Annotated in this window: 194 protein-coding genes, 1 tRNA gene, 2 pseudogenes and 1 other annotated feature (1 of these 198 cut by a window edge); of the genes and pseudogenes, 181 read left to right on the top strand and 16 right to left on the bottom strand. The window is 40.2% G+C overall.

The window, feature by feature from the left end; translation table 11 throughout:
• The 18 genes from dapA to DXB77_RS08205 all read left to right on the top strand — a co-directional run.
• A protein-coding gene (dapA, locus tag DXB77_RS08290; protein ID WP_021944845.1) for a 4-hydroxy-tetrahydrodipicolinate synthase crosses the window boundary here: on the top strand, positions 1-795 show its 3' portion. It extends 90 nt beyond the left edge of the window; 795 of the gene's 885 nt are visible here — the last part of the coding sequence; the start codon falls outside the window, past its left edge; its stop codon occupies positions 793-795.
• 226 nt (positions 796-1,021) lie between these two features.
• Complete coding sequence (gene dapB / locus DXB77_RS08285; RefSeq protein WP_118615786.1) at positions 1,022-1,777, top strand: 4-hydroxy-tetrahydrodipicolinate reductase; 756 nt, start codon at positions 1,022-1,024, stop codon at positions 1,775-1,777.
• 8 nt (positions 1,778-1,785) lie between these two features.
• Positions 1,786-2,112: a DUF6145 family protein gene (locus tag DXB77_RS08280; RefSeq protein ID WP_008401359.1), complete on the top strand. Its 327-nt coding sequence runs from the start codon at positions 1,786-1,788 to the stop codon at positions 2,110-2,112.
• A 9-nt stretch (positions 2,113-2,121) separates the two neighbouring features.
• Complete coding sequence (locus DXB77_RS08275) at positions 2,122-2,895, top strand: type III pantothenate kinase (protein ID WP_021944847.1); 774 nt, start codon at positions 2,122-2,124, stop codon at positions 2,893-2,895.
• Between the two features lie 8 nt (positions 2,896-2,903).
• On the top strand, positions 2,904-3,857 hold the full coding sequence (gene dusB / locus DXB77_RS08270) for a tRNA dihydrouridine synthase DusB (RefSeq protein ID WP_117808476.1): 954 nt from the start codon (positions 2,904-2,906) through the stop codon (positions 3,855-3,857).
• Between the two features lie 491 nt (positions 3,858-4,348).
• Positions 4,349-5,317 (top strand): 3D domain-containing protein, encoded by a 969-nt coding sequence (locus DXB77_RS08265; protein WP_226801067.1) that lies wholly within the window; start codon positions 4,349-4,351, stop codon positions 5,315-5,317.
• A 579-nt stretch (positions 5,318-5,896) separates the two neighbouring features.
• On the top strand, positions 5,897-11,272 hold the full coding sequence (locus tag DXB77_RS08260) for a glycoside hydrolase family 9 protein (RefSeq protein WP_182439457.1): 5,376 nt from the start codon (positions 5,897-5,899) through the stop codon (positions 11,270-11,272).
• A gap of 234 nt (positions 11,273-11,506) precedes the next feature.
• The gene (gene thrC, locus DXB77_RS08255) at positions 11,507-12,994 is read left to right on the top strand and encodes a threonine synthase (protein ID WP_118615796.1); all 1,488 of its coding nucleotides are present in this window, start codon (positions 11,507-11,509) and stop codon (positions 12,992-12,994) included.
• Positions 12,995-13,377: 383 nt separating this feature from the next.
• Positions 13,378-13,797, top strand: a complete 420-nt coding sequence (gene queD / locus DXB77_RS08250) for a 6-carboxytetrahydropterin synthase QueD (RefSeq protein WP_117808473.1) — start codon at positions 13,378-13,380, stop codon at positions 13,795-13,797.
• Between the two features lie 139 nt (positions 13,798-13,936).
• On the top strand, positions 13,937-14,605 hold the full coding sequence (gene queE, locus DXB77_RS08245; RefSeq protein ID WP_118615798.1) for a putative 7-carboxy-7-deazaguanine synthase QueE: 669 nt from the start codon (positions 13,937-13,939) through the stop codon (positions 14,603-14,605).
• A 78-nt stretch (positions 14,606-14,683) separates the two neighbouring features.
• Complete coding sequence (folE, locus tag DXB77_RS08240) at positions 14,684-15,265, top strand: GTP cyclohydrolase I FolE (RefSeq protein WP_008401371.1); 582 nt, start codon at positions 14,684-14,686, stop codon at positions 15,263-15,265.
• A gap of 13 nt (positions 15,266-15,278) precedes the next feature.
• The gene (gene queC / locus DXB77_RS08235; RefSeq protein ID WP_117808471.1) at positions 15,279-15,959 is read left to right on the top strand and encodes a 7-cyano-7-deazaguanine synthase QueC; all 681 of its coding nucleotides are present in this window, start codon (positions 15,279-15,281) and stop codon (positions 15,957-15,959) included.
• 68 nt (positions 15,960-16,027) lie between these two features.
• Positions 16,028-16,939 (top strand): diacylglycerol kinase family protein, encoded by a 912-nt coding sequence (locus tag DXB77_RS08230; protein WP_117808470.1) that lies wholly within the window; start codon positions 16,028-16,030, stop codon positions 16,937-16,939.
• 34 nt (positions 16,940-16,973) lie between these two features.
• Positions 16,974-18,326, top strand: coding sequence for a phosphoglucosamine mutase (glmM, locus tag DXB77_RS08225; protein WP_117808469.1), 1,353 nt, complete (start codon positions 16,974-16,976; stop codon positions 18,324-18,326).
• Positions 18,327-18,437: 111 nt separating this feature from the next.
• Positions 18,438-19,913, top strand: a complete 1,476-nt coding sequence (gene purF / locus DXB77_RS08220) for an amidophosphoribosyltransferase (protein WP_008401375.1) — start codon at positions 18,438-18,440, stop codon at positions 19,911-19,913.
• A 21-nt stretch (positions 19,914-19,934) separates the two neighbouring features.
• Positions 19,935-21,386 carry an adenylosuccinate lyase gene (gene purB / locus DXB77_RS08215; RefSeq protein ID WP_118615802.1) on the top strand — a complete coding sequence of 484 codons (1,452 nt, stop codon included), beginning with the start codon at positions 19,935-19,937 and terminating at the stop codon, positions 21,384-21,386.
• Between the two features lie 101 nt (positions 21,387-21,487).
• The gene (locus DXB77_RS08210; RefSeq protein WP_118663009.1) at positions 21,488-21,691 is read left to right on the top strand and encodes a hypothetical protein; all 204 of its coding nucleotides are present in this window, start codon (positions 21,488-21,490) and stop codon (positions 21,689-21,691) included.
• Positions 21,666-22,259, top strand: a complete 594-nt coding sequence (locus tag DXB77_RS08205) for an Abi family protein (protein ID WP_118663008.1) — start codon at positions 21,666-21,668, stop codon at positions 22,257-22,259. The genes DXB77_RS08210 and DXB77_RS08205 overlap by 26 nt, the downstream gene beginning before the upstream one ends.
• 156 nt (positions 22,260-22,415) lie before the next feature.
• Here the strand turns inward: DXB77_RS08205 and DXB77_RS08200 are convergent, their stop codons facing one another.
• Positions 22,416-23,294, bottom strand: coding sequence for a LysR family transcriptional regulator (locus DXB77_RS08200; protein ID WP_117823386.1), 879 nt, complete (start codon positions 23,292-23,294; stop codon positions 22,416-22,418).
• A 202-nt stretch (positions 23,295-23,496) separates the two neighbouring features.
• Here DXB77_RS08200 and DXB77_RS08195 point away from each other — a divergent pair, with 202 nt between their 5' ends.
• Positions 23,497-24,780 (top strand): adenylosuccinate synthase, encoded by a 1,284-nt coding sequence (locus DXB77_RS08195; RefSeq protein ID WP_021944858.1) that lies wholly within the window; start codon positions 23,497-23,499, stop codon positions 24,778-24,780.
• Between the two features lie 123 nt (positions 24,781-24,903).
• Here DXB77_RS08195 and DXB77_RS08190 read toward each other — a convergent pair whose 3' ends face one another.
• Complete coding sequence (locus DXB77_RS08190; protein ID WP_117785201.1) at positions 24,904-26,250, bottom strand: MATE family efflux transporter; 1,347 nt, start codon at positions 26,248-26,250, stop codon at positions 24,904-24,906.
• A gap of 442 nt (positions 26,251-26,692) precedes the next feature.
• On the opposite strand from DXB77_RS08190, the gene DXB77_RS08185 reads away from it, so the two are divergent.
• The 76 genes and pseudogenes from DXB77_RS08185 to DXB77_RS07795 all read left to right on the top strand — a co-directional run bounded on the left by DXB77_RS08185 (position 26,693) and on the right by DXB77_RS07795 (position 109,470).
• On the top strand, positions 26,693-27,163 hold the full coding sequence (locus DXB77_RS08185) for a hypothetical protein (protein WP_118663007.1): 471 nt from the start codon (positions 26,693-26,695) through the stop codon (positions 27,161-27,163).
• Positions 27,164-27,166: 3 nt separating this feature from the next.
• Positions 27,167-28,147, top strand: a complete 981-nt coding sequence (locus tag DXB77_RS08180; RefSeq protein ID WP_117808465.1) for a biotin--[acetyl-CoA-carboxylase] ligase — start codon at positions 27,167-27,169, stop codon at positions 28,145-28,147.
• Between the two features lie 112 nt (positions 28,148-28,259).
• Positions 28,260-29,468 carry an NADP-dependent isocitrate dehydrogenase gene (locus DXB77_RS08175; RefSeq protein ID WP_008401383.1) on the top strand — a complete coding sequence of 403 codons (1,209 nt, stop codon included), beginning with the start codon at positions 28,260-28,262 and terminating at the stop codon, positions 29,466-29,468.
• 325 nt (positions 29,469-29,793) lie between these two features.
• Positions 29,794-30,252, top strand: a complete 459-nt coding sequence (locus DXB77_RS08170) for a PBECR4 domain-containing protein (protein WP_182439456.1) — start codon at positions 29,794-29,796, stop codon at positions 30,250-30,252.
• A gap of 305 nt (positions 30,253-30,557) precedes the next feature.
• Positions 30,558-30,845: an Asp-tRNA(Asn)/Glu-tRNA(Gln) amidotransferase subunit GatC gene (gene gatC, locus DXB77_RS08165; protein ID WP_008401384.1), complete on the top strand. Its 288-nt coding sequence runs from the start codon at positions 30,558-30,560 to the stop codon at positions 30,843-30,845.
• A gap of 19 nt (positions 30,846-30,864) precedes the next feature.
• Complete coding sequence (gatA, locus tag DXB77_RS08160; RefSeq protein ID WP_347475251.1) at positions 30,865-32,331, top strand: Asp-tRNA(Asn)/Glu-tRNA(Gln) amidotransferase subunit GatA; 1,467 nt, start codon at positions 30,865-30,867, stop codon at positions 32,329-32,331.
• Between the two features lies 1 nt (position 32,332).
• Positions 32,333-33,766, top strand: a complete 1,434-nt coding sequence (gatB, locus tag DXB77_RS08155) for an Asp-tRNA(Asn)/Glu-tRNA(Gln) amidotransferase subunit GatB (RefSeq protein WP_008401386.1) — start codon at positions 32,333-32,335, stop codon at positions 33,764-33,766.
• 83 nt (positions 33,767-33,849) lie between these two features.
• Positions 33,850-35,310: an exopolysaccharide biosynthesis polyprenyl glycosylphosphotransferase gene (locus DXB77_RS08150; protein ID WP_243013950.1), complete on the top strand. Its 1,461-nt coding sequence runs from the start codon at positions 33,850-33,852 to the stop codon at positions 35,308-35,310.
• Entirely contained in the window at positions 35,311-36,054 is a 744-nt protein-coding gene (locus DXB77_RS08145; protein WP_117823397.1) for a glycosyltransferase family 2 protein, read from the top strand. It begins immediately after the preceding gene.
• 23 nt (positions 36,055-36,077) lie between these two features.
• Positions 36,078-36,269: a hypothetical protein gene (locus tag DXB77_RS08140; protein ID WP_117823399.1), complete on the top strand. Its 192-nt coding sequence runs from the start codon at positions 36,078-36,080 to the stop codon at positions 36,267-36,269.
• A gap of 26 nt (positions 36,270-36,295) precedes the next feature.
• On the top strand, positions 36,296-37,042 hold the full coding sequence (locus DXB77_RS08135) for a glycosyltransferase family 2 protein (protein WP_118663005.1): 747 nt from the start codon (positions 36,296-36,298) through the stop codon (positions 37,040-37,042).
• 21 nt (positions 37,043-37,063) lie between these two features.
• Complete coding sequence (locus tag DXB77_RS08130; RefSeq protein WP_118663004.1) at positions 37,064-38,290, top strand: UDPGP type 1 family protein; 1,227 nt, start codon at positions 37,064-37,066, stop codon at positions 38,288-38,290.
• Between the two features lie 227 nt (positions 38,291-38,517).
• The gene (locus tag DXB77_RS08125) at positions 38,518-39,984 is read left to right on the top strand and encodes a sugar transferase (protein WP_118663003.1); all 1,467 of its coding nucleotides are present in this window, start codon (positions 38,518-38,520) and stop codon (positions 39,982-39,984) included.
• A 103-nt stretch (positions 39,985-40,087) separates the two neighbouring features.
• Entirely contained in the window at positions 40,088-41,236 is a 1,149-nt protein-coding gene (locus DXB77_RS08120; RefSeq protein ID WP_118663002.1) for a glycosyltransferase family 4 protein, read from the top strand.
• A 3-nt stretch (positions 41,237-41,239) separates the two neighbouring features.
• Complete coding sequence (locus DXB77_RS08115; RefSeq protein ID WP_118663001.1) at positions 41,240-42,217, top strand: acyltransferase; 978 nt, start codon at positions 41,240-41,242, stop codon at positions 42,215-42,217.
• Positions 42,218-42,232: 15 nt separating this feature from the next.
• Positions 42,233-43,354, top strand: a pseudogene (locus DXB77_RS13315) (glycosyltransferase); the annotation flags it as partial.
• 123 nt (positions 43,355-43,477) lie between these two features.
• Positions 43,478-44,665 carry a radical SAM protein gene (locus DXB77_RS13310; RefSeq protein WP_243100168.1) on the top strand — a complete coding sequence of 396 codons (1,188 nt, stop codon included), beginning with the start codon at positions 43,478-43,480 and terminating at the stop codon, positions 44,663-44,665.
• Positions 44,634-45,581 carry a glycosyltransferase family 2 protein gene (locus DXB77_RS08105; protein ID WP_243100163.1) on the top strand — a complete coding sequence of 316 codons (948 nt, stop codon included), beginning with the start codon at positions 44,634-44,636 and terminating at the stop codon, positions 45,579-45,581. Before DXB77_RS13310 ends, DXB77_RS08105 begins: the two co-directional genes overlap by 32 nt.
• A gap of 14 nt (positions 45,582-45,595) precedes the next feature.
• On the top strand, positions 45,596-46,192 hold the full coding sequence (locus tag DXB77_RS08100) for an acyltransferase (RefSeq protein ID WP_118662999.1): 597 nt from the start codon (positions 45,596-45,598) through the stop codon (positions 46,190-46,192).
• Positions 46,189-47,160: a DUF6625 family protein gene (locus DXB77_RS08095; RefSeq protein WP_118662998.1), complete on the top strand. Its 972-nt coding sequence runs from the start codon at positions 46,189-46,191 to the stop codon at positions 47,158-47,160. Before DXB77_RS08100 ends, DXB77_RS08095 begins: the two co-directional genes overlap by 4 nt.
• 1 nt (position 47,161) lies before the next feature.
• Entirely contained in the window at positions 47,162-47,647 is a 486-nt protein-coding gene (locus DXB77_RS08090) for a 4Fe-4S dicluster domain-containing protein (RefSeq protein WP_118662997.1), read from the top strand.
• Between the two features lie 9 nt (positions 47,648-47,656).
• Positions 47,657-48,112: a Coenzyme F420 hydrogenase/dehydrogenase, beta subunit C-terminal domain gene (locus tag DXB77_RS08085; RefSeq protein ID WP_118662996.1), complete on the top strand. Its 456-nt coding sequence runs from the start codon at positions 47,657-47,659 to the stop codon at positions 48,110-48,112.
• A 220-nt stretch (positions 48,113-48,332) separates the two neighbouring features.
• Positions 48,333-49,442: a polysaccharide pyruvyl transferase family protein gene (locus DXB77_RS08080; protein ID WP_118662995.1), complete on the top strand. Its 1,110-nt coding sequence runs from the start codon at positions 48,333-48,335 to the stop codon at positions 49,440-49,442.
• 15 nt (positions 49,443-49,457) lie between these two features.
• Entirely contained in the window at positions 49,458-50,606 is a 1,149-nt protein-coding gene (locus DXB77_RS08075) for a hypothetical protein (protein WP_118662994.1), read from the top strand.
• A 39-nt stretch (positions 50,607-50,645) separates the two neighbouring features.
• Positions 50,646-52,094 carry a flippase gene (locus DXB77_RS08070; protein ID WP_182439455.1) on the top strand — a complete coding sequence of 483 codons (1,449 nt, stop codon included), beginning with the start codon at positions 50,646-50,648 and terminating at the stop codon, positions 52,092-52,094.
• 560 nt (positions 52,095-52,654) lie between these two features.
• A complete protein-coding gene (locus DXB77_RS08060) occupies positions 52,655-53,023 on the top strand; it encodes a transposase (protein WP_243100162.1) in 369 nt (122 codons plus the stop codon).
• A complete protein-coding gene (locus DXB77_RS08055; protein ID WP_118662991.1) occupies positions 52,936-53,850 on the top strand; it encodes an IS3 family transposase in 915 nt (304 codons plus the stop codon). The genes DXB77_RS08060 and DXB77_RS08055 overlap by 88 nt, the downstream gene beginning before the upstream one ends.
• A gap of 82 nt (positions 53,851-53,932) precedes the next feature.
• Entirely contained in the window at positions 53,933-54,118 is a 186-nt protein-coding gene (locus DXB77_RS08050) for a hypothetical protein (RefSeq protein ID WP_118662990.1), read from the top strand.
• 53 nt (positions 54,119-54,171) lie between these two features.
• Positions 54,172-54,648 (top strand): VanZ family protein, encoded by a 477-nt coding sequence (locus DXB77_RS08045; RefSeq protein ID WP_182439454.1) that lies wholly within the window; start codon positions 54,172-54,174, stop codon positions 54,646-54,648.
• A gap of 545 nt (positions 54,649-55,193) precedes the next feature.
• Positions 55,194-55,343, top strand: coding sequence for a hypothetical protein (locus tag DXB77_RS13015; protein WP_182439453.1), 150 nt, complete (start codon positions 55,194-55,196; stop codon positions 55,341-55,343).
• A 31-nt stretch (positions 55,344-55,374) separates the two neighbouring features.
• Positions 55,375-56,244 (top strand): DUF5677 domain-containing protein, encoded by an 870-nt coding sequence (locus DXB77_RS08035; protein WP_118662988.1) that lies wholly within the window; start codon positions 55,375-55,377, stop codon positions 56,242-56,244.
• Positions 56,245-56,475: 231 nt separating this feature from the next.
• Complete coding sequence (locus DXB77_RS08030) at positions 56,476-57,243, top strand: hypothetical protein (RefSeq protein WP_147353807.1); 768 nt, start codon at positions 56,476-56,478, stop codon at positions 57,241-57,243.
• A 425-nt stretch (positions 57,244-57,668) separates the two neighbouring features.
• Entirely contained in the window at positions 57,669-57,932 is a 264-nt protein-coding gene (locus DXB77_RS08025; protein ID WP_118662986.1) for a hypothetical protein, read from the top strand.
• Positions 57,933-57,956: 24 nt separating this feature from the next.
• Positions 57,957-58,613 carry a DUF4160 domain-containing protein gene (locus DXB77_RS08020; RefSeq protein ID WP_182439452.1) on the top strand — a complete coding sequence of 219 codons (657 nt, stop codon included), beginning with the start codon at positions 57,957-57,959 and terminating at the stop codon, positions 58,611-58,613.
• A gap of 61 nt (positions 58,614-58,674) precedes the next feature.
• A complete protein-coding gene (locus DXB77_RS08015) occupies positions 58,675-59,556 on the top strand; it encodes a hypothetical protein (protein ID WP_118662984.1) in 882 nt (293 codons plus the stop codon).
• Positions 59,557-59,594: 38 nt separating this feature from the next.
• Positions 59,595-60,557, top strand: a complete 963-nt coding sequence (locus tag DXB77_RS08010; RefSeq protein ID WP_118662983.1) for a bacteriophage abortive infection AbiH family protein — start codon at positions 59,595-59,597, stop codon at positions 60,555-60,557.
• A 226-nt stretch (positions 60,558-60,783) separates the two neighbouring features.
• Positions 60,784-61,326, top strand: a complete 543-nt coding sequence (locus tag DXB77_RS08005; RefSeq protein WP_182439451.1) for a GNAT family N-acetyltransferase — start codon at positions 60,784-60,786, stop codon at positions 61,324-61,326.
• 29 nt (positions 61,327-61,355) lie between these two features.
• Positions 61,356-61,724: a hypothetical protein gene (locus tag DXB77_RS08000; RefSeq protein WP_118662981.1), complete on the top strand. Its 369-nt coding sequence runs from the start codon at positions 61,356-61,358 to the stop codon at positions 61,722-61,724.
• 8 nt (positions 61,725-61,732) lie between these two features.
• Positions 61,733-62,128 (top strand): protein-export chaperone SecB, encoded by a 396-nt coding sequence (locus tag DXB77_RS07995; RefSeq protein WP_118662980.1) that lies wholly within the window; start codon positions 61,733-61,735, stop codon positions 62,126-62,128.
• Positions 62,129-62,349: 221 nt separating this feature from the next.
• Entirely contained in the window at positions 62,350-64,122 is a 1,773-nt protein-coding gene (locus DXB77_RS07990) for a hypothetical protein (protein ID WP_118662979.1), read from the top strand.
• 650 nt (positions 64,123-64,772) lie between these two features.
• Positions 64,773-66,857 (top strand): hypothetical protein, encoded by a 2,085-nt coding sequence (locus DXB77_RS07980; RefSeq protein ID WP_118662977.1) that lies wholly within the window; start codon positions 64,773-64,775, stop codon positions 66,855-66,857.
• 206 nt (positions 66,858-67,063) lie between these two features.
• Positions 67,064-68,461, top strand: coding sequence for an ATP-binding protein (locus DXB77_RS07975; RefSeq protein ID WP_118662976.1), 1,398 nt, complete (start codon positions 67,064-67,066; stop codon positions 68,459-68,461).
• Between the two features lie 566 nt (positions 68,462-69,027).
• Positions 69,028-70,008 carry a dTDP-glucose 4,6-dehydratase gene (gene rfbB, locus DXB77_RS07965; RefSeq protein WP_118662975.1) on the top strand — a complete coding sequence of 327 codons (981 nt, stop codon included), beginning with the start codon at positions 69,028-69,030 and terminating at the stop codon, positions 70,006-70,008.
• A gap of 93 nt (positions 70,009-70,101) precedes the next feature.
• Positions 70,102-72,897: a leucine-rich repeat protein gene (locus DXB77_RS07960; RefSeq protein WP_118662974.1), complete on the top strand. Its 2,796-nt coding sequence runs from the start codon at positions 70,102-70,104 to the stop codon at positions 72,895-72,897.
• A 16-nt stretch (positions 72,898-72,913) separates the two neighbouring features.
• Entirely contained in the window at positions 72,914-74,314 is a 1,401-nt protein-coding gene (locus DXB77_RS07955; protein WP_117823468.1) for an MATE family efflux transporter, read from the top strand.
• A 157-nt stretch (positions 74,315-74,471) separates the two neighbouring features.
• Entirely contained in the window at positions 74,472-75,290 is an 819-nt protein-coding gene (locus DXB77_RS07950; protein ID WP_117823470.1) for a hypothetical protein, read from the top strand.
• 563 nt (positions 75,291-75,853) lie between these two features.
• Entirely contained in the window at positions 75,854-76,291 is a 438-nt protein-coding gene (locus tag DXB77_RS07940; RefSeq protein ID WP_118663058.1) for an Rrf2 family transcriptional regulator, read from the top strand.
• A gap of 14 nt (positions 76,292-76,305) precedes the next feature.
• Positions 76,306-76,494, top strand: a complete 189-nt coding sequence (locus DXB77_RS12945) for a hypothetical protein (RefSeq protein ID WP_147353806.1) — start codon at positions 76,306-76,308, stop codon at positions 76,492-76,494.
• Positions 76,495-76,717: 223 nt separating this feature from the next.
• Positions 76,718-77,731 (top strand): stage III sporulation protein AA, encoded by a 1,014-nt coding sequence (gene spoIIIAA / locus DXB77_RS07935; protein ID WP_117785196.1) that lies wholly within the window; start codon positions 76,718-76,720, stop codon positions 77,729-77,731.
• A gap of 18 nt (positions 77,732-77,749) precedes the next feature.
• Positions 77,750-78,277: a stage III sporulation protein AB gene (locus DXB77_RS07930; protein WP_021944767.1), complete on the top strand. Its 528-nt coding sequence runs from the start codon at positions 77,750-77,752 to the stop codon at positions 78,275-78,277.
• A 15-nt stretch (positions 78,278-78,292) separates the two neighbouring features.
• The gene (spoIIIAC, locus tag DXB77_RS07925; RefSeq protein ID WP_008401466.1) at positions 78,293-78,493 is read left to right on the top strand and encodes a stage III sporulation protein AC; all 201 of its coding nucleotides are present in this window, start codon (positions 78,293-78,295) and stop codon (positions 78,491-78,493) included.
• Positions 78,494-78,505: 12 nt separating this feature from the next.
• Entirely contained in the window at positions 78,506-78,892 is a 387-nt protein-coding gene (locus DXB77_RS07920; protein ID WP_021944766.1) for a SpoIIIAC/SpoIIIAD family protein, read from the top strand.
• Between the two features lie 4 nt (positions 78,893-78,896).
• Positions 78,897-80,042 carry a stage III sporulation protein AE gene (locus DXB77_RS07915; RefSeq protein ID WP_118662973.1) on the top strand — a complete coding sequence of 382 codons (1,146 nt, stop codon included), beginning with the start codon at positions 78,897-78,899 and terminating at the stop codon, positions 80,040-80,042.
• Positions 80,043-80,108: 66 nt separating this feature from the next.
• Positions 80,109-80,594 carry a stage III sporulation protein AF gene (locus DXB77_RS07910; protein WP_173783852.1) on the top strand — a complete coding sequence of 162 codons (486 nt, stop codon included), beginning with the start codon at positions 80,109-80,111 and terminating at the stop codon, positions 80,592-80,594.
• A gap of 45 nt (positions 80,595-80,639) precedes the next feature.
• Positions 80,640-81,293: a hypothetical protein gene (locus tag DXB77_RS07905; protein ID WP_117808434.1), complete on the top strand. Its 654-nt coding sequence runs from the start codon at positions 80,640-80,642 to the stop codon at positions 81,291-81,293.
• A 16-nt stretch (positions 81,294-81,309) separates the two neighbouring features.
• Complete coding sequence (locus DXB77_RS07900; RefSeq protein WP_117808433.1) at positions 81,310-82,047, top strand: SpoIIIAH-like family protein; 738 nt, start codon at positions 81,310-81,312, stop codon at positions 82,045-82,047.
• Between the two features lie 499 nt (positions 82,048-82,546).
• A complete protein-coding gene (locus DXB77_RS07895) occupies positions 82,547-84,604 on the top strand; it encodes an Ig-like domain-containing protein (RefSeq protein WP_118662972.1) in 2,058 nt (685 codons plus the stop codon).
• Positions 84,605-84,650: 46 nt separating this feature from the next.
• Positions 84,651-86,726 (top strand): Ig-like domain-containing protein, encoded by a 2,076-nt coding sequence (locus DXB77_RS07890; RefSeq protein ID WP_118483871.1) that lies wholly within the window; start codon positions 84,651-84,653, stop codon positions 86,724-86,726.
• A gap of 20 nt (positions 86,727-86,746) precedes the next feature.
• Entirely contained in the window at positions 86,747-88,828 is a 2,082-nt protein-coding gene (locus DXB77_RS07885; RefSeq protein ID WP_118662971.1) for an Ig-like domain-containing protein, read from the top strand.
• 58 nt (positions 88,829-88,886) lie between these two features.
• Positions 88,887-90,983 (top strand): Ig-like domain-containing protein, encoded by a 2,097-nt coding sequence (locus tag DXB77_RS07880; RefSeq protein ID WP_118662970.1) that lies wholly within the window; start codon positions 88,887-88,889, stop codon positions 90,981-90,983.
• 107 nt (positions 90,984-91,090) lie between these two features.
• Positions 91,091-93,094 (top strand): Ig-like domain-containing protein, encoded by a 2,004-nt coding sequence (locus DXB77_RS07875; RefSeq protein ID WP_182439450.1) that lies wholly within the window; start codon positions 91,091-91,093, stop codon positions 93,092-93,094.
• Between the two features lie 12 nt (positions 93,095-93,106).
• Positions 93,107-95,158 carry an Ig-like domain-containing protein gene (locus DXB77_RS07870; RefSeq protein ID WP_118662968.1) on the top strand — a complete coding sequence of 684 codons (2,052 nt, stop codon included), beginning with the start codon at positions 93,107-93,109 and terminating at the stop codon, positions 95,156-95,158.
• 639 nt (positions 95,159-95,797) lie between these two features.
• Positions 95,798-96,184 (top strand): Asp23/Gls24 family envelope stress response protein, encoded by a 387-nt coding sequence (locus DXB77_RS07860; RefSeq protein ID WP_008401476.1) that lies wholly within the window; start codon positions 95,798-95,800, stop codon positions 96,182-96,184.
• Between the two features lie 10 nt (positions 96,185-96,194).
• A complete protein-coding gene (gene nusB / locus DXB77_RS07855; protein ID WP_021944759.1) occupies positions 96,195-96,629 on the top strand; it encodes a transcription antitermination factor NusB in 435 nt (144 codons plus the stop codon).
• Positions 96,630-96,637: 8 nt separating this feature from the next.
• Complete coding sequence (gene xseA / locus DXB77_RS07850) at positions 96,638-97,843, top strand: exodeoxyribonuclease VII large subunit (protein ID WP_021944758.1); 1,206 nt, start codon at positions 96,638-96,640, stop codon at positions 97,841-97,843.
• Between the two features lie 2 nt (positions 97,844-97,845).
• Positions 97,846-98,064 (top strand): exodeoxyribonuclease VII small subunit, encoded by a 219-nt coding sequence (gene xseB, locus DXB77_RS07845; RefSeq protein ID WP_117823484.1) that lies wholly within the window; start codon positions 97,846-97,848, stop codon positions 98,062-98,064.
• Positions 98,051-98,935: a polyprenyl synthetase family protein gene (locus DXB77_RS07840; protein WP_242997365.1), complete on the top strand. Its 885-nt coding sequence runs from the start codon at positions 98,051-98,053 to the stop codon at positions 98,933-98,935. Before xseB ends, DXB77_RS07840 begins: the two co-directional genes overlap by 14 nt.
• Before the next feature lie 5 nt (positions 98,936-98,940).
• A complete protein-coding gene (gene dxs / locus DXB77_RS07835) occupies positions 98,941-100,812 on the top strand; it encodes a 1-deoxy-D-xylulose-5-phosphate synthase (RefSeq protein WP_118662967.1) in 1,872 nt (623 codons plus the stop codon).
• A 2-nt stretch (positions 100,813-100,814) separates the two neighbouring features.
• The gene (locus tag DXB77_RS07830; RefSeq protein ID WP_118662966.1) at positions 100,815-101,609 is read left to right on the top strand and encodes a TlyA family RNA methyltransferase; all 795 of its coding nucleotides are present in this window, start codon (positions 100,815-100,817) and stop codon (positions 101,607-101,609) included.
• Between the two features lie 16 nt (positions 101,610-101,625).
• Positions 101,626-102,474 (top strand): NAD(+)/NADH kinase, encoded by an 849-nt coding sequence (locus DXB77_RS07825; RefSeq protein WP_226801086.1) that lies wholly within the window; start codon positions 101,626-101,628, stop codon positions 102,472-102,474.
• Position 102,475: 1 nt separating this feature from the next.
• Positions 102,476-102,919: an arginine repressor gene (argR, locus tag DXB77_RS07820; RefSeq protein WP_021944752.1), complete on the top strand. Its 444-nt coding sequence runs from the start codon at positions 102,476-102,478 to the stop codon at positions 102,917-102,919.
• A gap of 38 nt (positions 102,920-102,957) precedes the next feature.
• The gene (gene recN / locus DXB77_RS07815; RefSeq protein WP_226801087.1) at positions 102,958-104,643 is read left to right on the top strand and encodes a DNA repair protein RecN; all 1,686 of its coding nucleotides are present in this window, start codon (positions 102,958-102,960) and stop codon (positions 104,641-104,643) included.
• A 184-nt stretch (positions 104,644-104,827) separates the two neighbouring features.
• Entirely contained in the window at positions 104,828-105,916 is a 1,089-nt protein-coding gene (locus DXB77_RS07810; protein WP_173783949.1) for a SpoIVB peptidase S55 domain-containing protein, read from the top strand.
• Between the two features lie 105 nt (positions 105,917-106,021).
• On the top strand, positions 106,022-107,398 hold the full coding sequence (locus DXB77_RS07805; RefSeq protein WP_117808421.1) for a sodium-dependent transporter: 1,377 nt from the start codon (positions 106,022-106,024) through the stop codon (positions 107,396-107,398).
• Between the two features lie 283 nt (positions 107,399-107,681).
• On the top strand, positions 107,682-108,131 hold the full coding sequence (locus tag DXB77_RS07800; RefSeq protein ID WP_021944748.1) for a MarR family transcriptional regulator: 450 nt from the start codon (positions 107,682-107,684) through the stop codon (positions 108,129-108,131).
• The gene (locus DXB77_RS07795; protein ID WP_117823494.1) at positions 108,124-109,470 is read left to right on the top strand and encodes an MATE family efflux transporter; all 1,347 of its coding nucleotides are present in this window, start codon (positions 108,124-108,126) and stop codon (positions 109,468-109,470) included. The genes DXB77_RS07800 and DXB77_RS07795 overlap by 8 nt, the downstream gene beginning before the upstream one ends.
• A 26-nt stretch (positions 109,471-109,496) precedes the next feature.
• On the opposite strand, the gene DXB77_RS07790 is transcribed toward DXB77_RS07795, so the two are convergent.
• The 6 genes from DXB77_RS07790 to DXB77_RS07765 form a co-directional block, all read right to left on the bottom strand.
• Positions 109,497-110,840: an MATE family efflux transporter gene (locus tag DXB77_RS07790; RefSeq protein ID WP_118483859.1), complete on the bottom strand. Its 1,344-nt coding sequence runs from the start codon at positions 110,838-110,840 to the stop codon at positions 109,497-109,499.
• Between the two features lie 72 nt (positions 110,841-110,912).
• Positions 110,913-112,010, bottom strand: a complete 1,098-nt coding sequence (locus DXB77_RS07785) for an NTP transferase domain-containing protein (protein WP_243100161.1) — start codon at positions 112,008-112,010, stop codon at positions 110,913-110,915.
• The gene (locus DXB77_RS07780; RefSeq protein WP_008401492.1) at positions 111,943-112,278 is read right to left on the bottom strand and encodes a LysR family transcriptional regulator; all 336 of its coding nucleotides are present in this window, start codon (positions 112,276-112,278) and stop codon (positions 111,943-111,945) included. The genes DXB77_RS07785 and DXB77_RS07780 overlap by 68 nt, the downstream gene beginning before the upstream one ends.
• Positions 112,275-113,072 (bottom strand): ABC transporter ATP-binding protein, encoded by a 798-nt coding sequence (locus DXB77_RS07775; RefSeq protein ID WP_118662962.1) that lies wholly within the window; start codon positions 113,070-113,072, stop codon positions 112,275-112,277. Before DXB77_RS07775 ends, DXB77_RS07780 begins: the two co-directional genes overlap by 4 nt.
• Positions 113,069-114,046 (bottom strand): iron ABC transporter permease, encoded by a 978-nt coding sequence (locus tag DXB77_RS07770; RefSeq protein ID WP_117808491.1) that lies wholly within the window; start codon positions 114,044-114,046, stop codon positions 113,069-113,071. Before DXB77_RS07770 ends, DXB77_RS07775 begins: the two co-directional genes overlap by 4 nt.
• Positions 114,030-115,127 carry an ABC transporter substrate-binding protein gene (locus DXB77_RS07765; protein ID WP_118662961.1) on the bottom strand — a complete coding sequence of 366 codons (1,098 nt, stop codon included), beginning with the start codon at positions 115,125-115,127 and terminating at the stop codon, positions 114,030-114,032. Before DXB77_RS07765 ends, DXB77_RS07770 begins: the two co-directional genes overlap by 17 nt.
• 130 nt (positions 115,128-115,257) lie before the next feature.
• On the opposite strand from DXB77_RS07765, the gene DXB77_RS07760 reads away from it, so the two are divergent.
• The 4 genes from DXB77_RS07760 to DXB77_RS07745 are packed head-to-tail and all read left to right on the top strand — an operon-like array spanning position 115,258 to position 120,229.
• On the top strand, positions 115,258-116,058 hold the full coding sequence (locus DXB77_RS07760) for an FAD binding domain-containing protein (RefSeq protein WP_117808416.1): 801 nt from the start codon (positions 115,258-115,260) through the stop codon (positions 116,056-116,058).
• A complete protein-coding gene (locus DXB77_RS07755; protein WP_117808415.1) occupies positions 116,049-116,534 on the top strand; it encodes a 2Fe-2S iron-sulfur cluster-binding protein in 486 nt (161 codons plus the stop codon). The genes DXB77_RS07760 and DXB77_RS07755 overlap by 10 nt, the downstream gene beginning before the upstream one ends.
• A complete protein-coding gene (locus DXB77_RS07750) occupies positions 116,515-118,815 on the top strand; it encodes a molybdopterin cofactor-binding domain-containing protein (protein WP_118662960.1) in 2,301 nt (766 codons plus the stop codon). The genes DXB77_RS07755 and DXB77_RS07750 overlap by 20 nt, the downstream gene beginning before the upstream one ends.
• A gap of 19 nt (positions 118,816-118,834) precedes the next feature.
• Positions 118,835-120,229: a nucleobase:cation symporter-2 family protein gene (locus DXB77_RS07745; RefSeq protein WP_021944738.1), complete on the top strand. Its 1,395-nt coding sequence runs from the start codon at positions 118,835-118,837 to the stop codon at positions 120,227-120,229.
• A gap of 3 nt (positions 120,230-120,232) precedes the next feature.
• Here DXB77_RS07745 and DXB77_RS07740 read toward each other — a convergent pair whose 3' ends face one another.
• Together DXB77_RS07740 and DXB77_RS07735 are read right to left on the bottom strand one after the other, a co-directional pair.
• Positions 120,233-120,769 carry a hypothetical protein gene (locus DXB77_RS07740; RefSeq protein WP_117823504.1) on the bottom strand — a complete coding sequence of 179 codons (537 nt, stop codon included), beginning with the start codon at positions 120,767-120,769 and terminating at the stop codon, positions 120,233-120,235.
• A gap of 546 nt (positions 120,770-121,315) precedes the next feature.
• Positions 121,316-122,851, bottom strand: coding sequence for a sodium/proline symporter (locus DXB77_RS07735; protein ID WP_117823506.1), 1,536 nt, complete (start codon positions 122,849-122,851; stop codon positions 121,316-121,318).
• A gap of 385 nt (positions 122,852-123,236) precedes the next feature.
• Between DXB77_RS07735 and DXB77_RS07730 the strand changes: the two genes are divergently transcribed.
• From DXB77_RS07730 to DXB77_RS07710, 5 genes are all read left to right on the top strand, one after another.
• The gene (locus DXB77_RS07730; protein WP_118662959.1) at positions 123,237-124,481 is read left to right on the top strand and encodes an ammonium transporter; all 1,245 of its coding nucleotides are present in this window, start codon (positions 123,237-123,239) and stop codon (positions 124,479-124,481) included.
• Between the two features lie 25 nt (positions 124,482-124,506).
• Positions 124,507-124,854, top strand: coding sequence for a P-II family nitrogen regulator (locus tag DXB77_RS07725; RefSeq protein WP_008401503.1), 348 nt, complete (start codon positions 124,507-124,509; stop codon positions 124,852-124,854).
• Positions 124,855-124,977: 123 nt separating this feature from the next.
• Positions 124,978-125,559 (top strand): hypothetical protein, encoded by a 582-nt coding sequence (locus tag DXB77_RS07720; protein WP_118662958.1) that lies wholly within the window; start codon positions 124,978-124,980, stop codon positions 125,557-125,559.
• Between the two features lie 10 nt (positions 125,560-125,569).
• On the top strand, positions 125,570-125,932 hold the full coding sequence (locus DXB77_RS07715) for a hypothetical protein (RefSeq protein ID WP_021944732.1): 363 nt from the start codon (positions 125,570-125,572) through the stop codon (positions 125,930-125,932).
• Positions 125,933-126,211, top strand: coding sequence for a DUF308 domain-containing protein (locus DXB77_RS07710; protein WP_117808408.1), 279 nt, complete (start codon positions 125,933-125,935; stop codon positions 126,209-126,211).
• A 225-nt stretch (positions 126,212-126,436) separates the two neighbouring features.
• On the opposite strand, the gene DXB77_RS07705 is transcribed toward DXB77_RS07710, so the two are convergent.
• A complete protein-coding gene (locus tag DXB77_RS07705; protein ID WP_117823512.1) occupies positions 126,437-126,952 on the bottom strand; it encodes a ubiquinone biosynthesis protein in 516 nt (171 codons plus the stop codon).
• A 117-nt stretch (positions 126,953-127,069) separates the two neighbouring features.
• Here DXB77_RS07705 and DXB77_RS07700 point away from each other — a divergent pair, with 117 nt between their 5' ends.
• The 12 genes from DXB77_RS07700 to DXB77_RS07645 all read left to right on the top strand — a co-directional run bounded on the left by DXB77_RS07700 (position 127,070) and on the right by DXB77_RS07645 (position 138,199).
• Complete coding sequence (locus DXB77_RS07700) at positions 127,070-127,900, top strand: polysaccharide deacetylase family protein (protein WP_021943707.1); 831 nt, start codon at positions 127,070-127,072, stop codon at positions 127,898-127,900.
• A gap of 51 nt (positions 127,901-127,951) precedes the next feature.
• Positions 127,952-129,226 (top strand): Mur ligase family protein, encoded by a 1,275-nt coding sequence (locus DXB77_RS07695; RefSeq protein ID WP_118662957.1) that lies wholly within the window; start codon positions 127,952-127,954, stop codon positions 129,224-129,226.
• A gap of 39 nt (positions 129,227-129,265) precedes the next feature.
• Entirely contained in the window at positions 129,266-129,745 is a 480-nt protein-coding gene (locus tag DXB77_RS07690) for an HD domain-containing protein (protein ID WP_242996135.1), read from the top strand.
• A complete protein-coding gene (gene folP / locus DXB77_RS07685) occupies positions 129,745-130,551 on the top strand; it encodes a dihydropteroate synthase (RefSeq protein WP_118662956.1) in 807 nt (268 codons plus the stop codon). The genes DXB77_RS07690 and folP overlap by 1 nt, the downstream gene beginning before the upstream one ends.
• A 126-nt stretch (positions 130,552-130,677) precedes the next feature.
• A complete protein-coding gene (gene folK, locus DXB77_RS07680) occupies positions 130,678-131,502 on the top strand; it encodes a 2-amino-4-hydroxy-6-hydroxymethyldihydropteridine diphosphokinase (protein ID WP_117823518.1) in 825 nt (274 codons plus the stop codon).
• Between the two features lie 112 nt (positions 131,503-131,614).
• On the top strand, positions 131,615-132,604 hold the full coding sequence (locus DXB77_RS07675) for a prephenate dehydratase (RefSeq protein ID WP_226801090.1): 990 nt from the start codon (positions 131,615-131,617) through the stop codon (positions 132,602-132,604).
• A gap of 32 nt (positions 132,605-132,636) precedes the next feature.
• Positions 132,637-134,172, top strand: a complete 1,536-nt coding sequence (locus DXB77_RS07670) for an HD domain-containing protein (RefSeq protein WP_117823520.1) — start codon at positions 132,637-132,639, stop codon at positions 134,170-134,172.
• Positions 134,173-136,302: an RNA degradosome polyphosphate kinase gene (locus DXB77_RS07665; protein ID WP_118662955.1), complete on the top strand. Its 2,130-nt coding sequence runs from the start codon at positions 134,173-134,175 to the stop codon at positions 136,300-136,302.
• A 103-nt stretch (positions 136,303-136,405) separates the two neighbouring features.
• Positions 136,406-136,535: a sequence feature (ribosomal protein L20 leader region), on the top strand.
• Positions 136,536-136,562: 27 nt separating this feature from the next.
• A complete protein-coding gene (infC, locus tag DXB77_RS07660) occupies positions 136,563-137,057 on the top strand; it encodes a translation initiation factor IF-3 (protein WP_008401517.1) in 495 nt (164 codons plus the stop codon).
• A gap of 37 nt (positions 137,058-137,094) precedes the next feature.
• Complete coding sequence (rpmI, locus tag DXB77_RS07655; RefSeq protein ID WP_008401518.1) at positions 137,095-137,292, top strand: 50S ribosomal protein L35; 198 nt, start codon at positions 137,095-137,097, stop codon at positions 137,290-137,292.
• Between the two features lie 21 nt (positions 137,293-137,313).
• Positions 137,314-137,670: a 50S ribosomal protein L20 gene (rplT, locus tag DXB77_RS07650; RefSeq protein WP_008401519.1), complete on the top strand. Its 357-nt coding sequence runs from the start codon at positions 137,314-137,316 to the stop codon at positions 137,668-137,670.
• Positions 137,671-137,893: 223 nt separating this feature from the next.
• Positions 137,894-138,199, top strand: coding sequence for a hypothetical protein (locus DXB77_RS07645; protein WP_008401521.1), 306 nt, complete (start codon positions 137,894-137,896; stop codon positions 138,197-138,199).
• A 321-nt stretch (positions 138,200-138,520) separates the two neighbouring features.
• On the opposite strand, the gene DXB77_RS07640 is transcribed toward DXB77_RS07645, so the two are convergent.
• A tRNA-Leu gene (locus DXB77_RS07640) sits at positions 138,521-138,604 on the bottom strand.
• A 412-nt stretch (positions 138,605-139,016) separates the two neighbouring features.
• Here DXB77_RS07640 and DXB77_RS07635 point away from each other — a divergent pair.
• From DXB77_RS07635 to tyrS, 11 genes are all read left to right on the top strand, one after another.
• Positions 139,017-140,042 (top strand): biotin/lipoyl-binding protein, encoded by a 1,026-nt coding sequence (locus DXB77_RS07635; RefSeq protein WP_118483847.1) that lies wholly within the window; start codon positions 139,017-139,019, stop codon positions 140,040-140,042.
• Positions 140,039-142,510 (top strand): biotin/lipoyl-binding protein, encoded by a 2,472-nt coding sequence (locus tag DXB77_RS07630; RefSeq protein WP_118662954.1) that lies wholly within the window; start codon positions 140,039-140,041, stop codon positions 142,508-142,510. The genes DXB77_RS07635 and DXB77_RS07630 overlap by 4 nt, the downstream gene beginning before the upstream one ends.
• Before the next feature lie 14 nt (positions 142,511-142,524).
• On the top strand, positions 142,525-145,344 hold the full coding sequence (locus DXB77_RS07625) for an ABC transporter permease (protein WP_118662953.1): 2,820 nt from the start codon (positions 142,525-142,527) through the stop codon (positions 145,342-145,344).
• Positions 145,345-145,347: 3 nt separating this feature from the next.
• Entirely contained in the window at positions 145,348-146,025 is a 678-nt protein-coding gene (locus DXB77_RS07620; protein WP_117785052.1) for an ABC transporter ATP-binding protein, read from the top strand.
• Positions 146,003-147,187: an ABC transporter ATP-binding protein gene (locus DXB77_RS07615; protein WP_347559481.1), complete on the top strand. Its 1,185-nt coding sequence runs from the start codon at positions 146,003-146,005 to the stop codon at positions 147,185-147,187. The genes DXB77_RS07620 and DXB77_RS07615 overlap by 23 nt, the downstream gene beginning before the upstream one ends.
• Before the next feature lie 150 nt (positions 147,188-147,337).
• Positions 147,338-149,005: a DUF6034 family protein gene (locus tag DXB77_RS07610; protein WP_118662952.1), complete on the top strand. Its 1,668-nt coding sequence runs from the start codon at positions 147,338-147,340 to the stop codon at positions 149,003-149,005.
• A gap of 234 nt (positions 149,006-149,239) precedes the next feature.
• Positions 149,240-149,542: a metal-sensing transcriptional repressor gene (locus DXB77_RS07605; protein ID WP_008401532.1), complete on the top strand. Its 303-nt coding sequence runs from the start codon at positions 149,240-149,242 to the stop codon at positions 149,540-149,542.
• A gap of 149 nt (positions 149,543-149,691) precedes the next feature.
• A complete protein-coding gene (locus tag DXB77_RS07600; protein ID WP_182439448.1) occupies positions 149,692-152,316 on the top strand; it encodes a heavy metal translocating P-type ATPase in 2,625 nt (874 codons plus the stop codon).
• Positions 152,317-152,398: 82 nt separating this feature from the next.
• Positions 152,399-153,928, top strand: coding sequence for a cardiolipin synthase (gene cls, locus DXB77_RS07595; RefSeq protein WP_117823532.1), 1,530 nt, complete (start codon positions 152,399-152,401; stop codon positions 153,926-153,928).
• 21 nt (positions 153,929-153,949) lie between these two features.
• Positions 153,950-155,536 carry an O-antigen ligase family protein gene (locus tag DXB77_RS07590; protein WP_118662951.1) on the top strand — a complete coding sequence of 529 codons (1,587 nt, stop codon included), beginning with the start codon at positions 153,950-153,952 and terminating at the stop codon, positions 155,534-155,536.
• Between the two features lie 192 nt (positions 155,537-155,728).
• A complete protein-coding gene (tyrS, locus tag DXB77_RS07585; RefSeq protein ID WP_117808396.1) occupies positions 155,729-156,949 on the top strand; it encodes a tyrosine--tRNA ligase in 1,221 nt (406 codons plus the stop codon).
• Between the two features lie 222 nt (positions 156,950-157,171).
• Here tyrS and DXB77_RS07580 read toward each other — a convergent pair whose 3' ends face one another.
• The gene (locus tag DXB77_RS07580; RefSeq protein WP_117808395.1) at positions 157,172-157,495 is read right to left on the bottom strand and encodes a helix-turn-helix transcriptional regulator; all 324 of its coding nucleotides are present in this window, start codon (positions 157,493-157,495) and stop codon (positions 157,172-157,174) included.
• A gap of 163 nt (positions 157,496-157,658) precedes the next feature.
• Between DXB77_RS07580 and DXB77_RS07575 the strand changes: the two genes are divergently transcribed.
• The 25 genes and pseudogenes from DXB77_RS07575 to DXB77_RS13120 all read left to right on the top strand — a co-directional run bounded on the left by DXB77_RS07575 (position 157,659) and on the right by DXB77_RS13120 (position 179,654).
• On the top strand, positions 157,659-158,339 hold the full coding sequence (locus DXB77_RS07575) for a LytTR family DNA-binding domain-containing protein (RefSeq protein WP_117785045.1): 681 nt from the start codon (positions 157,659-157,661) through the stop codon (positions 158,337-158,339).
• Positions 158,340-158,413: 74 nt separating this feature from the next.
• Entirely contained in the window at positions 158,414-160,627 is a 2,214-nt protein-coding gene (locus DXB77_RS07570; RefSeq protein WP_118662950.1) for a PTS transporter subunit IIABC, read from the top strand.
• 90 nt (positions 160,628-160,717) lie between these two features.
• A complete protein-coding gene (locus DXB77_RS07565) occupies positions 160,718-161,257 on the top strand; it encodes a nicotinamide-nucleotide amidohydrolase family protein (protein ID WP_118662949.1) in 540 nt (179 codons plus the stop codon).
• A 53-nt stretch (positions 161,258-161,310) separates the two neighbouring features.
• Complete coding sequence (locus tag DXB77_RS07560; protein ID WP_147353805.1) at positions 161,311-162,084, top strand: hypothetical protein; 774 nt, start codon at positions 161,311-161,313, stop codon at positions 162,082-162,084.
• Positions 162,085-162,108: 24 nt separating this feature from the next.
• Positions 162,109-163,332, top strand: a complete 1,224-nt coding sequence (locus DXB77_RS07555; protein ID WP_118662947.1) for a YARHG domain-containing protein — start codon at positions 162,109-162,111, stop codon at positions 163,330-163,332.
• Positions 163,333-163,546: 214 nt separating this feature from the next.
• On the top strand, positions 163,547-163,981 hold the full coding sequence (locus DXB77_RS07550) for a hypothetical protein (protein ID WP_147353804.1): 435 nt from the start codon (positions 163,547-163,549) through the stop codon (positions 163,979-163,981).
• 53 nt (positions 163,982-164,034) lie between these two features.
• Positions 164,035-164,223, top strand: a complete 189-nt coding sequence (locus tag DXB77_RS07545) for a hypothetical protein (protein WP_147353803.1) — start codon at positions 164,035-164,037, stop codon at positions 164,221-164,223.
• A 410-nt stretch (positions 164,224-164,633) separates the two neighbouring features.
• Entirely contained in the window at positions 164,634-164,849 is a 216-nt protein-coding gene (yidD, locus tag DXB77_RS07540; RefSeq protein ID WP_243100167.1) for a membrane protein insertion efficiency factor YidD, read from the top strand.
• A 37-nt stretch (positions 164,850-164,886) separates the two neighbouring features.
• Positions 164,887-165,138, top strand: coding sequence for a DUF4177 domain-containing protein (locus tag DXB77_RS07535; protein WP_182439447.1), 252 nt, complete (start codon positions 164,887-164,889; stop codon positions 165,136-165,138).
• A 181-nt stretch (positions 165,139-165,319) separates the two neighbouring features.
• Entirely contained in the window at positions 165,320-166,006 is a 687-nt protein-coding gene (locus tag DXB77_RS07530; protein WP_118662943.1) for a VWA domain-containing protein, read from the top strand.
• 27 nt (positions 166,007-166,033) lie between these two features.
• Positions 166,034-166,711 (top strand): VWA domain-containing protein, encoded by a 678-nt coding sequence (locus tag DXB77_RS07525; RefSeq protein ID WP_182439446.1) that lies wholly within the window; start codon positions 166,034-166,036, stop codon positions 166,709-166,711.
• A 128-nt stretch (positions 166,712-166,839) separates the two neighbouring features.
• Positions 166,840-167,325: a hypothetical protein gene (locus DXB77_RS07520; RefSeq protein WP_207665157.1), complete on the top strand. Its 486-nt coding sequence runs from the start codon at positions 166,840-166,842 to the stop codon at positions 167,323-167,325.
• Between the two features lie 169 nt (positions 167,326-167,494).
• A complete protein-coding gene (locus DXB77_RS07515) occupies positions 167,495-168,379 on the top strand; it encodes a protein phosphatase 2C domain-containing protein (protein WP_118662940.1) in 885 nt (294 codons plus the stop codon).
• Positions 168,363-168,884, top strand: a complete 522-nt coding sequence (locus DXB77_RS07510) for a hypothetical protein (protein WP_118662939.1) — start codon at positions 168,363-168,365, stop codon at positions 168,882-168,884. The genes DXB77_RS07515 and DXB77_RS07510 overlap by 17 nt, the downstream gene beginning before the upstream one ends.
• Before the next feature lie 10 nt (positions 168,885-168,894).
• Positions 168,895-170,541 (top strand): hypothetical protein, encoded by a 1,647-nt coding sequence (locus DXB77_RS07505; RefSeq protein ID WP_118662938.1) that lies wholly within the window; start codon positions 168,895-168,897, stop codon positions 170,539-170,541.
• Positions 170,542-170,553: 12 nt separating this feature from the next.
• Positions 170,554-170,961, top strand: coding sequence for a hypothetical protein (locus tag DXB77_RS07500; protein WP_118662937.1), 408 nt, complete (start codon positions 170,554-170,556; stop codon positions 170,959-170,961).
• Complete coding sequence (locus DXB77_RS07495) at positions 170,954-171,913, top strand: transglutaminase domain-containing protein (RefSeq protein ID WP_118662936.1); 960 nt, start codon at positions 170,954-170,956, stop codon at positions 171,911-171,913. The genes DXB77_RS07500 and DXB77_RS07495 overlap by 8 nt, the downstream gene beginning before the upstream one ends.
• Positions 171,913-172,278, top strand: coding sequence for a hypothetical protein (locus DXB77_RS07490; RefSeq protein WP_118662935.1), 366 nt, complete (start codon positions 171,913-171,915; stop codon positions 172,276-172,278). Before DXB77_RS07495 ends, DXB77_RS07490 begins: the two co-directional genes overlap by 1 nt.
• Positions 172,265-173,575, top strand: a complete 1,311-nt coding sequence (locus DXB77_RS07485; RefSeq protein WP_182439445.1) for a type IV secretion system DNA-binding domain-containing protein — start codon at positions 172,265-172,267, stop codon at positions 173,573-173,575. The genes DXB77_RS07490 and DXB77_RS07485 overlap by 14 nt, the downstream gene beginning before the upstream one ends.
• A 21-nt stretch (positions 173,576-173,596) precedes the next feature.
• The gene (locus tag DXB77_RS07480; RefSeq protein ID WP_118662933.1) at positions 173,597-174,883 is read left to right on the top strand and encodes a hypothetical protein; all 1,287 of its coding nucleotides are present in this window, start codon (positions 173,597-173,599) and stop codon (positions 174,881-174,883) included.
• A gap of 15 nt (positions 174,884-174,898) precedes the next feature.
• Positions 174,899-175,447, top strand: coding sequence for a SecY-interacting protein Syd (locus tag DXB77_RS07475; RefSeq protein WP_118662932.1), 549 nt, complete (start codon positions 174,899-174,901; stop codon positions 175,445-175,447).
• A gap of 6 nt (positions 175,448-175,453) precedes the next feature.
• Complete coding sequence (locus DXB77_RS07470; protein ID WP_118662931.1) at positions 175,454-177,016, top strand: hypothetical protein; 1,563 nt, start codon at positions 175,454-175,456, stop codon at positions 177,014-177,016.
• Between the two features lie 102 nt (positions 177,017-177,118).
• Positions 177,119-178,030, top strand: a pseudogene (locus DXB77_RS07465) (IS256 family transposase); the annotation flags it as partial.
• Positions 178,031-178,322: 292 nt separating this feature from the next.
• Positions 178,323-179,447 carry an IS3 family transposase gene (locus DXB77_RS07460; protein ID WP_207665156.1) on the top strand — a complete coding sequence of 375 codons (1,125 nt, stop codon included), beginning with the start codon at positions 178,323-178,325 and terminating at the stop codon, positions 179,445-179,447.
• Positions 179,448-179,465: 18 nt separating this feature from the next.
• Positions 179,466-179,654, top strand: coding sequence for an IS3 family transposase (locus DXB77_RS13120; protein WP_207665155.1), 189 nt, complete (start codon positions 179,466-179,468; stop codon positions 179,652-179,654).
• Positions 179,655-180,483: 829 nt separating this feature from the next.
• On the opposite strand, the gene DXB77_RS07455 is transcribed toward DXB77_RS13120, so the two are convergent.
• Positions 180,484-182,106 (bottom strand): hypothetical protein, encoded by a 1,623-nt coding sequence (locus DXB77_RS07455; protein ID WP_118662930.1) that lies wholly within the window; start codon positions 182,104-182,106, stop codon positions 180,484-180,486.
• 143 nt (positions 182,107-182,249) lie between these two features.
• On the opposite strand from DXB77_RS07455, the gene DXB77_RS07450 reads away from it, so the two are divergent.
• The 8 genes from DXB77_RS07450 (at position 182,250) to DXB77_RS07415 (ending at position 195,319) form a co-directional block, all read left to right on the top strand.
• Positions 182,250-182,555 carry a hypothetical protein gene (locus DXB77_RS07450; protein WP_147353802.1) on the top strand — a complete coding sequence of 102 codons (306 nt, stop codon included), beginning with the start codon at positions 182,250-182,252 and terminating at the stop codon, positions 182,553-182,555.
• Positions 182,556-182,670: 115 nt separating this feature from the next.
• Entirely contained in the window at positions 182,671-185,733 is a 3,063-nt protein-coding gene (locus DXB77_RS07445) for a S16 family serine protease (RefSeq protein ID WP_118662928.1), read from the top strand.
• Positions 185,730-187,322, top strand: a complete 1,593-nt coding sequence (locus DXB77_RS07440; protein WP_118662927.1) for a hypothetical protein — start codon at positions 185,730-185,732, stop codon at positions 187,320-187,322. Before DXB77_RS07445 ends, DXB77_RS07440 begins: the two co-directional genes overlap by 4 nt.
• 34 nt (positions 187,323-187,356) lie before the next feature.
• Positions 187,357-188,874, top strand: coding sequence for a hypothetical protein (locus tag DXB77_RS07435; protein ID WP_118662926.1), 1,518 nt, complete (start codon positions 187,357-187,359; stop codon positions 188,872-188,874).
• Positions 188,867-190,000, top strand: coding sequence for a hypothetical protein (locus DXB77_RS07430; protein ID WP_118662925.1), 1,134 nt, complete (start codon positions 188,867-188,869; stop codon positions 189,998-190,000). Before DXB77_RS07435 ends, DXB77_RS07430 begins: the two co-directional genes overlap by 8 nt.
• Before the next feature lie 199 nt (positions 190,001-190,199).
• Complete coding sequence (locus tag DXB77_RS07425) at positions 190,200-192,308, top strand: glutamine synthetase III (protein ID WP_117785025.1); 2,109 nt, start codon at positions 190,200-190,202, stop codon at positions 192,306-192,308.
• A gap of 189 nt (positions 192,309-192,497) precedes the next feature.
• On the top strand, positions 192,498-194,468 hold the full coding sequence (locus DXB77_RS07420) for a DNA topoisomerase (protein ID WP_118662924.1): 1,971 nt from the start codon (positions 192,498-192,500) through the stop codon (positions 194,466-194,468).
• Between the two features lie 170 nt (positions 194,469-194,638).
• On the top strand, positions 194,639-195,319 hold the full coding sequence (locus tag DXB77_RS07415) for a UDP-N-acetylglucosamine pyrophosphorylase (RefSeq protein ID WP_118662923.1): 681 nt from the start codon (positions 194,639-194,641) through the stop codon (positions 195,317-195,319).
• 669 nt (positions 195,320-195,988) lie between these two features.
• Here DXB77_RS07415 and DXB77_RS07410 read toward each other — a convergent pair.
• Positions 195,989-196,444 carry a hypothetical protein gene (locus tag DXB77_RS07410; RefSeq protein WP_021944031.1) on the bottom strand — a complete coding sequence of 152 codons (456 nt, stop codon included), beginning with the start codon at positions 196,442-196,444 and terminating at the stop codon, positions 195,989-195,991.
• 164 nt (positions 196,445-196,608) lie between these two features.
• On the opposite strand from DXB77_RS07410, the gene DXB77_RS07405 reads away from it, so the two are divergent.
• The 15 genes from DXB77_RS07405 (at position 196,609) to DXB77_RS07335 (ending at position 220,264) form a co-directional block, all read left to right on the top strand.
• Positions 196,609-200,001, top strand: a complete 3,393-nt coding sequence (locus DXB77_RS07405; protein ID WP_118662922.1) for a PD-(D/E)XK nuclease family protein — start codon at positions 196,609-196,611, stop codon at positions 199,999-200,001.
• Positions 200,002-200,006: 5 nt separating this feature from the next.
• Positions 200,007-203,711 (top strand): helicase-exonuclease AddAB subunit AddA, encoded by a 3,705-nt coding sequence (gene addA / locus DXB77_RS07400; RefSeq protein WP_118662921.1) that lies wholly within the window; start codon positions 200,007-200,009, stop codon positions 203,709-203,711.
• 206 nt (positions 203,712-203,917) lie between these two features.
• The gene (locus DXB77_RS07395) at positions 203,918-204,640 is read left to right on the top strand and encodes an ABC transporter ATP-binding protein (RefSeq protein ID WP_117808372.1); all 723 of its coding nucleotides are present in this window, start codon (positions 203,918-203,920) and stop codon (positions 204,638-204,640) included.
• Between the two features lie 7 nt (positions 204,641-204,647).
• The gene (locus DXB77_RS07390) at positions 204,648-206,312 is read left to right on the top strand and encodes a hypothetical protein (protein ID WP_226801091.1); all 1,665 of its coding nucleotides are present in this window, start codon (positions 204,648-204,650) and stop codon (positions 206,310-206,312) included.
• A gap of 11 nt (positions 206,313-206,323) precedes the next feature.
• Entirely contained in the window at positions 206,324-207,703 is a 1,380-nt protein-coding gene (locus tag DXB77_RS07385) for an aminopeptidase (protein WP_021944036.1), read from the top strand.
• Between the two features lie 7 nt (positions 207,704-207,710).
• Positions 207,711-211,922 (top strand): hybrid sensor histidine kinase/response regulator, encoded by a 4,212-nt coding sequence (locus tag DXB77_RS07380; RefSeq protein ID WP_242996128.1) that lies wholly within the window; start codon positions 207,711-207,713, stop codon positions 211,920-211,922.
• 78 nt (positions 211,923-212,000) lie between these two features.
• Positions 212,001-212,489 (top strand): 5-(carboxyamino)imidazole ribonucleotide mutase, encoded by a 489-nt coding sequence (purE, locus tag DXB77_RS07375; protein ID WP_021944038.1) that lies wholly within the window; start codon positions 212,001-212,003, stop codon positions 212,487-212,489.
• Positions 212,490-212,705: 216 nt separating this feature from the next.
• Complete coding sequence (locus tag DXB77_RS07370) at positions 212,706-213,590, top strand: Rossmann-like and DUF2520 domain-containing protein (RefSeq protein ID WP_118483829.1); 885 nt, start codon at positions 212,706-212,708, stop codon at positions 213,588-213,590.
• 116 nt (positions 213,591-213,706) lie between these two features.
• The gene (panB, locus tag DXB77_RS07365) at positions 213,707-214,534 is read left to right on the top strand and encodes a 3-methyl-2-oxobutanoate hydroxymethyltransferase (RefSeq protein ID WP_021944040.1); all 828 of its coding nucleotides are present in this window, start codon (positions 213,707-213,709) and stop codon (positions 214,532-214,534) included.
• A gap of 66 nt (positions 214,535-214,600) precedes the next feature.
• A complete protein-coding gene (gene panC, locus DXB77_RS07360; protein WP_118662920.1) occupies positions 214,601-215,452 on the top strand; it encodes a pantoate--beta-alanine ligase in 852 nt (283 codons plus the stop codon).
• A 66-nt stretch (positions 215,453-215,518) separates the two neighbouring features.
• Positions 215,519-216,745 carry a bifunctional phosphopantothenoylcysteine decarboxylase/phosphopantothenate--cysteine ligase CoaBC gene (coaBC, locus tag DXB77_RS07355; protein WP_021944041.1) on the top strand — a complete coding sequence of 409 codons (1,227 nt, stop codon included), beginning with the start codon at positions 215,519-215,521 and terminating at the stop codon, positions 216,743-216,745.
• A 20-nt stretch (positions 216,746-216,765) separates the two neighbouring features.
• Positions 216,766-217,242: a VanZ family protein gene (locus tag DXB77_RS07350; RefSeq protein ID WP_242996126.1), complete on the top strand. Its 477-nt coding sequence runs from the start codon at positions 216,766-216,768 to the stop codon at positions 217,240-217,242.
• Entirely contained in the window at positions 217,229-217,540 is a 312-nt protein-coding gene (locus DXB77_RS07345) for a hypothetical protein (protein ID WP_021944043.1), read from the top strand. The genes DXB77_RS07350 and DXB77_RS07345 overlap by 14 nt, the downstream gene beginning before the upstream one ends.
• A gap of 4 nt (positions 217,541-217,544) precedes the next feature.
• Positions 217,545-218,141, top strand: coding sequence for an HD domain-containing protein (locus DXB77_RS07340; RefSeq protein ID WP_021944044.1), 597 nt, complete (start codon positions 217,545-217,547; stop codon positions 218,139-218,141).
• On the top strand, positions 218,138-220,264 hold the full coding sequence (locus DXB77_RS07335) for an aminopeptidase (protein ID WP_118662919.1): 2,127 nt from the start codon (positions 218,138-218,140) through the stop codon (positions 220,262-220,264). The genes DXB77_RS07340 and DXB77_RS07335 overlap by 4 nt, the downstream gene beginning before the upstream one ends.
• A 134-nt stretch (positions 220,265-220,398) precedes the next feature.
• Here DXB77_RS07335 and DXB77_RS07330 read toward each other — a convergent pair whose 3' ends face one another.
• Positions 220,399-222,699, bottom strand: coding sequence for a GGDEF domain-containing protein (locus DXB77_RS07330; RefSeq protein ID WP_117808364.1), 2,301 nt, complete (start codon positions 222,697-222,699; stop codon positions 220,399-220,401).
• Positions 222,700-222,983: 284 nt separating this feature from the next.
• Here DXB77_RS07330 and purM point away from each other — a divergent pair, with 284 nt between their 5' ends.
• From purM to radA, 6 genes are all read left to right on the top strand, one after another.
• A complete protein-coding gene (gene purM, locus DXB77_RS07325) occupies positions 222,984-224,009 on the top strand; it encodes a phosphoribosylformylglycinamidine cyclo-ligase (protein ID WP_021944047.1) in 1,026 nt (341 codons plus the stop codon).
• A complete protein-coding gene (gene purN / locus DXB77_RS07320; protein ID WP_021944048.1) occupies positions 224,003-224,629 on the top strand; it encodes a phosphoribosylglycinamide formyltransferase in 627 nt (208 codons plus the stop codon). Before purM ends, purN begins: the two co-directional genes overlap by 7 nt.
• Positions 224,630-224,643: 14 nt before the next feature.
• A complete protein-coding gene (gene purD, locus DXB77_RS07315; protein ID WP_118662918.1) occupies positions 224,644-225,915 on the top strand; it encodes a phosphoribosylamine--glycine ligase in 1,272 nt (423 codons plus the stop codon).
• Between the two features lie 135 nt (positions 225,916-226,050).
• Positions 226,051-228,504: an ATP-dependent Clp protease ATP-binding subunit gene (locus tag DXB77_RS07310; RefSeq protein ID WP_118662917.1), complete on the top strand. Its 2,454-nt coding sequence runs from the start codon at positions 226,051-226,053 to the stop codon at positions 228,502-228,504.
• Positions 228,505-228,632: 128 nt separating this feature from the next.
• Entirely contained in the window at positions 228,633-229,049 is a 417-nt protein-coding gene (locus tag DXB77_RS07305; protein WP_021944051.1) for a hypothetical protein, read from the top strand.
• Positions 229,050-229,057: 8 nt separating this feature from the next.
• A complete protein-coding gene (radA, locus tag DXB77_RS07300) occupies positions 229,058-230,410 on the top strand; it encodes a DNA repair protein RadA (RefSeq protein ID WP_008403062.1) in 1,353 nt (450 codons plus the stop codon).
• Positions 230,411-230,686 lie beyond the last annotated feature (276 nt).

Here is a 230,686-nt window from a genome sequence, read left to right as displayed (position 1 = left end):
GAATTCCATATTGCAAATGGTACAGATGCCATTATCGTATGTGGAACAACAGGTGAAGCATCTACATTATCACATGAAGAACATCTCGCATGTATAAAGGCATGTGTAGAATATGTAGATCACAGAATCCCTGTTATCGCAGGTGCAGGTTCTAATTGTACAGGAACAGCTATTTACCTTTCTACAGAGGCAGAGAGCTATGGCGTAGATGGATTACTGTTAGTAACACCATATTACAACAAGGCAACCCAGAATGGTCTGATCGCACACTTTACAGCTATTGCGAATTCTGTAAAGATTCCAATTATCTTATACAATGTACCATCCCGTACAGGATGTAACATTCAGCCGGAGACAGCAGTTACACTTGCAAAGACTGTACCAAATATCGTAGGTATCAAGGAAGCGTCCGGTAATATCGCACAGGTAGTTAAGCTTGCAAAACTGGCAGATGGCTGTATCGATATTTATTCCGGTAACGATGATCAGGTAGTACCACTCCTGTCATTAGGTGGAAAGGGTGTTATCTCTGTAACAGCAAATATTGCTCCAAGAGATGTACATGATATGGTTAAGAAATTCATGGACGGCGATGTAAAGGGAAGTCTTGATATCCAGTTAAAGACGATCGATTTGTGTGAGGCATTGTTCTGTGAAGTAAATCCAATTCCTGTTAAGAAAGCAGTTGAGCTTATGGGCTTATGCGGCGGAACAATGAGAATGCCATTAACAGAGATGGAGCCTGCACATGTAGAGAAGTTAAAGGCCGCAATGACAGCGTACGGCTTACTTTAGAATAAAAAGAAAATACAGATGATCCGGTAGAGGATTAGGCTGTATGATATAAACAAAGATGGACAGAAGGGATACAGGAATCTGTCTGTAGTATATAAAATCCCGCAGGTTCTGCGGGATTTTTGTTTAGTTTGCGGGTACTCAGCCAAAGCTCATGTCTGCATGAGAGATTTGGCGGCTGCTACGGCAGAATGAGAAAAACACAGGATAAATGGAGGAAAAGAAAATGGTTCGAATTATAATGCATGGATGTAATGGTAAGATGGGACAGGTGATCACAGGACTTGTAGCGGATGATCCGAATGCACAGATCGTTGCAGGCATTGATATCGCAGATAACAGAGATAACGGATATCCGGTATTTACAGATATTAAAAAGTGTGATGTGGCGGCAGATGTAATCGTTGACTTTGCAGCAGCAGTAGCAGTGGATGCACTTCTTGATTACAGTGTGGAAAAACAGATCCCGGTAGTTCTCTGTACAACCGGTTTAAGTGATGAACAGCTTGCAAAGGTAAAAGAATGCAGTGCGAAGGTTGCAATCTTAAAGTCAGCCAATATGTCACTTGGAATCAACACTTTGATGAAGCTGTTAAAGGATGCCGCAAATGTATTTGCACCGGCAGGCTATGATATCGAGATCATTGAGAAGCATCATAACCAGAAGGTAGATGCACCATCCGGAACAGCGATAGCACTTGCGGATTCTATTAATGAAGCAAGAGGCGGAGAATATGAATATGTCTACGACAGAAGTCAGGTCAGAAAAAAGAGAGATAAGAAAGAGCTTGGTATCTCAGCCGTTCGTGGCGGAACGATTGTTGGAGAACATGAGGTCATCTTTGCGGGAATCGATGAAGTGATCGAGTTCAAGCATACAGCATATTCCAAGTCAGTATTTGCAAAGGGCGCAGTAGAAGCCGCAAAATTCCTGGCAGGAAAACCGGCAGGCATGTATGATATGGCAGATGTGATAGGATAGGAGAAACAATGAAACCAGAAAAGGTTGTATTATGTGCTAGTTCGAAGTACGAACAGAAATTTTATCTGAATGAGGAGTTTAAAGGACTTCCGGAAGAAATAAAAAAAGAATTAAAAATCATGTGTGTATTGTTTACAGAGGATGTAGGTGGTATACTGAGGCTTGAATTTGACCAGGAGGGAAGCCTGAATCTTGTAACAGAAGCATTTGATGAGGATTTGTTATATGATGAGATCGGATGTGAGTTGAAGATCAAGCAGTTACAGAAGGACAAGCAGCAGTTGTTTTCCAGTCTGGAATTGTTTTATAAGGTATTTTATCTGGAAGACTATTAGAGGTGAGAGATGCTATTTGCAATTGATGTAGGAAATACGAATATCACGATGGGATTATTTGACGGAGAAAAGTTAGAGAAGACATTCCGTATGACGACGGGAATATCGAGAACTTCAGATGAGTTTGGTGTATTTTTGGGAGAATTGCTTCGAATGAGAAATCTTCCGTTAGATGTAATTGATGAAGTTATTATTGCATCTGTAGTACCAAATGTGATGCATTCCCTGACAAATGGAATAAGAAAATATTTTAAGTTAGATCCTCTGATCGTGGAGCCTGGGGTAAAAACAGGTATTAATATTACGATTCCAAATCCAAGACAGCTTGGTGCAGACCGTATCGTAGATGCGGTAGCAGCGTACCATATGTATGGCGGACCTGTGCTGGTGATCGATTTTGGAACTGCAACCACATATGATCTGGTAAATGGAGATGGTTCATTTATAGCAGGTGTAACTTCACCGGGTATTCGCCTGGGTGCAAATGCATTATGGAGCGGAACAGCGAAGCTGCCGGAAATTGAGATCAAGGTGCCGGATACGGTACTGTGTAAGGATACGATCTCCAGTATGCAGGCAGGTGTATGTCTTGGCTATATCGGACAGACAGAATACATTGTAAAGCGTATGCGGAAGGAATCCGGCTTTGATAATATGAAGGTTGTTGCGACCGGTGGACTTGGTAAGATGATTTATGAGAATACCGACTGCATCGATACCTATGATCCGGATCTGACACTGTATGGTCTTCGAATTATTATGGATAAACAAAAACAGGCATAGGAGTATTTATGGATTTTACGAATAAACTTGTTTTGGCGCCAATGGCTGGGGTGTGTGACCAGCCATTTCGTTTGTTGGCGAAAGAACAGGGCTGCGATATTTTATATACGGAAATGATTAGTGCAAAGGGACTGTATTATAATAATAAGAATACAGTACCGCTTCTTGCGGTATCGCCGGCAGAGGATCCGATCGGTGTGCAGCTGTTTGGTTCGGATCCGGAGCTGCTTGCAGAGATGGCGAAGAAGATCGAAGACCGTGGATTTGCATTTGTCGATGTGAATATGGGATGTCCGGTTCCAAAGATTGTAAATAACGGCGAGGGATCTGCACTGATGAAGGATCCGTTGCTAATAGGAAAGATCGTGTCGGCAATGACAAAAGCGTGTAAGCTGCCAATCACGATCAAGATCCGCAGCGGCTTTGACAGTGGGCATATTAACGCGCCGGAGATTGCACATATAGCAGAGGAAAGCGGTGCGGCTGCTGTGGCTGTTCATGGCAGGACCAGAGAACAGTATTATCACGGACATGCAGACTGGGGCGTGATCGCAGACGTGAAAGCGGCTGTGAAGATTCCTGTGATCGGGAATGGTGATATTCTGACTCCGGAGGATGTAATTCGGATGAAAGAGCAGACCAACTGTGATGCCTTTATGATCGGAAGAGGTGCGCGTGGCAATCCATGGATCTTCCATGAATTAAAGACATACTTTGAGACAGGAGAGATTCCGGCAAGACCGGATAAGCAGCAGGTGAAGGAGACGATGCTTCGCCATGCCAGACTGATGATTGATTTTAAAGGGGAATTTACAGGAATCCATGAGATGCGGAAGCATGTGGCATGGTATTCGGCAGGTATGTATGATTCTTCCAGACTTCGGAATCTGATCAATCAGGTAGAGAACTATGACGAGATGGTGGAACTGCTTGATGCATGGACAGATGGAATGCTGCTTTAAGTCATGTATGAATCCGCAGGTGTGTCAGACGTTGTTTGGAGTTATAATATAATACGTTTAGATGCAGTTATGATACAGTTTTGAAAATGTTTTAACATAATTAATAAGGATAATAGAAACAAATAGAGATGATTTTGAAATATATGCAGCCGGATGCGTGCGTGATTCAAAATTATTTCTATTTTTTTTAAGAAAAAATGCACTTTTGATGCTAAAATTTAAGAAATTACCTTCGTGGAAGTGTCCAATGTGCTAAGTTGTTGCATAATTGTTAAGATGCTAAAATGTGCAATATACACAATTAATTAATGCACAAATTGGTTATAAATACCACAAAATAATGATGAAAGATTTTGTAGCTACGACATAATTGATAAAAATGGCTGGTTTGCTTGACCTTTTGATTGTCAGGCATTATAATAACAATACAAACAAGAGTTAATCTTTTTGTAACAATTTCGAAACCGAAAAGAAATTAAGGAGAGAATATTATGAAGAAATTTTCAAGCTCCAGCCAGATGTTTTCTGAGAATCTTAAGAAATATCTGAAAAGAGCAGGTATTGCTGTAGTATCCACTTCCCTTGGAGTTGCATCTGTGATCGCATTTGCATCCGATGAATCCAAACTCCATTCCGATGCAAAAATGATAGCTGTATCCCAGCTTGAATCTACAGCAATTGAAGATACTAAGGTTGAATATTCTAAGATTGAATACACAGATTTACAGAAGTCGATCAAGGACGCTGAGTTATCAGCTAAGATTGAGAAGACCGGAAAAGTAACAGAAGCAGTTGCATTGGCAAAGAAAGAAGAAGTACCGACAGAGGATGCCACAATAGCTACAGAAGCAGAGCTTGCTTTTGCTGAGAAGGAAGATACAACAAGTGCAAACCTCGTAGAGGATGTTACAGAAGAGACTGCTGAAGAACCAACAGAGGAAGCATCCTCCGCAGATATCACTGCAGAAGATATTACAACCGAGCTGGTAACAACAGAGGACACAGAAGTAACAACTACAGAAGAGACAGAATTAGCAAAGTCAAACGGTAAGAAATCAAAGAAGAATACAACAGAGGCTACAGATAAGAAGCAGCAGACAGGAATCGAAGCAACAGAAGCTACAGAGGAAGCAACAGCAGGTGCAATTCTTGTAGAAGATGACAGCTACCAGCCAGGAACTTATCTTGGTACATACACAACAACAGCTTATTGTGGATGTTCTCGTTGCTGTGGTAAGTCCGATGGAATTACAGCCAGCGGTACTTATGCAACAGAAGGAAGAACCATTGCAGCACCAAGCAGTTTTGCATTTGGTACAGAGCTTATCATTGATGGGCATACATATGTCGTTGAGGACAGAGGTGGTGCAATTCATGGTAACAGAATTGATATTTTCTTCTCAAGCCATCAGGCAGCTTTAAACTACGGAAGAAGAACTGTTGATGTATATGTTAAATAATTCAGTATAGACAGAGCGGGACAGAACCCAAAAGGTTCTGTCCTTTTTTGCGCAGCGAGTAGACCATGCCCTGCTCACTGTGTGGCAACGATAAAGCCCATGTATGGTAACAGTCTTCTATGATCGGTTATGACTCATTTCGTTTCTATTCGATACACTCATCTATTTGTCAGCAGTCGCCCTAACTCACCCTGCGGGTTCAGACAAGGGCTTGGTGCTGACAGCTAGAGTGTATCTCATTACGAAACTACATGAATGTCATTCCCGATCATAGAAGACTGTTACCATACATGGGCTTTATCTGTTATACATGTTATGCAGAAATTGTGCTTGCACATATTTCTATATGACGGCCAGAATTCATCGCGCAGATAAGTATCCGGACCTTATATTTTGTCCCGTATGTACGAAAATAGAGGGGAATATTTGTGAGATTAGGCAGGCAATTTTCATTGTGGGATCTGGCAGTTATTGGTATAATTAATTTAACTGCGAATTTATAGAAAAAGCTGTTGCAGACAGGTAATGGATGAGTGGGGTATTGCTGGAACGGCTTTTGAGAAAAAGGAAGGAGAAGGTATGAGCAGACAAAGGGACAAATGGGTTACAAGGGTCATAGCATGGATGCTGTCATTTGCAATGGCAGTAAGCCTTGTGGTGATTCCTTCAGACAAGACAGAAGCAGCGGGGGAGACGATTGCGCTGTCTTACAGTACGGATCAGGTGACAGCAAGTGGAAATGTGGATAATCAGGTCAGCCTTGATCTTGGAAATGGCGGATACAGCGATCTGTCGGAGCTTAAGAGTGCGGGGCTTACCAAGCTTCGTGTCAGCTTCGAGGTATCATCAGCCGATGGAACCGGAAATATTGGCGGACAGGCGTTTGTAAATGCGAAAGGAACATGGAAGGGTGAATGGATCAATGTGAATGCAGGCTCCGGCACTCAGACCGTAGAACTGGACTTGACACAGTTCTATAGTAAATCAGGTCAGTTATATAATTTTGGTTTTCAGTTTGAAAATGTAACAAGTATCACATACAAGATCAAAGAAGCGGTTCTGGTAAACTCAGGCAGCAGTTCAGGTGGAGATTCCGGCAGCGGTTCCGATTCTTCTGATTTTGGAACAGAAAGAGAGTATTCATCAGGTGTGACAGCAACCGTGAAGAATCAGGGAACACCAAGCAATGACTGGTCAGGCTTTGAAATGGCGATCAGCAATAATACGGGAGCATCGATCTGTGACTGGATCGTAGTATTACAGGTACCATCCGGTACAGCTTCGGCATTTAAGTGTTGGAATGCAACCTTTGTGGCAGATGGTGATACGATCTATATGTATCCGATGCAGAGTGGGGGAAATGCAGTCCTTGCGGCAGGAACAATGCAGAATGATATACCAGGTGGTGGATTCGCAGCAAAATATGTAGATGCATCCAGTATTCAGGTAAAGGGAGTTTATTATAACAAAGGAACTTCATCTTCTGTAGATTATTCCCAGGGAGATACCAATGATAATACAGGCGGCTCCGGCGGTTCCGGTGGTACCTCATCCGGTGATACCACAACGAATAAAGATCTGGATGTAGAATTCAACTATGCAAAGGCATTGCAGGAAAGTCTGTATTTCTATGACGCAAATATGTGTGGTTATCTGGAAGACACCTGTGCACTTTCCTGGCGTGGAAACTGCCATACCTATGATAAAAATGTAACATATACAAAGAATGGAAAAACCTACAATGTAGATGCTTCCGGTGGTTTCCATGATGCAGGCGATCATGTGAAATTCGGACTTCCACAGGGATATGCAGCATCCATGCTTGGAATGAGCTATTATCAGTTCAAGGATGCATTTGACGAGCTTGGTCAGAAGGAACATCTGAAGAAGATCACGGATTATTTCTGCGATTACTTTAAGCGGTGTACAGTGTATGAGGGAGATCAGGTTATCGCATTCTGCTATCAGGTAGGTGACGGTAATACAGATCATGGTGTATGGACAGCACCGGAGGGACAGACGATCAGTCGTCCGGCATTCTTTGCAGATGCGAGCAATCCGGCTACAGATGAAGTGAGTGTTGTGATCGCAGCGCTGGCATTGAACTATATTAACTTTGGAAATAATGAGGATTTAAAGACAGCAAAGGATCTCTTTACATTTGTAGAGAAAAATAATAAAGCATGTGCAACCGAGGGCGCATCATCATTTTATGCGTCTACGTCATATGGTGATGACTATGCACTTGCAGCAAGTGCGCTTGCTGTTGCTACAGGCAATACCTTTTATAATTCAGTTTATAATACATACAAAGATAATTCCGGGAATGGTGTGAATCAGTACTGGGTGATCGACTGGGCAAATACCGGAGCACTGGCATGTATGCTTCAGAAGGATACTGCAAAGATTGCAAGCATTACAGATGTATGCAAAGGCAAGAGTGCCATCGATGGAGTATTTAACTGTGTTAGTGACTGGGGCTCCTGCAGATACAGTGCAGCTGAGCAGTTTACCGGTCTGGTATATGATAAGCTGACAGGAAAAACAACATATGCAGATTGGGCAACCAGTCAGATGAACTATATGTTAGGAGATAATCCGAATAAACGATGCTATATCGTAGGCTATAATGAGAACTCCAGTAAATATCCGCATCATAGAGCGGCATCCAGATCGACAGATTCGAAGATCATAAATAGTGATCATTATACGCTGCTTGGAGCATTGGTAGGAGGACCTGGTGCAAATGGAACCTATAAAGATGATCAGGGAGATTATTATTGCAATGAAGTAGCACTTGATTATAATGCCGGACTGGTTGGTGCGGCGGCAGGACTTTATCTGGTTCACAAGAATGATAAGACAGTAAAGTTATCTTATGCAAAGAAGAATGCAACGAATTATAGTACAAAGACAGCCTCTGCGGCAGAACTTGCTGCTGTAGGCGTGAAGACTTATTACGGAACAAATTCCGGTGATGATACAGAGGAAGAAGTAAAGGCAACAGAGATCAAGCTGAATCAGGAAACCTGTGCGCTGACAGAAGGGGAAACAGTTACACTTCGAGCAACGGTCATACCAAAGACAGCGGAACAGAAGGTTACCTGGAAGTCTGAGAATGAAAAGATTGCAACGGTTTCGGATGTCGGAAAGGTAACTGCTCTTGCAGCAGGAACAACAACGATTACGGCGGCAACGATGGATGGGACCAAGCTTACGGCAAGCTGCAAGCTTACGGTAAAAGCAGCACCGAAGGCAGTATTTTCAACAGACCAGACTGTACTGACCTGTGCACCGGTTATTTATGGATATGAGACCGGTTCTGCGGCAGAACTGGTATTAGAGAATAAAGGAGATGCAGATGGAACTGCAGCGCTTCAGTTGGAGAAAGGTGCAGGAAGTGCATTTGCGTTATCCGGCGACAGTGAAAGAAAGCTTGCACCGGCAGGAAAAACAACTGTGATCGTATCATTAAAGAATGGTAAGGATGCAGGTACTTACAGTGACAATCTGCTGATAGAGGCAGATAATGGACAGTCCTTTCAGATTCCGGTATCTGCAACGGTTGCGAAATGTCCGGTAACGGGAATTACATTCCCGACAGCAGGAATGATCGTAACCGGTCAGACTCTTTCTGAGTCAGAATTATCCGGTGGAGATGAGACCTATGGAACATTTGCATGGGCAGATGCAGCAGCGAAACCGGAACGAGGAACGTATCAGGGACAGGTGGTATTAACCCTTCGTTCCGATGCAAAGAAGAATTATGCATTTGATCAGATCACAGGGTATGATGCAGCAGCAGGAACGATCACACAGAATGTGACGGTAACAGTCAGCAGAGCAGGACTTCCGGCTATCACATTCCCGGAGGCTTCCGAGCTGGTATATGGACAGAAGCTTTCTGATTCTGCTTTTGCAGGCGGTTCAACCGAGTATGGAACATTTGCATGGAGCACCCCGGATGTAACAATGGGCGAACAGGAAGTAGCAAATGGTATCAATCAGTATGAGGTTGTATTTACATGGAGTGATACAAGCAAAAAACAGTATCAGATCGAGGACTCTGATGAAGATGCCGTTTATAAAAAGATAGTTTCTGTAAAAGTACGAAAGACAGAACAGACAGCAGTTCCGGATACTGTGACACTTCTTGCAAGAACAAAGGATACGATCCGGATCTCCGGTCAGGCGGGTGTCCGGTATTCAGTGGAAGGAACAACGTGGAAGCAGGCAGCTTCCAATGGAGAGACAATTGAATTTGCCGGATTACGAAGCTTTACAAAGTATACAGTTTCAGGCAGCTATGCAGAAACTGCAACTGCATATGCAGGAAAAACAGTGAAATTGCTTACGGTATATACACTTGTTCAGGATCCATATACGATCGATATAGCAAAGATTGCGGACAAAGAATATCAGGATGCATTACGGACAGATGATGGCAGAACAACAGTCAGCTATACGGATCCGGTTCTCACACTTACGGAAGATGGCAGGGACTATGTGATTACAGGAAAGAATAAGGAGCTTGTTATTAAGGCAGATAGAGCAACAAAGATCACATTGAATCAGGCGGAGGTTGGAGCCGTTGCGATCATCGGAAATGCAGATGGTAAGACGGAGATCATAAGAAAAGGAACGGTAACGATCGCAGGTAATGTCGAGACGGATGGCGGACTTGTGATCAGCGAAAATGGATCCCTTACAGTATCCGGTAAGATATCTGCAGCAGGAGATATAACGATCAAAGGCGGAAGGGTATCGGTTGATGGAGGAGTCTTGGCAGGTGGTACAGTTCTGATCCGGGATGCAGAGCTTGCTGCAGGAACAGATGAGACAGGAACGGCGATCAAAGCAGATACTGTACGGATTGAGGATTCCAAGGTAACGGTCGGAGCAGATCAGGTTACAAAGAATCCACCGATCAAATCAGACAATATTATTCTGGTCGGAGACAATACAGTAGCATCCTCTTCAGGTTCAAAGGATATCTTTTCGTCGAAACCAAAGGATGAAAATGGAGATGAGATCCCGGATACGATCCTGATCGAGAAGATCACGTTAAATAAGACCAGCGTGGTATTAAATATTGGTGATACAGAACGGATCGCAGTAGCGGCCGTTATACCGGCAAATGCAACACTGAAGACATTTGACTGGAAAAGCAGCAACGAGAAAGCGGCAAGTGTATCACAGACCGGTGAAGTGAAGGGCGTAAGTGCCGGAACTGCAATTATTACAGTAACAGCAAAGGATGGAAGTGGTGTTACAAGCTCCTGCACCGTTACGGTAAAGAAGAAAGAAACAGTAACACCGACACCAACGCCGAATCCGGAAAAACCGACAACCGAGAAACCAACGATTGAAAAGCCGACGACCGAGGAACCAACAACAGAAGCACCAAAGAAGACGGTCAAACCGGCAAAGGTCAAGATTCAGGCAGCAACCAAAAAGATAGCTCCGGGAAAGAAGCTGACTTTGAAAGCAACCGTTACACCTAAGAAAGCGACAAATAAGAAAGTAAAATGGACGATCCGTAAATCGGATAAGAAATATGCATCTATTAACAGCAAGGGTGTGCTGACAGTGAAGAAAGCTGCTAAGGGAAAGACGATCAAGGTAACAGCAACAGCAGTCGGTAACAGTAAGGTGAAGGCAACCTATACGGTTAAGGTTATGAAAAAGGCAGTTAAGAAGGTTACGATCACATCGAAGAAAAAGGCAGTAAAGAAAGTAACGATCAAGAAGAAACAGTCTATAACCTTAAAAGCAAAGCTGACTCCAACAAAGGGAATCAGTAAAGAAGTGACATGGACCTCCGGTAATCCGAAGGTTGCAAAGGTAACAGCTAAGGGTAAGGTAATCGGAAAGAAGAAGGGAACGGTTAAGATCACAGCAAAAGCAAAAGACGGAAGTGGTAAGAAAGCAACCATTACCATTAAAGTAAAATAATTAATTCCATTTGTAACAGAAGGGAATAGAAAATACAGATGGCGGAAGATCGATCAAATTCTATAAAATATAAAAAACAGATTTGAGAGATACCTCCGCCGTCTTGTGTTTTGAAAATGGGTATGCTATAATGTGGACGCTTGCAGGTCGAATTCAGGATGTCTGGATGAAAGCATCGGAAAAAGAAAGCCTGCATAAATCAAAAGAGTAAATAAAACAGAAGGAGAGTGCCATATGGAATTGATATACAGAAGTACAAGAAATGCAAATGAAACAGCAACCGCATCAGAAGCAATCTTAAAAGGTCTTGCAAATGAAGGAGGATTATTTGTTCCTGACAGTATTCCTGCTCTTGATGTCAGTCTTACAGATCTGGCGCAGATGAACTATCAGCAGGTTGCTTATGAAGTAATGAAGCTGATGTTTACGGATTTTACAGAAGAAGAGTTAAAGCATTGTATCAATTCAGCATATGACAAGAAATTTGATACACCGGAGATCGCACCACTCGTACATAAAGCAGGTGCATATTATCTGGAATTATTCCACGGTTCAACGATTGCATTTAAGGATATGGCATTATCCATTCTTCCTTATCTGCTTACAACATCCGCAAAGAAGAATCATGTAAAGAACGAGATCGTTATTCTGACAGCTACTTCCGGTGATACAGGAAAGGCAGCACTTGCAGGATTTGCAGATGTACCGGGAACAAAGATCATCGTATTCTATCCAAAGCATGGTGTAAGCCCAATCCAGGAGAAGCAGATGGTAACCCAGAAGGGTGAAAACACATTTGTCGTAGGAATTACAGGCAACTTCGATGACGCACAGACAGGTGTTAAGAAGATGTTCTCAGATGAGAAGCTTGCTTCATACATGGACGAGAAAGGATATCAGTTCTCATCCGCCAATTCAATCAATATCGGACGTCTGGTTCCGCAGATGGTTTATTATGTATATGCATATACAAGACTGGTTAAGGACGGTACGATCCAGGCTGGCGACAAGATCAATGTTGTTGTACCAACCGGTAACTTTGGAAATATCCTTGCAGCATATTATGCAAAAGAAATGGGACTTCCGATCGCGAAGTTCGTATGTGCATCAAATGACAATAAGGTATTATATGATTTCTTTACAACAGGTACTTATGACAGAAATCGTGAATTTATCTTAACAACATCACCATCTATGGATATCCTGATCTCAAGCAACTTAGAGAGACTGATCTACAAGATCGCAGGAAATGATGCAGAGAAGAATGCAGCACTGATGAAGCAGTTAAGCACAGAAGGTATATATACGATCACAGATGAGATGAAAGCAAAGCTTGCTGAATTTGCGGGCGGTTATGCAACAGAAGCAGAAACCTCGGCAACGATCAAGAAAGTATATGAGTCGGATTCTTATATCATGGATACACATACAGCAGTAGCAGCAACCGTATATGACAAGTATGTAAAAGAAACAGGAGATAAGACTCCTACGGTTATCGCTTCTACAGCAAGCCCATACAAGTTTACAAGAAGTGTTATGGAATCTATCGATGAAGCTTATGCAGCAAAGAGTGACTTTGAATTAGTCGATGAGCTCTGCAAGTTATCCGGTGTAAAGGTTCCACAGGCAATCGAGGACATCCGTACAGCTCCTGTTCTTCACGACACAGTATGTGACAAAGAAGAAATGGAGAGCGTCGTAAAGAAGTTCTTAAACATCTAAAAACAGATGCCGGTCAGATATGACAGGCAATACAGAAACAGAATAAATGACAGTTCATTAATACCATCCTGTCACTAAACAAAACTAGGAAAAAACGCGCATGAAGGGCATTTTCCTATATGCGCGTTTTTTACATAGGAATGTTATATTGCACAGCTGTCAGTTTGTACGATGTAATCGCCCGACTTGTTTCGTTTCTATTCGGCCTGCACGCCTATTTGTCAGCAGTCGCCCAAACTCACCCATACGGGTTCAAACATGGGCTTGGTGCTGACAGCTAGTGCAGGTCTCATAACGAAACTACACAAATGTCGATGCTTATTACATCGTGCAAGCTGACAACTGTGTAATATAACATTCGAAAATAAAAGAAAGAGGAAGATATGTACAGTTTAAAGACAAATTCAAGTTTTGACAGCGCGCATTTCCTTGCGGGCTATGAGGGTAAATGCAGAAATCTGCACGGACACCGCTGGACGGTTGAAGTTGAAGTCGGCGGCGAGAAGCTGATGCAGGACGGACAGACCAGAGGCATGGTTGTAGATTTTGGAGATCTGAAAAGGGATCTCAGAGAGAAAACAGAAGGGATGGATCATTGCCTGATTATGGAGAAAGGTACATTGAAGGAAAAAACGATGGAAGCACTGGCAGAAGAACAGTTCCGTATCATCGAGCTTCCGATGCGTCCGACAGCAGAGAATCTGGCAAAGTATTTTTATGAATATATGGCAGATAAGGGATATCAGGTGCTTCGTACCACAGTTTATGAGACCCCGACCAATGCAGCGACGTATATGGCATAATAGCAGAAGAAAAACTATATAGCGTAAAATAATATAAGACAAAAAAGACTTAGAATAAATAACAGGCAAGATCAAGGATGTCATAATAGATAAATGACATCGAAGGATATCATATACAAAAAGTAAGAAGGAAATAGAAATGGCAAAATTTAAAGTAGCAGAACGATTTGTCAGCATCAACGGTGAATCCGTAAAAGCCGGAGAACTGGCGGTATTTATTCGTTTTACAGGCTGCAACCTGAATTGCAGTTACTGTGATACCAAATGGGCAAATGAAGCAGATGCCCCATACGAAGAACTGACGGATGCAGAGATCTATGACTATATCAAGCGAACCGGAGTCAGAAACGTGACATTAACCGGTGGAGAACCGTTGATCCAGGAGGATATCGATAAGCTGCTCCTGATGCTGGCGATGGATGAGAAACTTCAGGTAGAAGTAGAGACAAACGGGAGTGTGGATATCGCAGAGTTTAAAGCGTTGACAGACCGGGTAGCATTTACACTTGATTATAAGCTTCCGGGAAGCGGAATGGAAAGCAATATGTGTTTCTCCAATTATAACTATATTGATAAGAAGGATGCGGTAAAGTTCGTATCCGGCTCGATCAAGGATCTGGAAACAGCAAGAGACATTATTCATGAATGGGCATTGGATATCAAATCAAACGTCTATATCAGTCCGGTATACGGCAAGATCAATCCGGAGGATATCGTTGATTTTATGATCGAGAATGAAATGAATGGTGTAAAATTACAGTTACAGCTTCATAAGTATATCTGGGATCCGGAGATGCGTGGAGTGTAAAACGGATGAAACCGCAGATATTGATATTAACATATTATTTGGATAATCGATTAAGAGTAATAAGAGAATGGAGTAGAAATGGCAATTGATAAAGAAGCAATAAAGGAGCATATTCGTGGAATCCTTGTAGCACTTGGTGATGACCCTGACCGGGAAGGCTTAAAAGAGACACCGGACCGTGTTGCGCGAATGTATGAAGAAGTATTTGAGGGAATGAATTATACCAACGATGAGATTGCTGAGATGTTTGGCAAGACATTCAAAGAGGAAGATGCGGCACATACAAGTGATATGGTATTCGTAAAGGATATCGAGGTGTTCAGTTACTGCGAACATCATATGGCACTGATGTATGATATGAAGGTGTCAGTGGCATACATCCCACATGGCAGGGTCTTAGGACTCAGCAAGATCGCACGGATCGCAGACATGGTAGCGAAGCGGTTGCAGCTTCAGGAGCGGATCGGATCCGATATCGCATATGTGGTTGGAAAGGCAGCAGGCTCACCGGATGTAGCCGTATTGATCGAGGCCAATCATAGCTGCATGACAGCAAGGGGCATTAAGAAGCCGGGAACGAAGACCTATACAACGACGTTCCGTGGAGCATTTGAGAATGATGTGAATTTACAGAATAAAGTATTGATGATGAACCGATAGGAGGATATGAAAGATGCAGAATTTGAAGAACAGAGATGAAGCAGTTGTTGTATTCAGTGGTGGACAGGACAGTACGACCTGTCTGTTATGGGCACTTAAGAAGTATAAAAAAGTATACGCAGTATCATTTGACTATGGACAAAAGCATGTAAAAGAATTAGAATGTGCAAAGAAGATTGCTGAAAAATTTGGAGTAGAGCATCATATTCTGGATATGAGTCTGTTGAATCAGCTTGCACCAAATTCATTGACAAGAAGAGAGATGAAGGTAGACGAGAATGCGCCGGAGGTCGGTACACCGAATACATTTGTAGATGGAAGAAACATGGTATTCCTGACATTTGTAGCGATCTACGCAAAACAGAAGGGCGTCAGCGACATCATAACAGGTGTCAGCCAGAGTGATTTCTCCGGCTATCCTGACTGCAGAGATATTTTCATCAAATCATTGAATACAACACTGAATCTTGCGATGGACTATGAATTCGATATTATCACACCATTGATGTGGATCGATAAGATGGAGACATGGAAGCTGGCAGATGAACTCGGCGGACTTGATGTTATCAGAGATATGACACTTACTTGTTATAATGGTATTCCGGGTGAAGGATGCGGTCATTGTCCATCCTGTAAGCTCAGAAAAAAAGGATACGATCTTTACATGGAATATAAAAAGAATCACAATGCATAAAGCATAAGTCAGACGGGAACAGAGCAATCGGATAAATGTGTTCCTGTAAACAGTAATGAGGTATGAATATGAAGAAGATGCTGTTTATTGTAAATCCCAAAGCGGGACGAACAACTTTGAAGAATTGTCTTATAGATGTGATAGATGTCTTTTGCAAGAAAGAATATGAAGTCAGAATTTATCTGACACAGGGAGTCGGCGATGCTGCCCGTGTCGTAAAAGAAGAAGGAGAGAACTACGATGTGATCGTATGTGCCGGAGGTGACGGAACGCTTGGTAATACAGTCACAGGATTTATGGAATGTGGACTGAACCGGCCGCTTGGCTATATCCCATGTGGCTCGACAAATGATTATGCCAGAAGTCTTGAGATCCCGAAAGAAGCAATCGAGGCAGCAGAACAGCTTGTCACTGCCGCACCTTTTTCAGTAGATGTCGGAGAATTGAATAAGAATTATTTTGTCTATGTTGCAGCATTTGGCATATTCTCTGATACATCATATGCAACCCCTCAGAATATGAAGAATATTTTAGGACATGCGGCATATGTATTACAGGGTATGAAGAGTCTTGTAAATGTTCCCACATATAATCTGAAGATAGAATTTAATAACCAGACATATACCGGTGAGTTTATGTTCGGTATGATATCGAATTCAGTATCGGTCGGCGGATATAAAAGTCTGACCAGCCATGGAGTTGAATTCGACGATGGTTTATTTGAAGGAGTCCTGATTCGCAAGATCCAGAATCTTGCAGATCTCCAGAGAATCATCAATTCGCTGCTCCTTGGAAATACGAATGAGACCAATATGGTAGCATTCCGAACCAATCGTGTCGTGATCGAGAGCGAAGAACCGATCGCATGGACACTGGATGGAGAGTATGGCGGGGAGTATACCACATCCGAGATCTCTGTACATCGGAGAGCAGTTTCTCTGCTGGTATCACCGGAAGAAGAAAAAGAAGAAGTTAAGTAGTTCAAACTGAGTTGAAAGAAAGAGGTTTACAGTTATGGGTAAATATTTTGGAACAGATGGATTCAGAGGTGAGGCAAATAAGGATCTTACTGTACAGCACAGCTTCAAGGTCGGACGTTATCTTGGCTATTATTATGGCAAGAAGAATCCGGAAGGCAAGGCAAAGGTGGTTATCGGTAAGGATACCAGACGTTCAAGTTATATGTTTGAATATGCATTAGTTGCGGGCTTAACGGCAAGTGGTGCAGATGTATATCTGATGCATGTAACACCGACGCCAAGTGTTTCTTATATTGTCAGAACGGATGGCTTCGACTGTGGAATCATGATCTCGGCAAGCCACAATCCATACTATGACAATGGTATCAAGATCATCAATGGCATGGGTTACAAATTAGAGGCTGCGGTTGAAGAAGAGATCGAGCGTTATATCGATGGTGAGATTCCGGAGATTCCACTGGCTACAAAAGAAAATATCGGATGCACGATTGATTACTCTATGGGAAGAAACCGTTACATGGGATACCTGATGACGATCCCTACCCGATCCTTTAAGAATATGAGAGTTGGCCTGGACTGTGCAAATGGTGCAGCCTATCAGGTTGCAAAGGCAGTATTTGATGCACTCGGAGCAAAGACCTATGTAATCAATAATGATCCGGACGGAACCAATATCAATACAAATTGTGGATCTACCCATATTGAGGGACTGCAGAAGTTTGTAGTAGAAAAAGGACTGGATGTAGGATTTGCTTATGACGGTGATGCAGATCGTTGTCTGTGTGTTGATGATAAGGGTGAGTTAGTAGACGGAGATAAGATCCTGTATGTCTGCGGACGTTATATGAAGGAACGTGGAGAACTGAATAAGAATACCATCGTAACAACGATCATGTCAAACCTTGGCTTATATAAAGCACTGGATAAGAAGGGAATCTCCTATGATAAGACAGCAGTCGGTGACAAATATGTATTTGAATCCATGATGGAGCATGGATATTCTATCGGCGGCGAACAGTCAGGACATATCATCTTCTCCAAATATGCAACGACCGGAGATGGTGTATTGACGTCTTTGAAGATCATGGAAGTTATTCTGGAACGCAAATGTAAATTATCAGAGTGCTTCAAGAGCCTGACGATCTTCCCGCAGCTTCTGGTAAATGTAAAGGTATCCAGTAAGGATGCGGTTATGAATGATCCGGATGTGCAGGCATTAAATCAGAAGATCGCAGAGGAGCTTGGTTCTGACGGAAGACTTCTTCTTCGCCAGAGCGGAACAGAACCGCTTATTCGTGTTATGGTAGAAGCAGAGAGTGATGAGCTCTGCAACAAATATGTATATCAGATGGTAGATCTGATCAAAGAGAAAGGTTATGCAATATAGAGAAAATGGCTGTTAATTTCCGGAATAATTTTTCACATTCCAACATTGACAGAAAAACAGAAAACGTATAAAGTCTTAGTGTGTTAAAAAATAAAATACGAGAGGCAAAACATGAACGAGAATATAAGATCCCATTATTTTGAGAATGATGACAAGATGCATGAAGAATGTGGTGTTTTCGGAATGTATGATTTTGACAACAATGATGTTGCAACCTCCATTTATTATGGATTGTTTGCATTGCAGCATCGAGGACAGGAGAGCTGTGGTATCGCAGTATCAGACACGGAAGGTCCCAAGGGGAAGGTAAGCTCCATGAAGGGCATGGGTCTGGTAAACGAGGTGTACACACCGGAATCCTTTGAGAAATTAAAAGGAAATATCGGTGTCGGACATGTCAGATATTCAACTGCCGGCGCGAGTACGATAGAAAATGCTCAGCCATTAGTCTTGAACTATGTAAAAGGTACACTTGGTCTTGCACACAACGGTAATCTGATCAATGCGCCGGAGCTTCGTAAGGAACTGGCACTTACAGGTGCGATCTTCCAGACGACGATCGACTCCGAGGTTATTGCTTATCATATCGCAAGAGAACGTGTGAACAGTGCAAGTGCCGAGGAAGCAGTTATGAAAGCACTCAGAAAAGTGAAGGGATCTTATTCACTTGTAGTAATGAGTCCAAGAAAGCTGATCGGAGCCAGAGATCCATTTGGATTCCGCCCGCTCTGTATCGGAAAACGTGATAATGCCTATATTCTTGCATCGGAAAGCTGTGCCCTTGATACGATCGGTGCAGAATTTATCCGTGATGTAGAGCCCGGAGAAGTCGTAACGATCTCACCGGAGTATGGTATTCAGTCCTATAAGGATATGTGTCAGGAGAAGCATGCAAGATGTATCTTTGAATATATCTATTTTGCCCGTCCGGATTCCGTATTTGACGGAATGGGAATCTATGAATCCCGACTGATCGCGGGAAGATGTCTTGCAAAGGACAGTCCGGTAGATGCAGATATGGTTGTAGGTGTTCCGGAATCGGGAAATGCAGCAGCTCAGGGATATTCACTGGAATCCGGCATTCCATACGGAACGGCATTTGTCAAGAATGGCTATGTCGGCAGGACATTCATCAAGCCACAGCAGAGCCAGAGAGAGTCCAGTGTCCGCGTGAAGTTAAATGTATTAAAAGAAGCGGTAAAGGGTAAGCGTATCATTATGATCGATGATTCCATTGTCAGAGGTACAACCTCAGACCGTATCGTAGGAATGCTTCGTGAGGCTGGCGCAAAGGAAGTTCATGTAAGGATCAGTTCGCCTCCGTTCTTATATCCTTGTTATTTTGGAACGGATATCCCGGACAGAGAGCAGTTGATCGCATATAACCGTTCGGTTGATGAGATCTGCAAGATCATCGGCGCCGATTCCCTTGCTTATCTTCGCAAGGAGCGGCTGGTAGAGATCTCCGGTGGAAGACAGTACTGCCACGGCTGCTTTACAGGGGAATATCCGATGGAGCCACCAAAGGAAGATATCCGCGGAGAACATGAGAATTTCAAACGCGGTGAAGATTCAAAAGTAAAATAAAGAAATACAGGAGAGGTAAAAATGAGTACAGACAGATACACAAGCCCATTCTGCGAGAGATATGCAAGTAAAGAAATGCAGTATATTTTCTCTCCGGATAAGAAGTTTAAGACATGGAGAAAATTATGGATCGCCCTTGCAGAAACGGAGTATGAACTCGGCCTTTCTGAAAACGGCAAGCCGGTTATCTCACAGGAGCAGATCAATGAGTTAAAGGCACATGCAGAGGACATCAATTATGATGTAGCAAAAGAGCGTGAGAAGATGGTTCGTCATGATGTTATGAGCCATGTATATGCATACGGCGTTCAGTGCCCAAAGGCTGCCGGCATCATCCATCTGGGAGCAACAAGCTGCTATGTTGGTGATAACACAGATGTTATCGTTATGACAGAGGCTATGAAGCTTGTCAGAAAGAAATTATTAAATGTGATCAACGAACTGTCCAAGTTCGCTATGGAATATAAAGATCTGCCGACACTGGCATTTACCCATTTCCAGCCTGCACAGCCAACAACTGTTGGTAAGCGTGCAACCTTATGGCTTCAGGAACTGATGTTGGATCTGTCTGATCTGGATTACATGATCGGTCAGCAGAAGCTCCTGGGATGTAAGGGAACAACAGGAACACAGGCAAGCTTCTTAGAGCTCTTTAACGGAGATCATGAGAAGGTTCGTCAGATCGATAAGAAGATCGCAGAGAAGATGGGATTTGAAGCATGCTATCCTGTATCAGGACAGACTTATTCCCGTAAGGTAGATTCCAGAGTGTTAAATGTACTTTCCGGTATCGCACAGAGTGCACATAAGTTCTCAAATGATATCCGTTTGTTACAGCACTTAAAAGAGATCGAGGAGCCATTTGAAAAGAACCAGATCGGTTCATCAGCAATGGCATATAAGAGAAATCCGATGAGAAGTGAGAGAATTGCATCTTTATCAAACTACGTTATGGCTGATGCATTAAATCCTGCATTTACAGCAGCAACACAGTGGTTTGAGAGAACACTGGATGATTCCGCAAATAAACGTGTATCTGTTCCGGAAGCATTCCTTGCAATCGACGGTATCTTAGACCTGTATCTGAATGTTGTAGATGGTCTGGTTGTATATGATAAGGTTATCTATCAGAGATTCATGAAGGAGATTCCGTTTATGGCAACTGAGAATATCATGATGGATGCTGTAAAACGTGGCGGCAATCGTCAGGAGCTGCATGAGCTTATCCGTGAATACTCCATGCAGGCAGGCGCAACTGTAAAGAAAGAGGGCAAGGAAAATAACCTTGTTGATCTGATCGCAGCAGATCCTGCATTTGGCATGACCAAGGAAGAGATCGAAGCCATCCTTGAGCCAAAGAACTTTGTCGGACGCGCACCGGAGCAGACCGAAGAATTCATCACAGAGGTTGTAAAGCCGGTACTTGATGCAAATAAAGACATACTTGGCATGACCGCTGAGATTAATGTATAAGAATTAGATTATATAATTGTTGGGACTATTGTTTTTAGAATTATTATTCAAAAGATAATAGTCCCAATATTTATATATGTATAGTAAAAAGAGGTGAATGGATGCCGATTACAAAAGAGTTTAAAACTATAGATGAGCAAATTTCAGGTCTTGTTGATCGAGGATTAAAATTTAAGGATAAAAAGAAAGCAGCGGAGATATTAAAGAGATATAACTATTTTGATGTTGTTAATGGCTTTGAGAGTATTTTATTAAAGAAAAACACGGTAGAAAAAACATATGAAAAATATTTTCTCTACATTTGATTTATTTAGGACGACACAGTTATCACAAAGTGGAAGGGTAAAAAGGAAGTCTTTTATAGATGAGTTAAAAAAAGACAGAGATTATGTATGTCAGTATACAGAGCCGCCGTTTTGGGTTGTTATCAAGGCCTTGCCGTTAGGAAGCTTATATTATACATTTGTATTTTTAGATGATACAGTTAAAACTAAGGTGTTAAGGGATTTTGGTTTTGAATTGTCGGAGGCAGCAGTATTTGAACAGGCATTATTCGTATTGAAAGAGGTAAGAAATCAATGTGCACATTTGGAACTCATAACACGTTTTAGGTTAAAACGGAAAGCAAATTTAAATTATATGAATGATATAACGATTAAAGCATCTTTATCTCATGATAAATTGAATTATTTGGATGTTGTAAAGATATTTGTGCTATTTGGTAATGTAGCGGATATAAAGAAAGTAGTTGCCATGTTTTATATAAAAATGGCAATAAAAGGAAGAAAAAATATTGCAGACAAGGCATTAGCAATGATGGGACGTAAAAAGTTTGACGTATGGATGAAAGTGAGAAAAAATGTTAATAAATAAATTGAAAAATATTGTATTTTTCTTTGATTTAGGTATAATAATAGTACGGTAAAGCTAGTGATTGAAAGCTAGTAGCCATGTATTTGGCGTAAAAGCATCCACATTTATGTGGATGCTTTTATTTTTTGTTTAAAAGAGAAATATATACTAACTTAATTACAGCAATTCCATCAACTTCATAGCGGCGATGCTCATGCCACGTCTGCGGTCGCTGATGATGCACATGTTCCGCTTGGGGATGGGGTTCTTGAAACTTAACCGGAAGATCTCACCACGGTCAATATAGTCACCGGCAAAGTCTGCCACGATCGATCCGATTCCAAGGTTCCTCTTTGCAAACTGTGCGATCATATCACTGGTTGCAAGCTCGAATTCAGGGGTCAGCGTGACACCTTCATGTGCAAGAAACCGGTCAACATAGGCTCTTGTGCTGGTGTCATTTTCCAGACAGATGATCGGAAGCTTTTGCAGATCTTGATAGTCAAGAATTTTTCCTTTCAGATCGTTGAATCTTGGACCGGCTATAAAGATGTCTTCAATCTCCCGCGCGTTTCGAATCTCCATATTCGGATTCTGTGGGAGAGGAGTTGTAACGATACCGAAGTCAATGTTATTTGCAAATAAGTGATCGATCGTACTTGGGGTCGGTGCATTTGTTACATGTACTTTGATGCCGGGATAGAGCTGGTGGAAGCGTTCGAGATGCGGAAGCAGATAGAACTGGAGTGTCATATCACTGGCTCCGATCCGGATCTCGCCGGTTTCCAAGTGCATCAATCGGGCAAGCTGCTGTTCGCCCATGGAGATTGCCTCGTATCCTTCGGCTACATGTTTGTAGAGAAGTTCGCCTGCACCTGTCAGGGATACACCTTTTTTCGTCCGAATAAACAGGTTGATACCGATTGCCTGTTCTAAAGATTTGACTGCCTGACTGACAGCGGGCTGGGATACGCACAGCTCTTTGGCAGCAGCAGAGATGCTTGCTGTCTTTGCCACATAGTAGAAAATTTTATAATATTCATAATTAATATCCATAATCGAAGCTCCTGATCAATCGTTATATTGAAAGTGTAAACCGAACCAATGTATTTGTAAAGAATAAATATAAGTACACCTTATGCTATATATAATTAATATCGATTTTACTTATAATACATACATGCTATAATGTATAAGTAATTGAGTTCAATTTCGGAAGATATTTCCGGGAAAATGCCATGAAAGCGAGGATAAAAATATGGTAAGAGCGGTTGTCGGAGCCAACTGGGGCGACGAAGGAAAAGGTAAAATAACAGATATGCTGGCGGAAACATCTGATATTATTGTCAGATTTCAGGGTGGTGCAAATGCAGGTCACACAATTGTAAATGACTATGGTAAATTTGCATTGCATACACTTCCGTCCGGTTGTTTCTATGATCATACAACAAGTGTTATCGGAAATGGTGTAGCATTAAATATCCCGGTTCTGTTCAAAGAGCTGAACAGCATCGTAGAAAAGGGAGTTCCAATGCCAAAGATCCTGATCTCAGACAGAGCACAGATGGTTATGCCATATCATATTTTGTTTGATGAGTACGAGGAGGAGAGACTGGCCGGTAAGTCATTCGGATCTACAAAGTCAGGTATCGCACCATTCTATTCAGACAAATATGCAAAGATCGGTTTCCAGGTAAGCGAACTGTTTGACACAGAGGAAGAATTGAAGGATAAGATCAGCAGAGTTATCGCATCCAAGAATGTTCTGCTTGAGTATCTGTATAAGAAGCCACTTCTTACAGTAGATGAAGTATATGAAACATTGATGGAGTACAAGGCTATCGTAGAGCCATATGTATGTGATGTATCCGCATATCTCCATGAAGCGATCAAAGCAGGCAAGACAATTCTGTTAGAAGGTCAGCTCGGAACATTAAAGGATCCGGATCATGGTATTTACCCTATGGTTACATCATCATCCACACTGGCTGCTTATGGTGCGATCGGTGCCGGTATTCCTCCATATGAGATCAAGCAGATCGTAACAGTAGTAAAGGCATATTCAAGTGCTGTAGGCGCCGGTGAGTTCGTCAGCGAGATCTTCGGAGATGAAGCAGATGAGTTAAGACGTCGTGGTGGTGATGGCGGTGAGTACGGTGCAACAACCGGACGTCCAAGACGTATGGGTTGGTTCGACTGTGTAGCTTCCAAGTATGGCTGCCGTATGCAGGGAACAACAGATGTAGCATTTACCGTACTTGATGTACTGGGTTATCTGGATGAGATTCCTGTATGTGTCGGATACGATATCGATGGTGAAGTAACAACAGACTTCCCTACAACAGCTAAGTTAAAGAAAGCAAAGCCTGTATATGAGGTTCTGCCAGGATGGAAGACAGATATCCGTGGTATCAAGAACTACGAAGATCTTCCAGAGAACTGCAGAAACTACATTGAGTTCATTGAGAAACATATCGGATATCCGATCACTATGGTTTCAAACGGACCAAAGAGAACCGACATTATCTACAGAAATAAATAATAAATAAAAAGAAAAACCATACCGACAGCATATATATTTGGGTGAATAGGTAAATCACATAAAAAATATATATGCTGCCGGTATGGTTTTTTGATTATATAGAAAAATCTGTATTAGAATATATTATGCAAGGCTCTTTTGACAACGCTTCAGCATCGCCGGGGTCTCCTGACCGAACTTGCGGCGAAGACGTTTTACAACATAGATATAGGCAGGAATCAGGAAGATATCTGCAAATATCCATGCGAGCGGACTGCCGAGTGCTACAAAGACATAACCGAATTTTGGTACCAGGATAAAGCCTGCGATCGTACGGGCAACCATTTCACAGATACCTGCGATAACGGCAAAGGCGGAATAGCCGAGCCCCTGAATCATAAACCGGACGATATTTACAAGGGCAAGCAGGATGTAAGCTCCTGAGTTGCCAAGCAGGAAATAATATACAAGCTTGATGATCTCTGTCTCTTCTGCATCCAGGAAGAGCAGTGCCAGATTCTTGCCGAATAACAGGATAAATACAAATGCAAGAATCGCATAGGCAATACCGAGTTTGATACATGCCTTTAAGCCGGCATCCACACGATCCATTTTCTTAGCACCGACATTTTGTCCACCGTAGGTTGCCATTGTCGATCCCATGGCATCAAACGGACAGCAGAGGAACATGGAAATCTTTGTTCCGGCGGATACGGCAGCAATAACGGATTCACCCATCGAATTAACTGCAGCCTGAAGAATAACACTGCCGATCGCTGTAATCGAGTACTGAAGCCCCATCGGAACACCCATACCGCATAAGGTCAGACAGTGGCGCATACTAAATGCCCAGTCCTGTTTTGTAAAATGAAGATATCCGAGCTTCTTACACATATAGATCAGACAGCCGACACCGGAGATTGCCTGTGCAACAACGGTTGCAACAGCAGCACCGGCGACACCCATCGGACGAACTAACAGGATATCCAGTACGATATTTAACAGGGAGGATGCGATCAGACAGACAACAGGGGTTACACTGTCGCCGAGAGAACGCAGGATACCGGAAACCATATTATAAAGGAAGGTTGCAGGTATTCCCATAAATATAATAAATATGTAGATAAATGCCTGATCCAGGATGCTGTCCGGTGTCTTCATCCAGATCAGAATATTTCTGGTAAGAATTCCGACTGCAACTGTCATAACGGCAGCGAAGAAGATCGAAGCCCAGACACAGTTTGTAATGTACTTCTTCATATTATCAGTGTCCTTTGCTCCAAAGGCCTGAGCAACCGGGATGGCAAAACCATTGCAGATACCGATGCAGAAACCGAGTATCATAAAGTTGATCGATCCGGTTGAGCCGACGGCTGCAAGTGCATCGACACCCAGAAATTTACCAACGATGATTGTATCGACCATGTTATAAAATTGCTGGAATAAAAGCCCAAATAATAATGGCAATCCAAAGTTCAAGATCAGTTTCATAGGATTGCCTTCAGTCAGATCCTTGGAACCGTTAATTTTTTTCAGTAAGTTTTTCAATGATTTTACCTCCTTGTGTTAGTTTAGTCGTTGCGAACAGTTTATTTACGAATCATACTGACATTGCCAACAGGGAACGCTTCCGCTCGTTGAGTCCTGCAGCGGTACTAAGATGCCGCTTATGCGCCATCGAGTACCGGCGGACTCAAATGTCCCTGTATTGGTAAGTCGTATGATTCTATTAAATAAACTGCCCACAACGACTTCCATATTCTAAATGCATACTGGATATTACTTCTTTTTATAAGAAAAATCAATCTGGTAAAAATCATGTTTTTTGTCGGGGGTTTTAGTACAAAATGTCATGTTTACTCTGGCTTGCTTTTTATGACTGTAGAAAATATAATAGAGAACAGAAAATATACAGAAAGAACGAGGAAAACACATGCAGCATACCGTAAAGAAAAACAGAGCAACCAGAATTGCATACCGGATGGTTGGTGTATTTTTTGTTGTTATCGGAGCAGCATTTATCCTGTTGATGATCAAATCCCATGGCAGTACCGGTGGTCGTATTTTTAAGCTGGCATTTGGTCTTGCACTTGGAGTATACGGACTGGTGCTGGTGAAATCATCATTTCGAAAATCGGCATTTGATCTGACCTATCATTTTGAAGACGATGAACTGATCATAGAAAAGGGAAAGAAATCTTATCATACACCATATGAGAAGATTACAAATGTGAATCTGGTCATTCCGGATCCGTATTTGCCATATTACATATTGAAGATCGATATAGGAAAAGAGCAATTCGTACTGCCGTTCAGCGGAAAACGTGATAAGTGCGATGCAATCTATTATCATTTATTAAAGAAGATGGGAATTTATCAGGAAAGTGAGACAGAAAGAAGGTAAATCATGAAAGAAAAAATCCTTGCGTTGCTTCGGACAAGCAGTGATTATATATCCGGTCAGGCGATCTGTGAGAAATTAGGTGTCTCAAGAACCGCTGTCTGGAAAAACATCAATGCCTTAAAGGCAGAAGGCTACATTATAGATGCTGTAAATAATAAAGGCTATCGTCTGGTCGGAGAGCCGGATATCGTTACGAAAGAGAAGATAGAGGCAGCACTCACGACATCGGTGATTGGAAGAGAACTGTATTATTATGATGAGACGGATTCCACAAATATACGGGCAAAGCTTGCAGGAGAGACAGATGGAACACACGGAGCGTTGTTTGTTGCAAACGAACAGAATGCAGGACGAGGAAGAAGAGGAAGGGCATGGAGCACCCCGAAGGGAACCAGCATAGCCATGACATTTCTGCTCCGTCCGGATGTACCGATCGAGAATGTATCCAGACTTACGATCCTGTCGGCACTTGCAACGGCGCGTGCTCTTGCCGATACAGCGGGCTTACAGGCACAGATCAAATGGCCGAATGATGTTGTAGTCGGCGGCAAGAAGATCTGTGGCATTCTTACAGAGATGAGTTCGGAAGGTATGGATATCAAATATGCAGTTGTAGGTATCGGCATCAATGTATCCATGATGGAATTTCCGGAAGAACTGGCAGATAAGGCGACATCGATCAAGCTGGAAAACGGAACCGGCTGTGACAGAAGCAAACTGGTCGCCAGTGTGGCAAATCATTTTGAAGAGCTGTATGACGCATTTGTCAAATGTCAGGATCTTCAGTTTATGCTGGATGAATATAATTCCATCCTTGTGAACAAGGATGAACAGGTCTATGTGATCGAAGGATATAACCGGACAGAATACACAGCCCTTGGACTTGCACCAAATGGAGGACTTCGTGTGAAGGATAAAGATGGACAGGAGTCGATCATTATATCCGGGGAAGTGTCCGTGCGCGGAATTTACGGATATGTGTAAAAAACTTTCAAAAAACTGGAAATAGCAACATTTTTCATGTATAATTCTAGGCGTGTATAAAAACAGATAAGTAATTAGAACTATAATAAAAGAACATGGAGGAACGAGCAAGATGGAAAAAATTCAAATGACTACCCCTTTAGTAGAGATGGATGGAGATGAGATGACCAGGATTCTCTGGAAGATGATCAAGGATGAACTGATCTATCCATTTATCGATCTGAAATCCGAGTATTACGATCTGGGACTTGAATATAGAAATGAGACAAATGATCAGGTAACATTTGATTCCGCATATGCAACACAGAAGTATGGCGTAGCTGTTAAATGTGCAACGATCACACCAAATGCTGCACGTATGACAGAGTATGATCTGAAGGAAATGTGGAAGAGCCCAAATGGAACGATCCGTGCGATCCTCGACGGAACTGTATTCCGTACACCAATTATCGTAAAGGGCATTGAGCCATGTGTAAAGAACTGGAAGGCTCCTATTACAATCGCAAGACATGCATATGGTGATGTATATAAGAACGTAGAGATCAAGGTTCCGGGTGCCGGTAAGGCCGAACTGGTATTTACAGGTGCAGATGGCACAGTGATCAAAGAGACGATCCATGAATTCGACGGTCCGGGTGTGATCCAGGGACAGCACAACATCAACAAATCAATCGAAAGCTTTGCAAGATGCTGCTTCAACTATGCGCTGGATATCAAGCAGACAATCTGGTTTGCAACCAAGGATACAATTTCAAAGAAATACGACCATACATTCAAAGATATCTTCCAGGAGATCTTTGATAAAGAATACAAAGAGAAATTCGATGCAGCAGGTATTGAATATTTCTATACACTGATCGACGATGCTGTAGCAAGAGTAATGAAGTCCGAGGGTGGATTCATCTGGGCATGCAAGAACTACGATGGTGACGTAATGAGTGATATGATCTCATCCGCATTTGGTTCACTGGCCATGATGACATCTGTACTGGTTTCTCCGGATGGAAAGTATGAGTACGAAGCTGCACACGGAACCGTTCAGAGACACTACTACAAGCACTTAAAGGGTGAAGAAACATCCACAAACTCTGTTGCAACAATCTTTGCATGGACAGGTGCACTTAGAAAACGTGGTGAACTGGATGGCATCGACGCTCTGGTTGATTTCGCAAACAAGCTTGAGAAAGCGACGATCGCAACAATCGAATCCGGAAAGATGACAAAGGATCTTGCACTTATCACAACCCTTGAGAATCCAACTGTATTAAACAGCGAGAACTTCATCAAAGCAATCCGTGAGACATTGGAAGGTATGTTATAAAATAACTATAAAAATGTTGTTATTATAATATGATTTGAGTATTATAAATATAAGAATAGAGATATTCTCGATGAAAGAGCATCGTAAAAAGTTGGGCTGCAAATGGAGCAGGGTAAAAAATCCATTTCATTAGATATCTTAATTGATATCGAGCCGTGCAATCAGGATATGGTTGTAGTCCACGTGGGGGACTTAATGATTTCCACGCCGATTTAGATATCTTAACTGGATATCGAGGCTGACAACCAGCATAAAACTCTTTATGAAGAATACAAAGAGGAGTGTGGTTTTCATCACACTCCTCTTTGCATATGATGAGGTGTGAATGGCTACAAAGACAGAAAAGAAAAATAAAATACGACAGGGAATAATAGAATCGGCTGAAATATACAGTAAAATGTTAGCGGGTAAAGTATTTTTATATGTATATGGTGAAGAATATTTTGAGGTATCCTTTCCGGTGGATCATTTTCTTCACTTGACCGGAGTAGAAACAAACTTATCAGCCAGAGAATTTTATAAGAATGCGAAAAGAAGAAAGCTTACCAATAATCAGTTTTATTTTGATGCAAGGCACCCATTTGCTAATGTAAAAAAGAAAATACCGTGTTTAAAGAGATTGCCAGAATTGACAAATGATACGATATGTATTCTTAAAAATCTGAAGACTATTACGATTGTATATAAATTGAGTGTAACAAATCTGGAATTCACATTAGGCTTAATAGAGAGTAAAGATCAACAAGAAAAAAACAAAAAGACTTATTTCTTCCTATGTCATTGAGAGTAGAAGATTCATCAATAGAAAGAAGTAATGGTGGAGACATAGTCGATTTTATATTTGCAAAAGAAGCGTGTATTGATAAATATAATAAAATATTAGTATCAGATAAGAATAAAACTATTCCGGATTGTGTGAAGCATTTAATAAATAGTGAATTATATAACTTGAGATAAATAGAATATAAGACATAAAAAGGAAGGTGGAATGCCTTCCTTTTTATGTAGACTTGCAAACAACGGAGTTATGTGGTACACTCTAACTAATTTTGTGGTACTATAAATAAAACCCAGACAAGGAGACATACCATGGTTATTACAGACGAAACAATCGATTATGTAGGTATTCTGGCGAAGCTTGAACTTTCCGATGAGGAGAAGGAGCAGGCAAAGAAAGATATGTCAGATATGCTTGACTATGTAAGTAAGTTAAACGAACTGGACACTGAGAATGTGGAAGCAATGAGCCATACATTTTCTTATAATAATGTATTCCGTGAAGATGAAGTAACAAATGGCGACGACAGAGAGAATATGCTGTCAAATGCACCGGAGCAGAAAGATGGCTGCTATAAGGTGCCAAGAACATTTGATTAGGAGGTAACGGACATTGGATATGATGAGTATGACAGCAGTAGAGCTTGGAAAGAAGATCAAGGCCGGAGAGATCTCCGTTATGGAAGCAACCAAAGCCTGCATCGAGAATATAAAGACATACGACAAAGAATATAACTGTTTTATCACCGTAGATGAAGAAGGTGCATTCAAACAGGCAGAAGAAATACAGAAGAAGATCGACAGCGGCGAGCTGACAGGCCCGCTGGCAGGTGTGCCGATCGCGATCAAGGATAATATGTGTCAGAACGGTGTACTTACCACCTGCGCATCCAAGATCTTATCAAACTTTGTACCGACCTATACATCAGATGCTGTTGTGAAATTAATGGAAGCAGGAGCCGTGATCGTAGGTAAGACCAATATGGACGAGTTCGCAATGGGAAGTACAACCGAGACTTCTTATTATGGCGAGACAAAGAATCCGTGGGATACAAATAAAGTTCCGGGTGGTTCTTCCGGTGGATCAGCAGCCGCTGTTGCAGCAGAAGAAGTACCGTGTGCACTCGGTTCCGATACCGGTGGATCTATCCGTCAGCCGGCAGCATTCTGTGGTGTAACAGGAATCAAGCCGACATATGGCAGAGTATCTAGATACGGTCTGGTTGCATATGGTTCATCTCTTGACCAGATCGGACCACTTGCAAAGGATGTAACAGACTGCGCAACGATATTAGAGATCATTTCCCGGTATGATAAGAAAGATTCTACATCTGTAGAACGTACCGATAATGATTTTACAAGTGCATTAAAGGACGATGTAAAGGGTATGCGCATCGGACTTCCAAAGGACTACTTCACAGAAGGACTGGATCCGGAGATCAAGGATGCTGTGTACCATGTAGCTGAAGTATTAAAAGAAAAAGGTGCGATCGTGGAAGAATTCGATCTTGGTATGGTAGAATATGCGATTCCTGCATATTATATCATTGCATCTGCAGAGGCAAGTTCGAATCTGGAGCGTTTCGACGGCGTAAAATACGGCTATCGTACAGCAGAGTATACAGACCTTCACAACATGTATAAGAAGACACGTTCCGAAGGCTTCGGCGCAGAAGTAAAGAGACGTATCATGTTAGGTTCCTTTACCTTGTCATCCGGTTACTATGATGCATACTATGTAAAAGCACTTAAGGTAAAAGCCCTGATCAAACAGGCTTATGATAAAGCATTTGCAAAATATGATATCATCCTCGGTCCGGTTGCTCCGACAACGGCACTGACCATGGGTGAGTCCTTATCCGATCCGATCAAGATGTATCTGGGCGATGTATACACCGTTCCGGTCAACCTTGCAGGACTTCCGGGTATTTCCCTTCCATGCGGGTACGACAAAGACGGCATGCCGATCGGTGTCCAGATGGTAGGAGATGCATTTAACGAGAAAGCAATCATTCAGGCGGCATATGCATTTGAGCAGACAAGAGAGTACAAGCAGCCTGCCGCTGTAGCAGAAAGGGGTCTGTAAGATGAGTAAAGTATACGAAACCGTGATCGGTCTGGAGGTTCATGTAGAGCTTGCGACAAAGACGAAGATATTCTGCGGCTGCAGTACCGCATTTGGTGGTGCACCGAATACACATACATGTCCGGTCTGTACCGGTATGCCGGGTTCCCTTCCGGTACTGAATAAAGGGGTAGTAGAAAAAGCAGTTGCTGTCGGTCTTGCAACCAACTGTACGATCACACAGAACTGTAAATTTGACCGTAAGAATTATTTCTATCCGGATAACCCACAGAACTATCAGATCTCTCAGCTGTACTACCCAATCTGCAGAAACGGAAAGGTAGAGATCGAAGTAGAGGGCAAGAAGAAATTCGTAAGGATCCATGAGATCCATATGGAAGAGGATGCAGGTAAACTGGTACATGATCCATATACAGACAGTTCACTGGTCGATTTCAATCGTTCCGGTGTGCCTCTGATCGAGATCGTATCTGAGCCGGATATGCGTTCTGCGGAAGAAGTAATTGCTTATCTTGAGAAATTACGTCTGATCATCCAGTATCTCGGAGCATCAGACTGTAAGTTAAATGAAGGTTCGATGCGTGCCGATGTCAACCTGTCTGTTCGTGAAGTCGGAGCAGAAGAATTCGGAACAAGAACAGAGACAAAGAACCTGAACTCATTCAAGGCTATCGCCCATGCGATCGAGAATGAGAGAGAACGTCAGATCGATCTGATTGAAGCAGGCGAAAAGGTTGTACAGGAGACCAGAAGATGGGATGATACCAAGGAATATTCATATCCGATGCGTTCCAAAGAGGATGCACAGGACTACCGTTATTTCCCTGATCCTGACCTTGTACCGGTACAGATCAGTGACGAGTGGATGGAGGAGATCCGAAGCCGTCAGCCGGAATTCCGGGATGAGAAGAAGATCCGGTATAAAGAAGAGTATGATATCCCAGACTATGATATAGATATCATTACAAATACAAAGAAGATGGCAGACCTTTTCGAGGAGACGATCGCTCTCGGAGCAAATCCGAAGAAGGTATCCAACTGGCTGATGGGAGAGACCATGCGTCTGATGAAAGAACATTCCATCGATGCAGATGAGTTGTCATTCAGTGCAGAGCACCTTGCAAAGCTGATACAGATGGTAGATGCGAAAGCCATCAACAGCAATGTCGCAAAGGAAGTATTTGAGAAGATATTTACAGATGATATTGAACCGGAAAGCTATGTAAAAGAACATGGACTCGCCACCGTAAATGATGAAGGTGCACTCCGCAAGGTCGTAGAAGAAGTTATTGCCAATAATCCAAAAGCAATCGAAGACTTCCGTGGCGGAAAAGAAAAAGCACTTGGCGCATTGGTTGGACAGACCATGAAAGCAATGAAAGGCAAGGCAGATCCGGCATCCGTAAACCAGATGCTCCGTGAACTGTTAAAATAATCGATACCAATAGAAAAAAATGAAGAGAAAGCAGGTGGCATATCCACCTGATGACCACCTCTCATGGTGGGATGGAGATTGATATGGAAGAAACCAGACATGTGAGAAAGAGAGACATTTACAAACGTATTATCACATTTTCGGAAGGCGTGCTTCTGTTAGCTGCGGAAGTACTGCTGTTTGCAAGGATGTGGTATACCGAATATGCAGATAATACTCAGGCTATCCAGATTCCGTTCTGGAACAAAGGTAACTGGGCGGTAATCGGTATGTATGCGATTATCATTTATCTGTTTACGAAGCTGTATGGTGGTTATAAAGTAGGCTTCCTCCGGGTGATGGATGTTCTCTTTTCACAGATATTATCATTGGTCTGTGCAAATATCGTAGGTTATGTCGAGCTGTGTATCATTGCCCGTAATTATCTGCCGGCACTGAACATGATCGAGCTTACATTCTTAGAGATCATAGTTATATTTATATGGGTATTTGTCTGCAGGATGATGTACCGTAAGTTTTATCCTCCAAGACATTTACTGCTTGTCTACGGATATAAGACACCGACCGAATTCATTGATAAGATCAATGCCAGAAAAGACAAATACATCATTGCTGACCGTATTCATGTCAGTGAAGGTGAGAAAGCATTAAAAGAAAAAATCTTACAGTACGATGGTGTTATCCTTTGTGAGACAAAGGCATATATCAGAAACGAATTGGTAAAATACTGCTTCGAGCATTCGATCCGTTCGTATGTGGTACCGAAGTTATCGGATATCATTATCTTAGGAGCAGAACCGATCCATTTGTTTGATACACCGTTATTATTATCCAGAAACCAGGGACTGACAGGAGAAGATATGATCTTCAAGCGTCTGATGGATATCATCGTATCCCTGATCATGATCATTATCTTTTCACCGTTTATGATCCTGATCGCACTTGCGATCAAGCTCTATGACAGAGGCCCTGTATTCTATAAACAGAATCGTCTGACCTTAAATGGCAGGGTATTCAAGATCATGAAATTCAGAAGTATGCGGATGGACTCCGAGGAACATGGCGCACAGCTTGCAAGAAAGCATGATGACAGAATCACACCGGTTGGCCGTGTGATCCGTGCCACACACTTAGACGAGCTGCCACAGCTCTTTAATATCTTAAAGGGCGATATGTCAGTCGTAGGCCCTAGACCGGAGCGCCCGGAGATCGCAGCACAGTATAGGGAGACTTTCCCGGAATTCGACTATCGTCTGAAGATGAAGGCCGGACTTACCGGATATGCACAGGTTTACGGTAAATATAACACCACACCGAGAGATAAGGTGAAACTTGACCTGACATATTATGAGCAGTATTCCTTATGGCTGGATCTGAAGCTGATCCTGCTGACCTTCAAGATCTTATTCCAGAAGGAGAATACGGAAGGAATCGATGCAAATCAGACGACAGCGATCCGCGAAGACAGGACAAAGAAAACAGGCATCAAGCATCCGCATGATGAAGCCGAGGATGCCTTCTATAGTGTAGAGGAAAAGAAATAAATGAAACCAGAAGTATCCGTGATCATTCCGGCATATAATTGCAGCAGAACAATTAAACAGACAATCGATTCCGCACTTTGTCAGGATGTGATATCAGAGATCATCGTGATCAACGACTGTTCGCCGGAGGATCTGACGGAGTGCCTGGCAGAATATAAAAGCAATCCACAGGTTAGACTATATAAGAATGAAACCAATCTTGGCGTAGCAGCAACGAGAAATAAAGGTGTGCAGCTTGCAGAGGGCGAATATGTAGCATTCTTAGATTCCGATGATATCTGGCGGCCGGGAAAGCTCTCAAAGCAGCTTGCTGTTATGAAGAAGACCGGAGTGGTATTATCCTCAACTGCCAGAGAACTGATGGAAGAGGACGGAACCCATACCGGGCGGATCTTGCCGGTACCGGAGAAGATCACTTATAAAGGTATGTTATATGGAAATGTGATCAACTGCTCATCCGTAGTGATGAAGCGGGAGGTGGCAGCAGAGTTCCCGATGGGGGATGATGATGCTCACGAGGATTATATCTGCTGGCTGCAGATCCTTAAGAAATACGGGGAGGCAGCAGGCATCAATGAACCGTTATTGCTTTACCGGATGGTGAAGAACAGTAAATCAGGTTCCAAATTACATTCTGCAAAGATGACGTATCAGGTATACCGGAAGATGGGATTTGGAACAGTGAAGTCACTTGGATATTTTGCAGGATATGCGATACATGGAGTAAAGAAATATTTTCTTTAAATAAAAAGAAACGGAGCAGGGAGATGGCAGAGGAAATCAAGAGAGGTCCGGGAAGACCGACCGATAAACGGAAAGACACAATTCTAAGACTTAGGATCGACACAGATACACATGAACTGCTTTCAAGATATGCAAAGCAGAAGGGCGTATCCATGTCGGAAATCGTCAGAGAGGCAGTCTATGGTATTGTAAAACAGGCGAACATAGAAGAATAAGACTGTCAGACAGGAGAACGTTGACCATGGAAACAAATAAGGAAGGGGATGTGACACTATCTGTCGTCATGCCCGCCTATAATGAAGGAGCACATATAACAGATAATCTGCTTGAAACCAGCAGAGTGCTGTCCGGTTTCGTCAAACGGTATGAGATCATAGCAGTTGACGACGGAAGTGCAGATAACACCGCAGAGTGCATCCGCCGGGCAGAAATGCAGGATACTCATATCAGAGGAATCTCATATCAGCCAAATGGTGGAAAAGGACATGCCATCCGGACAGGGATCGCAGCAGCAGAGGGACGATACATCGCATTTCTGGATTCCGATCTGGAACTGCCACCGATCCTGCTGAAACGATTCTTAAAGGATATGAAGGAGCAGAACGCCGATATCGTGATCGGTTCCAAGCTGCATCCGGAGTCGAAGCTCCATTATCCGATGCTGCGTAAGATTATGAGCTATGGATATTATCTGATGTTAAAGATGATGTTCCATCTGAACACCCACGATACACAGACCGGTATTAAGTTATTCAAAAAAGAAGTGATCAAACCGATCGTAAGCCGGATGCAGGCAGAAGGATATGCATTCGATATCGAGATCCTTGCCATGGCAGCAAAGGATGGCAGAAAGATCTGCGAAGCTCCGATCGAGCTGAACTACAGCCGGGATGACAGCAAGGGTGGAAGAAGGATCGGATTAAAGGATATATTCAAGGTGTTTGGTGAGACGGTTGCGGTGAAGAAGCGAGTTAAAAATTATAGATAGTGTGAAATGAGGGAAAATTATATGACATATGAAAACGCTTTAGAAGTTTTGAAAAAGTACGAGCAGGAGCATGTGCTTGCCTATTATGATGAATTAAACGATGAGGAGAAGCAGAGCCTGCTTTCCCAGATTGAAGAAATCGACTTCTCTATATTTGATGTATTAAAAGAGAAAGAATCAGACGGTAAGGAAGGAATGATCACACCAACAGAGGTTTTGACACTTGACACGATCAAAGACTATGAATTTGCCTATAAGGTGCTTGGTGAAACGGCAATCCAGAAGGGCCAGCTTGCCCTTGTAATGCTTGCCGGAGGGCAGGGAACAAGACTTGGCTATGATGGACCGAAAGGAACCTATAATATAGGTGAGACCAGAGAACTCTATATCTTCGAATGTCAGGTGAAAACGATCCTGACTGTTGTGAAGACACTTGGAAGATGGATCCATCTCTATATCATGACCAGCGATAAGAACTACGATGCAACGACATCTTTCTTTGCAGAACATAAGAACTTTGGATATAAGGAGGAGTATCTGCATTTCTTCAAGCAGGAGTTGGTACCATCCGTTGATTTTAATGGAAAGATATTGATGGAAGCACCATCAAAGATCTGCCTGTCACCAAATGGAAATGGTGGTTGGTTCTCATCCATGAAACGGGCAGGGCTGGTAGAGCAGCTTGATAAAGAAGGTATCCGCTATATCAATGTATTCGCAGTCGATAATGTCTTGCAGAAGATCGCGGATCCGGTATTCCTTGGCTCGATGATGATGGAGGATTATCAGTCGGCGGCAAAAGTCGTAAAGAAAGCAGATCCATATGAACGGGTAGGCGTACTGTGTAAGAAAGACAATAAGCCTTACATAGTAGAATATTATGAATTGTCGGATGAGATGCGGTATGAGAAAACGGTTATGGGCGAGTATGCTTATAATTATGGAGTGATCTTAAATTATATCTTCCCGGTTAATCAGTTAAAACAGCTTTTGAATCAGAAAATGCCGCTTCATACGGCGAAGAAGGTTATTCCATATATGAACGAGAAGAAAGAGCTGGTGAAGCCTTCGGAACCAAACGGCTACAAGTTCGAGACACTGGCACTTGATATGCTGCAGTTTATGAATGACTGCTTACCATTTGAAGTTATCAGAGAGTATGAATTTGCACCGATCAAGAATGCAGAGGGCGTGGATTCACCGGAAACCGCCAGAGAGCTGTTAAAGAAGAATGGATATAAGCTATAGAACTTTGTCAAATACTTTGGAAAAATTGCCTAAAATAACAGTATTATTTTCAGAAATTTCTACATTCAACTTAAGCCTGGAAAATTGACTTTTAATAAGAATTGAATTATAGTTGTTAGTGGTTAAGAAGCGTTAAGGATTTCTAAGCCATTAACAACTATATTTATATAGCTTGACTTGATAAAGATACATGATGAACACATTTATGAGGGAAATGAGGGAATAGAATGTATAGAAAAGAGCCTCAGGGCTGGTTAAAGCATCTTGATTTTACAGTGCTGAATCTGATAGCACTGCATGCATCTTATTGTATGGCGTATTTTATACGGATGGGAACAGAGAATCCGTATCATAGTAAGTTATATCGGACAATAGCCGTACTTCTGACATTATTTCAATTATTAATTACCATAGTATGTCATATATATAAAGGCGTATTGAAACGGGGATATTTCCGTGAAGCTGTTGCGTCTGTGAAGCAGTCTGTACTGGTTGTACTTCTGGCAGTATTCGTTCTGTTCATGATGAAGATGGGCGCAGCCTATTCCAGAAAGGTTATGGCCTTATTTGGCATGATATATCTGGTTATGGGCTATGTGATCACGCTTCTTTGGAAGGAGTATGTACGAAGACATCGTGTGGCGAAAAAGTCTATTGTGATCGTGACAGTCAAAGAATATCTGAATGCGTTACTTGCAGAAATGGATACAGAATACTATAATCTGTATCGGGTTGCAGGTGTTGTATTATTAGATGCAACTGAGGATGAGGCAGAAAACTACAATACAGAATATGCAGATTTGGAGCTTAGTATATATGCATATACAGACGAAGTTCTGGAACAGATCATGCATGGCTGGGTAGATGAGGTCTATGTGAATATACCATTTGAGAAGCATATTCCGGAGAATCTTCTGGGACAGTTTGCAGATATGGGAATCACGGTTCATGTGCGGGTGCGTGTTCCGGCAGAACTTTCCGATTATCAGTATGTATTCGATAAACAGCTTGGTCATCATGTACTGACCGTCAGCACTACATATATAACAACGTATCAGGCATTTGTAAAGAGGGCAATCGATATCCTTGGCGGAATCGTGGGATGTATCTTTACAGGTGTCCTTACGATCATCCTTGCACCATGTATCTATATCGCATCACCGGGACCGATCTTCTTCTCACAGTACCGTATCGGTAAGAATGGTAAGAAGTTCAAGATCTATAAATTCCGAAGTATGTATATGGATGCGGAAGCACGAAAAGCCGAACTGATGGAGCAGAATCAGGTCAAGGATGGTATGATGTTCAAGATGGAATATGATCCGCGAATCATCGGCTGCAAGAAGCTGCCGGATGGTACGATCAAGAAGGGCATCGGAAACCGGATCCGTGACTGGTCACTCGATGAATTCCCGCAGTTCTTCAATGTGTTAAAGGGTGATATGAGTCTGATCGGAACCCGACCGCCAACAGAGGATGAATGGGAGAAATATTCTGCCCATCATAGAGGACGTATGGCAATCAAACCGGGTATTACAGGTCTCTGGCAGGTCAGTGGAAGAAGTAACATCACGGATTTTGATGAGGTTGTAAGATTAGACCGTAAGTATATCGATGAATGGAGCCTTGTAAACGACATCAAGATACTGTTCAAGACAGTGGGTGTTGTGTTGAAGGGTGAAGGGTCGATGTGATATAGATGTGTAGATTGATTTTATAACAAATTAATCTACACATTTTTATAAAAAACAGATGGATATTTGTATAAAATATTTAAGCAACATGAGGAAACTTTCGATGAATAAGAGCAAAAAGATAAATGAATCTTCATTACGAATCGCATTTTTGGGGCATAAAACTATTCCAAGTCGTCAAGGAGGCGTTGAAATTGTTGTAGAAGAATTAGCAACGCGTATGACAGTTATGGGACATACGGTTACGGTGTATAATCGTAATGGGCATCATGTAAGTGGCAAAGAATTTGATGAAAAAAAATTGAAAGAATATAAAGGTATACGAATGAAATATGTGCCAACAATAGATAAAAAAGGCTTGGCTGCGATGAGTGCTTCGTTCTTTGCAGCGGTAGCAGCTGCGTTTGGAAAATATGATGTGGTGCATTTTCATGCAGAAGGACCATGTGCAATGATCTGGTTGCCAAAATTATTTGGAAAGCGTTGTATAGCTACGGTACATGGTTTGGATCATCAGAGAGCTAAATGGGGTAAATTGGCCAGTACATATATTATGCTCGGAGAAAAATGTGCGGTTAAATTTGCTGATGAGATTATTGTTCTAAGTGAAGGGGTTCAGAATTACTTTAGGGAAGTTTATGGACGTGATACAAAGTTTATTCCTAATGGTGTGAATCGGCCAGTTATTAGAAAGACAGAACTTATTGAACAGGAATTTGGATTAAAGAAAGATGATTATATTTTATTTTTAGGACGACTTGTTCCGGAAAAAGGAATTACTTATTTGATTGAAGGATTCAAGAAGGTAAAGACAGATAAGAAGCTGGTTATTGCGGGAGGCAGTTCGGATACCGATGAATTTGCTAATCAGTTAAAAGAAATGGCAAAAGACGATGACAGGATTATTTTTACTGGGTTTGTTCAGGGACAGTTGCTGGATGAGTTATATAGTAATGCTTATATCTACAGCCTTCCAAGCGACTTAGAGGGAATGCCACTTAGTTTGTTGGAAGCTATGAGTTACGGTAATTGTTGTCTAGTATCTGATATAGATGAATGTGCTTCGGTGGTAGAAGATAAGGCGTTAGTATTTAAAAAAAGTGATGTAAATGATTTACAGAACAAGCTTCAGAAAGCCTGCGATGATGAAAAACAGGTACAAAAATATAAAGATGAAGCAGCAGATTATATTTGTCAAAAATATAATTGGGATGATGTTGTGGAGAGTACATTGAAGTTGTACAGGAGATAAAAGATGGAAAAAAAGCATTATGGCACAATTGATGGATTACGAATGATTGCGGCTTTTGGTATCGTAATGATGCATATAAGAGCAAATAATAGTTATGAAATATCTGGTTTTGTATATAACAATATTATTCCATCTTTTACAAACTTTGTATTTTTGTTTATGATAGTGTCTGCATTTGGAATGTGTTGTGGGTATTATCAAAAAGTTTTAAATAATCAAATTTCTTGGTCGGTTTTTTATGGTAAACGGTTTAAAAAGATTCTTCCATTTTTTGGTTTCCTTGTCTTGCTTGATGTGGCAATGACACATTCTTTGGGAAGTATATATGAAGGGTTTGCAGACATAACGTTAGTATTTGGATTTTTACCGGCAGATACTATTTCAGTAATAGGTGTAGGTTGGTTCTTGGGATTGATCTTTGTGTTTTATCTCATATTTCCATTTTTTTGTGTTCTTATCGAGAACAAAAGAAGAGCATGGATGGCTTTTGGTGTAAGTTTAATTTATAACTTTGCATGTGCAAATTATTTTGATGTTGGGAGAACAAATATTTTATATAGTGCGTGTTTTTTCTTAGCTGGAGGGTTGATATATCTTTATAGAGAACAAATTGCTCATTTTAACCAGTGGATTGTATTGGGACTGACTTGGATTAGTATAGTTCTTTATTATATCATTGGTGGATATTCTGTAATGTGTCTGTTGGTATCCTCATTATTATTAATGTATGCAATTTTAAAGATGGGGGGGATATTAGAGAATAAAGTTACAAAATTTTTCAGTGGAATCAGCATGGAAATTTATCTTTCCCATATGTTCCTTTTTCGTGTGATTGAAAAGCTAGGTATTAATACCTTGTTAGGAACTGGATGGAGTCAATATATTTGCACAGTAGTAATTGTAATTGTGGGGGCATCTATATTTGCAATCACAATGCAGCATATATTTAACTACGTTTCAAATAAATTAGTGAGCAAGTAAAAGGGGTGAAAAGGTATGAAAATATTAATGATAAATAAGTTCCTCTACCCTAATGGTGGTAGTGAGACATATATTTTTAAATTAGGTGAATATTTAGAAAAACAAGGGCATGAAGTTCAGTTCTTTGGAATGGAGCATGAGGGTCGTTGCGTTGAAAATAGAGTAAATGCATATACAAGTGATATGGATTTTCATGGAGGTTCTAAATTAGCAAAAGTTATATATCCAGTGAAGACTATCTATTCTTTGGAAGCCAGAAAGAAGATTAGAAAGGTATTAGATGATTTTGAACCGGACGTATGTCATATTAATAACTTTAACTATCAGCTTACACCATCCATTATTCTTGAAATACATAAATGGAGTAAACAGACGGGTAAGAAATGTCGAATTATTTTTACAGCACATGATTACCAGTTGGTATGTCCAAATCATATGTGTAATAACCCCAATACCCATGAAAACTGCGAGAAATGTTTAGGTGGACATTTTCTTAACTGTACAAAAGGGAAATGTATTCATGGAAGTATCGCAAAATCAGCGGTTGGAACTTTAGAAGCAGAATTTTGGAAAGTGAATGGAGCATATAAGTATATTGATGCTATGATTTGTTGTTCTGAATTTATGAAAACAAAATTGGATACAAATTCATTATTTGCAAAGAAAACGATTGCCTTACATAATTTTATTGATAAAGTAGAATGGAAAGATACAGAAAAGAAAGATTATGTTTTATACTTTGGACGTTTTTCAGAAGAAAAGGGAATTGGAACATTATTAAAGGTATGTAAGGAATTGCCGAATATTCAGTTTGTATTTGCTGGAACAGGGCCATTAGAAGATACAGTAAATGGAATCAGCAATATTAAAAATGTAGGATTCCAAACAGGTGAAGCATTGGAAACATTAATAAGAGAAGCTAGATATTCTATCTATCCGTCAGAATGGTATGAGAATTGTCCATTCTCTGTAATGGAAAGTCAGATGTATGGAACACCTGTGTTGGGAGCAAATATCGGAGGAATTCCAGAACTTATTCAGAATGGTAAGACTGGAGAACTTTTTGAAAGTACCAATGCAAAAGATTTAAAAGAAAAAATAGAGAAGTTGTGGGAGGACAAGCCTCTTACAGATTCTTACAGTAAGAATTGTCAGGACATTAGTTTTGATACTATTGAAGAATATTACAATAAATTAATGAAAATATATAGAGGCAGAAAATTAACATCGATTAAAAGTAAGGAAACAGAGGATAGGAAAATGGGTAAAAAATCAGGAGAAAAGAAACTGAATGGTACAGTTATTGTAACTTATCGTTGTAATGCACGTTGCAATATGTGTAATCGTTATAAAAAACCATCGAAACCGGAAGAAGAAATTTCAGTTGAGACAATTAAGAAACTTCCTAAAATGTATTTTACAAATATTACGGGTGGAGAGCCATTTATCCGTACTGATTTAAAGGATATTGTACGTGAGTTATATAAGAAATCCGATCGTATTGTTATCTCTACAAATGGTTTCTTTACAGATCGTATTGTTGACCTTTGTAAAGAGTTCCCTAATATTGGTATTCGTATTTCCATTGAAGGTCTGGAAGAAACAAATAATAAAATTCGTGGATTAGATAATGGATTCCAGCGAGGCTATACAACTTTGAAAAAGCTTAGAAAAATGGGAATGAAAGATGTCGGATTCGGAATGACTGTACAGGATGCAAACTGTAAAGACTTGGTTCCACTTTATCAGATTTCCAATGAAATGGGGATGGAATTTGCGACAGCTTCTTTACACAACAGTTTCTATTTCGTAGAAGCTAAGAATATCATCCATAATCGTCCGATGGTAGCAAAGCAGTTTGAAAATCTTGTAAATGAACTGTTGAATAGTAATAGTCCTAAGAAATGGTTCAGAGCTTACTTTAATCATGGTTTAATTAACTATATTTACGGACAAAAGAGATTACTTCCATGCGATATGAGCTTTGATACATTTTTTATTGATCCATATGGTGATGTAATGCCTTGTAACGGAACAAAAGATAAAGAAGTTATGGGTAATTTGAATGAGCAGAGTTGGGATGAATTATGGAATAGTCCAGAAGCAGAAAAAGTACGTTCAAAAGTACGTTGCTGCGATCGTGATTGTTGGATGATTGGATCTGTGTCCCCGGCTATGCACAAATATATATGGAAACCGGCACTCTGGGTAATTCAGCATAAATTCCTTAGATTCTTTAAAAAGAAAAAATACAGTATGTATGAGTTGAAGATTGTAAGAGATTACAAAGAAGGAAAAGTAACGAAAGAACAGTTAGATAAATGTAGTACATGTGATATGTGTGCAACAATTAATGATGGATTATCAGCGGCGTCTAAAGAACAGCTGGTTGGTAAAACTGGAGAAGAGATCGTAGATGCAGATATTGCAAAACAGATGGAGAAATAGTGGGTGTGATATAAGAAAGATGAGCGATGTTACAATTCTTACTCCGACTTATAATAGAGATAACTTATTGCAAAAGTTATACAAATCTTTATGTGATCAAAATAGAAAAGATTTTGATTGGATTATTATAGATGATGGGAGTATAGATAATACTCAGGAGTATATTGAAAAGATAAAAAAAGAGGCAGACTTTCATATAAGTTATTATAGAAAGCCAAATGGAGGAAAACATACAGCACTTAATTATGCATATCCTCATATAAAAACAGCATTGACATTTATTGTTGATAGTGACGATACGTTAACAACAGATGCAGTTTCAATAATTCAAGCAACATATGAAAAGTATAAAGAAGAAAAAGATTTGTGTGGATTTAGTTTTTTAAGGGGAAAACCTAATGGAGGATATTTAAGTGATAGTGGTGTTCCGAAAGAGGGAATGAAAGAGTCGTATGTTGAATGTCGTATAAATCGTGGAATAGGCGGAGATATGGCAGAAGTATGGTATACACATTGCTTAAAGGAATATCCTTTTCCCGAATTTGAAGGAGAAAAATTTTTGGGGGAAGATATTGTTTGGATAAAGATGGCACAGAAGTATAAAATGCGTTTTTTTAATAGAGTTATTTATATTTCGGATTATTTAGAAAATGGATTGACGAATAATAGAAGAAAACATAATATTCAATCTCCAAGAGGATGCGTTGAACGAGCAGAGGTTTTTTTACATTCAAAATGTAATATGAAAGCAAAAGTAAAAGCGATTTTGCAATATCATATATATGGAAAATTTGCTGGAAAGACTATACCTAGTTTGTTAAAAAAATCTTCTATGAAAGTTTTTTATCTTCTTTTTGTAATCCCTGCTCAAGTTTTGTATTTAAAATGGAAACATGAATATTATAGTTCGATTTAATAAAAGGAGCAAGAATGTTTACAAAAATAAAAATCATAGGGGATAAATTTAGACGTTATTATAGACAGTATAAAATGATAACTATACGAGATGGTTGGAAAAAGGCAAGATGGTTAAAAAAACATAAAATTTTTTATCATATCGGAGAAAACGTATATTATACACCTAATATACTACCAGCAGAACCGTTTCTAGTATGCTTACATAATAATGTCGCTATATCAGCAGGAGTAAGATTAATTACGCATAGTATAGCTGCAACAGTATTTAATCATGAAGAAAACACAGATAAATATATAACTAAATTTGGGAAAATAGAAATATTAGATAATGTATATATAGGAGCAAATGTATGTGTTAATCCTGGAGTAACTATTGGACCTAATGTAATAGTTGCAGCTGGGGCAGTAGTTACAAAGGATGTTGCTGAAGGAGTGGTAGTAGGCGGAGTACCTGCTAGGGTCATAGGTTCATATGAAGAGGTAAAAGAAAAAACATTAAGAGAAAGTAAAAAGTATGGAAATGTAAAATCAGGAGATTTATTTGTAAAAGATCTATTAAAAATAAATCCAATTACATTTTTAATTGATGAAGAAAGGAAAGAAAAATGAAAACAATCGCTTTCATATTACCTTACTTTGGAAAACTACCGAATAATTTTGATTTGTGGTTGAAGAGTTGTCAATATAATGCAACAATTGATTTTTTAGTTTTTACAGATGATAAAACTGCTTTTAAATATCCTAAAAACGTGAAAGTATTTTATTGCAGTTTTCAAGAGATAAAAGTTAGGATTCAAGAAAATTTTCAATTTGAAATTAATATAGAAAAACCTTGGAATTTATCATTATTTAAGCCTGCATATGGACAAATTTTTAAAGAAGAATTAAAAGATTATGATTTTTGGGGATATTGTGATGCAGATTTAATGTGGGGAGATATAAGAGCTTTTATAACAGATGAATTGACAGAAAAATATGAGAGAATAGGGACAAAAGGTCATGCGTCTATTTATAAAAATACAGAAATTGTGAATGGAAGATATACAAATATTGTTTCAAATACAGCAGATTACAAAAAAGTATTTTCTGGAAATTCAGGATATAGTTTTGATGAAAACGGTATGGACGAAATTTATGAGGCATTAGAAATCCCATATTATTTTGCTCCCAATTTTGCTCATTTGGAAAAGTATGAATCATCATTTTATTTAAAAAGATTGCCAAAAGAAAAATTATATACTAATAAATATCAAGTGTTTCTATGGGAAAAAGGGAAACTATATCGTATTTTTTTAGATAATACAGTATGCCAAGAAGAATATATGTATATTCATTTCTTTTGCAGACCAATGAAATATGTATATGGTGATGATCAAAGTGACAGGTATGTTATATATCCGGATATTGTTAAACCATTTAATAAAATAATAGACGAAGAGTTTATACGGACTTATGGGAAACAGGGAAAATTCAAATTTTTGTGTAAGATGATATGGACTAATAGAAAGAAAATAACTCTAAAAAGAATAAAAAATAATATTTGTAATATATGTAATTACAAGATTTTGGGTAGATAAAATGATAGAAGTTAATAATCAATGTGTAGGGTGTGCTGCATGCCAGAATGTTTGTAGATATGAAGCTATAAAAATGCTAAGAAATGATGAAGGTTTTCGGTATCCGAAAATCGATAAAAATAAATGTGTTAAATTTAATCAATGTGAAAAAGTATGTCCAATAGTAAAAGAAAATACAGGTTCAAATTTTGATTATTTAACATATGCGGGATATAGCAGTTTGGTGGATAAAAAAACGCCTTGTTCATCAGGAGCAATATATCCTATATTAGTAAAAAGTTTTTTTGAGAACTATCCTGATGGAATTGCATTTGGAGTAAAAATAGAGGAAAAAAATGTTTGCCATTTTGAGGCTTTAAGCTATGAAGAAATGATAAAAGGCTTTGGATCTAAGTATGTACAAAGTGATTTAAGAGATTCTTTTTCTAAGATAAAAAAATATTTGCAAGAAGAAAAAAGAGTGTTATTTTCAGGTACACCTTGTTAAACTGCAGCTTTGAAAACGTTTTTTGGGGAAGATTTTAACGAGCATTTAATAACACAAACTGTTTTATGCCACGGAGTAGCAAGTCCTAAAGTATTTGAAAGATATTTAGATGATATGGAAATTAAATATAGAAAAAAGGTAAAAGAAATATTTTTTCGATCGAAAGAACATGGATTGGAAAAATATGGGATGAAAATATGCTTTGAAGATGATGAGGAGTATTTTTGTGAATCAAGGCAGGATACATTTCATAAAGCTTTTGGAGGCAATTTGGCGTTACGAAATTCATGTTATGATTGTAAATTTAAATATCCTAATTATAAAGCTGATATAGTATTAGGAGATTTTTGGAATGTAGAATCTATCTGCCCTGAAATATTTAATGAATTAGGTGTTTCTGTTATAATAGTTGCGTCAAGTAAAGGTTTTGATTTATTTAATGCTATGAAAAAAATCTTACAATAAAACAAATAATCGTGTCAGATATAGTTAAAAGTCAAAAGGGAATAATAAAGAGTACTCCGATGAACAGTAAAAGAACAGAGTTCTTTGAAAATTTAGATGATGAAAATTTAGATGATCTTGTAAAACGCTTAACAAAAGTGCCGTTAATAAAAAAATTTAGGATTGGTGCGGGCAAAATATATAGGAGATCATTATCACTTATATTACGAAGGATGATTAAATGAGAAAAATAGGTATTATAACAATTCCAGATTACAATAATTATGGAAATAGATTGCAGAATTATGCGGTAAAAAACTTTTTTGAGAAAAAGGGATATTATGTAGAAACATTAGAAATGAATGATCCTGATTTCAAAAAGTATAAAGCTAGAAAACAAAAACTACAGCTTAAAAAAAGAAAAATGTTGAACGTTATATTTTTATTTGAAATGTTAAAAGGAGGGATTGATAAGGCTAAAAGAGAAAGAAAATTTGAAGAGTTCACATTAAAATATCTTAACGTTGAATATATTCCTGAATATAATGATAAGATTATTAACTATGTAAATGAAAAATTTGATTTTTTTGTTTTGGGAAGTGATCAAATTTGGCATCCATATGTAAATGATACACCTAATTTGTATTTTGCCAATTTTACAACAAGTAATAAAAAAATTTTTTTTGCACCTAGTTTTGGAATGGAGAATATTCCTGATGATTACAAAAGAATTGTAGTGAAAGGATTACAAAAGACGCAACATTTAAATGTACGAGAAAAGGCGGGAGCGAGAATAATAAAAGAAATTTTAGACAAAAAAGCGGAGGTATTTTTAGATCCGACATTAATAACGTCTAAAACAGAATGGGATAAGATTACTGTCAAACCAGATGGAATGGAAGACAATGATTATATTTTAAGTTATTTTTTGGGACCTCAGAATGAGGAATATAAAAAAGTGATTGCATCTATAAAGGAAAATGTTAAGTGTAAAATTTTTGAAATTGCAAATAAAAAAGAAAAAAATGGTTATATTACTGGTCCTAGTGAATTTGTTTATTCAATAAAGGAAGCTAAATTTATCGTAACAGATTCCTTTCATGCGGTAGCATTTGCTATAATATATCATAAACCATTTCTTGTGTTTCCTCGCCTGAATAATGAAGGAGAAAATGCAGGATTGGATTCAAGAATAGATGGATTATTAGAAAAAATGCAGTTGGTAGATAAAAAATATACTAATGAAGAAAGTGTATGTCTCGATGGGTTTGATTTCGATGTAGCGGATTCAGTAATAAAGCAAGAAAAGAAAAAAATTGAGAATTTTTATAATTACATGGATGTGATTTAATAAGGAGTAGATATTTTGGAGAATACTAGAACACATACAAATAAGGGGATGTATTACTTGGCATTAATAACGTGTGCTATTTTTGTATTAAGTGAATATTGCCCGGAATTACATATTTTAGATCAATTACACTTTAAACATATATTATTATCAATAGCTGTTTTTATTTTTGGGTGGGATTTGATTGATAATAGAAAGAACCGATGCCTTGTTTATGAAGTAAAGCAAATATTAACTTGTGTAGGAATATTATATTTTATTACAGTGATATTTCAGGTTAAGAATATGGAATTCAAAAGTTATTCATTAGGAGAAGTATATTATTTAATAGCTCCTTTATTGTTGGTTTGGATTTTTTTTAATTATATATCTTTGGATAGAATAGCAAATGTAATAGATGTTTTGTTTTATGCATCATGTATTGCGTTCTTTGTGCGATTTGCTAATACATTTTCATTGGCAGCTTTAAAACAAATTTCGTTTATAGATTCCTCATCACCATTCGAGTCTGATATGGCACAATTCTTTCTTTTATATTGTTTTTATTATTTTTATACAAGACAGACATGGAAAAGTACAATTTCAGTAATTTTATGCTTTTTATGTTTTAAAAGATTTACATTAGTAATGCTAATAATTTTGTTGATAATTAATAAGTTTATTCCTCATTATAAAAAGGTACCTAAGATAGTATTGTTGATTACGATGGGATTATTTATTGCAGCTCCATTTTTGGTGTATGCAATGTGCACGGATAGCTTTGCCAGATGGTTTTATCTTCAGTTTGGTATTGATTTTGACTATTTTACGATGACAAGATTTCAGATTATTAATACTGTAATTGATGCAAATTTGACTAATTATGGTTTAGGAACCGTAACAAATTATTTAGAACAAAGAGGGGCAGCAGGGCAATTAAATATGCATAATGATATATTGCGTATATATATGGAATGTACTATTGTCGGAACAATCACATTCACAGTGCAATATTTTAAAATTGTAAAAGATAATATTTTCTCTTTTTTAGTAATGCTGTATGCATTTATGGAATTATTTGTTGCTCATTATATTGGTCCAGGAACAACATCTTTTTGGATTATAGCTTACATATTAATTTTTTATTTTAATATTATGGAAAACTCCTCGGATAAAAGTATTTAGCAAAATAGTTATGTGATTAATTTAGAAATGAGGATAGAAATGAAAGAAAAAAAAGTAGTAATAAACTATATTTTTAATACAAGCTATCAATTATTGGCTTTAATAGTTCCTCTTATAACTACTCCCTATATATCTCGGGTACTTAGACCAAGTGGAATAGGTATATATAGCTATACATATTCAATAGTATGCTATTTTACATTATGTGCGATATTGGGAACAGCTACATATGGAAATAAAAAAATTGGTATATTACAAGATAATCCTATAGAAAGAACAAAAAAATTTTGGGACATTTTTTCACTAAGGTTTATAACATCAAGCATAGCCATAGTTCTTTATGTAATATATGTATGTCTGTTTTCTTCGAATAAGGAAATTGCTTTCATTCAAAGTTTTTATATATTAGGTGTAATGTTTGATATATCATGGTTTTTTCAGGGAATGGAAGACTTTAAAAGAATTGCAATTAGAAATTATATTATTAAAGTAGTAAATGTAATAATAATATTTGCTTTTATTCATAATTACAATGATCTGTGGAAATATGTTTTTTCTTTGGCTTTTCTTACATGGATAGGAAATTTGTCCATATGGCCATATTTGAGAAAATATATTGTTCGAGTTAAGGGATATAAGCCATGTCCGTTTAAAGATTTTAATGTAATATTACAATTATTTATTCCAACAGCTGCATTGCAGATATATGCAATAGTAGACAAAACTATGATAGGGGAAATGACAGATCAATCAGTACAAAATGGTTATTATGAGCAGGCAGAGAAAATCGTGAAAATGTGTTTGATGCTTGTTACTGCGCTACCTACTGTTTTATTACCGAAAGTATCAAAAGCATATGCTGAAAATAGATTAGAGGATGCAAAAAATTATTTATATAAAGCATATAATTTTGTTTGGTTTTTGGGAACTCCACTAATGTTTGGGACGATTGGGGTAGCACCGGTTTTAGTTCCTGTATTTTTTGGACAAGGATATGAGCCGGTTGTTCAAGTACTACCTGTTATGAGTTTATTATTCATTGCAATGGGATTGAATCAAACATCAGGTACACAATTTTTTATTGCCTCTGGTAGACAAAGTGAATATACAAAAAGAATAATATTTGGAGGCATAGTGAATATTGCAATTAATGCATTATTTATTCCGTCACTGGGGGCAACAGGTGCTGCAATTGGCTCAGTGCTAGGCGAAATAGTTATTATGATAACAGAGTTTGTATACATTAATAAAGAAAAACATTTTTCTGTAAAAAGAGTATTTGCGACAAGCAAAAAATATATAATTGCAGGAATATGTATGCTTATATTCTTAAATATTTTACAAAAAAATATGGATAAATCGGTTCTTTGTTTATTAATATCAATTGTATTTGGGGGAATATGTTATTTCGGTGTATTGTTAATTGAAAAAGAAAAAATTGTTATGTATGCTATAAATATGATTTTAAAAAAAATGAAAGGTAAATAATAAGAGTATTTTATCTAAAAGAATATCCTTGAAGAGAAATATTAGATTTTAATAATGGAGGAAAAATATGGTGGTCAAAAATGATTTTTATTTTTGCATAATTTGTATACTCTTCTTTTTCTCAGAAATTGTGGGGGATATATCTTTTATTATTAACAGGTATTGTGACTTTACTATGGGAAGTAAGAAAGATAATATATGGGTGATTGTATTTTTGTTATTACTTTTCCAGAAAGCATTACAACGACTTACAACTGGAATTGCGTATCAGGGAATAACTTATATGGATGAGATTGTGGAAATATTGTTACTGGTGATGCTGATATATGTGAGTATCCATAAATTTTCGCTTGATCGTGCAAATAAAAGGATTCTTATAACTTTTTTGAGACGAGGGTGCGGACAAAATTCTGGACTACTATAGAGCTTCGAAAGGAGCCTTTTTATGTATTCAAAAGAACAAAAGGTGGTGCTAGAATATAAATAGTACAAGCCAAAATGAGAAATTCCAAATACATATTAACATGGTACAATAGAGACATGCTGAAGGAGGATCTCATATGGCTATGCAACATGACAAACAATTTAAACTTGATGCAATCCGATATTATCAAGATCATAAAGATCTCGGTGTACGTGGATGTGCAGAAAATCTTGGCATCGGATACAGCACACTAACAAAGTGGCTGAAAGATTTCCGTGAATCCGGTGATATTCCTGTTCGGGGTTCTGGTAATTACGCATCCGATGAACAGAAGGAAATCGCCCGTCTCAGACATGAATTACGTGATGCCCAAGATGCACTTGATGTATTAAAAAAAGCAATCAACATTCTGGGAAAATGGAGGAAGCCATTTATCTCGAAGTGTCTGAGAAGACGGAAGCTGTCCAAAAAGCTGGACGCCGGGTTTCCGTCTTCGGAATGTTGAAATTTTTAGGTGTCTCGCGTTCAGGATATCGTGCATGGCTCCACCGCGTGCCTTCTGATACAGAAAAACGCCGTGAATCTGTAAAAGCAAAAATACAGGATATATATGATGATTCCAAGCAGAACTACGGTGCTCCGAAAATCACTGTAGAATTGCGGAAAACCGGTGAAGTCATTTCGGAAAGAACTGTTGGTACATACATGCGTCAAATGGGAATCCGTGCCCAGTGGAGCAAGCCATGGACAATTACCACAAAAGATTCTGATTTCAGCACTGAATTACAAAATATCCTCGATGAGCAGTTTAATCCTGAACGCCCGAATGCCGTCTGGTGTTCGGATATCACCTACATCTGGACAATAGACGGATTTGTCTATCTGACCAGTATTATGGATTTATTTTCCAGAAAAATCATAGCATGGACACTTTCAAAAACACTGGAAGTATCCTGCGTGATTGATACGATAAACAAAGCCAAAGCTCGCCGAAATATCGACCAGCCATTGATCATTCACTCTGATCGTGGCAGTCAGTACATTGCGACGGAATATAAAAAAGTAACAGAAAATATGCAGCGTAGTTACTCAAAGAAAGCGTTTCCGTGGGATAATGCCTGCATAGAATCCTTCCATTCGATTATCAAACGTGAATGGCTCAACCGCTTTAAAATTTACGATTACAAGCAGGCATACCGCTTGATTTTTGAATATCTGGAAGCTTTCTACAATACGAAACGAATTCATAGCCATTGTAACTATATGTCACCAAATGAATTCGAACGATTGTATGAAAGAACACACACTGAGGCTGAGCTTCTGGCGGGTTAAAATGGGAAAAGTTTCTCATTTTAACTTGTACTAAATCTTGACATAGGACCACTTTGCGTATAAACAAGGGTAGAATCAAAATATGTATAATCAAATAGAGGGGGATTTCTTTTATTTCATTTGTAAGGCAGACAATATTGGCAGTAAGGATTCTGACAAGGCGATTGCTGATTGGAAGAATGCACAGCTGCAGGAAGATAAATCAATCGAGCTTGAATTTGTCGCATGTTCCGGTAAGGACAAGGCCATAAGAATTGCGGGGTGTTGAGCCGGAAGGATAGATGATTTTAAATGTGTTGTAAAAGAAAGAAGGGAGAATATATGCGAAAGAAGATGGCAGATAATAGAATATCATTGGTCATTTCATTTGCATTTGTTTTGATTACTTTATGCATATTGTTCTACCTGACTTTCCAGACACCGGATGATACAGTTACCCTTTCGGAAAGGGTGGGACATTTGCCTGTCGTGGACGATTTTCTTAATTGGGTAGGTGCATTTGTAGATTGGTCTGTACGTCAGTGGGCGCATGTATTTGAATTCCTGATCATCGGCATCTGTGTTAGTATTTTTTATGTATGTGCAACGAAGAAAATCTGGCTGATGTCGGTATTGGCATTATTAACGTGCATGTGTATATCATTATGCGATCAGTCAGTTCGGCTATTCATTGCCGGAAGACATTTTGATTCCTTTGATCTGGTGTTGGATGCACTGGGATATGTGAGTGCTATCGTGGTTGTGAGCATATGCAGGGGGATATGTGGATTGGTGGTTAATAGAGATAAACGAGATTGAGCTGGAATGGCGGAACCTTGAAGTGGGGAGACCGGGCCGGCTTTTTTGTTTGATAAGGAAAGTAGTATTTTGATGTCGGAGAATGTTGACTTTGCGTATAAATAGGGGTAATATGTAAAATATAAATAATCAAATAGAGGGGGGATTTCTTTTATGCCTTTTTTGGGGCAGATCTAATTAAAATCCATGAAGAGAAGAATTGAATAAAAAATGTAAGTTTTTTATCAAAAGTAGTATGACTGAGGATAGTTTATTGTTTCTTATACAGAGTTTCCTGGATGTATAACCTGTGGAAACAATGAAAATAATTAAAGTACATGATAGTGATGCTCAAGAAAACACGGATTGAAACTGACTTGAGACTGGGATTGTAATTTATGAGCCAGATAGTTTAGAAGAATACGATGAACAATTTAAGTTAAGAAAATTTCGTAGTTTACCATTTTCTCTTGCAGAAAATTTTAGGAGAAAAGAACTTAGTATTGTATGTATCTTCTTTCAAATAATGATGCAGTATAGTCCAAATAAAGTGGAGAAAATTATATATGAAGATTGGATTTGAAATTCATTGTCAACCTGTCTTACCAGGGATAACTTATCAACCTATTTTGGGATGTTTTGGCGATTTGGATAGGGCGTATGAGGGCATTGATAAAATTAGCATTCCAAGTGGTAAGATATATAAGGAACAATAATGTTAATGGTTGAGCAAGGAGGTATATAGATATGAATGGAAGTCATGCACCAGAACTGACAGATTTGTTAAAAGAGATTACGGAGGATATTGCTAAATATATAATTAAAGAAGGACAACCTATTATTTTGATTGATGAGTATTCTTGGTATAGAGAAGTGCTTTCATTGATGGCCAAGCAGGTGAATTTGTGTGATAGCTGCATTTTACTTTTGGAAAATGGGATGGAACAAGAGGCTTATCTCTTAGCAAGAAGTCAATTTAATAATGCTTTATGGATAAAGTATTTATGCGAAGCTGAAGAAGGAGATAGTACAAGATTCAAAGAATTTTCCTATCAACCATATATAAAGCAACTTATGGAAAATCAGAATCTGAAAAAAATGATACGTGATTTTGGCGATGCATTAGATGATAGATTAAAAAATGAGAAAACAATCACTAAATTAAACAGAAGAAGTAGAGAAATTCGTGAAGCATTAAAAAGGGAGAATATTGGAGAAAAGACCAAGAGCATCGTAGAACTGGCAAAACAGGATTCTATTTTATTTGGAATGTACGTTACTTTATATAATGAGGGTAGCAAATTTGAGCATTCGGATATTAGTACAACAAAATTATATAGAAAGCAAGCTGCTAAGGAGTATTCAACAGAACAGGTATTTATATTTGATTTAGGAAAATCAAATAAGGAAGTCTGGTTTAAAGTTTTTCAATATTCTCAAATGAGCTTGTTTTTTGCTTTTGATAGTATTTACAAACGGGTGAAAGAAAGAGAAAGGCAATTGTTTGAAGCAACACTTTATAGAAAAGGAGCATATTCAGAAGAGGATTTTAATAGAATCCTTTTAAAATTTAGTGCCTGTATGAGTTTGTATGAAAAACGTGAAAATGAACAATAAGTTGATTATCAATTTATATTAGGAGTGTTTTCTGGCTTAGTGTGCGAAAGGGATATAAAGATGTATTAATTTTCAGTGTTAATTTTCATTAGATAAAATTAATTTAGAAAATATTAACTACCAATATGTTGAAAAGTAATTAAGGACAAGAGTAAAAAGTGTGTTTTTGGTCTGATAACTTAATTAAAAATGCAATATATTCTTATGTTATAGATAGAGAGGGATGAATTGTTGAAGAAAAATAAAGATATATGTATAGTACTTAGTTTAATCGTTATATGTTTGGGTATAGGAGATATATTGATGGCTTCATATGTGTACAGGTCATCTGTTGGAGGACTGTTCCAAGCAGAGATGGGAGTCGTGTGGGATGCACTTAATGTTGTAGTGACAGCAATGGTCGGGGTAGCAACAATTATTATCAGTCGTAAGTTAGCTAAATTAGAAGAAAAACAGGCTGACATAGAAATAAAACAGAATCGATTATACACAGAACCTCATATACTCGTGGATTCTATAGAAATAAGTTCGGTTGAAGGGGAATTATCAGCTGATCGAACCCAATTCAAAACGTTGAAAGGTGTTGATTATCCTTATTACAGTAATATTCGAGATGAAAGTAATTTGAAAGATTCTGTACTGATAACTGTATCAATAGTGAACACGTCTGAAGCATTTGCACGAGTGAGATTTAATGAAGCCAGTTTTGAGAATTTAGATGGAAATAAAATTGCAGAATATAAAATGTCTACTTTTGGTATCAGTAAAAGTCATATAATGATTCCTAAAGATAGATCAGGGAAAATAGGTTTTTTACTTAATAGGCGTTTGCAAGACAAATTAGATAATTCAAAATTTTTAATTTCTACTTATCTTGACAATAATTTTAATGAGTGCTTTAAAGATACACAGAATTATGTTATTTGGGCTGTTTGTGAAGAAAAAGTGTCTTTTATGGTATGTGATATAAAACAGAATTCATTTGAAAAAGTTGATTAGAAAAGCGCTTATTGCTAAGTTTTTTGGAGAAAGATGAAAATAGATTGTAGATTACTTGATCTTTAATCAGAAGTTTAGCCATATAAGGATAACACTTAAAGGCAAAAAGATTAGTAAAATATATTGAGATTGCCGGAAGTATCATGGTGATGCTTATTGTAAACAGATCGTTGCAGATACATTGATAGCGCTAAAGTGGGGAATTCAAAAGTATTTTGGTTCATCAGATCGTATTGAAAATGAGACTTTTGATATTTGCACAGATGAAGGAACAAAATATCATATTGAATTTGGGATTAATACATATGAGAGAAGTCGGACTTTTTGTGTTTGCAATATTCATATGGCATTATCGATGAAATTTGGTTGATACATATGAAAAGTGTAAGTGGTTGTATTTATAGATAATGGAATCAGGAGGGAAGATGACAGATAAAAAATTATTAGTGATTAGATATGTATTAGATCAGATGGATTTGATTAATATTGAATTAGAAGAACAACAGAAGTTTCCGTTATTGGATGTGGTGAGGTCTATTGGTATGACTTCGGCATTTTTTAACTATTATATGAATGATGGCTGTCAGTTATTGAATGATACATTTCCATATATAATTATAGAAGGGCAGTTAGAGTGGAATGTGCCATATAATCGGGTTACATTAGAAGAGGATAGCAGAAATATTTGAAATATAAAAATTAGGAGGATGGAAATGGATTATAAAATAAATGTGACAGTTCATGTATATGTTGAAGAACAATTGGATACTGCAGTATTAAAACCACATAATAAGAACTATGGAATTAATGGCAAGGAAATAATTGCACCTTTAAGAAAAATTAATGGTATGGAGTACTGTATTAGAAATGTAGCAGATGAATTTACAGTAGAAGAATTATGGAACTGGATAGATTTTAAAATTTGTGGGAATACGTTGAAGTATTCGTTTAATAAATATTTGGTATTTGATAATGTAAGGTATAGGGTTGAAAATACAAAGTTACCATTAAGTTATTATTTAGATAAAATGCATTATAATGTTGAAGACACCATAAACATTCAGATTTTATTAAGTGAAAATGCTGGAGAGGTTTTCAAAGATGATGGAATAAGGTATTATATGCATTCCCAGGAAGCAGGTAAACATAATGAACCACATGTGCATGTAAATGTAAGGCATGAATATGATGGAACATTTTCTATTATAGATGGTAGACAGTTGGCACGTAGTGATATTAGGTCTAAAGATATTAGAAAAATCCAGAAGAAAATAAAAGAAAACAAAGAACAGCTAATTGAATACTGGAATTTGCATACGGACGGATTAACTGTAGATTTAAATCAGAAATGGGGATTGATACATTATTAATCATATGTATTAATATTGAGGGTGTGAGAAGAATAAAAAAATTTAATATGGGAGAATTCAAATGAAACATATTTTAATTGATAATGCACTTGAAGCTTGGGCTATGGCTATCAAATATTGTAATTATATTTTGGACGGGAAGGCTACATTGCAGTATAGAAAACAATTTGTATCATTTTTACATAATTCAGTGGAGTTATTTATAAAACAATTAATGTTAGATAATAACGATCATAGAGTGTGTAGTGTAAAAAAGGGATGTGATGCAGAAGGCCATCCTGCATTAGATTTTTACAATTCTCATAATCTAAATGATTTTTTTGAAAATATAGATGCTCAGGTAATGAAAAAGTTTTATTCTATCGAATATAATGAGATATGTAAGTTATCGAAAGAACTTTTTAAGGAATACTATTGTGATTACACTGATGATAAAAAAATTGTAGATGAAGCGCTTTCTTTGCTGGGAAGGTTGAGAAATGGAGAAACACATTTCTTTATAGAGAAATCGAATTTTTTGTTAGATAAGGAATTTTACAAATTATATAATTTTATAATGGTTTTTCATAGAATATTAGATTATTATTCGTTGTTGCCTTACTGGGGAGAAGAGTTTGGTGAATTTACAAGATTTAAGCTTAAAACAGAAGAATTAACACATTTTTCTTATAAGAATGCAGTCAAACGGTCGAACTTTTATCAATATCTTAAATGTATAATATATGAAAATGTATACTCTGCTAATGGAAATACTGCATATGACTATGCCGAAGAATTATATTTTTATCTTAGGGAATATGATATAGATTTTGATGAATTGTGGACATGTATTGAGATGGCAGTTCAATATGATTTATTAACTTGTGAAGATTATATTGAAGAATATGATGATCCGGAGTGTGGTAAAGGATATAATGCTTACAGGCAATTTTATTTAAAATAGACGTGACAGATATAAAAAAGTAAAGAAAGGTTGTTTGTATGAAATCTTTATATATTATTGGCAATGGATTTGACATAGCACATAATTTAGATACGTCATATTGGAGATTTAGGGAATATCTGGATGATAAATATCCAGATTTTCTTGTTGCATTTGAGCATTTGTATAATATTGGACGTATTGATTTTTCAGATCCCAGAATTAGGAAAGGGACATATGAGCGTTGGGAAAAAGCTATTCAAGATACATTATGGGGGGAATTTGAAGATAAAATGGGGCATCCTAATATTGATGAGATATTAGACTCTTCAGAATGTATACTACAAGATATGCATCTGGATGGCGGTTTAACAGGTATTGAAGATACCATGGATGAGTATTGGAGGGAAGAATATGGCTTTGTAAGAAAGTTTCAACAGTATGTAAAAGAATGGATTGAAACCATTGATACAAGTCATATAGTACCCAAAAAGAAAACATTAATTGATAGTACGGATTATTTTATTAATTTCAATTATACGGATTTGCTTGAAAAGATTTACGGTATAGAAGACGTGTTACATATTCATGGAGGTGTAAGCAACATAACAGATATTCCACCGGTAATGGGACATTGTAATTTAAAAGAGATACAAGAACACAGACAGCAATTAAAGGAGTGCGAAGAGCAATTTGACGAAGGGGGAACAAGTATTCACCGCGCAGTTGTAGAGTATCTGGAATCCATATATAAGGATACAGATTTTTACATAAGAGAGCATCAGAGATTTTGGAAAAGCTTGAAAGATGTTGATTCCGTGATAATAATAGGATGGTCTGGTGGAGAAGTGGATTTACCCTATCTTAGAAAGATTCGTGATAGTGTAAATGAAAATGCAAAGTGGAATGTATATTATTATAGTAAAAAGGATTACAAAGAATTGAGTAAAGTAATATATGAAGAGCTAATCAAGAAAAATTACAAGGTGAATTTAATTTCATCAGATGAATTTTGGGATTGAGAGAAGGATGAAATGAAAAATGGGAAAAAACCAGAAAAAATGTTGAATATAAAATATTGAGAAATAGTATATAGGAGAGAATACCCATGTTATTGTTTTATTAATCCATAGAAATATGAATGACTGAAACAAAGAATATTTTGACTTGCATTAGCGAACATAAAATGTTATTCTTTCTGTACAAATCTATGTTAGTATAATGTTACTGAAGATAAGGAAAGGTTTAATGGGGGAATTACAATTCAAAATAGTTTCAAGGAAGGTTGAACAATCTAATTTTGATTGTGGAATAGAATCAATAAATGCAGATATTGTAAATTCGTATTATCCAACGATATTACAACATGCATATGCATATAGTATAATAGCAAATAATCGAATTGTTGGTTATTTTCAAATAATGTTTAGAGATATTGAGTTAAATGACCTGCCTGAAGATATCAGTGAATATGACTCTGGGAAAAAAGAAAATAAAATATCTGCAGTTCATATCAATTTTATTGCCATAGATAAGAGATATCATCGTAATAATCTTGGAACATTTACGCTGAGAATAATTATAGAATATGTGAGACAATTAACTCAAAGATGGCCTATACGTATAATAACCATAGATGCAAGAAATGAACTTATCCATTGGTATAAAGAAGAGGGATTCCTTTTTATGCCTCATAACAGGGCGGGACAGGATGGTGTGACACGGGCAATGTATATGGATTGCTTTAGGTATCAGAAAGAATTGAATGATTATATAGAGAGTATATCGTAAATAATATTGGAATAAGGGGGAAAACAATTATGGAAAATCATAGCATAGGTACGCTTGTACTAGAGGGACAGGATTCAATTGATTTTGTTAATTCCTTAATTAGACCATCAAATGATATTATAGAACATTTTGAAACTGTATTTGATAGAATTGAAAAGTCAATCACTGTAGTTGATTGCGATGATGGCATAACAGCTAATATTAAAGATTATGACCTGTCTTTTCTGTCGGATATTGATGAAGAACAAATTGTTATACAAACGAATTTTAAGATAAGTGTTGATGATGTAGTGTTCTCGGACGTGGTTTCGGAATTAGATAAGGTAACAGTAAATGTAGTTGAGGATAGTTTGTATTGTAATTCTAATGGTAATAATTGTCTTTCTTGGGCAGCATAGGAGTAGATATGGAGAGTGCTTTTCAGTATAAAAAACCTTATTTGCAAAAGGTTGATTATTTAATAAATAAAGAATTTGATCCAAAAGGGAAAAGTAGTGTAGAGATTCAGGTAAACATGTCCGTTGAGCTTAATAAAGATTCTGAATTAAGTGAGGCAACAGTAGCATTACATGTTGAAATTGGAGAAAAAGATGAAAGAAGTCCATATTATATTGCTGTAACAGAAGAAGCAAGATTTAAATGGGATTCGGGTTTAACTGAGGAACAGATTGATCGCTTACTAAATCAGAATGCTCCCACACTTTTATTATCATATATAAGACCGTTGGTATCCCAGTTGACAGCTTCGTCCCCTTATGGAGCATACGATATTCCTTTTATGAATTTCACGGAAAGACGTTAATATTTAAGGATGAAGGGATATAAGTGAGTTTTTTGATGTATAGCCATTTGTAATGACAATTTCCTGTTGATCAATACACAGTACGTGAATGTTGAATTGAAAGGTTAGTCCTTCACCATAAGGTGGGGGACTTTTTAACTTTATCAGAGACCTAGTAATACATTGATTGGAAGATAAAAAGAATAGATATCATTAAGATTGCCGGAAGGGAGAGATACAAAATGATTATAAAATTTTCAATGGATCAAATAACAAATATAGATGTACTCTATACGTGGACACATGTTTTTTCAAATGAGGTTGCTTGTGATGTAACGGAAGAATATTATCATGGTGATACCTATTGTAAACAGATTGTTGCAGATACATTAACAGTGCTAAAGTGGGGAATTCAAACGTATCTTGGTTCATCGGAGCGTATAGCAAATGAGACCTTTGATATTTGTACAGATGAAGGAGCAAAATATCATATCGAATTTGGTATTAATACATATGGAAGAAAAGCTGCAAGATTAGAGTGTACCATTACTGCCCCGGAAACGGAAGGTTATGATCAGAAGCTTGAAGAATTAAAAATAGCATTAAAGAACAGGCTCATCCAGGACTGGAAAGTTTGTACCTGGTTAGTTGATATGCAATCAGCGTATCTCTGTAAAGAAGCATATGAAAGAGCATTTATTGTTGAGAATAATCTCCGTGCATTTGCCAGTAAGGTATTGATTCATTTTATGGGAATTGACTGGCTTAATAGTACCGGATTAGAAAAAGAGGCAGAGTCGGTAAAAAATTTGAAGCAGAAATTTATTAAACGTGTACCGGAATTTGAGAATATAAATGCGGACTTTCTTTCAATGACACTGGAAACATTGGAAAAAGTAATGTTTGAAAGAAAAGTATATAAGGATACGATTGTATTAGATAAAAGCCAGTATGCAAAAGTTTTAGAGATAGCAGAAAATGGCAAAAATGCCAATAATGTAGCAGAATTTATTAAGTCGAACCGTACAGTAGAAAAAGATATATGGAACAACTTATTTGTGCCATATATTGAAAATACGGAGCAATTCAAGCAGGCGATACATAATTTTACAGAGGATAGAAATCATGTTGCACATAGCAAGGTTCTGTCCTGGAGTTCTTATCAGATCATATTGGGTGATTTTGATAAAATGGATGGTTTTATTCGTCAGGCAGATGCTGAATTTGAAAGCAAAGTAACATCAGATGAAGTATTGGAGACCTGGGATGCAATGCAGGAAGAAGAACGGAATGAGAGGGAATATTATCGTGAGCGTATAGCAAATGAAGCAGGTGTTGATATCCTTGATGCGGATGAGATAAAAAGTTGGTTCGATGAAGTTATTTATGGTTTATATAGTGAGGTTTATCAACGGTATCATTTGGATGTATGCTATGAAATATCTGATTATCAGATTATAACGGATAACGGGATTTGTTTTACCATTGTATCTCCGGTATTAGAAGATAATTCGCTTCGTGTAGATATTACTGCTGAATATTCCATAGATGATGATTTGGGTGAAGATAGCACATGTGAGGTAGCGTGTAAAGATGGTGCAGGAAGGACGATTTGTTCAGGAAATATTTATTTTCATAATGGAAATGGATATGAAGGGGAGGAGTGCATTATGGAAGCCAGTGAGAATTCTGAATATGACTCTTCTGAGATGAATGATTTACGTGATAATTTATTTAGTTATATTGATGAAGAATTAAATCCGTATCCGGAAAAATTAAACACCTATATTAATGAGAATAAAGGTCTTAATGACTGGACTGCAGATTTTGCATGTATCCAATGTGGGAAATTTGGTGTGTCTATTAATGAGGACTTTTTACCAGTAGGCCGGTGCTGTTATTGCGGCTGCGATAATGAACTTGAAAAATGCGATCGGTGTGGAGAACTGGTGAGTGCAGATGATATGGTGCACGGTTTTTGTCCATTTTGTTTAGCGTATATTGAGAAAGAATAAATGAGTGTACAGAAGAAGTAATACAGAAGAGATCAAAAAGGCGGAAAGGCAAACGTGCCGAGGATCTGTCCGGACTTCCAAAAGAGATAATCAACCACGATCTCAGCGAAGATGAACTTAGAGCATTATACCCTGACGAAGAATGGAAGAAACTGCCTGATGAAGTATACCACAGATACAGCTTCACTCCGGCAAAGATCGCACTAGAGGAACATCATGTTGTTGTATACTCGGGGAAAAAGACGGAACATATGGAAAAGGCAAAACAAGCTCAGACTGTATGAATACTTTAACTATCTTCTTACAGAGATTCCGGAACACATGGACGATAAGAACAATGATTTCTGTGAAAAACTTCTGCACTGGTCAGCTGAACTCCCTGCAGAATGCAGGAAATAATACAGAAATAAAGCCGCTCAGACGAGCGGCTAATTATAGTGGGGTACCCACAGCGGAGAGTTTACGGACAACCACATAGAATTCCTGCAAAAGCTTCAACTCGATTCCGGTATCAAGAACGGTTCTGCCATGGTGTAGGTAGATATCGGATAATGCATCAGTTAGACACGCATCCGGACTTTTTTCATATATCACGATTGCGTAAACGGTCTTCAGACTATAAATAACTAAACAGGGGGGACAAGGCTAATATGGAAATAAAAAATAAAACAACATTTAACAAATTATATCAAGCAGCATGCGATCTGGCGGATAGACTCCGGAGAGGTGAATGGACGAACAGTGACCGGTCAATAGAAGAATGCGAAGCAGCAATAAAAAGTCTGGCAGCTTTCATTGACGATGGAAAGGCGGATTGTACGGACAAACGGGAAGAGGCAAGAGAAAAAACATTGAAAGGGACATGGTTTCAAAGTGTTGATTTTCGCCGGATCATTGTACATATGCAGCTAGAGGAAGCAATAAATAATCGGGATATGCAGCTTGAACTGGATATTCTGGGGCATGTGCTTGCGTATCTGCCAAATGGAACCTATTTTAAGATGGGCAACCTGCCACAGGTCATGGAGACCATCGGACATCTTTATGGGGCATCGAAGAAGTCCGGTAAGCCCTATGCACCGAAAATGTCAGAAGAGACAGCAGTATTGATCGAATCAACGAGAAATCTGATCAATGCAGGTTTTTCATTTCAGATCGTAAATGGAGAGCCGGAGTTTGAACAGGATTCCGAACAGTGTTTGGTTGCGGAATTAGAAAGACGGATAAAAGAGCTTGGTGGAATGTATGTGATCCGTCAGTTATTTGACAGGGAGATTCGTGCACGATATCATGAGAAGCTTGGAAGATATCTGATCTATCGAAATAAGATATCAATGGGAGAAAAACGCCATATCAAAGTAAGAATACCGTATCAATATTTACTTCAGATGTCGCTAAAATTTCTGAAGACAGAATCAATATTCACAAATGCATATAAAGAGCACAGATATCAGGAGCTGATCCGAATGGCACAGGATTATCTGGAAGTTCTGCAGCTGCAGGGGTATATGACCTGGGAAGATGTCTTTATTGATCTGGAGGATTTTCCATATCGGCTGGCGAAAAATCTATGTTTTGAAAAACTTTGTATTCCAAGGCAATATCATCCGGAGTTTGTAAGGCTTCTTTTGCAAAACATGCTGGAACCATTTTATGGTACAGGCAGAGATAAAATGAGAGTATATTCTTTTCATAATTATTTGGAATTTGCTATATATGTGATGGATGCAGCAAAGGGCCCCCGGATATTTAAAAGGCAGGAATTATCGGAACGTCTGGGAATCAGCACTTACAAATTAGAACAGATCTTGCTGGATACTGCATTGGATGCTGATATGGTGAATCAGGATTTTGTGTATTATCTGGATGAGACAAATAGCTGGAGAAAGCCTCTTGTCAGGCTGGATGCGGATACCTATTTCTGTCTGGATGGCAGGATGGCGGGATATGGATTTTATGAAGTGATGTTTCAGATCTTATTTGCAAAGTATGGAACGAAGTTTAGCAGGAATCAGGGAGAGTATCTGGAACAGCTGGTCTATCAAATGTTTCGGGAGAAGCGTTTTCCATATATCACAGGGCAATATTATAAGGATGGAGATCTTACAGAACGTGATTGCGATATGATCCTGGAAGGGAAGGAGCGTGTGATGTTTGTTGAAATCAAGAAATGTCCGCTTCCCGGAAACTACGAGAAAGCAGATGATGTAAGTGTATTGAGTGTACTTGGCGATGGTATGCTGTATGCACAGGAGCAGATTTTGTGGCATAGGATACGCTTGAAAGAGAAGGGACTGATTGCGCTATATGATAAGTTGGGAAATCATATACAGGATTATATACCTGGCAGGAAACCGATAATGGCGATGAGTATCTGTATGCCGGAGTACGATTTCCTGACAGATCGCATGATGACTGAGAATTTTTTAGAGAGTGTACTACGGGTTACATATCATGCAAAGGATCAGACAAAGGAGAAAAATCTGGATCGATTAAATAAAAGGATAGCGAATATCCAGCTGGCAGCGGCGAGGCTGTTTGATGGTATGAAATATACAACCAGAGATGTATTTTTTAATTCTCTGTTTCGGAGTCTGCAGCAGGTATGGACGATGCTTCGCGTGTGCGATACACTGGATGTTTTTTTAGATATGTGTGCAACACAGCTTGTGATGATTACTGGTGCAGGAGATGTTTATGTGGACATTTGGAATGCATTGCAGCTTAAAGGATAATACGTGGAGAAAATATGCAGTATATATCCATAAATTGTTGCTAAATGCACAATAATTATTCATGAGAGCCTCCTTACTGTGAAGCCTTTAAGCCATGGCGTTCACGCCATTTCGCTTGACTTCGATCACCCAGTAAGTTATTATACTCGTAAGAAAGTAACTTACGAGTTAGTAACTCACGAGTATAATAAATTGGAGGTGGGCGAATGAGTCAGTTTTATTGCCGTGAGAATGAGCTTAGAAAGCTGAATAAGCGATATGAAGGTGACAAGTTTGAATGCATTGTCATCTACGGAAGACGGCGAGTTGGTAAAACCGCCTTGATCAATGAGTTCTGTAAAGAAAAACCGACCATTTTCTTCTCGGCACTCAACACGACAGGGAAGGAAAATCTGGAGGCACTTTCAAAATCGATCATGACTTTTGAGAGACCGGATATGGAATCTGCACCGGAATTTCGGTCATATGATGCTGCGCTGGACGAGCTGACAGCACTTTCCAAAGAAAAACGAATGGTTTTTGTTATTGATGAATATCCTTATCTAGCAAAGGCAAAACCAGCTATTTCGGCTATGCTACAGCACATTATTGATCATAAGTGGATGGAATCCAAGATGTACCTGATTCTCTGCGGTTCTTCAATGAGCTTTATGGAAAGTCAGGTGCTTGGGAAAGAAAGCCCATTGTATGGGAGAAGAACAGCTCAATTTAAGATTGCACCGTTGGATTATAAGGAAACAGCTGTGTTCCATCCGAATCTGTCGGATGAGGATAATTCGCTGATTTACGGTATCACAGGTGGTGTTCCGCATTATATTAACAAGCTGGATGTAAGAGACAGTGTAGATGAAGCATTGCTCGACAATCTGTTTGACCGTTCCAGCTATCTGTATGAGGAGCCGGCAAATCTTCTCAAACAGGAACTGCGAGAGCCGGCCATTTATAATGCCATCATTAAGGCAATTGCTGAGGGAGCATCACGACTGAATGATATTACGATGAAGGTCGGGGAGGATAATTCTGTTGTATCGAAATATCTCAAAACCTTGATTGACCTAGGCATTGTAAAAAAGGAGACTCCAATTAGTGAAAAACCTGGTAAGAAAACAATCTACCTGCTGGCAGATAACTTCTTCCGGTTCTGGTATCGTTTTGTCCCGGTCAATATGAGTGCAATTGATTCAGACAGAATTGCAAAGACCTATCCACACGCCGTAAAACAATATCTTCCCGATTACATGGGTTTGATATTTGAAAAGATGTGTCAGGACTATCTGTTGTACTATGCCGACAAGCTCCCCATTGAACTAAATGAAATTGGTCAGTGGTGGGGAACTGATTCCAAGAAGAAAAAGCAGATACAGATCGGCATCGTTGGAACTCCCGTAGAAGGAAAAGAGTATATTATTGGCTCCTGCAAATATAGGAATGAGAAGATTGGTGTGGATGAGCTTGAGCTGATTAGGGATTATGCATCAGTTTTCGGAAAAGGAAACACCTATCACTACTATATTTTCTCTAAAGGTGGATTTACGGATGGACTGCTCCAAGCACGGGAGCGAGGTGAAGTTCAGCTGATCACCTTGGAGGACCTTTACAAGTAAACAACTCGATGTCAGCCCTACTGGTGAAAACCGGCAGGGTATTTTTATACCCAAATTTAGAGAGAAGAAGATGCGTATAGGCTAGCATGCTGTCTTCATTTGACAGGATACACTGAACCGTCACCCTTATGTCGATGATACTGCTGATCAGACTGGATAACCGTTCCGGATAGATATCCGGATTGAACAGCTTCTTGAAAAACGGATCATAGGTTAAAGGCAGAGTTTTCGTACCCTCCATAAACCCCAGAAAGCGGTTCTTCCATTCTGGCGACATGTTCTGATAAGCAAAGTAGCTTCGCGGATGCTTCCGAAGCTCAGCAAGACATTCCTTTTCCGTGCGGGTAGGAAAGAGCTGGCGCCTGTTTTGTCGACAGGAAAAGCATAACAGAAAAAGGGTGAAAAAAACCTTTGATGTAATAAACAGCATGTCTGGGTGTAACTTTTGGTAATTTAACTCCGATTTTATGCGATAAGTTGACTTGGAATATGATTAGGATTAATATAAAATCATCGAACATGGGCAGATTTGAGACCATAGATAGGATAGATAAGAGATAAACACCATGACAATTATCGTAACCGGAGGAGCCGGATTTATTGGAAGCAATTTTATATTTTATATGCTGGACAGTTATCCGGAGAATCGTATCGTATGTATGGACAAGCTTACATATGCGGGAAATTTATCTACACTAGCTTCGGCGATGGATAATCCGCATTTCCGTTTTTGTAAGATTGATATCTGCGACAGAGAGGCAGTCTATAGGCTATTTGAAGAAGAACATCCGGATATGGTAGTGAACTTCGCAGCCGAAAGTCATGTAGACCGTTCCATCGAGAATCCGGAGATTTTCTTAGATACGAATGTCAAAGGAACGGCGGTGCTGATGGATGCCTGCCGTAAATATGGTATTGCAAGGTATCACCAGGTAAGTACAGATGAAGTATATGGAGATCTTCCGTTGAACAGACCGGATTTATTTTTTACAGAGGAGACTCCGATTCGTACGAGTTCGCCGTACAGCAGTTCAAAAGCATCTGCTGATTTGTTAGTGCTTGCATATTATAGGACATACGGACTTCCTGTTACGATCAGCCGTTGTTCGAATAATTATGGACCATATCAATTTCCAGAGAAGCTGATTCCATTTATGATTATTAATGCATTATCAGACAAGCCTTTACCTGTTTATGGGGAGGGTGTGAATGTACGTGACTGGCTGTATGTAAAGGATCACTGCCGGGCAATTGATCTGATCATTCATAAGGGTCGCGTTGGAGAAGTTTATAATGTTGGCGGACATAATGAAATGAAGAATATTGACATTGTAAAGCTTATTTGCAAGAAACTAGGCAAGCCGGAAAGTCTGATCACGCATGTAACAGACCGCAAAGGTCATGACTTGCGTTATGCTATTGATCCAACAAAGATACATAATGAATTAGGCTGGTTGCCGGAAACAAAGTTTGAGGATGGGATAAAGGAGACAATCCGTTGGTATTTAGATAATAGGAAATGGTGGGAGATGATTATTTCCAGATAGGATGAATAAGTATTTGTGCAAGTTGAGATGAGCTGAAGCTTTTGAGAAAAAATAACTACACGAAGAATAGTAATTGCAGAAAGAGAGGGTATTATGAGAAAAAAAGGGAGAAGCAGGATTGCGGTATTATTAGGAATAGGGGCTATTTGCGGCATGTTAGGTACAACAGGCAGGTATGTATATGCAGAAAATATGACAACTGCTACTGCAGCTATTGAAGAAAGCACAGGGGATATTACGCCTGCAACGGGATATGAGGTGTCGGAAAATGCAGGACCGGAATTATATACAAGTGATGAGGAACTTGCATTGCAGAGTACATCAAATGATACTTCACAAAGTGGAACCTGGGAGAATATAACATGGACGCTTTCTGGCACAACACTTACGATATCAGGAAAAGGAGATATGCCGGACGCCAGTTCTTCTGATAAGGCACCATGGTATACTTTAGATGTTGAAAAGGTTGTAATAAAAAGTGGTATTACAAAAATCGGAAGCCAGAATTTTGTGGAAATGTATGATATTACAGATGTAACCTATCCGAATACTCTGAAAGAGATTGGAGAGGCTGCATTTTATGGATGTACGAAACTGCAAGAGGTGGTTTTGCCATCTTCTGTGAAGACGATTCGATCTGGAGCATATTGTGACTGTAAAGCTGTTACCCGGATTGAGATACCGGGGGTAACGGATTTAGGAAGCTATGCATTTCAAAATAACTGTCCGACAACATTTACAATACCTGCAGGTGTAACCTCTATATCGCCGCTCGTATTTTTTGGAAATACAACGATAGAGAGTTATACGGTTGCAGCAGGTAACACAGCCTATGTTGCACGGAATGGAGTTGTATATTCCAAGGATCAGTCCGAATTAGTGATGTATCCGTTTAATGGAGGAACAGGCTCATTTACGATACCTTCGAATGTGAAGGAGATCGGAGATTATGCATTTTATAATAATGTCAGCTTGAACACGGTAAACTTTTCCAATGTAACAACATTAGGAGAAGGTGCATTTTATATGTCCGGCTTATCCGGAACCTTGACACTTTCGGATAAGATCAGTGAAGCAGGTAATTTTGCATTTCAGGGCTGTACCAAGATAACAACAGTAAAGTTTGGCAAAGGCATGAAAGAAAGCGCTTATTCAATGTTTGAAAAATGTACAGGGATTACTTCCATTGATTTTGGTGGCCTGACATCACTTGGTATGCGGACATTTTTAGGTTGTAACAGTCTGGTCGAGGTGACAGTTCCGGCAACGATAAAAAGCTGGGACGGATCGGTCTTTAACAGTTGCCAGAAGCTTGTAACATTTCGTGGTATGGGACTGGAATATGTGACATATGCTGATTTTGCACAATGCTATGCATTAACAGATGTATATCTTCCAAAAGTAAAAGAGATATATCGTCAGGCATTTGCAAATTGTCCATCCCTGAAACAGATAACGCTGCCTGCATCTACGCAGTTTGTAGATGAAAATGCATTTGCAAAGGATGTTGTGATCACCTGCAACAATAATCAACTGGTGCGGTTTGGTTACAATGGATTCCGTTATGCAGAAACAATTCAGATTAAAGGAAAAAGAGATTATACGAAGGCATTTGAGGTATTAGACAAGGTAAATGCAGAACGTGCAAAGAATGGTCTTGATGCATTGACGATGGATACCGGATTGTTAGAAACGGCTATGATTCGTGCCGGTGAGCAGGCAGTATTGTTTTCACATACCAGGCCGGATGGTGCAAGCTGCTTTTCAGCAAATAAGAATATGAATGCAGAAAATGTTGCAATCAATCAGTCTTCTGCAACAGCAGTCATGAATGACTGGATGAATTCATCGGGACACAAGGAGAATATTTTAAGTAAAAAAGCAACTACGATAGGAGTTGGCTGCTTTTATATAAATGGTATTTATACCTGGGTACAGTGCTTTGGTTCAAATACAGATGCTCAGACGGCAGAGAAGCAGGCAGACCGTACCATAACACAGAATATCAATATTCCGAAAAAGAAATTTACAGAAGCAATTACGACGGACGGTATTGTTTGGGGTGATGGTGAGACATATTCTTATAAATTTGTTATACAGATGGACAAGGATACTTATACTGCAGGCAAGAGCGTAAATGCGAAGGTCGTTCTGGTAAATCCCGGTTTTAGCATGTATTGTCCATTTACAAGCGGGAATATCACATGGAGCTCAGATAAGAAGAGTGTAGCAACGGTAGATAAAAATGGAAAGATTACATTTGTGGGCGGTGGTAAAGTAACTATCACAGCAAAAACAAAATATCATGAAACGTCACTTACCTTGACGGTGCAGAGTAAGTCACAGGTTACAAAGACCACACCAACATTGACACTGAAGAATAAGACAGTTACCTATACTGGAAAGGGAAAAAAGATAGGTGCTGCAAGCGTAAAAGGCGCGGCAGGGAAGATTACCTATAAATATTATTCAGATTCGAAGTGTACGAAGCGGTTATCTACATATCCTTCCAAGGTTGGAACCTATTATGTAATTGCAAGTGCAAAAGCAACAGCAACCAGCAATTCAGCGAAATCCAATGTAGCGAAATTAATGATTAAAAAGTCGAATCCAATGAAGGTAAAGGTGGCTTCAAAAACCTACAAAGCAAAAAAATCAACCGGAAAGCTTAACAAAAAGCATTCCTTTATAATCGGGGTAAAGAATGCAAAGGGTAAGGTGACATATTCCAGATCAAAGGCTTCGAAAGCATATATTACTGTTAGCAAAAAAGGAAAGGTAACAGTAAGGAAAGGAACGCCAAAGGGAACCTATACAATTACGGTAAAGGCAAAAGGAACTTCAAAATATAGAGGAAAATCGAAGAAGATAACGATTAAGGTTTCCTGAGCAATATTAGATACATATGAAAAATAAAAGATCATTTCTGTATGTGATGCTGACGATTGCATTTCCCATCGCATTACAGAATTTATTAACTACAACAGCCAGTATGGTCGATACGATCATGATCGGAAGGCTAGGAGAGTCGTGCGTGGCAGCAGTTGGTATCTGTTCCCAGATCAGTTCCCTGTTCTTCAGCTGCTACTGGGGATTTGCCAGTGCGTCGATCCTGTTCTTCTCCCAGTATTGGGGGGCGGATGATGAAAAGGGAATTAATCGTACATTCGGTATCACTTTCATCTGCATGGCAATCGTGGGCTTTGCATTTGCAGCCCTGTGTATCATCAGACCGGAATTCTTATTGGGGGTATATACAGATAAAGAAGTATTTATCCGAATCGGAAAGCCGTATATGCGGATTGTCGGATGGGCATATCCGCTTCAGGTATTTGCTGTACTTATCAGCTTCCTGCTCCGTTCGACAGAGCGGGTGAAAGCGCCGCTTATCTGTTCCGTCGTAGGACTGGTAGTGAACTTCTGCTTGAACTTCGTGTTGATATATGGTAAATTCGGCGCACCGAAAATGGGGGCTGCCGGTGCGGCAGTCGGAACACTTGCATCTGCAATCATCAATTTATTACTGCTGTTTATCTATCTGATGCGTTCGGAATGTAAGGTGCGGATCCGTCTGAGTCAGATGTTCTTATTCCATGGCGGATTTATCAGGGTGTATCTGGCAAATGCATTTCCAATCCTCTGTAACGAATTGTTTTATGGAGTTGGACAAATGCTGATCAATATCGTGATCGGACACCAGAATGAATCTGCGATCGCCGCCATGGCAGCGTTCCGTGTATGCGAGGGCTTTGTCTATGCATTTTTTGGCGGCTTATCAAATGCAACCAGCGTTGTGATCGGACAGTCTGTCGGTGCCGGTGACCATAAGGGGGCATATCGGTTTATGAAGCGGTCGGCATTGTTTTGCCCGGCAGTTACTTTCGGGATCGTGTTGATCTGTGCGTTATTACATGAACCATTGTTTGGCTTATTTGGATTGGGTGATCAGGCACTTCGGTATGGCATGTATATGTTATACATTTACTTGTTCTTCGGTGCGGTTCGAACCTGTAACTATATTATGAATGAGGGATACCGGGCAGCAGGCGAGACGAGAGTCGGAACCTATGTGGAGATTGGCGGTTTATTCTTAGTCAGCGTTCCGGCGACATGGATCGCAGGCATGGTCTTACATCTGCCTTTCCTTGCTGTATTTTCATTTGTATATACGGATGAGCTGGTGCGCCTGGCAATCGAGCTTGTCTATACCAGATCAGGCAAATGGGTGAAGCCGGTTACAGAAGCCGGAAGAAAGACTTTGCCGGAGTTCAAAGATTGGTTAAAGAACCGTAACAATCGTAAATGAAATGCAACATCTATAAAGAATAATTAAGCTGACAAAATCAGATAACGGACATATACTTTGTATATTCGAAAAACAGCCGAAGAAAAGCGTTGTGATGAGATTCACAATAAGAATTCCGGAAATGTATTTACAGATGAATGCAGGGGGATTGTAAGGTATGAGAAAGAATAGAACCAAGTCGGGAAAGATTATGACGGTAGCACTTGCAGCAACATTTGCAGTTAGTTTGCTGGCAGGATGCAATGGCGCAGACTCAGAGTCAACAGAAAAGAACAAAGGAACAACCGAGGTATCAACCGAAGCAACGACAGAGAAGACGGAAGCACAGGCAACAGAGGCAGCCAGTACAGAAGCCGGGATGGAAGCGCAGACAACAGAGGCAGCCAGCACAGAAGCTAAGACTGAGACACAGACCACTGAAGCGGCTTCTTCCGAAGAAGATGCCGGTGCTACAGAGGAAGGTACTTCTACAGCAGAATTACAGGAAGAAGCTGTATCCGCTCTGCCGGGTACATATCCGATAGACATGATCTTTAGCAGTGGAGCCGGTGGATGGAGTACAACATTAACATTATCACAGGATGGATCATTTACAGGAGCATTTTCTGATTCCGAAATGGGAGAACGAGATGAGAATGAATACCCAAATGGGACCGTATATGTTTGTAATTTCAGCGGACAGTTCAAAGATATCAAGAAGGTAAACGATTATACATATTCGATGACTCTGGATAGCGTGAAAGTAGCAGAAGATGAGGAAAAAATCGAAGATGGTATCCGTTATAAAGCGGGTGAACCATCCGGCATGGACAGTGGAACGGAGATCTATTTCTACACTCCGGATGCACCTGTCTCAGAATTGCCGGAAGCATTCCTTTCCTGGTGGCAGGAAAGTGCTGATGGATCAGCAACACTTGACTGTTATGCAATCTATAATAAATCCGCGGATTCCGGATTTTTTGAGTACGCAAAGTAAGTACTGCAAATGAAGAGATCATTAAGAAGATGAAAGAGAAAATATAATACAATGAAAAAGACTTTGCCTGAAACAGCAGGCTCTTTGGGGATATAAAGAGAGCAGCTGTTTTGGACAAAGTCTTTTTTATGGTTCAGGATAAACGAGGCGAAGTAAATGGGAAGCAATACATATAAGGATCTTCAGAACTCACATCCGTGTTTTGGAGGACAGAAAAATAATGCCGGGCGGATTCATATGCCGGTGAGTCCGGGATAAAACATCGGATGCCGTTTTTGTGAGCGGACGATCAATGATGTGGAGGAGCGACCGGGCGTAACATCAAAGGTGATCATACAGAAGCAGGCTGTTGTGGTGGACATGGTGGCCATGGTGGCTGTGGATGTGGAACACCGGATGGATTGCCATAAAAAATAAATTTTTACTTGATAAAACCTATAGAAATAGTATACTATAATGTAAAATGATAATTTATCATGTTTGCAGAAAAAGTAGATGAGATTCAGATGATGTACAGATGTATGGAATCATTTGAATCAGATAACAACGACAGGGAGGTCAAGATGAAGATATCAACAAAAGGAAGATATGCGATAAAACTGATGTTGGATCTGGCCACCTATTATAATGGTGAGCTGGTTAAGATAAAGGATATTGCAAGAAGACAGCATATTTCAGACAAATATCTGGAGCAGATCGTTGCAATATTAAATAAGGCATCACTGGTAAAAAGTGTCCGTGGAGCGCGTGGGGGATACATGTTATATGCTTCACCGGAGAATTATACGGTCCGGCAGATCTTAGAAACAGTAGAAGGAAGTCTGGCACCTGCAGACTGTGTCGGCGATAACGCAGCTTACTGCGAAAACAGAAGTATGTGTGTCAGCGTACTGATCTGGGAGAAACTTGATCAGGCAATACAGGATGTACTTGAGGGAATCACCTTAGCCGATCTCGTTGACTGGCAAAACAACCTGATGGTAGACCAGTACGTTATTTAATATATGATAGACATTTGCGACATGAAGAAAAGGAGATCACATTGATTCTTGGCAGCAGCAATGATCGCGAAGTGGTCTTGACAAAGGACTGTCAGTTCATCCTGACCTCCTTCCCGATGAATGAACGGCTGGTATTTAACCGGACATATGCGGGATATCGGGGAAGCCTGACCTTTACCGAAGATTTATACGATAATCTGTAAAAGCAGATACCACATTTCACTCTGAAAAATTCAGAAAGAAATGTGGTATTTTTTTGTTCTAATTTTCATTTGTCATGCATACATTATAACTATCAGAAGTGTGTAACAGCCTACTTTAGGTATCAGATCATATCAGAAAAGCAGATGCTTTTCGAGTATTGGCAGATGATGGAACTGACAGGTGAAAATGGTTACAGATGACATATGCATGAGGTGAATCGGTTTGGAAAAAAGCAGAGAGAATGAAATATTGAAGATATTATCCGTAGCGTTAAGGAGAATATTTTCGAGTGAGATATATGATTATAACAAGCTTCAGGAGATAAGGCTTAGGATGAATGAACCCTTGATCGTGATCTATGATAATCGGGAATATTTTGTGACGGAGAAGGGAAAGCGAACCACAGAATGTAAGAAAGCATATATGGTAGCACCTGCCGATATAAGGGAAACGCTGGAATATATCAGTAACTATTCACTCTATGCATATGAGGATGAGATCCGGCAGGGATTTATAACGATTCAAGGGGGACATCGTGTAGGGCTTGCAGGAAAAGTCATTCTGGAATCTGGAATGATCAAGAGTGTCAGACATATATCATTTATCAATATCCGTTTGTCACATCAGGTTAAGGGATGCTGTAAGAAGGTTCTTCCGTACATAATAAATGGAAATGAGACATTTCATACACTGATCATTTCCCCACCGCGATGTGGCAAAACCACACTTCTTAGAGATATGATCCGGATGTTGTCGGATGGATTTCCAGGATTCAAAGGAAATACTATCGGTGTCGTAGATGAACGATCTGAGATCGGAGCCTGTTATAAAGGCGTACCACAAAATGATATCGGCATACGGACGGATATTCTTGACTGTTGTCCAAAATCATATGGAATGCTGATGCTGATCCGTTCGATGTCACCGCAGATCATAGCGGTGGATGAGATCGGCAGCCGGGATGATATCGATGCGATCTACAGCGTGATCAACTGCGGCTGTAAGCTGATCGCAACCGTACATGGCAATTCCATTGATGATATCAGAAATCGTCCGGGACTTCGGAAGCTGGTCGATGAGAGGATATTTGAACGATATATCGTGCTGAGCAATCGCAAACGGACAGGGGAGATCCGGACGATATTTGACGATCGGGGAAGTGTTCTCTTTATGGCAGAGGATGAACGCCTGACATCGGCATATGAAAATGAAGCGGCTGTAGCAGAACTGTCATAAGTGCAGGGAGGCGTACATATGTTATATATAAAGATTCTTGGAATGCTTCTGGTGGTCGCAGCTTCCTATGGGATAGGAAAGACGATAGGAGTTTATCAGAACCGGCGAGTGGAAGATATCTACGAGCTTCTGATATTTGTCCGGATGGCAAATGGGCATCTGGCATACAGTGCATCGGAGATCACCGAGATCATTCGGGAAGGATCGGATAAAGCAGGGGGAAGGATCGGAGACTGGCTTGCCGGGCTGGCTTTGCAGTTCCGGACGGAAGAATATGCTTCTTCTTTTGAGCAGATCTGGACAGGCAGTATCGGAAGTCTGATGGAACACAGCTATCTGACGGACGCACAGATCGGTGCGGTAAAAGAGCTTGGAAAATGGCTGTGTTATATGGATGTCGATATGCAGATCAGGAATCTGAAGCTGTGGGAACAGAACATGCAGGCAGAGTATGAGGAACAAAAGGACAGGGCACGCAGGATAAATAAAGTATCCAGATCACTTGGATTACTCGGAGGGATCTTTTTGATAATACTGATAGGGTAAGGGTGGCAGGAGCTTATGACGATACAGTTATTATTGAAGATAGGTGCGGTAGGAATCCTTGTAGCACTGTTGAATCAGATATTAAAGCATTCGGGGAAGGACGAGCTGGCATTCCTGCTGAATCTGGCAGGACTGATTCTTGTACTTTCTTGGATCATTCCATATATCGTAGAATTCTTTAATGACATTATGAAGCTTGTAAATATCGGTGGATAGGGGAGAAAAGGCATGAGTCTTGTTACGGTATGTATGGCATCGGTTCTGGTCGTTTTAGTAGCGATAAAACTAAAGAAAATGAATGCAGAATACAGCACGCTCTTAAGTATTGGAGCGTGTTTATTTATTGTCAGCTTTATCATAGGAAGACTTGGAAATGTACTGGATTCCATCGACCGCATTACCGGATACATCAATATCAATATGGAGTATATATCGATCCTGCTTAAGATGCTTGGCATTTCCTATATCTGTGAATTTGCGACAAATATCTGTAAGGACGCAGGCTATGGTGCGATTGCTTCGCATATTGAGCTTGCCGGACGGGTGACAATGGTGGTGATGAGTCTGCCAATCCTGTTCCATGTGATCGATATGGTTGTTCGTCTGATGGGGTAGAACTATGAGAGGACAAAAAGCGAAAATGATTATAGCAGGCGTAATGGCGTTCACGATCCTATTATCTGTGGTGTGTTTTGGCGGGCAGACCAGCAGGGCAGCTACCTTAGATGTCGATGAGACGGATCTGGGACTTGATGAAAACGCTTTTGACGAGATGGACATGCTGACAGAAGAACAGGCAGGACTCTCTTTTCGGGAGGTCGTATCCTATATCCGAAACGGAGACCTTCAGGGGCTTCTTGACTACAGTCTGGAAACAATACAGCAGACACTTACAGGGGAGATAAAAAGCAATAACCGCCTGCTCCTTCAGCTTCTTGCCGTTGTCATTCTTGGTTCGGTATTCACGAATCTGTCCGGAAAGTTTGAAAAGATGGTAGGTGGAAACGGCTTCTTTGTCACCTATCTGATGGTGGTATCCATCCTGCTCGGAATGTTTGCGATCGTTTCCGATATAGCGGTGTCGGCAGTCTTGGATCTTACGGATCTGATGATCACCTTTATACCTGCTTATACGTTGGCTGTCTCCTATACAAATGGTGCAGGCACGGCGGAATTTACCTATCAGATCACGGTGCTGATCATTTTTCTGTGCGAGAAGGTGATCATTCAGATCGTATTTCCGCTTGCCAAATGCAGTGGGGTGGTCGGACTGGTGAATAAGTTAAATGCCGAGGATCATTTTTCAAGGACAGTTACGTTGTTGAGGAATATTGCAGGATGGATCCTGAAAACCATGTTTGCAGTTGTAACCGGAATGAATGTGATAAAGGGTGTGATCGTTCCCTCTGTGGACAAGTTGGAACGAAATGCCGTCTTAAAAGCGTTCGGGATGCTGCCGGGGGGAAATACGGTTAAGAATGTCTCGGATATCCTGCTCGGTTCGGGTATGGTTTTGAAAAATGCTATCGGAATTGCGGGCGCGGTCGTCGTATTGCTGGCAGTGCTTCTGCCGGTTACCAAGATCGCGGTGATCTATCTGACTCTCCGTATCGTATCCGCATTTGTGCAGCCCTTGGGAGATAAAAGGTTTTCCGACGGCATTAACATTATGGCACAGACCATCGGTTTGATGCTGCGTGGCATCTGGTGTGCTTCCTTTTTATTTATCATCTCCCTCACACTTATGACGTTGCTTGCGAGGTGAAAAGCTGGTTGTCCATCCGGGTACATGCATAACCGTTTTTCAGAAATTGGTGGAAAGGAGTGCTGGATGTTGTTAGCTTGGATCAAAAATATCGTCCTTTTTATATTATTCTCCTCGCTGGTATTTTTCTTGCTTCCGGATGAGAAATACAGAAAATATATGCAGACGGCGGTTGGTTTTGTACTGGCGATCATTGTCCTGACACCTGTATTAAGTGCGGGAGGCTTGAACGACATTCTAAGCTTTGATTATTACTATGAATCTATTGCAGGCGCACCGGGAAATGGCGATGTTACATATTATACAGATGTCATGGAGACTATGATCGAAGATCATTTGCGTGATACATTTCAATTGGGCAATAAGGTAACGATTACCTTTGATGGGAACTATACGATCACAGCGGTTGAGGTTGATGTTGTCTCTACAACATCAGACAGTGTAGCAGATACAACCGTGGATGTAGCAAAACTCCGTCAGGAGATCGCAAAAGAGTATAAGATCAGTGAGGACAGGATAGAAATATTTGTAAATGGATATCAGACAAAATAACATGTACTAAAAGCGGACATGTTACATATAATGGAGTGAGAGAGCATGGAAGGAATATGGAATAACATCAAACAAAAGCTGCAGGAACTGAAAAAAGACAAAAATGCGGCACTTCGAAAGTGCATGGGGATTTTGCTTGCAGGTATTTGTCTGCTGGTCATTCTCTGGCCGTCTGATAAGGAAAACGGATTTTCCGGACTTGATGCTTTAACCGGAACGAAGCAGGATAAAACGCCCGGTGGAGTGACTGGAAAACAACAGAACGGGGAGGCTGCTACGGATAATGGACAGGAAACTTCCGGAGAAATATTATCGGCGAACAGCGGCTATGAAGACTATATAGTATTTCAGGAGGAGAAGCTGCGAGGGATACTGTCTCAGGTGAAGGGTGTCGGAACGGTAAGTGTCATGATCACATTAAAAGATGGAGGCGAGAAGATCATAGAGAAGGATGTGACGAAGTCCGATAGTGAGTCAGATGGCAGCAGTCAGAAGAGCAGGAGCGAGACCTCTGTTATGACAAACGCAGACAGCGGCGAATATCCCTATGTGAGCAAAACACTGGAGCCGGAGATTGAGGGGGTTCTGGTCAGTTGTACGGGGGCTTCCGATCCAACTGTTGCAATGAAAATAACCGAAGCGGTGCAGGCATTATTTGGTGTTCCGGCGCATAAGATAGTTGTATTAGAACAAGAATAAAGCATGGAGGATATGGATGAAGAAAAAGATCTTTAAGAAAAACCGTCTGGTGATACTTGCCCTGTCGGTTATGATCGGAGTTGCAGGCTATCTGAATTTCAATGCAGGGAAAAGAGACGACCTGTTGCGGCAAAAGGCAAAGGAGACAAATGCGGATGCCGAAGTTATCAGCTATGACAGTGAGAAAGCTGACGCTTCCGACACTTCAGAAAAAGAGCTTACAGATCAGGCAGATAAAGAAACGATGGGAGCTGCGGATAATACAGAAGCAGGCGGAGAAGCTGCATCGGAGAATATCGATCCTACATATCTGGAACAGGCAGCTTTAGAGGAAAATGTGGAGTTAAACAGTGATGAAGAAGACATCGGAGAAGCAGTCCTTACCAGTGCGCAGGCAATGAGAACGAATCTCGCAACCGCAAAGCTGAACCGGGAACAGAACCGGGCAAAAAGTAAGGAAGCACTGCTTGCGATCATCAACGATGAAACTATGGACAGTGCAGCAAAAGATGAAGCAGTAAGCAGCTATGTAAAACTTACCGATACGATCGAGAAGGAGACGGATGCAGAAACTGTCCTGACAGCAAAAGGCTATACCGATTGCATTGTAACCGTAAATGATGATACAGTCGATGTCACCCTCCCTGTTGCCACCCTGTCCGACACCGAACGCGCACAGGTGGAGGACATCGTAACCAGAAAAACCGGCTACGACGTATCCCAGCTTGTAATAACAGTTGCCGAAGATAAGTAGGAATACACCTGCTAGAATTATGACATAAATATGATGCCCTCTATAAATGACTTGCTGCGCTTTCGACTCAAAGCACAGCGGACGGCACTATAAACAAGAACCGGATACTCCATTGTAAATGACTAGCAGCGCTTTCGATTCGAAGTAAATGGCCTATTCGTAAATACTCCTGTGCCAACTCGCCTTCGGCTCAAACAGGCACTCGTATTTACTGACAATGTGCTTTTTCAGTCGAAATGCTCGCAAATGTCATATTATAAAGGGCATCATTTTTTTATGTTATAAAGCCCAGCAGGTCATTTACAATGTGGCTCCGGTGTTTGTTGCAGTGCTGTTCGTTTGGTGTAAAACTGCACAAAAACAACTGGATATTTTGTATAAATAGAATGTGTTACCTTGTTTTTATGTAGGGCGTCAGATATAATGAAACTATATGTCTATATAGCAGAAAAAGATGCAGAATAACATGAAAAACAAGTTTTTTTACAGGGAGGTATGAATGAAAAACGGAAGAACAACAATGATAAAAAGGATTTTTGCCGTGACGCTGGCATTTGCGGTAGCTGTCTCGATCCTGACAGTGCCGGTACAGGAAGCGTATGCAGCCGGTGGCAAGGTAAAAACGGTGGCAGTTACAAACCTGCCCGCAAAACAACTGACACTTAAAAAAGGAAAGACATTTACCTTAAAATCAAAGGTAACAGTAACCAGAAAGGCTTCAAAGAAGGTTACATATAAGACAAGCAACAAAAAGATTGCGACGGTAAATGCAAAAGGTAAGATCACAGCGAAGAAAAAAGGAACCGCTAAGATCTATGTGATCTCAAAGGCAGATAAGAAGAAAAAATGCACGGTCACAGTGACAGTCGGTACACCGGTTACCAAGGTAAAGCTGAACAAGACCAAGTCTACGATGACAATTGGCAAAAAGCAGACCTTAAAGGCGACGGTTACACCAAAGAAAGCCAGCAGCAAGGCAGTCGTATGGAAGTCATCCAATAAGAAGGTTGCAACTGTAACCAGCAAAGGTGTTGTAAAGGCAAAGAAGGAAGGAACCGTCACGATTACGGCAACAGCAAAGGACGGATCCGGTAAGAAAGCCACCTGTAAGATTACAGTGAAGAAAGCAGCTTCGATCATACCAATCCCGACACCGGAAGAACCACTGATCGTTAAGAGCCTGAATATAGCACAGCCGGATCTGTTAACCATTACATTAACAAAGCAGGCAGCACTCACGGCTTCGGACTTTCAGGTATGGGCAAAGAAATATGAAAGTGCAGACTATCTGAAACAGTATACGATCGGACAGATAACAACAACGGATTCGCTTACTTATAAGATTAAGCTTACAGGAGATTCGGTGTTACAGAAAAACTCCTATATAAAAGTAGTAGTTCCAAAATTAAATCTGTCAAGAGAATGTATCTATCGGGATGAAACTTATACGATAGAAAAATCAGAAACATATGTATACAAACTTGGAGATTCTGTTGATAAGAGTCAGACACTTGGAAAGGGCTATTCCAATTGCTCTGTCAGCGGACTGCCGGCAGGGGTTAAATATCAGATCAAGACAGCTGCTGCCACATGTACACTTAAATTTAACGGTAACGTGACAAAGCAAGGGAAATATACAAGTAAATTAGTCTATGAAGATGAACTTGGTAACAAATTCAGTATGACTATCATCTGGCTGGTTTATGATGGAACGGAACTGCTTGTAAAGGATGCGGAAAAGGTTCTGACAACTGCATGGGGAACTACGCTTCCACAGCTTAAGGTATATGGCGGAAACGGTACTGATACGAGCGATTATACATATGAGATTTTACGAGAAGAAAGTGACAGTGCTGCATTAGCAGTTTCTTCACTCATCAATGGTGGAGCCGGGATACAGGTATCATCCCCAAAACTGTCAACCGGAACCTACAAGCTTCGTATCCGTGCAACAGATAAGACAGACACTTCTATGACAAGCACAGGAACTCTTACACTAAAAATTATAGAAGGCGGTTATTTACAGGGTAAAGTAAAAGATGCAAATGGCGATCCACTGACCAGTTTTCAATTCACTATGAAGAACCAAAATGAATATGCCGAGTATACGGATGAGGTAAGCGGCAGATGGAATGGTGTTAGTAAGGATGGAGTCATTTTAATGGATGATCTGGAAGCCGGTACTTATGATGTTGCGGTATCCAGTTATAGTGGAACAGTAGGTACTACTGTTTATAATCTGAAGACTCAGAAAGCGGCATATGGAACAGATGATGTGCATCCGGTCTGGTCATTTGATGTCACACTCCCGGTATATAAGGTTACTATAGAGCTGGACCCGGATGTGCCAGATGCAGTGAAAAATATAACCGGTTTTGGCAATTGGCAGGATGTTTCGGATGGAAGTTATTATGGATCGACCAAAACCGTTTATCTGGAAAATGGAACTCATCATTTAACCTGTCGAAAGAGTATAAGTGGTGAAATTTATAATTTTTATCTGGATGTGACGGTGAACGGAAGTAATACGACCGCATATGCATATGTCAAAGAATAAGGTTCGTATGAGAATAGATTAGGGAATCTACAGAAGGAGAGTATAGATGAAAGAAAGACGATATAATTTGTCTGTGAAAAGATTTCTGGCATGGGTGATAGCGATCGCAGTTGCAGTATCCATTCTGACTGTCCCACAGACAGAGAGCTATGCAGCCGGTGGTAAGATCAAAACCATAGCGGTTACGAATCTGCCGGCAAAGCAGTTAACCTTAAAAAAAGGAAAATCCTTTACCTTAAAGACAAAGGTAACAGCGACAGGAAAGATTTCCAAAAAGGTCGCATATAAATCGAGTAACAAGAAAGTTGCAACTGTAAATGCAAAGGGTAAGATCACGGCAAAGAAGAAGGGAACCGCTACGATCACCGTTTACTCCAAAGCAGATAAGAAAAAGACCTGTAAGATCAAGGTGACAGTTGGTACCCCGGTTACCAAGGTGAAGTTAAATAAGACAAAGGCAAACTTAAATGTCGGTAAATCACTGACCTTAAAGACAACCCTTTCACCGAAGAAACCAAGCAATAAAGGAATCATTTGGAAAAGTTCAAATACCAAGGTTGCAACTGTAACCAGCAAAGGTGTCGTAAAGGCAAAGAAAGCGGGAACCGTTACGATCACAGCGACAGCAAAGGATGGTTCCGGTAAGAAAGCAGCCTGTAAGATCACTGTAAAGAAAGCAGCGGTGACTCCGGTTGTTCCGGAAGTACCGGTTGTGATCCGGAACGTGAGTATTGTGAATAAAGCAGTGATCCAGGTGACATTAAATAAGGCAAAAATATTACAGACATCGGATTTTGCAGTATCCAGTAAGGTATATGGATACGGGAACTTTGTAAGAAAGTGTGTGATTGATCATCTGGAAACAACAAATAACATTACATATAAGCTTTATCTGGACAAACAGGATATTTTTTATAATGGAGATATTGTTCAGGTATCTGTTCCGACATTAAACAGTACAAAAGAACTGACATATCGGACAAAGCCGACAGAGATAACAATAAGATCGGAAGTACGACGTAAGAAAGGAACAGTGGTAGGGACCAGTTCCTTAGATACTTCAGGCGTTTATGATCCGGATGTACAGGGCTATGCTGTATATACAGTAAGCAATCTTCCAACCGGTCTTTCGTATAAGGTGGTAGATGACGCAGACCAATCCGGTTATCTGCAGTTTTATGGTACCTTGAAAGAGACAGGAATCTGGGAGACAAAGGTTGATGTCGTAGATGAATTTGGAAATAAGATTCATTATATCAAGGTATGGAAAGTATATGATGAAAGGGCAGTCATAGCACAGGATATTACAAAATATGGATGCCTGAGTTTTCCAGCTCCAAACAAACCAAATGGAACTTATACAGTAAAGTATGGAGCACAGATAAGTCCTATTGGTGGTAATGGCAGTTACAAATATGAAGTTGTGTCAAAAGCAGATTGTCTGGATTTGGTGATGTCAACAACCGGAGTACAGTATTGTTCGATTGATACAGATCAGGCTGGTGAATATACCATGAAGATAAAGATCTCTGACAGCAGAGATGCTGCAGTTTTCACATACTGCACAGTGACTTTTATTATAAAACCGGGAGTCCTGCTCCAGATTACAGCTACCGATCTGGATGGAAATAAGATCAAATATACCGGTATAGATACTTATTTGTGCAGACTTAAATCCCAGTGGAAGGATAATTCATACAGTGAGATCAGCTATGCACGAGAGGTCGGGGAGATTGAAGATGGAATGGCAATATACAGCTATGTACCGGAAGGAGTCTATGATATCTCGATTGAGGATGAAAGAGGCGGAACAGGAGTCTATGCAAGTGATTACTATGTAAGTGCTGCAGCTACGAATGAAGTTACGTTTGCTCTTCCTGTATATCAGCAGACTGTCGTATCGGATAATACGGATTTTGCAGATCTTAGCCAGATGGGAGAGTGGAAGGATGAGAATGGAGTTGTACAGGGCAAAGGCGGATACCTCTATCTGGCGGTTGGTAATTATACACTGACCGGTACCGCGGAGAAAGATGGTGTGACTTATCAGGCAACTCTTAAGATATCAGTTACAAATACTACACGGGCCAATATGGTAACCGCCCATGTAGTGGCTCAATAAATAAAAGGGGAGACTATTTTATGAAAAAACATACGAAAATGTCAATGCTAAAACGTATCCTGGCAATTGTGATCGCAGCAGCAGTAGCGGTTTCCATACTTACGGTTCCGGATGTGGAAGTAAGTGCGGCAACCGGTAAAGTAAAATCTGTAGCGGTTACAAACCTGCCGGCAAAACAACTGACACTCAAAAAAGGGAAAACATTTACCTTAAAATCAAAGGTAACAGTAACCAGAAAGGCTTCAAAGAAGGTTACATATAAGACAAGCAACAAAAAGATTGCGACGGTAAATGCAAAAGGTAAGATCACAGCGAAGAAAAAAGGAACCGCTAAGATCTATGTGATCTCAAAGGCAGATAAGAAGAAAAAATGCACGATCACAGTAACCGTCGGAACACCGGTTACCAAAGTGAAGCTGAATAAGACCAAGTCTACAATGACAGTCGGCAAGAAGCAGACCTTAAAGGCAACGGTTACACCGAAGAAAGCAAGTAGCAAGGCAGTCGTATGGCAGTCATCCAATAAGAAGGTTGCAACTGTAACCAGCAAGGGTGTCGTAAAGGCAAAGAAAGCCGGAACGGTTAAGATTACAGCAACAGCAAAGGACGGCTCCGGTAAGAAGGCATCCTGCAAGGTAACAGTAAAGAAAGTGTCTGCAGCGAAACCGGACAATCCAGTTCCAGTAACGCCGCTTGGTATCAAGAGTGTGAAAATCGTACAGGATGATATGATGGAGGTTACCTTTACAAAGGCAACAGCACTTACGGCAGCAGATTTTAATGTATGGGCAAAACGATATGAAAATGCAGATTATCTGAAGAAATATACAGTAAGTCAGGTAACGACAACGGATTCCATTACTTACAAGGTGTATATCACGGGAGATATGGTATTTGGCAAAGGGCTTTATATCAAGGTAGAGGTACCAAAGTTAAAGTTGTCAAAAGAGTGTGTGTATATGGAAGATACATACAATGTCGAAAATTCTGTAACATTATCATATAAAGTAGGAGCTACAGTAAAAGATATAAGACAAAGACTGGGAACAGGTTATGCGAATTATTCGATCAGCGGGCTTCCTGCCGGTATTCAATATGAGGTCACAACAGAGGCAACGAAACGGGTGATGGAATTTTCAGGATCACCGAGAAAGGCTGGGGTGTATGACAGCGTTCTGGTTTACGAAGATGAGATTGGCAGTAAATATCGTTTGACAATCCGTTGGATCATATATGACGCGGACAATCTGATCGTATGTGATAAAGAAGAAGGGGCATTAAATACTAATTGGAGTAGTTTATTTACACCGGTGTATGCATATGGAGGAAGCGGTTCTTATACATATGAGATCATAAGAGCAGAAAGTGACAGTGCGATTCTGAATAACTGTAAGATTGTAGATGATTTAGATAAGATCAATATCAATGCAAAAGGGATTGCATCAGGAGTATATAAGATCCGTATCCGTGTCATAGATCAGAAGGATGGTACAAAGACAGGAACGGGAACACTTACTTTTACAATTGTAGATTCCTATTATATCAAGGGAATTGTAAGAGATGCGAATGGAGATCCGATAGAGCAGTACCGTTATTCAATAATTAATAAGAATAGATATGCGGAATATTCAAATACGATAAGCGGAGTAAGGTATAGCACCTATAATCTCAGTACCAAAAAATATGATGGTACGTTTTACGATGAAGGTCTGGAAAGCGGCACATATGATATCACGATATCCGATCGAAGCGGGTCTGTAAGTCAGAGCATTTATAATCTGACAGCATTACCAAGAAAGGAAGGGCAGACATCGACGGATACGGATCTGAAGATGATGTTTGATGTCACACTTCCTGTTTATAAGATCAAGATTGAGATGGACCCAAATGCGCCGGAAGAAGTACAGGGATTTACGAAATTCGCTACCTGGCGCGATGTAGCCGGATCGAAATATTACAATGAAGGAACAACACAATACCTTCCAAACGGAACTTATCATCTGAGCTGTACCGGTACGGTGAATGGCACAAAATATGTCTTTTATGTGGATATAACCGTGAATGGCAGCAATAAAACAGCATATGCTTATGTAAAAGAATAAGATATGGGAATGGATGTTACATGAGTCATGAGAAACATGGAAGGAGACAAGAGTATAAATGAAAGAAAGACGAAAGAATTCGACGGTAGGGAGAATACTTGCATGGGTGATCGCAGCTGCAGTGGCAGTATCCATTCTTACCATTCCACAGACAGAAAGTTATGCGGCAGGGGGTAAGGTAACAAAGGTAGCGGTATCCAATCTTCCGGCAAAGCAGCTGACACTGAAAAAAGGGAAAACATTTACTTTAAAGCCAAAGGTAACAGTAACCGGAAAAATTTCAAAGAAGGTTACTTATAAGACAAGCAACAAAAAGGTTGTGGCAGTGAATGCAAAAGGTAAGATCACAGCAAAGAAAAAAGGAACAGCAAAGATCTATGTGATCTCAAAGGCAGATAAGAAGAAAAAATGCACGATCACAGTAACGGTCGGAACACCGGTTACCAAGGTGAAGCTGAACAAGACCAAGTCGACAATGACAGTCGGGAAAAAGCAGACCTTAAAGGCAACGGTCACACCGAAGAAAGCAAGCAGCAAGGCAGTTGTGTGGAAGTCATCCAACACAAAGGTTGCAACGGTTACGAGCAAAGGTGTTGTAAAGGCAAAGAAAGCTGGAACGGTTACGATCACAGCAACTGCTAAGGATGGCTCCGGTAAGAAAGCAGCCTGCAAGATCACAGTAAAGAAGAAAAAAACTGCAAAACCGGCAAATGATCCTACACCTATACCACCGGCTCCAACCGGGTCGGTCGTGATCAAGAGTCTGACAATCCTTGGAAATGCAGATATTCAGGTGGTGTTAAGTGCCAAACAGGCATTAAAGGCATCGGATTTTACAGTTTCCAGTAAAGTGAATGGATATGGTAAATATGTAAGAAAATGTGTACTTGACAGTGTGACAACAACAGATCAGATCACATATCGTATTCATTTGAACAGACAGGATGTGCTCTTTAACAATAATATGATTCAGGTATCTGTTCCCAAATTGAAGACCAGTAAAGAAGCGGTATATCGAAAAGCTGCCAGTACAATAACGACCAGCGAAGTAAAGATATTTGCAAAGGGCGACGGATTTAACACAAAGAAGGATATAACCTATTATAAACCGGATATATCAGGACTTGCTGTTTTTACAGTTGGAGAACTGCCGCCGGGCGTTTCTTATAAAGAGGTACAGACAGGCAGTAATTCAAATTATCTTGAATTTACAGGCGTATTTACTGCGAGCGGGATCTATACAACAAAGATCGATGTAGTAGATGAACTTGGTAATAAGATACATCATACAATCACCTGGAAGGTATGGGATGCTCAGACGATCGTTGCAGAAGACATTATACAATATGGCTATTTACAGAATCCGGATGCAGCCGCCGGTAAACCGGATGGTGCGTATACATCCAAATCTGATGCACAAATTTTACCACGAGGCGGAAGCAGTACTTACACATATGAAGTTGTTTCGAAGGCAGACTGCATGGAACTGACACCGGATGGATTTTATGCTTATGGTACGATAGATACCAGGCAGGCGGGAACTTATTCTATGAAAGTAAAGATCACAGACAAGAAAGATTCTGCTATCTTTACATACTGTACAGTGACATTTGTCATTACAAAGGGAATTCGTGTGAAAGGAACATTTGTGGATCTGGATGGTCATAAGATCAAGAATACAGTTTCAGATACCTTTTGGTGTTATATCAAGTCCAAGTGGACGGATCGGGCATACTCCATTGATCTGAAAAAAGAGATCGGAAAGTACAATAGTAGTACCGGAACGGTATATTTTGATGTCCCGGAAGGCAATTACGACATAAGAGTGGTAAATAAAACCGGAGGGGTAGAAAAATATCTTGAAAATTATACGGTAAGTGCATCAACAAGCAATAATTACCAGATTGTGCTTCCGTTATATCAGATCACGGTTGCATCGGATAATACAGCATTAGGTGTTTCATCTTTTGGAGAATGGGAAGAAGCAGATGGTACTTTGAGAGGAAAAGGTGAGTATCTGTATCTGCCGGTTGGTAATTATACATTAACCAGTACTGCAGAGAAAAATGGGGTAACCTATCAGGCAACTCTCAAGATATCAGTTACGAATACTACACGGTCTGCAACAGTGACCGCGCACGTGGTGGCAAAATAAAAAAATACTACCCACAGGCATACCTGAAATTATGATAACCTGTGGGTAATATAATATTCCGAGCAAATAAAATCGGGAGAAGAAGGTAGTAAAGAGAGGCTATGTTTATGAAAAAACACGCAAAGACGTCAGTGCTAAAACGAATTCTGGCAGTTGTAATTGCAGTAACAGTAGCAGTGTCCATATTTACGGTTCCGGATGCGGAAGTAAGTGCGGCGACTGGAAAAGTAAAATCTGTAGCAGTCACAAATCTGCCCGCAAAACAACTGACACTTAAAAAAGGAAAGACATTTACCTTAAAATCAAAGGTAACAGTAACCAGAAAGGCTTCAAAGAAGGTTACATATAAGACAAGCAACAAAAAGATTGCGACGGTAAATGCAAAAGGTAAGATCACAGCGAAGAAAAAAGGAACCGCTAAGATCTATGTGATCTCAAAGGCAGATAAGAAGAAAAAATGCACGGTCACAGTGACAGTCGGTACACCGGTTACCAAGGTAAAGCTGAACAAGACCAAGTCTACGATGACAATTGGCAAAAAGCAGACCTTAAAGGCGACGGTTACACCAAAGAAAGCCAGCAGCAAGGCAGTCGTATGGAAGTCATCCAATAAGAAGGTTGCAACTGTAACCAGCAAAGGTGTTGTAAAGGCAAAGAAAGCAGGAACAGCTACGATTACAGCAACAGCAAAGGACGGCTCCGGTAAGAAAGCCACCTGCAAGGTAACAGTAAAGAAAGCATCTGCAGCAAAGCCGGCTGATCCAACTCCGGCTGCTCCGGACTATGCGATCAAAAGTATGAAGGTTCTTGGAGTGGAGAGCATAGAAATCACATTTTCCAAGGCGGTTGTACTTACAAAGGCAGACTTTGAAATCTTTGCAAAGCAGTATTCATATGGTACCTATAAGAAACCGTATCAAGTAGTTCAGGCAGAAACTAGTGATCATATCACATATATACTGCATATCAACGATGAAGATGAGTTTCAGAAAAATACATATATCAAGGTAGCAGTCAAAACCAGCGGTGTGTATAAGGAGTGTATATATCGGGATAAGACAGTTAATATTCAGAAAACCAGATACTATGCGATCAAAGTAAATGGAGCATTGGAAAGCTACAATGATGATCTTACTTATGGAACCGGTTACAGGACGTATTCAATTGATAAGCTGCCTGTAGGAATGGATTATTATATATTGAATGATATGATTGATGAAAGTATTGTGTTTACAGGATCACCGACAGAAGCAGGTGAGACTCAGAGCTTGTTGACCTGCGAAGATGAACTGGGAAATAAATATCAGACGACCATTATCTGGATGATCTATGATGAAAATCAGTTGTATTCACGTAGTACGACATGTCAGTATTTTTCACGGGAGAATGGCGTCTATCATAAGCCATATTCTGTATACGGTGGAAGTGGACAGTATACATATGAATTAGCCGGGGGTGATTATGAACTTTTCCAGACGACAATCAGTACATCAGGCTATATGAGGGTATCATTTGAAAATGTAGATGCCGGTGAATATCAGATTCAGGTTAAGATAACAGATAAGAATAACCCTGCTCTATATACGGTTGCGACAATTACATATACAATTATTGATGGAGCACATATCAGTGCGATTGTCCGGGATGCAAATGGTGATCCGATTCGAAGAGGAAATTATTCCTTACATGGATATTCGGATGATCCATCACAGAAATTGAATTCTACCAGTGGTTCAATACAAGATGGTACAATGTCTTATACCATTATTCCGGGAAATTATAATATTACCTTTTATAATGCAAGTCATACAGCGAAGTATACATTTTACAATCAGAAATGTCCGGTGAATTCCGGTGATGAGCCGATGACTTTTGATGTGACACTTCCGGTCTATCCGGTAACGATCGTTCCGGATCCGGAAAAGAGTACAGCCACATCATTTGGATATTGGGTAGATGTGAATGGTGCAAATGCGTATGGATATGAATCAGGAGATACGCTCTATCTTCCAAATGGTACTTATTATATTAAGACGGAAGATGGTAAAAGTTATGCCAGATTTACTGTGAACGGCAAGAGTCTGACAGTAAATGCGTATGATCGTCAGTAAGGAGGACAGGATATGAATCGAATACATAATATGAGCTATGCCAAACGGATCCTTGCATGGGTGCTTGCTGTAACAGTTGTACTGTCTATCCTGACTATTCCACAGGGAGAGAGCTATGCTGCTGCAGGAACGGTGAAGTCAATTGCTGTAACAAATCTTCCGGCAAAGCAGTTGACACTGAAAAAAGGAAAAACATTTACCTTGAAATCAAAGGTAACCGTAACCGGAAAAGCTTCAAAGAAGGTTACTTATAAGACAAGCAATAAAAAAATCGTGACAGTAAATGCAAAGGGTAAGATCACAGCAAAGAAAAAGGGAACAGCAAAGATTTATGTGATCTCAAAGGCAAATAAAAAGAAAAAATGCACGATCACAGTAACCGTCGGTACACCGGTTACCAAAGTAAAGCTGAATAAGACAAAATCAACTATGACAGTTGGTAAGAAGCAGACCTTAAAGGCAACGATTACACCGAAGAAAGCCAGCAATAAGGCAGTTGTATGGAAGTCATCCAACACAAAGGTTGCAACAGTATCAGGCAAAGGCGTTGTAACGGCAAAGAAAGCCGGAACCGTTACGATTACAGCAACCGCAAAGGATGGTTCCGGAAAGAAAGCAGCCTGCAAGATTACAGTAAAGAACCAGGTAAAGCCGGCTCCGGCACCTGTAACTGTAAAAAGTGTGAAGGCGATTGGAATGATGCAGGTTCAGGTAGAATTGACAGGTGCCAAGGAATTAAGCAGTTCGGATTTTAAAATCTATAAAAGAAAGTACTCCTTTGGCAGTTATAAGAAGGAATGTAATATTGATTCGGTTAAGACCTCCGATAAGATAACATATAAGATAACACTGGATACTTTAGATGCGCTTGTAACAGGAGATATGGTACAGGTTGTGATTGCCAAAATGAATTATAAGGGAGAGGCTGCATATAAGGGAATCATAAGAGAGCAGACGACAAAGTCCGAGATCATAAAAAGTGTTGGATATAGTATCAATCACTATTCCGATGAAAAATATTATGAACCGGGACTGGTCGGGCTGTGTTCGTTTAAGATAACAGGAGAGCTTCCTCAGGGAATTACATATAAGATAATAAAAGACGATGATATGTTTAATGGTATAACCGATTGTCTGGAGTTTTCAGGAAGTTTTACAAAAGGCGGAATTTATACCACGAAAATTGAGGTAGAAGATGAGATCGGCAATAAGGTTCATCATACGATTACATGGAAGATAGCCGATGAGAACCGGTTAATGGCAGCAGATATTGTGCAATATGATTATCTGCGGCAGGAAAAAGGAGAAACAAAGAAATCATGCCATGTTGATCTGGATGCCTCAGTTTATGGCGGAAACGGAAGTGTGAAATATGAGATACTTCAATGTTCAAATGAAATAAGTTACAGCAAAAGTGCATTTGGACTTAACTGCATTCTGGATACAGAAAAAACAGGCACCTATACACTGAAAGCCAAAGTAACAGATACCAAAGATGCTTCAATAACAACGATTTTATCAGTTACAATAATTGTGAAGGATAGTGTAGCATTTAAGGGCTGTGTGTATGATCTGGACGGACACAAGATTACATCAACGGTCGCGGATGTGGCTGCACCATACTATATATCTTTATATGCAAAAGAAAAAGATACGTTGTGTGATGCGTCAGAATTTAATGATCCGAAATCAGATGGATCATTTCAGATTTTTGTTCCGGACGGAACCTATGATGTCTTTGTAGCAAGCGAGGCACAAGATATAGGAACCTGGGTATGCGACAGCAAGGTAACCGCATCTACCCCATATCAGAAAATTGTACTTCCGGTATATCAGATCACGATCGGATCGGACAATCCGGCAATCGACATTCGTAATTTTACAAAATGGAGATCCAATGAGAGAAAAACAATATATGGAAACGTAATATATCTTACAGCCGGAACCCATATCTGGACAAGCACCGCCACTATAGATGGTGTAGAATATACTGCTACATTAAACGTAACAGTAACAGATAAAACACGATCCACAACCGTAAAGGCACATGTAGTGGCAAAATAAAACAAAAGAATAATAATCGTAAAAGATTATAATTATGCGACGGATACCTGTTATAATGATTTGATGCACATATCACATTATAGTAGGTATTCGTTTTTTTATGTGAAAAATTGTATTTTTGTCAAAGCTGTAAATATGGCAATGTGTATATATTTTATTTATATTATATAAAAATATAAATAAACAACATTAACAATGCAGATACTATGATAGAAACTATGGATTTGTATAACACTAAAAAAATAGTTCAAAGAATATGCGTAAATTCAGAATTAGCTATTATACAAAAGTGAATGGATATGCAGGTATGCTGTGTCGGCTGGTGCTTGTATCCTATAACAACATTAGCGAAGCTTCCGTTATGAAGTGCACATTGTCAGCACATACGGGTGCATGTTTGAGCCGCAGGCGAGTTTGCACAGGAGTATGTGCGGATAAGACATGTGCAGTTCATAGGAAGAGAAGTGTGTTGTTATAGGATACAAGCACCAGCCGACACAACATACCTGCATATACCTCACAAAACTAGTGGCTAATTCTGAATTATCCCCGCCAATTCCGGGTGTTGAATGTTTTTCATAATTGCGGTATAATATTGAATCAATATGTACAAATATAGGAAGTCTGGAGGTATACAGAATGAGTGAAGAAAATACAAGCACGTATGAAAATATAGAAGAAGAAAATTCCATCGGTCATGTACAGATCGCAGGCGAGGTAATCGCGATCATTGCAGGTCTGGCAGCAACTGAAGTAGACGGTGTATCAAGACTTGCCGGCTCACTATCAAATGAACTCGCAAGCCGTCTTGGCAAGAAGAATCCGGCAAAGGGCGTGAAAGTAGAATTACTGCCGGGCGAAGTAAAGGTAGATCTGGCAATTGACGTATTATATGAGTACAGCATTCCAACTGTGACAACACAAGTTCAGGATAAAGTAAAGCAGGCAATCGAGACTATGACAGGTCTTAATGTAACCAAGGTAAATATACGTGTAGCCGGCGTTCGCATGGCAGACGCAAACTAGAGAGGAACATATGACAAGACGAGAGATAAGAGAAACCGTATTTAAAATTTTATTCAGTCTGGAATTCAATGACATTTCAGAGATCAGAGAAGAAGCAGAACTCGAACTGGAGCATGCCAGCCTTTATGATGAAGACGATAACAAGATGGATGCAGTAGCCATGACAGAGGAAGAAAAAGCCTATGTTATAGATCGAGTAGAGGCAGTCGTAGCCCATATTACAGAGATCGATGAAACGATCAGTGGTATTTCACAGGGATGGAAGCTTGGCAGAATCGGAAAAGCAGAGCTTGCTATCTTAAGACTGGCTGTATACGAGATCAAATTTGATGAAGATATTCCTGTAAAGGTAGCGATCAATGAAGCAGTAGAGCTTGCAAAGACATACTGCGATGTAGAAGCAAAGAGCTTCATTAATGCACTTCTTGCAAAGCTTGCAGATTAGGTGAGAATATGGCAAAGAAAAGCTATACCGTCGGACAGGTAAATGGATATATCAAGAATCTGATCAGCAGTGATTATCTGCTTGGTGATATTTATGTGAAGGGAGAAGTCTCTAACTGCAAATATCACAGTTCCGGGCATATCTATTTTTCATTGAAGGATGAGACCGGTTCGATCATGGCTGTTATGTTTAAAAGTTATGCATATTCCGGTCTTGATTTCAAACTGGAAAACGGGCAGCAGGTAGTCTGCCACGGAAGTGTGAATATCTACGAACGGGATGGCAGATATCAGTTATATGTAAAAGAGATCAAGCTGGATGGGATTGGAAATCTCTATGAGCGGTATGAACAGTTGAAACAGAAGCTGTATGAACAGGGACTGTTTGAATTCGATATCAAGAAGCCGATACCGGCATATCCGAAGCGGGTAGGCATCGTGACAGCACAGACAGGTGCGGCGATCCAGGATATCAGAAACATCGCAAAGAGAAGAAATCCATATGTCCAGCTTATCCTGTATCCGGCAAAGGTACAGGGAGATGGGGCAGCAGAAGATATCGCGCATGGAATCGAAGTGTTGGATAACATGGGCGTAGATACGATCATTATCGGTCGTGGCGGCGGCTCGATCGAAGACCTCTGGGCGTTTAATGAGGAGGTCGTTGCATGGGCAATCTACCATGCAACGACGCCGATCATTTCCGGTACAGGTCATGAGATTGATAATACGATCGCAGATTATGCGGCAGATCTTCGAGCACCGACACCATCAGCCGCCTGTGAGCAGGCAATACCGGATGTGATGTCTACAGTCCATCAGGTCATAAATCAGGGCAGACAGATGGATTATCTGATGAAACGGAGACTTGCAGCATATCAGGAGAAGCTGCAGGCTGCAGAAAGGCATCTTCGTATCCTGAATCCGAAGCAGAGGCTTGCACAGCAGCAGATTTATCTGGATGATCTGTCAGATCGTTTAAACCGTGCTATGAAGAACAAATACGACAGATACGAACATCGGGTGATGCTTCTTGCAGAACGTCTGCATGGTCTGTCACCATCGGCGAAGCTTATAAATGGATTTGGATATATCGAAAAGACCGGAACGCCGGTAACAACGATAAAAGAGATAGAAAAAGACGACCACATTACCATCCGTGTTCATGATGGTCTGATCGAGACAAGAGTAACGGATGTGAAAGAGGAAGATTAGAAATGGCAGAGAAGATGGAAAAGGAGGATTTCTCGATCGAGGAATCCCTGAAGAAAATAGAAGCGATCACGGCTGTCTTAGAGAATCCTGCGACATCGTTAAAGGACAGTCTGGCAGCCTATGCAGAGGGCGTACAGCTTGTTCAGGCATGTAAGGACAATCTGTGTGATGTAGAAAAAGAAATGATCGTATTGAGTGGAGAGAACAGTGGAAAAGAATAAATTAGAACTTCGGACAAAAGAAGTACAGGATATTATATACACATATGCACCGGCAGAAGAAGGGTTTCAGAAAACTATCTTTACGGCAATGAATTATTCCTTTCAGGCAGGCGGAAAGAGACTACGTCCGTTATTAATGCAGGAAACCTACCGCTTGTTTGGCGGAACAGGAAAAGTTGTAGAGCCGTTTATGGCAGCAATCGAGATGATACATACCTATTCCCTGATCCATGATGATCTGCCGGCATTGGATAATGATGAATACCGCAGAGGAAGAAAGACTTCGCATGTGGTATTTGGTGAGGCAATGGCGATCCTTGCTGGTGATGCGCTTTTAAATTATGCATTTGAGACAGCCTGTAAGGCATTTGAGCTGGAACCGGGTGATCAGACTGTTGCCAGAGCATTCACGATCCTTGCAAAAAAAGCAGGTGTAAACGGAATGATCGGTGGCCAGGTTGTAGATGTAGAGATGACAGGGAAGCAGATGAGTGGTGATCAGCTTCATTTTGTGTATGAGAATAAGACCGGTGCGTTGATCGAAGCATCCATGATGATCGGTGCAGTTCTTGCCGGAGCAACGGAAGACGAATTGAAGCAGGTTGAGATGATCGCATCGGATATCGGACTGGCATTCCAAATCCAGGATGATCTTCTGGATATTTTGGGTGACAGCGCAGTGCTTGGAAAACCTGTCTGCTCAGATGAAGAAAATGGTAAAGTAACTTATGTCACGGTCCACGGACTTGAGGAGTCCAAGAAGGATGTCGCGGAGATATCCAGGCGTGCGGTTACAAGACTGGATCAGCTTCCGTATAAGAATGAATTTCTGGATGAATTGATTCTGGAACTGGTCAACAGAAAGAAATAACAGAGATGAAAGATATGAGTATACTGGATCGAATACAAGAACCAAATGACATAAAGAAAATAGATGAGAAAGATCTGCCGGAGCTGGCACAGGATATCCGAGAGTTTCTGATTGCAAATGTCAGCGAGACGGGTGGGCATTTGGCGTCAAACCTTGGGTGCGTGGAACTTACAATCGCACTTCACCGTGCGATGGATTTCCCGGCTGATAAGCTGGTATGGGATGTAGGACATCAGTCCTATGTGCATAAGATCCTGACCGGACGAAAAGATCAGATGACAACGTTACGGAAGTTTGGCGGTTTAAGCGGATTTCCCAAGACCAGTGAGAGTGATTGTGATGCTTTTAATACAGGACACAGTTCGACTGCGATGTCAGCAGCACTTGGTATGGCATGTGCAAGAGGAATCAAAGGAACACAGGAGAAGATCGCAGCCGTTGTTGGTGACGGTTCTTTCACCGGTGGTATGGTTTATGAAGCGCTAAATAACATGGCAGAGGTCAAGACCGGATGCCTGGTCGTGCTGAATGACAATGAGATGTCGATTGACCACAATGTAGGTGGAATGTCAAGCTACCTGAGTAAGCTTCGTGTCGGTCAGCCATATAATGATCTGAAAAACGGAATCGAGAAAGCGCTGATGCATATACCGGTAGCAGGTGAGAAGCTTGCGAAAGGATTGAAGCGGTCAAAGGACTCTTTAAAGCAGATATTCGTTCCCGGAATGTTCTTTGAAGAAATGGGTGTTACTTATATCGGACCGATCGATGGTCATAATATACGCATGATGGAAGAAACCTTCCGGCGTGCATTTAAGTTAAATAAACCGATTCTGGTTCATGTGAAAACGATCAAAGGAAAAGGGTATAAATATGCGGAGAAGCATCCATGCTATTTCCATGGGATCAGTTCTTTTGATGTTGCAACCGGAAAAGTGAAAAATGTAGAAAAAGGTTTATCTTATACTGCTGTATTTGCGAGAAAACTGATAGAACTTGGAACAGAAAATAATCGAATCGTTGCGATCACGGCTGCAATGAGCAAGGGAACCGGAGTCAATAAATTTGCAGAGGAATTCCCGGATCGAACCTTTGATGTGGGAATTGCAGAAGAACATGCGGTAACATTTGCGGCAGGACTTGCTGCGGAGGGCATGATCCCTGTGGTAGCGGTATATTCTTCCTTCTTACAGCGGGCTTACGATCAGATCCTGCATGATGTCTGTATGCAGAATCTGCATGTTATATTTGCAATCGACCGGTCAGGGCTGGTCGGGGCAGACGGTGAGACACATCAGGGAATCTTTGATACGGCATTTTTATCGCATATTCCGAATCTGATCATTATGGCTCCGAAGAATCGCTATGAGCTGACCAGAGCGATGGAATGGGCAGTAGCCTATGACGGACCGGTTGCGATCAAATACGCCAGAGGACAGGCATATTACGGTTTGAAAGATTATAATGAGCCGGTCGAATACGGAAAGAGCGAGATCCTCCGTGAGGGAAGTGAGATCGCATTAGTAGCGGTTGGAAATATGGTGGAAGAAACCGAGAAATTATATAACCGGTTCCTGCAGGAAGGCAGACAGGTGACCTTTGTCAATGCAAGATTTATCAAGCCATTAGATAAAGAGATGATCGACCATCTGGCAGAGACACATAAGCTGATCGTAACGATCGAGGAAGGTATTCTGCATGGCGGTTATGGTGCTCTGGTTGAGGAATATCTGGAATCAAAGGCAAGTGATGTGAAGGTGCTTCCGATCGCAATCGAAGATACCTTTGTGCGTCATGGAAGTGTAGAAGAACTGAGAAAGATGTTGAAGATAGATGCTGAATCCATATACAGACGGATTCGGGACATAATGGAGTAGAGATGAAAGAACGACTGGATGTAATGATGGTAAATCGTGGACTTGCAGAGTCCAGAGAAAAAGCAAAGGCGATCATCATGTCGGGCATTGTCTATGTAGATAACATAAAGGAAGACAAGGCAGGATCGACATTTGATGAGAAAGCACAGATAGAAGTAAGAGGCAACACATTAAAATATGTGAGCCGCGGTGGTTTAAAGCTTGAAAAGGCAATGGATTGCTTCGGAGTAAGTCTTGCAGGAAAAGTGGCAATGGATGTTGGATCTTCAACCGGTGGATTTACGGACTGTATGCTGCAAAATGGTGCAGTCAAGGTGTATTCGGTGGATGTCGGACATGGACAGCTTGCATGGAAGCTTCGAAACGATGAGCGGGTTGTCTGTATGGAGAAAACAAATATCCGTTATGTGACACCGGATGATATCGAAGACAGGATTGCATTTGCATCGATTGATGTATCCTTTATCTCTTTGACAAAGGTGCTTCCTCCGGTAAAAGAGCTTCTGACAGACGATGGAGAGATCGTGTGTCTGATCAAGCCGCAGTTTGAAGCCGGCAGAGAAAAGGTCGGTAAGAAGGGCGTTGTCAGAGATCAGAAGGTGCATGTAGAAGTGGTTGAGATGATCGTTGACTTCGCAAGACAGATCGGATTTAAAACACTTGACTTAAGCTATTCACCGATCAAGGGACCGGAAGGAAATATCGAGTATCTTTTGTACATAACAAAGGATCAGACGAAGGGAAATAAAGAATTTGATATAAAGGCTATGGTGGAAGAATCACACAGATGCCTGTAAGAGGAGTAAAGATCCGATGAATCGTTTTATGATCGTGGTGAATCCCGATAAGGACACCGATTCGACAGTTACAAACAGAATACAGAGTTATCTGGAAGCGCATGGGGCAGCCTGTATGGTGCGGGATGTATTCCATCTGGAGTCTTCGGACTGGGAAGCTTTAAAGAAAGAGCAGTTTGACTGTGTACTGGTTCTTGGTGGTGATGGAACGCTTTTGCGCATGGCAGGTGAGACGGAAGATATTGATATACCGTTATTTGGCATTAATCTGGGTACGGTAGGCTTTCTGACAGAAGGGGAAGTTGCAAATATCGAAGAGATACTGGATCGGCTGCTGACGGATGATTTTACGATTGAAGAACGAATGATGGTCACAGGTACGGTTACGAAAGCGGATGGCACAACGTATCGCAAGAGTGCTTTAAATGATATCGTGATCAGCCGGGCAGGATTTTCCAGACTGATCGGACTTAATGTGTCTGTTGATGGACAGGTGCTTGATACATATGAGGCAGATGGTGTTGTGATATCGACACCGACAGGCTCAACCGGCTATAATCTGTCAGCGGGAGGGCCAATCGTCAGCCCGGATGCAGAGCTATTAGTGATCACGCCGGTATCACCACATTCATTGACTGCAAAGAGTATCGTATTATCCGGTAAAGAGGAGATTACGATAGAGATCACCAAGAAGCGTAAGACACAGGATACAGAGGCGATCTGTTCTTTTGATGGTGGTAATGATGTGGAATTATCTGTTGGTGACCGGGTAGATATCCGCAAGGCGGAGAAGATAACCAGACTGATCAAAGCAAGTAATGTAAATTTTTATGAGATACTTAGAAATAAATTAGGAGGAAACTGAGATGAAATATCAAAGACAGGCAAAGATACTGGAGCTTGTTGAAAAATATGATATTGAAACACAGGATGATCTTCTGGAGAAACTGAAGGAAGAGGGATTTCAGGCAACACAGGCAACTGTTTCCAGAGATATTCGGGAAATGAATCTGACCAAGGTATCCGTACCGGGAGCCAGACAGAAGTACGCCGTTGAGAAGAACAATCGTTATGAGACGCTGGATTCCTATAAGAAGGTTCTGAGCACAGGAATTATTTCTGTAGATGCAGCAGAGAACCTGATCGTGATCAAGACAATCTCCGGTGTTGCCATGGCTGTAGCGGCCGCACTGGATCATATGGCTATTGATGGGCTGATGGGCTGTATCGCAGGAGATGATACGATCTTCCTTGCTGTGAAGGATAAGAACCTGACGATGTCGATCAAGGCGCAGATTGAAAAGATGTAAATTCTGTTATTTTGTGCATGGAATACACAGGAGGACATATGCTTTTAAATGTACACATAAAAAATATTGCATTGATTGAAGATGCAAATATCAATTTTACAGATGGACTGAATATCTTAACCGGTGAGACCGGTGCAGGTAAGTCTATTATTATGGGAGCTTTAAAGATTGGTATGGGAGGCAAGCTTCCAAAAGATATGCTGAGAGATCCGGAAAAAGAAGGTTTCTGTCAGTTATTATTTTTTATTGATGATGAATCACTGGTGAAGCAGCTGCAGGAGCTTGGGGTTACACCGTCAGAGGATGGAGAGATCATCATAACCAGACGAATAGTAAATGGCAGAACCATGAATACTATTAATGACCAGACAGTAACAGCAGCAAAGTTAAAAGATGTTTCGGCACTTCTTGTGGATATGCATGCACAGCATGAGCAGCAGATCCTGTTGAAGAAGGCAGAGCATTTGAATATTCTGGATAAATTTGCAAAAAAACCGCTTGCTTCATTAAAACAGAAATATGAAGACTGCTATAAAACATTTGAAGATCTTCGAAAAGAACTGGAAGAAGGACAGATGGATGAAGGCGAGCGGAAACGGAAACTGGAATATATCCGGTTTGAAGCAGGAGAGATCGAAGGTGCCAGGCTGGTTCCGGGTGAAGATGAAGAACTGGAGAAGCAGTACCGTAAGATGGTGAATGCCAAGGATATTGTAGAAGCAGTTTCTGAGGTTTATTCGATCACAGGGTATAACCGGAACGCATCTGCCGGAAATGAGATCGGACGTGCGCTTGCAAGCTTAAAAGCGATAAAAGGTCTGGATGAGGAGATAGAGAGCATCTTCAGTGAGCTTACAAATATTGATTCGCTGTTAAATGATTTTAATGTATCGGTCAGTGATTATATGCAGAGTATGGAATTCGATGAGTCTGAATTCCATGAGGTTGAAGACCGGCTGAATACCATTAATAATTTAAAAGGAAAATATGGAAGAACCCTAGATGATGTACTTGCTTATCTGGAGCAGCTGAAGCAGAATGAAGCAAAGCTTGTGCAGTATGAGGAATATGCGGAAGAATTGCAACAGAAAGTGAAAACAGCAAAAAAAGAACTGGATCAGGCGGCGGAAGTTTTAAGTGCAGAACGAAAGATTCAGGCAAAAGAATTATGTAAGCGGGTATCAGAGGCACTGGAGGATCTGAGTTTTAATCAGATCCGGTTCGATATGCATTTTGATCGTCTGACACATCCGGGAACTTCCGGTATCGACGACTGTTACTTTGTTGTATCGACAAATGTCGGAGAAAAGGAACGTCCGCTTTATGAGGTTGCATCCGGCGGTGAGCTTTCGAGGATCATGCTTGCGATCAAATCCTGCATGGCATCGGAAGATAACATTGATACTCTGATATTTGATGAGATTGATGTTGGTATCAGCGGCAGAGCAGCATCAAGTGTGGCAGCAAAGCTTGCGGTTATATCAAAAGCGCATCAGGTGATCAGTATTACGCATCTGCCACAGATTGCAGCAATGGCGGACAGTCATTACAGAATTGAAAAAGTGGTAAAGGATGGCAAGACGATCACGCAGATCTCCAAGTTAGACCGGGAAGAATCTGTGCTTGAGATTGCCAGGCTGCTTGGCGGTGCAGAGATCACAAATGCCGCGGTTGAAAATGCCAGGGATATGAAAGAACTGGCAGACAAAGCAAAAATACACTAATTAAAAACAGAACAAAAAAACCAATACTAAGAGTAGCAATAAAACAATTGCTGCTCTTTTTTTACGCGGACAACGAGCCAAAGTCTGTGCTTGCACAAGACCTTGGCGACTGTCGCAATAACCATAAGAAACCGGAGGCATGTTTCTTATGGTCTGTGCAGCATTTACAGAAAGGAGTATTGGGATGGAAGAAGGAACAAAGACGTCGAACCGTTACCGTTCGCTGCTGATCGGATTTTTGATCTTGGATCTGATCGCATTTACACTGCTGGCAGTCGCTTATTTCTGGAACGGAGATATCGGAGATCAGGAGATCAAGTATGAAGATGCGGAGCTTGTATTCGATGATCTGTCCGGACAGAAAGTGATACCGTCCGGCGAACCGGTCGGGATCTATCTGAAAACAGATGGCGTTATGGTCGTAGATTGTGACGAGGTGGAAACTGCACAGGGAGAGATTTGCTCTCCCTGTAACGGCCTGCTTCAGACAGGAGATTACATCACAGCTGTAAATGAAACAGCCATATCAACAAAAAAGGAACTGATGCAGGCTTTATCCGGGAATAATACCGGAACTGTGAGACTTACATTTCTGCGGGACGGAAAGTCACAGGTAGCAGAGGTTACACCTGTGAAAACAAATAAGAATGCTTATATGTTAGGACTGTGGGTGAAGGATGACATATCGGGTATCGGAACAGTGACCTTCCTATGTGGCAATCAGTTTATGGCACTTGGACACAGCGTATCGGATAATGATACCGGGCTTAAGATCAGCAGCACCGGTGGGGGTATCTATACTACACATATAACGAAGATCAACCGATCCTTTGTGTCGATGCCGGGGCAGCTTCAGGGAACGATCCTTTACAAGAAGGATCTGATCGGAATTGTAGAAGGTAATTATGATAACGGAATCGGCGGATATCTCGATGAAGAATATGTGGCGAAGCATTACAAAGCTGCAGAAGCCATGTATATCGCAGATCCTGATGAAGTTCAGACCGGAGAGGCATATATTTATTCCAGATTGGATGGGAATCTGAAAAAATACAAGATCAACATTCTGGCGGTTCATACCGATACTGCCAATAAAAATATGGAATTTAAGGTAGAGGACGAGGATCTGATCGCACTTACCGGCGGTGTCTGTCAGGGCATGAGCGGAAGCCCGATCGTACAGAATGGCAAGCTGATCGGTGCGGTTACACATGTGCTTGTGGATGATCCTACGGAAGGGTATGCTGTATTTATTGAAAATATGATAAAGTAGTGACTTAATTGATTATTCATGTTAGAATCGAAGCTGTACACTGTTAAAAGAAAAAAGAGAAGGGATATTTTGCTTCAGGGTACATGGAGCAGAAGATAGAGTACGATGGATACACAAAACAATAACAACAGAAGTTCATTTTCGGGGAAGATAGGATATGTGCTGTCGGCGGCAGGAGCGTCGGTCGGTCTTGGAAATATATGGCGGTTCCCGTATTTGGCGGCAAAGTACGGAGGAGGAATCTTTCTTCTGATCTATATTCTGCTGGCACTCACATTTGGATATACGATGATTGTTGCTGAGTCTGCGATCGGTCGTATGACAAGAAAGAGTCCGGTCGGAGCGTTTCGGTCATTTGGCAAGAAGAAATGGTTGTCCTTTGGCGGCTGGATCAATGCGATCATACCGGTGCTGATCGTACCGTATTATTCGGTGATTGGTGGCTGGGTTATCAAATATCTGGTGGAATATGTCAAAGGAAATGGAAAGAATCTGGCAAAGGATGGATATTTTACAGACTTTATCTCGAATGGCGTTTCGACAGAGCTTTGTTTCATCGTATTTTGTCTGTTTACGCTGGGGATCATCTTTGCAGGTGTTCAGAATGGTATTGAGCGTGTATCAAAGATCATGATGCCGGTACTGATCGTGTTATCGATCCTTATTGCTGTATATTCAGTGACAAGACCGGGGGCATTAAAGGGCGTGAGGTATTTTCTTGTTCCGAATTTTGATAATTTCTCATGGATGACTGTGGTAGCGGCGATGGGGCAGATGTTTTATTCCCTGTCGATCGCAATGGGTATTCTGATCACATTTGGTTCTTATATGAAAAAGGATACGGCGATCGAGGATGCTACAAGGAATGTTGAGGTGTTTGATACGGCGATTGCGATCATGGCAGGACTTATGATCATTCCTGCGGTATTCGCATTTTCAGGCGGTAATCCTGACACCTTACAGGCAGGTCCTTCATTGATGTTTATAACGATCCCTAAGGTATTTCAGAATATGGGACTTGGAACAATAGTCGGTATTCTGTTCTTCCTGTTGGTTTTATTTGCAGCAGTAACCAGCTCAATCGCACTGACTGAGAGTGCAGTATCCACATTTGAGGATGAGATCGGTTGGAGCAGAAAGAAAGCAACTGTTTATGTAGGTGTGATCATGCTGATCCTTGGAAGTCTGTCATCACTTGGATATGGACCGCTCGCCTGTGTAAAGATCATCGGTATGCAGTTCTTAGATCTGTTTGATTTTCTGACGAATTCGGTTATGATGCCGATCGCAGCACTTATGACCTGCTTACTGGTTTCAAGAGTTGTGGGAATCGATAAGATAGAAGAAGAGATTCGTCATGGCGAGGGTGCATTCCGCAGAAAGAAGATCTTTGTTGTGATGATCAAATACATATGTCCGGTCTTCGCCCTGATCATTCTTGCAAGCTCGGTTGCAAATGCACTTGGCTGGATCTCGATGTAGGATAAAAAGCAAAACTTCATTTAAAAATATAAATAAAATCTCCCCATTGTCTGTATTATGACCGCAGTTGTTGACTGTGGAAAATATATCGCAGTCAAAGGGAGATTTTTTGTCTTCAAGAATTTTGTATTGACATTTTATGTACACACCCATATAATTACCTATGGTAATTAACAAAGGTAATTATCAAATGAAAGTAAATTTATATCATTATTTGCAGGGAAAGAGCAGTTTTTATGAGAGATTTTTTCAACAAATTAAGATCAGAAGGGAGTATCAGAGCATGAATGCAGATAAGATCAAACGGATGTTAGATGCCTGTTATCTGGCAAAACGTATCCGGGAATTGCTTCCGGAGCTGCCAGAGGGTGTTACACCAGCATATATTCAGTACATGGATGTCATACATATCATTAAGGAGCAGCAGGAGCATGTAAAGATTTCCGATATCAGTGACTATCTGAAGCTGCCAAGACCGGGCGTGACAAGGACGGTAAAAGAGATGGAAAGCAAAGGGTATCTCAGCAAATATGCTTCAGAGGAGGACGGCAGGATCACTTATATTCAGATCACAGAGAAAGGTGAATTGCTGTCAGATAAATATGATAAGAATTATTACAGTCGTTTAGTTCGATATATGGATGACATTTCAGATGATGAAGCGGACTGTATGATCGATACGATCAGTAAATTCTATAAGGTCATGAGTGAGAGGAGGGTTACCATTGAATAGTTCAAAGTCAGATTTTACACAGGGAAGTATACTTGGGAAGTTAATTCCGTTTATGATGCCGGTGCTTGGTGCACTTGTATTACAGGCGGCATATGGAGCAGTTGACCTTCTGGTGGTTGGACGATTTGGCAGTACCTCCGGTCTGTCTGCGGTATCGACCGGAAGTCAGGTTTTAAATCTGGTTACATTTGTGATCACACAGCTTGCTATGGGAATTACAGTATTGATCGCGAGATATATCGGTGAGAAGAAGCCGGAACAGATCGGAGCATTGATCGGTGGATCTGCCGTCGTATTTGCGGTGATCTCAGCCGTGCTGTTTGTTGTGATGATTGCCTTTTCGCGGCCAATCGCGATACTGATGCAGGCGCCGGAAAAGGCAGTAGGACTTACCGCAAGTTATGTCCGTATCTGTGGAGCAGGCATTTTCTTTATTGTTGCATATAACCTGTTGGCGGCGATATTTCGTGGACTCGGAGACAGTAAATCCCCATTGATCTTTGTGGCAGTTGCCTGTGTGGTAAATGTCATTGGGGATCTGATCCTGGTAGCAGGCTGTCATATGGATGCGACAGGAGCTGCGATCGCAACTGTAGCAGCACAGGCAGTGAGCGTGGTATTTGCGATCTGTCTGCTTATAAAGAAGCAGCTTTCATTTACGATCACGAAGGCAGATTTCAGATTGAATGAGCATTGTAGAAAAGCACTGAAAACAGGACTGCCACTGGCACTTCAGGAGTGCCTGACCCAGGGATCCTTTCTAGCATTATGTGCGTTCGTGAATCGTCTGGGACTGGAAGCATCATCGGGTTATGGTGTAGCCTGTAAGGTTGTAAATTTTGCCATGCTGATACCAAGCTCCCTGATGCAGTCGATGGCATCCTTTGTTTCGCAGAATGTGGGAGCCGGAAATGAGAAGCGGGCGAAGAAAGCAATGTATTCCGGAATTGGTGTTGGCCTCGTGATCGGATGTATCGTATTTATCTTTGTAATGTTTAAAGGAGATCTTCTGACAGGAATCTTTACAACTGATAGAATCGTTGTTCAGAAAGGATATGATTATCTGCGGGGCTTCGCATTGGAGACCATCGTAACAGCGGTGTTGTTTAGCATGATCGGATATTTCAATGGACATGACAAGACGCTGTGGGTTATGATACAGGGATTGATCCAGACCCTGCTTGTCCGCCTGCCGCTGGCCTATTATATGAGTATCCAGCCGGATGCCAGCCTGACGAAGATCGGACTTGCAGCACCGGTTGCAACGATATTTGGTATTGTGATCAATATCATCTTCTATATTCATATGAATAAGAAGATGAGAGACAAGTCGCTTTAAAGCTGCTAAAAGAAGTTATAGCTTCTCTATGCTTCAAATGCGTTTTTAAAATTCCGTTTCTGTTCACCGCGGTAAAAGAGGACGGAGACTGCAGTTCCGCAGCACCAGCCGACCGGCCAGGAGCACCAGATACCGACAGAACCGAACATCTTTGAAAAGATGATGGATAAGACTACTCGAAGGATCAGATCGGTAAAGGTGGAGATCATGAATTTGTTCATGATACCTGCGCCACGCAGGATTCCGTCTGCCATTAATTTGATGGAAACGATGAAATAAAATGGTGTAAGGATACACAGGAAAACGATACCTGTCTTGATCGCAGTTGCAGTCGGGTTATCAAGAAAGAGCAGCAACAGCCATCTTCCGCAGGTGAAGTACAACAACGCAAACGGAATACATAACAGCCAGACCAGCTTTAAGGAAGCCTTGAAGCCGGAACGGATACGGTCGATCTTGCCTGCACCGATATTCTGGGCGGTATAGTTTGAGATACCGTTTCCCAGTGTGGTAAGAGAGGTGATGACCAGATTGTTCAGCTTGACAGCTGCAGAATATCCGGCGATAACGCTGGTTCCGAAGTCGTTGATAACACTCTGGATGATAATATTTCCGATGGATATAAAGCTCTGCTGTAGGGTGCTTGGGATAGCAACGACCAAGATCTGTTTTAAGATGCTGCCATCAAAGAACCGGAAACGGCCTTCTGTCTTGATACCGATAAGACGGCGAATCACAACAGCTACAGCCAGAACGGCACTGACACCCTGACAGAGGAAGGTTGCCCAGGCAACACCTGCGATTCCCATCTGAAAGGATTTTACAAATAAGATATCGACAAATATATTGGAAACGGATGATATTGCAAGGAAGATGAATGGAGTTCTGGAATCACCGAGAGCGGAGAAAATTCCGGTTGCAATGTTGTAAAAGAACATAAATGGAAGACCATAGATATAGATGTTCAGATACAGCAGGGAAGCATCCATGATATCGTCCGGAGTGTGGATCAGAGCAAGCAGTTCCCGGCTGGTGAGCAGACCGGCGATCACCATAACAGCCAGTAAAACAGCCGTAAAGATAAAAGTGGTCGATACAGCCGTCTTCATATTCCGATATTCTTTTGCTCCAAATAATCTGGATACGATAACCGAGCATCCCATATTGCATCCAAATGCAAATGCGATAAAGATCAATGTGATCTCGTAACTGTTGCCAACAGCGGCAAGAGCACTTTCATTGATAAATTTTCCGGCAACCAGACTGTCGGCAATGTTATAGAGCTGCTGGAAGATCACACTTCCAAAGAGTGGCAGACAGAAACGCCACAGCACAGATTCCGGTTTTCCTACGGTCAGATCCTTGTTCATTTTTATTCGTCCTCATTTCTTTTTTTATGACATGATGAATTATAGAACGATAAAATAAAATGTCAAGAATGATTAAAGGTTCCCGTGGAGTAATTGGGATAAATCATCAGGTGTATCAATATCCCTTAGTTCGTTTATATCTGAAACAGAAAAGGTACGGATACGATCAGGATGATTATTTATTACCAGACTGCCGCCTTTTCTTAAAGGAAGATTCTGAAGTTCCTCAAAAAATTCAGCCGGAAAGATAACAGGAGAACCAACTATATCTCCATAACAGGTTCGCCAGATTGAGTTTCTGTCATTTTCCGCACAAAGAAGCAGCGAGATCATGGATTCTTTTTGAAGCAAAGGCTGGTCGGCGGGGAGAAAGACGCAGCGATCGATATGATCACCAATGGTTTCCAGACCGAGGCGAATCATGTCGTTTCGATGCGGAAAGGTATGAAGCAGTACCGGAATATTTTGTTTTATACATAGGCTCTGAATTTCCCTGTGAATGGTTACCACGACACATGTTGTAAACAGATTCTTAATAATGTTAAGAGCGGAATCAATCAATGGTTGTCCATTGAAATCAGCAAGCAGCTTATTTCCACCAAAGCGGGTACCCTGACCGGATGCCATGATGATACAGCCTGCATTTCCATATGGTTGATCGAGATCCACAAGGAAAACATCCTTATGGTTACGCAGTTCCTCTAGGAACGGAAGCTTTTGTTTTCGCACGACCATGAGAAGCTGTTTGTGTTTCATTAAGGTTCGTATAGCTTGCCGGTATTTGCAGGAATTACTTTCCAGAAAGCCGATTTCATCAATCGTGATCCATTCGGAAGTTGTATGCAGACAGGAATATAAGAATGCGGTTCCTTTTTCATCAAAGCTTTCGGGAATAGCAAGCATCTGATTTCTCTTATGGGTTGGATCCGGATGATAACGTCCAATCTGGATTATTTCTTTTGAACAGTTGTTTTTCAGGTAGACTCCTTTTTCCGGTACTACCCAGGAGGTAACCCCGGGCATCGGGGAGGAAAAGAGAGATGACAGAAGTGTTGTTTTTCCACTTCCGGATGCTCCTGTCAGAACCAGATGTTTTTTTCCACTAGTCTGAAAAGATCTCCATATAGAGTTTGCTGTTGGCCTCGTTACAGGCATTCCGGTAGGTTTCATATTTTTTCAGCCATTCCTTTCCCTCTGGAGTCAGAGTGCTTCCACCACCGGATCTGCCACCGGTGCTGCGTTTTGTCAGAGAAAATCCTAGTTCTTTTTCTGCTTTGTTGATCATACGGAGTGCCTTTGTATAGGCAAGTCCCATAGAGATTGATGCAGAACGGAGAGAGCCGGTTTCTTCGATCATATGAAGCAGTTGGCATGGCCCGGCCCCAAAAAATTTTTCGTTATTATCATTTACAAAATAAATTTTTGTTATTGCTTTCAAGATGTTTCAGCCTCCTTCATCATAACAAGCCTGCTATTTCCAAGACGATCGTTAAGCTTTGACAGACTGATTGTACCATATATTTTGGAAAGAAGCTGTTCCATCTCGGAAATTGATGTTTCGGATGGAATGATCGTACCGATCAATCTGCCGTCTGACAGGATCAGAAGTGAATCACAATAATTTAGCGCCAGAGCTGAATCATGTAGTGTGATCAGGGCAGAAGCATGATTTTGTTGGATATAATCCTGTAAAAGCTCCATTGCCTGATAACGTAGCCGAAAATCTAAGGCACTTTCCGGTTCATCCAAAAGAAGAAGTTTTCGTTTGCCTGCAAATGTACGTGCTAATATACATAACTGTTTCTGACCGGCACTCAGACTTTGAAAATTATCATACATCCGGTTACCAAGACCAACATCGATAAGTGCCTGTATAGCTGTTTCTTTCATTTGCCGGGTTGGAGTCTGCAACAGTTTCAGTTCAGGGTTGAACCCCATCATAACTACATCAAAAAGCGTGAGATCTAAAGAGATACTGTTATTTTGTGGTATATATCCACAAAGCCTTGCCAGTTCCTTTGGGGAAACTGATTCTACGGTAATTGTATCAAGCTGACAGTTCCCCGTATGGGGAAGCAGATTTGCCAGGGACTTGATCAAGGTGGTTTTTCCGCAACCGTTTGCCCCAAGTATACCAATAATCTGACCGGTGTCGACGGAAAAACTGATATTTTTGATAATGTCTGTTCCATTATATCCGGCAGACAGATTGTTTACAGTCAGTAATTTCATATCCGATCACTTCTCCTTATACATAAATAGATTAAGAATGGGACTCCTAAAAGACTTGTAAAGATACTTACAGGCAGTTCTGTGGATGCAATACTACGAGCAAATATATCTCCCATGGTTAGCAGACATCCACCGATCAGTCCGCTTAACAGCATGGTGGATAGCCGGTTATTTTTTAGTAATAAACGTGCTCCGTGTGGTGCCAGAAGAGATACGAAGCTGATCAGTCCAGTCATACTGATCACACCGGAAACAGCCAGTGTCGCAATCAATAAAACAATCAGACGAATCTGCTGTACATTTACACCGAGCATTTTTCCTTCATTATCATCTAAAGAGAGAAGAATGATTTGTCGATATAATAAGAATAGAATGACTGAACAGAAAAGACATAGGATAATATTTCCTTTTATGGAGTAGATGCTGATTCCATTTAGGCTTCCCATGATCCAATATTCAATTGATGCCAGTTGTTTTTCCGGATCTGCGATTAATTTCAGACAAACCAGTGCCGTCTGTGCGAGACTGTGAACAGCGATTCCGGCAAGTACAATGCTGTGACCATCCCGGTCTGCGGTTAAGGAAGATAATACCAGTGCAAGGATTACAGAACAAACAGCCCCTGCAAAAGCAGAGACTGTGATCGCCATAGAACCGGATAAGAACAGAATTCCAAATGCTGCACCGGCACTGGCTCCCGAAGATACGCCAATGATATCAGGGGAGGCCAGAGGATTCCGAAAAACGGTCTGATAGACAAAACCTGCCATGCCAAGGACAAATCCTCCGATAGCACCGATAACAGCGCGGCTGGCGCGGAGCGTAAGAAATACTCGCCATTGCATGGAGTCTCCGGCTATCAGACCGGTCAGGGTGATCCTGTATTTTCCGATAAACAGGGAAGCTGCTGTCAGAAGAATTAGACCTACGCTTCCGGCAATAAGATATAAATTTACTTTATTTTTTGATTCCATAGAATGTTTCATAGAAAGAATTCATCTCTTTCGTATAAGTATCAGTTGAAACCTGATCAGGATGCAGGATTCCGGCAAGCCAGATGGAAGCCAGGATACTAGCAGGTACAGGACTATCCAGTGCTTCGATATCTCCCGGAATGGCATAAACGTGGTTATTTTTTACTGCTGTGCAGTCTTTCAGGTTCGGATCGCTTAATACATCATCTACTGTATACTCTGCATCGGAAGCAAGAATAATATAATCAGGATTCCAGGAGAGAAGCTGTTCATAGCTAATCTCGGCCCAATAGGTATCAGAGATATCAGATGCTACATTTTTACCGCCTGCAAGTTCAATAATACCTGATTGGTACATAGCTGGACCGGCAGTTGACAGGAGAGAAGAGTTACCTGCAAGATAAATATTCGGAGTGCCGTCTGCGGTTGCAAGAGAAGTAGTAAGCATTTCTTTTTCCTGATTAATGAAGTCAAGCAGTTGGTCTGCTTTATCCTGGGTATTTGTAGCTGTGGCAATAAGACTGATCATATCGGATAACTGATCCGGACTTTCTGGATTTACCAGTAGCACAGGAATACCAAGCTCTGTCAGACTCTTTGCGGCATCTTTTAGCTTTAACGGTAAAATTACAAGATCCGGTGAAAGAGAAGCACAGGTTTCCAGATCGAATTCCTTTGCTGTTCCGACATTTGGAAGTTCCAGAAGCTCCGGAGCAGCCAGTTTGTAGATTGGTCTTTTGTCTGCCTTTGCTTCAATACCTACCACCTTGTCCGATAATCCAAGTGCGATCAGAAGACTGGAAGGAATGTAATATCCGCTTACAATCTTAGCTGGCTCTTTTTCAATGGTAATGGTGCGGTCTGCCTGATCCGTTACTGTGACCGGATAAGAGGTTTCTTTTTCGGTAGCTTTTGTAGAATTATCATCTGAAGAAGCTTCTGATGATAATTCTGAGGTCGCTTCTGATGAAGCGGTTGTCCCCGTGCCTGCAGGCTTTGATGAAGGATTGCAGCCTGCCAGAGATAAAAGCAGGGAACAGATTAATAATAAGGATAAGCATTTTTTTAGTGTGTTTTTCATAATAACTCCTTTTCGTTATACTTTAAATAATACAACGGTATTGTAGCAAAGCATCTTTTCAAAAACAAGTATTTTTACTATAATATATTCTGATATAGTGCGGCTAAGGCAACATTTAAAGGAGCTTTTTATGGTAACAATTCAGAATTATATACGTGTTAAAAGTCTGGAAGAGGCTTATCAGTTAAATCAAAAAAAAGGTAGCTGTATAATCGGTGGAATGCTATGGACAAAGATGCAGGACCGGACGATATTGACAGCAATTGATCTGTGTGATCTGAAACTGGATCAGATCGAGGAGACGGAGAGTGAGATCATTATCGGTTCAATGGTATCTCTGCGACAGCTTGAATTGCATAGAGGCTTAAATAATTATACACAAAATTCTGTCAGAGATGCTGTAAAAGATATTGTCGGTGTACAGTTTCGTAACTTGGCAACGGTAGGTGGAAGTATCTGGGGACGTTTTGGTTTCTCTGATGTGCTGACGGTATTTCTTGCCATGGATACATATGTGGAATTATATCAGGGTGGGAGAATACCACTTAGAGAATTTGCGAGGCAGAAGCCGGATCAGGATATTCTGGTTCGCCTGATCATAAAGAAGACATCCGGGTGCTTCTCTTATGCATCGGTAAGAAATCAGAGTACTGATTTTCCGGTGATCGCATGTGCGGCTTCTGTTGTAGGTGGAGAATATCGTTTATCAGTGGGAGCAAGACCGGGACGAGCGATGCTTCTTCTGGATGAAGAAGGGCTTCTGTCAGGGGGACTGACAGAAGACTCTATAGAGGCCTTTGCTATGTGGGCAGAGAAACATATTCCGACAGGAAGTAATCATCGAGCCGGAGCAAAGTATCGTTCCAGATTGGTTCGTGTATTAAGTCAGAGATTATTGAATAAATTGAGAGAGGAGCAGAAATGGAGATAACAGTAATTGTAAATGGAAAAAAACTGGTGGATTCTATTGAACCGGATCTGCTTCTGATCGATTTTCTGAGAAAGCATGGCTGCTACAGTGTAAAGCGAGGCTGTGAAACTGCAAATTGCGGATTGTGTACAGTCTTTTTGGACAGCATTCCTGTGCTTTCCTGTTCAGTGCCGGCAGCAAGGGCAGATGGTCATGAGGTACAGACATTAGAGGGACTTCAGGAGGAAGCTTCTGAATTTGTCGGATTTATTGCAGATCAGGGAGCTGATCAGTGCGGATTTTGCAATCCCGGATTTGTCATGAACACGATTGCATTATTGCGAGAGAATCCGGATCCTACAGATGATGAGATCCGTGCTTATCTGGCAGGAAATCTTTGCAGATGTTCCGGATATGAAGGTCAGTTGCGGGGAATTCGAAATTATCTGGAACATAAGAGATCAAAGGAGGGCATTCATGGAAGAAAAGAAGTATAATTCAGTCAATCATTCGGTTCGTAAAAAAGATGCAATGCAGCTCCTTTTGGGAAAACCGGTTTATGTTGATGATATTACATCATCAGATGCTTTGACGGTAAAGCTTTTAAGAAGCCCATATGCCAATGCTATTGTAGAAGATATCAACGTAGCAATAGCGAAAAAAGTTCCGGGAGTTGTAGATGTTTATACATGGAAGGATGTTCCAAAGCAGAGGTTTGCGATCGCAGGACAGACATATCCGGAACCATCTCCCTATGATCGGCTGATCATAGACCGGCATGTACGTTTTGTAGGGGATGTTGTTGCTATTATTGCGGCTACGGATGAGAAAGCTGCTTTAAAAGCAATGAAGCTGATAAAAGTGAAATATGATATCCTCGAACCGGTTCTTGATTTTCATCAGGCAAAGGATAGTGCTGTCCTTGTACACCCGGAGGAGGACTGGTTTCCACCTATGGAAGTTGGAGGAGATCCCGGACGAAATCTGGTTGCAAGTGAAAAAAACGGAGATGGTGATGTGGATGCTGTAATAGCGGATTGTGATGAGGTGTTCGAACACACATATCATATGCGGGCGTTTAACCAGGCAATGATGGAAACTTTCCGCACATATACCTGTTTTGACCGATATGGAAGGCTTCATGTGATTTCATCTACACAGATTGTATTTCATGTGCGTCGTATCCTTTCCAGAGCACTGGGCATTCCAAAGAGCAGGATACGTGTTGAGAAACCAAGAATCGGTGGGGGTTTTGGAGCAAAACAGACAGCAGTCAGTGAAGTATATCCGGCGTTTGTCACACTGAAGACCGGACAACCCGCCAAACTTATATTTACAAGAGAAGAGAGTCAGATTGCCGGTTCTCCGCGGCATGAGATGGAAGTCCGTGTACGCCTGGGAGCAGACCGGGATGGACATATCCGCGGACTGGATCTGTATACACTTTCAAATACAGGAGCATATGGAGAACACGGACCTACAACAGTTGGTCTGAGCGGACATAAATCGATTCCCCTTTATACAGGTGGACTTGAAGCATATCGGTTTAATTATGATGTAGTATATACCAATACGATGGCAGCCGGTGCCTACCGGGGATATGGTGCGACACAGGGTATATTTGCACTGGAAAGTGCTGTAAATGAGCTTGCAGAAAAACTTGGAATTGATCCGACTGTAATCCGTGAAAACAACATGATCCGTGAAGGAATGAAGATGCCGGCATATTATGGAGAGACAGCAAATGCCTGCGCACTTGATAAATGTATGGCAAAATGCAAAGAACTCTTTCATTGGGACGAGAAATATCCTGTTCGTGAGATAGGAGATGGGAAGGTAAGAACAGCCGGAGTAGCTATGGCGATGCAAGGCTCCTGTATCTCCAATCTGGATGTCGGATCGGCAACGGTAAAGCTGGCCGATGACGGAACATTTAATCTGATCATCGGTGCGGCAGATATGGGAACCGGGTGTGACACGATCCTGGCTCAGATGGTGGCAGAATGTATGGATTGTTCCGTGGATGATGTAGCTGTATTTGGGGCAGATACAGATGCATCACCATATGATTCCGGTTCGTACGCATCATCTACAACATATGTTACGGGTAAGGCCGTAGAACTTGCCTGTGAGAAACTGAAAAAAAAGCTTTGTGCGATAGCAGCCGGTATGCTTTCCTGCAGTCCGGAGGAAATGATCTTTGAAAATGGAAGGGCATGTCGGGTCAATACAGATCAAAGTGTGTCACTTGCCGAGATTAGTGTAAAAGACCAGATTGCAAATGATATCGCAGCAGTAGCAACGGTTTCCCATTCTTCACCTGTATCGCCTCCGCCTTATATGGTCGGCATGGTTGAGATTGAGTTAGACCGATATACAGGAGAGGTAAAAATTTTGGATTATGTAGCTGTTGTTGATTGTGGAATTCCTATCAACCCGGCATTGGCACGCATTCAGGCAGAAGGCGGCATCGTACAGGGAATCGGGCATACACTGTTTGAGAATGTCACCTACAATGAAAGAGGAGGTCCGATTGAATCCAGTTTCATGCAGTATAAGATTCCAACCCGCCTTGATATGGGACATCTTCAGGTAGAATTTGAACACAGTTATGAACCGACAGGCCCATTTGGAGCCAAGTCTATAGGAGAGATAGTGATCAATACACCTGCACCTGCAATTGCACATGCAATCTATCGTGCAACAGGCGTATGGCACAGAGAACTTCCGATCACTCCGGAAAAGATATTGATGTCCATGTTGGATGAAAAAGAATAAAGATGAGGAGAATTCACAAATGAAAAAAATATTTAAGCTGTCTGAGACAGCATTTCAGATGGATGGAAAGATGCCACTTTCGCAGGCGATTCCGTTAGGATTACAGCATGTTTTGGCAATGTTTGTAGGAAACCTGACCCCACTTCTGATCATCACAGGAGCATGTGGTCTGGCAGGCGGTGAGTTCGCAGATCTACAGCTTTCTTTGCTTCAGAATGCGATGCTGATCGCAGGAATTGTGACATTGGTACAGTTGTTCGGAATTGGTCCGGTAGGAGGCCGGGTACCGATCATAATGGGAACATCTTCCGGATTTATAGGTGTCTTTAACAGTGTAGCAGCAACCATGGGTGGTGGTATACTGGCATATGGTGCGATCATGGGAGCATCTATTATAGGTGGTCTTTTTGAAACAGTGCTTGGCTTTTTCTTAAAGCCCCTTCGTAAGTTCTTTCCATCGGTTGTAACCGGTACCGTGGTAATGTCGATCGGATTAAGCCTGATTTCGGTAGGTATCAATTCTTTTGGTGGAGGAAATAAAGCAGAAGATTTTGGCTCCATTGAGAATCTGTTACTTGCGTTGTTTGTACTTATTGCGATCTTGTTTTTCAAACATGCGACAAAAGGCTTTTTGAGTTCTTCATCTATTTTATTTGGCATTATTTTCGGATACATTGCAGCAATGATCATGGGCTTTGTTTTGCCGAAAACCGGAGTGACGGCAGATGGTGTAGAATATACAAAGGCATGGGTGCTAAACTGGGATAAAGTTGCGGAAGCCTCCTGGTTTGCGGTTCCAAAGCTTTTGCCTGTAAAACCCGTTTTCGATCTGCGTGCGATTCTTCCGGTTCTTATTATGTTCATTGTAACTGCAGTTGAGACGGTTGGAGATATATCAGGTGTTATGGAAGGCGGATTGGACAGAGAAGCAACAGATAAAGAACTTGCAGGCGGTGTTATGTGTGACGGACTGGGTTCTTCATTTGCAGCAATATTTGGTGTCCTGCCAAACACATCATTCAGTCAGAATGTTGGATTGGTAGCCATGACAAAGGTTGTAAACCGGTTTGCTCTTGCAACCGGAGCCATTTTCCTTGTCCTTTGCGGCTTGTGTCCAAAGCTTGCTGCGTTGGTATCAATCATGCCACAGTCTGTACTTGGTGGCGCAGCAGTCATGATGTTTTCGTCAATTGTAATCAGTGGTATTCAGTTGATCACGAAGAATCCGTTGAATGCCAGAAATCTTTCCATTGTATCAGTAGCACTGGGCGTTGGATATGGAATGGGAGCTAATCCCGGAATTCTGGTACATACACCGGAGGTGGTACAGTTGGTGTTTGGCGGATCTGGAATTGTACCGGCAGCAATGGTAGCAATTCTTTTAAATATCATTTTGCCGAAAGAGGAAAAATAAATACTATTTATACAGCATATGAAACAACTGCAGATATTCCTGTTCGACATCCTCAAACGAACGGACCTCATAAGAAAGGTTGATGTGAAGCTCAGGCTCCGGTCTGTCCGAGGGCTCATTTAGCAGAGTGAGAAGATCGAAATAGAGCATGTCGTCGTCGATACATTTGATCCTGCGTTCTTCTTCCTCTGTCAGAGGAGACCCCAGATATTTTGTATAGATCACATCTAACAGATTTTGTTCCAGTTTCTTGTATGCGGGAAGATGTTTTTTAAAAGGTCTTGGAACATCTGACAGGTAGGCTTCGCTTGCATCGTGAAGCAGACAGGCAAGCACCAGTCGGCCGGAATACCCACGGGCAGCCGCTTCCTTTGCACAGTTGATACAATGACTGCCGACGGAAAAGAAGGTCTTTACATGACCATTTCCACGACAAATTAGTGATAATGCGTGTGCGATGTCCTCGATATGAAGATGTTCTGCCTCCGGCAGAGTTGGATCAAAATGATCCCCGGTATAAGTTGTAATATAATCAGCCATATAAAAATCATCCTGTCGAAAATAGTTATTTCTCACTGATTATATAACAAAAGCAGGTAAAATCAACTTATTTATGTGTGGAAAGAAAGCGTTAAAAGATAATCGGAGATAATTAAGAAGAGAATTGATAGTAAAATATTACAAATCATTCTCATTATATAAAAATATTTTTTGGAGCAAAGTTAATATAGATAAAAATTATGGCTCTGTTATAGATTCACTATTATGAAGCAAGCCTGCCCGAATGTCGGTACTTAGTGAACTGCTGTAAGCAGTGAGCTTAGAACCGCTACATGAGGGTAGAGCGAGAGCGCCTTGCGTAATAATATGTGAACTATAACAGAGCCGTAATTTTGGAAATGTAAGTTATTTCAAAATATACATAAGAAAAAGGAAACCGATATACTATTATAAAGCAAGCCTTTTTCAACGCCGGTACTTAGTGAGTCGCCTTATAGGCGAGAAACTTAGCACCGTTGCGTTGAAATAGAGTGCAAACGACTTGCGTAATAATATGTATATCGGTTTCCTTTTTCGTAGGGATTCCTACGCCTTCTTGCCGGCTGCTTCAAACTCCCGGACGATTTCTTCATCAGGAGCTTTTGTAAGCAGGCTGACCACAATAATGAAGATCAGGGATACGATAAATGCAGGAAGCAGTTCGTAGATATCAAGAATTCCGCCAAGTGGACGAACCAGATACTTCCAGATAAACACGGTAGCACCACCGGATATGATACCGGCGATCGCACCTGCAAGATTACAACGTTTCCAGAATAAAGAACAAAGCACAACAGCACCAAATGCACCGCCGAAGCCTGCCCATGCGAAGGAAACGATCTTGAATACACTGGAGTCAGGATTCCTTGCAAGGAAGATACTTACGATCGCAATACCAACAATTGTTAAACGTGCGATCAGAAGATTTGTCTTCTCGGAAATCTTGATCTTTAAGAAATCATGTACGATATTCTGTGAAACACCGGATGCAGCAGCAAGCATCTGACTGTCTGCGGTAGACATCGTAGCGGCAAGGATACCGGCAAGGATGATACCTGCGATAAGAGCAGTTAATGCATTATGCTGGCTGATGATACCTGCGATACGAACGATAATAGTTTCACTGTTTGAACCGGTCAGAGTGTCGAGTGCACCGGCTTTGGTCATACCAAGACCGACAATACCGATCAGAACACCTGCGGTCATAGCGATCACTACCCATACAGAGGCAATACGGCGGGAAAGTACCAGTTTTTTCTCATCCTCGATTGCCATGAAACGGACAAGGATATGAGGCATACCAAAGTAACCGAGTCCCCATGCAGCAGTTGAGAAAATTGTCAAAAAGTTATATTTGACTTCAGAACCGGAGGCAACATCAAAGGTAGATGTCAGAGACAGATAACCCGGAAGGGCGGCTGCGTTGTCCATAACGGCTGTCCAACCACCTGCTCTTGAGATTCCATAGATCAGAACGATCGCAAGTGCACCGGTCATAACGATACTCTGAACAAGGTCTGTAACACATACGGCATTGAACCCACCGGTGATAGTGTAACCAACAATCAACAGGGCGGACAACATCATGGCAACCTGATAATTGATACCGAATAAGCTGTTGAACAGCTTACCACAGGCAGCAAAACCGGATGCTGTGTAAGGGATGAAGAAGATAATGATAACGAGAGCGGAAAGTGCTGTGATAACATTATTCTTATCATGGAATCGTTTTGCAAAGAAATCAGGCACAGTGATCGCGCCGATATTATTTGAATAACGTCTGAGTTTTCTGGACACGAAGAACCAGTTCAACCATGTACCAACGGCAAGACCGATGGCAGTCCATGCGGCATCACAGATACCGGACAGATATGCAACGCCCGGAAGTCCCATCAGGAGCCAGCTTGACATATCACTTGCTTCAGCACTCATGGCTGTTACGAGAGGTCCCATCTTACGGCCGCCAAGATAGAAATCTTCTGTACTGTTGTTACGCTTGCTGTAAACGAAGCCGATCACAAGCATGATCGCCAGGTAGACAACGATTGCAAGCATGATGAAAAAGTTAGTTGTCATAAACATTTAGATACCCTCCAATTTTTTATTGCGTATGCATAACATGGACAAAATCGTTAAATTTCGTAATAGAATACATAACTAAAAAATCATAGCGTAATATGAGAAAAAAGTCAAACAAATACGATCTGCTTTAGAAAAACAGGTAAAATTATGTCCTGGCTAAAGAATGGTAAAGGATTTGTAAAAAATACTTGAAAAAATAAATCAGGTCTGCTAGTATGTCTTCAGACAAAGACGTCAGTTGAACGAGATACGTTCGATTGGCGTCTTTTCTGTTTTACAAAAAAAGTACCATGGAATTTTGTAAAAAAGTGAAGCGAAACCTGTCGGGGGATGCGCACCTGCCGTAGATTTCAAAAAGAATTTCAGAAAAATGGAGGAAATAGTTATGAATACTGGTGATACTGGTTTTATGCTGATCTGTACAGCGTTGGTATTTTTTATGACACCGGGACTTGCTTTCTTTTATGGTGGAATGGTGCGAAGGAAAAATGTCGTTAATACGATGATGGCATGTACTTTTATTATGGGACTTTCGGTTGTGATGTGGATATTATTTGGTTACTCCCTTTCCTTTGGGGGAAATCACGGAGGAATCATTGGTGATCTTAGATGGTTTGCGTTAAATGGCATATCCATGAATGAGGCCGGACCGTATGCAGACAATATTCCGCATTTTGTATATATTGCATTCCAGATGATGTTTGCAATGATTACGCCGGCACTGATTACAGGATCATTAGTCGGACGTGTAAAGTTTAAGGCTTTATTCTTCTTTATCATGTTCTGGTCGATTCTGGTTTACTATCCGATGGCACACATGGTATGGGGACAGGGCGGTTTCCTTGCAGAGATCGGTTCGGTTGATTTTGCGGGCGGAAATGTCGTACATATCAGCTCCGGTGTAAGCGCATTGATATTTGCGATCATCCTTGGCAGACGAAAAGGTTATGAGAATACTGCTTATCGTGTTCATAACATTCCATTCGTTGCTCTTGGTGCATTTATCCTTTGGTTCGGATGGTTCGGCTTCAATGCAGGAAGTGCCCTCGGAGCAAATGGTCTTGCAGCTCATGCATTCTTAACCTCAGCAATCGCAAGTGCAAGCGCCATGATGTCATGGATGCTGATCGATGTGATAAAAGACGGAAAGCCAACCTTGGTTGGTGCTTCGACCGGTCTTGTTGTCGGGCTGGTTGCAATCACACCGGGAGCAGGCTTTGTTCCAATCTGGTCTGCATTTATTATCGGTGCACTTGTAAGTCCGATTTGTTGTGGTATGATTACTTTATTAAAGAAGAAATTGAAAATAGATGATGCACTCGATGCTTTTGGATGTCATGGTATCGGTGGTGTCTGGGGTGGTATCGCGACCGGATTATTTGGTAAGAGTTCGATTAACAGCGTTGCCAGATGGGATGGACTGTTCTTCGGAGACTATCACCTCTTTGTTGCACAGTTGATCGGTATCGTTGTGACAATAGCAGTTGCAGTGGTCGGAACGTTTATCTGTCTTGGACTTGTAAGACTGATCACGCCGCTTCGTGTATCAGATAAGGAAGAAAAGATCGGTCTGGATCTTGCAGAACAGGGAGAAAGTGCATATCCGACATTTAACGGATTGGATTCATAGAAGTTGCGGAAAGGAGTATGAGAATATGATGATCAAGATAGAAGCAATCGTGCGAGAAGAAGTATTTGAAGATGTAAAAGAAGCACTGAATGCGATTGATGTAAATGGTATTACAGTATCTCAGGTAATGGGATGCGGTGCACAGCGAGGATATAAGAAGCTTGTACGTGGTACAGAGGTTGATGTCGTTATGCAGCCGAAGATCAAATTTGAGATCGTAGTTTCTTCGGAAGAATGGGAGAAGAAGACGATTGATGCAATCCAGAAGGCAGCATACACCGGAGAAGTCGGAGACGGCAAGATCTTCAGTTATGAGATCCGCACCGCTATGAAGATTCGTACGAAGGAAAGCGGCTATGATGCGCTGAATTAGACAAACAGGAGGAGCCTGTAAGACGGGTTCCTCTTATTTTTCTGTCTTAAATTCCATTTACAAGCCATGAAAAACAGTTTATAGTTATAGGCAGTTAAAATTGTTCAGGACGGTGTATAAAATATGAAATTTAAGAGTACAAATGAGATAGAAACCATTCAGTTACGGGATGCACAGATCAAAGAAATGAAGCTTGTCGGAGCTGGAGAAGTGGAAACAGATGGCGAAGCAGCAGAGAGTGTTGAAAAAGTGAAAGCAGACGACGCGGCAGGGAGTGTCGGAGATGCAGAAGTTTCCCCTAAAGGGCTTCGGGCAAGATGGCTGGAACTCTATGTAGAAGGTGCGGTTGTAAAGGATAACAATTCTCAGAACGAATACTATACAGACAAATATGCCGATCAGATGGAGATACGGTTTAAGAATCCGGTCATTGAAGCGGTATTGTTGGAAGGTCATAAGTATTATGATGCAAATGATAATCTGGTAGAAGAAGTTCCGGATCAGAAACTTGCGGAAGATGAGTATGAAAAGATATTTGGAAAGTTCAAAGAGAACTATATCTTCTATGGTGGTAAGCCGGAAGCAGATAAGAAGTGTTATCAGATGATCGTTGATGTTGACGAAGATTCTTATATAGTAAGCTTTTATTATGATAAGGTAATTGCCGGATGGAATCATTTCCTGAATAAGGCAAACATGGGTTAGGTGATCGAATATGGCAAAACGAATCAAAGAATATCTGGCATATGTAGATAAGCTGCTTGCAAGGGATGATGTTGACTTTGATGAGGAGATGAGGAGACATCTGGTGCAGATTGAATTTTTCATGCATGAGCGTCTGATCCATCTTCTTGTAACAATCTTATTTGCGATCCTTACGGTAGGCTGCTGTGTGACCTTTGTGGTGACGGAAAAAATACAGATCTTACTGTTAGCGGCAGCACTGTTTGTCTTACTGATCCCATATATCAGGCATTATTATTTACTTGAAAACAGCGTGCAGAGAATGTACGATCAGTATGACAAAATGATGGAAAAAGCAGGAAAAGATGCATTTTATACAGGAAAGGAAAGTTAAATGTTTAATCTGGTAATGGGAATCGTCATGATCGGGATCGGAACAATCTGTCTGGTAAAAGGCTGTGTAGGAACCTTAAGTCCAGTGATGATCTTTTTTGGATGCTGTATGATTGTATTCGGTATCGTGGAGATCATCCGGTCAAAAGCTATCCGCAAACGCGAACAGCAGAGAAAAGGCCATGAGATGGATGTCTATCTCAAAATGGCAGAGGAGATGGGCGTAGTCGTAAATCCCATCACCCATGAAATTGTCAAAAAAGAGGACGATAAATCTTAAAACGGACGAACTGGTCGATGGTTATACTTGCTGCATAATAGTATAACCACCGACCGATACTGTAGGCAAAAATGGAAGACAGGGTTACTGTTATGAAGCAAGCCTGCCTGAGCGCTGGTACTTAGGCTGCGTACTTTGCAGCCTTACGTACCACTGCGTCGAAGGTAGAGCGAAAGCGTCTTGCGTAATAATAGGTAACCCTGTCTTCCATTTTTTAAAGGTGCTCTACTTCAAGGTCGAGAAGTCAAATTCGGACACGCCGGAGCCGGAGCCTGCCTTGTAGACCTTGCCGGAGGTAGAATCTACATAGAAGTCACCAACCTTAGAGTTGTCAGATTTTCTGGTGTCATGAAGCTCAAAGTGGTACCCCATGCTGCCGGAGTTATAATCAGTAAGATCCTTGTCGTTATTGCGAACTTCATAGTTCTTGGAGTCGCCGGGAATCTGATCCATAAAATACTTATAAGCATGGTCATAAGTATCATAGTTTCCGGTCAGAGCATCGGATACATCCTTTGCTGCATCATCTACAACATCTCCGGCATCGTCGATCATGTTACCGAGATCCTTACCTACAGAACCTGTACCGTTTGAATTATTCCCGTTTTCTGTGGAACTGCTGTCCTCTGTACTGCTCCCGGTTGTTGTACCGGTTGTTTCAGGGTTATTTTTCTCGCCGCATGCGGTCAGGGTAAATGCCATGACAACCAGACATGCACATAAAAGAAATGATTTTTTCATTTTTTTATTCTCCTTTTCCATTTGATAAAAATAGTATCTGACATTTCCTGTTTTTTATTCGAATAAAAATATCAGATCGGGAGTATAGATGTATAAAAAACGGAAAATCTTATAAAAATGAGGAAAAAAATAAAAACAGTTTTATCCCACATAAATGACAACGAAGCGTTAAAAGAGTGTGACCGATTTTTTGCAGCTTATTGGCAAAATATAATTCTGGTTGCTGCACTGATTGTATTTTTATTGTTTACAGGAAAATTCATTATCGATCAGAAAGATAAATTTCCGGATTCAGACAGCGTGGCTGCCATGTCATCAAAAACAGTGACACGAAAACGGGCATATCTGACCTTTGACGACGGTCCATCCGATCAGACCGGAGAGATCCTTGATATTTTAAAAGAGCATAATGTTAAAGCTACGTTCTTTGTAATAGGAAGAAATGAACGATACTATCCCATGTACAAACGGATTGTGGAGGAAGGGCATACACTGGCGATCCATTCATATTCCCATGAATATAGTACGATTTATGCAAGCTATGACAATTTCGTGAATGATGTTGAGGAATTAAGAAAATTATTGTATGATGTTACAGGAGTGGATTGCCGGTATTACAGGTTCCCGGGTGGAAGTTCAAACCGTGTTACGCAGGTACCGGTGAATGACCTGATCGACTATCTGGACTCAGCAGGATTGACGTATTTTGACTGGAATGCATTGAATAATGATGCGGTGATTGCCGGACAGACACCGGATCAGCTTGTAAAGAATATATTGAAGGATGCATTAAATTATGATGACACGATCATATTGATGCATGATCTGGATTGCTGTCATGAAACAGTGGAATCTCTGCCGTCACTGATTGAACAATTAGAGGAACATGGATATGAGATCCTTCCGATTGATGATGATACACCGCATATCCAACATAGAACACATTAGAAATAGTTCATTATATTTTATCTATACATAATCAAGTAAAGAGGCTAAAGAATGACATACGAAGAAGCATATCTATATATGAAAGAAGCGGGAAAAAGAGGCAGTGTCTACGGAACGGAGACAGTGAAAGAACTACTTTTAAGACTGGGAAATCCACAGGATCGGGTTCCTGTCGTTCATATAGCCGGAACAAACGGAAAAGGTTCTATATTCGCATTTGTCGGGCATATTCTGGAGGATGCAGGGTATGTTGTCGGACGCTATATATCCCCAACGATCTTTACATATCTGGAACGATTTCAGATAAATGAACATTATATGAAAGAATCGGAATTTGCACGGATCATGGAGACCGTGATCCTGGTTTGCGAGGATATGGAGGAAGCCGGGCTTCCGATTCCGACTGCATTTGAGCTTGAGACTGCGGTAGCATTTCTGTATTTTGTGCAGAAAAAGGTCGATATCGTGTTACTGGAAACCGGAATGGGAGGAAAGAACGATGCGACAAATGTGGTGAAACAGCCGCTTTGTACCGTGCTTGCAAGCATCAGCAGAGATCATATGCAGTTTCTTGGTGATACATTGCAGGAGATTCTGGAACAGAAGATGGGGATCCTTCGGGAACAGGTTCCGTGTGTGGCATATCCGATGCAGGATGAGATAAGACAGATATGGCTGGATAAATGTGATAAAATGCAGATAGAACCGATCATGGCAGATACCGACCAACTGCAGGTCATAGCAGAAAATCTGCATGGAAGCAGGTTTTGTTATAAAGGACAGGAGTATGAGCTGGGGATTCCCGGAATCTATCAGATCTATAACAGTATAACCGCAATTGAGGTCTGTAATTGTTTAAAAAAACAGTATGATTTAAAAAATGTGAATATAAAGAACGGATTAAAAGAGACGGTGTGGGAGGGCAGATTCCAGAAGATTAAGGATGTGCCTTTGACTTATATCGATGGAGCGCATAATGAAGGCGGATGGAGAAGTCTCAGAGAGAATATCCGGGCATATTTTACAGGGCGGCCGTTGATCTATATCTGTGGTGTTCTTGCAGATAAAGAGTATGAGAAAATGGTGGATATCATGGCACCGTTTGCAAGCTTTATCATAACGGTAACACCGGATAATCCACGGGCGCTTGATAAGGAGATTCTGGCAGACTGCTATCGTTCATACGGAAAGCCGGTGGATACGGCAGAGGATGTGTTTACTGCACAGAGACAGGCGGAAACACTGGCACAAGAAATGACGGAGCCGGTGATCGTGGTATTTGGTTCATTATCTTTTATAGGACCGCTGATACCGCGAATAAAGTAGTACGATAAACCAGGAGAGGACTACAGAGAAGAAATGACGATGGACAGAGTCAACGCAATATTAGCAAATGAAGAATATAAAGACTGGATGGAGCAGATCCGAACATCCGAGAAAGAACGAAGATTCTGCTGTCATGGGATCGATCATTGTCTGGATGTAGCAAGGATCGGAATGCTGATGAATCTGGAGGAGAAGTTAGGACTGGAACCGGAGCTTATCTATGCGGCAGCATTATTACATGATATCGGACGGGCGGTCAGCTATCAGACCAGCGAAGAACATCATTTGGCAAGTGTTCGTAACAGCCGGAGTATTTTGCTGGCAACCGGATTTTCCGGTAAGGAAACAGAGCTGATCTTAGAAGCAATCAGCAAACATAATACGACAGGGAAGGAAGCAGAGGGGCTTTCCTATGTAATATACAGGGCAGACAAGCTTTCCAGACGCTGTTTTGACTGTGAGGTCTATGACGAGTGTTACTGGAAGGAAAACGAAAAGAACAAAGGAGTGGTCTACTGATGATTATAGGGAACAAAGAATTTAAACTGAATGAAAAACCGTATGTAATGGGAATCTTGAATGTGACACCGGATTCATTTTCCGATGGAGGAACACATAACAAGTTCGATGATGCATTGTATGCCACAGAGCAGATGATAAATGATGGCGCAGATATTATAGATGTAGGCGGAGAATCGACCAGACCCGGTTATACATTAATTTCAGATGAGGAGGAGATTGGTCGTGTTGTTCCTGTGATCGAGGCAATCAGGGAACGATTTGATACCGTAATTTCACTGGATACCTATAAGGCTGGCGTGGCGGAAGCCGGAATCCGGGCAGGTGCAGATCTGATCAATGATATCTGGGGCTTCAAATGGGATGGAAGGATGGCTGATATCGTTGCTGCACATGATGTGGCATGTTGTCTGATGCATAACAGAAGGGTAATGGATTATACCGATTATTTAAACGACGTTGTTAAAGATCTGGACGAATCCGTTCAGATGGCACTTAATGCAGGTGTGAAGAAGGAGAAGATCATGGTAGATCCGGGAATCGGATTTGCAAAGAACTTAGAACAGAATCTCGCTTTAATGAATCATCTGGAGCTTTTGCACAAATGGGATTTTCCGATACTGCTGGGTACTTCCAGAAAATCTATGATCGGTCTGACTCTCGAGCTTCCTGTTACAGAGAGGGAAGAAGGTACGATCGCGACATCGGTCATGGGGCTTATGAAGGGCTGTCAGTTCTTCCGTGTGCATAATGTAAAAGGAAATGCGCGCGCACTTCAGATGGCATGGGCGATCATGCATAGTTAATACAGTCAATAAGGGAAAATGAAGCAGTACTTAATGATTCAATGAACAGAAGAAAATTTCATTGAATCATAAATAAAAAAGATGAGGTTTGATCTGGTAAAAGGGAGAACAGACAGGAGGTGTCGTATGGATAGAATCAGCATAAAAGGACTGGAAATATTTGCCAATCACGGAGTTTTTAAAGAAGAAAATGTGCTTGGACAGAAATTTGTAATTAATATTGATATGTATACATCGACAAGGGCGGCAGGGATCCGGGATGATCTGAAGCTGTCTATTGATTATGGAGCTATCTGTAATCTGGTTGAAAAGACGATGAAAGAGCATACTTATAAGCTGATCGAAGCAGTTGCGGAGAAAGTAGCGGCGAATATCCTTCTGTCATATCCGACGATGTCAGAGGTTGAAGTAGAGGTTGAGAAACCATGGGCACCGGTATTAATGCCGCTTCAGACAGTATCAGTAAAGATACGAAGAAAGAGACACATTGCTTATCTGGGACTTGGTTCGAATATGGGCGACCGGGAATCCTATCTCGATTTTGCGATTGATGAATTAAATAAAGATGAATATACCAAGGTGACTAAGGTTTCAGATTTCATCGAGACAGAGCCGTATGGTGGCGTGGAACAGGATGATTTTTTAAATGGCTGTATCGAGGTAGAGACACTTCATTCGCCGGATGAACTGTTACATCTGATCAATGCGATCGAGAGGGACGCCGGCAGGGAACGCCTTATCCACTGGGGACCAAGAACTTTGGATATCGATATCCTTTTATATGATGATCTGATCTGTGATGAGGAGAATCTCCATATCCCACATATAGAGATGTGCAAGCGGGAATTTGTATTAGAGCCGTTGTCAAATATAGCAGGCTATAAGAGACATCCGGTCAATGGCAGGACGATCCGGGAGCTTCTTGACGAGCTGGAACGGAACGAAGAATAAACCGGGGAAAATGAGCATGCGCATTTGATCGTATTGGCATAGTTTTAAAGACAACATTAATATTATAGAAAGACTGCAGGCGGAATGTCTTGTATTTGGAGCAGATAAAACAATGGATAAATATAATATGGAAGATTTACGGACAGTAGAAGCACAGATTGCTTCACTTGTAAAGACAAGAGATAAGATCCTGGCAGGTATGGCAGATGAGAATAAGAAGCTTACGAATGACAGCTCGCTTGCTGTTTGCGATGGAATGAAGAATTTTACCTGTGTGAAGAAATTAGAAGTAGACAAGGACACTGTTGTCTGTTATCAGGGTGTTCCGGGAGCATACAGCCAACAGGCAATGTTCAGTTTTTTCGGAAAAGAGATTCAGAATATCAATGTGCCGGATTTCGGAGATGTGATTGAGATGGTGAAGAATGGCAAGGCAGACTATGGTGTACTTCCAATCGAGAATTCTTCAGCCGGATTTGTAAACGGAATCTATGATATGGTGGGAAATAATGATGTGACCATCGTCGGCGAAGAAGAGGTTCATGTAGCACATGCATTAATGGGTGTTCCGGGCAGTGACCTTTCCCGGATCAAAACTGTATATTCACACACACAGGGTTTGCTTCAGTGCACGAATTATCTGAGCCGGAAACCGTGGAAGCAGTGCAGTGTTGCAAATACGGCAGTAGCGGCGGTCAAGGTCATTGAAGAAGGAGATAAGACACAGGCAGCGATTGCAAGTGAGCTTGCAGCAGAGCTTTATGGACTTCAGATCCTTGCAAAGGACATTGTGAACAATGACAACAATACGACACGTTTTATAATCTTGTCAAAACAGAAAATCTTTGTAGAAAAGGCTGAAAATATAAGTATCCGCTTTTCCTTGCCGGATGAAAGTGGTACACTTTACAATATATTGAGCCATATAAATCTGAATGGAATTAATATGACAAGCATCGAATCGAGACCGCTTACCGGTAGAAAATGGGAATATGCCTTTTTTGTTACAATGGAGGGCAGTCTGTTAGATTCAAGAACAAGACATGCATTACAGGGAATCTGTGAAGATGCGATGGATTTCCGTCTGATCGGTACATATTAGGGGTGTAAAAAAGAAGTGAGGTGTATGAAAGTATGGCAGGAAAGACATTTGCCGCGATCAATGTAGGTTCTAATGAGATATCAATGAAGATCTGCGAGATCACACCAAGAAAGGGTGCGAGGGAGCTTGATACCGTAAAAACGATTATTGAGCTTGGAAGTGATACCTATAATAAAGGATATATCGAAGAAAATAATTTGAATAAACTGTGTGACACGTTGCTAAAATTCCGGAGAAAGATGAAGGAATATGATGTATCTGATTACAGAGCATACGCATCCAGTGCAGTCAGAGAAGCGGAGAATGCTTCTATGATCATTGAGAGAATTAAGATGTGTACGGATTTTGATGTGCAGATACTCAGTAATTCAGAACAACGTTTTATGAATTATAAAGCATTTGTGGCAACCGGGCTGGATGTGGATGTGGCAACCCATAAGAATAATGCATTGCTTGATATCGGAGCCGGAAGCTTACAGATCTCGATATTTGACAGAAGAAATCTGGTGCAGACGCAGAATCTTCCAATCGGTGCAGTCCGAATCCGTGATTATCTGACCCGGTTCGGTTCCGATACGGTAGATCTTGAAACACTGATGGAAGAGTATGCATCAAATGCGATCATAGAATTTAGAAATCTGTTTTTAAATGATAAAGATATTAAAAGCATTATTGCAATCGGTGATGGTATCAACAACCTGAAAAAAGTTGGTCCGGAGCTTTCGATTGCGAACAGTATATCGAGAGAACAATTCCGCATTCTCTATAAACGGGTAGTTGACATAAAACCGGAAGATCTGGCGGAACGGTATGGTATTCCATATGAGCGTGCCACCCTGATGCTTCCGATGGCGATTATTTATCAGTCATTTCTGGATAATTCCAGGGCAGAGGAGATCCTGACTCCGAATGTGATCTTCTGTGATGGTATTATTGCCGACTATATGGATAAGCAGGGGACCTTCCTGATGGACAAGAATTTTGATCAGGATATTCTTGCATCTGTGAATACAATTGCAAAGAAATATAAAGTAAACCGTGCGCATGTCCAGAATGTATCGGATAATGCACTTGCAATATTTGACAGCATTCGGAAATTACACGGACTTGGTAAACGGGAACGGCTGCAGTTACAGATCGCGGCGATCCTGCATAATTGTGGTAAATTTGTAAATATGAAGGATGTATCCCTGATCTCTTATCATATCGTGATGGCGACAGAGATTCTTGGACTTTCTCATAAAGAGAGAGAGGAGATCGCAAATGCGGTTTATTATAATGGATTTTACCTTCCGTCGGAATTAAGGGCATCCGGGCGGATCGGATCGGCAGATTATATGAAAGTGGCCAAGCTTACCGCTATCCTTCGACTGGCTGATGTGCTTGATAAGAGCTATAAACAGAAGATTACAAATCTTAGGATTTCATTACATGACAATACACTGGTGATCTATACAGATACGCTGGAGGATATTACACTTGAAGCAGGCATGTTTAAAACGAATAATATCTTATTTGAAAAGGTCTATGGTGTAAAAGTAGTATTGAAACAAAGGAGGGGTATATAAATGAGTGATAAGAATTTATTTTACAACCGGGAACTGTCCTGGCTGGAATTTGATAAAAGATGCCTGAGTGAAGCGAAGGATAAGAATATTCCGATATTTGAACGGATCAAGTTCCTAAGTATCACAGCATCCAATCTGGATGAGTTTTTTATGGTGCGTATTGCTTCTTTAAAGGATATGAAGAATGCGGGATATACGAAGAAGGATATTGCAGGAATGACGCCGGAAGAACAGCTTGATGAGCTGATTCCTGCAACGAAGGAATTCATGAAGAATCAGTATCAGACTTATAATCGTTCTCTGGTTCCGTTATTAGAGGCAAATGGACTGAAGATTGTCAGACATTATGAAGATCTGACGCCGGAACAGTCCAGATATGTAGATAAATTATTCGAACGGGATATCTATCCGGTATTAACACCAATGGCAGTGGATTCTTCCAGACCGTTTCCTCTTGTAAGAAATAAATCTTTAAATATCGGTGCGCTGATCTATGATAAGAAGAAAGGCGTTACAGATATCGCGACCGTTCAGGTTCCATCTGTACTTCCAAGAGTGATCATCCTGCCATCCGAGCGACAGGGCATGACAGAGATCATCCTGCTTGAAGAAGTAATTGAGAAGAATCTGGATAAGCTGTTCTTAAGCTATGATATCGTATGTGCACATCCATATCGTATTATGCGTAATGCGGATTTCTCAATTGATGAGGAAGAGACAGCCGATCTGTTAAAGGAGATCGAGAAGCAGTTAAAGCAGCGCCAGTGGGGCGAGGTTATCCGTCTGGAAGTAGAAGACACGATGGATAAGAAGTTGTTAAAAGAATTAAAGAAGCATCTGGATGTGGTTGATCGTGTTGTATATAAGATAAACGGACCGCTTGACCTTACCTTCCTTATGAAAGTAAATGGCCTGCCGGGCTTTGATCATCTGAAATATGAGAAATATGTTCCGCAGCCGGCATTTTCAAATGGCGACTACAGTAACATATTTGATAAGATCAAGAAGCATGACCGCCTGTTGTTCCATCCATATTATGAGTTCACACCGGTTGTTGAATTTATTCGTCAGGCAGCAGTCGATCCAAATGTTCTTGCGATCAAGCAGACCTTATATCGTGTCAGCGGCAATTCACCGATCATAGCAGCGTTAGAGCAGGCTGCGGAGAATGGCAAGCAGGTAACTGTTCTGGTTGAGTTAAAGGCAAGATTCGATGAGGAAAACAATATTGCATGGGCGAAAAAGCTTGAGAAAGCCGGCTGTCATGTTATCTATGGTCTGGTCGGACTTAAGACACATTCCAAGATCGCGCTGGTTGTCAGAAGAGAAGAAGATGGTATCAAGCGCTATGTACATCTTGGTACCGGTAACTATAACGATCAGACAGCAAAGTTATATACAGATATGGGACTTCTGACCTGTTCGGATCCGATCGGTGAGGATGCGACAGCAGTATTTAATATGCTGTCTGGATATTCAGAACCAGGAAAATGGAACAAACTGGCGGTTGCACCAATCTGGTTAAAGGATAAATTCCTGATGCTTATTAACCGTGAAGCGGAAAATGCCAGACAGGGTAAGAAGGCACGGATCATTGCCAAGATGAATTCTCTTTGTGATCCGAAGGTGATGGAAGCCTTATATGATGCATCGGCTGCCGGTGTTAAGATCGACCTGATCGTCCGTGGTATCTGCTGTATCAAAGCAGGTGTGCCGGGACTCAGCGAGAACATATCGGTTCGTTCGATCGTTGGTAATTTCCTGGAACATTCCAGAATCTTCTATTTCTTTAATGATGGATTTGAAGATATCTATATGGGCAGTGCAGACTGGATGCCGAGAAACCTTGACAAGCGTGTCGAGATCACCTTCCCGGTAGAAGATCCTGATCTGAAGAAACGAATCAAGGACATCTTAAAGATCCAGCTTGCTGATACTTTAAAGGCACACATCATGCAGCCGGATGGCAGTTACGAGAAGCAGGACCTTCGCGGCAAGGTAAAACTGGATTCCCAGATGTACTTCGCGGAAGAAGCCCGTAAGCGTTCTGCAAAACCGGAGGATGCAGATGCTGCAATCTCTCATGACCGGGTATTTATCCCGATCGAAGCGGAAGAGAGCGAGCATTAAAAAGTTGCTAAATATAACGAAAAAAGTTGCTGGATACAGTAAAAAAATTCTTGACATTTGCACATGTATGTGCTAACCTATAGAAGCTGTTTAGCAGAGACAGACAAGAAAGCAGAGTATCCACTCTCACCTTAGCACGAAGAATAGTGACTCGGGTTCATATCTAAGTAGATTATAATATGTACTTATATATAATAGTGGATGGTTTGCGCTGTCCACTATTTTTTATGCAATGGAGGTAAAAAGTCATTAGCGAATTAATGATTAACGAACAGATTAGAGACAGAGAAGTGCGCGTGATCGGCGAGGATGGTCAGGTGATCGGAATTATGTCCTCCAGAGATGCACTGAAGCTTGCAAAGGAAGCAGAGCTTGATCTGGTTAAGATCGCTCCACAGGCAAAACCACCTGTATGCAAGATTATTGATTATGGTAAGTACCGTTATGAGCTTGCTCGTAAGGAGAAAGAAGCCAGAAAGAAACAGAAGACAATGGAGATCAAGGAAGTTCGTTTATCTCCAAACATTGATACTAACGACTTGAATACAAAAGTAAATCAGGCAAGAAAGTTCCTGACACATGGCGATAAAGTAAAGGTTACGCTTCGATTCAGAGGTAGAGAGCTTGCCCATGTAGAACAGACAAAGGGCATTCTTGATGAATTTGCTGAGAAGCTTTCAGACATCGCAGTCATTGATAAGCCTGCCAAGTTTGAAGGAAGAAGTATGATAATGTTTTTAACTGAAAAACGTTAATTTACAATATGACATATATTAAGGAGGAAATACACACATGGCTAAATTAAAGACAAAAAGAGCAGCAGCTAAGCGTTTCAAGAAAACAGCTAACGGCGGCCTTAAGAGAAGCAAGGCTTACAAGAGTCATATCTTAACAAAGAAGACAACTAAGAGAAAGAGAAATCTTAGAAAGTTAACAATGACGGATTCAACAAATGAAAAGGTAATGAAGAAGATTTTACCTTATATCTAATAAATCAGGAGGAACTAGAGAATGGCAAGAGTAAAAGGCGGCGTTGGCGCTAAGAAAAAACATAACAGAACACTTAAGCTGGCTAAGGGTTACAGAGGAGCCAGATCAAAGCAGTATAGAGTAGCAAAGCAGTCAGTTATGAGAGCTTTAACAAGTTCATATGCTGGCAGAAAGCAGAGAAAGAGAGAATTCAGACAGTTATGGATCGCTCGTATTAATGCTGCTGCAAGAATGAATGATATTTCATACAGCAAATTAATGCACGGCTTAAAGCTTGCAGGTGTAGACATCAACAGAAAGATGCTTTCAGAGATGGCTATCAGTGATCCGGAAGGATTTGCTAAGCTTGTTGCTGTTGCAAAGGAAAAGCTTGCTTAATTTAAGATAAGCAGAAAAAACAGATCATGATGATTTTCGGAAGAAGATGGTTATGGTCTGTTTTTGCGTTATCGGAACGTTTGCCCGGCCAAGTGATCCGTTATTTTAAAGATCATAAATAAAAGGCGGACATTGACATAATTGCCTTTACAGAGTTGTCCTGTTCATACTATAATAGAACTGTACATTGAGCTAATTTATGGGACATGGAGGGTGACATATTATGTTTGTAGAACGAGTAACAAGAGAGCAGATGAAGATGTTCTTGGAGACATTCGCATGCTGCAGCGAACAGAAGAATCTTGTAATGAGATTAAATTACGCAGGAAAAGAACCATATCTGGATGTAACCAGATACAGTAACGGAATGATGTACACAGACTCTTACTATGATTTTGACAGTACATATTGCAGTAACCTGTGGAACAAATTCCTTTATACACAGTTTACACATGAGTACTACAGTGCATTTAAGGCACATCTGTTAGAAGACGTAGAAAAGAAGCTTACCAATATGATAAAAATCTGAGAAAGTAAAATCCCTGATACAAGTATATTAACAACAAAACACTTACAGGTATATACCATTTATTCCGCAGAACACTTTCGTTCTATTTCAAACGTAGCGGTACTAAACTCTTCATCTTGCGATGAATCGTTAAGGACCGACGTTTGTAACTGAGACCTTAGCGAGGCTCGCCGAGGTTAGTTCGAAGTTATACAGAGTAAAAAGGTCTGCTTCATAAAGATATATACATGTAAGTGTTTTATTATAATTATATAAATACTTTGTATCAGGGATTTTGTGCATAAAAAAAGAAAACCTCAAAGGTTTTCTAAAAAATAAAGATGCGGGAGATGGGACTTGAACCCACACGCCGTTTCCAGCACTAGATCCTTAGTCTAGCCTGTCTGCCAATTCCAGCACTCCCGCATGTCTTATTCCGTACGGCTTACCGCCGACGCAAGTAAGATAATACCACTGTGCTATATAAATGTCAACAAGTTTTTTTACTTTTTTTTGAAAAAATCCAATGCACGCATTATGATAGAGATTTTCATCATAAAATGGACACATTTACATGATAAACTTATAACGAAGTTTGTATGTAAAACGAAAAGATGCAAATATGATACATTTGTATTTTATACTGGCATAAGATCAGGACATTTGTCAGAAAATGATATGTAACAGAAATAATACAGGAATCCTTAAGATTGTTTAATAAAATAAGGATTGCTTGATTATGCCAGACAGAGAGAGTAAAATTACAATGATTTAATTTGGAAAATATAGCATTTTCAGATACACATAAAAATAAAACAGCGCAAGCAAGGAGGCAACGATGCGGAAACGAATCAAAAAGGGTGTGGCATGTGTATTATGTGCCAGCATGGTAGCTGCCCTTCTGGGTGGATGCAGCAGCAAAAATGCAGAAAGCAGCAAACCTTCTATTCATATTGAATCATATACAAAGGTGGGATATGATACGGTGACCGTTCAGTCAGGAGATATTTCACCAATCTTGAATTTAAAACTTTCCCCGGATGAATTTGAAACGAAAAATTATAAAGTTTCACAGGACGATTACGAAGTAGAAAAGGTTAATGTATCAAAGGGAGATCGGGTGAAAGCCGGAGATATCATGGTTCAGTTTAAGGCAGATGATATTCAGGATACGATCAAGCAATATACAGAGCAGAAGGCAGAGAATGAACTGCTGATTGAACATTATCAGAAACTGATGCAGATTGATGGATCAGAGGATTATTCTGATGATATTGCAAGTCTGAAAGAGGATATCCAGATCGCAGATACATATATTAAAGAACAGAACGAGAAGATGAAGGAGTATTGTCTGATTGCAGAAAAGGATGGAACTGTAACCTATGTCAATGAGTGGTTGGGATATGGATATGCAAGTTCATCCGATAATCTGGTGACCGTAGCATCCGGATCCTCTAATTATACAGCAACGACAGATGATGATTATGAATTTAAAAAAGGGGATGTCTATCAGGCAGATTATGAAGTGGCATCCTACGATATGAAGGTTATTGATGTCAGTCAGTATGAAGATAAGGCAACCGGTAAGCAGATGCAGAAAATCTTATTTGAGCCGGTAGACAGTATGGCAGGAATTTCAGAAGAAGATGTGCTGACCATGACGATCCATAAGCCGGTGATCAGCAATGTTGTCTATGTCGATGAAAAAGCGATCAATGAGAAGTCAGAAGATAATTATTATGTATTCACGATCAATGATGATGGCTTCCGGACAGCAGTTGATGTAACAATTGGTGAAACGGTAGACGGATATACGATTATTAAGTCTGGATTGAAGGCTGGAGAGCAGGTGACGGTAAATTGATAAAGAAGAGAATAATGATCAATAAAAAATCGTATGCAGTCAGAATGACAGCAATCGCTGTGGCAATGATGCTTGGTTTAACAGGCTGTGGAAAAAAAGAAGAAAAAGCACCGGAGCTGTTAGAACCGGTTACAACGAATGAGGCGTACCGTCCGGTCGAAAAGAGCGATGTTGGTAAGAAGATTATCAAGAATGGTGCGATTGTACCAACGGATTATTGTTATTTCTTTAAAACCTCAGCGACACTCTCAAAGGTTTATGTCAATGTAGGTGATTATGTTAAAAAGGGCACGGTTCTTGCAGAGGCAGATAGCGATGATACGACTTCAGGAATTGAAGACCTGAAAGCCTCTCTTTCCAGTGAGCAGCAGACCCATAATGTAAACGAAAAGATATACGAACAGAAGCAGAAGGAACTGGATTATAAGATTAAAGCATGTAATGAGGCTGGAGATTCTGCCGGTGCGAAAGAAAACCAGAGCACAAAAGCAGTCAATGCCGAGAATAACCGGTATGATAACATGTTGTACAATTATAAGGTCAAGAAGCTCCAGCAGCAGATTGACGAGAAGGAATCTCTGGAAACCGATAACAAGCTCGTAGCAGAACAGGACGGCTATGTTACATATGCCAAGAGCCTGACGGATACAGATTCATCAGATGAAGGCGGCGGATCAATCTCAAGTGGTGAGAATGTTGTTATTATATCTGATTACAACACACCGTATATTGAGATCACCGGTGAGCAGATCACAAGAGATGGATATGCAAATTTTAATACCATGTACACGATGATCGATGGCAAACGGTATGAGCTGGAAGAATACAAATATTCCAATCAGGAGATCGCAGCAGCACAGAGTGCATCCAAGCTGCCATATGTCCGTTTTAAACTGAAGGATGTGGATAACAGCAAGATCTTAAAGACAGGAACACTGACACCGTTGTATTTCAGTACATCAACTGCTGCAAATGTTCTTGTAGTCGGAAATGATTCCTTATACGAAGAAGGAGATAAGTATTTTGTATATGTGAAGACAGACAGCAGTGATAAGGAAAAGCGTGAGATCAAGATCGGTGCACAGGATGATAACTACACGGAAGTAAAGAGCGGCCTTTCAGAGGGAGATCTGGTTTATTATGATTCTGATTCAACGATTCCAAGTGACTATACAACATATGAGATCAAGCTGGGAACCTTTAAGACAACAGGAACCAGCAAATCCTATAAGATGGTAGATACCAATCAGATAACCTATAAAGCTCCTGTAGAAGGCTATTTTACACAGCTTGATCTGGCGGAAGGTCAGGAAGTGAAAAAAGGCGATCTGTTGTATATCGTTGACAGTGGTGGTGGTAGTGCAGAGCTGCTGGAGTTAAACTCCCAGATATCAGATGCAAAGAGTGATTATGATTCGACCGTAGCGGGCTATGAAGAGCAGATCAAGGATCTGAGAGCCGAGATTGAAGATTACCGCTCCGGCAGGAAGAAACAGCAGGTGGCAACACCGGGAGATGCTGATCCGGCAGATGATACAACAGATACTACTACAGATGATGGGGATGAAGAAGACGGTGATTACGATATCCCGGATTCAGATGATAATAATGGCAATACATTATACATGGTTGAGCAGCTTACCTGCCAGGTTGAGATTGCAAAATACAATGAAGAGCTGGCAAAGATCAATTATAATACGACTGTGAATCCATTGATCGCAAAGCGTGATAAGCTGAACAAAAATAATGATGGAAAAGGTAATATCAGCGTATATGCAGAAAGCGACGGCGTTGTACAGAGTGTATATGCCAGTCAGGGAAAACAGATCAAAGAGGGTGACAAGGTTGTCAGCATAGGAAGCAATGAATCCAAGATGATGTCCTTATCCCTGACAGATAACGGTGGAAGCTCCAGACGTAACGGATATAGCGGAAGTGACGATACCGGAAGTGATAACAGCAATGCAACACTTCTGGTCAATCAGGAGGTTACTTTAATTGATCAGAAGGATGACAGCAAGAAGCTGACCGGAAGATGTATCGGAGCAACAGCGGATTCCAAGAAGGCTTATGTAACAACGATCGATGGTCAGGTATATATAACAAGCAGCTCCGGATCCGAAGATACCAGATATTATATACAGGTGGATGATAAGAGCTTCTATGATTCACCAAAGGGATATTTTGTAAGCTTTGCAAAAATGTCACTGGAAAATGTAGTAACAGTTCCAATGAATATTATTTATACAGAGACGGATAAGACATCCGGTAAATCCTATGAATATGTGTGGAAGCTTTCAAAGGATGAGATTGTAAAACAGTATGTAACAACAAACACAGATACAAAGTCGTCAAAGGCATGTGTACTTACCGGATTGTCAGAAGGAGATGTGATTCTGAAAGAATCCGGTTCTTCCAGCAGTGGTGACAATACAAAGAAAAAAGCCGATAGCAGCTCAGAAGAATAGAAGGGAGAAGAGGAATGTTTAAATTCTTAAGAAATAAATTACTGAATAAAAAGTGGCTGAATGCCTGTCTTCTTCTTGGTATTGTGCTTCTGGTTGCTGTAGCATCCTGTAATCCGATGTTCAAAAACGGTGCAATGGATATGACGCTGGCATCCAAGTTTGATTCAGCGATAGAAGATAACAACACATATTCAGCCGTGGTCGGAAGACAGGGCTCCTGCTCAACAGACAATTTCCCGGATTCTGCATCCGTACTTGACCGTATCAATGCATATGAAAAGAAGTGGATGAGTTACATTGACGTCCCGGTATTAAGCAGACAGAACAGATTGTTTATAGAAGGTACTTATGCAATGACCGGGCTCGGTTCCAGGAGATTTTTCAGTGTAAACTATATGCAGGATATGAGCGAACATATCAATATCACGTTTGGAGAGGGACTTGATACCGGAAAACCGGTTGAAGGTACGTATCCGGTGATCATCAATCAGCAGAATGCGGATACATATGATCTGGTTGTAGGTGAAACCGTATCAATTGATAAATTGGTAGACAAGGATGGAAAGCCGGTTACATTTACGGTTGTCGGAATCTTTGAACCAAAGGATACCACTGATATTTACTGGAAAGAGACACCGGTAGATTTTGATAAGATGATATTTACAGATCAGGCATCCTTTGATGAAACCGTTGCAAACTATGGTGTTTTGACAATATATTATGCGACATATAATATGCTGGATTATGCATATATCGATCATACAAATGCATCAGATATCCGTTATTATCTGAGTGCATTTTCAAAAGCAGATGGTAACTTTATTCAGAATTTCAGTAGTATACTTGCTGATTATCAGGACGATGCAACATCGATCATGATCATTATCTGGGTACTGGAGCTTCCGATCCTGGTATTGCTTCTGGCATTTATCTATATGGTATCCAGTCAGATCCTGGAAATGGAGGACGGTGAGATCGCGATGCTAAAGAGTCGTGGTACCAGTACGAAACAGATTCTTGGCATCTATTTTGGAGAATCTGCGATCCTTTCTTTGATCGCGATCGTTATTGGCATTCCGGTCGGATATCTGTTGTGTAAACTGTGTGCAAGTGCAACCTCTTTCCTGAAATTCAGCTTTGGTGATACACACTTTTATAAGCTGACATGGGGAATGTTATTATACAGTCTGGTTGCTGCAGTTATCGCAATCCTGTTTATAACACTTCCGGTATTGAAATACGCGAAGAATTCGATCGTAGAGCAGAAGAGTAAGCTTGGAAAGGTAAATACAAAGCCAATCTGGGAGAAGGCATTTCTGGATGTGATCCTGGTGGCAGTTTCCATTTATCTGCTGTACAACTACAATAAACAGAAGAGTGATATTGCATTAAGCATTCTGGCTGGAAACAAACCGGATCCATTGATCTTTTTGAATTCATCTCTGTTTATATTTGCAGTTGGTCTGCTGATCCTGCGACTGATCAAATATCTGATTAAGTTCATTTATTTCATTGGTAAGAAGAGATGGTCACCTGCGGTATATGCTTCCTTCCTTCAGATCACCAGAACAGTGAAGAAGCAGGGCTTTATCTCCGTATTTCTGGTTATGACGATCGCCATGGGTATGTTTAATTCCAATATGGCAAGAACGATCAATGAGAATAATCAGGAGCGTATCGAATATAATCTTGGAACAGATATCGTTCTGAGTGAACAGTGGAAGATGGGTGCGTATCTGGATAAAGATAAGAAGAGTCACTGGTACTATGAAGAACCGGATTTTGAACGGTATACAGAGAATCTTTCCAATTCATGCAAACATCTGACCCGTGTGATCTATGATGACAATACAACGATCAAGGTTGGAGGTTCTGAACTTCCGGACTCTGTTCTGATGGGAATTAATACAAAGGAATTTGGTGAGACAGCCGAATTAAAGTCAGGCTTGAATGATGAACACTGGTATAATTACCTGAACAGTATTGCAACTGTTTCCAATGGTGTTATCATTTCATCAAATCTGGCAAAGAAATATGATCTGTCTGTTGGTGACAGCATCACATATGCAAGATACAGCCCGATGAAGACAAAGGAGCCGGTTGAGATCGCATCACCGTCCGGAACAATCTGCGCAATTGTAGATGCATGGCCTGGATTTAACCAGTACACATATGAGAAGGACAACAGTGGAAAGGTTGTTGAGAAGGAACGTTATCTGGTTGTTGCTAATTACGCATATGTTGTCAGTGCATTTGGTCTTACTCCATATCAGATATGGGGACAGCTTGCAGATGGACATGATTATCAGGAGGTCCTGGATACGGTTGAAAAGCAGGGTATTTCATTAAAGAGTTATCAGAGTGTAGATCAGGAAGTACAGAACATGCTGGAATCTCCGCTTGTACTGATCACAAATGGGTTATTCTCACTGAGCTTCCTGGTAGCAGTTATCCTCTGTACAGTAGGATTCCTCATCTACTGGATCACATCGATCAAGCAGCGGGAGCTTCTGTTTGGTATCTACCGTGCGATGGGTATGAGCATGAAGGAGATTAACAAGATGCTGATCAACGAGCAGATGTTCAGTTCTGTTCTTGCCAGTCTGGCAGGATATGGAGTTGGAGCGGCGGCTACTGCGTTGTTTGTAAAGCTGGTAGCGATCGTATATCTGCCGGAGTCGCATAACATAGCGATCAGCATAGCGGTCAACCCATTTGATATATTGAAACTGACGATCGTAGTTGTGGTAATGTTTATTATCTGCTTCATTGTTCTCCGGACAATCTTAAAGAAGATGAACATCACACAGGCATTAAAACTGGGGGAGGACTAAACAATGAATATGATTACTGCAAGAGGAATAAAGCGGTGTTTTACAGTTGGAAATGGCGAACCATTTTATGCTCTTAAAGGAATAGATCTGGATATCCCGGAAGGAAAGCTTGCGATCCTGAAGGGAAGATCCGGTTCCGGTAAAACAACCCTTTTAAATATTTTAAGTGCGCTGGATGAAGCAACGGAGGGTCAGGTGATCATAGAGGATCACGACCTGTCGGAGATGGCTGTACCGGAAAGAGAAAAACTCAGACGGTACGATATCGGATTTGTATTCCAGTCGGTAGCGTTGATCCCGATCATGAATGCATATGAGAATGTAGATTTTGGTTTAAGACTTGCGGAATATGAAGGAAACCGGGATTCCCGTATCCGCGAGGTTCTGGAGATGGTTGGACTTAGTTCCAGAATGTTCCATATGCCGAACCAGATGTCCGGTGGTGAGCAGCAGAGGGTAGCGATCGCAAGAGCGGTTGCCCATAAGCCAAGGGTAATCTTTGCAGATGAGCCGACAGGAGCTTTGGATACAGCATCCGGACTGAATGTTATGAAGCTGTTCAAGGATCTGGTGGCAAAAGAAGGAATCACGATCGTTATGACGACACATGATCCAAACCTGATGGAACTCGGAGACGTAGTATTTGAGATAGAGGATGGTGAGATCATTGGCAAAGCATAGTGGATTTTTTAAGAAAAAAGATAAAAATACGATTCCGGAAACTGATATGCAGGAAAACGCAGCACAGATGATGGAAGAACCAATGGATCAGGATCCTGTTCAGGAAGACGCCGACATCGCAGATACAGACATGAACGATATCGGTGTGCAGGAGACTGCAGTGGATGCTGGGAACGCTGTTGATGAAGCAGATATAGCAGATGACGATACAGAAACATCAGAAGATTTGGACGATACAGACAGAAACAGTCAGGCTGCGGAAGAATATGAAGAAACCGGCAATATCATTGACTGCGACAGTCTGGTTAAGATCTATAAAACAGATGAAGTTGAAGTAATGGCACTTCAGGGGCTGGAGCTTACGATCAAAAAGGGTGAGCTGATGGCAGTTATCGGTAAATCCGGTAGTGGTAAGTCAACGCTTTTGAATATGATCGGTGGACTGGAACGTCCGACAGCAGGAAAATTATATGTAGATGGAAAAGACCTTTTTGCAATGACAGACAAAGAACTGGTAGAATATCGGAAACATACCGTTGGCTTTGTATGGCAGAAGAATTCCAGAAACCTGCTTCCGTATATGACAGCTCTGGAAAATGTCCTGGTGCCGATGTATTTTGATAAAGACAATAAGGAAGACCGGGAAGCCAGAGCCTATGATCTTTTGTGCAAGGTTGGTTTAAAGGAAAAGGTAAATTCCTATCCGGCACAGATGTCCGGTGGTGAGCAGCAGAGAGTTGCAATTGCGATTGCACTTGCCAACAATCCAAAAATCCTGCTGGCAGATGAGCCGACCGGTGCAGTCGATTCCAAAACCTCAGATATGATCCAGGATCTGTTCCGGAAACTGAATGAGGAAATGGGTATTACAGTTATCATCGTAACGCATGATATCAGTCTTGCAAATAAGGTTGGACGTGTGGTTATGATCGCAGATGGTAAGATCAGTACAGAAAAGATCATGAAAGAGGATTACAGAAAACGGATCAATGACATGGAAAGCGAGAGCTTTAATGGAACCGATTCCCATGAAGAATATTCCATTATGGATAAGGCACACCGTGTACAGATCAGTGATGATATTCTGGAGGCTGCCGGAATTGATACAAACAAGGTAAAGATTCAGGTAGTGGATGGCAAGGTTGTTATTTCAAAAGAATAAATATCAGTTCAGAAAACGGCTCTGGATGCATATGCATTCAGGGCCGTTCGCAATATTTTCACATTTTCTTTCTTGCTTTTTCTTGCTATCGTGCGTTGGTTCGATTATAATAACTTTGTTTAGCTGATTTGGAATTTCGAGGAGGAAACCATGAAGAAGAGAAAATTAACAAAAATGTCGGCAGTGTTACTGGCAACAGCATTGTCTGCAGCAACTGTTTTTTCAGGATGTAATAAGAAGGTTGATTACGATATGGGTGATGGAACGCAGAAAGAAGGAAGTGCAGGAGAAGGCGGCGAGTTATCGTCCCGTCTCGGTGTTCCGGAGTCTTATGAGGGTAAGCTGGATACCGGTGATTCCGGTATCAAAGAGATTACCATTAAAGATGATGATATCATAACACCAGATTCCGACAGTATGTCTATTGTGTCTTATAAGAAGAATTCCTTTGATAATGCATACAGGCAGAAGGTCTGTGAGGCAATCTTTGATAAGTCAAAGGGTATCTATGTATATGACTTTGAGCACCAGACCAAGAGTGATCTGCAGACTCAGATTGATTCATATCAGACGATGTTAGCCGATGCGAAGGAAGCTGGAGATACAGATACAGAGGATTATTGTAAGGAATACATATCCTATCTGGAAAATGAAATGGCAACGGCAACGGATGAGAGAGAAGGAGCCGGTGATTACAGTGCATCGGATTATATCGGACAGATTGGCGATAATCAGTTCATGCTCTCATTTTCAGAGGGAACAGAAGGGTTAAATGCAAGCTTTGATCTTTCTTATTATCCATCCGAAGGCATGATCAATTACAGACCATATGAGGGTGCATCCTTTGTATATGCTTATGACGCAAAGTATGGAGAAGAGGGGATTGATGACAGCATTGTAAATACTTGTACATTTTCTGAAGATGAAGCCGTATCACTGGCACAGGAATTTCTTGCCGGATGTGGAATTGATGATGTGATCGTTACAGATAAATCTCCGTTATTATGGGAGTATTATGACAGCTCTTATAATGTGATTGCAACAGAGTATGAAGGCTATATCGTAAACTTTGGACGTTCTGTCAATGGAACTGCTCCATACAGTGCGGATCTGTCTATGGTTGACACTCTTTCAAGCGATGAGGATGATACCTGGTATGATGCTCCAACAGAGACGTTCTCCATTCAGATCGACTCCAATGGCGTGATCAACGCAAGCTGTTATCCATTGTTAGTTTCAACCGGTGAGGATCAAAAAAATGTAGATCTTTTGAGCTGGAAGGAGCTTTTAAAGGAACTGGATAAGAATGTTGCACAGTATTATACAGATAATAAGACTTCCTACAGCGATATTGAATTTAACGATGTCAGATTGACATATTACTGTATTAAGGATGATTCTCAGGATGATGTATATAATTATGTTCCTGTATGGATATTTGCACAGGCAGACGAAAATGATGGAACATATGATTTTGACTATCCGGTACAGGCACTTATAGTAAATGCAACCGATGGAACAATCTACAATCTGAAAGATGTTCTGGAGGCCGGTTCGATCCCATACAGTGATTATTACGATGATCAGGGTGATATGATCGATGGATACGAATATGATGACAGTGATATGGAGAGTATAGATTCAGATGGCAGTGATGACGGATCCGGTGATTCATCAGATGGCAGTGATGACGGATCCGGTGATTCATCAGATGGCAGTGATGACGGATCCGATGATTCATCAGATGAGATAGAGGATGGATCCGATGAAGGGATCATTGACGACGAAGGTCTGTTAGAGGATGATGTTGTAGAATAATACAATCCTACAGGAAAATAAGGTGTCATACGACGCCAGACTATAAAGATGCAGGACGAGTGATATTTTTTATCATTTGCCCTGCGTTTTTTATTGGTTTTGGTATTGACAAAAATACCCCTATGGGGTATATAATATCGTATCCGGGATCATTAAAATTGGATACAAAAAATAAATGTACAGATACAGATGGATGAAAAAATTCAGGAAACAGACAGAAGGGAGCGGACAAGAATGGAAGAACCATGTTGCCATTGTCATAAAACAAAACAGAGAACAGAAGGTGAATATAAGAAGCTGATGAACCGGCTGAACCGGATCGAGGGACAGATCCGGGGAATCAAGGGAATGCTGGAAAAGGATGCATATTGTACGGACATATTAGTACAGGTTGCCGCTGTCAATTCTGCATTGAACAGCTTTAATAAGGAACTTCTTGCAGAGCATATCCGAACCTGTGTGATCGAGGATATCAAAGCAGGAAAAGAAGATACGGTGGATGATCTGGTTGATACGATAAAAAAACTGATGAAATAAGCAAAGAAGGATTTTCTATCCGAAACACAGTATGAATATATTCGTATGATTGCTTCGGATATGAAACATAATAAAAATGTGTTTAAGATATAATGAAGGCATAGAATGTGCGAAGCACATGATAAAAGCTTGATAAGAAGGTGAGTGACTTGGATAAATATAACGTAACAGGAATGAGCTGCAGTGCCTGCAGCGCAAGCGTAGAAAAGGCAGTGAAGAAAGTAAAAGGAATTGACAGTTGTACCGTCAGCCTGCTTACAAATTCGATGACAGTAGAAGGACATGCTGACCCTAAGGCAGTTATTGAAGCAGTAGAAAAAGCAGGATATGGAGCCAGTCTGATGACAGGAGAAGACCGGAAGGATGTCGGGAAGAAGCAGGCAGCGGATGCAGATGAATTGGATAATCATGCAGCCCTGCACAAGATGAAGGTCCGGCTGATCGCATCTATCGTTCTGTTAATTCCGCTGATGTACATTTCCATGGGACATATGATGTGGGGATGGCCACTGCCGGCGATTATCAGTGATAACCATGTCGCTATGGGACTGATCCAGATGTTATTTGCAATTGCGATCATGGTTGTAAACCAGAAGTTTTTTATTAATGGATTTAAGGGTGTGATCCATGGAGCACCGGGTATGGATACATTAGTAGCACTTGGCTCAGGCGCATCCTTTATTTACAGCACATATGTATTATTTGCAATGACAGATGCCGTGATGCGGCAGAATAATGACCGTGTTATGACCTTGATGCATGATTTTTATTTTGAATCGGCAGCGATGATCCTTGCACTTATAACGGTTGGTAAGACACTCGAGGAATATTCCAAAGGTCGTACGACAGATGCCTTAAAGGGATTAATGAAGCTTGCACCCAAAACAGCCCTTGTTCTTCGTGATGGAGAAGAACAGGAAGTTGCTGCTGAGGATGTGGTAGTTGGAGAGGTATTTATCGTCCGTCCGGGATCCAGTGTTCCGGTAGATGGTGTGGTGATAGAAGGAAACAGTGCGGTTGATGAGTCTGCTTTATCCGGTGAGAGTCTTCCGGTCGATAAAGCAGAAGGAGATAAGGTATCTGCCGCAACGATCAATAAATCCGGTTATCTGAAATGTCGGGCAACCAGAGTCGGTACAGATACGACTTTATCCCAGATCATAGAGATGGTCAGTGATGCAGCAGCAACAAAAGCACCGATCGCAAAGATTGCAGATAAGGTATCCGGTATCTTTGTTCCGGCTGTCCTGATCTGTTCCTTGATCACTATTATTGTATGGATCATTGCAGGAGAGAGCACAGGCTTTGTACTTGCCAGAGGTATATCGGTGCTTGTGATCAGTTGTCCATGTGCACTTGGACTTGCAACACCGGTTGCCGTTATGGTAGGTAACGGTGTCGGAGCCAAGCAAGGCATCCTATTTAAGAATGCGGCAGCACTTGAGATGACAGGAAAAACAGATGTGGTTGTACTGGATAAGACAGGAACGATCACAAATGGAACGCCGGAAGTGGTAGATGTAGTTCCGGGAAATGGATACAGTGAGACAGACCTGCTTACCTTTGCAGCAAGTCTGGAACAATACAGTGAGCACCCGATAGGCAAAGCCATTATGGAATATGTCGGACAGAAAGGGATCAAGCCACAGAAGATTGAAGATTTTCAGGTGCTTCCGGGAAATGGACTCCGCTGTAGATTAAGCAGTGAGGCGGTTTCACAGAATGAAAGAGGATTTTGTGCAGGACAGAACCATTCTCAGATATCAGATCATATTTTGCTTGGTGGAAATGGAAAATTTATCAGCCAGTATGTAACCTTATCCGAGGCGGATAAGACACTGGCAGAAGAATTAGCTTCACAGGGCAAGACCCCGATCTATCTGGCAATCGATGAGAATAAACTGATCGGTATCCTTGCAGTTGCAGATACGATCAAAGAGGATGGAATCCTTGCGATCAAAGAATTAAAAGAGATGAATTATTCAGTTGTTATGTTAACCGGAGATAATGCAAAGACAGCAGAAGCAATCGGTAAACAGGCAGGTGTTGACCGCGTGATCGCTGATGTACTGCCGGATGGAAAAGAAGCGGTAGTAAGAGAACTGATGAAGGAGCACCGTGTGATCATGGTTGGTGACGGCATTAATGATGCCCCTGCATTAACCCGTGCGGATATTGGTATGGCGATCGGAGCCGGAACCGATGTTGCAATCGATGCGGCAGATGTGGTACTGATGCGGGAAGGTCTTCGAACCGTTCCTGCAGCAATCCGGTTAAGTATGGCAACGATACGAAATATCAAAGAGAACCTGTTCTGGGCATTTATTTATAACATTATCGGAATACCGCTTGCCGCAGGTGTCTGGTATCCGATGTTTGGCTGGAAATTAAACCCGATGTTTGGAGCATTTGCCATGAGCCTTTCCAGTTTTTGTGTAGTAATGAATGCATTACGGTTGAATTTCGTGAAGATATATGTTAATAATAGTAAATACAGAATACACCAAAAAATGGTATCAAAAAATGTTGAGGGAAATAATAAGATAGAAAAGGAGACTGGTACGATGAATAAGACGGTGTATATAGAAGGAATGATGTGCGGACACTGCGAGGCAAGAGTGAAGAAAGCATTTGAGGCACTTCCACAGGTAACAGAAGCGGAGGTCAGCCATGAGAAGAAGCAGGCGGTGCTTACTTTAAGTGGCGAGTTATCCGATAAAGAGATTAAGAATACAGTGAAGGAAGCCGGATATAAGGTAACTTCGATCAAGTAAAATAGAAATACGGGATAAAAGATAAAATGGCAGGGCACGGTTTATGGTGTCCTGTCATAAATTAATAAGAAGGAAATTGTCTATGAAGAAACTATTGAACAGGTTATTTAGTCGAATGGTAATTACATGTCTGCTGGTAGCGGCACAGTTGATCTTCTTTATGGTAGAAGTATTAAAGCTGCAGCAATACTATGTATTGGTGGCGGCTATTCTGCATTTGTTAAGTTTTATAGCTGTGATGCATCTGTTATTAAAGGATGTGAATCCGTCAATTAAACTGGCATGGATCGTTCCGATCCTGATGTTTCCGGTCCTCGGTGGTCTGCTTTATCTGCTCTATGGACATATCATTATGCCGAAGAAGTTAGAGAAATACATGAAGCATGCGGCAGAATGGGACTACGAGACGGATCTGTATGCAAATATGGCATATTTCAGTGATGTGATAAAGGGGCAGCCGCCATACCGGTTGTTCAAATATACAGAAGATTATGCAGGTTCGCTTGTATATCAGAATACGGATGTCCGGTATTATCCGATGGGGGAAGATGTCTGGCCGGATTTTGTCGATGACCTGAAATCGGCAAAAAAGTATATTTTCCTTGAATATTTCATCATCAATCCGGGCGAAATGTGGAATACGGTGCTTGAGATCTTAAAAGAGAAAGTAAAAGAGGGCGTGGAAGTCCGCCTGATCTATGATGATATTGGCTCAGTCTTTTATGTGCCAAAGTATTACTGGCGTGAGATGGAGAGCTATGGGATTAAATGTATGGCATTTAATCAGGTGGTTCCATTTCTGGCAACGATCTTTAATAACAGGGATCATCGGAAGATCGCGGTTATGGATGGTACGGTCGCTTATACCGGCGGTTTTAATCTGTCCGATGAATACATTAATAAGAAATCACCTTATGGCAGATGGAAGGATAACGGTATCCGTATGGATGGAGATGCTGCATGGCGGTTCACGATCCTGTTCCTTCAGTTATGGAACAGCATCCGGAATGAAGATAAGCATATCTTAAGCTATCGTCCGGCAGAGCAGAAGAAGCATTTGAATGATGGATATCTTCAGCCATATACGACCAATCCGCTCAAGAAGGAGCCGCTTGGTGAGAACATATATATGCAGATGATCAATGATGCAAAGGAGTATGTATACATCTTTACTCCATATCTGATCGTATGCAATGAGATGATGACAGCATTAAAGCTTGCGGCAAAGAGAGGCATCGATATCCGAATCGTAACACCGGCGATCCCGGATAAGAAGATGATCTTTCGTATGACACAGTCGAGTTACAAAGAGCTGCTTCGTGCCGGCGTGAAGATCTATCAGTACACACCGGGATTTATCCATTCCAAATGTATCCTGACGGATGATAATCTGACATCAATCGGTTCTATCAATATGGATAACCGAAGTTTTTATCATCATTTTGAATGCGGTGTATTGGTATATGATTCCAGTATCATTGCAGAAGTGAAGTATGATATGCTTTCAACGATGAAGGAATCAGAGGAGATCACGCTGGACTGGTGTAAGGAGCATATGTCCAGAATTACACTGGTGGATGCCTTCCTCAGACTCCTGTCACCATTGCTATAGGAATAAAGGTAAAGAGAGAAAATGACAAAAACAAATAAGAAACAAAAAGCCGGAGATCAAAAGCCGGCTTTTTCAAAAATGAACGATTTTAAAAAAGAAGCGGCATTTCATATTTTTAAAGAAAGCATTACAACGGCATTCCTACTGTACATGTTTGTTGTTTTTCCATTGGTTCTTCATGATGGATATATGGATATTACGATCACAAAATACAATTTCTTTAAAAATGGAGTATTGATCTATGGGATATTGATGTGTCTGACATTTATACTCGGATTTACGGATCATATGGAAGAGCATACGGATGCTGCAAAAAAAACGGGAAGAGGCAGAAATTTTCTGGCGTCGGATATCTGGATGGGAGCCTTTGTGCTGTCAGGCACACTTGCATGGATCATGGCAGATGATAAAATGGCAGCCTACACCGGATCTATGGGAAGACGCTGCGGACTGGAATTTCTGGTGCTTGTGCTTGTGCTTTATATTGGCATTGGAAGCGGATATAAATGGCAGCAGATCCTGGCACCGGTGTTTTCTGTTATCAGTGGACTTGCATTTTTGATGGGAAGCTTACAACACCTGGATATTGATGTGTTTCATCTGTTGTCACATATCAGAGAGGATCAGCAGGCGATGTTCCTGTCCACCTTTGGAAATATTAATATATTTGCTGGCTTTGTCTGTACCAGTGTTGCATTCTTTTCCGGTATGTATCTGATCGAAGAAAAGCGGGCATTCCGGATCTGCTATATGGCAGCCCTTTTGTTGGGCGGAGCCGCCTTGATCGCGGCAAATAGTGATAGTGCCTATATGGGACTTGCTGCAGCATGGGTGATATTACTCTTTTTCTCATTAAAACGAAGCCTGTTTGCAGAATTTGTAACTGTTTGCACCACCTTTCTTTCCGGTTATACAATCATGGCGTGGATCACGACAGGAACCGGAAGGGGATATGAGAAGTTGTCCGGTCTGGCGAAGCTGGTGGATGTAAGAGAAATATTGACTGTCTGTTGTGTGATCGGTATCTTGTGTGCGATATGGTTATCAAAGAAGAAATATAATACAGGAAGATCCGCATTATCCCGCTTGTTCATAGCAGGAATATTGCTCATAGCAGGAATCACCGTGACAGTTATCGGCTGTACCAACCACTGGGAGATCTTCGTATTTGATGATTTCTGGGGAGATTACAGAGGCTTTATCTGGTCAAGATTATGCCGGATCTATCAGGATCTGCCATTTGTTGATCAGGTATTTGGAAATGGAAATGAAAGCATCTATGCGCTGATGTCTGCCCGGTATTATGATGAGATGCTGACAGTAACCGGAACGGTTTATGACAGTGCGCATAATGAATATCTGCAGTATCTGGTCACGATGGGAGCTTTTGGCCTGATCACTTATGTAGGGCTGATCATTACTTCGATCCGTAACTGTGTGAAAACCTGGAAGAATGAACCGGTGATGCTTGCGATTCTGATGCTTATCGTTTCTTATATCACACAGGCGTTCGTCAATGTAGAGCAGCCGATCACGACACCGTTCCTGTTTTTATTTGTGGCGATAGCAGCAGGAATCCGCAGAAACAGTTTGAAAAAAGCAAACTGAAACACGGTCTTGTCAAAGTGTTGTATTTCGTTGTATAATCACGGAGTATGTGTATTATAGATGGATAATGACCGGAAAGTGATCGGAGACATATATTTTGCCGCAGCTATCCGGGCACAGAATAAATACGTAGATAATAATTATGATATAAGAGGTCAGCATCCGAGCGGATGCTGTTACAGGAGGAAAAAAATGAAGGTTTATGACGAGTTAGTGGCAAGAGGATTAATTGCCCAGACAACAGATGAAGAAGAGATCAAAGAGCTGGTAAATAATGGAAAAGCTGTTTTTTATATAGGATTTGACCCAACTGCAGACAGTCTTCATGTCGGTCATTTCATGGCACTTTGTCTGATGAAGCGTTTACAGATGGCAGGTAATAAGCCGATCGCCCTGATTGGTGGCGGTACAGCTATGATCGGTGATCCGTCCGGACGTACCGATATGAGACAGATGATGACAACAGAAACGATCGCTCATAATGTAGAATGCTTCAAGAAGCAGATGAGCCGTTTTATCGATTTCTCAGAAGGCAAGGCATTGCTTGTAAATAATGCAGACTGGTTACTGGATCTGAACTATATAGATGTTCTTCGTGAGGTTGGTCCTCATTTCTCAGTCAACAATATGCTTCGTGCAGAGTGCTACAAGCAGAGAATGGAGAAGGGCTTAAGCTTCTTAGAGTTCAACTACATGATCATGCAGAGCTACGATTTCTATGAGTTATTCCAGAAATACGGCTGTAATATGCAGTTCGGTGGTGATGACCAGTGGAGCAACATGCTTGGTGGTACAGAACTGATCCGTAGAAAGCTTGGCAAGGATGCATATGCCATGACGATCACCCTGCTTCTGAACTCAGAGGGCAAGAAGATGGGTAAGACGCAGAAGGGTGCTGTATGGCTGGATCCAAACAAGACATCACCATTTGAGTTCTACCAGTACTGGAGAAATGTTGCAGATGCCGATGTATTAAAATGTATCCGTATGCTGACCTTCCTTCCACTGGAAGAGATCGACAAGATGGACAGCTGGGAAGGAAGCCAGTTAAATACAGCAAAAGAGATCCTTGCATTTGAACTTACAAAGCTGGTTCATGGCGAAGAAGAAGCAGTAAAGGCACAGGAGAGTGCAAGAGCATTATTCTCCAAGGGTGTTGCTGCTGATATGCCATCTGTTACATTATCAGACGATGATTTCAAGGATGGTGCGATTGATATCGTATCCGTACTTGTAAAGTCCGGTCTGGTATCCTCCAGAAATGAAGGAAGACGTGCGGTAGAGCAGGGCGGAGTTGCAGTTGATGGTGATAAGATACCTGATATCTCAGTTACAATTCCGGAAGAGAAGTTTGATGGAGACGGAATCGTTGTAAGACGTGGTAAGAAGAATTTCCGTAAGATAAGTAAATAACAGATTCGAAAGAATAATAAAATAAACATAATAAAAACTCCGGTTATCTGGAATTAGGATTCTAATTTTGATGATCGGAGTTTTGTTATTGTTATTATGATGTAAATTATGCAGAAAAAAAGCAGAAATGTCAGTTGTACATGTCATTTATGCATGATAAAACGTAGAATTGACAATCTACGTTTTTTTTAGTCTGTTTTATGGTATTCTAATTTCCGGATATTAGCGGTGTTTTGTGTAAGCCTCCATCAGACTGAGCATAACATGCTGGTCTTCAAGGGATAAGGATGAATAAAGAGCATTCAGTTTCGATTGATTATAGCTTTCAGAATGTTGATTGTATTCAAGAATATCAGAAAAAGTACAATCCAGATATTCGGTGATATTTGCAAGTGTATCCAGACTCACTTTGCAGATACCACGTTCAAGTTGACTGATAAAACCTACAGACAGATTAAGGTCTTCCGCCATCTGTTCCTGGGTGACATCTTTCATTTTTCTGCGTATTTTTATGCGTGATCCTATAATTTTATAATTCAGTGTCATGATGGTATTCCTTTTCTTTTTAAGTATTTTCTAATAAATATCAAAAAAGAAACAGATAGTGACACTTCTATTATATGTAAAAACTAACAATAATACTGCATATATCTAAGAAATATACTAAAATTTACAAGTGGCATTCAAATGAGAGGGAAGTGTTATACAAATGAAAATTGGTATATGTGATTCATCTATGCATGAAGTGGAAGCTGTGAAGGATTTTATAGAATCCCGTATGGATCTGGATAATGTAGAGTTTGAATTGTATCTGCCGGAAGAAGCGTCTATAGATGTAGAAGAAAGTACCTTTTCCTGTGATATATTTATCACGGAGATCGTATTTGACAATCTGCAATATAACGGGATCTGTCTGGCCAGAGCCATCAATCGTTCTGTTCCAAATTGCAAGATTATATTTTATGCAGACCATATTCCGGATGGCTGGGATATCTATGACGTGGAGCACTGCAATTGTGTTATGAAGCGAAACCGGGATATCAAGCTGGTGCATGCCGTTGATATGGCAATCAAGCGTCTGAATATGAGCAGAAGTAATTTTATCCGGGTCTGCTATGGTAAAACGATCAATATTTTTTCAGCTTCGGAGATCATCTGTATTCACAGAGATGATCGTCTCACCAGATACTGTACAACAAGAGGTGATTATGTGCAGTATATTACATTGACAAATGCTTTGAAAAATCTTCCAAAGGTATTTGTCCGTGTAAACAGTAATTGTATTATCAACCGTCAGCACGTCAAGCATTATTCAAGATCAACCGTAACTCTGGATAATGGAGAAGTCGTAAAGATCGGAAGACCATACAAAGAAGAAGTTTTTTCATAAAAATAGAATGATTCTCTCTGTTTTGCAGATACTAGTTCGTATGAATGTATCTGTGAAACAGGGAGATTTTTTATATGAAAGATAAAATATTTGGAATATTACAACGGGTTGGACGGTCGTTTATGCTTCCAATCGCAATCCTGCCGGTAGCTGGACTGCTGCTTGGAATCGGAAGCTCCTTTACCAATGAAACCATGCTTGAAACATATGGGCTGATGCGGATCCTTGGACCGGGAACGATATTTGCTGCTGTATTTGAAGTAATGAGCGAGGCAGGAAATGTGGTATTTGCCAATCTGCCGATCCTGTTTGCCATGGGCGTGGCGATCGGTATGGCAAAAAAGGAGAAAGAGGTCGCTGCACTGTCAGCAGCTATTGCATTCTTTATCATGCATGCATCGATCAGTGCCTTGATCACGATAAATGGTGGTACGGAAGCAATGCTTGCAGGGGCAGTTACTTCTGTTTGCGGTATCACATCTTTGCAAATGGGTGTATTTGGCGGTATTCTGGTAGGCCTTGGTGTGGCTGCCCTGCATAACCGCTTTTATAAGATTGAACTGCCACAGGTGTTGTCCTTCTTTGGTGGTTCCAGATTCGTTCCGATCATATCAGCACTGGTATATACCGGAGTTGGTATTCTGATGTTCTTTATCTGGCCGGCGATCCAGAAGGGCATCTATACAGTAGGTGATCTGGTCTTAAATTCCGGCTATGCAGGAACCTGGGTATATGGATTTATGGAACGTCTGCTGATACCATTTGGCCTGCATCATGTGTTCTATCTACCATTCTGGCAGACTGCGGTCGGAGGAACGCTGGAGGTTGGCGGGCGTGTTGTAGAAGGAGCGCAGAATATCTTCTTTGCACAGCTTGCGGATCCATCTGTTACAAAGTATGCGGTATCGGCCACCAGATTTATGTCCGGTAAATTCCCGCTTATGATATTCGGCCTGCCGGGAGCGGCTCTTGCCATGTATAAAACAGCAGCACCGGAGAAACGGAAGGCAGCAGGCGGACTGCTTCTTTCCGCAGCCCTTACAGCCATGATCACAGGTATTACAGAGCCACTGGAATTCACATTTTTATTTGTTGCACCGGCTCTGTATGGAATCCATTGTATTCTGGCAGGCTTTGCTTATATGCTGATGCATATGTTTGAAGTCGGTGTGGGAATGACCTTCTCCGGCGGTCTGATCGATCTTACCCTGTTCGGCATCATGCAAGGAAATGCAAAGACGAACTGGATCTGGATCATCATTGTCGGTATCGGTTATTTTATCGTATATTATGTATTGTTCTATTATCTGATCCGGCGGTTTGATCTGAAAACACCGGGTAGAGATAACAATGACGAAGTAAAATTATATCGTCGAAGTGATGTAGATGCCAGAAAGCATGGAGAAAATGCCGGAGAGCAGGGATCAGACAATGACCGGAATACGGATATTTTCCGGAATCATAGCCCACAGATGGAGACTTCCAGGCTGATCTGTGAAGGGCTTGGCGGCAAGGCAAATATATCGGATATTGACTGCTGCGCAACCAGACTGCGTTGTACGGTATATGATGCAGCTCTTGTAAAAGAAGATATTCTCCGGGCAAGCGGAGCATCCGGTGTGGTGAAAAAAGGAAATGGCGTACAGGTTATCTATGGTCCGAAGGTGTCCGTGATCAAATCCAATCTGGAAGATTATCTGGAGGGGGATGATGAGAAAGCGGTTATTGCAGACGTGGGAGGACAAAGAGAGGATGTCGTTGCAGGCCAAGAGAAGAACAGAAGAAATGCAAGAAATAGACAGAAAAAGCATATGGATGATAATACAGTCTCTATATTGAGTCCGGTTACAGGCGAGGTATGTGAACTGGAGAAGGTGCCGGATGAGGCATTTTCCAGTGGAATGATGGGTGATGGAATCGCTGTATTGCCAACGGATCCTGAAATAACCGCACCGGTTGCCGGAACAGTTGCCTTTGTCTTTGATACGAAGCATGCCATAGGGCTGGTAACGGAGCAGGGAATCGGTGTGATGATCCATATCGGAATCGATACGGTAAAGCTAAATGGCAAAGGCTTTGACGTATTGGTTGAGACCGGACAGACAGTGGCTGCCGGACAGCCGGTCATGCGGCTTGATCTTCCTTATCTGAAGAAGCATGCGCCATCCTTAATATCCCCTGTCATCATAACAGAGCTTCCGGATGGCTATAAGCTGCACCCGGTAAAGACCGGAAAGGTGAAGAACGGCGAGAAGATTCTGGTTGTGGAGAAGAACGAGAATAAATAGAAATGACAGAGGGATTTCCACTTGTGGAAATCCTTCTGTGAATATATTATAATAATAAATAGATTAAAGGCAACAAAGGCGGAAGGAAAAATGGCAGGGAAAAAACTGGATGAACAAATGGAAAAGGTAATACGGAATAATTACAGACGATTGACAGGCTGTCTGATCGACCGGAAAATGACGATCACAACCATGGAAAGTATCACCTGCGGGCAGATTGCTTCATTGATCACAGATACTGAAGGGGCATCTGCAATATTAAAAGGAGCATTTGTAACCTACTCCAACGAAGCAAAGATTATGCAGGGCGTACCGGAAGCTGTGATAGAAACTTATGGTGTATATTCCAAAGAAACAGCGCGAGCAATGGCGAAAGCCTGTAAATGGGCATATCGTGCAGACATCGGAATTGGTATTACCGGTACAACGGGAAATATTGATCCAAACAATCAGGATAGTGTGCCGGGAGAAGTATATTATGCAGTGGCTGTTTCTGATACGATCATCGATGGATATTTCCAGATGGGAGAACAGGATTCCAGACTGTATTATAAGCTTTATGCTGCGGAGAAGGTGGCAGAAACGCTTGGGGATGTACTTGGGGTTGAAATGGAAGCGGTTTTTGCCTGAGGGTGTGACGAATATATTGTTGGAGAAATATACAAGATATGGGGGATGAAGATATGAAAAAGAAATTAATGGGGTTGTTTGTATGTTTAATAGGATTTGGAATGGGCTTTCTGTCCTTACTGTATTCCAATGAGGCTGTGCAGTCCCTGGAAAAATGTACGCGAAAAGTAGTTAATCCAAGCATAAAAGATAAAAAGGACTGGATATTTTCCTCAATTGGGACTATAGGAATTGTGCTATTGATCGTTGCTGTAATAACAGCAATTGTGCTGGCGGTTATTCGTTTTTTTGCTAACTCAAAATGTATGCAGTCGGCAATCACAATAGGACAGCTTGTAACAGATGTTATTTTATCGTTGTATATTACGGAGGTAATTATATATTACCGCAATCAGTTGCAGCAGGAACGCTTTTATACAACGATGGGAGATTCTGTACATATTGGAGTGTATATATTAGAATATGTGGTATTCTATATCTGTATATCCATCTTGTTCAACCGATCTGTTGAAAAAATAATACGAAAGCCTAAAAAGGACTGCAGACTATCCATATGGCAGGTAAAGAATGAACAGGAATTTATGGAAATAAAGGAACTGGTACATAGGGAACATTTTAACGATTGTTATGGATATATGAAATATCGTGAGGAACCGTTGGCTTCGATGCAGTTTTATGTGATCAGTGAAATGAACTGGTCAGGAAATCAGGAAGTAGCACAGTGGAAGTATTATTCAAATGGTGATTTTATAGACCTGGATGATACAGAACTCAGAACCAAACTGCTGGTAGCAAAAAATGCTGAAAATATAAACTGGCAGTTATAAGATAAAGAAACGAGGGTAAAAAGGATGAGAAAAAAAGCAGGATTTATAGTATTAAGTATAGCACTGGCAGGCAGCCTCATGGGGTGCAGTTTTTCCTTAAACAAAGATGCTGATGGCAGCAGCAAAAAGACCGGAACAACCGTGACAGAGGAAACCGGAAAAACGGATGAAACAACCGGTACGGATACAGGTGCTGACACGGAAACATCAGAGGAGGTTTCTTCTGCAGCAGGATCAGATGGCAAGGCATCCGCACTTCCGGAAAAAAAAGAAGTGGGATTTGGAACCGGTGAAATGCCGGAAGCGTATTCAGATAATATGGTTGTTGATTCGAAAATGTCCGGAAAAGTGCAGACGAAAGATGGAGAGGTTGTATACCACTTACCATACATAGATTATGATAGTACCGCCTGTGAAAATGTAAATACACAGATAGAGAAGCTCGGAAATGATTATATGGCGAAAGCGGGAACCGAATATACATATTGTATCGCTATCGGATATGAGTGGTCTGTTTATCAGGATCTGTTGTCGGTAGTTGTGCGGGTGGATTTTGATGCAAATGAATATACAGATTTTTATGTATATACGATCGATCTTCGTAAAGATGTACTTCTTTCAAAGGATGATGTGCTGGCTTATCTGGATATTGATGAAAATTCATATGAAAAAAACGTTCAGGATGCAATGGACAGTTGTTTTACCAATACATATAAAGATATGGAAGGAACGGATTCTTTTCTGAAAGAAACTTATAACTGGACGATTGCTTTATCCAATGTGCGGGATGCGGTACCTTATGTAGATGAGGATGGTGAGTTGTGCATAGTTGGTAAGATATATTCTGTTGCAGGACCATCCTATTATCCACGACAGTTAAGTGTGGATAATCTGGAGGATGAATGTGAATATAGCGGTAGAGCGTATGAGCCGTTTTATTATAATCCAACATCAGAAGATGATTCTTCCGATGACTACATTCTTCCATATAGTGACAGCGAATATCTGACAGAGGATGATCTGGCTGGATTAACACCGGATGAGATCCGTCTGGCATGTAACGAACTGTATGCCCGTCATGGAAGAAAGTTCAAAGACGCCGATTATCAGGCATATTTCAATTCCAAAAGCTGGTATCATGGAACGGTCGAGCCGGATGATTTTGACGACACAGCAGTATTTAATAAATACGAACTGGCAAACCGGGATTTTATAATAGCATATGAGAAGGAGAAAGGGTATAAGTAGGATAACGAACGAAAAGGTATCTCATTAAAGAGGGATGATATATAGTTATTGAATTAAGTAACAAAATAATATAAAATGTGAGGCAGCTCGATATGAACTCTGTCAATTGGATGGAGGGATGTCGGGCTGTTTTGTTTTTTGTCGAAAATGCAATATAAAATGTCAGTTTTGCATGGAACGGTTTCTGTGCTTTTTTTATGATAAAATCATTAATATGATAAATGAGAGAAAAGATCATATAAGAATACAGAAAAAGATATATCTTAATATACTTCAGACATTGGGACGGATAACACCTGAAGCAGGAGGAATTTTAGGATATAGAGAAAAAATAATTTGTGATTACTATTTTGATGAAACCGCGAAAAACAATATTAATGAGTATCATCCTAATGTTGATGTTTTAAATGTAATATTAAGTGATTGGGCAGAAAAGAATATTGAGTTCGCAGGACTTATACATAGTCATACATATAAAAATAAATGTTTGTCTTATTCAGATATTTATTATGCAAGGAGAATAATGGACGGCAATGGATTAAGAAAAATATTATTTCCATTAGTACTTGTTCATGAAATACCGGAAATATTTTTTTTTGAAGTAGATATTGATGGAAAGATAGAAAAGAAAAATTACGAAATAGTATAGTTAAACTTTGTGAGACATCACAAATAATATACATTAAGAAGGAGGAAAATGATATGGAGAGAAGTAAAAAAAGTGTGGTGATTCCAATAGGAGTATGTTGTGCATACTGCTGTGGTGATTGCGGATGGGCAGATCCATCAGAACAGGATAGTAATGGGAAAATATGGTGCTCAAGGAACCATGCATACTATTATAAATACGAAAGTTCTTCAGGATGCAGTGGATACTTTACTAGAAAGTAAAGGTGGGTCGCAAAAAAAATTATTTAATACATTAACAGAGAAGAATGGGAAAAAACGATTATAAAAAAACAGACAATATCCAGATAGAAAAAAGTCCATATATAAGTATAAAAGAAAAAATGGAAAGTTCTTACATGAATGATACATATGATCAATCAATTTCCAATAACGTTAATGACAGCGTTACATTAGCGAAAGAAATTATTTTGGAGCAGATGAGGCAGGCAGAAAAAGAGTTACATCATAAATTAGTCAGGCCTAATGTAAAACTATTTCCCGGAATTCTTTATTTAGGAATATTTGTACTACTTTCAATAATGGGAGTTACACTATCTGATCATCTAGCGATTATTATGAATTTAGGGAAAAAAGTTATAGTTATCGCAATATTATTGTTTGACTGTTTGATTATTTTTCTATTTTTTAAAAAATTTTTAATCTGGATAATTGAAATATATCAGAAATATGCACCAAGTAATGTTCGGCTGTCATGTCGATTTGAACCTACATGTTCACAATATATGAAATTGGCAGTATATAAATATGGAGTTGTATTAGGAATGATAAAAGGTTTAAAAAGATTATCCAAGTGCCATCCGCCCAACGGTGGAGTGGATTATCCGTAAGTAATAATTTAAAATAATAATTTAGGAGGAAATGAATATGCAATACAAGACAGTACCAGGACCAATTTATTTGACTATTAACAAAAATGGTAATTATGGTGAGGCGGTTAATCAGTACGCGAATATTATCAATCATGAAGCAGCGGGAGGTTGGAGACTGGTTGAGATTCAGGAAATCCCTGTAGTAGAGGACAGAGGTTGTCTGGCGGGCTGTTTATCAACGATTGGTATCGGCGATAGATATCAGAAGCAGACATTTAATATGCTTGTATTTGAAAAAAATGATTGATAGTTTCTAAAAGATGTTTTTAAATTTCTTAATATGCTTTGTGAAATGTAGGAAGTATCAAATATTGTAATATCTGATGGCGAACCATTGCTGTATCAGGAAATAAGGCATCTGATATGAAATTATAGAGAAAGTTAAAATATAGAAGAATAAAGGAATGTAAAGAGAGGAGCTAAGTATTATGGGATTTAATGATGAAATGCCAACAATAATAAGTACGAATGAATCACACATGGCTTGTTTATTTTTATTAGATACCTCAGGATCTATGATAAACGGTGATGCAATTACTTCTTTGAACGCAAGCATTAATAGGTTTAAAGAGGAAGTTTGTAAAGATGAGCGTACAAAAAAAATACTTGATGTAGCAATTGTAGAATTTAATAATTCTGCTAGGCTTGTTCAAAATTGGCAGCCGGTAGCCAATATGGAGCCTGTTAATTTAATAGCTAATGGTGGTACAGATATGGAGGGCGGATTGAAAATGGCTATCGACATGGTTCGTGAAAGGAGTCATTTTTATTATGCAGTTGCGGGTACAGTTCCTTATAAACCATGGATAGTTATGATTACAGATGGTTATCCTAATACCTCTATTGATAAAATTGCTGCGGATATTGCTGAATTGGAAGATAACGACAAACTTCATCTCTGGAGTCTAGCAGTTGAAGGGGCGGATGAGTCTATATTAAACAAATTGTGTGGTGGCAAGAGAGTGCTAAAATTAAAGGGACATGATTTTTCAAATTTTTTTGATTGGGTTAATATGAGTATGCGTTCAATTTCTCGAAGTACACCAGGAGAAAAAGCAAAGGGTGTTCCACTTCCAGAAAATGTTGATAAGGTTATAGACCCTGATTGGATGTAATAAAGACAGTGAAAGAGAATGTTCGATATGGAATTAAAAAAGGATATACCCATAATGGCAAGTGTAAATGAACCACATAGGGCATGCTTATTTTTAGTAGATACTTCATCCTCTATGCGTGGAAAGTCAATTAATTCTGTAAATGCTGAATTAGATAAATTTAAAGAAGAAGTATGTAGAAATGAGCGAATTAAAAATATACTTGATGTAGCAATTGTAGAGTTTAATACTACTGTTAGGTGCGTTCAGATGTGGCGCCCAGTAGAATATATGCAATCGGTTAACTTGACAGCTGATGGAAGCTCAGATGTGTCAAATGGTTTAAAAAAGGCTATTGACATGGTTCAGGAAAGAAATAATCTTTATTACGAAATTGCAGGTACAACGCCATATGAGCCATGGATAGTAATGATTACAGATGGTTATTTTAATAACTCTATTGATGAGATTACTGCTGATATTGCTAAATTAGAAAAGGAAGACAAACTTCACCTTTGGAGTTTTGCAGTGGAGGGAGCGGATATATCTATCTTAAACAAACTATGTGGCAGAAAGGTATTAAGATTAAAAACACTTAACTTTTCTGGTTTGTTTGATTGGATTAACACTAGTGGAAATCCAATTTCTGAAAAATTTCCAGGAGAAAATGAAAATGTAGTTCGACTTCCAGAGTATGCTGATAAGTTTACTGGCGATTGGATGTAATAAAGACAGAGAAAATATATGGATACATTTAAATACATATTTAATGATGACTGTTGTGATATAACAGACAAATAAGAGAGAATGAATCATATATGGCTTGTTTGTTTCTATTAGATACCTCGTTGTCTATGAAAAAAGAGGCAATTACTTCTTTGAATGCGAGCATAAATAGATTTAAAGAAGAGCTATGCAAGGAAGAAAGAGTCAGAAATATACTTGATGTAGCAATAGTAGAATTTAATTCGACTATTAGGCGTGTTCAAAAATGTTGTCCCGTAGAATATATGGAATCTGTTAATTTAATAGCCAATGGTGGCACAGATGTGAAGAAAGAATTGAAAATGACCATTGATATGGTTCGAAAAAGGAGTCATTTTTATTATGAAGATATAGGGATGCCACTTTATAAACCGTGGATAGTTATGATTACAGATGGTTATCCTAATACCTCTATTGATGAAATTGCTGCTAAAGTTGCAGATTTGGAAAAAAGGGAATGCTTATACCTTTGGAGCTTGGCTATGGAGGATGCTGATATATCTATATTGGACAAACTGTGTGACGGTAGGAGGGTATTAAAATTAAAGGGACGTAATTTCGATGACTTTTTTTAACTGGTTAAATAAGTTGATTAGGTCAACTGTTCAGATTTGCTCCCGAACAGTTGACCTTCCCAAAACTGTCGAAATGGTTATAAGTGATCGAATGGATGATTGAATATAATATGGCATAGTTGTAGTAGTTTAAACCAATAAGATAGAAAGTAATGAGGAGGATTAAAGATTGATATATACATATGGATTTACTCAAAGGGGAATTGCACATGCCAAGCGTAATCTTGTTTGTCAGGATGCACATGCTATTCGGGAGATAAATGAGAATCTATGTGTTGCTGCTGTTGCGGATGGTTTGGGTAGTGAATTATATTCGGATATTGCCTCACGGATTGCAGTTGATGTTGCTATTGATGTATGTAGTGAGGAGATTAATGAGAATAAAAAAGATAGGGATATTATTTGTGCAATAAAAAAAGCTTTCATAAAAGCTCTTGAAGCAATTCAAATAAGAGCTATGCAGGATCAAAGAGATATAAATCAGTATGATACTACGCTTTCTCTTGCGGTATTGAAAGAAAACAATTTGTTTTTTGGACATTCCGGAGACAGTGGAATAATAGCATTAGGAGAGGATGGAAAATTTTATAATGTAACTAAGCAACAACGAGATAGCGAAGGAAGGGTTTTCCCATTGTGTTTTGGTGAAAAATATTGGAAATTTGGAAAATTTGAGAATAGTGTAGTAAGTATTTTGTTGGCAACAGATGGCATGTATGAACTTTTCTTTCCTATATACCTTAAAGAGGAAGCAGTGAATATTTATACATCTTTGGCAAAGTTTTTTTTAGATCCATATATTTTTATTCAACAAGAAATAAACGAAGATGAAATCAAGCAAAGACGAGAACTTTATATGGAAAAACTTCCGGAAGAAGTTGTAGATGATGATAAAACGTTAGTAGTAGCAATCAATACGGATGTGGATTTTCATATGCAGGCTGAAGATTATTATAAGGAGCCAAATTGGGAAAAACTTATACAAAGATATAAAAATAGATTCAATGAAAAAGCATACGATTTGCAGGATACAAATAATGGAATCAAACAGTAATAAGACACTTCAACAAAAAACATTCAATAAAAAAACTCATGAAAAAGTTCATACTAATCCGAAAACGAATGTTTCACTTACGCAGAAAACGTTCAAACAACAAGGAGCAGGTGGCAAAGTAAAGAAGAATACTACATATAAAAAAAAGAATAGGCTACAAAATATTCTGGCAAATGTTTCTAAAACAAGATATAAACATTATTTAGTTTATTTAGTATGGATAGTGATATTTGGAGTTTTAAACTTTGAAATTTTATATAAATGGGATTTCAGAGTATCAACAGGTGCAGACTGGGTATATTTGATAGTAATGTTAGGTATAAGTATTTATACAGGTTTGAGCTATTTCATCAATGAATTAGAAAAAAGAGATGGTTATATACTAAAATATCTGGTTGCTACAATTATTGGAATATGTGGGAATTTTCTGGGACTTTTGGTCTCAGTGATTGGATGTGGAGTCGTTTATGTAATATTTGGAATAGTAAAATGGTTTGTAGGATGAGGGGATAATTATGAGATATACTGGTTTGTCAGGGAAAACATATGAACTTAGTTCGACTTCGTGCAGTAGTGGCGGAGAAGGTACAATTTATGATATTACAGGGGAATGGAATAAATGTGCTAAAATTTATCATCAGGGTATACGATCAAAGGAGTTAGAAGAAAAATTGAAAGTAATGGTGTCAAATCCACCGAATCAGTCTGTATTATCTCAGATTGCTTGGCCTTTGGACATCGTTTATTCGAATGGAAACGGTTTTGTCGGTTTTGTTATGCCCAAAATAGAGGTATCAGGAGAATTGACACCTGTTTATGAATATCCAGCTGCAACATATAAAGATTTGACATTTGAACAAAAATTAATTATCGCACAAAATATTTGTGCAGTGATAGATGCGGTACACAAAGCAGGTTTTGTATTTGGTGATTTTAATCCATGTAACATAGGTATTGATATGAATACTGGTCATGTTGCATTTTGGGATACAGATTCATATCATATTAAGGATAAAAAAACAGGTAAGACTTATAGATGTAAAATGTGTCTTGATGGATATGTAGCACCAGAAATAATTTCGAAATGTAGGCAAATAAATCCACGAACCGGGAAAAAATATACATATGAAGATGCACCATTAGAGACTTTCACACAGGAAAGCGATAATTTTGCACTTGCAATACATATTTTTAGATTGATAATGAACGGATATACACCATTTGGTGGTATAATTGCAAATAGTAATGAGTCTATTTCAACAAGATCACCGGGAGTGGGAAGTGTTGCGGTAGAAAAAGATATGTACTGTTTTAAACCTGGGTATATACATATGTCTAAAGCAGTAGCAGATAAGAATACTCTTCCAACAGAGATAGCAAAGTTATTTGATAGAGCTTTTATAGATGGGAGAATTGATCCTAAGCAGCGTCCAACGGCGAGAGAATGGCATAATGCATTAGAACATTTTATAAATAATTTGCAACAGTGTAAGGTTAATCCAACTCATCAATATATGAAAGGATTACATACATGTCCATGGTGTGAGATTGATAAAAAGTTTAATAATAATATACAAGCTGCTGTGTCTAAGCAACAAAGCATACCAGGAATTGCACCTACACCGGGACAAGTCGTAGCATTGACAAATCGCCCGGTAAGTATCAATGCTGCTCAGCAAGTGAAAAATAAAAAAAATACATTGAGAGCAGAGGTAGTTGTGCTCATTGTATGTGTGGCTTCGGTGTTATTGTTTTATTTTGCAGACAGTGCCAGATGGAGGAAAAAGACACAACCAGAACTAGGATATGGAATATCAGACACAGTTCAAGCATGGAACCCATATACCAAGATTAATTTTACAGGCTCTTTAAACAATACAGCTGACAAGGACGAGTATACTGTTACGTTGAAAAGTGATTACCATCCATCATATGGAAATAGAGAGTATAAAGTTAAATTTGAAGTTGTAACAAGTAATAGTGATGGAGTTCGAATAAAAATATCGAATAAAGATGGTCAGTCAACATCATTCAAGTCAAATGATGGTGATACTTATGATAATTCTCATACAGTCATATTAACAGCAGGAAAAACGTATTATATTGCAATTTATAGTAATTCAGGTGAGGTTGATTATTATTTAGGAATGGAATGCGATTAGGAGAGTGATAAAATGAATGGGAGCATTAAAAAAAATATTTCAGTTATAATAGTCATTTTATTAGTGATATGTATATTTATGAATCATAGAATAAAAATAAGTGCGATAGAGAATTCTGTTGATGAAGAATTAGTGAAAAACTTAATTATTGGTGAGTATAGCCAGATTTCGGATGATACAAGTGAATACTTGATTTGTACAAAAGATAATATAAAGAATGTCACTATAACAAATAAATATGTTACTTGGGATTGGTTTTCTAGGGCTGCATTAATCGATTTTAGTGTTATTTTGGAATCAGAGGGGAAAAAATTTGAAACCACAGGATATTTAGGTATTAATTTTGATAAAAAGAAACCATCAAAATGGAGAGTTGAACAAGGGTATATAAGAGGTGGAGAAGCTGTTATATATGAATGACAGACAATTAATTACAAGTTCGCTAAAAGGAAAAATTTTAAAGGAATTAAGTGGATATAAGGAAAAAATAACAGTAAATAGATATTATATAGGAAATATTAATGTTAATGAAGCATTGCGTGATTTGCTAGATGATACTCCGTGGTTATTTTTTGTTGATGAATGGACATGGGAGGAAACTGGGCAAAAAATCAATATATTTCCTAAATATAAATATACAAGAAAACGGACTGAGGAGTTACGAGAAAGATGTCAAAAGGAAGTAGGCATTATTTTATCAAGATTAAAAGAGGATAAAGGGGTAAATGGTATAGCAAAACATTTACATGATATTTTGATTCGCAACATTAAATATGAAAAGCAGAATGATTATGAGGTGCATACAATTATTGGCCCTCTATTGAAGAGAAAATGTGTTTGTGATGGTTTTTCAAAACTTTACAAATTAATTTTGGATGAGTTGGGAATTGAAAATTATTTAATATATGGAAAAGGGTTTGTACATACACTTTCCGATTCAGAAGAGCATGCATGGAATTTAGTTAAGATTGATAATGATTTTTATCATGTTGATGTTACATATGATGCCACCTTGTCAATGCACGATTATATAAGATACGATTATTTTTTAATTGATGATACTTTGATTTCGATGGATCACTATTGGAACAGAAGTATAATTCCTAAGGCAAATAATAATAAATTTTTTATATATAATCAGGACAAATATGTTGTGTCGTCAAGAGCTGAATTAGGTCAAAAGATATATGAAAGAATAAGAGAAAAATGTTATGATTTTGTCCTTAAATTGCCACAGAATTTGGATACAAATTTAATTCAGAAAATTGTGTTGGAGTATACATTGGAGGTTATGAATGCAAAAAGAATGGCTGGAGAAGTATCTGTTAATGTAAATCCAACGCAAAATATAATATATGTTAGGATAAGATAATGATAATATATGAATTTAATGACGACGAATGGTATTTGTTGGAGAGATTTATAAAAAGATATTCAAATAGATTAACCGTGTTTCAGTATGATGAAATTAATGAATATTTAGCTAAGCATAGAAAGGACAGAATCATTTCTAATGAAAGAGAGCTGTATTTGTTAACAAATGTTATGGCATATTTGGAGGATAATGACATTTCATATAACAAAATAAGAAAATGTAAAAGAGAAATAAGCCAAAATGAAAAAAAGTTAGAAATTGATGAAATAGAAAATTTAAAAAAAATATTTTCTGTTTTAAATACTATTTATTTTGAAAAGCTTGTAAATGAGGAGAGAGAAAGTCAGGATGAATGTCAATAGAAAGCCGGTGTTTGGCTCGATTTTGGGTGAAAACAATGTATGTGGTGGTTTAAATTATATATCATTACCAGGTTATTGTAATAATTCGAGAAAATATTTAAATATAGATAATGATATTATGAGTAAGCATATATTGTTATCGGGTGGTACGGGTAGTGGTAAGACCAATGCATTTTATCTTATATTAGATCAACTCAAAAGAAAGATGACTCAAAATGATGTGATGATAATATTTGACACAAAGGGGGACTATTATAATAAATTTGGTGCGGAAGATGATTTGATATTGGGTAATTCTATTCAGTATAGGTCAAAGTCTCAAAAATGGAATCTTTTTAGAGAGATTTTAGCAGATGGTTGGGATAGTCAGGAAATAGAAAATAATATTTATGAAATATCATGGTCTATATTTAAAGAGGCAATCGAAAAAAGTAAAAATCCATTTTTCCCCAATGCAGCTAGAGATTTATTTGCGGTAATTATACTTTGCATGATGGAACGTGGAAGGAATAATCCTCAGTATAAGAGAAAGAATTATTACAATTCTGTACTTAAAAAGACATTTGATGCCTCAACGATTACTATGGTAAGAAGTTTTATCTCTAAACACCCTAAATGGTCTTCTGTTAATAGTTATATAGATAAAGATGCAAGTGGACAGGCATTAGGAGTTTACTCTGAACTACTGGGGAGCATAAGAAAAATATTAACAGGAGTTTTTGCTGATAAGGGATCCTTTTCAATAAGGGATTTTGTTAGGAAAAAAGGTGGAAAAGTATTATTTATTGAATATGATTTATCGTTAGGAGATACATTGGCACCTATTTATAGTTTATTGATAGATTTAGCTTTGAAAGAGGTGTTGGGACGAGGCAATCAGAATGGTAATGTATATATGATATTTGATGAATTTAAACTGTTGCCATATCTGCAGCATATTGACGATGGTGTGAATTTTGGACGAAGCCTAGGTTTAAAAATAATGGCTGGAATACAGTCAGTAAACCAAATGACAGAAGCATATGGTGAGGAAAGAGGAAAAAACATATTAGCTGGATTTTCGTCTGTGTTTTCGTTTAGAGCAAATGATGCGGAGACTAGGAAGTTTACTTCTGATTTATATGGTGAAAATGTGATTATCGAGCAAAGAAAAACATTAACCAATATTATTACCGAAGAAGAAAAAAGGGCACATGTCGTAGAAGATTGGGATTTAAGAGATCTTAGACTAGGTGAAGCAGTTATAGGTATGCCGTTTAAAGAACCATTTATATTCATGTTTGATGAATATAAATAAAATATATAATGAGGTGAGTGTATGGGAGATATTAATGATGCATTCGATTCGCCGCTAGGATTAACTTGGGCGCTGATAAAACGTCATAAACAAAAAAAACAACTGAAAAGAATCCAGGCTGAAAATGTACAGTCTCAAGGGATAACATACTATCAGCCAAGTCAGATTGAAGATTATTTTGATAACAATGAGGCTATAGGAAATATAATCTTGTCCGGTGGAGATGAATTTATTAGGTTACGTGCGTTGGCAAAAGGAATTGAATGTGCATATGGTCAAGGATACATACCGGTTGTTCTCCATGAGGGAAATTATAATTTGGAAAATTATTTGGTGAATTGTTTTGGAATTTCAAATGTGACTTTTTTGAATGGACAATTTCCTTTTTATGATCCATTTATAGGACTGAATGACAATGAAATTTGCCATATTATAATGAATTCAAAAAATGACCAGTATGATATAAAAGGGACTGGAAAATATTATATAGATGGAATTTCAAGTTTTATAAGATCAAAAAACATACAGCCATATATTTGGATGTATATAACATGCCCACACCTTATGTTAATAGATAAGGTTAATGAAGCAGAGACAAAAGGATTGATAACAGAGAGCATTTCAAGAAGTATATTAACACAAATAGTACAGGGAGAACTGGAACGTGGAAATATAGAAAATTTTTTCTCGGAATTGAAGAATGAGGCGGAATTTATTCTTGCCAAGAAAAATAATTTATATAACGCAGTAAGTATTGCTGAGATTGCAAAAAAGAGAGGCGCAGTTGTAATTGACTTGCGTAGTAACGCTAATAAATTGTTGTTAAATATAATAATGTCTGAGATAGAAATGTTGAAGAATAAAGGAGAACGGGTTTATCTATGCCTGGATGGTATTAAACCTGAGGGCAATAAGCTTGTTGAAGATTACTTGAAAACATCAGGAATGCAATCGGTTGTTTGTATGTCTGGGACAGATGTATATGCGGATTTTTCTGGAGAAGATAATTTGTTTTACTCCGTTTTGGGCAGAATGTCTAAAATGATGCTTTCAAGACATATATCAGCATATTCATGTCAAAAGTATTCGGATATTGTGGGATCGTATGATAAGAAGGAAATAAGTGACACATACACGGACAATATGAATATTGTAGGAAGATTTTCATATGGAACGACAAATGCAAAAAATGTTACGCTAAAAAGAGAAAATATTATTAAACCTGAAGAAATTTCCAGGTTAAAAAATGATGAGTTCTTTATTTATGATAATAACAGTGGTGAGTTGGCATTCACGCAAATAATATAAGAGAGTGAATTTACGATGATTAAACATATGAGACAGTCTTTTGATAACTATTACAAAAAGTTGAATGTTTTGTATAAAAAAGAATATGGTACTCGACCAACAGTAACTTTTGATAGCAAGTTAAAAAAAGAAGTCATAATCTCAAAAGAAAATTCTGATGGAGAAGTAGAGTGGCAAATGTATCCTGTGAGTGGATTTTCTAAGGAAATAGTGAGTGAACAGTTGGGATTCAAAATTTCTGATGAATTATATGAGTATTATTCCATATACTTTTATGCTCATTTGACTGGGAGAATAGATGATACTATTTTATACTTTATTCCGAATGGATTTAGTGATAATTTAATCAGTTTTATAAAGCAGCAATATGTGGAGGCTTGCTATTATTTCCCGGAGAAAAGATATTTTCTCCTGGGAGCTGCAAATAAGAATAATAATGATGATATGTTAATTTTTTTTGACAATGATAACAATAGAATTTTTCTGCATGATATTGAAGTGAAAACTGATTATGAATTGGATGATCTAGTGTCTTTGGTTTGGAATATGGAGGCATGCGAGTAAATTAACATGATATATTCATATAGAGGAATAAGTAAGTCTGAATTAGATAAGCCTAGGCTAACTTCTGATGGAAGACAATATTCGTTAAATCATGATATAGCATTAGTGGTTGATATGAAATATAAGGGGAAGGGAATATCAACTTCTAATTCGCAAGGTTGGGAAAGAAATAGTGGTTATTATTTTAAGGAATTATTTAGTCGTCATCCTGAATTTTTTAGCAAGAAGAATATGAACAGGCTATCAAAAGGAGAATCGCCGATTGTGGATGCAACAATTGTTAAATATTTTCCACAATATCGAGATTATAAAAATGAGGTTCTAATTCATCATCATATAGGGAAAAATGGACAAGCCGTTGCAATTCCAGCAAGTATGCATAAGGGCTCTGGGGAGATACATATTTATGAAAATCAACTGGGGATAACTGAAAATGCAAATAATTTTTCTGTTGCTTGTGAAAAATTGGATAAAAGTATTCAATTAAAGAATTTGACAGCTGATGTAATTCATAATGATTTTTTTGGAGGGAAGAAGTTTAATATGGGAAAAACATTAACATTAACAAATGATTATTATCGTGCACCATCGAATGAAGAATTGTTACAGAGTGGCACTGAAGCTATAGATAAGCACATGGATATATTGCGAGATGAAATGAGAAATGATGGCATGTCTGATGGACCAGAAATGGAAAGCATTATAAGTAGCTATAGAGAAAATGAGTTGAGTGAACTTAGAGCGGGCATATATGGTGATGAAAATGCAAACACTTATGGTGGAAATACACAAGTAAGTAGTGATGAAGATATTGAATCAGCAGGACATTCAACGATTGAAGATCAAGATAATGCATTTAGTGATAGAGAAGATGGGGCTGAAATGACAGAAGGAACAGATGCAACGGGAGAAGAAAGTGCGTTTGCAGATGAAGATTATGAAAATGAAGCAAGTGTTGCAAATATAGATGAGAAAAATGCGTTTAGTTATACGGAAGAAGATTTTGAGGCGGTAGAAGGAATAGATGCAATTGGAGAAGAAAATGCATTTGCAGATGAAAATTATGAAAATGAAGCAGGTGTTGCAAATATAGATGAGGAAAATGCGTTTAGTTATACGGAAGAAGATTTTGGGGCGGCAGAAGGAATAGATGCAGTTGGAGAAGAAAATGCATTTGCAGATGAAGATTATGAAAATGAAGTAGATATTGCAAATATAGATGAAGAAAATGCGTTTAATAATATGGAAGAAGATTTTGAGGCTGCCGAAGAAATAGACGTAGCGCAAGGAGAAAATGCGTTTGCGGATGAAGATTATGAAGTGGATGCTATAAATGTAGATGAAGAAAATGCGTTTAGTGATATGGAAGAAGATTTTAAGGCTACAGAAGAAATAGATGCAATGCAAGGGGAAAATGCCTTTGCAGATGAAGGATATGAAATAGAAGAGAATTCTGTAAATATAGGTGAAAATAATGCTTTGAACAATGTTGAGGAAGATTTTCAACCTGCAGATGGATTAGAAGAAAATATAAGTACGAATAATGATATTGAGCAATCAATAGGATAGTATGAAATTAAGATATTAAAACATTATTCGGGAGTATCCCAAAGTTTGTGTAAACCTTCAAACTGATGTAAGATAAAATTACTCAGTTTGGAGGTTATTTTTATGGCAAGAAGAAAAGACAGCCCACAAAAAGCAGCAATGAGAGAAATGATGCGTGACTATCTGAAAAATAATGATATCAGCATCAAAGATGGCACCGATGTAAATGGCATCATGCGTGACATGATGTCTGTCCTTTTGGAAGGTGCCTTGGATGAAGAACTGGATGAGGAATTAGGATATTCCAAGTATGATTATCGTAACAAAGAAACAGACAATAGTAGAAATGGACATTCCAGCAAAACCATGCACACCAGTTATGGAGATATGGATGTGGCGATCCCAAGGGATCGTAACGGTGATTACGAACCACAGCTGATTAAAAAATATCAAAATACCGTAACTCAGGACATGGAAGAAAAAATACTTTCCATGTATGCCAAAGGAATGACCACCGGAGACATTGAATCCCACATGCGTGAATTATACGATATTGATATTTCTGACAGCACAATCAGCCGGATCACAGACAAAATCCTGCCGATTGTAAAAGAATGGCAGGAACGCCCTCTGGAAGAAGTGTATGCTGTAGTATTTATGGATGCAATCCATTATCATGTCCGCAGCGAAGGACGTATTGTAAAACGTGCGGTTTACATTGCTCTTGGTATCGACATGAATGGAAAAAAAGATGTCCTTGGAATGTATGTTGGAGAAAATGAAAGTGCAAAGTTCTGGCTTTCTATCATGAATGGATTAAAAAACAGAGGTGTTGAGGATATCCTGATTGCATGTGTTGATGGTTTGAATGGATTTCCACAGGCAATCGAGGCTGTTTATCCCAAAACAGAGATTCAGCAGTGTATCATTCACCAGATCCGCAATTCAACGAAGTTTGTTTCATACAAAGACATCAAAAAACTGATGGCTGATCTGAAGCTTGTATATGCGGCTCCAACGGAAGAAACAGCTTTAAATGTATTGTACATCAGGTAAGAAACACAGTTCTATGGTGAACTCAGCATTATGTATGAGGGAAGACTCCCAGAATAACAGAATCTGTACGCATGATGAGAAGGACGCTTTTGACGTCTGCTCTTGACATGCCCGAAATTATGTCGTATATATAAACAAGAGCTGGAAGCTCCAATTTAATGCTTCCAGCTCAATCATTATCATAGAAGATTATTATTTACAGACTTTTCTTCATAGTCGAGGGTGCGGACAAAATTCTGGACTACTATAGGGCTTCGAAAGGAGCCTTTTTATGTATTCAAAAGAACAAAAGGATATTGCACTACGGATATATCATCAAACAGAGTCTGTAACTGAAACTATTAGGATTCTAGGGTATCCAACACGTAGAAATCTGTATACATGGATTGCTGAGGAAAATACCCCACCCAAAACAAGGAAAGAATACCCTGTAATTAATAATCCTCCTGATCATCCTCGCAATCCTCCATTAGAAGTAAAATTAGATGCAATTCACCGTTGCTATGAGCTCGGAGAAAATATAAAATATGTTTCAGAAGACATTGGGTATAGTAGAGCTAGTATTTATCAATGGCGAAAACGTTATTTAAAAGAAGGTACATTAGGTCTTATGAATCACAAAAACATTACTCCGGGAACATTAGTAGAAGGTTCTGTTTCAAGTACAGATATTTCTTCTGATGAAATAAATCAGTTGAAGGCTCAAATACAAGATATGCAATTAGAAATAGACATTCTTAAAGAAACGATAAATGTATTAAAAAAAGACCCAGACATCGTTCAGAGTGCTCTCAGCAACAGAGAGAAGGCGGTGATAATCGATGTCTTGAAAAATAGATACTCACTGCCATTATTATTACAGAAATTACAATTATCAAAAAGCAGTTATTATTATCAGGAACAATCCCTACAAAAAGAAGATAAATATACACTTTTATGTGTTAGAGTCATTGAATTATTTACAGAGAATAAAGGTCGATATGGTTACAGACGAATTCACGCCCTACTTAAGCGTGAAAATATAATTGTCTCAGAAAAAGTTATTCGTAGGATTATGAAAGAAGAACAACTTGTAGTAAAAATCAAACGAACTCGTAAATATAATTCCTATCAAGGTGAAATATCTCCAGCAGTAGATAATCTAATTAACAGAAATTTTTCTGCATCTAAACCTAACGAAAAGTGGTTAACAGATATAACCGAGTTTGTAATTCCGGCAGGAAAGGTTTATTTATCGCCTATAGTAGATTGTTTTGATGGCTTACTTGTCAACTGGAATATAAGCACTTCTCCAGATGCATTACTTGTCAATTCTATGCTTGACGATGCAGCTAAATTACTATCTGTAGGAGAAAAACCAATCATACATTCAGACAGAGGCGCACACTACCGCTGACCAGGCTGGATTGACAGGATGGAGAAAAATGGTTTCATACGATCAATGTCAAAGAAAGGCTGTTCACCTGATAATTCTGCCTGTGAGGGCGTATTTGGAAGAATTAAAAATGAGATGTTCTATAATGCAGATTGGTCTGGGGTAAACATCTCAGAATTTATTGGTATTTTAAATGATTATCTTTATTGGTATAATGAAAAAGAATAAAAAAATCATTAGGATATTTGAGTCCTATAGAGTACAGACATAGACTTGGATTGGTCACTTAGATAGTCCAAGAAAATGTCCGCACCCTCGTCTCATGATTTTGCTTGCAAGTAATTCTAATAATAGCCCCTCTTTCACTGGAATTTACTTTTTCGAGTTAGCAATAAGATATTTTTTCTATATATTCAAATCGGACAGAAACTATGTAAACGCTCCATAGCCAGTACCTCCCCACGCTACCCGATTTTTGCGATAATTACCTCAACTTGTTGGAAAATAAGAGCGAATTTTCCAAATGATTATTCTGGGGCTCTTTGAGCCACCTGTCCGGACTTTGGGAGCCACCATTCCGGAGAATGAGAGCCACATATTCCGGTAATTCAGAGCCACATTTAAAGGCTCTATCAACACGTTTTGTCCTATAACCCGGATTTGAGAATTGATATACTTAAGTAAACATGCCTCGAAAATTTTATTTAGTATCTGAGCGTAAAGATTTTAATTCTTCAAATAAGTAATCCATCAAGAGAGAGGTTAATGCTCTCTTAAGTTGTAAATCGTGGATGGTATAGAGAACCTGACGATATTCCTGGGATTGAGCGATAATTCTGTTATTTAAGATATAGCTTTCTTCCTCTATGAGTTTCATTTTGTATTTGGGAGACGCAATGTTATCAATCAATGAGTCGAACACGGTAGCAAAGGTTTGTGCAGGTGTATTTGTTTTTTTTAAAACAGGATTGGACCATAATTATTTATAATAAAAATATGAACAATTGTATAGCACACGATAGCAACAGCAGGTCTCATACATATTTTTTTACTATGATTACTTATCTAATAAATCTTTAAATTCCACAAGTTTTTTAAAATCATCATATGACATTAACTCCTTTGTAAAAAGATAAGAGAAGTCCTTTTTTCTGGCATTGAAAAAGGATTTGGCGAAGCTGAGATATAAGTTCTTATTTCCGCCAGACTGTTCATACAAAGAAATGGGAGCGAGGTCAAGCTGAACATGGGATTTTTCATTTAATCCTATAGTTTTATAAAATGTAAATAATACAGATCTGATTACTATAGAATTTGAATAGTCTTTTGTATAAAAGTAGTGGGTTGCAACCGAGTGGTAATATGTTGCTAAAAAATGCAGGGCATCTTTGTATTCAGGTGAGTGTTCGCCATATTGCTTTTGTGTGATTCTGATTATTAGATTTCTGATATATCTTGATCTATTGAGATACTGTTCGCATATTTCTGCATATTTATCATATTTAGTAGGCAAGTCAATGTTATATTTTATATATTGGAGACTACAAATAGCTATATTTGAATATATGAGACTTAATATACTCAGTTCATATATTTCCTCAGGTGATATAGGACGCTTCTTTTTTAAACGATTTTCATATATAGATATTTCGATATCATCTTCAAGAAGTTGGTTAAGGTGGTTTAAATGTTTATTCGTGAGCAGACTTCTTAAAGCGGTATCACACAATTCAAGCTTTTTTTGCTGAGTGATAGGTTTAAAACCGTATTTTTTGCAAGTAATATTATTATTCTTTGTAAGGCGGATATTTCCCTGCAGTGAGTTTTCGGTATTTTCAATGGAGATAGCGTATATGCAACCCTGTATTCTGCAGATATCATCAATATTGATATTATGATAATTATCGTTGTAGATCTCATTAAAGAATTCCAATATTTCCAGATTAATGATATATGAATCTTTATGGTGTATTTTGTCCAGAATATCAGACATTGCATATAAAGTATTAAAAAAAATCTTTCTATCTTTAAGTGATAAGGTATAAAAGGATTTTTGTTCTAAAACATTTTTAAAAAAGTAAATATACTCCGTTTCAAGACCTCTTTTGTCAAAGAATTCGGATGGTTTTGTTTTGATTAATTCTATAATATCAGGGAGTCTTTTCTGATAATATTTCAAATTTACAGGCAAGCGATATTCAGAATATTTTTTTAGTATGATATTAACATCTTCTTGGGGTATAGAATAGCATTCTACTACGGTGTTACGATCAAAATGGTTTTGATATTGGTCGTAGTAAAAGCTCCAAAGATTTAACAAGATTTTTCTATAGATCTGGATGGTATTGGGATCGCACTTATTAATGATATCAGTGCCATCAAGACCATTGATATAGCCTTCACTTTCTAATTGTTCAATTAATACGATTGTTTTTTCAATACATTCTGGATTATTACTATTATAGAATGCATTAATAGTCGAAATATAGATATTAGGATTTATTGGTTCTTCGTTTGCGATTTTTTTCAAATCTCTGCCTAAGTTGGCAGAACCGAAATATTCTGAAAATGCGCCGCCTTTTCGGCCTTTTCCTCCGTTATTATGATATTTTAATATACCGAAAGTCTGATTGAATATAATTATTATAAAGCTTTTAAATCGTTCATTGATGGTCTGCATGAAGGTTCCTCCCACTCGTAAGAATACAACAAAAGTATACCATATTGTTATTATGATAGGGAGATTTTTTATTCCGATTTGGACTTTTTTGGACACTTATACGGAGCTGGCGGCATGAAATAGTAAAGTATGTATGATATCTTGTGATTAGTGAAGAAATGAAACATTTAAGGGGTGAAAATATGACTCAAATTCAAGTATTAAATGATGAGCTAAAAATATTGTCAGATACTAAATTGAAAAATGAAGAAGATTTGTTGGACGAATTGAAACATGTTTTGTGTTTCACAATTGCGATTTATAAAATGCGTTTTGAAAAAATCAGAAAAACTAAATTGACGGAATTAGATGAAGCTATCCTTAATAAAAAAATACAGGATCTTATACTCATGATTCCGGTGGATGAGATGAAGGGCTTGGTGAAAATAGTATACGATTCACAAGAATAATTTTGAGAAGATGGTGAGTTGGAAAATAGCTGGTTGCAGATATGAATAAGTCGTACTGGGGGCGATATAGAAATCAATAGGAGCTTAATATATACGAAATAGGAGGAATCACAAAATGACATTTGAAGATACTTTATATGATGTAACAACAAAGATGGATGCGAGAGTGTTTCATTTAATGAATCATGGAAACCTTGATAAGGATCATAAACCGTTAGAAGAGATTGTAAGACTTTCTGATATTACAGTCACATCCGATGGTATGGCCGCTTTGAAAGTAGAAACTGATAGTAAGAAAAAGAAGGTTACAACCAATCGTAGGCCGGAATATTTTGATGGATATGTAGATAAGGTTGTATATATTTCAGGTCTCAAATCCGTAGACAAAGTTAAAAATGAGGAGAAGTGGTATATCTGTTCCTGCAGTGATGTGACAGATATGGAAGAAAGTCTTGTAAAGACCGATAAAATCCCGAAAGAAGAGAAAGTGAAGTTTCAGAGAAGTGTTGAGAAGTTCACTCCCGAAATACAGAAAGATCTGGGAAATAAAAAACTGGCACTTGCATACAAGAATACTGAAGAAGAGAAAAAGTCTGAAGTGACGATATACAAAGAGCAGGAAGAATTGGATGCACTATATAATGTACTCAAAAAAGTTATGCCACCGGAGTTTCGTAATGTTTATGAAACAATAAGATGCAGACTTGATAAAAACTGCTCATCATCTGAAAAACGTAATTACCTGAAACAGATGGGGGACATATTGGACATCGACTGGGTTCGTGATGCAGATTACAAATACATAGATATAGATGCTTTAAGGAAAAAGATAGAAAATGAACATATTGGTCATCGTAAGCAGCTTGAAGAGATATATACAGAATTTGAAGCTGCTAACATATCTGGTATAGCTCCTAAAACAATATGTCTGATTGGGCATCCTGATGTAGGACTCAATCATCTTGCTGAAGTGATTGCCGGTTCTATAGGGCGGGGACATACAGTGATAAATCTGGCGGGTATACAGATGAAGGAGACCGATTCTCTTACTGGTACATCAAAGATATATGATAATGCACGGGCTGGTCTGGTATATGAGCATATCAAGGAAGCGGGAGTGAGAGGAGTCTTTGTTATAGAAGATTTTGAGCTCTATGAATCTGGAATCAGAAATACGCTCCTTCCAATAATAGAGAAAACTTCGTTTGTTGATAAGTTTGTTGAGGTGGAAATAGGCCTTGCGAATATGTTCGTGATCGTTACATGCAGTGACATCAAGGATATTCCGATGTCGTTAAGAGCTAACATGACTACGATATATTTTCAGGATGCGGAAGAGTCAGAGATCATTGAGACAATCAACAAGATTATCGTGCCGAAGTATTGCAGGGAATATGGTATTGATTTTCCGAAGAAGATTCCGGCAAAAAGCTGCAGAATACTTATATACAAGCTTGCGAACATGGATATGAATAAGCTTGACAATGTAATCCGCACCATAGTTGTTAATACGGTGACAAAAGGAGAGACAGCCTTCCCGGATTTTTCAGTACAGAAAATCGATAATTATTATTATACAGAAGAAGATTATAAGAAACTTCATGATACTTATGTACGGAACATCACTGGTGCAGAGCACAAGTTCTTTGTCTGTTATGATGAGTATGAGGAGTGTGTACAGAAAAAGGCGATCAAGCTTTTTGAGATCCTTAACTGGGGAAATGATGAGAGTCAGAAGGAGTATGCAAGGGATGTAGTACATTATCTGGCAAATATCTTTAAAGGAGATACAGCACCCCTGGCTATCGGCTCAATAGTTGATGAACTGAATAAGACTCATTATCTTCAGAATGCTCTTGGGGAGAAAATTGAAACCGCGGTTTTGTCAAAGAAATTGGAAAAAAATACAGGCAGGATGACCGTTATCGGTTTAAAGGGCAGACCTGGAACAGGTAAAACCAGCACAGCAAAGGCGATAGCCAGAGCAACAGGAAGAAACTGTATTAAGATCAATGTAGGAGGTGCTGGAGGAGGCGAGATCATAAAGGGAACGAATAAAACAGTTCGTAATGCCGGACCTTCTATGATCATTCGGGAACTTGAAAAAAGTGGTCATGGAAGTTATTCAGATGTGATCATCTTAGATGAGGTAGATAAAGCTACACCGGATTTCTTTAATGCCTTATATGAATTTCTTGATCCGAATGAAGAGTATATATATGACCAGTACCTTGAGTGCCAGATCCCGAAAAATAACTTTATTGTGATTCTTACATTTAACGATATTACCTGTATCCCTTCACCAATCATAGATCGTATGGAGGTTGTTGAATATAGTAACTATTCAATTCAGGATAAGAAGATAATCATAACTGATTATATTCTGCCGAAGTTAAGGGAGAAGTTCTCGATTGGTGAACTGTCTATAACCGGTGACGCATTGGAACTGTATGTGAATCAGTATGATGTTCTTCCCGGTATGCGTGATGCGGAGAGAGATCTCGAATACATCCTTATGAGAATTGCAAGAAACAATAATGGTGAATTTGACGATTGTGTGGTCATTAGTAAGAAATTTTTACGCGAGGCTCTGGGGCAGGAGAGAACAGTAGGGATGAATGATGTGCCGCCACTTGCAGTGGGAAAATGCGGATTAGCACAGGCTCTCGCTGTTACAACAAGTGGTATTGGTGTATGCACGGCAGTGGAAACAGTTGTTAATCCTTATCAGGATAAGAAAGTTGTTGTAACGGGTTTATTAGAAGGCTCCTGTCTGGAATCGGTAACACTTGCGTGTTGTTATGCTGGAAGATATATGGAGAAAGAGCTGCCCAAGCTGCATATTCATATGACGGATGCTGTAAAGAAGGATGGACCTTCAGCAGGCTTAACAATAACGATGTCTATCCTTTCGTGTCTGTTAGAAAGGCCGATTCCTGACGGTATTGCCTTTACCGGAGCTATTGATCTTTATGGAAATATAGGACCGGTAGGTGGAACATTTGAAAAGTGTATTGCTGCAGAACGATCATTGATAAAAAAAGTTATTGTTCCATCCGAGTGTTACAAAAGTCTTGTAGACAGAAACGAGCTTTGCAGGTTAAGTGTAGAGCTAGTTCCGGTAGATACGATGGCAGATGTAACTAAATATGTATGGAGCGAGGAGGTGCAGATATGAATCCATTTATGCCATTTGACTACTTAGGGGATGTTGCTGAGTCGGCTTATAAAAAAATATATACCGGAGACGGAGCTGCATTTGGATCTTGTGTTGAAAGAATTTTATATGTACTTGACCGGCTGGTCAACGCAGATATGATCACCAATACGACAAGAAAAAGGATCAAAACATTTCTTGCAAGGGAAATGAGTTTGCCTGATATTCAGGTGATTTCAAGTCATACCAATCATGTTGTTCTGCTCAATACAGAGACACATGAACAGGATTCATTTGATCTTAGAGAATATATAACATGGATCACAGAGGCACTTTGTAAAGACTCAATCATGAAGAGAAATCTTCATGGCAGAGAAAATTATGAAGGTGTTAAGCGTGTTCTTAATGATTATGGGGATGACAGACAGAAAATTCTGTCATCTGATACCTGGATTGATTTTTATATCTGCGATGAAGTGATATTTTTCACAAAGAAGGATGAAGAAAATATCCATTTGTATATACAGAAAAGAGAAAAGGATGTATCAACTTTCCTGAGAGAACGTAATGCACTAAAGGATGCATTACTTATGGAAGAGGCACTGGCAGATGGCAGAATTTATCACTTCGATAATGATGAATCTGTATTTGTCGAAGATATACAGGGTGGCATAATAAAGATAGAAGATGTGAAAGACGACATATGCGATTATTCTTACATGCAGGGTAATATCCTCAATCAGCTGGCAGATGGCAGTCTTTTGATTCTTGAAGGCAGCAGACTTATTTGCCTAAACAAGACTGGAATCAAGAAGGTGGTTGTTGATAATGAATTTATTGGGGTAACCAGCATAGAGGGTAATGAAATTTATTGGAAAAGCAGATTCAGACGAAAGGATGTAGAGATAGGTAATAGTAGAGATATCGAAAAAGTAACAAGGAAGAAGATGTTACGTTGTCTGAAGAATGACAAAGTAAGTAAAGAGATGTTATGGAAAGGTTTGCTGTTAACTCTTTATGATTTTGACCGTATGAACTTTGATGAGCATATCGGTAACCGGATCAAATTTGCCTGCTTCTTCGATAGACTGCCCATGCCATTTACTTTGAGCAGAATCATGGACAAGCTGTCAGAAATGGAAGTATTCTGTTATAACGGAGACATTATCAAGGGTGATGGTTATGTAGAAACCATGGGTTATTTCATGAATATAGAGAACGTGGGGTTTGACGAGAAAAGCACAATTGAAGTGTTGACGTATCTGCTGGAAAATGTAACAATAAATCCATACGAAAGAATAGCAGCCAGCGCTGGGCATGAGGTTCTTGATTGTGTTGGATTTTTCTTTGGTGATACCGATGAAGAGAATAATCGGGGAAGTTATGATGGAGAAGATAAGGATTATCCAATGTTAGACGTCACTGACGATGAGTTCATGAGGCTGTTGGATAAAAAAATTGCTGAACTGGATAAACAAATTCAAAAGGAGGAAAGTAAAGGAAATAATCATTCACCAAAAATGAATGTCCCAAAAGAAGCAGAAAAGAAAACAGAAGCTTCTGATAGAGGTAGAAGCGCAGAGATAATCAGAATGCCGTTGGGTGACTGATGATAGGATACAGATGGATGAGAGGTGGAGAGTAATGGATAATAACAAAGACATATCAGATGAAGCTGTTACAGATGCTGTGGCAGATGAAGAAAAGAAAAAGCTAACTTCCAGAAGTTACAAGATTAAAGCTATTGTGATTATTTTTCTGTTGTTAGTTGCTTTTATGATAAAAGATTTTGTCATATTCAAAGAAACAGCATGGATCTCTAAAGGATCAGATATATTTGATTTTTTAAAATGGTGGCTTGATGAAAAAAAAGTTTACCTTATTGCGGGTGCGATAACATTATTGATACCATATGAGCTTATACATGATGAATTTATACATATTTGTAAAAGCGTGGAGCCAAACATAAGACGCAATAGAAGAAGGATTATTGTTGTGGCATCAATGATCGTGCCATTTCTAGCTAGTTATGTAATGATGTTAGATTGGAAATACTCACAGTGGGTAATAATATGCGGTGCAGTCCTGGAACTACTTATATGCTTGAATCTTAGACAGTTTTTTTACACAGTTACAGGCTGGTTAGTTTTTGCAGCATTACACACTGTTTGCATTTTTCTTTTGCTTTTGTATTTTATATATAACAAGGCAGACAAGGAATATGATTCACTATCCTTCTTTCGCTGGATAGACGTTATTTTTGCGATACTATTTCTTATTATAGCCATTTTAGCAATCTTGTTGTCATTGAGTATTTATGCAACATTCGAAGAAGATAAAACATTTAAATGTTTTATAGAAAATATGATTATTGTTTTTTCCCCGGTGGGAATGTTAGCTGCATTTGGTCATCTAAAGTCGGAATATGTGTTTTCAAGCGAAGGCTTTCGTGGACTTATGCCTATCGGGGAATACAGTGGATACAGATTCATAGATATGAGTTTGGCTGTATTTATTATTATTTTGTTAATTTGTGCGGCAAAATTGGTTTCCAAATATTCAAGGCGCAGAATGATATTATTAATAATGTGTTCATTTTTAACTGTATTTATCATAATAAGTGATATACTGGCGCGAATTGGAGTATTGGCAGATTATACAAGTTACTATTTATTGTTGGATATGGTTAATAGTATGATCTTATTTATAGTTGCCAGAACGTTGATTATTCCAGTTGCGTCATGTCCTGATTTGAAATGTCGCTTTATAGAGCCGGAGTTAGAAATTATAGACATGAAGTATGAAAAAAAGAAAATGGAAATAGAGATATGCAGCCTGAAAAAACAGCTGTCGTGTCTTTTGAATATGGTGGTCATACTTGATTTTAATGATGATGTATGGGAAGGAGAGTGTATAGATTTATTTTATGATGATGAACAGTGGCATGATGCTTTTTTGAAATATACAGATTTTGTCGATAAGTTTAAAAAAGAAAGGGAAAAGGATGGAATGCCGATAGATATTGCTCAATTAAATGAGATAATAGGGAAAATCAGAAAAGAAGAGAAAGAAAAGATCAAAGAGCTTTATTCAGAGTACATCGCTGAAACGATGGATGATGACGAGCTTGAGAATGAGGCAGGAGGCAAAAAACATGAATAAAGAAACAAATGATAACAACAACTCCACATATTTGCAGTCAACCAAAGCATACAGAACCAAGGCTTACCTGCTTGGCGTATTGCTGGCATTTACATTTGTGATCAGGGAGTTTTTTATTTATAATATCCAGCTTGGATTTGCCGAGTACAATGGTGTAGACAGACACAGCTTTATTGACTGGTTGGCAGTCTATAGGAATTATGATGGAATGTTTTTTCTTGGACTCTTGATTTTCCTCATACCGTATGAATGGATAGCAGAGAGACTAAAGAGCAAAATGGATCGTGTGACAGAAAAAACTGTTCATGCGAAGAAGCCGATATTATTTGTTGCGATGCTGGCTATGCTGCTAATCATGGGTTTGACAGCATTATGTGTTAGAAGTTCTTATCAGTGGGCATTTGTGATTTGTGGAGTGGGCATATCATTTCTGATCTGCCTAAAAGCCGGGAAGCTATTTGAAACTGAGACAAGCTGGTTATTGTATGCAGCCATATATAATGTGCTGGGCTATATTCTTTTTCTTTTGATCGCACGTTATGAGGCAGAGAATGGTTACAACAGGATAAGCACACTGATGTGCCTCAATGAGACAGAAGAAGAAGTACTTGTGGTACTGTTAGCTATGGGAGCAGCTTTATTTTGTGGTGTAATAAGTGCATCAGATAAAAACAGAACAGTGAAAAAAGTGGTGATAGATCTGGTCAGTGCTGTTCTTGCTCCGGGAGTTCTGTTATATGGATTGTTTCGCATATTAGGCAAAGTGGATGATGATGTGAGAGCACGGGCTAAGCTGCATGCTGATATTCCGGAGAATACGCGTTTGGGAAGTGGTATGACATCATTTGGTAAACCATTGTTCCTTGCAGTCCTTGCTTTATTGGTTGTAATTATTATATTAATGGCTATGAGCTGCAGATTGGTATCAAAAAGATCAAAACAGAGAGCTGTGATCGTATGCTGGTGTATGATAATAGCGATTGCATTTTTAATTGTGGATATTCTTAGTCATCTGGGAGTGATCACACAGCTGATGAACGATAGCATTTCATTTGATGGAGCATTGGTGATGCTTATGTTTATTGTCATAAGATCATTTGCAGGATGTGATAAGCCGCAACGATAAGCCGCAATATTTTAAATGCATAAGTCAGAAAGACTTTCCGAAATATATTCCAAAATTTTTGAAATTTAGGGGTTGATTTTTCAAATCAAAAGGAGTATATATATTGTATCAAATAAATAGACGAAATGAACAAAGGTGTTCCAAATCATTGGGACACCTTTCTTTTTTTGTTTTATCAGAAGAAAGGAAGTACAAAATTATGATGAACAAAATTTCAGCCGTATTCGGTTCACACGTTTTCTCCGATCAGGTTATGAGAGAGCGTCTTCCAAAAGCAGTTTATAAATCCTTGAAGAACACAATCGATAAGGGCGAACCTCTTGATACATCTATTGCAGATTCTGTTGCAGCAGCAATGAAGGAATGGGCAATGGAACTTGGCGCAACACACTATACTCACTGGTTCCAGCCACTGACAGAGACAACAGCCGAGAAGCATGATTCATTCGTAAGTACAGTAGGTGATGGCGGAGTTATTCTTCAGTTCACAGGTAAAGAGCTGATCAAATCCGAGCCGGATGCTTCATCCTTCCCTTCTGGTGGACTTCGTGAGACATGCGCAGCCAGAGGATACACAGCATGGGATTGTACCTCACCGGCATTTGTAAAGACAACAGATGCAGGAACCTGTATCCTTTGCATCCCTGCAGCATTCACATCATATACAGGTGAGTCACTTGACTACAAGACACCACTTCTTCGTTCCATGGATGCGATCAGCAAGGAAGCTTTAAAGGCACTTGCATTATTTGGAAATACATCAGCAAAGAAGGTTACAGCTTCTGTTGGTCCTGAGCAGGAATACTTCCTGATCGACAAGAAGAAATTCGCAAAGAGAACAGACTTGAAGCTTTGTGGACGTACCTTATTCGGTGCGATGCCTCCAAAAGGACAGGAGCTTGACGATCAGTATTTTGCAGCGATCAAAGATAAGGTTGCATCATACATGACCGAGTTAAATGAAGAATTATGGAAATACGGTATTCTTGCTAAGACACAGCACAACGAAGTTGCACCTGCTCAGCATGAGTTAGCACCTATTTTCTCAACAACAAATATTGCAACCGATCAGAACCATCTGGTTATGGCTACTATGAAGAAGATCGCAGCAAAGCATGATCTGGAATGTGTTCTTCATGAGAAACCATTTGCAGGTGTCAATGGTTCCGGTAAACATAACAACTGGTCAATTTCAACAGATGAGGGCGAGAACCTGATCGATCCTGGTAAACATCCGGAGACAAATCTTCAGTTCCAGTTCTTCCTTGCAGCCGTTCTTGCAGCCGTTGATAACAATGCAGAGCTGTTAAGACTGTCCGCATCATCCGCAGGAAATGACCACAGACTTGGAGCAAATGAAGCACCTCCAGCAATCATTTCAGCATTCCTTGGTGAGCAGCTTGAATCCATCGTTAAGCAGATCATCGAGAAAGGGGAAGCTACAGAATCACCAAAGGGCAAGACTTATGTATCCGGTGCATCCACACTTCCTACATTTACAATGGATGCTACAGATAGAAACAGAACATCACCATTTGCATTTACAGGTAACAAATTTGAGTTCCGTATGGTAGGTTCTACACAGTCCATCGCATTTCCAATGATGGTATTAAATACGATCGTTGCAGATCAGTTAAAGAAGATGACTGACGAACTGGAAGGTGCAGAAGATTTCGAGACAGCATGTAAGGCATTGATCAGAAAGACTCTGACAGAGCATCAGAAGATCATTTTCAACGGAAATGGTTATTCAGATGAATGGATCGCAGAAGCTGAGAAACGTGGACTTCCAAATATCAAATGTATGGTAGATGCAGTTCCATATCTGGCAGCAGATAAGAGCGTTAAGATCTTTGAAGGCCTTGGCGTTATGGATAAAGCAGAGTTATCAGCCAGAGCAGAAGTTATGCTTGAGAATTATGCAAAGAAGATCAACATTGAGGCACTCACAATGATCGAGATGTCAAATGAAGAGATTATCCCGGCAGTTATGGAATATCAGGCAGAGCTTGCAAAGGGTGCTGCTGAGATCAAAGCTCTTGGTATCGAACCAAGCGTACAGGTATCTCTGTTGAATACAATCTCTGAAAAGCTTACAGAGCTGAAGACAGCAACTGTAAAACTGGAAGAGCTTGTTGCAAAAGCTGCTGATTACGAAGATGATATCGAAGCATGGGCAAAATACTATCACAACGTAGTATTTGCAGCATTTGATTCTGTAAGAACACCTGCTGACGAACTGGAAAAAGAACTTCCAAAGACAGCATGGCCATTCCCTACATACGAGCAGTTATTATTCGAGCAGTAAGATCAAATACAGTAAATGTTTATTACAACCTAAAATAGTCAAAGGGCATCTCGTTTTCTGAATCGAAGGCGGGGTGCTTTTTTACTGTGCGGATATCACAAAAGCTATGGTCGAAACCTTCTTTTTCTGGTATTATAAAAAGGTGTGATGTGTAATATTGATCAAATATAAAAGAATCAGGAGTTTGATTTGAAAAACTTATATATAGCAGAAAAACCAAGTGTTGCAAGGCAGTTTGCAGATGTGCTTGGTGTAAAAGGAAATGCCGGAGCAGGTTATCTGGAATCGGAAGATTCTGTTGTGACCTGGTGTGTGGGACATCTGATCACGATGAGCTATCCGGATGCCTATGACGAGAAATTAAAAAAATGGGATCTGGCTACGATTCCTTTTATTCCGACAGAATTCAAATACGAAGTGATACCAGATGTCAGCAAGCAGTTCAAGATCGTAGCAGGGCTGTTGAACCGGGATGATGTAGGCTGTATCTATGTCTGCACCGACTCAGGACGTGAGGGAGAATATATCTACCGTCTGGTGGATCAGATGGCAAAGGTTGGAAATAAAGAGAAGCGGAGAGTCTGGATCGATTCCCAGACAGAGGAAGAGATCTTGCGTGGAATCCGGGAAGCCAAGCCGCTTTCAGAGTACGATTCGCTCAGCGATGCCGCATATCTTCGTGCAAAAGAAGATTATCTGATGGGTATTAATTTCTCCAGAGCCTTATCGTTAAAATACAGCTATGTGATAAGAAATTATCTAAAACTGGATAAATGCGTGATTGCGGTTGGACGTGTTATGACCTGTGTTCTTGGCATTATCGTGAAGCGGGAGCGGGAGATCCGTGAATTTGTAAAGACACCATTTTACCGTGTTGTTGGTACGGTAAATGTTACCGGGCAGACATTTGAGGCAGAATGGAAAGCGGTAAAGGATACACCGTATTTTAATTCACCGCTTCTGTATAAAGAAAATGGCTTCAAGCAGAAGAAGGATGCAGAAGATCTGGTGAAAAAGCTGTCGGCAAATGGAATGGAAGCCACTCTTGTTGCAAGCGAGAAGAAGAAAGAAAAGAAGGCTCCGCCAATGCTGTATAATCTTGCCGAGCTTCAGAATGACTGTTCTTCACTTTTTAAGATCAGTCCGTCCGACACCTTAAAGATCGTGCAGGAGTTATACGAGAAGAAGCTGGTGACATATCCGAGAACGGATGCCAGAGTGTTGTCAACGGCTGTGGCAAAGGAAATTTATAAGAATATATCCGGCCTGAAACGATATACACCGATGGCTGCCTATGCCGATGAGGTTCTGAACGTGGGAAGCTATAAGACGATCGCAAAGACCAAGTATGTAAATGACAAACAGATCACAGACCATTATGCGATCATTCCAACCGGACAGGGTATGGGTGCGTTAAGGGGATTGTCGGAGATCGCGGCAAATGTGTATGAGATCATTTGCAGACGATTCTTAAGCATCTTTTATCCGGCAGCAGAATATCAGAAGCTTGCAATGACACTGGCAAAGCAGGATGAATTCTTATTTGCCAATTTTAAATATATGTTAAAAGAAGGTTACCTGAAGGTTGCCACGAACCGCTTTGCAAGGAAAAAGGATGATACCAAATACAGCCCGGAATTCATCGAGACGATCGGACATTTGAAAAAGGGAGATATCCTTTCACTCGACAAATTCGAGATCAAAGAGGGCGAGACATCACCGCCCAAACGGTACAATTCCGGTACGCTTATCCTGACGATGGAAAATGCCGGACAGTTTATCGAGGACGAGGAGCTTCGTGAGCAGATCAAGGGCGCAGGTATCGGAACCAGTGCGACCAGAGATGGAATCATCACCAAGCTTGTAAATAACAAATACATTGCTCTGAATAAGAAAACGCAGATTGTAACACCGACATTTCTCGGCGAGATCATTTATGATGTTGTTTATTATTCGATCAATGGACTGCTTCGGGCGGATCTGACGGCAAGCTGGGAAAAAGGCTTGTGTGGTGTCGCTGATGGTTCGATCACGAAAGAAGAATATACAGACAAGATGAACACCTTTGTGATCAAATACACAAACTTGGTAAAAGGAATCAGTAATCAGAACCAGATTACAACAGTATTTGACAGAACAAGGGTATATTATAAAAAATAACCTTGAACACAGTTGCTTAATAGAAAGAATTATCCTTTGTGGATAGATGATAGCTTTTTAGAAAAGAATTATTCTTTGCGGATAAATGATTTTTTTAGATAAAAATTGTCCTTTGCGGATAAATGATTGTTTTCTATTAAATTCTGAAAAAGATAGTGAGGTATAAGAAAATGAATAATGAAACAGTAAAACAGGTAACGATCAAAGAATTATATGATCTGACAGAAACAGCAGCAAAGCCATTGCTTGAAAGCGTTACATATCCGTGGGAAGCGCTTCCGAAGATCAAGGACTTTATTATTGAACTTGGAAACAGCTTAGATCCGGAAGAGTATGAGAAACGTGGTGAAAATATCTGGATTCATAAATCAGCAACTGTATTTGATTCTGCTTATATTGCAGGCCCATGTATTATTGGAAAAGATACAGAGGTCAGACAGTGTGCATTTATCCGTGGAAGTGCTTTAGTGGGAGATAACTGCGTTGTTGGTAACTCCACAGAGTTAAAGAATGTCATTATCTCTAATAATGTGCAGGTTCCACATTATAACTATGTAGGTGATTCGATCCTTGGCTTCCATTCTCATATGGGAGCAGGCAGCATTACCTCTAATGTCAAGTCAGACAAAACACTGGTGCATGTCAAAGGCGCGGACTTCGATATTGCAACCGGTATGAAGAAATTTGGTGCAATGCTTGGTGACTATGTAGAGGTTGGTTGTAACAGCGTTTTAAATCCGGGAACCGTGATCGGCTCACATTCAAACATCTACCCATTGTCCCGTGTCAGAGGCTATGTGCCATCAAACAGCATCTATAAAGACCGGAACGACATCGTAACCAAGCATTAGACGCTAGCCTTTACGTTATGGTATAAGGACGAGAATGTGATGTAGATATCTTTTATTTTTCGGGCGTTTTCACTCTATTCTCACGTAGCGGTTCTAAACTCATCGCTTATGCGATTCGTTAAGTACCGACGTGAGAAAAGGCCGTCAAATAAAAATATCTACACACATTCTCTGTCTTTGATATCAAAGCTGCGTACCGGCCACACCTACCATCCTTCTGTATTGTGGTAAGCATACAAAGAAATATTTGACTATGCGATTTATGATTGAAAGGCAGCGCAGACAAGGCTGGGAAGAATACTGGCTCAGCGCACAAAAATCTGACGTACAGGAATGTTACATAACGCATCTTGGTATAGAAACACAAATCACCTGAGTAGAATGTCCTTATGTAGCAGACTACTTAGGTGATTGTACAGTAACAATAGCCAAGGCTGGAAACGGTGTTATGTCAATAAACAGATATATGCCGGACAACTGATATTGTGCAGCAAACCTGTCCACTTCTGTGTAACTTCGAACTAACCTCGGTAAGCCTCGCTAAGGTCTCAGTTACTCGCGTCGGTACTTAGGCTGCGTCTTTTGCAGCCTTATGTACCGCTACGTCGAGGATAGAGTGGGAACGTTTTGCGTAACAATAGTCAGTTGCCTGGCATATATCGTTCTATTTCATTGAACCACAGCCTTGGCGAGTGCCTCTTTGATAGCGTTGATCAGCAGCATCGAGGTATACTTGGTATCGCCGGAAACAGTGAGGTCGTCAATCGATGACACATACTGCAGGTCGGTGTTGATCGCCTCTAAAGAAGACGACAGGAGCGGATACATGGTGGTGACACTTTCGTCCAGATTGGAGAGCGCAACATCCTGGATAGAATGATCATCAACCGTAACCATAACAGACAGAGTAGATTCGCCGAGCGTGATAGTTGAATCATATGTACCGGGGTTATAAGAAGGCTCCGTTGTTTCAGAAGCGGTATTCGAAGAAGCAGTTTCTGAAACGGTGGCAGGTTTTTTGAACATGATCGTCAGTATGATGATAAACAGGGCGACAAGTCCGAGAAAAATAACCGTGTATATGATTTCTTTAGATTTTAAAACGATAAGCTTTGTGGATGCCATATAAATATTCCCCTCATTTATTATTACTATATTGTATTCACAGAGAAAATAAAATATAACCAAAGAACAGATGGTTAGTAAAACAATATTGAAGTAAATATGGCTTAGCAAAGAGAAAGCCAGAAAAAGAGTATTGCTTGACAGATGAGTGAAAGGAGACCGTTATGTCAGTTCGATTCTTACTTGGAGCATCCGGCTCAGGGAAATCCAGACAGATTTACAATGAAATCATTCAGGCATCGATAAAAGAACCGGAGCGGAACTTTTATCTGATCGTGCCGGAACAGTATACGATGGAAGCACAGAGAGAACTGGTTACCATGCATCCGGCCGGAGGCATGATGAATATTGATGCGATCGGCATGAACCGGCTGGCATATCGTGTATTTGATGAACTGGGGATCAGCACCGGACAGGTGCTGGAAGACTTTGGAAAAAGTATGCTGATCAAGAAGATCTTATGTGAACAGCAGGACACCTTACAGGTATATGGAAGCTATTACGACAAGCTTGGATTTGTGGATGAGATGAAATCCATGATGTCGGAGATCTTCCAGTATAATATCAAGCAGGATACGATCGATGAGATCATGGAGCAGATTCCGGAGGACAGCGTTGTTGCAGGTAAAATGCAGGATATCAGACACATTTACGAAGAATTTGAAGCATTTGCAGGTGAACGCTATATTGTGGCAGAACAGTTGGTGGAACTGTTGACCAGACATGTTGACCAGTCTAAACTTGTGTGTGGCAGTTCGCTGTATTTTGATGGGTTTACTGGATTTACACCGGTACAGCTTGAACTTGTTGAGAAGTTGATGACCTGTGCGGATGATCTGACCTTTTCCTTTACATTAGATGACAGAGATCAGAAGTATGAGCATATAAAAGACTACGAATTATTCTATCTGACAAAGACTACGATAAAGAAATTAACAGAAGCGGCAGCAGCCGCTGGTGTGGAGATTGAGTCTCCGGTCGTTCTGCCTGGAACAATCAACTATCGTCTGGGGGAGAACCGGGAACTGTTTTTCCTGGAGCGGAATTTGTTCCGTAGTCCGTATCAGAAATGGAAGCAGCCATTGGAGCGGATCCATCTGACAGCGACAGGAGATGCGCAGGACGAGATCGTATTTGTCGCATCTACGATAAGGAGGCTCGTACGGGAGAAAGGATACCGTTATAAGGATATCGCGATCGTAGCGGGAGATCTGGAACAGGCATCCCACATCTATGAACGGGTGATGGATGAATATGAGATACCTGTATTTATCGATGCAAATGCCTGCCTGAAAGCAAATCCATGTGCGGAAACGATCCGAAGTGTACTGGCGGTTCTGGCAGATGATTTCTCCTATGACAGTGTGTTCCGGTTCTTAAAAGCGGGTATGACAGATCTGGCCTTTGAGGATATAGAGCTTCTGGAAAATTATGCATTAAAGCGTGGTGTCCGTGGCTACAGCAGATGGAACCGGGCAGTATCTGAAAACTATGAGAAGACCTCTCCGGTAAATGTAGAAGAGATCCGTCAGGCATTTATGAATATGTTTGGGGATATCCGTAAGGTCTTTGCAGATAAAAAGGCAGTCACAAAAGATTATGTGGAAGCCCTTTATGACTTTCTGCTTCAGATCCATATGTATGAGAAGTTAGAAGCCAGAAAGAATGAATTATATGAAGAAAACCGGATCAATGAAGGAGATGCGTATGGTCAGATCTTTGAGAAAACGGTCCGGTTATTTGATAAGATTGCGGAACTCTTAGGCGATACGAAGATGAGCGTGAAAGAGTTCTATGAGATCGTGGATACCGGACTTTCAGATATTGAAGTCGGTGTTGTACCGCCTACGGTTGACCGGGTGTTGATCGGAGATATCACAAGGTCAAGATTAAATCACATAAAGGTGTTATTCTTTACATCGGTCAATGATGGAATCGTGCCAAAAGCACCGAAAAAGGGAAGAATCCTGAGTGACAGAGACCGGGATATTTTGTCAGACTGCGGCCTGGAGCTTGCTCCATCCGACAAACAGAACAGCTATATCGAGCAGTTTTATATCTATACGATATTGACGAAACCATCCGATCATCTGTATATATCGTATCATAAATTAAGCACATCACTTGAAAGCATGCGTCCGTCTTATCTGCTTGGAAGGATCAGCAGTATTTTTCCATCCCTTCAGGCAGAGGAGTATGATGCTGCTTCCTGTATGCCGGATACCGTCAACCGTTCATTAAGACGGATACTCCGGACAGAGGAAGATGATAGCGAAGATGCTGAGAGCCGGATTCTGACAAGAATTTTGACGGAAAAAGGATTTGCCAGAGAATTGACAGCCATTTATAAAGGCAGAGCATACAGAAACGTGGCAGAACAGCTTCCACCGGAGACGATCGCCCTGTTATATGGCAGATATCTGCATGCATCAGTATCGAAGCTTGAATTATATGCCAGATGCGGATTTGCATATTTCTTAAAATATGGTCTGCGTTTAAAAGAGCGGGAAATGTATCAGGTCGATGTCAGAAATGTCGGAGTTATCCTTCACAGTGTAATGGAAGGACTGTTTAAGCAGGTAAGAGACACCAGAAATAATGACTGGGAGAATTTTCCGGAAGATGAGAGAATGCTGATGGTCACGGAGCTTGTAAATCGTGCAGCAGAGGAATCGGCAGGAGATTTCTTTGAAGATAATGCAAGAAATGCCTACATGCTTCAGATGATCGAACGTATGGCACAGACATCCGCTGGTATGTTACAGAAGCATATAAGACTTGGTAGCATGAAGCCTGGAATGCTGGAAAAGACCTTTGATTCCGCAAAGGATGAAGTCGGTTCTTATCTGTTTGAGCTTCCAAATCAGATCCGGATGAGCATCAATGGTAAGATTGACCGTGTGGATGTGGAAGAAGAGGATGGAACGGTTTATATCAAGGTGATCGACTACAAATCATCCACCAGAAAACTCAGTCTGGAGGAAGTCCTGAATGGAGAACAGCTTCAGCTTGTGACCTATTCTGCGATCGCATATGAGATTGAAAAAATGATCTATCCCGATAAGAATATTCAGATCGCCGGTTTATTATATTACAGCTTTGATGATCCGGTGATCGAGATTGAATCTTCGGAGATTGATACCGATACAGAGCAGCCGGAATTCTCGGATCAGGAGAAATTAGACGCTGAGAGAATGGAGAAAATGAAGCTGCAGGGATTTGTCAATGAATCACCTGCCGTGATACAGAAGATGGATCATACCTGCAATCAGTCACTTCCGGTAAAACTTGATAAAAATGGTGACATCAAGAAAAGTGAGAATGTGGTATCGGCAGACCAGATCCGGACGATCATGGAATTGACGAGAGAGAATATAGAAGAACTTGGAAGTCAGATCGCAGAGGGAAAGATCGCGATCGAGCCATATAAGAATAAGAGCAATACAGGCTGTGATTATTGTGAGTTTAAGAATATCTGTCATTTTGATGTCAAGAATGGCGGAAATCAATATCGCAGACCGGATAACGAGAAGCTTAAGCGGTACAGGGAGGAGTAGCAGAGATGGGTATTTCATGGACAGATGAACAGAAATCAGTCATTAATTCCAGACATGGTAATCTTCTGGTATCTGCTGCGGCAGGCTCCGGTAAGACGGCTGTCCTTGTAGAACGGATTCTTGAGATGGTCATGGGAGTTGATGCGGATGGCAATAAGGCAGAGGAGAAAATCGATATTGATGAGGTTCTGGTTGTAACATTTACCAGAGCTGCGGCAGCCCAGATGAAGGAGAAGATTGCGGATAAGCTTGAGCAGGCAGCCGAAGATCATCCGGAGGATGAGCATATCGTTAAGCAGTTATCCCTGCTGCCACGGGCAGATATTATGACGATCGACAGTTTCTGCCTTGGAATCGTAAAAGACTATTTTCAGATGATCGGGATCGATTCCTCTTTTGATATAGCAGATAATGCAGAGATGGATCTGATCAAGAATGATATATTGGATGAAGTATTAGAACAGAAATATCAGGAAGCATCCGATGAATTTATCGGACTGGTAGACAGCTTTGCGAGAAAAGAATCGGATGAGAAGATCCGGGAGCTGGTCTATCAGATCTACCGGGTTGCTTCCGGTTATCCGAAGCCGGAACGCTGGATAAATGAAGCAGAAGCGGCACTTGAAGTATCAACAAAGGAAGAATTATATACCTTAAAATGGTATCGGGATTATATGCAGATCGTAGCAGACACGCTTGATTCAGCGATCGGTCAGGCAGAACAGTGCTTAGAGATTGCAGGCGAAGCAGATGGCCCTGCAGGTTATGATCCTATTATACGTTCAGATCTGGAATTACTGCGAAATCTGAGACAGGCGGCAGATATGGATGAAGCATATAAAAGGGTTTCCAAATTTTCCAATCTGAAGCGTATCGCAGCCTGTGATCCGGAGAAACAGCAGTATGTAAAGACGACTATGCAGACCTATCGTGGGAGTGTAAAGGACATGATGGCATTGTTTCGTCCGACAGATGTCATACTTGCAGAATGTGCGATGATGAAGGGACCATTGTTAGCGTTATTATCCCTGACACGTTCCTATATGGATCGGTTAAAGGAAGAGAAGCTCGACAGGAATCTGTATGAATTCCGGGATATTTCAGAATTTGCCTATGACATCCTGTGTGCAGGAACGGATGAGAATGGCTGTGTGATTCCATCGGAAGCAGGAAAGACGGTTGCCAGACGGTATCGTGAGATCCTGATCGATGAATATCAGGACAGCAACTTTTTACAGGAGGATATCTTAAATTGTGTGACAGGTCACGGAGAAGATCGGAAGAATATGTTTATGGTGGGGGATATCAAGCAGAGTATCTACCGTTTTCGTATGGCAAGACCGGATCTGTTCCTGAATAAATATAATACATATTCTGACCGGGAAGATGCAGAAGATCAGAAGATCCTGCTTTCGAATAATTTCCGAAGTGCAGGAAAGGTGATTGATACGATCAACCAGATCTTTGAACCGTTGATGTCAGAGAATCTGGGCGGGATCGATTATGATGAATCGGCAAAGCTGCATATCGGAAGACAGGACAAGAATAATATGGGGTATGGATCCGAGATCCTGATCGTAAGGAATGATTGCGCAGATCCGGAGAAATCCCAGCCGGAAGAGATACGGTCGTTAACAAATGTGGATATAGAGGCACGGATGATCGCAGATGAGATCTATGAGTTAGTGAAGGGTGATAAACCACTTTATATTCCGGATGGAGATAACGGAGAGACCAGAAGGGTTTCTTACCGGGATATTGCGGTATTGATGCGAAGTGTGAAGAAGAATGCGAAAGCCTTTGAGGAAGCATTTGCGGAGCGTGGGATTCCATTATTTGTAGAGAGCGAGAGTGGATATTTTGATGCGATCGAGATCAGTACCCTGCTTGATATGCTGGCGGTAATCGATAATTCCCATCAGGATTATGCACTTGCAGCAGTCCTTCGTTCACCGCTTGCAGGTGTAAAGGAACAGGAGCTTGCAGAGATTGTAGGTATCTATGACCGGGACTTCAAGGATCATGAGAAGAATCTGGTGCGGACGGCGAGTTTTTATCAGAAGGTCTGTTATTATGCAGAAAAGCCGGACTCAGAAGCTTCAGAGGAGCTTCGACAGTTTCTTCGTATGCTGGATAGCTGGAAGGCAGATAAAAACTATATGAGTATCAGTGAACTGCTTCATTCGATATTGGAGCAGACAGGATATTATTGGTTTGTTGGCGCGATGCAGTCGGGAAAACGAAGACAGGCAAATATCGATATGCTGATCCAGAAAGCGGATACCTATGAGGACAGCAGTTTTCGTGGATTGTTTAATTTCCTGCGTTACATGGACCGGCTGAAGACGAATGATCTGGATTTTGCAGAAGCGTCGGTGCTTGGAGATGATGACGATTCTGTTGTGATGATGACGATGCATAAGAGCAAGGGACTGGAATTTCCGGTTGTATTTGTCAGTGGACTGGCAAATCGTTTTTCGAATCTGGATGCCTTATCTCCGGTGACGGTAAATGCAGACAGCTATCTGGCAGGTTATGCGATTGACCGGAAGAACCGTGCGAAGAAGAAAACATTTGCAAGAGCGGCTATGCTCAGTGTCATGAATGCAGAGAAGCTGGCGGAGGAGATCCGTATCTTATATGTTGCCCTGTCAAGAGCAAAAGAAAAGTTATATATGACAGCGGCGGTAAAAGGCCCCGGAGCGGAAAAGGCAGTCTTTGATTATCCGCTGCAGACTGATTTTCTTATTGAAGCGTCCGGACAGATGCGGATGGAGCTTCCATATATCACCAGAATGGAAGCCGGCTGTTTTATGGACTGGATCTTATCGGCGTTATCTATGCATATCGTATCAGAAGATATTGTATGCAGAAAGGATACTTATGCAACCTGGGTACTTGCAAAGACCGGCTATCAGAATCAGATACCTGCCGGGACAAATATAGATATGTCAGAAAAAAAAGCTGTACAGACAGAGGATGAACTGCAGTTATATGAAAAGTATAAGGAACTTTTAGATTATACCTACCCATATAAAACAGAGCAGGCAGTAAAAAATAAGATGTCCGTTACAGAGATCAAACGACTTGCACACCGCGGAGAGGAGAATCCGGGATCTGACCTGTATCAGCCGCCTGTGACAGAAGCAGAGCTTACAATACCGGTGCTTCATTCCCGCATGAAGGAGGAGCCTGTAAAAGGAAATGAGATGGGTACTGTGATCCATAAGATCATGGAGCTTATTGATTTTACAAGAAACAGCATGGATGAGATCAGAGAGCAGATCCGGTCATTTTTTGATCATGGATATCTGGAAGAACGGTACAGAGAGCATGTTCGTGCAGATAAGATTTATAACATGGTCAACAGCCCACTCGGAATCCGTATGGCAGAAGCACAGAAGAACCATACCTTATACCGGGAGCAGCAGTTTTATATCGGCATGAAGCCGGAAGATATATCACCGGAGTATAAAGGCAGCAAGGATATGGTCGTAGTTCAGGGAGTGATCGATGCCTATTTTCTGGAAGGAGATCAGGTGGTTTTAATGGACTACAAGACAGACCGGGTGGATCAGATATCGGATCTGGTCAGCCGTTATCATGTACAGCTTGATATGTATGCAAAGACGATACATCAGCTTACCGGAAGAATGGTAACAGAGAAGATCATCTATGCCTTTCATTTTGATGACAGTATCAACTTATAAACAGTAAAATGTCCGCGGACAATCATATAAAGAAGATGGCAGCCTGTTACTATGCAGAGTATTTTCAGGCTGCCTTTGGTATATTTATATTGTAAAGAGATTAGGGGCTTGGTATAATTAAAACCAAATGGAAAGAAGTATTTTGATAAATGACAGACCAGATAGAAACGATGGTGTGACAGATAAGAACCGGGAGAAGATAAAGAATGATAATAGCCAATAACTTAAAGAAAATTTACGGTAAAGATTTTGTGTCCGTAAACAATTTAAGCTTTCATATTAAGAAAGGTGAGATCGTCGGATTCGTAGGGCAGAATGGTGCGGGGAAGACAACAACGATCAAGATGCTGACCGGTATTTTAAAACCGACAGAGGGCAGCGTTCAGATCAATGGTCATGATATCCGGAAAGAGCCGCTTGAGGCAAAACAGTCGATTGGATATATTGCAGATAATCCTGATATCTTTTTACGGTTAACAGGACTGGAATATGTAAATTTCATTGCAGATATTTATGGTGTATCAGAGACTGACCGTAAGAAGCGGTTAGAGGAAATGGTTGGGCGTTTTGGTATGGAAGACAGCTTAAATAAACAAATGGTCAGCTATTCGCATGGTATGCGCCAGAAAATGATGGTAATAGGCGCATTAGTACATAAACCACCGGTCTGGATCTTAGATGAACCGATGACCGGATTGGATCCGAATGCGGCATATGAATTAAAGAAGATGATGCGGGAGCATGCGGATGAAGGTAACTGCGTATTTTTCTCAACGCATGTTCTGGAAGTTGCAGAGAAATTGTGTGATAATATCATCATGATCAAGAAAGGTCATGATATCTATCAGGGAACGCTGGATGATCTGGTTGCCGCACATAAGAATAAGTCACTGGAAGATATATTTATAGAAATGACACATGAGGAATAGAGTGCTTATGAAGAATTTTTTGTATTTGACCAGAGTAATGGCAAAGGATACAGAGATGACGATGCCGGACACCGGAGAAAAAGCGAAGGCATATAAGACACTTGGTTCACTTGCCATGTTCTGTATCATGGTTCCCTGTTGTCTGGTCGTTGGATTTATTGTATATATTATGACAGAAGCACTGATAGAAGCCGGAGGAATGACGGAAGGTGTAGAGCTGATCATACAGTTGATGTCCGTATTTGGCATGATCTTTTCGGTAATGGTACTGTTTAATGTATTGTTTTTTTCATCGGATCTGGATCATCTGCTTCCGCTTCCGGTAAAGCCGGGTGAGATCGTAGCAGCCAAATTTGTAAATGCATATATTGCAGAGAGTGTTATGGAGTTTATGGTTTTATTCAGTGGCTTTATAGGTTACTTCATAGCTGCCGGATTTAAGTCGGTATCTGCACTGACTGCATTGGTCGGAGTTGCACTGCTTCCGATCCTTCCACTTGTATATTGTGGAATTTTTGCCCTGCTATGTATGGCATTTTTAAGCCGGATAAAACTGTTTCGGAATGTGGATGCCGTGACAGGACTGGTAACCGTTATTTTCCTCGGACTTTTTTTATTATCGTTTATTCAGATGGACAGCATCAATATTAACAATTATATTGATGGTCTGATGAATCATAACAATATGTTTACAGCAATCATGGGAAAGATATTCTTTACGGTTCCTGTATTCTTAAAAGCACTTGAAACGAACAACATTGCATATTTCCTGCTGTTCATCCTGTTAAATGTGGTTATGGCAGGTCTGTTGTTTTTCCTTGGAAGTAAGTTGTATCTGCGTGGCGTATATCTGGTTTCATCTGTCGGAAAAGCAGAGAAGAAAGAAGATGTGGTTTCTGATGCAGCTTATGTGAAAAAAAGTATTCGCAAAGCATATTTTCTGAAGGAATGTAAGATACTATACCGGACACCGGCATATCGCAAATATTGTGTAATGGTAAATATTATATGGCCGGTTCTTGCGGTGGCATTGTTTGTTCTGCCTGCGACGAAGAATTTTATGACTTCATTTGAGAAGCTGCTTTCCAAAGGTTTTGTAGCATCCGATCTGATCGTATTATTGCTGGTACTGATCATTTCCTTCTTTGCAACAGCAATGAACAGTATTGCATCGACCTCGTTTACAAGAGAGGGAGATCATTTCAGCTTTATCAAATATGCACCGGTCAGCTATCGGACGCAGATCGGGATCAAGGCAGGTGTCAGTCTGGTATACAGCGGCATCACAGTTGCAGTAACGATCATTGTGTTGTGCATCTGTATGCATATCAATGTGCCTGCGGCCATTTACTTTATTGTGATCGGGTTCTTATCGGTTGTATGCTGCACCTATATCGGACTCTGGCTGGATGCAACACATCCGAAGCTGAACTGGGAAGATGAATACGGAGCGCTCAGGGGCAATCTGAATGCATTCTTTAATATGGCGATTGCTATTCTGGTATCCATGATCCTTTGTGGAGTCGGTTTTTGTTTATTTAAGTTTACAAAGATGGATTCTCTTATGATCTTTGCAATCTATCTGGTAATTCTCGGCCTTGTGACATACAGGATCCGCAGAAGTGCCATTATATATATAAAAAAGAGTATAAGCAATGACTTATATGTTTAGGAGGCATAAAAATGAAAGATAAAAATGCATGGAACAGTTATGACAAGGAAGAACTTGCAAAGCTGGAAAAATTATGTAAATCCTACCGTGAATTCCTGGATACAGGAAAGACGGAGCGGGAATGTGTAAAAGAGATCGTAAAACAGGTGAAGAAAGCCGGATATGAAGATATTCAGGATGTTATCAAAGAAGGAAAGAAGCTGACAAAAGGTTCAAAGGTATATGCAGTATGGATGAATAAGACCGTAGCGCTGTTCAATATCGGTAAGAAGAATATCGAAAAGGGTATGAACATTCTTGGCGCACATATCGATTCCCCACGTATGGATATCAAACAGATCCCATTATACGAGAAAGAGGGATTTGCTTATCTGGATACGCATTATTATGGAGGAATCAAGAAGTATCAGTGGGTAACCTTACCACTTGCTATTCATGGTGTAGTTGCTAAGACAGACGGAGAAGTTGTAGAAGTAAACATTGGGGAAGACAAGAATGATCCGGTATTTTGTGTTACCGATCTGCTGATCCATCTTGCCGGTGCTCAGATGGAAAAAAAGGCAAATAAAGTTATCGAGGGAGAAGAACTGGATATCTTATTTGCAAGTAAGCCGTTAAAGGGAAAAGAAAAAGAAGCCGTAAAGGAACAGGTGCTTGCACTTCTGAAGAAGAAATATGGAATAAAGGAAGAAGATTTCATTTCAGCAGAGCTTGAGATCGTTCCGGCAGGAAAGGCAAGAAACTGCGGAATTGATGAGAGTATGATCATGGCATACGGACAGGATGACAGGGTATGTGCATATACATCTATGGTTGCGATGCTGGAAGCAGAAGATGTAGAAAAGACGACCTGCTGTCTGTTGACAGATAAAGAGGAGATCGGAAGCGTGGGTGCAACCGGAATGCAGTCTCATTTCTTTGAGAATACAGTTGCTGAGATCATGAATGCGATGGGCTGTTATAATGAACTGGCCCTCAGAAGATGTCTGGCATCCTCCAGAATGTTATCCTCTGACGTATCCGCAGGTTATGATCCAACCTTTGCAAGTGCATTTGACAAGAAGAATGCAGCTATCTTTGGTGAAGGCATGGTATTTAACAAGTTTACAGGAGCAAGAGGCAAATCCGGTTCCAATGATGCAAATGCAGAGTATCTTGCAGCTATCCGTAAGGTAATGGATGATGCCGGAGTATACTATCAGACTGCAGAGCTTGGTAAAGTAGATGTTGGCGGTGGCGGTACGATCGCTTATATTTTATCATTATATGGAATGGAAGTTGTGGACTGTGGTGTGGCCGTATTAAACATGCATGCTCCATGGGAGATCACTTCCAAAGCAGATATTTATGAAACTAAAAAAGGATATGTAGCATTTTTATTAGGTGCATAAGAAAACTATGAAGCAGTTACATTCAAAAATCAGAATGATCATATTAATAGCAGTAGCCGTGATGATACTTTTTTCACCACGGCTTGCTGTGTTTGCACAGGAGAATTTTACATCAGATTACAGTCAGACCAAGTACACAGAAGATGACGGTTTTGAAAGTGGGGAAGCAAACTGCATCAGCCAGTCTGCCAGTGGATACATATGGGTCGGCACGGACAGCGGACTGTACCGTTATGATGGAAGTCAGTTTCGGAAATTTTCACTGGGAGAAGACAGCGACAGCAGTTCCTATATGATCAACAGTATTCTTGCGGCATCGAATGGGGATCTGTATGTAGGAACGGAAAACTATGGCTTATTTATTTACAAAGACGGACGCTTTAATCGTATATCGAATTCAACAGAGGATGAGATTACGACCGTCCGTGGACTGTATGAAGATGAAGAAGGAAAAATATGGCTTGCTACTTCATCCGGTATTTATTATTACGAATCCGGTGAAATGACGCTGGTTGCGGATGATGATGTTGTTGCACCGGATGTAACAGCAATCAGTGGATATCGTTCTTATGTATATGCGATCGTGAATAACGATACGATCGTAAATATCAAGGATGATCAGATCGTAAGCAAGATCAGTAAGATGGAATACACAGAAGAAGATCTGAACAGCCTTTTTGTAGATGAGAATGGGGAACGGTATATTGGTACGGTAGGTCATACAATTATACATCTTACGACGAACAAAGATTTTGAATTATTATCAACAGCGGCACTGAGTGGTATCAATAAGATCCAGCGGATTGATAATAAATTGTGGGTCCTTGCGGATGATGGTGTTGGTTATATTAACAAAAATAAAAAAATGAAGTATGTCACCGGTCTGGAATTTAATGAGTCGATGAGTGACATAATCCAGGATTTTGAAGGGAACTACTGGATGACCTCATATCGAAAAGGACTGATGCTGTTATCCAGAAGTAAATTCCAGAATGGAAGCATGAAATATGGTCTGGATGAGACAATCGTCAACTGCATTACGGAGTATTGCGGAAAGTTATATATCGGTACAGATGATGGCCTGCGGATCATAAATGCAGACGGAACTCTTGACCGTGACTCTGATCTTGTCACAATGTTAAATGGAAAAAGTATCCGTGATTTCTGTGTGGATTCAAAGAATAATCTGTGGATCTGTTCCTACCGAATTTATGGTGTTATCAAGGTGAACAGTAAGGGTAAATACAAATTCTATAATAAGAGTGGCGCGTTGTTGACCAGTAATGCTGTCAACTGTATCATTGAATTAAAGGATGGCAGCATGGCGATCGGAACCGAGAGCGGTATTTCCATATTGAAGGATGAACAGGTAACAGTCAGCTACGGCAGATTTTCCGGTATGGAAAATGCAGATATCATATCCCTGTATCAGGCGGAGGATGGAACCTTATATGCAGGGTCCAATGGTTCCGGTCTTTATACGATAGACATGGAATCTAATCTGAAAAAGATATCTATGTCAGAGGGACTGAATTCGAATGTTGTTTCTTCCATTGTTGGTGGAAGCAATGGTATCTGGATCGGAACAGATAATGGACTTTATTATCAGGAGGGCGTGATCCGTCAGATCAGTGCAGTTGATCCATCGAATTCTGTGGCAAATCTGATATTGGATCAGGCAGGAGACCTCTGGATCTTCGGTTCCCGTGGCATCCAGAAATATTACGAAGGAGATCTGTTAAGCTCGGCAGATCCGAAATGCGAGATATATACGAAAAATGATGGACTGATCTCTGATATTACGGATAATTCAACGAATTATATCAGTGAAGATGGAGTTGTCTATGTTTGTTGTGATACCGGCTTCAGTATGCTGGATCAGAATCAGGTATTTACAAATGAAGTTCCACCGAAGGTACGGATAGCTTCTGTTACGATAGATGATAAAGAGTATGCGTTCTCGGATCTGGATGGTAAGATGACCGTTCCGGGTGATACGAACCGAATCGTGATCAAGTTCTCTGTTCTGAGTTATGTAAATCGTGGGGATATTCAGGTAAAATATTATCTTGATGGATTTGACGATAAAGACCGTGTTGTTTCGGGTACGGATAATCTGGAAGCAGAGTATACAAATCTGGAGGGCGGAAATTATACATTTGTGCTTTCGGCAGAGAATTCTGATGGTGTTGCCTGTGAAGAACCGCTGTCTTTTGTTATTGTAAAACAGTTGAAATTCTGGGAGACTCCATTTTCCAGAGTTCTGATCGTGGTATTGATCATAGCAATCTGCGTGGCAGTGATATTTGTAGCCCGGTATGTGATACATCTGCTTGGCAAAAAGACGGAGCAGGTAGAAGAACTCAGCAAGAAAAATGAACAGGCAGAGCGTTCTAACCGTGCAAAGAACGATTATGTGAACTATCTGAATCATGAGATCCGTGTACCGTTAAATTCAATCCTTGCGATCAGCGAGATGCTTTTGCGGAATGATGAGGCAAAGACGGAAGAAGAGGTAAAACAGTTATCCACGGTATATGGTTCCAGCTACGAGATCCTTGGTATAATTGATGGAATTTCCAGACTATCGAATTTACAGGATGGAACACTGGAATTGCAGGAGAAAGAATATGCGGTTTCAGATATGATCGAGGAGCTTGCAGTTCAGTTTAAGGAAATGATCAACCGGGATCTGGTTGCCTTAAAGGTAAGCATTGAGGATGATATACCAAATGGTCTGATCGGTGATCGTGATAAGGTGAAGGAGATCCTGATGAATCTGTATCAGAGGGCTGCAAAGACCACCAAAGAAGGTTCGATCAGCATTGAAGTGGACTGGAGAAAGATCGCTCCGGAAGAGTGCGACAGACCGGACAGCATTTATCTGGATATCGTGATATCAGATACCGGAACCGGAGTAAAGGAAGAACGTCTGGACAGCTTCTTTGATCTGGACGATTCTTATGACAGAACTGATATCGGTAATTTTGATATCAGTATCGGACTGGCAATCGCAAGACAGTTGATCGAGAGTATGGGTGGAACCCCGGAGGTTGACAGTACCTATGGAGCAGGAACCACGATACGCTTCTCCATTATACAGCAGGTATTTGATTACAGCTATGTTAATTATAATGTAAGCAAACGACGGGAGCAGGCATTCCGTAATTCGAATTCAAGAATCTGGCTTCCGGATGTCAGGATCCTTCTTGTGGACGATTCCGATGTCAGTATACAGATCCAGAAGGTTATATTTGATTCCTATGAGCTGATCTGTGATACTGCTTCATCCGGATTCGAAGCGATTGACAAGGTTATGGTAACTCCATATGATATGATCTTCATTGATACAGTCATGCCGGTTATGGATGGTGCAGATACCGTCCGTGAGATCCGGAGCCTGGATGGAGAAGAATACAAACGGGTTCCGATCATTGCACTTTCAGAAAACAATATAGACAGCAGCAGAGATGAGATCATAAAGCAGGGCTTCAGTGACGTACTTGTAAAACCGTTGGAAATGGATGGAATCGAAGGGATTTTCCGTCTGTTCCTTCCGGAGGACAAGATCAAGGAAAAGACAAGCAATATCAGACAGTATATCAGCGAATCCAGATTTAAGGATGATGTTTATATTCTGGAGAACAGCATTGTAGTTGAAAATGCATTGAAGATGATCGGAGGCAATTTTGATACCTTTAACCGTTTTATTGCGGCATTCAAGGAAGACTATGAGCCGGATGTAGATCGTCTGGAAGAATATATTGATGATGATGTCAGACGGTATCGGAATATCATTCATGATATCAAGAGCAGCAGTGGAAATATCGGCGCATACAGCATCGAACGGAAAGCTGCAAATCTGGAGTCGGCGATCAATATAGGAAATATGCAGTATGCAAAGGAAAATACGCATGAATTTGTATCCATGCTGAAGCGTATGTTTAAGGATATCGGACTATATCTGGCGAAGATCAATCCGGTTGAACAGCAGGAAAAGACAGTCAGGGATGCAGTGGATCGTGGACAGCTCAAAGATATGCGTACATTTTTACGGGATGCCGATGTTGGAGCTGTAAAAGAAATACTGGCAGAAATCGACCGATACGAGTATAATGATGCTGATATTGAGTTCTTAAATGCACTGAAGATGACGGTGGATGCCATGGATTATGAAGGGGCAAGTGAGATTATCGATCAGTATCTGAACAGTAAGTAAAATACCATTGTGTCATGCATGAAGCCATGTATGACACAGGGATATGACACATAAAAAGGAAGAAAGAAGGATAAAAACATGAGAGTAGCGATCATTATGGGATCAACAAGTGACCTGCCAAAGGTTGAGCCTGCAATCGGCATTTTAAAGGAGTATGGAGTAGCAGTTGATGTAAGATGTCTGTCTGCACACAGAGCACATGCAGGACTTTCAGAGTTTATTGAAGAAGCAAATAATAATGGAACACAGGTTATCATTACTGCCGCAGGTATGGCAGCAGCACTTCCGGGTGTTGTAGCAAGCCAGACAGTGATCCCGGTTATCGGAGTACCAATTTCCGGTTCTGTATTAGATGGAATGGATGCACTTCTTTCTATCGTTCAGATGCCATCCGGTATCCCTGTAGCAACTGTAGCAATAAACGGAAGCAAGAATGCAGCATATCTGGCACTTCAGATCATAGGAAACAGCAATGCAGAAGTAAGGAAGAAACTTTTGGCAGAGCGTGAGTCCATGGAAGCTGCAGCCATGAAGGCGAATGCAGAGGTAATTGCAAAATATAATTAATTTTTATGTATTATAAAAATGATGATTTCCGATATGGATCCATGATCTGTATGGAATGAAAAACATAAGAAAAGCAGGAGAAAAAATGATGATAAATTCAAGTCCTCCTGCTTTACTTTTTATCTTGTAAATGGTATTGTAAATGACGGATGGTATTCGAAAGAAACTATACCTGATTGTACACCACAGATAGAACAGGCGATAGCAGGTGATCATATGAGGATTGGATTTATCGGTGCAGGCAAAGTAGGCTTTACACTTGGAAAGTATCTTGAACAGAAGCTGAATAAAGAAGAGATACAAAAGAACCTTCCGGAGACAGTAGCCGTATCCGGATATTACAGCAGACAGGTGGAGAGTGCAAAAGAAGCTGCAGCATTTACCAATACCGAAGCATTTGATGATCTGAAGAAGATCGTTTGTGCAAGTGACGTCCTGATGCTTACCGTTCCGGATGGAAGGATAGAAGCAGTATGGGACAGCATAAAAGCCTTTGATATCAAGGGCAAACTGATCTGTCATTGTAGTGGTGCAATGACATCTAATATTTTTTCAGGTATAACAGAGGCAGGAGCTTTTGGTTATTCGATTCATCCTATGTATGCAATCAGTTCAACGACAAAATCCTACAGGGAAATGCAGAAATGTTTTTTTACCGTGGAAGGTGCTGAAGAGTGGGGAAATAAACTTTGCCGCTTTATTCGTCTTTTAGGAAATGACTGTGTACTTCTCTCAACAGAAAATAAAACAAAATATCATGCGGCTGCAGTATTTGCCAGCAATCTGGTGAATGGTCTGTATGGATCGGCAGTTTCATTACTGGAAGACTGCGGATTTGAAGAGAAACAGGCAGAGCAGGCACTTGTTCCGTTATTTATGGGAAATGCATCGCATATAGCAGAAGATGGCCCGGTGGCAGGTCTGACCGGACCGATCGAGAGAAATGACACAACGACAGTAAAGAAACATCTGAATGTTCTTGATGCAAATGAGAAACATATTTATATCAGCGTATCAGAAGCTGTACTTGCTTTAGCAGAGCAGAAATATTCCGACCGTGATTATTCTGAGATGAAGAAAATTCTTTCAGGACAGGAATGAGAAATGGGAATACTGCAATGTCTGGAACAATGGCAGGGAAAGCAGTAAGTTATGGCAATGCTGGATTTTGAAATGAACAAAAAATGAAATGATTTCAGAATAGGAGAATAAGACGTATGAAGAACACAACAACATCAATTATGCAGATGAAGAATTCCGGGCATAAGATTTCTATGCTGACAGCGTATGATTATACGACAGCAAGATTATTGGATGAAGCAGGAGTCAACACGATCCTTGTCGGTGATTCCCTCGGAAATGTAATCCTTGGATATGAGGATACGATCTCTGTAACCGTAGAAGATATGATCCATCATAGCGCAGCCGTTGCAAGAGGAGCCAAGAATGCACTGGTTGTAACCGATCTTCCATTTATGTCCTATCAGACCAGTGTATATGACGCAGTCGTAAATGCAGGTCGTCTGATGAAGGAAGGCAGAGCCGGAGCTGTAAAGTTAGAAGGTGGTAAAGAAGTCTGTCCACAGATTAAAGCAATCGTATCAGCAGGAATCCCTGTTGTTGCACATCTGGGACTGACTCCGCAGTCGATCAATACTTTTGGTGGCTTTAAGGTTCAGGGTAAGACAGAAGCAGCAGCTAAGAAGCTGATCGAGGATGCCAAGGCAGTAGAAGAAGCAGGTGCGTTTTTACTGGTACTGGAGTGTGTCCCTGCAAAGCTTGCAAAGCTTGTAACAGAGAGCATCAACATTCCTACGATCGGAATCGGAGCGGGAGCAGGATGCGACGGACAGGTTCTTGTAATTTACGATATGCTTGGCATGTTCAGTGATTTCAAGCCGAAGTTTGTAAAGCATTTTGCTAATGCAGGAGACGTGATTCGTGAAGCAGTAAAGACTTATATAGCAGAGATTGACGATGGAACATTTCCGGCAGAAGAACACTGCTACAAAATTGATGATGAAGTAATCGATAAATTATACTAAGAGATAGAAGCTGCCTGAACCGGTAAAAACCGGGAGACAGGATCAGGAAAGGACTGGAAATCAGAAATGAAGATTTTAAAAACAGTAGATAAAGTAAGAAGTCAGGTTAAGGCATGGAAGAAAGAAGGCTTAAGTGTTGGACTTGTACCAACAATGGGATATCTCCATGAGGGACATCAGAGCCTGATCAGGAAATCCGTAGAACAGAATGACAGAACCGTTGTATCTGTATTTGTCAATCCGATGCAGTTTGGACCAACAGAGGATCTGGAGAGTTATCCAAGAGATCTTGATGCAGATGCAAAGTTATGCGAGACAACAGGTGCAGATGTGATTTTTCATCCGGAACCGGAAGAAATGTATAAGCCGGGATTTTGTTCTTATGTCAATATGACAGGGCTTCCAGATGCATTATGCGGACTGACTCGTCCGGTACATTTCAAAGGTGTATGTACAGTTGTAAATAAATTATTCAATATCGTTCAGCCGGATCGTGCTTATTTTGGTCAGAAGGATGCACAGCAGCTTGCGATCATCATGCGTATGGTTACAGATCTGAACATGGATATTGAGATTGTTGGATGTCCGATCATCCGTGAGGCAGATGGTCTTGCCAAGAGTTCCAGAAATATTTATCTGAAGCCGGAAGAACGTCAGGCAGCAGTGATCTTAAGCAAGTCTGTGAAGCTTGGACAGCAGATGATCGCGGATGGTGAGCGAGATGCGAAGAAGATTGTAGCAGCAATGAAAGACCTGATCGGATCAGAGCCACTTGCAGATATTGATTATGTTGAGATGGTGGATATGGATACCATGAAGTCAATCGATATAGTAGAGGGACATGTCCTTTGTGCTATGGCAGTCAGATTTGGCAAGGCAAGATTGATCGATAACTTTATCCTTGATATGAACAAATAACAGCCGGATCAGCATTCGTCCCGAACAGAATGATTTTCAATGATACGATGCAGAATGGAGAAAATGATGTTAAAGAATAAGACCGTTGTTTTAGGTGTAACAGGAAGTATAGCAGCATATAAGATGGCAAATGTTGCCAGTATGCTTGTAAAACTGCATGCAGATGTAAATGTCATCATGACAGAAAATGCGACCAATTTTATCAATCCGATCACATTTGAGACCTTAACAGGAAATAAGTGTCTGGTGGATACCTTTGACCGTAATTTTCAGTTTAACGTAGAACACGTTGCACTTGCAAAACGGGCAGATATCTTTATGGTTGCTCCTGCATCGGCAAATATTATTGGGAAGATCGCAGGCGGCATTGCCGATGATATGTTGAGTACTACGATCATGGCTGCAAAATGTCCGAAACTGATCGCACCTGCAATGAACACGAATATGTTAGAGAATCCGATCGTTCAGGATAACATCAGGAAATTACAGTCCTACGGCTATGAGATCATAGAGTCGGCAAGCGGATACCTTGCCTGTGGAGATACAGGCAAGGGGAAGCTTCCGAATGAACAGTTGTTAGTTGATTATATATTAAAGTATATTGCAGCAGAGAAGGATATGCAGGGAATAAAAGTACTTGTTACTGCAGGTCCTACGATGGAAGCAATCGACCCGGTTCGCTTTATTTCCAATCATTCAACTGGTAAAATGGGATATGCGATCGCCAGACAGGCGATGCTTCGTGGGGCGGATGTGACACTTGTAACAGGAAAGGTAGCGATCACACCGCCAGAATTCGTAACAGTAGTGCCGGTTACCTCTGCACAGGATATGTATGAAGCAGTAACGGCTGCCAGTGCAGATCAGGATATCATTATCAAGGCTGCCGCCGTTGCAGATTACAAACCGGCAGAAGTATCAGATAACAAGATCAAGAAATCGGATGCTGATATGAGCATTCCACTTACAAGAACAAAAGATATTCTTGCATTCCTTGGAATGCAGAGAGAAGAGGCAAGAAAGACAGATGGGGACAGCAGACTTGCCAGACAGATTATATGCGGATTTTCGATGGAGACACAGAATCTGCTGGAGAATTCCAGAAAGAAACTGGAAAAGAAGAAGATCGATATAGTCGCAGCAAATAACTTAAAGACAGCGGGGGCTGGATTTGGAACAGATACCAATGTGCTGACATTGATCACACAGGATGAAGATATTGAATTGCCACAGATGAGTAAAGAGGAGTGTGCAGACAGACTTCTTACCCAGTTAATAAAAATGAGGAAATAATATTAACCTGGAGGCTGGCGTTGAGCATAGAAAATAAGAAAAAGCTGCGGGTGTTATGCCTGGTGCTATTCATTTTATACAGTATATCCATTGTTTATTTCCTGATATTCAGCGATATGTTTGGAAGGGGACATGGATATGAAGAGATGCGGTACAATCTGACACCGTTTCTCGAGATTAAGCGTTTCGTAAAGTACAGAAGTTATATGACGACCACAAGCGTGATGTTGAATCTGGTTGGAAATGTTCTTGCTTTTGTACCATTTGGAATGTTGATCCGTTGGGTCAGAGGTAAAAAAACCGGATTTTTTACAGCGACTCTGGCGGCATTTGCGTTTTCGTTAAGTATTGAACTGGTACAGTTGATAACAAAACTTGGGGTGTTTGATGTTGATGATATTATCATGAATACCTTTGGCGGCATGCTTGGATATATCATATATTATATTCTGGCACGATTTGACAGAAAAAGGAGTAAAAAGATTGAAAAACAGTGATTTCAGGGTTTCTCCACCCGGAAGTTCAGGAGATACGATCATTTCATATATATTGGGAATTTTGGGCGGAATCTTTATAATACTTTCCGTGATCAAATCCATTATATCAAGAGGTACGGTAGAACGTATCTATGGGGTATTGATGATCAGTGCTTTTTTGATGGCATTTACCGGAATTGTATTCGGCGTGATCGGGTATCATGCAGAAGAAGGTGGGGTTACATCTAAGAAAATGGCGGTTTATCTGAATATCATAGTTTTTATTATATCAGGCATCTTTTTTATGAAGGGAATATAAGAGTGTGGATGAGAGACTGAAAAAACAACTGGATTTTATACTGGAGGTTGACAAGAGCAAATTTGTAGTCAGACAGACGTATCTGACAGATGGAATCAGAAAAGAAGATGATGCAGAACATTCCTGGCATATTGCACTTATGGCAATCTTACTGGCGGAATATTCAAATGAACCGGTTGACGTATTAAGAGTGGTTTCCATGCTGCTGGTTCATGATCTGATCGAGATAGATGCAGGTGATACATATGCATATGATAAAAATGCAAATGCAACAAAAAGAGAACGGGAATTAAAGGCTGCTGACCGGATATTTAATATCCTGCCGGAAGATCAGGCGAAGAAGCTTCGTGGACTCTGGGATGAATTTGAGGAGTATCAGACGCCGGAAGCCAAATTTGCACATGTAATGGATAATCTGGCGCCGGTTATGTTAAGTGATGCCGTTGGAGGAAAAAGCTGGAAAGAGCATGGCGTTTTCGAGAACCAGGTGTATGGTAGAAACAAGCGGACACCAGAGGGATCAGAGACGTTATATCAGGTGATTGATGAGGTGTTCCGGAAGAACATTCAACTTGGAAACATAAAGGGAGACAATAAATGACATATTATAAGGATATAACAGCAGAATATGAAGATATCGAAGATCGTTACGAACTGATGGTTGAGCGGATCCGTTCGATCACAAAAGAAGAAACAGTGGACATGCGGTATCGGGATTATTTTGTAAGAACTGGAGAATTTTTACTGCAGTTAGATAAAGTGATCGAAAAGGTAAAAAGTGGGATGCCCATTTCGGAGAGCTGTACAGCGGGCGAATTACAGCAGATAAATGCAGCACTTTATCAGGATGTTATGCCTGAAAATTACGAAACGAGTTATTGCAACTATGAATACACCAGACAGATGTTTGGTGAGAAAATAGCAGAGAACGAGATTGAAGACATAGACAAGCGGGAATATTTATTTGCTGACTATCTGACATTTCTTTGTTATGAATTCCATGGACTGATCGCGGCAGCATTTGAAGGAAGAGTTGTAGACCTTACTGTATGGTTTGAATTGTTTGTGGAGGTATATGGGATCTTTGAGGATTTTCCATCTGTTAAAGCAGTAAAAGATGCCATTTATTATTTTGAACATGATTATGCGGAGTTCTTCATGGATTATCGTGTGCGTGAGAAGATGGATCCGATTCTTTCCTTTGCGACAGATATTGTCATGAAATGTGAAGACGGAGATAACAGCTATTTATATGAATATGGAGAATACATCGGAAAGAATGAATTGGAAACGGAAGCGTTTCTTCGCAGGATGTCATCAGAAAAAGTGGCGTCGATTGCCCGGACTTATACAGAAGGATTTCGACAGGGCTTTGTAGCGGCCGGAATTGATATGTCAAAAAAGAAGCATGTAAATATCCGGTATTCGATTGGTATGGAGCGCATCGTAAAAGCTGCGATCCTCCAGTTCCGTGATATGGGATTGGAACCGTTATGTTTCCGTTATGATACGAACCGCATCAACCGGACCAGAATGAACCGGATCGGCTATGTAGGTACTCCGGTAAATAAGCAGATGGATTACGACCATCAGATGGACCAGGCGTTATTTCTTGATCGCAAGCTGATGGAACGGAAATTAGAGATAATGCGTGGCACTTATGAGAAATACAGATATGAGGCGTCCGTATATGCAGGACCGGCGTGTATCGAGATATTTGGTGAGACACCGTTTGAACCGGTGAGCAAGCCGGGACAGCTTACGCTTAGCAAGAAGCAGCAGGAGCTTGGTGTGGAATATACCAATGAACTGTCACAGATTGTGAACGAATATATACCGGGAGATGAGTACAGCTTTACGATCATCGCATATCCAATGCCTGAGATCGGAGATGATTATGAAGATATATTTGAACAGATCATCCGGATCAACAATCTGGAAAGTAATGTATACCGTCCGATTCACCAGATGATCATCAATGAGTTGGATCAGGCAGAATGGGTACATGTGATCGGACAGAATGGTAATCAGACTGATATGAAGGTAATGCTGCATGTGTTAGAGCACCCGGAGATAGAGACAAATTTTGAGAATTGTCTGGCGGATGTGAATATTCCTCTTGGCGAGGTTTTTACATCGCCGAGGCTTACCGGAACGCATGGAGTTTTAAATGTGAGTGAGGTCTATCTGAATGATCTGAAATATGTTGATCTCAAGCTGACCTTTGAAGATGGAAAGATCAAAACTTACACCTGTAAGAACTTTGACAGAGAAGAAGATAATGTAAAATTTGTAAAGGATAATCTTTTGGGCGGACGGGATACACTGCCGATCGGAGAGTTTGCGATCGGAACGAATACGACCGCATATGTACTTGCAAATAAATATAACATGGTATATAAATTGCCGATACTGATCGTAGAGAAGATGGGACCGCATTTTGCAGTCGGTGATACCTGCTATAGCTGGAGCGAAGAAAATATCCTTCATAATCCGGACGGCAAGGAAATCGTTGCAAAGGATAATGAGTGCTCGATCCTTCGAAAGACGGATATCAGCAAGGCATATTTTAACTGCCATACCGATATTACGATACCATATGATGAGATCGGAGGCATTTATTCGGTTCATGCAGATGGAACGAGAGTTGCCATTATCGAAAATGGCAGATTTGTTCTTTCGGGAACCGAGATGTTAAATGAGCCGTTTAAAGAGGCGGAATAAAAAATAAACCATATAAATGAGAGTAGATTCATCATCCTGAACATGGGAGAGAAGCTGTCATTTATATGGTTTATTTTATTTCATAGCGTTTAGCTGTGCTTTTATAAAGAAGTTAGTATTCGTATCGTATTTTATTATTTTAAAACAGACATTCGCTTATATCGTTTATTTGAATACAGTGCGCTGTCTGCCTGGCTTAACAGATCCTCAATCTTGATATTCGGATCGCAGGAAAATTCCGATACACCGACACTCATTTCGATATAATATGGTTTGCCACAGGTTTCATTTAATTCATTGGACAATTCCTGAATCCTTGCCTGTACAGTCTTAGGAAAATCAAGATCATCAATGAAAGCAAAACATACAAACTCATCACCGCCGATTCGACCGACAATGTCACTCGCCCGGAAACTTGTCATCAGGATATTTGCAATATTCTTTAAAGCAAAATCTCCATCGTTGTGTCCGAATTTATCGTTTACGATCTTTAAGCTGTCCATGTCTGCAAACAGTAGCATTGCCTTACGTCCATGATTGGCAGGTTTATTGATCAGGTATTCCACTTTTTCCATTAATCCACGTCTGTTATTGACGCCGGTCAGTTCATCGGAGGTAGACAGGTGATTTAACAGCTCATTTTTTTCATGGATCTCACTTAAGGACATTACTAATTGTTCTTTTGTCTGGATCTGTTCTTTTAAAAGTGATAAATATTTAAAAGAAGCCCCAAGATGAAGAGAAGTTGTATAAATGTGTCCAAAGTGATCTACATCTGTATTGCATACAAACAGACCATGATGTTGTTCATTTGTAAAAATAGGAACAATAACAGCGGTAAATCTATCTTCAAAACCGGTATATTCATTGTCAAAGATATCGGTAGATGCAATACGACGTGTTTCACCTGATAAAACAGCTGTATGTTTTGGATTGTAAAAAGCTTGAAGATACAAAGTATCCGGCGTTTTCCAGCTTCCGTCCGGTTGAATGGCGACGGGTTCATCATACGCATATAAATAAGATGCTGCAAATCCAAGGTCTTTTAATTTAGCAAGCATAGATGAAAAGGTTTTTGCTGTATCGGTTCCATATGTAAGAGTATCTCTTGTAATATAGATTGAAGACCATGATCCCGTTTTGCTGTCATGTTCCTGTTGGTACAAAGAAGTTGACAAAAACTGTGCGATAGCACTTGTAATATGAGAATTTAGCCGATAGTATTCAGACCGTTTATCCGGATCGTTGATTAATGCTATGATGACACCGGAAAAACAACGGAATGAAAATGCAATATTGGTTACTGAAAAGAAACTTGTGACAGGAGATGACAATAATGTCATCAGTTTGTCTACGATCAGATTCTTTGGATATGGTTTAGCCTTTGGTAAAATGGCAATTTCTATTATATCCTTCCAGATGCTATTGATCTGATCAAGAACAATCGTACCAAAAAAGCTGTTTTTAATATTGCCTAAAATAGAATCGTCACAGTATTCCAGAATATCTGATACAGTAGAGAAACTGTCAATCGGCATATGTTCGGTATTTTCATGCAGACTGCACCCACATGATAATCGTTTTACAAAGTGGGAATCCAAGACAGAAGAACAGAATTCGCCTGCTTTAATATCCTGAATGATCTTGCCAACGGCACGATAGCCCAATGCAGGGGTGTTCGCGTTTACGGTTGTAAGGGGTGGAACCATAGTTACGGAACCGGGAGAGTTGTCAAAACCGATTACACTGATATCAGCTCCGATTCGGATGTTACGGCTTTTCAATTCCTGATAGCCACCGATAGCCATCTGATCGTTAGAGAAAATAATAGCATCCGCATCTGGGTTATCATCAAGCAGTTTACCGACAATCTCACGACTGTATTCAGAATAATCACCGTATACGATCATATCTTCAGTGACCGGAATGTTGTGAGCTTTCATTGTAGTTCGGTATACATTCAAACGTTCCAGAGCATCTTCATTTGTCTTTCTTCCGGCAACAAAACAGATATGCTTTCGGTTGTGATGAATAATCAGATGTTCGATGGCATCTCGAAGACCGGCAGTACTGTCGGTCTGTAAACAAGGATAACCTGAAACCTTAGATTCCAGAGTAAGGATTGGAATATCTTTAAAAGTATCCAAAAATGCTTCAATACTTTTTTGTGATATAAAAGATGCGATCGTACCAACGGACACGATCAGGGCATCCAGATTTTCTTTTTTAGCATAATAAAAAACAGAGTTGTACTGATAATCATAAATTTCGTTTTCAGGATCGTTAAATGAAGCATTTAAAAACATGCCCGGAAAGACGATAAGATTCACGTCCAGCTCTTTCGCTGCGTATTCAGCTCCTTTACATATTTCATTTGCATATTCATTGTCGAGATGACATATGAATAATCCGATGTTTAATCTATTATTTGTCATACAACTACCTCTTGTTAACGAAAAAAACAGTTACTCTGCATATAACATTATACTACCATAAATGGGAATCATTATCAAATTATATTTGATATTTATATAGTATTTTTCAAAAAAAGAAAACACGCCTTGCTGATAAACAAAATTGTGCCGAACAGAGCCCTGTTTTGGACTGCTATATTTGTGAGAATGGCTTCTTTACAAACAGAAATTAATCCCGTATAATTTATAAGAATCAATTGGCATGAAAATGCACTTTATAATGGATAAAACAGGAGGATTTTACAATGGATTACAAGAATGCCGGCGTTGATATTGAGGCAGGATATAAGTCAGTAGAACTTATGAAGAAGCACATCAAGACAACCATGAGACCAGAGGTATTAGGTGGTATCGGAGGTTTTGCTGGTGCGTTCAGTCTTGCAAAGATCAAAGAGATGAAAGAGCCTGTATTACTGTCTGGAACAGATGGATGCGGTACAAAAGTACAGCTTGCATATATCATGGATAAGCACGATACGATCGGAATCGATGCTGTGGCTATGTGTGTGAATGATATTGCATGTTCTGGTGGAGAACCTCTTTTCTTCCTGGATTATATAGCATGTGGTAAGAATTATCCGGAAAAGATCGCTACGATCGTAAGTGGTGTTGCAGAAGGCTGTAACCAGTCCGGTGCAGCTTTAGTTGGCGGCGAGACAGCAGAGCATCCGGGGCTTATGCCGGAGAATGAGTATGACCTTGCAGGATTTGCTGTTGGTGTCGTAGAGAAGGATGAACTTATCACAGGAGAGAATATCAAAGCCGGAGATACATTGATCGGTATCGCTTCAAGCGGTGTACACAGCAATGGTTTCTCACTGGTTCGTAAAGTATTTGAGATGACAAAGGAATCTCTGGATACATATTATGATGAACTTGGAACAACACTTGGCGAAGCACTTCTTGCTCCGACAAGAATTTATGTAAAAGCATTAAAGGCAGTAAAGGATGCCGGTGTAATGATTAAGGGTTGCAGCCACATCACAGGCGGTGGCTTCTATGAGAACATTCCAAGAATGCTTCCGGACGGAGCTCGTGCGCAGGTGAAGAAGGACTCATATGAAGTGCCTGCTATATTCAAGCTCCTTGCAAAGAAGGGCGATATAGATGAGCATATGATGTACAATACGTATAACATGGGAGTTGGTATGTGCCTTGCAATAGATCCTACAGATGCAGATAAGACAATAGCAGCTATAGAGAGTGCAGGAGACAAGGCATTTGTTCTCGGTACAGTAGTAGCCGGTGAAAAGGGAGTAGATTTATGCTAAGAATAGCAGTTCTGGTTTCCGGTGGCGGTACGAACTTACAGGCGATCATTGATGCAATCGCAGCAGGAAAGATCACAGACACCGAGATCGCAGCAGTTATCAGTAATAATAGAAATGCCTATGCACTGGAACGTGCAAAACAGGCAGGTATAAAAGATATCGTAGTATCACCAAAGGATTTTGAAACAAGAGATGTATTTAATGAGAACTTGTTGAAGATTTTACAGGAAGTGAATCCGGATCTGATCGTACTTGCGGGATACCTTGTAGTTATTCCGGAGATTGTGATTGATGCATTTGAGAACCGGATTATCAATATCCATCCTTCTCTGATTCCTGCTTTTTGTGGTACAGGTTATTATGGACTCAAGGTTCATGAGGCAGCGTTAAAAAGAGGTGTAAAAGTAGTAGGTGCTACAGTACATTTTGTAGATAAAGGAACCGATACCGGTCCGATCATTATGCAGAAAGCGGTTGCGGTACAAAACGGAGATACTCCGAAGGTGCTTCAGCAGAGAGTCATGGAGCAGGCAGAGTGGAATATTCTACCTGCTGCTATTGATAAGATTGCACATGGAAAGGTTCGGATCGAAGACGGCATAACAGTTGTAGAAGACTGACAGGAGGAAAACAAATGAAGATTTTAGTTGTAGGTGGCGGCGGAAGAGAACATGCTATTATTACAAGTATTGCAAAGAGCAGTAAAGTAACAAAAATCTATTGTGCACCGGGAAATGCAGGTATTGCAGAATTGGCAGAATGTGTGGATATCGGTGTTATGGAATTTGATAAACTGGTTGATTTCGCAAAGAAGGAAGCAGTTGATCTTGCAGTTGTAGCTCCGGATGACCCGTTGGTTGCCGGCGCAGTTGATGCATTTGAAGCAGCGGGCATCCGTGCATTCGGTCCTCGAGCAAATGCAGCGATCATCGAAGGTTCAAAGGCATTTTCCAAGGATCTTATGAAAAAATACAATATACCTACAGCCGCATATGAGAATTTTACAGATGCAGAATCAGCACTTGCATATCTTGAAACGGCAAGCTTCCCGATCGTATTAAAGGCAGATGGACTGGCACTTGGTAAAGGTGTTCTGATCTGTAAGGATCTGGAAGAAGCAAAAGCCGGTGTAAAAGAGATCATGCTGGATAAGCATTTTGGAAATGCGGGAAATACTATGGTTATCGAGGAATTCATGACAGGACGTGAGGTGTCTGTTCTTGCATTCTGTGATGGTACAACGATCAAACCTATGACCTCCGCACAGGATCATAAGCGTGCACAGGACGGTGATCAAGGATTGAATACCGGTGGAATGGGAACATTTTCACCAAGCCCATTCTATACAGATGAGATTGCAGATTACTGCATGGAGAATATATACAAGCCTACAATGGCAGCCATGAAGGCAGAGAAAAGAGAATTCAAAGGCGTGTTATTCTGCGGACTTATGATCACGCCACAGGGCGTAAAGGTACTGGAATATAATGCAAGATTTGGAGATCCGGAGGCGCAGGTTGTTCTTCCTAGAATGAAGAATGATATCATTGATGTATTTGAGGCTTGTATTGACGGAACACTGGATCAAGTAGAACTTGAATTTGAAGACAACGCTGCTGTATGTGTAGTACTTGCATCTGACGGTTATCCGGTTTCCTATAAGAAAGGCTATCCGATCTCAGGCCTTGAGACGTTCAAAGACAAGGAAGGATACTATGTATTCCATGCCGGAACCAAGTTTGAAAACGGCAAGGTTGTAACAAATGGCGGTCGTGTACTTGGAGTAACAGCTACAGGAAAGGATCTTCATGAAGCCCGTGCAAATGCATACAAGGCAACCGAGTGGATCACATTTGAGAATAAATATATGCGTCATGATATCGGTAAAGCGATTGATGAGTGTTAATTATTATTGAAAGATATACGAAAGAAAAAAGTCTCTGGGGAACATACTAATATATGGGAGCCGGGGACTTTTGTATCATAACAGAAGATAGTAGGCAGAAAATGTCATATACTATGAAAAAAGAGGTGACATAATTTGAAACTTCCGAACAGTGAAAAATTACAGGAAATATTAAAAGAAGCCAAACGGATATCCAAGAAGCTGGGGCAGAACTATATAGGAAGTGAACATCTGTTGATGGCACTTACCTTTGTCAGTGATACGGCACCGTTTGTTGTTTTACAGGAAAATGGAGTAACGATACAGTCGATCATTAATATCTTAAGCCAGATACCATTAGCCGGAGGAACCTTTGGCGCAGAGAAAAGCAAATATACAAAATCCGCAGAGTCGATCCTGGAGCTTGCGGGAAATGAAGCAAAACGTCTGGAAAGTACAGAGGTAGGAAGCGAGCATCTTCTGATTGCCATTTTGAAGCATCTGGATTGTACGGCGGTAAAAATCATACTGTCATTAAAGGCAAATATACAGAAAATATATGTAGACATCATGTCTGCATGTGGGGTGGATGGCAGTACGGCAAAGAAAGAATTTGTAAGTCTGAAAAAGGGAAAGAATAAATCCAAGGCATCGGCAACACCGACGTTGGATCAGTTCTCCAGAGATATGACGATGGATGCCCGTATGGGAAATCTAGATCCGGTTATAGGCAGAGAGAAAGAGATAGAGCGTGTGCTTCAGATTTTAAGCAGACGTATGAAGAACAACCCATGTATGGTTGGAGAACCGGGTGTAGGTAAGACTGCGGTAGCAGAGGGGATTGCTTACCTGATCGCTGCAGGAGATGTGCCGGATACAGTACGGGATAAGCGACTGTTGTCGCTAGATTTATCCAGTATGGTAGCGGGTTCCAAGTACCGTGGAGAATTTGAGGAACGGATCAAGAAGGTGATCGCAGAGGTAAAAAATGCCGGAAACGTCATTCTGTTTGTGGATGAGCTTCATACGATCATCGGAGCCGGTGGAGCAGAGGGAGCAATCGATGCATCTAATATCTTAAAACCATCCTTATCGCGCGGAGAGATCCAGATGATCGGAGCGACGACACGTGCAGAATACAGAAAATATATAGAAAAGGATGCAGCGTTGGAGCGAAGATTTCAGCCGGTCTATGTGGAAGAGCCGACCAATGAAGAAACAGTAGAGATCTTAAAGGGACTTCGCTCTGCATACGAGGAACATCATCATGTAGAGATCAGTGATCAGGCACTGGAAGCAGCGGTATCATTATCGGTTCGATATATCAGTGACCGTTTCCTGCCGGATAAAGCCATTGATCTGATGGATGAAGCATGTTCCAGAAAACGTCTGGGATTTGGAAAGAAAGCAAAGAAGACTCTGCCATTGGAGCTTGAGATACAGGCGTTTTCCGATGATATTGAGAACCTTTTAGAGGCTGGAGATATCGATGAAGCGGCAGAACTGTTAAAGAAACAGAGAAAGCTGGAAACAAAGCTCGATAAAATGAAGCAGAATAAAAATGCGAAAAGTGTTGTAGTAGATGCAGAGGATATTGCGGATGTTGTATCTGTATGGACGAAGATTCCGGTAAATAAACTGACCGAACAGGAATCCAAACGTCTGGAACGTCTGGAAGAGGAGCTGCATAAGAGAGTTGTCGGTCAGAATGAAGCAGTTGATGCGGTAGCAAAGGCGATTAAGAGAAGTCGTGTAGGCTTAAAAGATCCAAAACGTCCGGTTGGTTCGTTCTTATTCCTTGGGCCTACCGGCGTAGGTAAGACTGAATTGTCGAAGGCTCTTGCAGAAGCGGTATTCGGCAGCGAGGACGCGCTGATCCGTGTCGATATGTCGGAGTATATGGAGAAACACAGTGTGTCGAAGCTGATCGGGTCACCTCCGGGCTATGTTGGCTTTGAGGAAGGTGGACAGCTTAGTGAGAAGGTTCGTTCCAATCCGTACTCTGTTATATTGTTTGATGAGATAGAAAAGGCACACAGTGATGTGTTTAATATATTATTGCAGGTACTGGATGATGGACATATTACAGATTCTCAGGGCAGAAAAGTAGATTTTAAGAACACGATCATTATCATGACATCGAATACTGGCGCACAGAGGATCATTGATCCGAAGAAGCTTGGATTTGTTACTGCGTCAAATGCAGATACAGAGCACGAAGATATGAAGAAGAATGTTATGGATGAGGTAAAACAGAACTTCAAGCCGGAGTTCTTGAACCGTATTGACGACATTATCGTATTCCGAGCACTGACAGAGGATGATGTAAGAAATATTTCAAATCTTCTATTAAAAGAATTAAAGCAGCGTGTTGCATCGCAGATGGAGATTCAGTTGAAGTTTGGAGATGCAGTTAAGAAACTGATCTTTGAGAAAGGCTACGATAAGAAATACGGAGCAAGACCGTTGAAACGTGCGATTCAGACGAATATAGAAGATGTGCTTGCAGAAGCAGTCTTAAAAGGTGAGATTAAACGGGGAGATACCGTTCAGGTGACTGTGCGCAACGATAAGGTGAAGTTTGTAGTAAAAAATGAACCTGAAAAGTAGTTGCTTCCAATTCTATAAAATAATTGTGAACTGATTATATTTGGTGTGGCAAAAGCCGGAGCATTATTGTATAATCAGATTATAAAAGTGCCGGGTAAGGCATGAGTATAATGTACAGGAGGATAAAAATGTCAGTAATCAACGATTTAATTAACATAGAGTCCGATTCACTGGATTTCGGAAATTATGAATTAGCAACAAAGACAAAGAAAGATGGTATTGAATATAAAGGTGATATCTATAAGATCAAGACTTTCAATGAGATCACCAAGCTTGAGAAGAATGGTATGTTTGTATATGAATCAGTACCGGGTACAGCAGTACATGGCTTCCGTTCATCAGAAGAAGATGTATCATTTATAGTAGAAGGAACAGAGACCTCATCTATTACACTGGAGCTGGAACCGGAAACAGATTACAAGATTCATATTGATGATATATATGTAGGAAAGAATAAAACAAATCTCGGTGGCAAGTTAAGCATCAGTGTAGATCTTGAACCGGGCAGAGAAGTAAAGGTAGACGTCAGAAAAGCATTTGACTAGGAGTTTATATGGCAAAAGAAAAACAGATCTTTTTTTGCCGGGAATGTGGATTTGAGTCAGCAAAATGGATGGGACAGTGTCCGGGATGCAGATCCTGGAATACGTTCTGTGAAGAAAAAGTAACGGTAGGCGCCAGAAAACAGTCCGGAGGACGGACTGCTGTGGTGCCTACAAGTATTTTAGAAGTAAAAACGGCTGATGAGACAAGATTTTCCACAGGACTGGAAGAATTGAACAGAGTACTTGGAGGAGGAATCGTAAACGGTTCTCTTGTTTTGGTAGGGGGAGATCCCGGTATCGGTAAGTCGACAATCCTGCTTCAGATGTGCAGAAATCTATCAGCGGACGGTCATAAGATCCTCTATGTTTCAGGCGAGGAATCTTTGTCACAGATCAAGATGCGCGCGGAACGAATTGGTACATTTCAGAAGGATATGCTACTTTTGTGCGTAAATAATCTGGAAGATGTAGAAGAATATGTTAAGAAGGACAGACCGAAGGTTATTGTTATCGACTCGATCCAGACAATAGTAGTAGAAGATATTGCTTCGGCACCGGGAAGTGTATCTCAGGTAAAAGAAGTAACAGCACGTTTGATGCAGATGGCAAAACAGATGGATATAGCGATCTTTATCGTTGGACATGTTACGAAGGAAGGAACGGTAGCAGGCCCGAGAAATCTGGAACATATGGTAGATACGGTGTTGTATTTTGAAGGCGATCGTAATGCAGGCTTCCGTATTCTTCGTGCGGTAAAGAACCGATTTGGATCAACGAATGAGATCGGTGTATTTGAAATGCTTGAAACCGGCTTATCAGAGGTGAATAATCCATCGAAGGTTATGCTGGCAGGCAGACCGCTTCAGACATCCGGTTCGGTTGTGGTATGTTCTTTAGAAGGAACCAGACCGATCCTGTTGGAGATCCAGGCACTGGTCTGCCAGACCAGCTTTAATCTACCGAGACGTACAACAGTTGGTTTGGACTATAATCGTGTGAACCTTCTTCTTGCGGTACTTGAAAAGAGAGCGGGGATGGTGTTATCAGGAAGTGATGCATATGTCAATATAGCCGGTGGTATGCGGCTTGATGATCCGGCAGCAGATCTTGGAATTGTATTTGCACTTGTTTCCAGTTTTCGTAATCGTCCATTGGATGAGAGTATGGTCGTATTCGGTGAAGTAGGACTTTCAGGAGAAGTTCGTGGCGTATCCGCAGCAGAGCAGCGTGTAAGAGAAGCTGTGAAAATGGGTTTCCGGACATGTATTATGCCAAAGACAAATGCAGAGCATCTTAAGAGTATAGAGGGCATAAAAGTAGTAGGAGTATCGAATATCAGTCAGGCGTTAGAGTATATATAAGATTGTATTTATTTTAATACAATTTTTGTCAAAAAAAGTGTTGACATCTGACGTCTGATTTAGTATTATATCAACTGTTCGCGGTACGAAACACCGAACGAACAAAGATCACAACTTACATATTTCATGATGATTCTCATCTGGAAAGCATGCAGAACGTCAAAAAAGAAATTAAAAAAGTTGTTGACAAAGAACACTGAATGTGATAACATATAATAGTTGTCGCTGATGAGTTCGACAACAAAGAACCTTGAAAAATTAACAACATGACAACCC

This window comes from Clostridium sp. OM05-9 (assembly GCF_003481465.1).
In the GTDB taxonomy this organism is placed as follows: domain Bacteria; phylum Bacillota; class Clostridia; order Lachnospirales; family Lachnospiraceae; genus Coprococcus; species Coprococcus ammoniilyticus.
Note: the sequence above shows the minus strand (reverse complement) of the source record. Positions and strands in the feature narration are given on the sequence as shown.

Excerpts from the sequence above, each read along its gene's own strand:
- DXB77_RS07490 (WP_118662935.1), top strand. The coding sequence starts at position 171,913 with ATGATAATATATGAATTTAATGACGACGAATGGTATTTGTTGGAGAGA.
- DXB77_RS07370 (WP_118483829.1), top strand. The coding sequence starts at position 212,706 with ATGAGGATTGGATTTATCGGTGCAGGCAAAGTAGGCTTTACACTTGGA.
- DXB77_RS07440 (WP_118662927.1), top strand. The coding sequence starts at position 185,730 with ATGAATCCATTTATGCCATTTGACTACTTAGGGGATGTTGCTGAGTCG.
- DXB77_RS07770 (WP_117808491.1), bottom strand. The coding sequence starts at position 114,046 with ATGGAATCAAAAAATAAAGTAAATTTATATCTTATTGCCGGAAGCGTA.
- DXB77_RS08200 (WP_117823386.1), bottom strand. The coding sequence starts at position 23,294 with ATGGATATTAATTATGAATATTATAAAATTTTCTACTATGTGGCAAAG.
- DXB77_RS07880 (WP_118662970.1), top strand. The coding sequence starts at position 88,887 with ATGAAAGAAAGACGAAAGAATTCGACGGTAGGGAGAATACTTGCATGG.
- purB (WP_118615802.1), top strand. The coding sequence starts at position 19,935 with ATGAGTACAGACAGATACACAAGCCCATTCTGCGAGAGATATGCAAGT.
- DXB77_RS07565 (WP_118662949.1), top strand. The coding sequence starts at position 160,718 with ATGGCAGGGAAAAAACTGGATGAACAAATGGAAAAGGTAATACGGAAT.
- DXB77_RS07670 (WP_117823520.1), top strand. The coding sequence starts at position 132,637 with ATGGCAGGAAAGACATTTGCCGCGATCAATGTAGGTTCTAATGAGATA.
- DXB77_RS08190 (WP_117785201.1), bottom strand. The coding sequence starts at position 26,250 with ATGAAACTGATCTTGAACTTTGGATTGCCATTATTATTTGGGCTTTTA.
- DXB77_RS07900 (WP_117808433.1), top strand. The coding sequence starts at position 81,310 with ATGAAGAAAAAGATCTTTAAGAAAAACCGTCTGGTGATACTTGCCCTG.
- DXB77_RS07740 (WP_117823504.1), bottom strand. The coding sequence starts at position 120,769 with ATGGCTGATTATATTACAACTTATACCGGGGATCATTTTGATCCAACT.
- DXB77_RS07480 (WP_118662933.1), top strand. The coding sequence starts at position 173,597 with ATGGGAGATATTAATGATGCATTCGATTCGCCGCTAGGATTAACTTGG.
- infC (WP_008401517.1), top strand. The coding sequence starts at position 136,563 with ATGATTAACGAACAGATTAGAGACAGAGAAGTGCGCGTGATCGGCGAG.
- DXB77_RS07590 (WP_118662951.1), top strand. The coding sequence starts at position 153,950 with ATGACAAAAACAAATAAGAAACAAAAAGCCGGAGATCAAAAGCCGGCT.
- DXB77_RS07455 (WP_118662930.1), bottom strand. The coding sequence starts at position 182,106 with ATGCAGACCATCAATGAACGATTTAAAAGCTTTATAATAATTATATTC.
- recN (WP_226801087.1), top strand. The coding sequence starts at position 102,958 with ATGCTTTTAAATGTACACATAAAAAATATTGCATTGATTGAAGATGCA.
- DXB77_RS07955 (WP_117823468.1), top strand. The coding sequence starts at position 72,914 with ATGAAAAATAAAAGATCATTTCTGTATGTGATGCTGACGATTGCATTT.
- DXB77_RS07905 (WP_117808434.1), top strand. The coding sequence starts at position 80,640 with ATGGAAGGAATATGGAATAACATCAAACAAAAGCTGCAGGAACTGAAA.
- DXB77_RS07545 (WP_147353803.1), top strand. The coding sequence starts at position 164,035 with ATGGAGAGAAGTAAAAAAAGTGTGGTGATTCCAATAGGAGTATGTTGT.
- DXB77_RS07535 (WP_182439447.1), top strand. The coding sequence starts at position 164,887 with ATGCAATACAAGACAGTACCAGGACCAATTTATTTGACTATTAACAAA.
- DXB77_RS08100 (WP_118662999.1), top strand. The coding sequence starts at position 45,596 with ATGTTTACAAAAATAAAAATCATAGGGGATAAATTTAGACGTTATTAT.
- DXB77_RS07380 (WP_242996128.1), top strand. The coding sequence starts at position 207,711 with ATGAAGCAGTTACATTCAAAAATCAGAATGATCATATTAATAGCAGTA.
- DXB77_RS13120 (WP_207665155.1), top strand. The coding sequence starts at position 179,466 with ATGGAGAAAAATGGTTTCATACGATCAATGTCAAAGAAAGGCTGTTCA.
- DXB77_RS07975 (WP_118662976.1), top strand. The coding sequence starts at position 67,064 with ATGAGTCAGTTTTATTGCCGTGAGAATGAGCTTAGAAAGCTGAATAAG.
- DXB77_RS07435 (WP_118662926.1), top strand. The coding sequence starts at position 187,357 with ATGGATAATAACAAAGACATATCAGATGAAGCTGTTACAGATGCTGTG.
- DXB77_RS07830 (WP_118662966.1), top strand. The coding sequence starts at position 100,815 with ATGAAAGAACGACTGGATGTAATGATGGTAAATCGTGGACTTGCAGAG.
- DXB77_RS07870 (WP_118662968.1), top strand. The coding sequence starts at position 93,107 with ATGAATCGAATACATAATATGAGCTATGCCAAACGGATCCTTGCATGG.
- DXB77_RS07580 (WP_117808395.1), bottom strand. The coding sequence starts at position 157,495 with ATGACACTGAATTATAAAATTATAGGATCACGCATAAAAATACGCAGA.
- DXB77_RS08205 (WP_118663008.1), top strand. The coding sequence starts at position 21,666 with ATGAAAAATATTTTCTCTACATTTGATTTATTTAGGACGACACAGTTA.
- DXB77_RS07430 (WP_118662925.1), top strand. The coding sequence starts at position 188,867 with ATGAATAAAGAAACAAATGATAACAACAACTCCACATATTTGCAGTCA.
- tyrS (WP_117808396.1), top strand. The coding sequence starts at position 155,729 with ATGAAGGTTTATGACGAGTTAGTGGCAAGAGGATTAATTGCCCAGACA.
- argR (WP_021944752.1), top strand. The coding sequence starts at position 102,476 with ATGAAATATCAAAGACAGGCAAAGATACTGGAGCTTGTTGAAAAATAT.
- folK (WP_117823518.1), top strand. The coding sequence starts at position 130,678 with ATGGATAGAATCAGCATAAAAGGACTGGAAATATTTGCCAATCACGGA.
- DXB77_RS07730 (WP_118662959.1), top strand. The coding sequence starts at position 123,237 with ATGAATACTGGTGATACTGGTTTTATGCTGATCTGTACAGCGTTGGTA.
- coaBC (WP_021944041.1), top strand. The coding sequence starts at position 215,519 with ATGTTAAAGAATAAGACCGTTGTTTTAGGTGTAACAGGAAGTATAGCA.
- DXB77_RS07760 (WP_117808416.1), top strand. The coding sequence starts at position 115,258 with ATGGTAACAATTCAGAATTATATACGTGTTAAAAGTCTGGAAGAGGCT.
- DXB77_RS08045 (WP_182439454.1), top strand. The coding sequence starts at position 54,172 with ATGCGAAAGAAGATGGCAGATAATAGAATATCATTGGTCATTTCATTT.
- DXB77_RS07505 (WP_118662938.1), top strand. The coding sequence starts at position 168,895 with ATGAGATATACTGGTTTGTCAGGGAAAACATATGAACTTAGTTCGACT.
- DXB77_RS07790 (WP_118483859.1), bottom strand. The coding sequence starts at position 110,840 with ATGAACAAGGATCTGACCGTAGGAAAACCGGAATCTGTGCTGTGGCGT.
- DXB77_RS07785 (WP_243100161.1), bottom strand. The coding sequence starts at position 112,010 with ATGAAACCTACCGGAATGCCTGTAACGAGGCCAACAGCAAACTCTATA.
- thrC (WP_118615796.1), top strand. The coding sequence starts at position 11,507 with ATGGAATTGATATACAGAAGTACAAGAAATGCAAATGAAACAGCAACC.
- DXB77_RS07715 (WP_021944732.1), top strand. The coding sequence starts at position 125,570 with ATGGCAAAACGAATCAAAGAATATCTGGCATATGTAGATAAGCTGCTT.
- folP (WP_118662956.1), top strand. The coding sequence starts at position 129,745 with ATGATTATAGGGAACAAAGAATTTAAACTGAATGAAAAACCGTATGTA.
- DXB77_RS08125 (WP_118663003.1), top strand. The coding sequence starts at position 38,518 with ATGTATAGAAAAGAGCCTCAGGGCTGGTTAAAGCATCTTGATTTTACA.
- DXB77_RS13310 (WP_243100168.1), top strand. The coding sequence starts at position 43,478 with ATGGGTAAAAAATCAGGAGAAAAGAAACTGAATGGTACAGTTATTGTA.
- DXB77_RS07920 (WP_021944766.1), top strand. The coding sequence starts at position 78,506 with ATGAGTCTTGTTACGGTATGTATGGCATCGGTTCTGGTCGTTTTAGTA.
- gatC (WP_008401384.1), top strand. The coding sequence starts at position 30,558 with ATGGTTATTACAGACGAAACAATCGATTATGTAGGTATTCTGGCGAAG.
- DXB77_RS07885 (WP_118662971.1), top strand. The coding sequence starts at position 86,747 with ATGAAAAAACATACGAAAATGTCAATGCTAAAACGTATCCTGGCAATT.
- DXB77_RS07705 (WP_117823512.1), bottom strand. The coding sequence starts at position 126,952 with ATGAAAAAATCATTTCTTTTATGTGCATGTCTGGTTGTCATGGCATTT.
- DXB77_RS07335 (WP_118662919.1), top strand. The coding sequence starts at position 218,138 with ATGACATATTATAAGGATATAACAGCAGAATATGAAGATATCGAAGAT.
- DXB77_RS07415 (WP_118662923.1), top strand. The coding sequence starts at position 194,639 with ATGAATAATGAAACAGTAAAACAGGTAACGATCAAAGAATTATATGAT.
- DXB77_RS07625 (WP_118662953.1), top strand. The coding sequence starts at position 142,525 with ATGTTTAAATTCTTAAGAAATAAATTACTGAATAAAAAGTGGCTGAAT.
- DXB77_RS08150 (WP_243013950.1), top strand. The coding sequence starts at position 33,850 with ATGGAAGAAACCAGACATGTGAGAAAGAGAGACATTTACAAACGTATT.
- DXB77_RS08130 (WP_118663004.1), top strand. The coding sequence starts at position 37,064 with ATGACATATGAAAACGCTTTAGAAGTTTTGAAAAAGTACGAGCAGGAG.
- DXB77_RS07500 (WP_118662937.1), top strand. The coding sequence starts at position 170,554 with ATGAATGGGAGCATTAAAAAAAATATTTCAGTTATAATAGTCATTTTA.
- DXB77_RS08185 (WP_118663007.1), top strand. The coding sequence starts at position 26,693 with ATGCAGCATACCGTAAAGAAAAACAGAGCAACCAGAATTGCATACCGG.
- queE (WP_118615798.1), top strand. The coding sequence starts at position 13,937 with ATGGCAAAATTTAAAGTAGCAGAACGATTTGTCAGCATCAACGGTGAA.
- addA (WP_118662921.1), top strand. The coding sequence starts at position 200,007 with ATGGGTATTTCATGGACAGATGAACAGAAATCAGTCATTAATTCCAGA.
- DXB77_RS08260 (WP_182439457.1), top strand. The coding sequence starts at position 5,897 with ATGAGCAGACAAAGGGACAAATGGGTTACAAGGGTCATAGCATGGATG.
- DXB77_RS07725 (WP_008401503.1), top strand. The coding sequence starts at position 124,507 with ATGATGATCAAGATAGAAGCAATCGTGCGAGAAGAAGTATTTGAAGAT.
- DXB77_RS07950 (WP_117823470.1), top strand. The coding sequence starts at position 74,472 with ATGAGAAAGAATAGAACCAAGTCGGGAAAGATTATGACGGTAGCACTT.
- nusB (WP_021944759.1), top strand. The coding sequence starts at position 96,195 with ATGACAAGACGAGAGATAAGAGAAACCGTATTTAAAATTTTATTCAGT.
- DXB77_RS07555 (WP_118662947.1), top strand. The coding sequence starts at position 162,109 with ATGAGAAAAAAAGCAGGATTTATAGTATTAAGTATAGCACTGGCAGGC.
- DXB77_RS08175 (WP_008401383.1), top strand. The coding sequence starts at position 28,260 with ATGGAAAAAATTCAAATGACTACCCCTTTAGTAGAGATGGATGGAGAT.
- DXB77_RS07495 (WP_118662936.1), top strand. The coding sequence starts at position 170,954 with ATGAATGACAGACAATTAATTACAAGTTCGCTAAAAGGAAAAATTTTA.
- radA (WP_008403062.1), top strand. The coding sequence starts at position 229,058 with ATGGCAAAAGAAAAACAGATCTTTTTTTGCCGGGAATGTGGATTTGAG.
- DXB77_RS07700 (WP_021943707.1), top strand. The coding sequence starts at position 127,070 with ATGAGGAAAAAAATAAAAACAGTTTTATCCCACATAAATGACAACGAA.
- DXB77_RS07735 (WP_117823506.1), bottom strand. The coding sequence starts at position 122,851 with ATGTTTATGACAACTAACTTTTTCATCATGCTTGCAATCGTTGTCTAC.
- cls (WP_117823532.1), top strand. The coding sequence starts at position 152,399 with ATGAAGAAACTATTGAACAGGTTATTTAGTCGAATGGTAATTACATGT.
- DXB77_RS07690 (WP_242996135.1), top strand. The coding sequence starts at position 129,266 with ATGGACAGAGTCAACGCAATATTAGCAAATGAAGAATATAAAGACTGG.
- DXB77_RS08095 (WP_118662998.1), top strand. The coding sequence starts at position 46,189 with ATGAAAACAATCGCTTTCATATTACCTTACTTTGGAAAACTACCGAAT.
- DXB77_RS07635 (WP_118483847.1), top strand. The coding sequence starts at position 139,017 with ATGCGGAAACGAATCAAAAAGGGTGTGGCATGTGTATTATGTGCCAGC.
- DXB77_RS07675 (WP_226801090.1), top strand. The coding sequence starts at position 131,615 with ATGGATAAATATAATATGGAAGATTTACGGACAGTAGAAGCACAGATT.
- DXB77_RS08170 (WP_182439456.1), top strand. The coding sequence starts at position 29,794 with ATGGCTACAAAGACAGAAAAGAAAAATAAAATACGACAGGGAATAATA.
- DXB77_RS08140 (WP_117823399.1), top strand. The coding sequence starts at position 36,078 with ATGGCAGAGGAAATCAAGAGAGGTCCGGGAAGACCGACCGATAAACGG.
- DXB77_RS08090 (WP_118662997.1), top strand. The coding sequence starts at position 47,162 with ATGATAGAAGTTAATAATCAATGTGTAGGGTGTGCTGCATGCCAGAAT.
- DXB77_RS07930 (WP_021944767.1), top strand. The coding sequence starts at position 77,750 with ATGTTATATATAAAGATTCTTGGAATGCTTCTGGTGGTCGCAGCTTCC.
- DXB77_RS07330 (WP_117808364.1), bottom strand. The coding sequence starts at position 222,699 with ATGACAAATAATAGATTAAACATCGGATTATTCATATGTCATCTCGAC.
- purN (WP_021944048.1), top strand. The coding sequence starts at position 224,003 with ATGCTAAGAATAGCAGTTCTGGTTTCCGGTGGCGGTACGAACTTACAG.
- DXB77_RS07385 (WP_021944036.1), top strand. The coding sequence starts at position 206,324 with ATGAAAGATAAAAATGCATGGAACAGTTATGACAAGGAAGAACTTGCA.
- DXB77_RS08015 (WP_118662984.1), top strand. The coding sequence starts at position 58,675 with ATGAAACATATTTTAATTGATAATGCACTTGAAGCTTGGGCTATGGCT.
- DXB77_RS08280 (WP_008401359.1), top strand. The coding sequence starts at position 1,786 with ATGAAACCAGAAAAGGTTGTATTATGTGCTAGTTCGAAGTACGAACAG.
- DXB77_RS07470 (WP_118662931.1), top strand. The coding sequence starts at position 175,454 with ATGATATATTCATATAGAGGAATAAGTAAGTCTGAATTAGATAAGCCT.
- xseB (WP_117823484.1), top strand. The coding sequence starts at position 97,846 with ATGGCAGAGAAGATGGAAAAGGAGGATTTCTCGATCGAGGAATCCCTG.
- panB (WP_021944040.1), top strand. The coding sequence starts at position 213,707 with ATGAAGAACACAACAACATCAATTATGCAGATGAAGAATTCCGGGCAT.
- DXB77_RS07405 (WP_118662922.1), top strand. The coding sequence starts at position 196,609 with ATGTCAGTTCGATTCTTACTTGGAGCATCCGGCTCAGGGAAATCCAGA.
- DXB77_RS07560 (WP_147353805.1), top strand. The coding sequence starts at position 161,311 with ATGAAAAAGAAATTAATGGGGTTGTTTGTATGTTTAATAGGATTTGGA.
- DXB77_RS07810 (WP_173783949.1), top strand. The coding sequence starts at position 104,828 with ATGGAAGAAGGAACAAAGACGTCGAACCGTTACCGTTCGCTGCTGATC.
- DXB77_RS07460 (WP_207665156.1), top strand. The coding sequence starts at position 178,323 with ATGTATTCAAAAGAACAAAAGGATATTGCACTACGGATATATCATCAA.
- DXB77_RS07305 (WP_021944051.1), top strand. The coding sequence starts at position 228,633 with ATGTCAGTAATCAACGATTTAATTAACATAGAGTCCGATTCACTGGAT.
- DXB77_RS08005 (WP_182439451.1), top strand. The coding sequence starts at position 60,784 with ATGGGGGAATTACAATTCAAAATAGTTTCAAGGAAGGTTGAACAATCT.
- DXB77_RS07710 (WP_117808408.1), top strand. The coding sequence starts at position 125,933 with ATGTTTAATCTGGTAATGGGAATCGTCATGATCGGGATCGGAACAATC.
- DXB77_RS07745 (WP_021944738.1), top strand. The coding sequence starts at position 118,835 with ATGAAAAAAATATTTAAGCTGTCTGAGACAGCATTTCAGATGGATGGA.
- DXB77_RS07750 (WP_118662960.1), top strand. The coding sequence starts at position 116,515 with ATGGAAGAAAAGAAGTATAATTCAGTCAATCATTCGGTTCGTAAAAAA.
- purF (WP_008401375.1), top strand. The coding sequence starts at position 18,438 with ATGAACGAGAATATAAGATCCCATTATTTTGAGAATGATGACAAGATG.
- DXB77_RS08265 (WP_226801067.1), top strand. The coding sequence starts at position 4,349 with ATGAAGAAATTTTCAAGCTCCAGCCAGATGTTTTCTGAGAATCTTAAG.
- glmM (WP_117808469.1), top strand. The coding sequence starts at position 16,974 with ATGGGTAAATATTTTGGAACAGATGGATTCAGAGGTGAGGCAAATAAG.
- panC (WP_118662920.1), top strand. The coding sequence starts at position 214,601 with ATGAAGATTTTAAAAACAGTAGATAAAGTAAGAAGTCAGGTTAAGGCA.
- DXB77_RS07445 (WP_118662928.1), top strand. The coding sequence starts at position 182,671 with ATGACATTTGAAGATACTTTATATGATGTAACAACAAAGATGGATGCG.
- DXB77_RS08105 (WP_243100163.1), top strand. The coding sequence starts at position 44,634 with ATGCAGATATTGCAAAACAGATGGAGAAATAGTGGGTGTGATATAAGA.
- DXB77_RS08135 (WP_118663005.1), top strand. The coding sequence starts at position 36,296 with ATGGAAACAAATAAGGAAGGGGATGTGACACTATCTGTCGTCATGCCC.
- DXB77_RS07875 (WP_182439450.1), top strand. The coding sequence starts at position 91,091 with ATGAAAAAACACGCAAAGACGTCAGTGCTAAAACGAATTCTGGCAGTT.
- DXB77_RS07825 (WP_226801086.1), top strand. The coding sequence starts at position 101,626 with ATGAATCGTTTTATGATCGTGGTGAATCCCGATAAGGACACCGATTCG.
- DXB77_RS07960 (WP_118662974.1), top strand. The coding sequence starts at position 70,102 with ATGAGAAAAAAAGGGAGAAGCAGGATTGCGGTATTATTAGGAATAGGG.
- queC (WP_117808471.1), top strand. The coding sequence starts at position 15,279 with ATGCAGAATTTGAAGAACAGAGATGAAGCAGTTGTTGTATTCAGTGGT.
- DXB77_RS07755 (WP_117808415.1), top strand. The coding sequence starts at position 116,049 with ATGGAGATAACAGTAATTGTAAATGGAAAAAAACTGGTGGATTCTATT.
- DXB77_RS07895 (WP_118662972.1), top strand. The coding sequence starts at position 82,547 with ATGAAAAACGGAAGAACAACAATGATAAAAAGGATTTTTGCCGTGACG.
- rplT (WP_008401519.1), top strand. The coding sequence starts at position 137,314 with ATGGCAAGAGTAAAAGGCGGCGTTGGCGCTAAGAAAAAACATAACAGA.
- dapB (WP_118615786.1), top strand. The coding sequence starts at position 1,022 with ATGGTTCGAATTATAATGCATGGATGTAATGGTAAGATGGGACAGGTG.
- DXB77_RS07390 (WP_226801091.1), top strand. The coding sequence starts at position 204,648 with ATGAAGAATTTTTTGTATTTGACCAGAGTAATGGCAAAGGATACAGAG.
- DXB77_RS07990 (WP_118662979.1), top strand. The coding sequence starts at position 62,350 with ATGATTATAAAATTTTCAATGGATCAAATAACAAATATAGATGTACTC.
- DXB77_RS07610 (WP_118662952.1), top strand. The coding sequence starts at position 147,338 with ATGAAGAAGAGAAAATTAACAAAAATGTCGGCAGTGTTACTGGCAACA.
- DXB77_RS07800 (WP_021944748.1), top strand. The coding sequence starts at position 107,682 with ATGAATGCAGATAAGATCAAACGGATGTTAGATGCCTGTTATCTGGCA.
- DXB77_RS07805 (WP_117808421.1), top strand. The coding sequence starts at position 106,022 with ATGGATACACAAAACAATAACAACAGAAGTTCATTTTCGGGGAAGATA.
- DXB77_RS07665 (WP_118662955.1), top strand. The coding sequence starts at position 134,173 with ATGAGTGATAAGAATTTATTTTACAACCGGGAACTGTCCTGGCTGGAA.
- gatA (WP_347475251.1), top strand. The coding sequence starts at position 30,865 with ATGATGAGTATGACAGCAGTAGAGCTTGGAAAGAAGATCAAGGCCGGA.
- DXB77_RS08070 (WP_182439455.1), top strand. The coding sequence starts at position 50,646 with ATGAAAGAAAAAAAAGTAGTAATAAACTATATTTTTAATACAAGCTAT.
- DXB77_RS07910 (WP_173783852.1), top strand. The coding sequence starts at position 80,109 with ATGTTGTTAGCTTGGATCAAAAATATCGTCCTTTTTATATTATTCTCC.
- dxs (WP_118662967.1), top strand. The coding sequence starts at position 98,941 with ATGAAAGATATGAGTATACTGGATCGAATACAAGAACCAAATGACATA.
- dusB (WP_117808476.1), top strand. The coding sequence starts at position 2,904 with ATGGATTTTACGAATAAACTTGTTTTGGCGCCAATGGCTGGGGTGTGT.
- DXB77_RS07915 (WP_118662973.1), top strand. The coding sequence starts at position 78,897 with ATGAGAGGACAAAAAGCGAAAATGATTATAGCAGGCGTAATGGCGTTC.
- DXB77_RS07395 (WP_117808372.1), top strand. The coding sequence starts at position 203,918 with ATGATAATAGCCAATAACTTAAAGAAAATTTACGGTAAAGATTTTGTG.
- DXB77_RS08000 (WP_118662981.1), top strand. The coding sequence starts at position 61,356 with ATGGAAAATCATAGCATAGGTACGCTTGTACTAGAGGGACAGGATTCA.
- DXB77_RS07575 (WP_117785045.1), top strand. The coding sequence starts at position 157,659 with ATGAAAATTGGTATATGTGATTCATCTATGCATGAAGTGGAAGCTGTG.
- DXB77_RS07890 (WP_118483871.1), top strand. The coding sequence starts at position 84,651 with ATGAAAGAAAGACGATATAATTTGTCTGTGAAAAGATTTCTGGCATGG.
- spoIIIAC (WP_008401466.1), top strand. The coding sequence starts at position 78,293 with ATGACGATACAGTTATTATTGAAGATAGGTGCGGTAGGAATCCTTGTA.
- DXB77_RS08010 (WP_118662983.1), top strand. The coding sequence starts at position 59,595 with ATGAAATCTTTATATATTATTGGCAATGGATTTGACATAGCACATAAT.
- DXB77_RS08035 (WP_118662988.1), top strand. The coding sequence starts at position 55,375 with ATGAATGGAAGTCATGCACCAGAACTGACAGATTTGTTAAAAGAGATT.
- folE (WP_008401371.1), top strand. The coding sequence starts at position 14,684 with ATGGCAATTGATAAAGAAGCAATAAAGGAGCATATTCGTGGAATCCTT.
- DXB77_RS08050 (WP_118662990.1), top strand. The coding sequence starts at position 53,933 with ATGTATAATCAAATAGAGGGGGATTTCTTTTATTTCATTTGTAAGGCA.
- DXB77_RS07980 (WP_118662977.1), top strand. The coding sequence starts at position 64,773 with ATGGAAATAAAAAATAAAACAACATTTAACAAATTATATCAAGCAGCA.
- DXB77_RS07410 (WP_021944031.1), bottom strand. The coding sequence starts at position 196,444 with ATGGCATCCACAAAGCTTATCGTTTTAAAATCTAAAGAAATCATATAC.
- DXB77_RS07645 (WP_008401521.1), top strand. The coding sequence starts at position 137,894 with ATGTTTGTAGAACGAGTAACAAGAGAGCAGATGAAGATGTTCTTGGAG.
- DXB77_RS08025 (WP_118662986.1), top strand. The coding sequence starts at position 57,669 with ATGACAGATAAAAAATTATTAGTGATTAGATATGTATTAGATCAGATG.
- queD (WP_117808473.1), top strand. The coding sequence starts at position 13,378 with ATGTACAGTTTAAAGACAAATTCAAGTTTTGACAGCGCGCATTTCCTT.
- DXB77_RS08120 (WP_118663002.1), top strand. The coding sequence starts at position 40,088 with ATGAATAAGAGCAAAAAGATAAATGAATCTTCATTACGAATCGCATTT.
- DXB77_RS08145 (WP_117823397.1), top strand. The coding sequence starts at position 35,311 with ATGAAACCAGAAGTATCCGTGATCATTCCGGCATATAATTGCAGCAGA.
- DXB77_RS07520 (WP_207665157.1), top strand. The coding sequence starts at position 166,840 with ATGAAAAAAGAGGCAATTACTTCTTTGAATGCGAGCATAAATAGATTT.
- DXB77_RS07860 (WP_008401476.1), top strand. The coding sequence starts at position 95,798 with ATGAGTGAAGAAAATACAAGCACGTATGAAAATATAGAAGAAGAAAAT.
- DXB77_RS08020 (WP_182439452.1), top strand. The coding sequence starts at position 57,957 with ATGGATTATAAAATAAATGTGACAGTTCATGTATATGTTGAAGAACAA.
- DXB77_RS07765 (WP_118662961.1), bottom strand. The coding sequence starts at position 115,127 with ATGAAAAACACACTAAAAAAATGCTTATCCTTATTATTAATCTGTTCC.
- DXB77_RS08210 (WP_118663009.1), top strand. The coding sequence starts at position 21,488 with ATGCCGATTACAAAAGAGTTTAAAACTATAGATGAGCAAATTTCAGGT.
- DXB77_RS07995 (WP_118662980.1), top strand. The coding sequence starts at position 61,733 with ATGGAGAGTGCTTTTCAGTATAAAAAACCTTATTTGCAAAAGGTTGAT.
- DXB77_RS07720 (WP_118662958.1), top strand. The coding sequence starts at position 124,978 with ATGAAATTTAAGAGTACAAATGAGATAGAAACCATTCAGTTACGGGAT.
- DXB77_RS08080 (WP_118662995.1), top strand. The coding sequence starts at position 48,333 with ATGAGAAAAATAGGTATTATAACAATTCCAGATTACAATAATTATGGA.
- DXB77_RS08115 (WP_118663001.1), top strand. The coding sequence starts at position 41,240 with ATGGAAAAAAAGCATTATGGCACAATTGATGGATTACGAATGATTGCG.
- DXB77_RS08275 (WP_021944847.1), top strand. The coding sequence starts at position 2,122 with ATGCTATTTGCAATTGATGTAGGAAATACGAATATCACGATGGGATTA.
- DXB77_RS08055 (WP_118662991.1), top strand. The coding sequence starts at position 52,936 with ATGGAGGAAGCCATTTATCTCGAAGTGTCTGAGAAGACGGAAGCTGTC.
- DXB77_RS07775 (WP_118662962.1), bottom strand. The coding sequence starts at position 113,072 with ATGAAATTACTGACTGTAAACAATCTGTCTGCCGGATATAATGGAACA.
- purM (WP_021944047.1), top strand. The coding sequence starts at position 222,984 with ATGGATTACAAGAATGCCGGCGTTGATATTGAGGCAGGATATAAGTCA.
- DXB77_RS13015 (WP_182439453.1), top strand. The coding sequence starts at position 55,194 with ATGAAGATTGGATTTGAAATTCATTGTCAACCTGTCTTACCAGGGATA.
- DXB77_RS07510 (WP_118662939.1), top strand. The coding sequence starts at position 168,363 with ATGGAATCAAACAGTAATAAGACACTTCAACAAAAAACATTCAATAAA.
- DXB77_RS08180 (WP_117808465.1), top strand. The coding sequence starts at position 27,167 with ATGAAAGAAAAAATCCTTGCGTTGCTTCGGACAAGCAGTGATTATATA.
- DXB77_RS07485 (WP_182439445.1), top strand. The coding sequence starts at position 172,265 with ATGAATGTCAATAGAAAGCCGGTGTTTGGCTCGATTTTGGGTGAAAAC.
- DXB77_RS07605 (WP_008401532.1), top strand. The coding sequence starts at position 149,240 with ATGGAAGAACCATGTTGCCATTGTCATAAAACAAAACAGAGAACAGAA.
- DXB77_RS07695 (WP_118662957.1), top strand. The coding sequence starts at position 127,952 with ATGACATACGAAGAAGCATATCTATATATGAAAGAAGCGGGAAAAAGA.
- DXB77_RS07620 (WP_117785052.1), top strand. The coding sequence starts at position 145,348 with ATGAATATGATTACTGCAAGAGGAATAAAGCGGTGTTTTACAGTTGGA.
- purD (WP_118662918.1), top strand. The coding sequence starts at position 224,644 with ATGAAGATTTTAGTTGTAGGTGGCGGCGGAAGAGAACATGCTATTATT.
- DXB77_RS07550 (WP_147353804.1), top strand. The coding sequence starts at position 163,547 with ATGATAAATGAGAGAAAAGATCATATAAGAATACAGAAAAAGATATAT.
- xseA (WP_021944758.1), top strand. The coding sequence starts at position 96,638 with ATGGCAAAGAAAAGCTATACCGTCGGACAGGTAAATGGATATATCAAG.
- rpmI (WP_008401518.1), top strand. The coding sequence starts at position 137,095 with ATGGCTAAATTAAAGACAAAAAGAGCAGCAGCTAAGCGTTTCAAGAAA.
- DXB77_RS07940 (WP_118663058.1), top strand. The coding sequence starts at position 75,854 with ATGAAGATATCAACAAAAGGAAGATATGCGATAAAACTGATGTTGGAT.
- rfbB (WP_118662975.1), top strand. The coding sequence starts at position 69,028 with ATGACAATTATCGTAACCGGAGGAGCCGGATTTATTGGAAGCAATTTT.
- purE (WP_021944038.1), top strand. The coding sequence starts at position 212,001 with ATGAGAGTAGCGATCATTATGGGATCAACAAGTGACCTGCCAAAGGTT.
- DXB77_RS07530 (WP_118662943.1), top strand. The coding sequence starts at position 165,320 with ATGGGATTTAATGATGAAATGCCAACAATAATAAGTACGAATGAATCA.
- DXB77_RS07475 (WP_118662932.1), top strand. The coding sequence starts at position 174,899 with ATGATTAAACATATGAGACAGTCTTTTGATAACTATTACAAAAAGTTG.
- DXB77_RS08060 (WP_243100162.1), top strand. The coding sequence starts at position 52,655 with ATGGCTATGCAACATGACAAACAATTTAAACTTGATGCAATCCGATAT.
- DXB77_RS07425 (WP_117785025.1), top strand. The coding sequence starts at position 190,200 with ATGATGAACAAAATTTCAGCCGTATTCGGTTCACACGTTTTCTCCGAT.
- DXB77_RS08195 (WP_021944858.1), top strand. The coding sequence starts at position 23,497 with ATGGTAAGAGCGGTTGTCGGAGCCAACTGGGGCGACGAAGGAAAAGGT.
- gatB (WP_008401386.1), top strand. The coding sequence starts at position 32,333 with ATGAGTAAAGTATACGAAACCGTGATCGGTCTGGAGGTTCATGTAGAG.
- DXB77_RS07570 (WP_118662950.1), top strand. The coding sequence starts at position 158,414 with ATGAAAGATAAAATATTTGGAATATTACAACGGGTTGGACGGTCGTTT.
- DXB77_RS08230 (WP_117808470.1), top strand. The coding sequence starts at position 16,028 with ATGAAGAAGATGCTGTTTATTGTAAATCCCAAAGCGGGACGAACAACT.
- DXB77_RS07525 (WP_182439446.1), top strand. The coding sequence starts at position 166,034 with ATGGAATTAAAAAAGGATATACCCATAATGGCAAGTGTAAATGAACCA.